The following is a 220,413-nucleotide window of genomic DNA, read 5'->3' as shown; positions in this document are numbered from 1 at the left end:
CTGGCCGGCGACATGCTTCGCGCCGAGTTCTGGCGCGAGCGCTTTCCGGCCCTGACCCTGCCGGAGGCGACGCCGTCCGCGGCTGACCCCGCGCCAGGCGCCGCCGGCGAGGCCGATGAGCGCACCCTCGCCGCGCGCCTGGCTGAGGAGGGCTATTTCCAGGATCGCAACGCGACGTTCGCGCGCCTGGCGCCGCTTCTGGGCGAGGCGGTGAGCGCCTGCGCCGCGATGGACATTCCGCCGGCCTTCATCTTCCTGTTCGACGAGGCCTGGGCCTGCTTCCGCTCGCTGGACCCGATGCTGCGACGCTTCCTGGGACCGGACTACCGCATGCTGCCGGACTTCTGGACCTGGCGCGTCGACGGCGCCGCGGGCCAGGCGGGCTGGGGGCCGCACCGCGACAAGGGGCGGATGTCGCTGGCGCCGAACGGCGCGCCCCTGTCCCTGACGGTCTGGGCGCCGCTGTCGGCGGCAACGCCGCTGACCAGCTGCATGTACGTCCTGCCGGCCAACCGTGACCCGGTCTACAACACCGAGAACGAGGGGCGCTGGCAGATCAACGCCGCCTCGATCCGCGCGTTGCCGGGCGAGCTGGGCGACTATTTCTGCTGGAACCAGGCCGTGCTGCACTGGGGCAGCGAGGCCAGCCGGTTCGCGCCACACCCGCGGCTCAGCATGGCGCTGGAGTTCCAGCGCGGCGACATCGGCGCCTTCAACCAGCCGCTGATCCCCCCGTTCGCGGCTCTGGACCTGCGCACACGGCTGAAGCTGGTGGCCAAGCAGATCCTGCAGTACCGGCACATGTACCCGCTGGCCGCGCGCTTCGAGGCCCTGGCCCAGCAACTCCTGGCCGGGTGACGGCGCCCGGCTCAGACCGGATCGTGGAACACGCCGGTCTGGAAGATGGTCTCGCCCAGCCAGGGATGCTGGAAGCGCAGCGAGAAGCGGAAGGCGCCGCCGCCCAGGTCGCGGTGCTCCACCCAGGCGAAGCCGGGGCTGAGCAGGGTCGGCAGCGGCAGGGTGCGGCGCCCGAGGCGCAGGACGTAGCCGCGGCTGCGAAACACCAGCGCGCCGTCTTCCTCGTTCACGGCCAGGCGAAGGCCGAGGCCGCCGCGCACCACCTCCAGCAGGGCGCCGGTTTCGTCCACCAGCTTGCGCGAGGCGACGCGGACCGGCGCGTGGCCGGCGAAGCGGTAGAGCCGCGACCAGTCGATGCCGCCGCGCGGATGAGGCCCCACCGTCACGTCCACGGCCACGTCCTCGCCGGTCCATGGGGCCAGCGGCGTACCCAGCAGGCGGCAGACCTGGCCCAGTATCCAGCCGGCCGCCGAGGCACGCACCGTCATCCGGCCAGGGTAGACCAGCGGCTCGGCGTGACCGCCGAGGGCGAAGCGCGCCTGCACGGCCCCGGGCAGCCGGGCCCACGCCGTCTCGCCCAGCAGGGCGCGGAAGTCAGGCTCGCGGTCCTGGACTGAATGGGCCCGGACGGCCGCCGGCCGCCGCAGCAGGGTGACCGCGCCGGCCACGCTCAGCGTCCCACCAGGGCGGTGATCTTCGCCCCCAGTCCCAGCAGCTTCATCAGCACCGGCCGCGGCACGTTGCGGATCTGCTCGTACCAGGCGGACAGCTTCTGGGTCAGGTCGAGCATCCGGCGCAGCTTCTCGCGCACGGCCGGCGGGGTTTCGCCGTCGGCGTCCGCGGCGGCGACGCACTCGCGCAGGATCGCCAGGGTCGGGTCGATCTCCCGCCGCTTGCGGCCCTCGACGATGGTCATCAGCATGTCCCACGGGTCCTGCCGCGCCTCGAAATGATCGCGCCGGTCGCCCGGGATGTGCACCAGCCGCACAAGGTCCCAGCCAAGCAGTTCCTTGATCGAGGTGGAGACGTTCGAGCGGGCCACCCCCAGGGTCTCGACGATCTCGTCGGCGGCCATCGGCGCCTCGGCCAGGTAGAGCAGGGCGTGGATCTGGGCGACGGTCCGGTTGACGTTCCAGCGCTGCCCCATCTCGCCCCAGTGGACGATGTAGCGGTTCATGGCGGGCGACAGGCGCATCGCTCATTCCTGGAATTTCTGTAGTGACAGAAATATCAGAATTTCGAGACGAAGCAACGGAATTCGTCCGCCCACTTCGGGGGAGGTGAGGAAACCGCAACGCGTTCCAATTATTGCTTGCGCTGCCGTGGGGTCAGCGTTGGAGGGCTGCGGCCGCTGCGATAGGCTTCGCAAAACAAGTCAGGGAGAGACGTCGATGGCGGCGGCCCGATGGTCGTGCGTGCTGGGAGCGCGCCGGTCTTGAGCGAACTCGAGGACCTGCTGGGCGAGGTGGCCCGCCGGCGGCTGAACGCGCGCGGCATCGGGGGCCTGAAGCGGCTGACCGCCGGCGCGACGCAGGAGGTCTGGCGCTTCGAGCTCGACGAGGCGGGCGGCCCGACGCCGATCATCCTGCGCCGGGCGCCCGGCGGCACGCGGGTGTCGGAAACGGCCATCGGCCTGGAGACCGAGGCGCAGCTACTCGAGGCGGCCGGGCGCGTCGGCGTGCCGGTTCCGGCGGTGCGCTACGTGCTGCAACCCGAGGACGGTCTCGGCCATGGCTTCCTGATGGGGTTCGTCGAGGGCGAGACCCTCGGGGGCCGGATCGTCAAGTCCGAGGACTTCGCCCAGGCGCGCACCTTCCTGGCCCACCAGTGCGGCGAGGTGCTGGCCCGGCTGCACACCATGGACCCGGCCGAGTTCCCCAACCTCCGGCGCCAGACGCCGGCCGAGCTGGTGGCGCAATACAAGGCCATCTACCAGGCCAGCGCCTGGCCGCGGCCGGTGTTCGACCTGGCGTTCCGCTGGCTGGAAGCCAACTGCCCGCCCGATCCGGCGCAGATGCGGCTGGTGCACGGCGACTTTCGCAACGGCAACCTGATGATCGGCCCGGACGGCGTGCGCGCGGTGCTGGACTGGGAGATCGCCCACGTCGGCGATCCGATGGAGGACCTGGGCTGGATCTGCACCAACCCCTGGCGGTTCGGGGCGATCGACAAGCCGGTCGGCGGTTTCGGCCAGCGCGAGGACCTGTGGGCCGGCTACGAGGCCGCCGGCGGCGCGCCGGTGAAGCGCGAGCACGCCCACTGGTGGGAGGTCTACGGCTCGATGCGCTGGGGCGTGATGTGCGCCGGCATGACGGCCGCCTTCCGCGGCGCCGACCCGTCGGTGGAGCGGGCGGTGATCGCCCGCCGCACCTCCGAGAACGAGATCGACCTTTTGCGACTGCTGGCGAGCTGATGGACGCGATGCACGCTGCTGGAGCCCCCATCCCCGGCTTCGCCGGTACTTCCCCCAGAGGGGGAAGAGAAACGACGCTGCAAGCCCTCTTCTCCTCCCCCCTTGGGGGAGGGGGACCGCCGAAGGCGGTGGAGGGGGCTTCAGCCCCGCGCCGGCCAGGACGATAGACCCATGCAAGACCAACCCACGCCGGCCGAGGTGATCGGCGCCGTCGCCCAGTTCCTGAAGACCCAGGTCGTGCCCGGCACGTCAGGCGCCCTGTCGTTCCAGGCCCGGGTCGCGGCCAATGCGCTGGAGATGATGCAGCGCGACCTGACCCTGTCGCCGGCCGAGGACGCCGCCGAGCTGATCCGCCTGAAGGCCTTGCTGGGTCAGGACGGCGATCTGCTGGCCCTCAACACCGAGCTTTCCCGCCGCCTGGCCGCCGGGGAGATGGACCTCTCCACCCCCGGTCTTTCCGACCACCTGTGGGCCACCACCCTCGCCAAGCTGGCGGTGGACCAGCCCACCTACGCCGCCTACCGCGCCAGCCTCGCCGAGCGCGCCGGAGCAAAGGACTAAGCCATGGACTTCGCCGTACCGCAGGACCTGCAGGACTATCTGGCCGAGCTGGACGCCTTCATCGAGGCCAAGATCAAGCCGCTGGAGAACCAGGACGACAACATCCGCTTCTTCGACCACCGGCGCGAACACGCCCGCACCGACTGGGACAACGACGGCCTGCCGCGCCACGAGTGGGAGGCGCTGCTGGCGCAGGCCCGCAAGCTGGCCGACGACGCCGGGCACCTGCGCTACGCCTGGCCGGTGGAGATGGGCGGCAAGGGCGGCTCGAACCTGTCGATGGCGATCATCCGCGAGCACCTGGCCGCCAAGGGCCTGGGCCTGCACAACGACCTGCAGAACGAGCACTCGATCGTCGGCAACAACCCGTTCGTGCTAATGTTCAAGGAGTTCGCCACCAACGCCCAGTACGAGAAGTACTCGGACGACCTGCTGAGCGGGAAGATTCGCGCCACCTTCGGCCTGACCGAGCCGAACCACGGCTCGGACGCCACCCACATGGAGACCCGGGCGGTGCGCCAGGACCGTGACGGCGTCTCCGGCTGGCTGATCAACGGCCAGAAGATGTGGACCACCGGCATGCACGTGGCCACCCACTGCATGTGCTTCGCCCGCACCAGTGGCGAGGACGGCGACGCCACCGGCATCACCGTGTTCCTCGTCCCGGCCAACGACCCGGGGGTGAAGATCGAGGAGTGGCTGTGGACCTTCAACATGCCCACCGACCACCCGCGGGTCAGCTTCACCAACGTCTGGGTGCCGGAAGACGCCATCTGGGGCGTGGAGGGCAGGGGCCTGGGCCTCGGCCAGAGCTTCGTGCACCAGAACCGCATCCGCCAGGCGGCCTCGTCGCTGGGCGCGGCGGTCTACTGCATCAACGAGAGCGTCAAGTACGCGCGCCTTCGCAAGCCGTTCGGCAAGCCGCTGTCCGACAACCAGGCGATCCAGTTCCCGCTGGTGGAGCTGGCAACCCAGGCGGAGATGCTGCGCCTGCTGATCCGCAAGACCGCCTGGGAGATGGACCAACTGCCGCACAAGGAAGTCGAGCGGCAGATCTCCGACCGCGTGAGCATGTGCAACTACTGGGGCAACCGGCTGTGCTGCGAGGCCGCCGACCGGGCGATGCAGGTGCACGGCGGCATCGGCTATTCGCGGCACAAGGCCTTCGAGCACATCTACCGCCATCACCGCCGCTACCGGATCACCGAAGGCTCCGAAGAGATCCAGATGCGCAAGGTCGCCGCCTTCCTGTTCGGCTACCTGGGGCCCAAGCGGAAGGACTTCGCCGAGATGGAGGCGCGCTACGACGAGCAGCGCGCGGCGGGCAGGAACGACCGAGAGATCCAGATCTAGCGGGGATTTTGCGGGAGGGGCGGAACCCCTCACCCTCCCAGGCTCAGCGCTGCCGCGCCGAGCCTGGGCCCCTCCCTCTCCCTCTGGGAGAGGTGTTTTTCCAGTGCAGGATCAGAGCTTTATTTTCCCGCGGCGCCCATTTCCTTCCCCTCTCCCATAGGGAGAGGGAGGGGCCCGCGGCGCTCGCGTATGCGGGCGACGTGGGAGGGTGAGGGGTTCCGACCCTTGCTGCCCCCGCCCCTCGCTAGCCTCGTCGCCCGCGACCTCCCGGCCGGATCGGCGCGGGTCCGCGGGAGGGTTTGCCGCCGATTGCGCCGCCGGCCCTCGGGCCTGCGCGCCCGGCGCCCGGAACGCCGTGCGCGGCGCGCTTCAGAGCCAGCTGGCGTTCGATCACCGCGCGCTGGCGCACCGCCCGCAGGAAGGCGAGTGTCGCCTCGACCTCCGCCGGGTGCGGAGGTGCCTCGCGGACCGCTTGCGGCTCCAGCCGGCTCTGCAGCGCCCGCTCGATCAGTCCGCTCCAGCGTTCGCCCAGCGTGTGCGCCGCCCAGGCCGACGCGGCCGGCTTGGAGGTGACCCGACCGCTCTCCAGGCTGTGCAGGGCGCGGCAGGCGAAGGTGACGAAGAAGGCCGCCAGCCACTGCTGGTCCAGCGCCAGCCCGTCGTCGAGCACCAGACGCAGCACCTTGGCCAGGGTCTCGCGCACCTCGGCCTTCAGGGCCTCGGGCGTCACCGGATCGATCAGCTCGGCCGCGGGCGGCCCGGCCAGGGCGACGCCGGCCTCGCGGGTCACCCAGCGCACCACCTGGCTGTTGTCGTGCTCCGAGCGGACCAGGGCCTGGGTCGCATTGCCGAGGAACCAGAACGGATAGACCGCCGGCGGCAGGCCGCTGGTCGCCGGATCGGCCCAGTCGTCGGCGCGGGGTTCGCCGGGCGGGTCGCGCGGCTGGCCGTCCTTGTGGCGCAGGATGGCGAGCGGCGCGTACGACAGCTCCAGCCGCTGCGCCCAGGGCGAGGGCAGGGCGAAGATCCGGGCGTGCAGCGCCTGCAGCGCCGGCAGGGTCTCGGGGGCCACGTCCTCGGCGACGGCGATCAGGGCGTCGACGCCACTGGCCTCGTCGAAGTCGCCGAGGGCGAAGGAGCCGTGCAGATAGGCGCCGACGAAGGTCTCGCCGAGCACGTCGCGCACGTCCTCGACCAGGCGGGCGAGGACGTCGTTGAGCTCGGGAAAGGGCGTGGCGGATGCAATGGCGCTCGCGCCCGCGGGGGCGGCGCAATGGGAATGGGGCATGATGTGTTCCGGATGGCTCGCGCGGGCGCAGACCTTCAGGATCTGAGGCGCCGACGGCCGAAATGATCGTCAGGGGGCGGATGGCGCAGCCCGTCCGGGCCGCAGCACAGGCATCAGCCGTCGATGATCACAATCACGGAACGTCCTCCAATGGGGCCGCCTTCATACGCCGGAATCGCGGCTTGGCAAACAGTGTTCTCTGGCGGTGTTCTCTGGACGGCGCGGCCAGCCTGGGTAGTCTTTCCGCCTGTTGGAGGACGCCCATGACCTTTACCAAGCGGCTGCGCGATCCGGTGATGCGCGGCGAGGTGACCTGCAGCGTGCGCATCTGGCAGTCACCGCGCGTGAAGGTCGGTGGCCACTATGCGCTGGGCGACGGCGCCATCGAGGTGACCTCGATCCGCGAGATCACCCTGGCCGACATCACCCCGGACCTGGCCCGGCGCTCGGGCTTCGCCGGCGTGGTGGACCTGCTGAAGACGGCCAAGCATGGTTCGGGCCAGCGCGTGTTCCTCGTCGACTTCGAATACCACGCGGCGATGTGAGGGCGCGGCGGGACGATGGTGTCGAAGACGCGGATGCAGGCGCTGGTGAAGGCTTTCGACGCCCCGGCCGTGGCGGCCGCCCTGGCCGAGAGCCCCGACCTGCTGGCGTGGCGCGACGAACGGGGCCGCAACTGGCTGCACCTGGCCTGCGCCACGCCGCTGGCCGGCGCCGGCCGCGACGCCGACGCCTCCGTACGCACGGCCGAGGCGCTCCTGGCGGCCGGCCTGCCGCTGGACGGCGCAGCCTTCACAGAAGGGGCCTGGCAGGCGACCCCGGTGTGGTTCTGCATCGCGCGCGGCCGCAACCTGATCCTCGCGACCTGGCTGCTGGAGCGCGGCGCCGACCCGAACTATTCGCTCTGGGCGGCGGCCTTCAACCGCGATCTGGCGGCGATCCGCCTCCTGGTCGCGCACGGCGCCAACCTGGAAGACGGCTCGGTGGACGAGAGCCCGTTCCTGGGCGCCGTGCAATGGAGCCACTTCGATGCCGCGGAGGAACTGCTGAGGCTGGGCGCCGACCCGAACGTGCGCGACTCCAAGGGCATGACCGCGCTGCACTACATGCTGAGGAAGGGCAGTGAGGCGGCCCACTTCCAGATGCTGGCGCGCCACGGGGCGCGGGGCGACATCCCCGACGCCGAGGGGCGCACGGCGGCGGATCTGCTGCGGCGCAAGCGCGACCCTGAGCTCAAGGCGCTGGCGGAGAGGCTGGCCGGCGGGGGCTGAGTCAGCCCTCCCCTTTATGGGGAGGGACAGGCGGCGAAGCCGCCAGGGTGGGGAACGCCTGCCGGCGCACAGGCCAAGCTCGTCCGCTGTTGTACGGCGTCTCACTTCCCCGCCCTGATCGCTGCGCGATCTTCCCTCCCCATGAAGGGGAGGGCGAGTTCGGCGCGGCCCCTCAGCTCTCCACCGTGAAATGCACCCCGGCGTTCGCCTCCAGCCGCTTCACCAGCGGTTCGGCCATGGCCGAGGCGGTGGTCCAGCAGCCGCCGGGGGTGACGGAGCGGTCGACGTCGCGGGCGAGGCAGACGGCGCTCTCGCCCAGCATCTTCGAGGTCGAGCCATAGCCGGGGTCCATGTCGCCCTTCACCGCGACGCGGGCGGTGCGGCCGTCGGCGGCTTCGGCGATGAAGATGATGTCGTAGAAGCCGGCCTCGCGCTCTTCCTTGGTCGGGCCCTCGCCGGGCTTCAGGCCGCCGCCCATCTCGAAGCCGGGGCCGGCGCTTTCGCCGGTTTTCGGCGGGCCGGGGATCATCAGCAGTTCGTCGTACTTGAGGTCCTGGCCCCAGGGGTGGCCCAGCAGGAAGTTCGAGCGATGCACCGCCTTGGTGTTGATCGCCGACATCATGAAGGGCGCCACCCACGACCCGGTGACCGTGTCCTCATAGACCTTCTCCTCGGGCTGGGCCGGGCCGGTGAAGCCGGGGGTCAGGGCGAAGGGATTGGCCAGCAGGGCGCCGATCGACGGGTCGCGCTGCACGGCGGCCATGGTCGCCATGCCGCTGGCCATTGTGCCGCCCGAGAGGCCGCCGCGCATGCCCCGCACCCGGCCGCGGACCCGCGGCGCCGGCGCGCCGAACGCTTCCACCGCCCGCTTCTCGGCGAACCAGACGCCCAGGTCGAAGGGGATGGAGTCGAAGCCGCAGGAGAACACGATCCGCGCGCCGGACGCCTTGGCCGCCGCCTCGTGCGCGCCGATCATCTGGTGGATCCAGTTGGACTCGCCGGTCAGGTCCACATAGTCGGTCCCCGCCGCAGCGCAGGCGGCCACCAGGGGCGAACCGTACAGCTGATAGGGGCCGACGGTGGTGATGATCACCTTGGTGCGTCCCACCATCGCCGCGAGAGAGGCCGGGTCGGCGGCGTCGGCGATCACCAGCGGCAGGCTGTCCGGCGCGCCGATCAGCCCGCGCACCTCCTCCAGCTTGGCCTGGCTGCGGCCGGCCATGGCCCAGGCGAGGTCGCCGCTGGCGCCGTAGGTCTTGAGCAGGTGCTCGGCGACCAGCCGGCCGGTGTAGCCCGTGGCCCCATAGACGATCACCTCGAACTCGCGCGCGTCAGCCATGCCGGATCTCCCTTGGTTAGTTTACGCTGTACGCTATAGCGTGGCGGCCAGTTTTTGGCAATCTCCACACCCGCTCATCCCGACGAAAGTCGGGACCCAGGCCAAAGCTTCAGCTTCTCGTCCACCCGCGGGTTTAGAGCTTTCAGGAGGCCTCCTGCCTTGCGGAGAATCTTGCCTGGGTCCCGACTTTCGTCGGGATGAGCGGGAAAGGGTATCGCAAAACAACCCGCCCTTTCCTCACAGAACAGCGATTGCGCCCGCGCGATCAGGCGCCTTAGGGTTCGAGACGACTAACCGTCGATAATGAACCCGCGGCCAACAGCGGGCTGGAGGACGCCATGAAGTTCACCTGGTTCAACCTGATGCCCTGGCCGTATCTGCCGGACGACTTCCGCGAGAAGCATCGCTCGGTGTGGGTCGATATCGACCAGCGGCTGTTCGACCCCGAGAAGTCGAACGCGGTCTACAACACCTACATGGATCTGCTGGAGTACGCCGACACCCTGGGCTTCGACGGCATCGGGGTGAACGAGCACCACCAGAACGGCTACGGCATCATGCCCAGCCCGAACATCATCTCCGCGGGCCTGGCGCGGCGCACCAAGAACGCGGCGCTGGTGGTGCTGGGCAACTCCATCGCCCTGTACAATCCCCCGGTCCGCGTGGCCGAGGAATTCGCCATGCTGGACTGCATCTCCGGCGGGCGGCTGGTGGCCGGCTTCCCGGTCGGCACCTCGATGGACACCAACTACTGCTACGGCCAGATCCCGGCCCTGACCCGGGAGAAGTACGCCGAGGCGCACGACCTGATCATCCGCGCCTGGACCGAGCGCGACCCGTTCGCCTTCAACGGCCGCTACAACAAGCTGCGCCACGTCAACATCTGGCCGCGGCCGATCCAGCAGCCGCATCCGCCGATCCACATCCCCGGCGGCGGCTCGGTGGAGACCTACGACTTCTGCATCGACAACACCTATTCCTATTCCTACCTCAGCTTCTCCGGCTACCTGCGGGCCAAGGCGCTGATGCAGGGCTACTGGGACCGGGTGGCGGCGCGCAACACGCCGGACACCTCGCCCTACCGGGCCGGCTTCGCCCAGACCATCTGCGTGGCCGACACCGACGAGGAGGCCGAGCGGCTGTACTCCGAGCACGTCAGCTACTTCTACAACCGCTGTCTGCACGTCTATCCGGGCTTCGCCGACGCGCCGGGCTATCGCACCATCAAGACCATCCAGACCGGCGCCCTCAGCCAGTACGCGCCGCCCCGCGGCGGCTACACCCAGCTGACCTGGAAGGACCTGACCGAACAGGGCCACGTGATCGCCGGCTCGCCGGAGACGGTGCGCCAGCGCATGGAGGACCTGATCAAGGGCCTGCACGTCGGCAACATCTTCTGCCTGATGCACGTGGGCAACATGCCGGCCGACAAGTGCATGTATTCGTCCAAGCTGTTCGCCGAGAAGGTGATGCCGCACCTGCGCAACATGTTCCCGGACTATGCCGACGACGACCGCTTCTGGTGCCATCCGATGAACCAGCGCGCCGTGCCCGGCTCGTTGCCGGCGCCGCCGACCAGCGCACCGGGCGGGGCTCCGGCCCGCGCCGCGGTTCCGGCCGAATAGGAGCGGGCGCGATGCAAACCAAGACCGTCGAAACCCGCCACGCCGCCATCCGCTATCTGGAGGGCGGCCAGGGCGAGCCCCTGGTGTTCCTGCACGGCGCCGGGGGCATGACCGCGGACGACCCCATCCTCCAGGAGCTGTCGTCCCGCTTCCACGTCTACGCCCCGTTCCTGCCGGGCTACGGCGAGACCGAGGAATGCGAGAGCCTGCGCGACATGCTCGACTTCGCCCTGCACGGCTGGGACGTGGTCGAGGCGCTTGGGATCAGCAACCCGATCCTCGTCGGCCACTCGATGGGCGGGATGATCGCCGCGGAGATGGCCGCCCTGGCCCCCAACGACGTCTCGCGCCTGGCTCTGATCTGCCCGGCGGGGCTGTGGCTGGACGAGCATCCGATCGTCGACATGTTCTCGCTGCTGCCGTTCGAGATGCCGAAGTACCTGTTCCACGACGCCGAGGCGGGCGCGGCCCTGATGACCGCCGGCCTGAAGATGGACGACCCGAAGTTCCTGCAGGACTACCTGATCAGGAACGCCCGGCAGATGGGCATGGCCGGCAAGCTGCTGTTTCCGATCCCTGATCGTGGGTTGGCCGAGCGGCTCTACCGGGTGAAGGCCAAGACGGTGATCGTCTGGGGCGAAAGCGACAGGCTGATCCCGCCGGTCTACGGTCCGGCCTTCCAGTCGGCGATCGCCGGCTCGAAGCTGGTCAGCGTGCCCGAAGCCGGCCACATGGTGATCGTGGAGAAGCCGGCGGTGGTGCGCGAGGCGGTCGAAGCGCTGGCCTGAGGGCTTTCGCCGACAGGGCGGAACCCCTCACCCTCCCGGTCGCTGATCGCGACCGGGCCCCTCCCTCTCCCTATGGGAGAGGTGATTTTCTCAGCGTGATCAGCGGGATAGTTGCCGCCTATCGCCCCTTTACTTCACCTCTCCCATAGGGAGAGGGAGGGGCCCGCGTGGCTTGCGATAGCAAGGCGCGTGGGAAGGTGAGGGGTTACGCCCTCTCCGCGAGCCCTCAGAACCCCTTCGCCACCCCTTCGCGACGGGGATCGGCGGCGCCTTCCAGGTGGCCGTCCTTGACGACGATGCCGTGCAGGCCGGAATCCTCGCCGAAGCCTTGGCGGAACACCACGCCCTTGGCGGCCAGGGCGTCGACCACGCCGGGCGGATAGCGCTGCGGCTCGGACGAGAAGCTGTCGCCGCGGGCCACCAGGTTGGGCAGGTTGATGGCGTCCTGGATGGAGAGCTTCCAGTCCAGCAGGCCGACCGTGGCCTTCATCACATAGGAGATGATCGACGGGCCGCCCGGCGAGCCGATCGCGGCATAGAACCGGCCGTCCTTGTCGAGGATGATCAGCGGCGACATCGCCGAGCGCGGCCGCTTGCGCGGCGCCACCGCGTTGGCGGCGGGACGGCCGTCCTTGTCCACCGGGTTGTAGGCGAAGTCGGTCAGCTGGTTGTTGAGGAAGAAGCCGTCCACCATCCGGCCGTCGCCGAAGATGCTCTCCACCGTGGTGGTCATCGACACCACGTTGCCCCACTTGTCGACGATGGCGAACGAGGTGGTGCCGCCGGGCTCCAGCGTCGAGTCGATGCCGGCCATCTTCGCGCCGGGCGGATTGCCGGGCGCCGGGGCCGGGCCGGCGGTCTCGCCGATCAGCTTGGCGCGGTCCGCCAGGTAGGCGGGGCTCAGCAGGCCCTCCAGCGGCACGTCGACGAAGCCAGGGTCGCCGATGTACCGGTCGCGGTCGGCGTACATCAGGCGCTCGGCCTGGGCCAGTTCCAGCCAGGCCTGCGCGTCGGTGGGGCCGCGGCTGGCGATGTCGGTGTGCTCCAGCAGGCCGAGGCCCTCCAGGGTCGCCGAGCCGCCGGACGGCAGGCCCGGGGCGCAGACCGTATAGGCGCGGTACGGGCGGCAGATCGCCTGGCGCTCGATCGGCTTGTACGCCGCCAGGTCCGCCAGGGTCATGCTGCCCGGCGTCGGGCCCTCCGAGAGCCGCCTGACGATGTCGGCGGCGACCTTGCCCTTCAGCAGGCCGTCGGGGCCCTGCGCCGCGATCAGCCGCAGGGTGGCGGCGTAGGCCGGGTTCTGGATCCTGTCGCCGGCCTTGACCTTGGTTCCGTCGGGCTTGGTGAAGTAGCGCAGCACGTCGGGCGCGCTGTTCTGCGGCGGGAAGGGCGAGTTCAGGATGGTCTCGAGCCGCTTGCCGACGGTGAAGCCGCCCTCCGCCAGCTGCTCGGCGTCGCCGAACAGGCTGCCCCACGGCCGCACGCCGTGCTGCTTGTGCGCCATGTACAGCATGGCGATGGCCCCCGGCACGCCGGCCGAGCGGCCCGACAGCACCGCCTGCGGGTAGGACATCGGCCGGCCGCCATCCATGAACATGTCCGCCGTCGCGCCGGCCGGGGCGAACTCGCGGCCGTCGTAGGACGTCAGCCTGTGGGTCCGGCCGTCGTAGAAGGTCATGAACGAGCCGCCGCCGAGGCCGGAACTCTGCGGTTCGACCAGGCCCAGGGTCACCTGCACGGCGACCGCGGCGTCGACCGCCGTCCCCCCGGCGCGCAGCACCTTCAGCCCCGCCTCCACCGCCGCTGGATTGGCGGCGGCGACCATGCTGTGCGGACCGGGCGAAGCGGCCGCGGCGGGGGGCGGCGCCGGCGCATGGACGGGCCTGGCCCTGGCAAGGCCGACCGCGGGAAGACAGACGACGGCGACGGCGGCGAGCAGAGCCAGGACAGGACGCATGGACTTCAACAACCCCACAGACAGGTGACGGCGCGGCCGGCGTCGCCAGTGGCGAGACAGCCGTTGTCGGATGACCAGACGGGTCGTGGCTCGACAACGGGCTTGGCCTTGTGCGACTGCCAGAGGATGTCCGCAAGACCCGGAATGAGGAACCTGATCACCGATGTGCCCGGCCTGCTGGTCGGACAGGCGGATGACGCGCGCGTGCGCACCGGCGTGACGGTGATCGTGCCCACCGAGCGGGCGGTCTGCGCCGCGGATGTGCGGGGCGGCGCGCCCGGCACGCGCGAGACCGACGCCCTGGCGGCGGAGAACCTGGTCGACGCCGTGGACGCCGTGGTGCTGTCCGGCGGTTCGGTCTACGGCCTTGGCGCCGCCGACGGGGTGACCGCCTGGCTGGGGGCGCAGGGGCGCGGCTATGGCATGGTCAGCCGGCCGGGCGTGCCGCTGTCGCCGGTGATCCCGGCGGCGATCCTCTATGACCTGGCCAATGGCGGCGATAAGGCCTGGGGGCTGGAGCCGCCGTACCGGGCGCTGGGCGTCGCGGCAGCCCAGGCGGCGTCCGACCACTTCGCCCTGGGCAATGCCGGCGCCGGCACGGGGGCCATGGCCGGAACGCTGAAGGGCGGCCTGGGCTCGGCCTCGGTGGTCACCGACGACGGCTTCACCGTCGGCGCGATCGTGGCGGTGAACGCGTTCGGCTCGGTGCTGGCGCCCGGTGGGCGGACCTTCTGGGCGACGCCGTACGAGCTGGACGCGGAGTTCGGCGGCCTGCCGCCGGACGGCCTGCGCGCCGCGCCCGACGACTGGGGCCCGGCCAAGGCCGCCGCGGCGGCGGCCGAGCGGGTCAACACCACCATCGCCTGCGTCGCCACCGACGCCATCCTGACCCCGGCCCAGGCCCGGCGGCTGGCGATCATGGCCCAGGACGGCCTGGCCCGCGCGATCCGGCCGGTGCACGCCCAGTCCGACGGCGACGTGGTGTTCGCCCTGGCCACCGGACGCCGGCCCCTGGCCGAGCCGGCGGGTCTGAACCTCACCCGCCTCGGGGCCCTGGCGGCCGATTGCCTGGCCCGGGCGGTGGCGCGCGGCGTGTTCGAGGCGACGGCCTGGCCGGGCGGCGAGGCGAAGGCTTGGCGCGACCTCTGAGCCGCCGCGCTCAGCCTTACCCCGCAGTTCACTATTTCGAGTCGGAAACACCCTAGCGGCACAGTCTTCGCTCTTGCTATGTCGTTCGATGAACAACGTTAGGAGAGCGGCGATGAAGGTGGGGCGTCTGGTGCTGTTGGCGGCCACGGCGGCCATTGCGGGGCAGGCGATCGGCGCGCCGGCGCACCACGCGGCCCCGGCGGGTCATCCGGCGCCGGCGCCAGGCGGCGGTGGCGGTGGCGGCCATCAGGTCGTCACCGGGCCGGTCGCCAGCTACTGGATGAGCGCCTCGACGGTCACCGGCATGGGCGGCATGGGCGGCATGGGCGGCGGTGGTGGTCGCCGACCCAGCTTCGGCGCGATGATGATGGGCGGCGGCATGCCCGATCCCAATGCCGTCAGCCACAGCCTGATCCTGCAGCTGGGCTCCTCGCAGCGTCCGGGCGGCGGCGGCCCTGAAGCCGAGCACGATCCGCCGCAGACGCTGGGGGCCGGCCCTGTGCTGCCGCTGCTGTCGCCGGTGAAGCCCAAGTACGAGGAGAGCGAGCCCGCGCCGCCGGCCGAGTACCGCCAGCCGCACGGGCGGATGCTGATCTTCTGGGGCTGCGGCGAGCACGCCGGGCCCAACCAGCCCTATGTGATCGACTTCGCCAAGCTGGGCTCGGCCGCCGGCGCCCAGCAGTTCTCCGGCCTGATGCGCAACATGGGCATCCAGTACATGCAGGGGCCCTCGCCGACCCGCAACGCCACCTATGGCGAGTGGCCGAACGAGCGCACCCGCACCCAGGTGCCGGCCGACGGCTCGCTGCAGGGCCACCACACGGTCAAGGGCAACTACAGCCCGCAGATCGACTTCGACCTCAGCGCCAACCAGGACTTCCTGCCGCCGTTCCGTATCACCACCAACGAGAAGGACCCGCAGGGCGCGGGCCAGCTCGCCTGGCGGCCGGTGGACGGGTCCCAGGCCTATTTCGCCACCATGATGGGTGCGCGCGGCGAGGACGAGGTGGTGATGTGGACCTCCAGCGTCGCCCAGGCCTCGATGTTCGGGGTGCCGGAATACCTGAGCGACGGCGAGATCGCCCGGCTGGTCAACAACCACGTGCTGATGCCGCCCTCGCAGACCAGCTGCACCATCCCGGCCGAGGCCGTGCGGGCGGCCGGCGACGCCGGCTTCTTCCAGCTGATCGCCTATGGCGGCGAGAGCAACATCACCTATCCGCCGCGTCCGCCCGCGCCGCGGCCGTGGAACATCGAATGGCAGGTCAAGGTCCGCTATCGCGCGGCCACCAGCGGCCTGGTGGGCATGGACATGGCCCGGATGATGGGCGGCGAGGACGGCGACCGGCGCCAGCACCAGGGCCAGCAACCGCAGCAGAAGCCCAAGCACGGCGGCTTCATGGGCGGCCTCGGCGGCCTGGGAAGCGTTATCCCGTAAGGCTTTGCGGCGGCGCGACGCGGCAGGTGCGGCGAACTGATTTTGCCCCCTTGCGCTTTGCGCCGCCCGCGACTAGTTTCCGCGCCTTCGCCGAACAGGCGGCGCGCGCTCGTAGCTCAGCTGGATAGAGCATCAGACTACGAATCTGAGGGTCGGACGTTCGAATCGTTCCGGGCGCGCCAATTTTTCAATGACTTAGTGGATTTCCACCGTTCTAACTTTGGCGGTTAGAACGGTGTTTAGAACGGTGGTTGCGCTCGATAGCCGGCAATCGCCCTGCTCGGCAGGCGGCGTCCAACATCGTTGGACCATCCAGGAAACGCGTCGGCGCGCGATTTCGGGCCGACACGATAGCTCAAGGACCGCTTCCGAAAGCCTCTCGGTGACTCATCTGACCGAACGGATTGGCGACTACGCCGCGCAGCATCACGTGGCCGAGGACAAGGTTTGGCAGAAGCGCCAGCTCGGCATTTACCTGGGCCTCTTCACGATCGCCCTGGTCGGCAAGGACAACTGGCAGACCACCGCCACCCATCCGGCCCTGGCCGACCGCCTGGCGGCGGCGAAGGCGGTCTTCGCAGACCATCGCAGCGACGGGGCCGACAACGTGGCCGAGCTGGCCTTCCAGGCGCTCGGGACGGTCTGGGCCGGCGCGCCCCGCTTCTAGGGCTGCAAGCCGGGCTTTTTGCTGCTTCAACAGGGCGAGGGTCGACCCATTGGGCGAGCGGTTCGCGACGGATCAAGGCAGCGATGACGACGGCGAACGAACCTCTGAGCGGCCATCTCGAGGCGCGGGTGGGCCGGCGTCACACGCTGTTCAGACGCATGACACTGGAACGGTTCAGCGCCCTGGCTCAATGGAGCATGCCGCCGGCGATGCGCGCCGACACCTTGCTGGCCTCGGCCATGACCGACGCCGACGAACGGGTGGCGGTCGCGGTGCTGCACCTGAAAAAGACCCGCGAGTTCATGTGCGTCGCCTTCGCTCGGGACAGCGCCGGACGGTGGCGGGGGTTCGAGCGGTCGGTCTATTTCCCGAGCGCGCGGGCGGCCGAGGAGGCCATCTCCCGTGACTTCGGCCGGCAGCTGCTGGCCAAGACGCCGGCCTTCGCCAACCTGCCGGGCCAGCCGCCAGGGATCGATCTCTTCGCCGCGATTGACGGGGTGACCAGATACGAAGATGCATACATCCTGCTGCGAGACGGCTTCAGCCACGCCGCCGCCAAGGAGATGCTGCAGGAGATCGCGCGCTGGTTCCCCGACCTCGACGGCCACTTCGTGCGGGAAACCCAGACAACCGGTTTCAGCGCCCGGCTCTGGGAGCTCTACCTCTGGACGGCGTTCCGCGCGCTAGACTTCGACCTCGACTACGGATCGGCCGTGCCGGACTTTGCCCTCATCAAGAATGGCCAGCGCCTCTACGTCGAGGCGACGACGGTCAGCGCCAACGAGCCCTTCACCACCTCGATGGGCCCCGGCCCGCCAAAGGCCCCTCCCGACCCGTTCTTCACCTACCTTGAGCACGAGATGGCGCAGAAGTTCGGCTCGCCGCTCTTCTCGAAGCTGAAGAAGCGCGACTGGGAAAAGCCCCACGTCGACGGCCACCCCTACCTCCTGGCCCTGGCCGATTTCCACGCACCCGGCTCGATGCGCTGGTCGGCCGGCGCGCTGCCGCAATACCTGTTCGGCCTGAAGTCGGTTTACACGCCGGATGCCGACAACCAGCTGATGGAGATGTTCATCCCCGGCGACGACCACGTCGTCGGCGACAAGCGGGTGCCGACGAACTTCTTCGCCCAGCCGGGCGCCGAGAACGTCTCCGGCATCTTGTTCTCCAACGCCGGCACCCTGGCGAAATTCAACCGGATGGGCGTGCGCGCCGGCTTCGGCGATGCGTGGGTCAGCCTGGTGCGCGAAGGCGTGCTCGTGGACCCGCAGCGGTTCGGATCCGAAAAGCGCTTCAAGATCGACGTCGAGAGCCCGGCGTATCAGGAGGGCTGGACGGACGAACTAATCCTTTTCCACAATCCGAACGCGCTGCACCCGGTTGACCCGGCCCTGTTCCCCGGCATCGGCCATGTCCGCATCGCCGACGGCGAATACCTCGAAGGCGGCCCGATACGGGTGCTCTGGTCACGGACCACGGTCATCGACTTCCTGGACCGCAAGGATGGGCAGCCCAGCTGGGCCGCGAACCCGTCGGACGACGACGGGCTCGGCTGACGGCGCCGCTTCCGCCAGGATGACCGCACGGGTAGAACCCAGGGCATGGCCGACGCCAAGAAACAGTCTGAGCAGCACATCATCGACCGCGACGGCGAGAAGCTTCTGCGCGCAAAGCTGCCGCAACACTGGTTGCTGCGGGACTACCGGCCGGACTACGGCCTCGACTTCACTATCGAGACGTTCAAGACCGGGGTGGCGGCGGACGGCAAGCTGAAGACCTACGAAACGCTGGGCGAGCACGTGTTCGTCCAGCTGAAGAGCGTGGCGGCGCCGACCCCGGCACCGTTGACCCTCTATGGGCGCGGGAATGTCGAGAAGGCCCCCGAGCAGCTCGACCGCGAGGACAAGGTGGCGGACGTCGACACCTACCGCTTCTCGTTGGAGACCTCCGAGCTCGTGACCGTGGAGCGGATGGGCATCGGCGTGCCCGTGCTCCTGGTCATCGCCGATCTGACCAACGAACGCTGCTCGTTCGTCTGCCTGAACGACTACATCGACAAGATTCTGATCCCGCGCCATGCGGACTATCGCGACAAGGCGAGCCGGACGATCCACGTGCCCGTGCGCAACGAGATCGGCAGCGAGGTGGGTCAGATCGCCCTGCGTTGGTACGCCAAGCGGCCGAAGCTCTTGGCCGCCTTCCAGCGATTCACCTACCAATATTCCGAGCTGCAGTGGGCCGCGGACGGCGACTGGCGAGGTCTCGCCAACTACTTCGGCCGTCGCATCGCCGCCTACGACTTCTGGGACGACACAGAGATGTGCCCCCTGATACCCTACGATGCCGGGGGCCTTCGGCGCTTCATGGAAACGGGGCAACCTGGCTTCGTCAAACGGCCGGCGGAGACGCCAGAGGGGTTCGACGCGGCCGCCCTGACAGCCCATTTCGAGAAGCTCGACGTCTTCGAGCTTTGGCGCCAGCTGTCCCTGCTGCCGAAGACCTACGAGGACGTCTGGCGCGAGTGGTTCTTGCCCACGGCGTTGGGAGAGATGGCCTCGGCGCCCTAGATCTGGGTCACGACCACGGCCGCGCCTACGCCAGTCATCAGGGACCGCATCCGATCGGCCTGGGTGCGGGGGAGGGCGAGCACCAACAGGCGCTGCGCACGAGACGCGCCGACGTAGATCTTTCGGGCGTCTTCGTTATCGTCGCCCGAGCCGACCGCTGACAGGGTGTCGAGGATCCCCTTGGCCGTCGCCGTCGTCATCACCACGCAAACGGCCGGAAACTCCATCCCCTTCACGCTATGGATGGTACGTGCGGGATGACCGCTCGTCGGATTGGCCGCGAGTGCGGCCGCAAGCCCGTCGTTCCACTTGAGCTTCTGCTTGATCGTCCCGCCATCGGCCGCGAGCAGGGGCTCAAGGAGGCGTCGAGCATGGTCGAGCCAAAGCTGCGCCGTTGCGAAACGGTCGCTGGTGAATCTTAGGGCGTCGGCCACGGCCAGGGCTTCGGGCCGCCAATCGTTGGCCTCCGTCGCCGTGTCGCTGAGGTACTGGTGATAGGTCCTCGGCCCCAGCCGGTCCCCGACCTGCAGCATGATCCGATGGATCGCTTCGAGCGCCTCCTTGCGGCCGCCAAGTTCGAAGGAAAAATGGAAGTCGCTGATCGCGGCGGCGAGGCGGTAGCTCAGGTCCTGGACCCCGCCATCAGGGGGATGGCCCAGCGCATTGGCCCCAGTTCGGCGGGTGGCGGCCACCACAGGACAGTCCTCCGCGACCAAACCCATGGCGTCGGTCAGCTCATGGAACTTAACCCCGATAGCCGCGGGGACACCGCCCTTGCCGGTGTAGGACAGAATCTGGACCGGCGTAGGCTCGTTGCGGAACTCGCCCAGGGCGTCGTCGATGAGCGCCCGCTCCCGCGGTGGGCGGAGTGCCACGATCGCCCGAGCGATGTGCTGGCTGGATCGGAAGTTGCCTGACATCGGCAAGCGCTCGTCGGCGGTGAAAGTCGCCGCAAACGCCGTCAGCTCCTGGGTCGCCCCGCCGCGAAAGCTGTAAATGGCCTGGTTCGGGTCGCAGATGACCTTCACGGAGGTGCCTGCGCTCCGGAACCAAGTGATGATCTCAAGGTCGACGGGATTGCAGTCCTGCGCCTCGTCGACCACGAGTTCCTCGAAGCGCCCGGCAAGGGCCGAGGCCAGGACCGCTCCGGAGACCGGATCGAGCAGACGGGCCAACGCGATCTCGCGGGCATCGGCGAAGTCGAGTTCGCCCCGATCAAGCAGCCTCTGGCGCAGATTCCGCGCAGCGGTTTCGTGCGCCTTCACGCTGCCGCGGAAATTGGCGCGCCTCAGCTTGTCCTCGATGGCCGCACCGGATTTCCGGTCGAAGCACTCCAACTTCAAGACCTGGGCCCGATCGTAGGGCTGGATATCCCTGGCGTCCTTGTCCGGGATCAGGCGGGGCTTATCGGCGCATCCATCGACGCCGAACGGCGCGATGAGCAACTGCCACAGGAAGGAGTCGAACGTGCCGATGAAGTGAGGGAAGGGAGGCGTGTCGATCAGACTCTCGCGGCGAAGCCGGTCCTCCAGCTCCGAGGCGGCCGCAAGGGTAAAGGACAGGAAGGCGACGCCGCGCCCTCGCCCCGGCCCAGACCGGTCCCGACGCGCCCGCTCAACCATGACCTGGGTCTTGCCCGCGCCGGGACACGCGGAGATGAACGCCGATCCGCCGTGTTCGATGATCCGCTTCTGCTGATCCGTCGGGATGAACGGCTTGGCGCTCACACCACAAGGGCCTCAATGGCCTGCTTGAGGTAGGGCGGGACCTTGAACGCGCCGCCCTCATTGATCGCGTCGGCCAGAACCTGGGCGAAGTCGCCTTTGCGGGCGGTCTCGAACAGCTCTTGGACCGCAACCGCCTGCGCGGCGCCCGCCTGACCGACGGCGGCGTCCCACCTGGGGCCGGAGTTAGGGTGAAGCGCCAGGTACGCGGTCTTCATGATGTCGGCGTTCCCGGCCCGGACCAGCTCGCTCTCCAGGGAGTAGTCGTTGACGATGACATCCAGCAGCTCCTGCGCGCCCAGCGCTGTGGCGGCGGCCGTCAGCCGCCGTTTGCGTCCCGCGCCCGGCGTCTCCCCGCCGGGCTGCACGCCGCCGCCGTCGCCATCGGTGAGGACGACAAGGCGGTCGGCGATCCGCACCTCCTCGTAAGGGGTCAGCAGCAGCTTCGCGTAGGGTTCGAAGTCGACCCCGTCGATTGGTACGAAGACGGCGGACCGGAACAGGCGCAGCTTCTCGACATCATCCTTCAGCACCATCTTCTTGGCGATCACCGGGAGCAACAGCGCCTCGGCGATGCCCTCCAGCAAAAGGACGCGGCCGCCGAAGAGGAACGCTGACTTAGTCACGTCGAGGTAGCGGTCGATCTTCCGGCGCTCGATGTCGGTGAGCTTGAGCGCGGCAAGCGGGATACAGCGCGTAACCCGTCGCCGTCGTCCGGCCGCGATCACTGGGTTCGGCTCGATCTCCGGCAAGATCTCGGCGGGAACCCCGGCCAGAGGCTCCGCCGGCCCCTCGTCGGCAGGCGCGTCAGCCCCGGCAGAGGGTGGAGGCAGGTGGGAACGGAAGAACACGAGCTTGCGGCTCTCGACCCAGGCCGACAAGTTCGGGGAGTGGGTGGCGACAATGATCTGTAGCTCGCCCGCCGGGCCCTGGTGACCTTCCCGCGGCAGCCGCGACTTGGTCGCCTGTTCATCCAGGAAACTCAGGACCGCCGCCTGGAGTTGCGGATGCAGATGGGCCTCGGGCTCCTCGACCAGGAAGAGGGTCAGGTCGGCGTCGTTCACCTTCTCCAACTCGACGGCGATCGTGGCCATGTAGAGGAGGTTGGCGTAGCCGTGCCCAGAGTAGCGCAGGTCTTCGGGCTCGATGCCGTGGTCGGCGAGCTTGAACCGCAGGTCTCTGGCGATATCGATCAGCTTCTCATCATTGGCGAAGCCAAGGGAGGCCGACTGGCGCCGGACGCCAGCGGTCAAGGCCGAGAGGCCGATCTCAACAGCTCCCCCAACCTTCGTCAGGATTTCGGCGTCTGCCCCTCGGCGCAGGGCCTTGGCCACGTCCTCGGGCGCCCCGCCTTCCAAGAAGTGGTTGAGCAAGGCGTAGATGCGGGTGGGGTTGCCCGAAGCAAGGGCGCGCTTGGCGTCCCGCAAGGGCGGCAGATAGACGTGGCGCACGCTCTCATGGCACCCCGGTTCGGGGTTGCCCCGCTGGGCGCCGGCCCATAGCTGGGGGCGGACGGGAAAGCGACCCGTGGTCTCGTCGTACTTCACGCCAAACGCGCAACCCGAAATGGCGGAGTCGGTCGCGGCGGTGATCAACCGCCCACGCTGGCCGGGGTTCAGGTCGGTGAAAGCCGCGCTGAGCTCGAACATCCGTTTGGCGCTGCCGAAACGGATGTCCGTCGTCTCGCAGTAGATTTCACGCCGCCCGCCCAAGGGCTGGGTCAGTAGGCGGATCGCGTCAATCGCGTTGCTCTTGCCGCCGTTGTTCTCGCCGACAAGGATCGTCAGATCCTTGCACAGCGGGATTTCCGCTTCCTCGAAGGAGCGGAAGTTCTTGAGCCCGAGTTTCTCTAGATACACTGGGCGCTCCGTCGCCAAGCAGAGCCATCGACCGACATCGATTCAACTCAAGCCTTTGATGCAGGGTGAAGTTTGGGTTGTGTTCGCGCAACAGGCTCCGATCAAGGCGACGCCCGGGGCCAAAGCCTGTCGCTCTACCGCCGAACGCCTGCATTTTGCCAGAGGCTGAGGCCGCACTTGGCTCCTTGGCGACGGTTGCAACATCCGCCCTCGCCCGCGGTTGATGTTAGATGCTGACAATCCTCGCCCGCCCCTTGAATGAAGTCTCTGCCACGGGTTTGACCAGCCGCTAGGCTAGCATGGGTGCGCATAAGCTCGCACAAAACAGAGCCTATGCTGATGCAGCTGCGGTCCAAGACTGTCCACGTCTGCGTCCGCGCTTTGCGGTGCTCGTCTTGAACAAGCGCCACCTTGCCACCACATCAGGGCTAACGAACGACGATATGCGCCGCGCACACAACATGTGTGTTGTGTCTTTGACTCTCTCGGCACACAACGTCAGTGTTGTCTCATGGCCGTCCCGTTCGATCCCGAAACTGGCTACCTGCCGATGGGCGTCCATCCCTGGACCTGGGTGGATTTTCTGGCGGCGTTCGCCTGGAATTCGCGCCGGGCGTTCCTGGCCGGCGGCCTGTATCGGGCGCTGGTCAATCTCAAGATGGCCGGCTGCCGCGCGGCGATCGTGGACGGCAGCTACGTCACGGCAAAGGAACGGCCGGGCGACTTCGATGTGGCTTTCGATCCGAACGGGATGAACGGCGCGCTCGTCGACCCGGTGCTGCTGCGCCACACCGACGGTCGCAAGGCCATGAAGGCTAAGTACCTCGGGGAGGTTTTCCCTTGGGGGCATGTCGCCTGCGAGGCGACGGGAATGATCTACGCGGACTTCTTCCAGAAGGACCGCGATGGCCGCGCCAAGGGCGTGGTTCTGTTGGATGTGAGGGCGTTGCCGTGATCGTGACCGACCGCCAGCTGGCCCATGCCAAGGCGCAGGCCGAACGCTTCCGCGCGGCTCTTGCGGCCCTGGACGCGGGTAGCCTGAATTCTACCGACCTCGATCCGCGCCTGAAGGCCGCACAGATCGATTCGGTGCGCACCGATCTGACGATCCTGGAGACAGAGATCGCGGAGTTCGAGCGCCTGCGCGACGGTGCGGTTCGCAGCTTTGACACTGACTCCCTGGCCGACCTGCCGAAGGTCTTGATCCAAGCGCGGATCGCCGCCGGCCTGACCCAGCGCCAGCTCGCCGACCGGCTGAGCCTGAAGGAGCAGCAGATCCAGCGCTATGAGGCCACGCTCTACGATGGCGCCAGCTTCAGCCGCATGGTCGACGTCGCCGACGCCATCGGCTTGGCGGTTAACAAGCGACTGGAGCTGATCGAGCCCGGCGACCCGCAAGCCGTGGTGAAGCGTCTGTCGGCTATCGGCCTGGACGAAGGCTTTCTGAAGCGCCGGGTTACGCGTGACCTCGATCTGGGTCGCGACCGCGAGTCGCTGGGCGTGATGGCGAGTCGGGTGGGCGCGATTTTCGACTGGGCACCGCGCGACATCCTTGGGCCCGGTGCTCTGGACCCCTCTCAGCTCGGCGGCGCCACGGCCCGCTTCAAGATGCCCAAGGGCCGCGACGCCCGGTCCGCCAGCATCTATGCGGCCTACGCGTATCACCTGGCGACACTGTGTGCGAAGGCCATGGCGGACCGGCCGCGGTCCACGATCCCGACCGAGTGGCATGTGTTCCGGAACGCGCTCGTGCATCAGCATGGCGGGGTGGATTTCCGCGCCTGCCTGGACATGGCCTGGGACCTTGGGGTTGTGGTGCTGCCGCTCAACGACCCGGGCGCATTCCACGGCGCCTGCTGGCGGATCAACCACGTCAACGTCGTGGTGCTCAAGCAGGCGCATCGCTACCCGGCGCGTTGGCTGTTCGACCTGATCCATGAGCTGCGGCACGCGGCCGATCATCCCGAGGCCGCCGAGTTTGAGGTGGTCGAAGGGGAGGAAACCTCTGATGAGCGCCGAACCTCCCACGACGAGCAGCTCTGCAGTTGGTTTGCCGGCCAGGTCACACTCGATGGGAAGGCGGAATCGCTGGTCGAGGCGGCCATCGCGCACGCCGATGGCGACCTTCGCCGCCTGAAGACCGCAGTGACTGCCGTGGCTGATCGGTTCGGCGCCGATGTCTCGGCCTTGGCCAACTACGCCGCCCATCGGTTGTCGCTCCAGAAAGTGAACTGGTGGGGCGTCGCGGCCAACATGCAGGACACGTCCTACGACCCGCTGGTCTTTGCGCGGGACGTCTTCTTCCAGCGCTTCGCCTTCGAGAGCCTTGGCGAACGCGAGCTGGATCTCCTCACCCTGGCTCTCCACGACGAGGCCGCCGATGGCTGAAGATCCGGAGTTCAACCAGCAGGCGTTCGCGCCGCTGAACGTGAAGTGCAAGGACAGCGACTGCGCGACGGGCCGCCACGCCTTCAGCCCAGATAAGCGAAAGAGGGACTGGGCCAAGACCTACGAAGGCCAGTGCCGGGAATGTGGCGTGAATCTGGTCGATTGGGATCGCGTGAAGCAACGCGATCTGCGCGACGTGGAGGGCGTGTTCGCGGAGCTACAGCACGAATTGATCCGCCACGTCTTCTTCCACGCGCCCTTTGACGAGAAGTCCCGCAAGCAGGCGGCGAAGCTGGGGCGGCAAGCGCTGCGCCAACGGGTGCGCCCTTATCTGGAAAAGAAGATCGGTAAGGCGAATATCGCCTGGGACGGCCGGCAGACGCCGAAGGGCGAAAGCGCGATCCATTTCGGCCAGCATGCGACCGCGACGTGCTGCCGGAAGTGTCTCGAGTATTGGCACGACATCCCGCAAGGACGTGAGCTGACCTCGGCCGAGCTCGACTACTGCGCGGGTTTGGTGCTGGCCTATCTCGATCAGCGCATGGTGGAGCTGATGGCGCCCGCGCCTGGCGCCGGGGATTCGCCGGATCTGGTCACGAAAATGATCTCGCCCCCGGCGTCGCAGCCGCCGGGAGCGGCGCACTGATGCCCAAGCCGATCGACACCGAGGCCTTCACGGCGCAGATGCGGGCCAAGATCGTGCGTCCGGCGTCCGGCGAGATTTTGATCAGCCGGCTGGCCGGCTCGGACCAACAGGCCGACCTCACCGTGCCGCCAAACTGTGACGGCCTGGGGCGCGTGCGCCACTTCCGCCGGGCGACGCCCGCCGGCTGGCCGCAGAACCCGCTGCCCATCGATCCTGCTGCGCGGGCGCTTGGCCAGGCGCCCGGAGACATGGTCCGCGCCCAGGTGTTCCAGAACGCCGCCTGCGGGTGGCGCTGCTGGTACTGTTTCGTCCCGTTCGCCATGCTCACGGGCAACGCCGCTAACGGCGCTTGGCGCACCGCCGAGCAACTGGTGTCGCTCTACGCGGCCGAAGCCGATCGTCCGGAGGTGATCGACCTATCCGGCGGATCCCCCGACCTCACGCCGGAGTGGATCGTCTGGATGATGGACGCGCTGGAGGCGGCCGGGCTGGCCGAGGCCACCTACCTGTGGTCCGATGACAACCTCAGCACGGACTACGTCTTCACAAAGCTTTCCGACGCCCAGCGCGAACGTCTTACCGCGTACCGCAACTATGGCCGCGTCTGTTGTTTCAAGGGCTTCGACGCCGCCTCGTTCGCCTTCAACACCACGGCCCAACCTGAGGACTACGACGCCCAGTTCGAGCGGTTCGGCCGATATCTCGACCTTGGCCTGGACCTCTACGGCTACGTTACCCTGACAGGTCCGGACGTTGCGGCGGCCGCCCGAGGCGTTCCGACCCTGCTCGATCGCCTACAATCCTTGGATCCGAACCTGCCGTTGCGCGTGATCCCTCTCGAAATCGGCAACTTCTCGCCGACCCGGGAGCGTGACGCCCGCGGTGGCCAGGCCCGCTTCGAGGCCGCAGCGCCGGTGCAGGAGGCCGCCATCGCAATCTGGATGAATGAGCTGGAGCGGCGCTATCCAGCCGGTCAGCGCGCGCGCGCCGTCGTGGACGTGCCGCTGAGGGCGCGGCCGTGAGCGCGGCGGCTAGCCAGTCAGCGCCCCGGCCGCCGTCGTTTCCGGCGCTGGTGGCGGCGGCCAAAGGGCGTCACCCGATCGAATTGCTGGCGGACCTTCGCGATGAGCAGAGCGCCGGCGCGCAGCGGCTGGCCGGCGAGGCCGGTGCCGTGCCGCTATTCACGCCCGCCTTGCAGCAAGGCGAGGGCTTGGCTTTGCCCCATCCGCTCGACGCCGAGTGGCGGTTCTGCGCTGAGACGGCGCGCTCCCTGGTGCGCCAAGCGGTCGCTGCGACCCGGCCTGGCGACAAGATCCTCCTGCTGGGCGTGCCGATCGTGATCCTGGCGGCAGTTGAGAGCACAGCGGATCGTCGGTTCTGCGTAGCCTGCGAGGACAACATCATCGGCGTCGGACTAGCGGCGCGGCTCGGCGACGACCCGCGCTTCCAGGATCGAGTCGCGGTGAACTGCGCGGCCGCGATCGTCGACCCGCCTTGGTATCCCCCCGTGTTTGCGGGCCTGCTCGGCCTTGCCGCAACGGCCTGCAGCCTGGACGCTGCGATCTTTGTTGGCACGCCGCCTTTGGGCGTACGGCCAACGTCGGAGATGGAGCGCCAGGAGCTCCTCGCGACCGCGGGTCGCCTTGGCCTCACCTTGGTCGAGCAGGCCTCTGAGGCCCTGACCTACCGCACGCCCGCCTTCGAAGCGGCCGCCATGCAAGCCGCCGGCCTCCACCTATGGCTGCCGACATGGCGCCGTGGCGATCTCCTGGTATTCCGCCGCGCCGAAATCCGTGTCGGCCCCCCACTCCCGCCAGCGCCGCCGGCCTTCGAGCTGACGCTGCACGGCGTCCGTCTGCGACTGCTGGCGCAGCCGGCGCCGGGGCTCGATCGCATCGCGCCTCTCGTGAACGGCGAGGTGTTCCCCAGTGTCAGCACCCGCACGCCAGGCCGCGCGCGGGCCAATCTCTGGACCAGCGGCAACCGCGCCTTCAGCTGCCCGCCGGCCGCCACCCTTGCCGCCCTGCAGCTCCTCGCAGCCGAGCACGACCTGTGGCCAAAAGGACTCGATCCGGCGCGAACCGAGGCCCAAGATTCGACGCCGATTGACCCGATTCATCTGGTTGCCGAGCTTGCGCGAATCGCTGCGCGCGACCTTGCGCATTCGGTGGCGCTGATTGGAGGGTCGTCTTGGGACCGGGCTGCGAACGACGCGCGATTCTTGAACGGCTCCGCGGCCACGTTCCGGCGAACTCTGGCTGGGGCCGCCGGCTGAGCGGGCTACTCGCCCAGACCGAGATCAGCGTCGGCGTCCATCTGGCGATCTTCGTTGAACCCTTTCTCTCGGCGGTCCTCGATGGCCGTAAGACCGTGGAGTCGCGCTTCGGCGTCCATCGCCGTCCGCCCTACCGCTGTGTCGATCCGAACGACATCATCCTTATCAAGCGGAGTGGGGGTCCGATCGTCGGCGTAGCCCAGGCGGGCGCTGCGACCTTCCACCAGCTCTCCCCGCGCGTGCTTTCCGACATCCGCGAACAGTTCGCCGGCCAGCTCTTCGCCCTGGACGACGCGTTCTGGGAGAGCCGCGCGGAAAAGCAGTACGCAACGCTGATCGAACTCAACGATCCAGCGGAAGTCACGCCGCTGCCTTTCCCAAAGCGTGACCGGCAAGGCTGGGTGATCATCGACCGCCGCCCGGAACGCGAGCCGCAGTTGGCGTTCCAATGATCATCGCACTTGCCGGCGCCATTGGCAGCGGCAAGAGCACCTTGGCCAACGCCCTGGCCGCGGTCCGCGAGTCCCGATGTGCCAGCTTTGGCAGCTATGTCCGGCACCTGGTTGACGAGCGCGGCCTCGACGTGAACGACCGCACGGTCCTCCAGGACGTTGGCCATGAGCGAGTCGAGACCGACGCCCGCGTCTTCCTGGACGACACTTTGCAATGGGCCGGCCATCACCCGGCGGGTGAACTCGTGCTCGACGGCGTCAGGCACTTGAAGATCCTGGCCGCGCTGCACGCGCGGGCTCGGGAGCTGAACGACCCAACGGTCCTGGTCTACCTGGACACCCCGGTCGACGTCCGCCATGCGCGCGTCGCCTCCCGCGGCAAGACCCTAGAACAAATCCTTGAGGACGAGCGCCACCCGGCAGAACGGGACCTCTACGAAGGTCTACGCAACGCCGCAGATCTCAGACTTGATGGTGATCGCCCCGTACAAGAGCTGCGAGACAAGGTTCTGGCTTTCCTGGCGGGGCGGTGATGCAACGCCTGTTCGGCCGTCACGTTTATGATAGAACAAGACGAGAACGAAGGGCTGAGTCTTGAGCCAACGCACCGGGAGTGCCGATCTGCCGTTACATGGCGGCCGCGTGCCCGCGTGGTTGTCCGATCGGATGACGGCGCTGGGCGTCGTCATATGCGAGGCCATCATCCATCACTATGGGCGCGACGAGCTGCTGCGACGCTTGGCGCATCCGTTCTGGTTTCAAGCCTTCGGCTCGGTCATGGGGATGGATTGGCACTCGTCCGGCATCACCACGAGCGTGCTCGGAGCCCTGAAGCGAGGCCTCGCGCCACGATCGAAGGACCTTGGCGTCCATGTTTGCGGCGGCCGCGGCAAACACTCTCGCCAGACGCCACACGAGCTCGTGTCGCTCGGCGATCGCCTCGGGTTTGACGGCGCCGGCTTGGCGACTACCAGCCGGCTTATCGCCAAGGTCGACAGCGCCGCGGTGCAGGACGGCTTCGACCTCTACCTGCACGGGTTCATCGTCAGTGACGACGCGCGCTGGGTGGTGGTGCAGCAAGGGATGAAGGGCGAGGCCGGCCAGGCGCGCCGCTATCATTGGCTGTCGGAGGGTTTGGAGAGCTTCGTCGATGCCCCCCATGTCGGGATCGACGGTGAGACCCAAGGCGACATCCTGAACCTCACGGATCTGCGCGCCGGTGCCTCGCGCAGCGCGCAGATCGAACTGCTGAACACGCTGGGCGCCGAGGGGGTGGCTCGCGAAGTCGCGGCGATCGAGCGCGCAGAGGCCCCCGCGCCGCCTCCGGAGCCCCAGATGATGTTGCCCCACTTGAGCCTGCCGGCGCACCACGACGTTCGGCCGGACGACGTCGTGATGACTCGTCTCCAGGGCAACCTGGCCGCGGCTGCCGAGCGGGGTCCCGTGGACTTCACCGAACTCCTGCAGGTCCCGGGCGTCGGAGCCCGGACAGTGCGGGCGCTCGCGCTCGTCGCCGAGGTGATGCACGGCGCGCCCTGCCGTTTCAGCGATCCCGCGCGGTTCGCCTTCGCCCATGGCGGCAAGGATCGCCACCCGTTTCCGGTGCCGATTCACGTCTACGACCAGACGATCTCGGTGCTGAAGAGCGCAGTGAGCAACGCCAAGCTGGGACAGGACGACCAGCTCCACGCCCTGCAGCGCCTCGACGCGGAATCGCGCCGGCTGGAGAGCGTGGCGGCCGCGATCAGCTTCGAGAAGGTGGTGACCGAAGAACGCGTCCGGTCCGGCCGATATGGCGGTCGGAGCATCTTCGGCTGGGAAGCGGACGCGCGCCGGATCGCCTAGTCGAGTCAGGGCTTGGCGGGCATTTCGTAGAGCTCCAGGTTCTTTGGCGCGTAGAGCGGACTCGCTTGGTTGTTGGCGTCTAGCCACGCGAGATAGCCGTCCACGTCGGGGCCGCCGATGTTGATTGCGAACTCGACCCCGAAGATCGCCTGCGCGAAATAGATTTCCTGGCCCGGCGTCACGAGAAAATCCGACTCATGCATGACTTGGCGCCACGAACCGTCGGCGCCGAGCGTCCGCGCGTTCGAAGAATAGATTCTTCGAACGTGTACAGACCAGTCCATGGGCTGCCCCCGGCGCGCGTGATTGCGCAAAGGGTCGAGCTGCGGATCGTCGATGAACTGCTCGAGGAGCCCCGCATCGTGGATCAGCCGTGCAGCCATGGACTCGGCGGCCACCTTCGCAAGGAACCGCGATAGGACCGCGCCGGAGGGCAGCGCGCCCCCCATGGGCATCAGAAGTCGGCCTTCGGGCCGTGCTGCGAGACGGCTGAAGTGCTCCGTCGGCACCGCCGCCGAGAGCGACCCGTCCTTGGCGTCGCGGAACAGCTGGACCGGAACGTCGGGATCGAGCAGTCCGATGATCGAAGGCACGCGGCCCTTCTTGCTCGGCAGGCCCTCGTGGAATCGCATCTGGCGGACCGCATCAGCCTCTAGGAACGGCTTCTCCACGGCCTTGGCGAAGTAGTTGTTGCACTTGTCGCAAACGACCCCCTTCGGCAGCACAAGCTTGGAGTTGCCCAGGGATTCCGGGAGGATGTGCTCCACGCTGCGGGAGCCGGACGACTCTATCCTACAGAAGATGCATCTCACCTGACACCTCCCCGAGACGGGGTTGGCCCCAACGCAAGCAGGATTCCCCGATGGTCTCAATCGCGGTCGGCACGGGCGGCAGCGTGTTCATCACAGGTCACGGGGTGGCTATCGCGGATGAGTTCGAACTGTCGCCGGGGATCACCCTGACGCCGGAAGTCCCCCGTCAGACCGCTTCCTTCGGCTCGACCGTCAGCCAGTTGCCCGCCCATGCGGCGTTGTTGGTGATGGAGACAGTCGCCGACTTTTCCATACGGATCGAGCATTCCGACGGCGGCGAGGCGCTGGCGGTGAAGGCGTGGAACGCCCTTTGGCTCTTCAGCCTGCTCAGCTTGGCGTTTCGGGCGCCGATCATTCCCCTCTACAGCTACGCGAAGGGACGCGGCTTCGCGGTCGCGAACCGCAACCTGATGATCCGGCCGCGCCCGAAGGTGTTGGAGCCCGCTGCTGAGTCCCTAGCCTGGGCGGCCGCCAGTGTGGGGCGGTTTGACGCTGTGTTGGCCGACCGGCGGTTCCGGACCGCGCAGCGCTACTACAACAATGCGCACGACCTGTTCGATGACGACGCCAAGATCATGCTGCTGTGGGCCGGCATCGAAGGGCTGCTCGGCGTCGACGCTGAAATCAGCCGCCGGATCGCCCTGCACGCCGCGATCCTATTGGACGGCACGCCCGATGAGAAAATGGCGACTTATCAAGCGGTGAAGAAGGCCTATGCCGCACGCTCTAAGGTCGTGCACGGCGTGGGGATGGATCAGGCCGCGCTTTCGTCGGCTTACGACTTCGCGAGCGGCCTCCTCGTCAAGGTTCTGCGAAAGATTGTCGATCTTGGTCGCATGCCGACGATGGCTGAGCTTGACCGCGTGGCCGCCTCGGGATCGCTGTCAAGCTAGTGGACCCGATCGCCCGCGAGTTGGCCCTAGATCAATCGTCTCCCAATGGGCAGTCACTCGCTCAGCAACACCGTCCAGCTTCGCTTCGAACCGGCCCAGCATCCGCATAGCTCGTAATAGGATCAGGCCGCCGGCCCCCGAAGAGAGATAGGGGTTCTCAAGCAATACAGGCTGCTTCTCGATTTCGCGGCAAATCCTGAGCGCGAACTGGTCGGCTTCGTACTCCTCGCGCCGAGCTGCCGTCACATCGATGGCGCGCCCGTGATCGAGATGGTGGTGCCCGAATTCGTGGGCGGTGGCGAAGAGCTCCATCGCCCGGGCGACCTGCTCAAACAGGATGGCCTCGAAAGGACTCGACGGTCGAAATGGCACGAGGACGTGCATGCCCGTCACCGCGTACGAGAGGTAGATTTGCAGCCAGTACTTGAGAAGGTCGGGCCGGGAGCGGATTCGACGGACGCCGTCCTCGGGGCGATAGTTCGCGCTCTCCCAAGCGGTAGGGTCGAGCATCACCGTACGAGTGAACGCGCGTGCCACGACTCCGCAGAACCGAAATAGCTGTGCCCCGACGGTCACGATGCTCTCGTCGGTCATGATCACGTTGGTCTTGGCCGCCCATGGGCCCAGACGCGGCTCGATCCCGCGGGCGACGCGGCCATGCGAGTCCATTCCGAGGCGAGTCATCGCCGCTTCAACATCGTCGCAGAGCTTGCCGAATATGAACTCGGCGTGCGGCGCTACACCGGGGCTGGTCGAGGGGGCCGCCGCAATTCGCTCTTCCTGAGCCTGCAGGAGGCTATCGATCTGGTCGTCGGTCCAACCGGCGTCGCGCATTGCGATGCGAAGCTTCTGCCGATCGGGCTCCGGATCGTAATCCGGGTCCTGCAAGGTCGCGTTCGGATGCTCAGAGAGGCGCTTGAGGACCTGGCTCCAGAGGTCCTTCGCGGAAAGGTTCCGTGCATCCGCTGGTGGCGCTTCGCGCCGGGTGCGGCGGGTTTGTCGGCTCACCTGACAAGCTGCCCGCGATGCGCCTGATCGATCGGTTCGGTCATGGGCGTGAGACGAGTGCTCTGAGATGCGCTTGCCATCAGGCGCCTACTTGGCGAGTAAAGCATATGACCGGGCCACTCGGACAAATTCCTCGATGATGAAGGCCACGAGCGGAACGTGTTTGGTTTCCGGTCGGACAAGGCAGGCGGAACGCCAGTGGAGCGATGGTAGGATATCGAGCACAACGAGTGCGCCGCTTTCGATCTCTCTCCGGAATATTGATTTCGGTCCTGCGGAGACGGCTTCACCGCGATTTATCATCGGCTTGATGACCGCGTAATTATTGCAGGAGAGCCACCTCCAACCGTCGCCGATGCCGCCCTGGTTGGAGATCGATCCCTGCATCCTGGGCGCAACCAACGGATAGCGCTGCCAGCTTTGAAGGTTGGCGTCTGGGTTTTGGAGTTCGGGGTGCCCCGTTGCGGCGACGGCGACTATTCGTTCTGTCGCCAGGTGCTTCGCCGCCAGGTCTCCGAATTGCGGATCATCGGTGTCGAACGGACCGACGATGATATCGAGATCGACCTCCCGCAGGCCGCGCACGAGGGTCGCGGCTTCCTCCGTCACCACCGAGACGCGGTTCGCGCGCGTGCGGACCAGCAACGATTGCAAGACGGCCGGCAGCAACAACTGTTCGACGATCGGGCCGACGCCGATCGTCACATCGCCCCCTTCCAGCTCGGCAAGCTGGTCGAGCAAGTGATCGATCCGCGCCAGTTGACCGTGCACGACTTCGAAATGGTCGAGCACGGCGTCGACGACTGGCGTCGGCGTCAATCCCGCGTGCGAGCGATGGAAAAAAATATGCCGGGTGAGTTCCTCCATCCGGGCAAGCTTCTTGCTTACCGTAGGCTGGCTCATGCCCAGCTGATCCGCCGCCCGCGAGATACTGCGGGTCGAACGGATAGCGGCCAAAATGCTGAGGTCGCCAGACGACAGCCTTGGGCTGGCGCGCATATTCCGATTTTTCATATCGATTGGAAAGTAACATCATTTCTTGAATGCCGGCAAACTCGCTAGCTTGCCCTCGCCTGAAAGGCAGTGACTGCGAGGACCGTCGTGACCATCGAGCTGTGGGGCATTGGGACGCCGCGCACATTCCGCCCGATCTGGGTGCTGGAAGAAGTCGGCACGCCCTATGCGATCCGCGCGATTGGACCGCGCACGGGAGAGACCCAGACCGCCGACTTCACGGCGCTGAACCGAAAGCAGAAGGTTCCCTTCCTGTCCGACAGGCAGGTCCGGCTCTCGGAGAGCTTGGCGATCTGCCGGTATTTGATCGAGGCGTTTCCAGTCGCCGGAATCTGGCGTCCCGAAACCTTGGAAGAGCGCACCAAGCTGGATGAATGGTGCTGCTACATCTACGGCGAACTCGACGAGACGGCGCTTTACGTGATGCGCCGACATCGAGATCTGGCGCACATCTTCGGTGATGCGCCGGCGGCCCTAACGTCCAGCCGGGAATATCTGGTCCGCCAACTGGCCATATTGGCGGATGGCCTCGATCCGGCAGCGACGATCATGCCGCAAGGCTTCAGCCTCGCCGACATCCTCCTCATCTCGTGCCTCGATTGGGCCAAGTCCTACGACGTCGGGCTGCCCGGCAGTCTCGACCGCTATCGCGCGAAGATCGCCGAACGTCCCGCCTATCAGCGGGCGATGAACAAGAACTACGTCATGAAAGCGAGCGACCATGGGACCTCTTAACGGCATTCGCGTCGTCGATCTGACGGCAATGGTTTCAGGGCCGGTCGCAGCGACCATCCTGGCCGACCAGGGTGCCGACGTCATCAAGGTCGAGCCGATCCAGGGTGAGCAGATGCGCTTCATGGGCGCCCCGCACAACGGGGTGCCAGCGACCTTCTTCTCGTGCAATCGCGGCAAGCGCTCGATCGCACTCGACCTGAAGTCGAACGAGGGAAAGGACGTCCTCCGCGACCTTGTCCGGCAGGCGGACGTGCTGATCGAGAATTTCCGGCCCGGCGCGATCGAGCGGATGGGATTCGGCGAGGCCGCGCTGCGCGCGCTCAAATCCGACATCATCGCGGTTTCGATCAACGGATTTGGCGAGCAGGGGCCCTACGCGCAAAGCCGCGTCTACGACCCCGTGATCCAGGCCTTGTCGGGCGCAACCGACATCCAGGCCGATCGCACCACCGGCAGGCCGGCGATGTTTCGCATCATCATCGCCGACAAGGTCGCGGCCCTGACGGCTGCCCAGGCGATCGCCAGCGCCCTGTACCACCGCGAGCGAACGGGCGAGGGCCAGGCGATCAAGGTTTCGATGCTCGACGCGATGATCAGCTTCTTCTGGCCGGAGGGCATGGGCGGCCTGGTCTATGCGGAACGCGAATTCGATGTCCGCAAAGAGCAGGGCACGATGGACCTGATCTTCGAGACCCAGGATGGGCATATCACCGCGGGCACCGTCTCGGACAAGGAATGGGCCGGCTTGTGCCGGGCCCTGCGGCGGGAAGACCTGATCGACGACGAACGGTTCGCCACGTCGATGGCCCGGATCGTCAATGCGGATGTCCGCAAGAAGATCGTCGCCGACGCGGTGTCGGCATGGTCGTCGGCCGAGATCCTCGCGCGGTTCCAAGCCGAAGGTGTCCCCAGCGCGCCGCTGCTGAATCGGACCGAGCTTCTCGACAACGCTCAAGTCGTGGCGAATGGAACGATCTCGCGCACCGAGTATGCCGGCTTCGGCGAGGTGCGACAGCCAGTTCCACCCGCTCGCTTTAGCAAGACGCCGAGCGAGATTTCCGGTCCCGCGCCCCGCCTGGGCGAGCACGGGCGCTCGATCTTGGCGGAGCTTGGCTACGACGAGGCCCGGCAGCAGGCGATGATCGACGCCAAGACGCTCAGGATCCCCCGCGACTGAGCGGATCGCCTTTTTTACTTAGCGGACCGGAGAACCGTGATGAGCAAAATATGTCTGGTGATCGGCGCGGGGGCCGGTGTCGGCGGCAGCGTCGCGGCGCGGTTCGCCACGGAAGGCTATCACGCCGTCCTTTGCCGCCGCAGCGACCAGGAAGGTCTCGACCGGCTCGTCGCCGACATCAAGGGCCGGGGCGGTGAGGCGACGGGCCTCTTGCTGGATGCGACCCGGGATGGCGCGATCGAGGACCTCGTCGAGAAGGTCGAAAGTGGGATCGGACCGATCGATGTGGTCCTGTTCAACCTTGGCGCACAGATCGGCGATCGTCCGCTGGCCAAGACCTCGCTCAAGACCTTCGAGCTGGGTTGGCGCATGGCGACGTTCGCGCTGTTCCGCCTCGCCTCGGCGCTGCTCCCGCGCATGGAAGAACGCGGCAAAGGCACGCTGCTGGTCACGTCGGCGACCGCCGCGGTCCGGGGTAACAGGGGGCAGCATTCGCACGCGGCTGCGATGGGCGGCCGCCGAATGCTCTGTCAGTCCCTGAACGCCGAATTCAGCCCTAAGGGCGTCCACGTCGCCCATGTGATTATCGATGGCATGATCGATGCGCCGGACACGGTGGGCAAGCTGCTGGGCGAGGAGCGATACCGCGCCATCCAAGAGCAAATGGGCAACGGGAAGGACGAGATCCTCGTGCCCGCGGAAATCGCGAACACGTACTTTCATATTGCGCACCAGCATCGTTCGGCGTGGACCCACGAGCTCGATCTTCGCCCCTTCACCAGCCTGCCATGGTGGAACCACTAAGCCGACTGTTGTTGGCGGGCCGGGCGCGCTAAGGCCACCCGTGGCGAGGCGAGTGGGTTCTCCATCGCCTGCCGAGCGCGTGGAGGGCCTCGCCCGTCCGTCCGAAATCGGGCGGAGGAGCCGGGGCGTCCGAAGCGATCGAAGCGTCGTCGCGGACCAAGTCGGGGCCAATGGCGACGGGCAACGACCTCATGATCCCTGCCGCTCGGCGCCGAGCCGCGCTCTGCACCTAGGGCAAATGCAGCGCGCCCACGGCTCTCGCGTGACCTCGCGTCATGCGATGCGGCGCTTCACAAAACCAGCTGACGCCGGCCTCCGGGGCCAGGCAACGGTGCATTGGCCGCCCGCACCGTGAACTCGCGCCTCTTGGCGGCCTCTCCAAGTCGAAACGCCGCCGCGAAGCCCATCTGCGCCCGGAGCCAGGCTGGATGGGCGGTCGCCATGGGCTGCCGCCCATCGCCGTGATGGCGAGGCGCCGCGCGCGCCGGCCAAGCTCGCGCCCGACCAGAATGCGGTGTTCTTCGACGATGCGGGCGAGGCCAAGATCCGCGACCGGTTGCACCGGCCCATGGGCGGCCCCTGATGCACAGCGCCATGGTCGGGCTCGCGCACGGGGACCCCGCCCATGTCGCCGCGATGATTTGCCAGGCCTGCCGCCGGCGCGCTTCTTCGCGCCCCTGCATGGAGCGCTACGCTGGGGCCAGCGTCGGCTCGCCGGCGCTTTTCCGCCGAACGAGGGGCTCGTCCTTCGGTGTTGGGATCGCGCGACGCAGCTCGACCCGAAGGCCGAGCTTTCCGATACGATCGTGATCGCAGCGCCTGACAAGGCGCCATGCGGCAGGCTTGCGAAGGGTTCGCCTAGGCCGCGGCCGTGGCCTTCATGCGCTGCCGAGCGTCCTGGCGGGCGCCGACCGCGTCGACGATCCGGCCGGCCTTGCCGAGGCCCATCGGGGGCATCGAGCCATAGATGCTTTCGTAGCGTCCCGGCGCGATGGCGTAGGTCTCGTGCCAGATGCCGACGTCGCCATCGAGGCCGACGATCTTGAAGAACGCCTTCCAGGCAGGCGCGTGCTCGTTGTCGGTGTTGCGCGCGTAGGCTTCCAGATGCTCGAAGGTGCGCCAGTACTGGACCGTCACGTTCTTGCCAAAAGGCTGCCCATAGCTTTCGGAATGGAGCATTCCAAACTCAGGGTGCTCGGCCAGTTCCTCGAGCATCCGCTTCATGGATTTCGCCACCAGGCCCCACTTCCAGAACTTCCAGGGCTTCACGAATTTCGTCCCGAGAAGGAAGACGACGAACTCGCCGTCGATCTCCGCGCAGACCCGCTTGTTGATGATCTTTTCCGCCATGCGGCCCTCCGTTCGGCGTCTTTGATATACGTTGTATATTAGAACTAACCTATGGAGAGGTGAAACGGAAGTGACAAAATTCATCTCCGAGCAACGAGTGAATTCGGGCCACCTCGGCGGAGTTGCGCCTGGACGATAAGTTCTGAATTGACACCCATATATGATGACCGGCAGTTTGCTCGGGGGCGCCGAACCTGGGTCTGGAGGGTGCCGCCGGCGGCACTGCGCGCCTGCCGCGGAGCGCCGCGGAGTGGGGCGGCGTTCGCCCGACCGCGATCAGGAGGATCTAGCCATGCGGGACTACCGGAAGATCTACGTCGACGGATGTTGGAGCGAGCCGCAGGGCGGTCGGAGCCATGAGATCGTCAATCCTGCGACCGAGGGCGTCGCCGGTCACATCACCCTCGCGACAGCAGCAGACGTCGACCGGGCGGTGGACGCCGCGCGGCGCGCGTTTCGGACCTATTCCCGCACCACGCGGGAGGACCGCCTATCGTTGCTCAACGCGGTCCTGGCTGGCTTCGCGGCCCGTCGTCAGGATCTCGCCGACGCGCTGGTCGAGGAGCTCGGAGCCCCGGCCAAATTTGCGCTCGAGGCCCAGGTCGGGACCGGCTTCCTGCACCTGGCGACCGGGATCGAGGTCCTGAAGAGCTTCGCGTTCGAGACCCAGCAGAGTTCGCGCACGGTCGTCCGTCGCGAGCCGATCGGCGTGATCGGAATGATCACTCCCTGGAACTGGCCGATCAACCAGGTCATGTGCAAGCTCGTTCCGGCGCTCGCGACCGGCAACACGATGGTTCACAAGCCGTCGGAAGTGACCCCGTTCACGGCCCACATCATCGCGGAAATCCTCCACGACGCGGGCGTGCCGCCGGGCGTTTACAATCTGGTGGACGGCGATGGTCCGACCGTCGGCGCTGCGATCTCCAGCCATCGCGGGGTGGACATGGTCTCCTTCACGGGATCGACCCGCGCCGGCATCGACGTGGCGCGACGCGGCGCCGAGACCGTCAAGCGCATCCATCAGGAGCTCGGCGGCAAGTCCCCCAATATCGTGCTGGAGGGCGCGGACCTGCAGAAGGCGGTCGGCGAGAACATCTATCGCCTGATGATGAACTCTGGCCAAACCTGCCACGCGCCGACCCGCCTCCTGGTGCCGAACGCACGCCTGGCGGAGGCCAAGGCCATCGCCGCCGCGGTCGTTCAAGGTGTGACCGTCGGCGACCCCAATGGCGACGTCCATATGGGTCCGGTGGTTTCGAAGCGGCAGTGGACCCGAATCCAGGAGCTCATCCGCAAGGGCGTGGAGGAAGGGGCTTCGCTGGTCGCTGGCGGCGAGGGACGCCCCGAGGGGCTGTCGCAGGGCTACTATGTGCGGCCGACCATCTTCGCAGATGTGACGAACGACATGACCATCGCGCGCGAAGAGATCTTCGGCCCGGTGCTCTGCGTCCTCGGATACGAGGACGTGGACCAGGCGGTGGCCATCGCCAACGACACCGACTACGGCCTAGGCGCCTATGTGCAGGCAGCGGACGACGAGGCGGCCTTGGTCGTCGCCGAACGCTTGGAGGCCGGCATGGTCTACATCAACGGCGCCAGCGAGGATCCCGCAGCCCCGTTCGGCGGCTACAAGATGTCAGGCAACGGCCGCGAATGGGGTCCCATGGCGTTCCAGGAATTCGTCGAGGTGAAGGCGCTCATTCGCCGCGACGCCGCGTAAGGCAGAGCCGGCGCCGGGCCGCGATTGGCGGCGCGGCGTCGGCCCTAGGCGCTCGCCTTCGCGTTCCGCCGTCGCGCAGCCGCCACTTTTGGAACCGAGCGGGTCTTCGTCTCTTCCGCCATCGGCAGATGGTTGAGGCCCTTGGCGCCTGGCCCGCGCTCAACGTGCACATGACGTGGGTTGAGGGGCTCGCCGCACTCGGAGCAGACCATGACCGGGTCGAAGACATGACCGCAGTCCATGTGGCGATGAAGGAGGGGTCGGCCCTTCTTGTCGACCATATGCACGTCGCCCCAGTGCACGATCGACATGACCACCGGGTAGAGGTCGAGCCCCTTCGGCGTCAGCCTGTATTCGTACCGTGTCGGATTGGTCTGATAGGCCACCTTTGTGAGCACGAACGCTTCGACCAGCTTGTTCAGGCGGTCGGTCAGGATCGGCCTGCCGATGCCGAGGCGCTCATGAAAATCGTCGAACCGACGCACCTTCAGAAAGCATTCCCGTAGGATCAGCAGCGTCCAACGATCCCCGATCACGGACAGCGTCCGGGAGACCGAGCACGGCTGATCTGCGAGTTCGTTCCACTGCATGCAAAGTTCCTAACGCCAACCCGACGTGAAGGTCGATGCCAAATATGAACGAATATAGTCCGCGTCGCAGAAATCCGCCACCCACCCCACGTCCCCACGGGCGCTGGGTATTCGTGGCGTTGCTAGGGCAGTCTTTCGTTCGTTGCGCAGGTGAAGGAGCACTTCAACACGACTCGCGCCGCGCGCTGACGATCCACAGGCGCAGGCAGCCTAGGCCCTCATGTGGGTTCTCTTTCTTTACTTTTGGACAAAGTTGCTGCGCCATCGTGTGCCGGCGCTCGGGAGCGTGAGCCGAGCCTGGGGGAATCGACATGATCGAGCTGACCCTGCGTGTGCTGGTCGCGGACGATCATCCCGTCAACCGCTTGATCCTGTCCGAACTCTTCACGCAGCTGGGTTGCCAGGTCTGGGCCGTCGCCGACGGCGGCGACGCGCTGAAGGTCGCACAGAACCAAGTCTTCGACCTGATCTGCCTCGACCGCCACATGCCCGGGCTCTCTGGCGACGAGGTCGCCGCGCGGCTGAGGCCCGATCACCACGTGCTGGCCTGGACGACCGATCTGAGGGCGCTGCCGTCGTGGTTCGACGGCGTCCTCCCCAAGCCTGTCACCTTGGCTTCGATCGTTGCGGCCTGCCAGGCGGCGGAGAAGCGCGCGCGGACCGCGGGAAGAGCCCGCCAATCGGCTGAGCATTTGCAACCCGATCGACCGAGGCCGGGCCCTTCAAGGCTGGCTGGAGCGCGTTCGGTCTGAGCGCACGCCTATTAAGCACGCCCGCACGTTCCGCATTGTCCTATGGGTACCATTTTAGTACTTACTGGAGTCCACTCAGGAAGCGGGGGCGGCGTGGACGAGTTCGACATCATTGTTGTCGGCGCCGGCAGCGCCGGTTGCGCTGTGGCGGGACGTCTTGCCGAGGATCCGCGTCGCAGCGTTTGCCTTGTCGAAGCGGGCGGGCGCAACGACAACGTCTTCGTCCGAACGCCAGGCTTGCTTCCTTTTATCCCCAATGCCGCGAAGTGGGGTTTCGAGACCATTCCCCAACGCGGCCTCAATGGGCGACGCGGTTACCAGCCGCGAGGCCGGGGGCTCGGCGGCTCGAGTTCGATCAACGCCATGGTCTATATCCGCGGGGCGGCGTCGGACTATGACCGGTGGGCCGAGGCAGGCTGCGCCGGCTGGAGTTTCGCCGAGGTCCTTCCCTACTTCATGAGATCCGAGGGCAATGCCCGCGGCGGCGACGCCTTGCATGGCGCCGAAGGCCCCCTTTCCGTCGAAGACCAGCGCTGGCCCAACCCGGGCAGCCTCGCCTTCATCGCGAGTGCCGCCAGCCTGCAGCTCGGCGCGAACCCGGACTTCAACGGCCCTAAGCAGGACGGCTTTGGCCTCTATCAGGTCACCCAAAGGCGGGGGGAGCGCTGGACGGCGGCGCGTGCCTATCTCTCTCCCCGGCGAAACCTTGCCGTCCACACCGGCGGCCTCGTGGAGCAGATTCTCATCGAGGCTGGACGGGCCACGGGCATCGTAGTCCGCGGCGACGGTCGCCGGCAGATGCTCAGGGCCCGCGGCGGGGTGGTGCTGTCAGCCGGCGCCTTCGGAAGTCCTCAGCTTCTGATGCTCTCCGGCATCGGGCCAGCGCACCATCTCGCCGACCATGGTGTGGACGTGTGTGTAGACCGCCCCGCCGTCGGAGAAGGCCTTCAGGATCATCCAGACTATGTGGGCTGCTGGCAAACCGGGCCCGAGGCGTTTTTCGGCGACAGCCTGGCCGGGCTCGGGCGCATGGTCGCCGCGCTCGTGGAGCATCGGATCCGGCGCACCGGCATGATGACGACGCCGTATTCCGAGGCGGGCGGCTTCTGGCGCTCCTCACCGGACTTGCCGGCGCCAGACGTGCAGTTCCACTTCTTCCCCGTTCCCCTTGAGGACCACGGACGCGTCAGGGTTCGCGGCCATGGGTTTTCCTGTCACGCCTGCGTGCTCCGTCCGCAGAGCCGCGGGTCTGTTCGGTTGCAGTCGGCAGACGCGGCCGCGGCGCCGCTCATCGATCCGAACCTTCTCGATGATCCCCGGGACATCGCGACGCTGCGGGAAGGCGTGCGGCTCATGCACAGGATCGTCGCCGCCGCGCCGCTGAGCGCCTATCAGCCGCGGGACAGGCATCCCATCGACATAGACGACAACGATGTGCTCGACGCGCTGATCCGCGATCGGGCTGATACGGTCTATCACCCGGCCGGCACCTGCCGCATGGGCGGCGATCCCGAAAGCGTGGTGGACGTCAGACTGCGGGTGCGCGGCGTGGACGCGCTCTGGGTGGCTGATGCGAGCGTGATGCCCGACCTCGTCTCAGGGAACACGAATGCTCCGAGTATCATGATCGGCGAACGATGCTCCGACTTCGTAAGGGCGGCGCTGAACGCATGAACGCGGCGAGCATCACTAGGCTAGGCGTGACGGCGAGTGCGTTCACTTTTGCCACTCGTCATGTGGACCGGTGGGGGCGCAGGCGGTAGGCTCGACCCGGCATCGGGCGTCCGCTGGCGCATCGGAGGTCCCTTGAGGTGGTCTGAGCTACGCGATGCGGATGATCCAGAGACGAGGGCGCTGGCCGTGCTTGGGGATCGTTGGGCCTTGCACCTGCTGTCCCAGTGCCTTGCCGGGACCGCCCGGTTCGACCAGCTCCAACGTCGCTACGGTCTCTCCAGATCAATCGTCGCCGATCGGCTGAAGCTTTTCGTCGAGGAGGGGATATTGGAGCGCTGCGATGCGGACGTTGCACGGCACGGATATCGGCTGACGGATAAGGGGCGCGCCCTGACGCCGCTGTTTGCGGCGATCAAGACGTGGACGCAGGATCACGTCGCCACTCCTCGTGCGGGAAGTACACGTCGAGCGCGGCCGAGGAGCGCCCCGCCCGAACCGCGATCTCCCGAATAGTGACGCCCTCTACAGGACACCTGTCCTCTGAGGAGATCGGCTCGGCTCAGTGGATGACGGACGCCGCCCCGAGCTAGGCATCGCGACCCGTTACCCTGATCGGAGGCCTTTCCTCCTGCCGGCGAGGTTGTTCTTGCGCCGATGGCACTATAAGTAAATAAAAAGAACTTATCGGGGAAGTGGTGGTGACGGTGCGCGTCGCGCGGAGGTCCCGGTCGGAGGCTGTCCCAGGTAACAAGGCGCCTAACGGCGGGGTCCTGCACGCGCGAAAGGCTATCGGACCCAATGGCCGCGCCTGAGCCCTTGCACGGCCTAGCCAGCCGTCAGGACGCTCAGGAGGCGCTCGCCGGCGACCTCGCCGAGATGGCTGGCCAGTTGGCGTCTGCCTTGGCTCTGGAGGATGACGCCGCGCTTCGCAGCTGGCTTCGCGCGGAAGCCGGCGCGCGCCCCGGGGAGCCGCTCTCGATCAGGCTCGGGCCGCAGGAGGTGTGGGCCGTGCTGAAGGGTCCGCAGACGCGTCTCGTCCGCGCGGCGGAGCCCGCGAGCCATCGCGTCGATCTCCATCAGCGCCTTTGGCAGGACAAGGCAGCCCTTGCCAGGTTCGAGACGGCGCAAGCTCGAACCTCGGCGCATCGACGCGCCGAGGAGATGTTGCGCCCCCTTCTCCAGCGCGGCCAGGATCCCACCCGGCGCCTCATGGCGAGCCTGCAACAACGCTCGGCGCTCCTGGAGCATACGGCCTACAGGTTCTCGACCCGATGCATCCACGTCCTCCAAGACTTGCGCCGGGATCTGCTCGTTCTGGGGACAGGCGACGAGGCCGGGGCGAGGGCGTCTCTGCTCACCTACTGGCGACTGGTCTTGGCGAGCGGACACCTCAGTGTGTTGGCCGCCTCGCCGGACGCGCGGCCTTGGCTTGTCGACATGGCGGGAAGTTTCACCTGGGTCGACTGGACGCCGAGCATGCCTCTCGTCCTCGAGCGCTCACTGTGGTTCGCAGCGGTCGGCGCCAAACAGGCGGCCGCTTTCGGCGAAGCAGTGGTCGAACGCTATGTTCGCGCCATGGCGCTGGCGGGGCAGCCGCTGCGGGTCTTCGATGCCGCGCTCGGCCTGCTGGCCATCGGACTCGACGATCCCCGTCTCGTGCCGGCCCTGCAGAAGGAACTCGATCTGCAAGCGCAGCGCTTCGAGCGCGCCAGCTCGACCCATTCCGCGTTGCAGGCCGGCATCGCTCGCAATGCGGGCGCCTGTCTTGCTGATCCGGAGGCGGCCGAACGCGCCCTGCCAACCGAACTGGCCGGCGTCTTGCCCGGCCGCGGCGCCGAGGTCGGACTATTCTCTCGCGCGGCGTTGCAGCTCGATGCCGCCGAACCGCTTGCGCATGGCTATCTGGGCCTGCTCGCGCTTCCGGCGCTGATGCGGATCGATCTCGAAGCGCTCTATCCGGCGCACCCTCCACGCCAACCCGTGTCCGGCATGGGACCTTCCGCCATCGCGACGCACATCAGACGGACCTGGACGCCGTCGCAAAAGCCCACGGCGAAGCCCCACTGACCGCGAGGCGTTGACGCGTCCGATGGCAGGGCGCTTGCATAAGTTCTTTTTTCATACTTAATAGCGCCCGACGCTCGATGTTGCCGAGACCGGAAGGAAGACCCATGCGCGAAGCTGTCATCGTCGCCGCCAAGCGGACCCCCATCGGCAAGGCCTATCGCGGCGCCTTCAACAACACCTATGGCGCGACCCTGGCCGCCGAAGCGATCAAGGTGGCTGTGGCCCAGGCCGGCGTGGATCCGGGCGAGATCGACGATATCGCGCTGGGCGCGGCCATGCAGCAGGGTACGACGGGCAACAACATCGCTCGGCAAGCCGCCCTGCGCGCCGGCCTGCCGAACACCGTCTCGGGCATGACCATCGACCGCCAGTGCAGCTCCGGCCTGATGGGCGTGGCCACGGCCGCCAAGTACATCGTCAACGACGGCGCCCCGGTCGCCATCGGCGGCGGCGTCGAGTCGATCAGCCTGGTGCAGAACGACAAGTCGAACCGCTTCATGGCCTTCGACCCGTGGCTCAACGAGCACGTGCCGGAGCTGTGGACGTCGATGATCGAGACCGCCGAGGTGGTGGCCGAGCGCTATGGCGTCAGTCGCGAGAACCAGGACGAGTATGCGCTGGAATCCCAGCGCCGCACGGCTGTGGCCCAATCGGAGGGCCGCTTCGACAACGAGATCGTCCCGGTCACCACCGTCATGAAGGTGCTGGTGAACAAGGAGACCGGCGAGACCGTCGACAAGGAGATCACCCTCTCCGCCGACGAAGGCAACCGCCCGCAGACCACGCTGGACGACCTCAAGAAACTCGCTCCCGTGTTCAAGGGCGGCCGCTACGTCGCCGAGGGCAAGTTCGTCACCGCCGGCAACGCCAGCCAGCTGTCGGACGGCGCCGCCGCCGTGGTGCTGATGGAGCGCAAGGAGGCCGAGAAGCGCGGCCTGGAGGCCCTGGGCGCCTACCGCGGCATGGCCGTCGCCGGCTGCGGCCCGGAGGAGATGGGCATCGGCCCGGTCTTCGCGATCCCAAAGCTCCTGGAGCGCAACGGCCTGAAGGTCGACGACATCGACATCTGGGAGCTGAACGAAGCCTTCGCCTCCCAGGTGATCTACTGCCGCGACAAGCTCGGCATCGACCCGGCCAAGTACAACGTCTCGGGCGGCTCGATTTCGATCGGCCACCCCTACGGCATGACCGGCGCCCGCTGCACCGCGCACCTGATGTACGAAGGCAAGCGCCGCGGCGCGAAGTACGGTGTCGTCACCATGTGTATCGGCGGCGGCATGGGCGCGGCTGGCCTCTTCGAGATCTTCTGACGCGCGTCCGCGCTTCGCCCAAGAACGATGAGGCTTCATTGGCCGCGAGCGGCGTTTCGGACCGGCCTCAGCTCGAGGCCGAGCTGAGAGGGCCTATCCCGACATGGCGGAAGACCCGGAAGCCCCACTCTCTCGTGCTGCGGTCGCCTTGGTCCTCGGCGCGGCGCTTGCGGGCTCCAGTCGCAGCGACCTGGTGGCGCGCGGCGGGGGTCTGGCCGACATCTTCCTGGTCGGAGGTTTGCTGTTGATCACCGGCGGGCTTATCGCGACGGTTCGCGTGCTCATCGCCCACTGGAATGATCGGGCCAGGTGAGGCGGTGAGCACCTCCCTTCCCGACGACGACCGCTCCGCGGACGCTTCTCACGAGCGCGTCACCGAAGTGCGGGGCGCGCGACGGCTGGCGCCGCCCGACGGCCTGGCCGGACCGCGCTGCAAGCGCCGCAGGAGCCGGGAGAGCGCACACTCGTCGTGCGGCTCGATCCTGACGATCGAGCCGCACCAGTGCGTCACGGCTTGAGGTGCACAAAGTTCGGGGGCCGCCTTTCGGCGAAGGCGCGGAAGGCTTCACGCGCCTCCTCGCTGGTCAGCCGTTCGGCGAAGACGTGGCTTTCCGCCTCGATCTGGCGCGCCAGCGCCGCGGCGTCCCGCATGAGCCGTTTGGTGGCGATCACAGATCCGAGGGGTTTGCCGGCCAGGGTCCGCGCCGCGGCGCGGGCGGTCTCGAGCACGTCGTCGCGCGAGGTCATCCGATTGGCCAGGCCGAGGGAAACCGCCTCCACGCCGGAGATCGCCTCGCCCAGGGCGAACGCGGCGAAGGCGCGCACATGGCCGATGCGGGCCGGCAGCAACAGGCTGGACGCCGCTTCCGGCGACAGGCCGAGATTGATGAAAGGCGCGGAGAGCTTCGCCGTGTCCGCGACATAGACCAGATCGCAGTGGAGCAGCATGGTCATGCCGACGCCGACCGCGAGGCCGGGAACCGCAGCGATGATCGGTTTCTGCGCAACGGCGAGCGCTTCGATGAAGCGATGCGCCTCGGGCTCGCTGGCCTCGCCGGCCGCGGCCTTGGCGAAGTCCGCAAGGTCGTTGCCGGCGGTGAAGGCTTCGCCTTCGCCCGCGAAAAGCACCACCCGCACGTCCGGGCTCACCTGGGCGTCTTCCAGGGCCTCGCGCGCGCTGCGGTACATGGCGGTGGAGAGGGCGTTCTTCTTCTCGGGCCGGGCGAAGGTGATCTCCCGCACGCCGCCGGCATCCCGCACCTGGATATGTTCGCTCATCAGGCGCCCGCCTGGACGGCCGAGGCCACGCCAGCCTCGGGAATGATCTCCAGGAGCGCGACCACCTCCTGCGCCGTCGTCAGGGGGCGCGGATTGGCGCGGGCGAAGATCGATTTGACCGCGACCTCGCCGATCCGGGCGTAGTCGGCGGGTTTCACACCCACCTCCTGCAGGCGGCGCGGCAGGCCGAGGTCATCGAGGAGGTCCTCAAGGGCTTCGGCCGCGCTCTTGCCGCTCCCGCCCAGGGCCGCAGCGATGCGGGCTTGGGCTTCTTCGGTGGCGGGGCGGTTGTAGCGCAGCACCCGCGGCATCAGCACCGGCGTGATCAGGTAGTGCGGCACACCCATGGTCCCGCCGAGTACGTGCCCGATGGCGTGGCTCGCGCCCATGGGTACGCGGGTCTGCAGCCCGAAGGCTGAGAGCCAGGACCCGAACTGCGCCTCGCGGCGCGCCTCCAGATCGGATGGGTCGGCCCTGCAGCGGCGAAGGCCGCGCGCCAGCCGCGTGAGGCCCTCCGTCACCACGGCATCGGAGAGCGGTGTGCCCAGCGGCGAGCACAGGGCCTCGATGCCGTGGTCCATCGCCCGGGTGCCGGAGCCGAGCCAAAGGGTCTCAGGCGTGTGTCGGGAGATGGCGGGGTCGAGGATGATGGCGAGCGGCATCATCAAGGGATGATGGAAGATCTGCTTCCAGTCGCGGCGGGTGTCGGTGACCAGGGCGCCGGCATTGTATTCGCCGCCGCTGAGGGTGGTGGGAACCACCACCGCGCGCACGCGCGGCGCGCGGAAGGTCTTGGCCGCCGCGCCGATGGCGCCGGGGACGGGGTTGACCTCATAGCCGTCGAGGCCGTCCTCCTCGAAGATCTCGTGCTCCATGCACACGGCCGCGATCTTCACGGCGTCGACGACCGACCCGCCGCCGATCGCGACCAGGAGGTCGGCGCCCGCATCCGCAGCCGCCTTGGCGAGCGCCACGGCGTTGGTTCGCGTCGTGTGCTGCGGCACCCGGTCGAAGTCGCCGGCGAAGCGCTCGCCGAGTTTGCGGCGCACGGCCTCGATCTCGTCGGTGGTGGTGTTGAGGGTGTGGCTCACCACCAGGAACACCCGCCGGGCGCCGACGCGCTCGGCTTCCTCGAGCAGGGCCTCACTGGCCGGCTTGCCAAAGACGACCCGGTCCATGGTCGGAAAGTTCTGAACGCCGTTGTTCCGCATCATTTAGCTCCTCAAGAGGGGGGCGCCCGGTCGTTGTCGGCATCGTCGACGGCCCGGGCTGCGCGTGAGGCTCGGGACCGGCCGCGCCGGGCCGGGTCTCGCTACCAGGGCTCCACCGAAGGGCGGATCTCGTGCTCGAAGGTCCAGGCGTCCGCCGGCTGCTGGTGCAGGGCCCAATAGGCCTCCGCGACCGCGGCCGGCCGCATGAGCACCCGCTCGCCCGTCTGGCCCGCTTGCTGCGCCTGCTGGATCCGCTCACGCACCCATGCGGTGTCCACGCCCGAGTCGATGACCAGGTGCGCCACATGGATGCCCTTGGGCCCGAGTTCGCGGGCGGTGGATTGGGCGACCGCACGCAGCCCGAACTTGGCGGCGGCGAAAGCGGCGTAGCCGACGCCGCCGCGCAGGCCGGCGGTCGCGCCCGTGAAGAAGATCGAGCCCGAGGCCCGCGGCAGCATGTGCCGCGCCGCTTCGCGGCCGCTGAGGAAGCCGGCGTAGCAGGCCATTTCCCAGACCTTCCGGAAGACGCGGGAGGTGGTTTCCAGCAGGGGGTAGTTGACGTTGGCGCCGATGTTGAAGACCGAGACCTCGATCGGGGCGGCGGCCTCGGCCTCCGCATAAAAGGCGCTCATCTGGTCCTCGTCGCGCGCGTCCAGTCCGCGCGCGACCACGCGGCCGCCGAAGGCCTCGATCTCGGCCTTGAGCGGCTCGAGCTTCTCGGCCTGCCGACGGCCGACGAAGACCAGATAGCCCTCCGCGGCAAACTTTTTGGCGATTTCGGCGCCGATGTAGTCGCCGGCGCCGACGACGACGGCGGTGGCGTTACGGGGCGTGGGCGATTGGGCTGGCGTTGACATGGGACTCCCTTTGGTCGGCCGGCGGTGTGCGCCAGACGTGTTCGGCGCGGAGGTCAGGCCGCGCGTCCGAGTTGGATGTAGCGTTCGATGTGGTGGTCCACGTCGCCGAAGAGGTGGTCGAGCATCATCAGGCGCTTGACCGAGTGCGACAGAGGCAGCTCCCAGGTCATGCCGATCCCGCCATGTAGCTGCACGGCTTCTTCGGCGACCAGGGTGGCGACCCGTCCGACCGTGTACTTGGCCGCGGCGATCGCGCGTTCGCGCTCACGCCGGTCGTCATCGAAAGCGGCGGCGGCGTTGATCACGGCCGAGCGCGCCTGTTCGATCTCCACGAGCAGCGTGGCCATTCGGTGCTGCAGTGCCTGGAAGGCGCCGATCGGCTGCCCGAATTGAACGCGGGTGCGCAGATACTCGACGGTGCTGTCCCGCACCACGCCAAGGGCTCCCAGCGCGTCGGCGCAGATCGCCAGCACGCCGGCCGCCACCGCGGATTCGAGCAGGCGGAAGCCCGTATCCGCGCCGCCCAGGCGTTGGTCGTCGTGGACGTCTACGTTGTCGAGACTGAGCTCGGCCCAGCGCGATCCGTCGACGCCCAGATAGCCGCGCAGGGAGAGCCCGGGGGCGCCTGCCGGGACCACGAACAATGTCAGGCCGGCCTCGTCCGCGTCCGCGCCGGCCGACCGGGCCGAGACGATGAAATGGTCAGCGGCCTCGCCCCAAGGCACATGGGCCTTGGCTCCGGAGATCGACCAACCGTCGCCGACCCGCTCGGCGCGCGCCGACACTTGGGAAAGCTCGTAGCGGCTCCCCGGCTCTTGGTGCGCGAGCGTCACGACGGCATCGCCCGCGATGATCTCATTCAGGAGGTGATCGGCCCCGTCAGTCGAGGTCGCGCCCAGCAGCAGCCCGCAAATCAGGCTCGGCAGGAACGGGCCGGCCACCGCGGCCGCGCCGAGTGGTTCGAAGACCGCCAGGATGTCGGCCGGCGTTCCACCGTAGCCGCCCAGAACTTCGGGGAAGAGCGCGCCGAGCGCGCCGAGCTCGGCGACCTGGCGCCAGGCTTCGACGCTGTAGCCGGGCGCGGTGGCGGCGAGGGCGAGCCGTCGCTCCAGGGGCAGGCGCTCGGCGAAGAAGCGCGCCAAGGTGTTGGAGAGCGCCCGCTGCTCGTCGCTGAGATGAAAGTCCATGGAGCGTGCCTCAGAGCTTCAGGATGGCCTTGGTGATGATGTTGCGCTGCACCTCGTTGGAGCCGCCGTAGATCGTCAGCTTGCGCGCATTGAGGTAGCTCGCCGTGACGCCGACCCCGTAGTCAGGCCCCACTGGCTCGGTGTTGGAGCCGGGCTCGAGGACCTTGCGCTGGTAGGGCACGGCGTAGGGGCCGAGCGCGCGGCGGGTCAGGCTGAGGATCTCCTGGCGGATCTCCGTCCCCTTGACCTTCAGCATGGAGCTTTCCGGACCGGGGCCGCCGCCCGCCGCGCTCGCGGCCACGACCCGCAGCGTCGTCGTCTTGAGGTTCTCGAGCTCGATCTCGAGCTTGGCGAGGCGCGCGGCGAAATAGGGGTCCTCCGCCAGCGGGCGGCCGCGCTTGGTCTCGGTCTGGGCGATCTCGCGCAGCAGTTCGAGCGACGCCGACGAGCCCCCGACCATCGCCATCTGAGTGCGCTCGTAGGTCAGCAGGTACTTGGCGTAGGTCCAGCCCTTGTTCTCTTCGCCGACCAGGTTGGCGACCGGCGCCCGGGCGTTGGTGAAGAAGACCTCGTTGACTTCGTGCTCGCCATCCAGGGTGATGATGGGCCGCACTTCCACCCCGGGCTGGTCCATGTCCACCAGGATGAAAGAGATGCCGTCCTGCTTCTTGCCGCTGGCGTCCGTGCGCACCAGGCAGAAGATCATGTTCGCGTGCTGGGCGTAGCTGGTCCAGGTCTTCTGGCCGTTGATGACGTACTCACCGCCCTCGCGGACCGCCGTGGTCTTGACGCCGGCCAGGTCGGACCCCGCGCCCGGCTCCGAGTAGCCTTGGCACCACCAGTCCTGGCCGTTCAACATGCGGGGCAGCCAATAGCGCCTCTGGTCTTCGGAGCCGTACTTGAGCAGCACCGGCGCCAGCATCTTCAGACCGAAGGCGATGACCGGCGGTGCGTTCGCAAGGCCCGCTTCGTAGTCCCAGATGAACCTCTGGGTGACCGTCCACTCCTGGCCGCCGTAGGCCTTCGGCCAGTCCGGCGCCAGCCAGCCCCGCTCGCTGAGGATGGCTTGCCAGCGCTCGGTCTGCGCCTTGCCGAGGGTCTTGCCGTGGCGCACCCGCTCGGCAAGCTCGGCCGGCAGCTTCTCGGCGAGGAACGCCCGCACCTCCTGGCGGAACGCCTCGTCCTGCGCGCCGAATGCGAGTTCCATCTCAAGCTCCCGCTCTTGGTTGGCTGGCGGTCTAACATAGTGAGTTGGAAAATAGAACTTGAAAGTTTCGAGCTCGGCGCCAGTCGCCGTGCCCTGGTCCGCGCCTGGGGAGCGTCAGGATGGACCTGCCCCGATCTGGCGTGAGAAAGAACGCCCTGGGGCGGCGAGCGGCTTGAAAAGAGCCGACGTTCGTGTCAGTAATAAATCAACACTTACTCTACAAACCTCACGAAAGGCTGGGCATGACCGTCAAGTTCCTCTTCGACTTCGGAAGCCCCAACGCGTACCTGTCGCACCGGGTGATCCCGGAGATCCAGTCGCGGACTGGGGCGGCGTTCGTCTACGAGCCGATCCTGCTGGGCGGCGTCTTCAAGTTGACCGGCAACCAGTCGCCGGCGACGGCCTTCTCGGGCATCAAGAACAAGCCGGAATACGACCGGCTCGAAATGCAGCGGTTCATCGCCAAGCATCGGATCGGCGACTTCCGCCATAACCCCCATTTCCCCATCAACACCTTGCAACTCATGCGGGGCGCGGTCGCCGCCCAGGAGGCGGGGGTGTTCGAGGCCTTTGTCAGCTGGATCTTCGACGACATGTGGGTGCGCGGGCGAAAGATGGACGATCCGGAAGTCTATGCCGCCTCCTTGGACGAGGCTGGTTTGCCGCGCGAGGAGATCCTTCGGCTGGCCCAGACCGATCCGGTGAAGTCGAAGCTCCTGGCCAATACCCAGGCCGCCGTCGACGCGGGCGCCTTCGGCAGCCCATCCTTCCTGGTCGGTTCCGAACTCTTCTTCGGCAAGGACCGCCTGCGCGACGTCGAGGAAGAAATCCTGAAGGCACGGCTCGTGCCGGCCGCAGCAGGCTGAGACGCGGATCCGACCGGCGCACGGTCGGTCGCAATATCAGCGATCGGCCGACTTGGTTGCGGGCGTACGCCGCCAAGTCCTCCGCAGCTTTCGCGAGCTTTGCCCTCGCGCGCGAGCCATTGCGTTCATGGTCGACAGCCGACCTTCAGCTGTTGCGCCGCGGCCGCCGTCTCAATCTTATGGGAAGGGCGCCGAGCTCGACCCTCAAACTCGGCCCCTAGCGAGAGATGCCGCCAGCCTGGACGAAGTTGAGGGCGAGCCGCCCTTCTTCGGGCTGCACGAAATGGGCCTCCCACTACAGCCCCTTGAGGATCCCCTCGACCATCTTCTTGGCGTCGCCGAACAGCATCATGGTGTTGTCGCGGAAGAACAGCTCGTTCTCGACCCCGGCATAGCCCGAGCTCATGCCGCGCTTCACGAACAGCACGGTGCGCGCCTTTTCCACGTCCAGGATCGGCATGCCGTAGATGGCGCTCGACGGGTCGGTCTTGGCGGCCGGGTTGGTCACGTCATTGGCGCCGATGACGAAGGCCACGTCGGCGGTGGGGAACTCGGCGTTGATGTCCTCCAGCTCGAACACCTCGTCATAGGAGACATTGGCCTCGGCCAGCAGCACGTTCATGTGGCCCGGCATGCGCCCGGCCACCGGGTGGATGGCGTACTTCACCTCCACGCCCTCTTCCTTCAGCTTGTCGCCCATTTCGCGCAGCGCGTGCTGGGCCTGGCTGACCGCCATGCCATAGCCGGGGACGATGATCACCTTGGACGCGTTCTTCATGATGAAGGCCGCGTCGTCAGCGGAACCCTGTTTGACCGGCCGGGTCTCGACCTTGCCGCCGGCCGCCGCGGCGCTGTCGTCGGCGCCGAACCCGCCCAGGATCACGGAGATGAAGCTGCGGTTCATCGCCTTGCACATGATGTAGCTGAGGATCGCCCCGGACGAGCCCACCAGGGCCCCGGTGATGATCAGCGTCACGTTCTCCAGGGTGAAGCCCAGGGCCGCCGCCGCCCACCCCGAATAGGAGTTCAGCATCGACACCACGACGGGCATGTCGGCCCCGCCGATGGGGATGATCAGGGTGATCCCGACCAGCAGGGAGAGCGCGAAGATGCCCCAGAAGGCCCAGATGGCCGAGCCGCCGCTCATCACCAGGATGACGATCAGGGCGACGATGGCCAGGCCGATGGCGATGTTCAGCAGGTGCCGGGCCGGCAGGATGATCGGCGCGCCGCTCATATTGCCGTTCAGCTTGGCGAAGGCGATCACCGAGCCGGTGAAGGTCACGGCGCCGATGGCGAGGCCCAGGCTGAGCTCCACCAGGGAGTTCAGGTGCACCTGGCCGGTGGCCGTATCCAGGATGCCGTAGGCCGCGGGCGTATGGATCGCGGCGACGGCCACCAGGCAGGCGGCCATGCCCACCAGGCTGTGGAAGGCCGCCACCAGCTGCGGCATCGAGGTCATCGCGACCCGGCGGGCGATCAGCGCGCCCACCCCGCCGCCGACGGCCACGCCGCCGCCGATCAGGGCCAGGGTCAGGGGGTCCAGCTTGCCCTGGCTCCACAGGGTGACCAGGGTCACGCCCACGGCGATGGTCATGCCGATCATGCCGTTGCGATTGCCTGCCTGGCTGGTGGTGGGCGAGGAAAGGCCGCGCAGCGCCAGGATGAACAGGACGCCGGAGACGAGATAGAGGATAGCCGCGAGGTTGGCGTTCACTTGGAAGCTTCCTTCTTCGCGGGCTCTTTCTTCTTGTACATGGCCAGCATGCGCTGGGTGACCAGGAAGCCGCCGAAGATGTTCACCGCGGCGAAGGCGGCGGCGACCGCGCCGGCCCCCTTGGAGATCAGGATCGAGCCGGTGAGCTCGCCGCCCGGGCTATGCGCCGCGGCGGCCAGCAGGGCCCCCACGATGATCACCGAGGAGATGGCGTTGGTCACGGCCATCAGCGGCGTATGCAGGGCCGGCGTGACGCTCCAGACCACGTAGTAGCCGACGAAGATCGCCAGCACGAAGATGGCCAGGCGGAAGACGGTGGGATCGACAGCTTCCATCAGTTTTGGAGCTTCCTGAATTCTGTGATGAGGATCTCGTTCAGCCCGACATCGACGGCGACACCGAGACTTAGGGCGGCGCAGCAGATCATCAGCGGCCAATGCCGGATGAACCAGGGGACCCAAGCCTCTCGGGGCTCACGGGGCCTAGCCGGCGGGCGGGTCCGCTCGATCGGAAACTCGATGACGTTCATGCGAAGAGTTCGGAACGAAGGATCTTGCCGCCCTGGGTGACCATCGCGGCCTTGAGGATCTCGTCCTCGTAGTCGGGGGCGAACTTGCCCTCCTTGTCGAGCAGGAGCCCCGCGAAGGCGAACAGGTTGCGCGCATAGAGGGCCGAGGCGTCGGCGGCGATCCGGCCGGGCAGGTTCGGCTTGCCGAGAAGCTTCACGCCGTTGGCGGTGACGGCGACCTCGCCGAGCTTGCCGCCCTCGACATTGCCGCCCTGCTCGATCGCCAGGTCGACGATCACCGAGCCCGGCTTCATCGAGGCCACCTGGGCGGCGCTGACCAGCTTGGGCGCCGGGCGGCCCGGGATCAGGGCCGTGGTGATCACGATGTCCTGCTTGCCGATGTGGCCCGAGATGAGCTCGGCCTGCTTGGCCTGGTATTCGGCGCTCATCTCCTTGGCGTAGCCGCCGGCGGTCTGGGCGTTCTTGAATTCCTCGTCCTCGACCGCGATGAACTTGGCGCCCAGGCTCTCGACCTGCTCCTTGGTCGCCGGCCGCACGTCCGTGGCGGTGACCACCGCGCCCAGCCGCCGCGCCGTGGCGATGGCCTGCAGGCCGGCGACGCCGACCCCCATGATGAACACCTTGGCCGCGGCGACGGTGCCGGCGGCGGTCATCATCATCGGCATGGCCTTGCCATAGGCCTCCGCGCCCTCGATCACCGCCCGATAGCCGGCGAGGTTGGCCTGGGAGGACAGCATGTCCATCACCTGGGCCCGGGTGATCCGCGGGATGAACTCCATCGCGAAGGCCGTCGCGCCCTTGTCGGCCAGGGCCTTCAGCGCCGCCTTCTCGACATAGGGATTGAGGCCCGCGGCGACGATCGCGCCGCTCTTCAGGGCCGCGATCTCCTCGTCGACGGGCGCGCGGACCTTGAACAGGATGTCGGCGCCCTCGATGGCCGCCTTGGCGGTCTTGGCGAGGGTCGCGCCCGCCGCCTCATAGTCGGCGTCGGGATAGGAGGCCGCCGTCCCGGAGCCCGCTTCGACGGTCACCTGGAATCCGGCGGCGATCAGTTTCTTGGCGGTCTCAGGCGTGGCCGCGACGCGAGTCTCGTTCGTTCGCGTCTCTCGAGTGACCGCGATTATAGTCATGATTTCGTCTCTACGAATTTGGAACGCGTCGTTGGGAAGACGAGAGGCGAATGAGGTTTGTCCCGCGTCCCTAGAGGACGACGACCCGTGCGCACGGCGATGGCGCGTAGAGGTCCTCGATGAGGTCCGCCTGCGCCGCCAGGACGGCGCGCTGGTTGACATAGCCCTTGTCGGTGATCTCACCGGCGCCGAGGGATGGAGCTTGGTTGAGGATCGCGAAGCCGGCGATCCGCCGGGTCGCCGCCGAATTCGCTTGGTTGTGGCTGGCGAGTTCCTGCGCGATGCGCCGCTGCAGCTCCCCTTCAAGATCGGGACCGTTCAACCCCGCACCCGCAAGCTCCGCGCGGGCGCTCTCTGTGGCCCACACGAGGACGCGCACGTCGCCGCGGTCGTGCCCTGCGATCACAACCTCCGAGACCGACGGCGCGGCCGCCAGCACCAGGCCCCGCAACTCGCCGGTCAGCACCCACGAGCCGTTGCGAAGCTTGAAGTTCTCGCTGAGCCGTCCGGCAAAGCGTAGACCCTTTCGCGGGTCGGCCGCGTCGGCGAACTTCACCGCGTCGCCGATCCGGTAGAACCCATCCTCGTCGAACGCGGCCTCGGTGAGGTCTGGCCGGCGGAAATAGCCTGGCATGACGTTCTCGCCTCGGACTCGGATCTCGTAGCGGTCGCCAAAGGGGAGCAGCTTGATCTCCACCCCGGGGAACGGCAGGCCGATCTCGCCGCGTCCCTCGGCAGGCCAGTGCGTGGTCGAGATGCCGGGGCCGGTCTCCGTGGTGCCATAGCCTGAAACCAGCGGAATCTCGCGACCGGTGGCGGCAATGGCCAGCGCCTGGAATCGCTCCCAAATATCCCTCGGCAAGGCCGCGCCGGCATACATCACCCGTTCGATCCGGTGAAAGAAGCTGCGGCGCAGTTCGTCGTCGGTCTCCATGGCGTCCACCAGCATCTGCAGGCCAGCAGGCACGTTTTGGCAGGACGTGACGGAGATTTCCTTCAGGTTGCGCAGCGTCCGACCGAACAGCTGGGGCGTCGGGCGTCCATCGTCGATGTAGAGCGTCCCGCCCTCGCGCAGCGTTCCGTGCAGCGTGTTGTTGCCGCCCATGGTGTGATGCCACGGCATCCAGTCGACGATCACCGGCGCTTCCGAGCTCCGCACCAGGAGGCTCGCGGTGTGGATACAGCAGCAGAGCATGCGCTGGGTCTGCGGCACGCCCTTCGGCGTGCCGGTCGAGCCGGACGTGAAGAGGATCTTGCCGATGTCGTCCGGACCCGAACTCGCGAACACGGCATCCACCTCTGCGGTGGCCTCGACGGCCGCCAGCGCCGAGAAGGCCGTCGCCGTCGGGTCCGGCGCGACGCTGATCCACTCGGCGTTGGCGAACCCCGCAAGGGTACGGAGCTGCGCGAGCGGCGCGGCCGCCTGCGCGAAGACCATCGCCGGCCTCAGGGTCTCGGCGATCTCGGCGAGGCGCCGAACCCCATCGGGATGGGCGCTGTAGGCGGGTGAGATCGGCGCCACGGGCGTACCGGCAAGCATGCCCCCGAAGGTGATGAGGGCGTGTTCGATCGAATTGCCCGTCAACACCGCGATCGGATGGGCCTGCCCGTGACCGCGGTCGATCATCGCCTGGGCCAGGCCCCGTGCGCAGCGCCACGCATCCGCGTAATTGATGCGACGCCATTCGCCAGCCGCGTCCCGTTCGGCCAGGAAGGTGCGGTTCGGCGCCTCAGCGGCCCAATGGGCGAGATACTCACAAATGTGCCGGCGGTATTCGCCCACCGCGAGCGGCGAGCGCAGGAGCAGGCTGCCATCGGCGAGGTAGCTGACCTCCACTGCCGGCGGGGCGAATCCTAGATCGGCCTCATCCTGAAGCTCCAGCGGCTGGCTCATCACGTCCTCCCGACGGGCCCGAGACCTGCTGTGACGCCTTCCCGAGCGCTCGCCCGGCCGGCCTCAGCCAAACGTGTCCCGCTGAGGCGTCACCAGCAGATTGGGTCATTGCGTTCTAATTAAGAACTTACTAGAGTTGGAGAATGGCGCCGTCAATTGGATTGTTGGCCATCAGCCGACCCTGCGAGCCCCAGCGGCGCTCTGCCGTGGATTCGGGCCTGGCGGGTGCGGCGGCGGAACGTGACGCCGCATTGGGGGGCAATCCCTTTGCGCTACCCGCCTGAGCACAAGGCCGCCACGCGCGATCGCATCCTCGATGCGGCTGCGCAGAGGTTCCGGGAAGGCGGTCCTTCGGCAGTCCAGATTCCCCGCTGCATGGCCGATGTCGGCCTATCGCACGGCGGGTTCTACCACCACTTCGAATCGAAGGACGAGTTCATCTCTGAAACCCTTTCGCGCATCTGGACGCAGAGCCGCGGTGTTGCGGGGCTCGCGGGCACCGCCGCCGAGCCAGCGTTGGCGTTGAGCCAATTTCTCGATCGATACCTGTCGATCACCCAGTGCGAGCGCTCGCGCGGAGCCTGCCTGTTGCCGATCGCCTTGCCGGAGGTGGACAACCTACCCGCCCGGGCGGGCGAGGTCGTGCGCACGGCGGTTTCGCAGCTTACCGGGCAGATCCAGGGGCTACTCACGGAGCTCGGCGCGGAGGACCCCGAAAGCGCGGCGGCCCTACTGGTGGCCGAGCTGATCGGAATTATCACTTTCGCTCGTGCTCAATCGCCGTCGAAACAAGGCGCCCTTCTGTCTGCCGCGCGCCGCCAATTGAGAGACGCTCTGGGCCTTCCCTCTGGCGAGCGACCTGACCGGTGAGGACGAGGGTCGCTGCGCACGTGATCGATCCATCTAACCTGCAGCGTGGCTGGGCGATGCCGCCGCGCCTCAACCCCCAGGGCCGGTCGTGACCTTGGCGGCATGCGAGCTGGTGGTGACAGGGCTGGGCGTCGTCTCGCCGCTCGGCTGTGGCGCGGAGGCTGTGTGGCGACGGTTGCTTGATGGCGTTTCCGGGGTAACGCGTCTGCCCGACGACCTGGTCGCGTCGCTTCCGGCGAAGATCGGCGGCCGCGTTCCGGGGCGCGACGCCGACACCGAGGCCGGGTTCTGCGCGGAGCTCGCTGGCGACGCGAGATCGATCCGTAGGCGCGACCGCGTCAGCCTCTTCGCCTTGGCGGCAGCTCGCGAGGCGCTGTCGATGGCCGATTGGAGCCCTGGGGCCGAGCCAGAGCGCCAGCGCACCGGAACGGTCATCGGCACCTCCCTCGGCGGCCTCCGTACGATCACAGAGGCCACCCGGGTGGCGCGGACGAGCGGGCTTGGCCGGCTTTCCCCTTTCACCATCCCCACGGCGCTCGCCAGCCAGGCCGCGGGCGTCGTCAGCATTGTCCATGGACTGCAGGGTCCGATCAGCGCCCCGGCCAACGCCTTCGCCGCCGGCGCCCAGGCCATCGCCGATGCGGCGCGCCTGATCCGGGCTGGCGAGGCGGACGTTGTAGTCTGTGGCGGTGTCGAAGCGTGTATCGACCCGGTGAGCCTCGCCGGCTTCGCCGCGGCGCGGGCCCTGGCGGCTCGCTTCAACGAGACGCCCCACGCGGCCTCTCGCCCGTTCGATGTCGGCCATGATGGCTTCGTCTTGGCGGAGGGCGCTGCGATCCTTGTGCTGGAATCTGCGACACATGCACGGGCGCGCGGCGCGCGGGTTCGAGCCCGCCTGGCAGGCTATGCCAACACCGCCGACGCCCACCACATCACCGCGCCGCCCGAAGATGGCGCAGGCGCTGCCCAGGCCATGCGGCTGGCGCTCGCGCGCAGCGGGATCGGTCCCGCCGAGATCGGCCACCTGAACGCCCACGCGACCTCGACGCCCCTCGGCGACAAAGCTGAGGCCCACGCCATCCGAAGCGTCTTCGGCGACGCCGGTCCGGTTGTCAGCGCCACCAAATCCGCCAAAGGCCATCTCCTTGGGGCGGCCGGGGCCTTGGAGGCGATCTTCTGCATCCTGGCGCTAAGCGACCAGCTCGCCCCGCCGATCCTCAACCTGCAGACGCCGATCACTGCGGCCGCGGGCCTGAACCTCGCCGGTCCCGGCGCCACACGCCTTGCAACAGACTTCGCGGTCTCGAACAGCCTGGGCTTTGGCGGCGTCAACACCAGTCTCGTCTTCGGACGGCCCGACCGATGACCGGGCCAGGCGCCACGGCGGGGGATTTGACAGCGGCTGCGCCCGAGCCTCGTCGGACGCCGAAAGGCCAGATGACCCGGGATCGCCTGGTCGATTGCGCATTGCGCTCGGCTGCGCGCGACGGGTTGGCGGCGGTGACCTTCGGCGCCCTGGCGCGACAGGCGAAGATCTCGAAGAGCGCGGTGCTCCGGCATTTCACCGCCAAGGAGGCCCTCGACCTCGCCATCGTGGATGAGGCGACGCGTCGCTTCTTCGGCGCCGTCTGGGCGCCTGCTGCTGCGGCGGCGGCAGGCCGCCCGCGGCTCGAGGCCCTGGTCGAGGCCTGGTTGGCCTGGGAGACCAAGACCTGGGCCCACTGTGGATGTCCGCTGCGCGCGCTGAGCGCGGAACTCGACGACCGGCCCGGCGCAGCCCGCGAGCACCTGCGCAGCGCGTTGGAGCGGTTCCGCCGCAGCGCCCGCGCCGCACTTCGGACCCTGAGGTCGCCGCCCTTGTCGGAAGCTGTCGCCAGGGACGCCTATTTCGAGCTGCGCAGCCTTTTCCTCGGCCATGCCGAGGCGCGCCGGATGATGGGCGACGTTGAGGCGGAGCAGCACATGGCGGCCGCGTTGCGCCGCCTTCTCGATCGCCTGCAGGGCAGCTGAGCGCACGCCGCATCAATCCGAGGGCGGCGGTGTAAGGCCTTGCCGGGTCGCTAGGCGCCGCGCGTGCGGAAGAGTTCCGAAATAGAAGCCTGCCATGCGCCCGAGCTTCCGGACCGCTCGGCGAAGGCGTCATGTAGGCGAGCGGTGGATGAGGATCTCGTCCGAGCATTGCGGATGCCGAGTGAGTGCGATAATAGAACTATGCGCCCGAACTGGAGGCGCGAGGTGCGGCGAGGAAGCGGCGATGAAGACGAGGATCACGGAGCTGTTCGGGATCGAACGTCCGATCATCCAAGGCGGCATGCACTATGTGGGCTTGGCCGAGCTTGCCTCGGCCGTCTCCAACGCCGGCGGTCTAGGCATTATCACCGCGCTGACGCAGCCGACGCCGGAGCACCTGCGCCAGGAGATCCGCCGGTGCCGCGAGATGACCAACAAGCCCTTCGGCGTGAACTTGACCTTCCTGCCCGGCATCGCGCCGCCCGATTATCCCGGCTACGTCGAGGTGATCATCAGCGAAGGCATCAAGGCGGTTGAGACCGCCGGCAACAATCCGGTGAAGTGGCTGCCCTTCCTCAAGGAAGCGGGCGTGAAGGTGATCCATAAATGCACGTCCGTTCGCCACGCGCTGAAGGCCGAAGCCATCGGTTGTGACGCCGTAAGCGTGGACGGCTTCGAATGCGGCGGCCATCCCGGAGAGGACGACACGCCCAACATGATCCTGCTGCCGCGCGCCGCGGACGAGCTCTCCATCCCCTTCATCGCCTCGGGCGGGATGGCCGATGGCCGCTCGCTCGTGGCCGCGCTCTCACTCGGCGCCGACGGCATCAACATGGGCACGCGCTTCATCGCGACGCGCGAGGCGCCGGTGCATGAGAACGTCAAGCAGGGGATCTTGTCCGCCACCGAACTCGACACCCGGATCATCATGCGGCCGTTGCGGAACACCGAACGGGTGCTGATCAACGCGGGTGTTGAGCGCCTGATCGAAAAGGAGCGGCGTCTCGGCCAGAGCATCACCTTCGAGGACATCGCGCCGGAAGTGGCGGGGGTCTATCCGCGGGTCATGCGCGAGGGGGATATGGACGCAGGGGCCTGGAGCTGCGGCATGGTGGTGGGACTGATCCACGACGTGCCGACCGTGCAGGAACTCCTGGATCGTGTGATGGCGGAAGCCGAGGCCATTGTCCGCGCGCGCCTGACCGGCCTTCTCGACGCCAGCGTCGCGGCCGCGCGCGCGTCCGTCCCGGCCTAAGCACGGGCGCCCCCCGATCCCGCGTCGGGATGCCCTCTCGCACGGGATCGGACGTTCGCAGTGCTGACCGAGCGTCCGGATCTGCTGCCCCCTTGAGCTGCACATCGCAATTGAAGAACGCGAAGTTCCTGTCGAGGCGCTGATGAAGTTCCACTACTACGAGCCGTCCGAGGGCCACCGCCTGAAGCACAATCCGCTCAACGCGCTCGTCGCGCCGCGGCCGATTGGCTGGATCTCGTCGCGAGATGCTGAGGGGCGGGTGAACCTCGCGCCCTACAGCTTCTTCAACGCCTTCAACTACGACCCGCCGATCATCGGCTTCTCGTCGATCGCGTGGAAGGACAGCGTCCGCAATGCGTCCGAGACAGGTGAGTTCGTCTGGAACCTGGTGACGCGCGAACTCGGCGACCGGATGAACGCAACGTCCGCGCCGGTGGCCCGCGGCGTGGATGAATTCGGGCTCGCCGGCGTCACCGCCGTACCGGGGCGCGTCGTCAACGTGCCACGCGTGGGCGAGAGCCGGGCCGCCATGGAATGCAAGGTCGTCGACATCGTCCAGTTCCGGAACCGGGATGGCGAGAAGGTCGGTGGCTGGCTGGTGCTCGGCGAGGTGGTGGCGGTCTATATCGACGAGACCTTGCTCGAGGGGGGCGTCTACCAGACGGCCGAAGCCTATCCGATCATGCGCGCCGGCGGATTGAACGACTATGTCCAGGTGACGCCGGAAAACGTGTTCCAGATCACGCGGCTGGCGGGCGCCGGCAGCAAAGAGCACCATGGCGCGGCCACATGACGATGCTCAGTGGCTCGTGCGAATGCGGCGTCTGCGCCTTTACGGTGAAGCGGCCGCCGAAGGCGCGGTTCATCTGTCACTGCACCCTTTGCCAGACCTTCACGGGACAGCTCTTTTCCGATGTCACGGTGGTCCGCGGCGCGGATGTGACGCTGGTGAACACGGACCACGTCGTGTTCAGGACCTACCGTCCGCCACCGAACATCCGCCGTGGCGCATGTCGACGCTGCGGCAAGCCGGCCATCGAGGTCGCGGGCGCGGGTCCTGCGAAGATCATGTTCATCCCCGCACGCAACTTTGCGCGCCAGGACCTGCTTCCGCCGCCACGCATGCGGATCTTCTACGACAGGCGGGTCGCCGACGCGGTCGACGACTTGCCAAGGCATGAGGGCTACTGGCCCAGCCAGTTTGCCGTCGCACGGCTTCTGATGCGCGGCCTGTGAGGTTGGAACCGCTCAGCCCTGCGCCTGGGGTCTCAGGTGCTGAAGCCCCACGGGGCCGCTAGTCGCCGGCCGACTAGCCTTCCCGGGCGAGGCGGCACGAGCCTCGCTTCCGAGCCCGGCGACCGTGGCGAAGAAGGCGCTGAAGAGCGCGGCGTCGTCGCCGAAATCCGACCTGACCGCATCAAAAGCCGCGAACCTCGAGAGCTCGGCAAGGCCGTGGGCTGCGCACAGCGCAACCAAGACGCCGAGGTCCGGTTTGTTATCCGAGCCTGCGGGGAAGACCGGCGCCCAAGCGGATTTGTGGGCGGCGAGGAGTTCTGGTGCGGAGCGCGCTGCAGCTGCGTCGTCGCACATGACTCCGAAGAGCGCCGGGTTCTCCCGCGAGAACCGGAAATACGCCTCGGCGATGGCCGCATGCCGGTTGACCGATGGCGCTGCCCCTGCGTCGACCAGCGCCTGCCTCAGGCGTCGCCACCCCTCCTGCGCGACGGCGCCGATGAGATCGGCCTTGTCCGCGAAATGGTGATAGGGCGCGGCGCAACTCACGCCCGCCTCGCGCGCCAAGGCGCGCAACGAGAGTCCTACGACGCCTCGCTCCACAAGAATCCTGCCCGCCGCCTCGAGTAGCGCGCGCCGCAGGTCGCCATGGTGGTAGGTCCGCGCCAAGGCCGCATCGGTCGGCGTGGCGGCCAAGGCCCGCGCCGGCCCCCTTTCGGAGCCTCTGGCCGACGACACGGTCTTAGAGCCCCGCCAGCCAGTCGAGGAGGTGCTTGGTCACCTCGGCAGGCCGCTCCTGCTGGGTCCAGTGGCCGGTTGCGGCCAGGGTGTGCACGCCGCGAAGGTCGCTCGCATGTTGGCGCATGAGGCCTTCTGGGTCGGGAGCGAAGCCGAACAGCGTGAAGGCGATGTCCCGATCCCCGCCGATCAGCAAGGACGGCTGCTCAATCCGCCGCCCCTTGAAGGCCTGGAGCCAGGCGAAGTCGCGTTCGTGGTTGCGGTAGCGGTTCATGGGGCCTCGGAAGCCTGACCGCTCGAATTCACTCACGTAGTAGTCCAGGTCCGAGGGGCTCAACCAGGCTGGGAAGGCGGTCGGGTCGGCAAGCCCCTCCAGCAAGCTCGCGCCATGACGTTTCTGCGGCCAAGTTCCCTGCGGGGCGTCGCCGCTGAGGGCGTAGTAGAACTTGCGAAGAAAGCCGCGCACGTCCCGCTCGGCTTCCGCCTCGGCGGGGCCGACATTCTGAAGCCAGGCCTGGTAGAAGAATTGACCCCGAGAGGTGAAGGTCTCGGTGTAGATGTCGCTGAACGGACGGGTGGGAACCCCGCTCCAAGGCACCGACAGGCCAGCGACCGCTGAGAACTCGTCCGGTCGCGTCAGGGCCGTGGTCCAAACGATCGGCGCGCCCCAGTCATGGCCAACGAGGATTGCCGGTGAGTTCGGCTGCAACGCCTGACGGACCTGTGAGACGTCCTCGGAGAGCTCCTGGAGTCCATACGCATCCACTGCGGGGGGCTTGTCGGACCCGCCATAGCCCCGCACGTCGATCGCCGCGACCTTGTAGCCGGCGTCTGCGATCGGCCCGATCTGGTGGCGCCATGACCACCAGCTCTCGGGGAACCCGTGGACGAGGATGACCAGCGGGCCGTCGCCCTGGATCGCGGCCCGGATCCTGACTTCCCCAGTGTCGATAGTGACAAAATCCGGCATGCGCCCTCCCCAACGGTCAGGCGCGCCCGTCGCGCGGAGCGGCGACATTGGCGAGGACGAGACGGGCCATTGGCGCCTCCGGAAGCTGGAGGAGATCATGCCGAGTTTCGATTTATGACGTCAAGGTTCATTCCGATTCAGGGACATCTATCGGCAATTCATGAGGAAATGGCGGGCCGCTCAAGGGAATCCTATGAGGTGGCGTTTATTGTAAGTGTCAAAATCGTACTCGATTTTCGCGGATCGATCTGCTAGCCGACGCACGAAACCCCGGACCCCGTCACATGCCGCGAGAAGTCGCCCCAGCCGAGGTCGCCGCCTTCCGTCAGCGCTTCTGCGAAGCCGCCGTCGCTCTTTTCGAACAAGGCGGCTTCGCGCGCCTGAGCCTGCGGAAGCTCGGCGAGGCGACGGGCATGAGCGCGATGACCCCCTATCGCTATTTCGCCAGCAAGGCCGCCATCCTGGCGGCATTGCGCGCCCTGGCCACCGATCGGCTTGCGGACCGTCTCGAGCGCGCGCTCGACGTCCCGGGGTGCGGCCACGCTCGGGCGCGTGGCGTGTTCGCCGCCTATGTCGACTTCGCCTTGGACGAGCCTGCCGCCTATCGGTTGATCTTCGGCTTCGAGCCCGGTCCGGCGGAGCCCTGCACGGAGCAGGAGGCCGCCACTGGCCGGCTTCACGGTGTCCTGACGCGTGCGGGTCAGGTGCTTGAGGACGCCGAAGCGGAAGGCTCTGGCGCCGGCGGTCTCGGCGTCCTCTGCTGGGCGCTCGCGCATGGGACGGCCTCGCTGTACCTGGCGAGGCCGAGCGTGATGAAGGGAGACGATCCGCGGACGATCGCCGCCGCCGGCTTGGAGGCGTTGCTGCGGGGGGTGCGCTCGACCGGACACGGCGACTGAGGCGGCGCCCTGATTTGCGGCTTCTTTCGGTCGGGTCACCACGGCCACGGCTGGCGCGACCGCCTGTTGGTCGACAGTTCCGCGCAGGGGCTTTGCCTTTGGCGAGGAATATCTCGCTCAGACCAACGCCACTTCGAACTCGCCTAGCGCGGCGGCCAATCCCGACGCGCGCTTGAGCACGGTCGTACGCGTCGACGTCAGCTTCAGGATCGCACGGTCGTAGAGGGCCAGATTGGTTTCCCCGTTCAAACGTGACGGATAGATCAGGCCATCGACTTGCTCAGGGTGCGCGTGGACGGCCACCGACCAACGCCGAGCGAGCCCCTGCTTGGATCCGCGGACCACGTCGGTCGGTATGCCCATACGGATTGAGTGGCCATTGCGCAGATCGAGGAGCTTCAACTCCGTCGCGACCTCGATTTCGGCATAGAGGCGGCTATCGAGTTCGCGCTCATCCATCAGGTAGTCACCGACGACGCCATCGCGCTCGTCGCGGAGCACCGCCTCGAGGAAGCAGACCCGCAGCGACGAACCGAGATAGAGCACGCCGAACCGGTTGGTGGCGATGCGCCGACGGGGATCGCTGAACCGGCTGGGGGTCTTTCCGTACCCTAGCGGGTCGGGGAAGCGCTGATGGTAGATGCGGCCGAAGACCTCGCCTGGCTTGATCCGGGCGAGGTCGAGCTTGGCGGTCGCGAATGCGGGTGTCGGCTCGCGCGAGCCCACCTAGGCGAACGCGCCACGCGCAACGCTCTCGGCGACCTCGATCACCTCGTCGTCCCGTCCGCGGCGCAGGGCGTCGAGGGCGCTCTGACCGTCCAACTCGGAATGCTGCTGCACGAGGAAGCGATAGACCGTCCACGGACTGTCGCCCAGCCGGTCGAAGATCTGCGGCAGAGCGGCGAAGGGCCGGCCGTTCTCGTCCAGCTGCCAGGCCGGGAAGCGGAAGCCGCGGCGGGCGCCTTCCAAGGCCAGGACCTCGTGCTTCTGGCGCTTGGCGTTGACCGTCACCCGTGACACGCCCAGCAGCTCGGCGAAGGCGTCGGCGCTCAGCATCTCCTCGCCCGCGAGGATTTCGGCCGCCCGGTGGCGGCCCCTGGCGCGGGCGGCCGTCAAGGCTTGCTCAAGCTCGTCGTCGACCGCTACCGGTGTCGCGGACTGGGTGATGCTTGGCGCAGCCGGCTCACCGGCGCCACGCACATGCGGTCGGCCATCGGCGTCGACTTCGACAACGAAGCTGGTGGCTTGGCCGCTCGCCTCGCTCTCGGCGATCCGCTCGCCCAGGGTTTCCATCAGCGCCGCGACGCTCAGCTTGAGTTTTCGGTCCGCGAGCTTGGAGGCGGTCTGATGAGATAGAAAAACCTTGAATGGCGACGTCTTGACGCTTGCAGACTTCGGCCCGGTCCGGCTGGACGGCTTTGTGCTGCTCGCCACGGACTTGGCTTGGGCCATGGGCGTGGATCCTTTCGGCCCGAATGTGAGCCTCTGCGTTAGGTTCGTCAATTACGTTAAGTTGGTAAAGTCTCGGTTGGGGAAAGCCTTCCCCTGCGGTCGAGCCCCCGGGTCTCGCCCGACCCCTTCCAGCGGGACAGGCCCCGCAACGCCCCGGGGAGAATTCGGAGAGCGGCCGGCGGTCACGCTCGGTCCCGCCGCGCCGGGCGCGGCTCCTACGGGCGTGACGCCTTGGGCGCGCTTCGGCGCCGCCGGCCGCTCGACGGCGCGTCCCGCCGTGCAGCGCCTTCGGCGCGCAGGCTCCTTGCAGCCTTTCCTTGCGCCGCACTGGCGCGCGGCGGTGGCTTGGGGCTCCGCCCCCGGCGCGCTTCGGAGCGGCTTCCGCCCAGCTTCGGGCTGGGCAGGACCGGCAGGACCGCAGGGCTCTGAAGCCCTGCAGCCGGTTCCCCGCGAAGCCGCCCGCTCCGCTTGCACCCCCGGTCTCGCCGACGGGCAGGGCTGCAGGCGCGCCTTGCGCCTGCAAGCCATGCCCCAAGGAGCAGTACCATGACCCAACAGGTCGAGATCGTTCACCAGGACGGCGACGTCATCGACGTGCCGCTCAACAAGCTGAAGAAGTCGCCGCGCAATGCGCGGCGGACCCCGCATGCCCCCGCCGACATCGAGGCCCTGGCCGCCAGCATCGCGGCGAAGGGCATCCTCCAGGCGCCGGTGGTGGAGCCCGAGACCGACGGCGAGGGCGCACCGACCGGCTTCTATTTGGTGACCATCGGCGAAGGCCGGCGGCTCGCGCAGCGCCTGCGCGCGCAGCGCAAGGCGATCAAGAAGACCGAGCCGGTGCGCTGCGTGGTCGATCTGAACAACGACCCGCACGAGATCAGCCTGGATGAGAATGTCACGCGGACCGCCATGCACCCGGCCGATCAGTTCGAGGCGTTCCGCGAACTGGCCGAACGGCGGGGCCTTGGCGCCGAGGAGATTGGCGCCCGGTTCGGCGTCTCGGCGCAGGTGGTGCGTCAGCGGCTTCGCCTGGGCGCCGTCAATCCGGCGCTGATGGAGCTCTATCGGGCGGGCGACCTCAACCTCGACCAAATGATGGCGTTCGCGGTCAGCGAGGACCATGCGCGCCAGCAGCAGGTGCTGGACCAGCTGGGCGGGCACCGTCCGCCCTACCTGATCCGCCGCGCCATGACCGAGGCCAAGGTGTCGGCCACCGACCGCCGCGCCATCTTCATCGGCGCCGAAGCTTATGGCGAGGCGGGCGGGACGATCCTGCGCGACCTCTTCACCGAGGACGGCGGCGGCTGGTTCGAGGATGTCGGGCTGCTGGACCGGCTGGTCGCCGAGAAGTTGGCGGGGATTGCGCGCGAGGTTCGCGACGGCGAGGGCTGGAAGTGGGCGGAGCCGCACATCGACTTCCCGCGCGCACTCGGTTTGGCACGCGTCTACCCGCACCCGGTGGAGCGTTCGGAGGAGCAGAAGGCGAGCATCGACGCCCTTTCCGAGGAATACGACGCGCTGGTGAGCGAGTGGGATGCGGTCGAGGACCTGCCGCCCGAGGTCGAGGCGCGGTTCGCCGAGATCGATGCGGACCTCGAAGCCTTCGGCGACGGCACGGCCTACGACCCCGACGAGATCGCGCGCGGCGGGGTGTTCGTGATCCTCGGCCAGGATGGGGTGGCCCGCATCGAGCGCGGGCTGATCCGGCCCGAGGACGTGCCCACGCCGGAGCCTGAACCTGAGATCGGCGAGGCCGAGGCCCGGACGGAGGGGGACACGGAGGACGAAACCCGCCCGGAAGCCGAGGAGCCGGAGGAAGAGGCCGGTGCGCCGCTTTCGGAGCGCCTGATCCTCGACCTGACGGCGCACCGGACCCTGGCGCTGCGCGACGCCCTGGCGGGAAACGCGACCGTGGCGCTCTCGGCGGTGGTCCATGCCCTGGCCCTGTTCGCCTTCTACCCGGCCTACGAGCGACCCACCTGCCTGGAGATCAAGGGCGTGTCCGCCTACCTCGACGGCCATGCGCCGGGCATCGACGACACCCGCGCGGGGCGCGGCGTCGCTGAACGGCATGCGGCCTGGGCGAGCCGTGTGCCCAAGGAAGCGGACGAGCTTTGGGCCTTCGTGGTGGACCTGCCGGTCACCGACCTGCTGGACCTGCTGGCCCACTGTGCCAGCCTGACGGTCAATGCAGTGCGAGCGCCCTTCGACCGCAGGCCCGGCGCCTGGGCGCATGCGGATCGGTTGGCGCAGGCCGTGGACCTCGACATGAGCGGCTACTGGACGGCCACCGTGGCGAGCTATCTGGGCCGCGTCACCAAGGCCCGGATCGGCGAGGCGGTGCGCGAAGCGGTCTCGGGCGAGGCTGCCGAGCGGATCGGCGGCTTGAAGAAGCCCGACATGGCGTCCGAGGCCGAGGCGCTGTTGGCTGGGAAGGGCTGGCTGCCCAGCCTGCTGCGCAAGCCTGTTCCGGTCGAGCCCGAGTCCCGGCTTGAACGGCTGGCGCCGACGCCGACGGAGCAAGCCGCCTAGGGGCAGCCGCTTTGGCGGCCGGGTCCCTATGCATCAGCGCCGCCGCGCCTCGCGCGGCGGCGTATTGCGTTGCAGCTCTCCTGGCAGGTCGTGGCCGGTCACAACCAGGGCGGAGTCGCCAACTATCCGATGTTCTGCTTTTGTTCGAACTTCGGAGGTCTGCCCATGCCTGCCAACGACAACCAACCCGCGCCGGCCGCAGCGCCGCAGAGGCGCGCCTTCATCGTTCCGATCTTCGCTGCCGGCCGGCCTCGACCCCGGCCCCGGCCGGTGGCGTGACATGGCGAGCCACGTCCTGAACTACGAAGTCCACCGCCGCACCGACCTTGAAGGGCGAACGCTCTACTTCATGATCTACAGCGGCAGTCGTCGGCGACAGCACACGTTCTTCGAACCCTCCCAGGTTCCGGCGTTCGAGGGCGCCAGCGCCTGGTTCGCCATCGAGCGGGATCACCGGGGCGGCTGGACGTTCCTCCGCCAGGTCGAGGGTCGGTTCGGATGACGCGACGGCCGATGACCCGGGCCGAGTTCAAGATCATTCCCGGGTCCGGCGACGCGCGCTTGGAGGATCATCGGCGCTATCCGCTCTGCCACGTCATGCTGTCCTGCGGAGCTTGCGCTTGGGCGCGCGGCTACGACCCCGAGCGGATCATCGACCGGCTGCGAACCCTCAGAGCCGGCGGGCACAGGACCCCCGTCAAGGACATCGCCCGTCGTGTCGCATGGCCATGCCCGGCATGTCGGCGTCTCCATTGGGCGGCGGAACTGGCCTGGCCGCCAGGGGTCACCGACAGCCAGGTCCGGCGGAGAGCCAATCTCTACCGCAACTGACGGCGCCGGGTGACGGCGTTGCGGCGGCGGCTTGCGCCGCGCACGCCGCCTACCACGGCGACCTTGATGACCAATCGCGGAGGCTGGGCGTCAGCGTCTTCTAATAGAGGGTCGCCATCGCAGAGCGGTCGAACGCGGCAAGCTCGCCATGGCGGCCTTCGCGGATCTTCACAACCCAAGCCGGGTCCTGCAGCAAGGCGCGGCCGACGGCGACGAGGTCGAAGTCGCCGCGATCCAACATCTCCTCCAGGCGGTCCAGCGAAGCGGGTTCCGGCGCTTCCCCGCCATTGGCCGAGATGAAGTCGTTGGTGAGGCCAACCGAACCGACGGTGATGGTGGGAACGCCCGTGATCTTCTTGGCCCAGCCGGCGAGGTTCAGGTCGCTGCCTTCGAATTCCGGCTCCCAGAAGCGGCGCTGCGAGCAGTGGATGGCGTCCGCGCCGGCGTCGACCAGCGCGCCGAGCCAGGCTTCCAGCGCCTCAGGCGTCTCCGCGATCCGGGCGGCGAAGTCCTGCTGCTTCCACTGGCTGACCCGGATGATCACGGGAAAGTCTGGACCGACAGCCTCTCGCACGGCCCTCAGGATATCGGCGGCGAACCGGGCCCGGCCACCGATATCCGCGCCGCCATAGGCGTCCTCGCGCAGGTTCACGCCGTCCCAGAAGAACTGGTCGATCAGGTAGCCGTGAGCGCCATGCAGCTCCACGGCGTCGAATCCGAGGGATTTCGCCGCGTCGGCGGCGTCGGCGAAGGCGCGGATGGCATCCGCGACCTCCTCCTCGGTCATGGCCTCTCCGAACCTCTTGCCTGGCCTCGAATAGCCGGAGGGGCTGTCATAGGGTCCGGGGGGCGCCCAGTCCGCGTTGCGTCCGCGCACGGAGCCCACGTGCCAGAGTTGCGGCGCGATCAGGCCGCCTTCGGCATGGACGGCGTCGACAACGCCTTTCCAGCCGGCGAGCGCGTCCTCGCCGTGGAAGCGCGGGAGGTTGGGATCGTTGAGCGAGGCCGGCCGATCGACGCCGGTGCCCTCGGTGATGATCAACCCCACTTGGTCCTTCGCCCGCCGGGCGTAGTACGCGGCCACGTCTTCGCTCGCCACGCCGCCCGGCGAAAAGTAGCGGGTCATGGGCGCCATGACGACGCGATTGGGAAGCGTAAGGCCTTTGAGGTCGAAGGGCGTGAACAGGAGATCGGAAGCCATGTCGTTCCTCGCGGCGGAGCCGAATTCAAACGCTGTTTCTTGACCTCGGCCGCCTCTGCCGGCAGCGCCAGCCGGCCCCGCAAGACAGCGAAGAACGAGGTCGAACCGGTCGCAGCCAAGACCATTCCCGGTCCAGGCCTGGCGGGTCGTGGGGAGCGTCCGAAGTCTATCGGCCACTCTGATCGATAGCCGTAGGCCGCCCGCCGCCCCTGGGGTATGTCTCGATGCGCCTTTGTGTTGGTATTTCGCGCCACATCGCCGCCCTTCCTGGAGCGCCAGTTCAGGCCGGCAGGGGCCTAGGCGCTGCTGACCGGGAAGGGTCGGTTGCCCAGCCTGTTGCCCAAGCCTGTGCCTGCCCAGCCTGAGCCCTGGGGGCCGGCGGTCGAGTTGGGCCTGACCTAAGACGCAGTTTCGCGCGCGCCGCGTCTGCGGCCGTCTCGAACCCGGGACGCCGTCCGTCGAAGGGTGAGCGGCCCTTTCTCCCGCGCTGAGGGCGCCGGCGCCGTGGTTCCAGGGGGGAGGACCGCCATCGACGTCCCCGCGATCTTCGCACCGCCCCATGCCGCCTCTCTGGCCTGATCGGGCCGAAAGGTTCGGGCCCAAGCGGGCCCCGCCGTCCGCCGCAACACCGGCTCAAGCGACTTCTTTCCCCTGGCCTTCGGCCATTCCTCGCGCACCAAACAAGTCGTCGCCGGTGTCCTCCGCTGCGCTCCGGGCCTGAAGGCTGCGGCGGCCGTCGCCCCTCGACCTGGGGATCGCCATCGAGGCCGCGATGGGCGCGGTCCGAGGAACCAGGAGACTTCACCATGGCGACCATCGGCACCTTCACCAAGGACGACGCCGGCAACTACAACGGCTCCATCAAAACCCTGACGCTCGACGTCAAGAAGGCCACCTTCCGGCAGGTCGAGAAGGACAACGACAAGGCCCCCGACTTCCGCATCTTTTCCGGCCAGACCGAATTCGGCGCCGCCTGGAAGAAGACCTCGCGCGAGGACCGGCACTACCTCTCGGTCAAGCTGGACGACCCGAGCTTCCCGGCCCCGATCTACGCCAGCCTGGTCGACGCCGAAGAGGGCTACAGCCTGATCTGGTCCCGCCCCAACGGCGCCAACTGACCTCCCGCACGGCGTCCCGCCGACCGGCGGGGCGCCGCTTCCCAGACAATCTCGAATGAAGAGGAGGCCGCCATGTCGCGCCTCAACGAGACTTCACGCCCGGACCTCTATACGCGGGTCACGAACGCCATCGTCGCCGATCTTGAGCGCGGCGTGCGCCCCTGGACCAAGCCCTGGTCTGCCGAACACCTGGCCGGACGGATCAGCCGACCGCTGCGATCGACGGGTGAACCCTACAGCGGGATCAACGTCATCCTGCTCTGGGCCGAAGCCGTCGCCCGCAGCTATGCCGCCCCGATCTGGATCACCTTCCGCCAGGCGCTCGCGCTGGGTGGCCACATCCGCAAGGGCGAGCACGGCGCCACCGTGGTCTACGCCAACAAGTTCAGCCGCACAGAGACTGGCGACGACGGCCAGGATGTCGAACGTCAGATCCCGTTTCTGAAGGCCTACACTGTCTTCAACGTCGAGCAGGTCGAAGGCCTGCCGGCGCCCTTCTACGCGGTCGCAGAGCCCAGGCTCGACGCCGTCCAGCGGATCGGCCACGCCGAAGCCTTCTTCGCTGCGACCGGCGCCGACGTCCGACATGGCGGGGATCAGGCCTACTACGCCGTTCATCCCGATTACGTGCAGATGCCGTCCTTCGAGACCTTCGTCGATCCGGAGCGCTACTACGCCACCCTGGCGCATGAGACGACGCATTGGACGCGCCATCCGTCGCGGCTGAACCGTGATTTCGGCCGCAAACGCTGGGGTGACGGCGGCTATGCTCAGGAAGAACTCGTCGCCGAACTTGGCGCGGCGTTCCTCTGTGCTGATCTGGGGCTGGAGCTGACTCCGCGCGAAGATCACACCGCCTATATCGAGACCTGGCTGCAGGTGCTGCAAGACGACAAGCGCTTCATCTTCGCGGCCGCGGCGCACGCGCAGCGCGCAGCTGACTTTCTGCACGGGCTGCAGCCGGCCTGAGGAGAGGGGCGCTTGGCAACGCCCCGAGCGCCGGCGGGGCGTTGCCTCGTCGTGCTCGAATACCTAATATCCTAGGTGGCAGTATATTAGGTGACGCGGCTCCCTCGCCGCATGAAACTGCGAGGGATTGTCGCCAGAAACCTGAGACGTCTGCGGAACGACAGCGGGTTGTCGCAGGAGGATCTGGCGGACCGTGCGCAGATCAACCGAAACTACGTCGGCATGCTGGAACGCGAGGAACACGCGGCAACGGTCGACATGCTCGAAAAGCTGGCCGAGGTTCTCAGCATCGATCCGGCCGAGTTTTTTAGGCGCGACGACCCCGCTCGCTGATTGGCCGGCGATCGCAGGCCGCACCTCCCGGTCGAGTGACTCGCAGGCGCCACGCGCCTACGGTCGGCTACCGACGTGGAGGGCCGCCGGTTGACGTCTACCATTGCCGACCAGGCACCGACGGAACCGTCGGTCACCGACTACGATCGCGCACATCTGACGCTCTACCTGCGTCTGCTTGATGCGGACGCCGAGCGGGTGGCCTGGGACGAGGTGACGTCCCTGTTGCTGGCGATCGATCCCGCGCGCGAACGCGACCGGGCCCGTCTACGCTACGAGACGCACCTGTCGCGCGCGCGATGGATGACCGACCAGGGCTATCTCGACCTGCTGAAGTCCGGTCGCGGCTAGGCCATGCGCCCGGCGCATGGGGCTCTGCGCCAGCGCTGCCTTGAATGCCGCAATTGCGAGCCAAGTTGTGCTTAGTTCGACTGCGCGTCTGGGATGTTCCCATTTTCCTTGGGCCGTCGCACGGAGACAGCAATGCCGCCGCGGGACTGGCGCGTGGAGTCCGACTACGATCACGTCGACGACCTGGGTCTGTCCGGCCTGGCGTGGGAATTCCTGAGGCGCAATCCACAGTATCAATCCGACTATCGGGCTGCCGTTCGGGGCGGCGGTCCTGACGCGCCCGAGGCGGGAGGCGGGCTTCCGCCCCGATGGGGGTTGCGGTTTCCCGGCCGATCCGACGGTCGAGGCCGCCGCGGCAAAGTGCTTCTGGCTTGCTGACGTCGCGCCGGCGGTTGTCGTCCAACTGGCGCCGGCCGTGGCGCCGCCGGCGCGAACCTTGGACCTCACGGGCGTGGCGCTCGACGCGCGGGCTGCCACCGACGGCACGCATGTCGTGCTGCGAAGCGGCCTCCAACTGTTGCTGCTCGCCGGCGCATCGCTCGCCGATCCGCTGGCGGTCGTCCTACCGTTTGACGCCGACCTACCGGCGCGTTTGGCGGCCACCGAGGCGCTCCACGCGCTGGCCACACGCGGCCGGATGCCGCCCGATGCGCTGACCGGCCAACGTCGGGCCCGGCTCAAGAAGATGCTGCGAGCGCTCGATGGCCGCACGGCGACGGCCAGCTATCGCGACGTGGCCCAGCACCTCGTCGGCGAGGTGCAAACCGACTCTTCCGCCTGGCGCACATCGTCGGCCCGCGACGTGGCGATCCGCCTCTGCCGCGGCGCCGTTCGCCTCATGCGGGGTGGCTATCTGGCCCTGCTGCGCAAGCGTCGCTGAACCCTGAGGGGTGGCGCTTTTCGGGGCGCCGAAGATCACCATCAGCCTGCCGACCGGCGCTGCGCCAGGGTCGCCGCCAAGCGCTGGGACCAAGGCTCGGCGCGACCCGATCCCCTGGAGACCCCCGATGTCCGATCCCCTCGCCGGCTTCCCGCCGCGATACCTGCGCACGCCCGAGGCGGCGCGTTTCCTCGGCCTCTCCGGCCGCACGCTGGAGAAGCACCGCACCTATGGCACCGGCCCGACGTACCGCAAGATCGGCGGGCGGGTGGTCTATGCGCTGGCGGACCTCCAAGTCTGGGCCGAGCGCGGCAGCAAGACCTCCACCAGCGACGCCACGGCCGACAGCGTCCTGCCCGCCAAGCGGCATGCGGCGATCTCGCCGGCCTATGCGCCGCGCGGCGTCCGCTGACGGACCGCCGCCATGCAGACTGAAGTCGAACTCCTGTGGCTGGAAGGGCAGATCGAGCGCTGGCTGCGCTTCGGCCAGCCCGCCAGCGAGCGGATCATCGATCGGCGTCGGCGTGTCGTTGGGTTCGCGCCAGGCGCCATGTTTGCGCTGGTCCGCTGGCAGGCGAACGACTTCGGCACGGCCGCGTCGCGGATCGACATCCTGCGGGCCGTCGCACACCGCGAGGCGTTCTCCACCGTGCCGTTCGTGGCGCCCGGTGGGGAGTTGTTCCTGCACATCGGTGGCTGGCCGAAGGTCCAGCGGGTGCTGGAAGCCATCGACGCCGTCGAACAGGCTGGGGTCGATCCTTGCGAGGCCGCCCCGGAACATTGGCGGCATGTGGCCTCGCGCCTGGAAGCCGGTCAGGCGCCTCGTCCCTACACGCCGGCCCGTCACCGAGCTTGGCGGCTTCGGCGGAGGTTCTGGTCATGACCGACCGCTGGAAGACGATCGCCGCCACCTTCGGCGCGGCGGTCCCGCTGGCCTTCACCGCGCTGATCTCGCCGTTGCCGGCTGTGCTCTGGAACACCACGGCCAGCGCACCGATCGGCTTTTATCGCGTGCGGCCGGTTGGCCGCCTCGACGTCGGCGACCTAGTGATCGCCGGGCCGCCGGAGCCGCTCGCGACGTGGCTCGATGACGCGGGATATCTGCCCCGTGGAGTGCCTCTGCTGAAGGGCGTCGCCGCTGTCGCGGGGCAACGGGTCTGCCGCACTGGCGATATCGTCACCGTCGACGGCCGTCCAACGGCGCGGGCAAGGAAGCGCGATCGCCTCGGGCGATCTCTGCCAACCTGGCTGGGCTGCCGGCGGCTCGCGGTCGGCGAGGTCTTCCTCCTCAATCCCGCTGCGCCCGACAGCTTCGATGGACGCTACTTCGGGCCGACCGAAGTTGGGGATGTGCTCGGCCGTGCGACGCTCCTCTGGACGTGGAAGGAGCGCTGAGATGCCAGCCCCTACCATCTTCCGCGCCATTTCCCTGTTCGGTTGGAAGCACGGTCATTTCCCCGTCCCGGCCAACTTCCCGCCCGCCGCGGCGCGGAGCGGCGGTCCAGGGCGGTGCGAAGCGCCGGCGCAGACGCGCCTTGCCCTGGACGGCCGCGAGCGCCACGGCAGCCTGCGGGTTGCACGGACGGGTGCTCGCCTGCTGCTCGCCGCCGGCGTCCTCGCGACCGCCACTGTGTCGACACCGGGCGACCTCGCAGCCGAGCCGGCGCCAGCGGTTGGCCAGGTCCTGACCGTTGGGCGCGCTGAAATCACCGGCCCGATCGACGCGGCCATCGCAGAGGCCTCGCGGAGGTTCGGCGTTCCGCCCACCTGGATCCGGGCGGTGATGCGCGCGGAGAGTGGCTTCGATCCGCGCGCCATCTCCCGCGCCGGGGCGATGGGGCTCATGCAACTGATGCCCCCGACCTGGGCCGAATGGCGGTTGCGGCTCGGCCTCGGCGGAGACCCCTTCGACATCCGCGACAACATTCTCGCCGGCGCTGGCTATCTGCGCGCGTTGATCGACCAGTTCGGCGTCCCAGGGTTCATCGCCGCCTACAATGCGGGGCCGGGACGATACGCTGAGCACCTCGCGACGGGTCGGCCATTGCCAGCGGAGACGCGGACCTACCTGGCCAACGTGGCTCCGCGACTGAGCGGTGGCGCGCCGTCATTCGACACGCCGTCGGCTCTGCCCGACTGGCGCCGATCGGGTCTCTTCGTCCGAGGGCCGAGCCCGCTTCTCACGCCGTCCTCGGCGGTTGGGGTGCAGCCGTGATCCGCACCGGGCACCAACTCAGGTTCATCGCGACGGTCGAAGTGGCAGGGCTGGAAGGACGGAACCCTAAACTCTCCAGACGATGGCAAGATAAAAGTCGCGGGCCGGATCGGCGGCAACCTGTTGTGGGTGTTGGAGTTTTTCCCGGCCCTACGGTGCGCGGCGGTCCCGTCCGCGGGACATTTCCCAATCCTTTCAAGGGGTTTTCCAGGACCATTCGCCGTGGAGCGCGCCATGCGCCGTGACGAGGACTTTCGGATTCGGCCTGGCCGCATACGCCATGGCGGCGGGCGCGCGAGCGCCCGCGCCAGGAGCTTTGTCGGCCAGGTGCTGCGGGCGGCGAACCGGGCTGGCGGCCAGGCCCACGGACGCAAGCCATCGGCCGGGTCGCGCTTCGGACGCGGCCGCGGCGCGGCGATCGCCTCGGTGCTGCGCAATCCTAACCGGCGCGTGGCGCTGAAGGCCCGGGTGGTGCGCCACCGCGGCAATCACTATCGCGCCGCTCCCCTGGACCTCCACCTGCGCTACCTGAAGCGCGAGGGCGTCGACCGGGAGGGCCGGGACGCCCGGATGTTCGACGCCGGTTCAGACGCCGCCGACGACCGCGCCTTTGCTTCCCGCTGCGAGGACGACCGGCATCACTTCCGCTTCATGGTATCGCCTGAGGACGCCGGCGAACTGGAGAGCTTGCGCGAGACCACGCGGGACCTGATGGCGCAGGCTGAGCGGGACCTCGGGACGCGGCTCGACTGGATCGCCGTCGACCACTGGAACACCGACAACCCGCACGTCCATGTGCTCGTGCGTGGCGTGACGGACGACGGCACCGACCTGGTCATCAGCCGCGACTACATCAGCCACGGGCTGCGGGCCCGGGCCGAGGCGCTGGTTTCCCTGGAACTGGGGCCGCGATCGGAGCGCGAGGTCAACGCCGGGCTCGAACGGCAAGTCACTTCGGAGCGCTGGACCGGGCTCGATCAGGCGCTTCTTCGCCTAGCGGACCAAAACGATGGGCAGATCGACCTGCGGCCCGGCGCGCCAGACCCGGACAGCGACACCCGCCGGCTGTTGATCGGCCGCGCCCAGGTCCTGGAGCGGCTCGGCCTGGCCGAGCCCGAGGGACCGGCGGTCTGGCGGCTCAGGCCCGACCACGAGCGCACGCTCCGGGCCCTCGGCGAGCGCGGCGACATCATCAAGATCCTGCACCGGGCGATGGGCGAGCAGCGAGGCGCCGCCGAGCTGGCACCGCATGGCGAGCAGTCGGCCGACCCGATCCTGGGTCGCCTGGCGGGCCGGGGCTTGCACGACGAGGTCGGCGGCGAGGCCTTCGTCGTCATCGACAGCGCCGACGGCCGCGCCCACCACGTGAGGGTTCCGAGTCTGGAAGCCACAGGAGATACGCCCGTTGGCGGTCTGGTCGAGTTCCGCCCGTCCGGCGAGCCCAAGGCGCAGGGCCTTCTCCTCCACCGCAGTGACCTCGGCCTGGCCCGTCAGGTGAAGGCGGACGGCGCGACCTGGCTCGACCGGCAACTGGTCGCGCGTGAGCCCGCGCCGCTGGCGCACACGGGCTTCGGGGCCGAGGTGCGCGCGGCGCTCCAGGCACGCGCCGAGCATCTGGGGGGCGAGGGGCTCGCCCGGCCCACCGGCTCGGGGTGGGTCTTCGCCAAGGACCTCATCCAGACGCTCAGGACGCGCGAGCTTGCCACCGTCGCGGCCAGGCTCTCCGCCGAGTCGGGGCTGGCCTGGAAACCCACGGCGGAGGGCGACCCGATCACCGGGCAGTATCGCCAGCGCCTCAACCTCGCATCCGGCCGGTTCGCAATGATCGACGATGGCCTCGGCTTCCAGCTGGTCCCCTGGTCGCGCCAGCTCGAACGCCACCTGGGCGACACCGTCTCCGGCACGCTGACCCCCGGCGGTGGCGTGGAATGGACCCTCGGCCGCAAACGCGGCCTCTCCCTCTGATCCGGAGCGCCCTCATGTCCGCCACCAGAATCCTCTGGGGCCAAGTTCTCGTCGTCGGCCTGATCGCCCTAGGCTTCGTTTGGGCCGCCACGGAGTGGACGGCCTGGCGCCTGGCCTTCCAGTCGGAACTCGGCGCGCCCTGGCTCACGGTTCTCGGCTGGCCGGTCTATCCGCCCCCGGCCTTCTTCTGGTGGTGGTTCGCCTTCGACGCCTATGCGCCCCGGATTTTCCTGGAAGGCGCGGTCATCGCGGCGTCCGGCGGAATCGTCTGCATCGTCGTGGCCATCGCCATGAGCGTCTGGCGGGCGCGGGAGGCGAAGGACGTCACGACCTATGGCTCGGCGCGCTGGGCGAACCGCATGGAAGTCGCGCGGGCCGGCCTGCTCGGGCCGGATGGCGTGGTGCTCGGTCGCCTGGCCGGCGACTACCTGCGCCACGACGGGCCAGAGCACGTGCTCTGCTTCGCGCCCACCCGCAGCGGCAAGGGCGTGGGCCTGGTCGTGCCGACCCTGCTGGCCTGGGCGGGCTCGGCCATCGTCCACGATATCAAGGGCGAGAACTGGACGCTGACCGCCGGCTGGCGGGCGCGGTTCGGCCGGGTGCTGAAATTCGATCCGACCGATGCGGCGAGCGCCGCCTACAACCCTCTGCTCGAAGTCCGCCGCGGCGACGCCGAGGTCCGCGACGTGCAGAATATCGCCGACATCCTGGTCGACCCAGAAGGCGCGCTCGAGCGACGCAATCACTGGGAGAAGACCAGCCACTCGCTGCTCGTCGGGACCATCCTGCACGTCCTCTACGCCGAGCCGGACAAGACCCTCGCCGGCGTGGCGGCCTTCCTCTCTGATCCGCGCCGGCCGATCGAGGCGACCCTCCGCGCCATGATGGCGACGCGGCATCTGGGCGACCGCCCGCATCCGGTCGTGGCCTCGGCCGCCCGCGAGTTGCTCAACAAGAGCGACAACGAACGCTCCGGCGTCCTCTCGACCGCCATGTCGTTCCTGGGCCTCTACCGCGACCCGGTGGTGGCGAAGGTCACCGCCCACTGCGACTGGCGGATCGGCGACCTGGTGGCGGGCGCGGGGCCAGCCACCCTCTACCTCGTCGTCCCGCCCTCCGACATCAGCCGCACCAAGCCGCTGATCCGGCTAATCCTCAACCAGGTGGGCCGGCGGCTCACAGAGGACTTGGCCGCCAAGGACCGACGCCATCGACTGCTCTTGATGTTGGACGAGTTTCCCGCGCTGGGCCGGCTCGACTTCTTCGAAAGCGCGCTCGCCTTCATGGCTGGGTACGGCCTCAAGGCGTTCCTCATCGCTCAGAGTCTGAACCAGATCGAGAAGGCCTACGGGCCCAACAACGCGATCCTCGACAACTGCCACCTCCGCGTGGCCTTCGCGACCAACGACGAGCGCACCGCCAAGCGGGTGAGCGACAGCCTGGGTACCGCCACCGAGCTGCGAGCCATGAAGAACTACGCCGGCCATCGGCTCTCACCTTGGCTCGGCCACCTGATGGTCAGTCGGCAGGAGACGGCGCGGCCGCTGCTGACGCCAGGCGAGGTGATGCAACTGGCTGCCACGGACGAGCTGGTGCTGGTCTCCGGTTGCCCCCCGATCCGCGCGAGAAAAGTCCGCTACTTCGAGGACGGGCGGTTGAAGGGGCGCATCCTGGCGCCGCCTGCGCCGTCGGTGATCCCGGTTGCCTCGCCGCCGCCGTCCGGATGGGAGCGGTCTGTTCGCCCGGTTAAGGCGAGCTCAACGGCGGGTGCCGCGGACGATCAGGCGGAGGGCGGCCTGCGCCGCCAGCCCGAGCTGGAACCGCCCGACAGTGTCGAGCCATCGGAGGCCGCGTTCCTTGAAGAGCCGCCCCTTGTCGAGGAGGACGCCGACCCTGAAACGGCGGCTGCTGCGCGGCTGCGCAGCCGCATACGCCAGACGGCCCGACAAGCCTCACTCGATCCTGACGACGGTATTCCGCTCTGAGCTGCGCCATGAAGATCGAAACCAAAGTCTACCTCCCGGCCGACCTGGCACGCGCACTCGACGAGATGGCGATCCGGACTCGCCGCCCAAAGTCGGAAGTGGTCCGCGCTGCGGTCGCTTCGTTCCTGTCGCCCGACGGCTCAGAGCGGATGGAGGCCGCGGTGACTCGCCGTCTTGACCGCATGAGCCGCCAAATCGAGCGATTGGAGCGTGACGTCACGATCGGAAATGAAGCGGTGGCGCTGCTGGTGAAGGCTTGGCTCACGGCAACCCCGCCGCTGCCCGAGGCGGCTCAAGCCGCCGCCCAGACGAAGGGCAGGGAGCGCTACGAGGGATTCATAGATGCGCTGGCTCGGCGGCTCGCGGCGGGCCGGACGCTCGCGCGCGAAGCGGCAGAAGACCACCCCGGGGGTGACCCAGAGCCCGTTGTTGAACCGAGGACCTGACCCCGCCGCCGCACCGGGCCGCGGCCGGCCGGGCGGTTCTTTTCCGATCTTTTCCTGATGGCGCTGGTAGCGGCCCGTCGGCGCACGCTCTAGCTTGGCGCCGCAATCTCACAGGAACCCTGATGACCTTCTCGCTGCACGCCGCGACGATCCCGCCCTACCTCCAGATCCTGGGCTCGGTCGCCCGCCTCGTGGACAAGGCCGAGGCCTGGTGCGCCGAGACGGGGACGCCGGCGGAGGAGGTCATCACCGCCCGCCTGATCGCCGACATGCTGCCGTTCACCTACCAGGTGAAGTCGACCGCCGAACACTCCATCGGCGCGATCCTGGCCGTCCGCGAGGGCTTCGCGACGCCCAGCCTCGCCATGCCGCCGGGGACCTTCACCGAATTGCGCGACAAGGTCGCCGCCGCGCAGCGGGACCTCGCCGCCCTCGATCCAACCGAGGTCGACGGCTTCGTGGGCAAGCCTGTCCGCTTCGAGTTCAAGGAGATGAGGCGCGACTTCACTGCCGAGAGCTTCCTGACCGGCTATGCCCTGCCGAACTTCTACTTCCACGCGGTGACCGCCTACGACCTGCTGCGCGCCCGCGGCGTCCACCTGGGCAAGCGCGACTTCCTCGGCGCGCTGCCCGCAACGGCGGCCTAGGGCTGGCGTAGGCTCCCGCACTGGAACGGGGGAAGGCGGCGGTGATTTGGCGTAGCTTACCCGTTCCTGGGCTCGAACGCAGATCGACGATCTTTGGGGGCAGCCTTAGCCGGCGAGCCCCCCGCCGTTCGAGAAGACTCCGCCTGATCCCTGCCTTCGCTCGCTACTGCACTACCCCGACAACACGGTTGTTGATCCCGCACTGATCGGGCTCTTTCTCCTTGTCTCCGCACAGCCGGAGACACCCCGTGAGCGTCCTTCCCCTCCCGACTGAAACCGCCAGCCGTGGCGCGCGCATGCTGCGCACGGCGCTGGGCGCGGATGTTGCGGCCTGGCTGGAAGAGGCCGCCGTCGTCGAGGTCATGCTCAACCCGGACGGCCGGTTGTGGGTCGATCGTCTGACCGATGGGCTGGCCGACACCGGGCGGCGGATGAGCCCTGCGGACGGCGAGCGGATCGTCCGACTGGTCGCCCACCATGTCGGCGCCGAGGTGCATCCGCTTAGCCCGCGGGTGTCGGCCGAGCTGCCTGGAACCGGCGAGCGCTTCGAAGGCCTGCTGCCGCCGATCGTCGGCGCGCCAGCGTTCGCCATCCGCAAGCCGGCCGTCGCGGTCTTCAGCCTGGCGGACTACGCGGCTGCGGGGACCATGACCTTGGACGAGGCGTCGTTTCTCGGCGACGCGGTGGCCGAGCGACGCAACATCCTGGTGGCGGGGGGCACCTCGACCGGCAAGACCACCCTGGTCAACGCGCTGCTGTCCGAGGTCGCTCGTAGCAGCGACCGGATCGTCCTGATCGAAGATACCCGCGAGCTGCAATGCGCTGCGCCCAATCTGGTGGCGCTGCGCACGAAGGACGGGGTCGCGACCCTGTCCGACCTCGTGCGCTCCGCCTTGCGGCTGCGCCCGGACCGGATCCCGATTGGGGAGGTCAGAGGGCCTGAAGCCCTCGATCTCCTGAAGGCCTGGGGTACGGGCCATCCGGGCGGGATCGGCACGCTCCATGCCGGCTCGGCCCTTGGCGCGCTGCGCCGGCTCGAACAGCTCGTCCAGGAAGCCGTCGTCACGGTCCCGCGGGCGCTGATCGCCGAGACCATCGATCTGATCGCCGTCCTTTCTGGCCGGGGCGCCGAGCGGCGCTTGGCCGAGCTCGCGCTCGTCGAGGGCCTCACGCGATCAGGCGACTACCGCCTGCGACCCGCAATCCCCATCCACCCCTGACCTCCCCGGAGACCCTCCATGTCCTTGCGTTCCACTGCGTCGCGCATCGCCCTGACCGCCGCGGCGCTCAGCATCCTGGCCGCTGCGCCCGCCTACGCCGCCGGCTCGTCCATGCCATGGGAGGCGCCGCTGCAGCAGATCCTCAACTCAATCGAGGGTCCGGTCAGCAAGATCATCGCGGTGATCATCATCATCGTCACGGGCCTGACCCTGGCCTTCGGCGACACCTCCGGCGGCTTCCGCCGGCTGATCCAGATCGTCTTCGGCCTCTCCATCGCCTTCGCGGCCTCGAGCTTCTTCCTGTCCTTCTTCTCGTTCGGCGGCGGGGCGCTCGTCTGATGGCCCCCACACACGACATTCCCGGCTTCACGGCGCCCGTCCACCGGGCGCTGACCGAGCCGATCCTGATGGCCGGCGCGCCGCGGTCGGTCGCCATCCTCAACGGCACCTTGGCCGCCGCGGTGGGCCTGGGCCTGCGGCTCTGGCTCGTGGGCCTCGGCGTCTGGCTGGTCGGCCATGCCGCCGCGGTCTGGGCCGCCCGCCGCGATCCGCACTTTGTCGAAGTCGCCCGCCGCCACGTGCGGCTGCCCTCACACCTCTCGCTCTGAGTCCGCCATGCTCGATCTGCGCGAATACCGACGCAAAGCCGCCGTCCTCGCCGACTTCCTGCCCTGGGCGGCGCTGGTCGCCGAGGGCGTCATCCTCAACAAGGACGGCAGCTTCCAGCGCACGGCCCGCTTCCGCGGCCCTGACCTGGACTCCGCGACCGCCAGTGAACTGGTGGCCGCGGCGGCGCGGCTCAACAACGCCTTTCGCCGCCTGGGCTCGGGCTGGTCGGTGTTCGTCGAGGCGCAGCGCACGGCCGCCGAGACCTATCCGCAGGGCCGCTTTCCCGATCCGGCATCGCAGCTGGTCGACGAGGAGCGCCGGGCGCAATTCGAGGAGGCCGGCGCCCATCTCGAGAGCCGCTACTTCCTGACCTTCCTGTTCCTCCCGCCGGCCGAGCGCACGGCCACCGCCGAGCGCTGGCTCTACGACGGCGCAGAGGGGCGGCAGGTCGACTGGCGCGAGGTGCTGCGCGGCTTCATCGACCGCACCGACCGCGTGTTCGCCCTCGTCGAAGGCTTCGCGGCGGAGGTGGCCTGGCTCTCCGACGGCGAGACCTTGAGCTACCTGCACGCCACCGTCTCGACCCATCGCCAGCAGGTGCGCGTCCCTGAGACGCCGATGCAACTCGACGTGCTGTTGGCCGACCAGCCGCTCGCCGGCGGCCTGGAGCCCCGGCTCGGGGACTCTCACCTACGGGTGCTGACCATCAGCGGGTTTCCGACCGAGACCTGGCCTGGCCTGCTCGACGAGCTGAACCGCCTGGCCTTTCCCTATCGGTGGACGACGCGAGCAATCTGCCTCGACAAGACCGACGCGGCCCGCCTGGTCGGTCGGATCCGCCGGCAATGGTTCGCCAAGCGCAAGTCGATCGCCGCGATCCTCAAGGAGGTGCTGACCAACGAGGCGTCGGCGCTCCTCGACACCGACGCCGAGAACAAGGCGCTCGACGCCGACGCCGCCCTGCAGGACCTCGGCGCCGACCTGGTCGGGCATGCCTATGTGACGGCGACCGTGGTGGTCTGGGACGGTGTCGCGGCGACCGCCGACGCCAAGCTGCGCCTGGTGGAGAAGGTGATCCAGGGGCGCGACTTCACCTGCATGGTGGAGACGGTGAACGCGGTCGACGCCTGGCTTGGGTCACTGCCCGGTCACGCCTACGCCAATGTCCGCCAGCCGCCGATCTCCACGCTCAACCTCGCCCACATGATGCCGCTGTCGGCGGTCTGGGCGGGACCGGAGCGCAATGAGCACCTGGACGGGCCGCCTCTGCTCCATGGGCGGACGGAGGGCTCGACGCCATTCCGACTGTCGACGCATGTCGGCGACGTCGGCCATACCCTGGTGGTCGGCCCGACCGGCGCCGGCAAGAGCGTGCTGCTGGCGCTGGTCGCGCTCCAGTTTCGCCGTTACCCGGCGGCTCAGGTGTTTGCGTTCGACTTCGGCGGCTCGATCCGCGCTGCGGCCCTGGCTATGGGCGGCGACTTCCACGACCTCGGCGGCGCGCTGTCGGACGTCGGGGAAACGGGCGTCGCGCTCCAGCCGCTGGCGGCCATCGACGACCCGGCCGAGCGCGGCTGGGCGGCCGAGTGGCTGGCCGCCGTGCTGGCCCGCGAAGGCGTGGCGGTCACGCCGGAGGTGAAGGACCATCTCTGGTCCGCCCTCGGGAGCCTGGCCTCGGCGCCGGCGTCCGAGCGGACCCTCACTGGCCTGTCAGTGCTGCTGCAGTCTGTGGCGCTGAAGCGCGCCCTGCAGCCCTACACGGTCGCGGGCCCGTGGGGCCGGCTGCTTGACGCCGAGACCGAGCGGGTCGGGGACGCCGACGTCCAGGCTTTCGAGACCGAGGGCCTGATCGGCTCCGCCGCGGCTCCGGCGGTACTGGCCTACCTCTTCCACCGCATCGAAGGACGCCTGACCGGTCGCCCCAGCCTGGTCATCGTCGACGAGGGCTGGCTGGCGCTGGACGACGCCACCTTCGGCGCGCAGCTCCGCGAGTGGCTGAAGACGCTGCGCAAGAAGAACGCCTCGGTGATCTTCGCCACCCAGTCCCTGGCCGACATCGAGGCCAGCGCCATCGCGCCGGCCATCATCGAGAGCTGCCCGACCCGGCTCTTCCTGCCGAACGAGCGGGCGCTGGAGCCGCAGATCGCCGCCATTTACCGGCGCTTCGGCCTGAATGATCGGCAGATCGAGATCCTCAGCCGGGCCACGCCCAAGCGCGACTACTACTGCCAGTCCCGCCGCGGCAATCGCCTCTTCGAACTGGGCCTCGGCCCCGTGGCGCTGGCGCTCTGCGCCGCCTCGGCGAAGACCGACCAGGCCGCCATCGCCGACACCCTCGCCGAGCACGGCGCCGCAGGCTTCGCGGCCGCCTGGCTGCGCCGCCGCGGCCTGCCCTGGGCCGCCGACCTCCTGCCCGCGCCTTCCGTCCCCGTCGTCCGAACTGTCCCTGGAGCTTGAGCCATGACCCATCGTCCCTTTCGCCGCGCCCTGCTGGCCGGCGTCGCCGTCCTCTCCCTGGCCCTTGCGGCGCCACCGGCGATGGCGCTCGGCGGGATCGTCTACGACCCCACCAACTACGCCCAGAACCTGCTCCAGGCGGCCCGCGCCCTGGAGCAGATCCAGAACCAGATCCGCTCGCTGCAGAACGAAGCGACGATGCTGCTCAACGAAGCGAAGAACCTCCAGCAGCTGCCCTTCTCGGCCCTGACCGCCCTGCAGCAGGACATGAGCAAGATCACCGGGCTGCTGGGCCAGGCGAGCCGCGTCGCCTACGACGTCCAGGCGATCAAGCGCGAGTTCCAGCAGAACTACCCGGCCACCTTCAGCGCCAGCGCCACCGACCAGTCCATGACCGCCTCGGCCCAGGCCCGCTGGCTCAATTCGCTCGAAGCCTTCCAGCACGTACTGGACATCCAGGCCGGCGTGGTCGGGACCCTCTCTTCTACCCAAGGCCAGGCGGGCGCCCTGGTCGGCCAGAGCCAGGGCGCGGCCGGGGCGCTGCAGGCCACCCAGGCCGGCAACCAGCTGCTGGCGTTGCAGTCCAAGCAGTTGGCCGATCTGACCGCCCTGACGGCGGCGCAAGGGCGGGCCGATGCGCTGGAGCAAGCTCGCCAGGCGGAGACCGCCGCGGAGGCCAGGGAGCGGCTGCGCCGCTTTCTGGGGACCGGCCAAACCTACCAGCCGCAACCCGTCCAGATGTTCTACCCGTGAGCCGGCTCGACCCCTCCAAGCTAGCGCGCGTCGGGGCCATCGGCCTGGCGGTGGTGGGCGTCTTGGCGACGGCCCTGGCCGTCAGCCGGCAGGCGCCCCACGCCCAGCCCGCATCGGCCGCGGCGGCTTCGACGTCGCTGTCGGCGGAACTGGACCGCTGCCGGGCCCTCGGCGCGGCGGCGCAGGACGACGGCGCGTGCCGGAACGCGTGGCGCGAGAGCCGCGAGCGCTTCCTGGGGGTCAGGTCGGAGGCGCGGCAATGAACGACACCGGCGTCGTCGATCAGTTCCTTGCGGTCTTTACCCGCTACATCGACTCCGGCTTCGGCCTGATCGGCGGCGACGTCGTGGCGCTCGCCCAGGTCCTGGTCGCCATCGACGTGATCCTGGCCGCGCTCTTCTGGGCCTGGGCCCCGGGCGAGGACATCCTGGCCAGGCTGGTCAAAAAGACCCTCTACGTCGGGTTCTTCGCCTTCCTGATCGGCAACTTCAATCGCCTGGCGAAGATCGTCTACCTGAGCTTCTCGGGCCTGGGCCTGAAGGCGGCCGGCGCCGGCATGTCGCCGAGCGACTTCCTGCATCCCGGCAAGATCGCCCAGGCCGGCATCGACGCCGGCAAGCCGATGCTGGATGCCGCAGGCCAGCTCGCCGGCTTCCCGGGGTTCTTCGAGAACTTCATCCAGATCGCCGTGCTGCTGCTGGCCTTCGTGATCGTGCTGATCGCCTTTTTCGTCCTGGCGGTGCAGCTCTTCGTCACCCTGATCGAGTTCAAGCTGACCACCCTGGCCGGGTTCGTCCTCGTCCCGTTCGGCCTCTTCGGCCGGACCGCCTTCCTGGCCGAGCGTGTGCTCGGCAATGTGGTGGCCTCGGGCGTGAAGGTGCTGGTGCTGGCTATTACCGTCGGCATCGGCTCGACCCTGTTCAGCCAGTTCGTGCAGGCCTTCTCCGGTACCCAGCCCAGCCTCGAGCAGGTGCTGGCCACGGCCCTGGCCGCCATCTGCCTCCTCGGACTCGGGATTTTCGGGCCCGGCATCGCGACGGGCCTGGTGTCCGGCGCGCCGCAGCTCGGCGCTGGGGCTGCGGTCGGGACGGCTCTGACCGTCGGCGGCCTGGGTATGGCTGGCGTCATGGGTGTCCGCGCCGCTGTCGGCGCCGCCGGGTCCGTCCGGGCGGCCGCGGCCGGCGCCTCGGCCATGCGTCCCGGGCCGACCGGGTCGGGAGCTGGAGGTTCGCGCCCGCCACCACCGCCGGGCCCCACCGGCGGTTTGGGCGGCGGCCCGGCGAGCGGTGCGCCGCCGGCTGGAAATGCGCCGCGCCCGCAGGGCGGCGGGACCCCTTCGCCGCCCGCCGGCCCGCCGGAACCGGCGTCGCGTGTTGAGGCGCCCGCCTGGGCCCGCCGACTCGAAACCCTTCGCGCCATGACCCACGGGGTCGGGACCGCCGCCCATGCGGTGCGCTCCGGCGACCAAGCCGGCGGCTCGGCCTCCGTCTCCCTGTCCGAGGAATGACCATGACCCTCTTCAAGAGATCCGACGTCCGCTACGGGCGCACGCCCGAACCCGAAACGCCCTACCAGCGGGCGGGCCAGGCCTGGGACGAGCGCATCGGCTCGGCCCGCGTCCAGGCGCGGAACTGGCGGCTGATGGCGTTCGGCTGCCTGGCGCTGGCCACCGCCACGACCGGCGGGCTCCTCTGGCAGGCGGCCCGGGGCACGGTCACGCCGTGGGTCGTGCAAGTCGACCGGCTGGGGCAGGCCCAGGCGGTGGAGCCGGCCAGCTACGGCTACCGGCCGGCCGATCCGCAGATCGCCTGGCATCTGGCCCAGTTCATCCAGGACGTCCGCGGGATCCCGGCCGACCCGGTGGTGCTGCGGCAGGACTGGCTGCGGGCCTACGACTACACGACCGACAAGGGCGCCCAGGCGCTCAACGACTATGCCCGCGCCGCCGACCCGTTCGGGAAGATCGGCCGTATCCAGGTTGCGGTCGACGTCTCCAGCGTGATTCGCGCCTCGCCCACCAGCTTCCGGGTGGCCTGGACCGAGCGCCGCTACGAGGACGGCAATCTGGCTGCGACCGAGCACTGGACCGCCATCCTCACCATCGTCCTGCAACCCCCTCACGACGCCGACGGCCTGCGGAAGAACCCGCTCGGCATCTTCGTCCACGCCCTCGACTGGTCAAAGGAGCTCAGCTGATGCGCCCGTCCTCCCTCCTTCTGCTGTCCGTGGCGCTGCCGGGCCTCTCGGCCTGCGCGATGCTGCATCCGCGACCCGCGCTCGCGGCGGAGACGCCTGCCGTGCTGCAACCCGAGCCGCCCCGGCCGCTGCTGATCGTGCCGGTCCCCAGGCCGTTGCCGCTGCCCGGCCAGTTGAAGCCCTTGCCACCGGCCCCGACGCTGCCGGCCGATCCGCGGCTCCCCGCCGCGCGGGTGGCTGCGGCCAATGCGGCGGCACGGGTGGAGCCCAGCCAATCGGGCTACATCAACGCGGTGCAGGTTTATCCGTGGACCGAGGGCGCCCTCTACCAGGTCTACGCCTCGCCCGGCCGCGTCACCGACATCGCCCTGCAGCCCGGCGAGCATCTGGCCGGCTCCGGTCCGGTCGCTGCGGGCGACACGGTGCGCTGGATCATCGGCGACACCGAGAGCGGGGAGGGCGGGGGCCGCCAGGTCCATATCCTGGTCAAGCCCACCGACGCCAAGCTCGTCACAAACCTGGTCATCAACACCGACCGGCGGACCTATCACCTGGAGCTGCGCGCGACGCCGGAGACCTACATGGCGTCGGTCTCCTGGCGCTATCCGCAAGACGAACTGATCGCGCTGGCCTCGGCGGTCCAGGCGCGCACCGACGCCGCGCCGGTCCTCCAGGGGGTCGATCTCGACAAGCTCGACTTCGGCTACCGGATCGAGGGCAAAGCGCGGTGGCGGCCGGTGCGCGTGTTCGACGACGGGCGGCAGGTCTTCATCGAGTTCCCGCCGCAGGTCGGCCAAGACGAGATGCCGCCCCTGTTCATCCTCGGCGGCAAGGGCGGCGAGGCTGACCTCGTCAACTACAGGGTCCACGGCCGGCGGATGATCGTCGACCGGCTGTTTGCCGCCGCCGAGCTTCGGCTGGGCGGCAAAGGCGACGAGCAACGCGTGCGGATCATCCGCAGCATGAGGCCGTGACCGCCATGACCCCGGATCAGGATTCCGAGAAGGCTATTGCGGCCGAGCTGCGTCTGCGCGGCGACCCGCCCCGTGTCACCCGCCTGTCCCGCAGGGCCCTGATGGTCCTGGGCACCGGCGCGGTGGCGGCGGTTGCCGGCGCGATCACCTTTGCGATGCGAGATCATCCCGAGAGGGGACCGAGGGCCGAGCTTTTCGGCACCAACGCCAAGCCGCCGGCCGATGCCCTCGCGGCCCTGCCAAAGGACTATGCCCGACTGCCGAAGGATACGCCCCGGCTCGGCCCGCCACTGCCGGGCGACCTCGGGCGGCCCATCCTGGCGGCACAAGGTGCCGGTCCCGGAGGTCCTCCGGCCATGGCCGGTTCGGCGGCGGGCGCGCCGCCGTCGCCGGATCCGGCTAGCCAGCAGCGCGACCAGGAACGACAGGCTGCGCGCACCAGCCGGCTGTTTGCGGCCAGTGATCCCGGCGGTGGGTCTCAGGGAGAAGGCGCCGCTAGCCCGGCGCTCGCTCTCCCGCCGCCCGGACCGACGAGCGCCCCGGCCGCGCCGGATCGCAAACAGGCCTTCCTGGCGGCGCCGGCCGATCTCCAGACAGCCAGTTCCCACCGGCTCGATGCGCCGGTCTCGCCCTACGTCCTGCAGGCGGGCGCAGTCATCCCCGCGGCCCTGATGACCGGCATCCGCTCGGACCTGCCGGGTCAGGTCACCGCCCAGGTGACCGAGAACGTCTACGACAGTCCGACCGGTCGGATCCTGCTCATTCCGCAGGGCGCGAAATTGGTCGGGCTCTACGACAGCCAGGTCGAGTTCGGACAGAGCCGCCTGCTGCTGGCCTGGACGCGCCTCATCCTTCCGGACGGCCGGTCGATCGTGCTGGACCGCCAGCCAGCGGGCAACGCCCAGGGCTTCGCCGGCCTACAAGATCAAGTCGACCGGCACTGGAAGCAGTTGGCCTCCGCCGCGGTGCTCTCCACCCTCTTGGGCGTGGGCGCGGAACTGGGTGCCGGCAGCGACGACAGCGATGTCGTTCGGGCGCTCCGGCAAGGCGCGGCCAACTCGGTCAATCAGGTGGGCCAGCAGGTGGTCGGCAAGAGCCTCGACATCCAACCGACGCTCACCGTCCGTCCGGGCTTTCCGGTGCGCGTGATCATCACGCGCGACCTGGTGCTCGAACCCTCTCGGAACTGACCCATGCCCAAGTTGAAGCTCTCGGCGGTCCTGGACGACAAACCGGTCCGGATTGCGATCGACTTACCCGCCGACGTCCATCGCATGCTCGTGGCCTATGCCGAGGCGATGGCGCGCGAAACCGGTCAGCCGGTCGAACCGAACCGTCTGGTGGCGCCCATGCTGGCGCGGTTCATGGCGACCGACCGTGCTTTCACGAAGGGGCGAAGGGCTCCGTCTTCCGGCCCCTCATCCACTCGCGCGTGACAGCCAAAAGACGACGAAGCGCCGGGTTGTCACGATCGCGGCGATGGATGACGTGCACGGCGACGTCCGCTTCGGGCTCCGCAATGCGGACGAAGCGGACGCCCTCTCGCCTAAGTCTGGCAAAGCTTTCCGGCATGATTGCCGCGCCGTGTCCCGTGGCCACAAGCGCCATGAGGCTTTCTCGCGAGCAGTCATGAATCTGCACCTGAGGCGCGGTCACGCCGGCCGCGGCCAGCACCGGAAACAACAAATCAAGCTCCGCTTCGGGCCGCGCCAGCAATACCTGCCTTGAGAGGTCGCTCCAGCGCGCCAACCGGGGCTCCGACGGCCCACTTGGCAGCGCGAGATAGAGCGACTCCGACCATAGTCGCTCGACAATCAGGGCGGGGTCGGGCGAGCGCCAACTGGCGATCCACGCGCAATCGAGTTCATGGGAAAGCACCTGCCGGACCAGATCCGCCGCTCCGGTCTCTGTCAGATGGATCTTGAGGCGCGTGTGCTGTCGCCGAAGGAGGTCCAGGATATCCTTTGCGGGTGAAGCAGCGAACGATCCGACAAAGCCGATCCGCAAGCGGCCTTCTATGGCCAATCCGAATTCCTGGGCTTCTCCCATCGTCGTCAGGGCGAGGCCGCGCAACTGCAGCAGCCGCATGATGAAATGCTGGCCGCCATCGGTCGCGCGAACGCCACTTCCACGCCGCTCGAAAATCGAATGACCGACCTGGTCTTCAAGGTGTCGAATTTGGCGGCTGACGGTCGACTGCGTGAGCCCCAGTCTTCTCGCCGCAGCGCTGAAGCTACCTGCCTCTGCCACCACAAGAGCCACCTCAGCCGCGGCTGACAAGAGAACGCCCGTCCGAAATGCGGAGCCGGGCGATGCAACTGATCGCGTCTCCGAAATCCTGTTGTGGCGATGCCGGCTCACGAGGATCTACGCGCGCGGGTTCAGTTGCTTCAAGACCGGCGGAGATCCCACCAGCTCAGTTCGGTTTTGTACGGCCGGCACGCCGCCGTTCGCGATTGCTGAATGCCGTCTCCTTGCGGACGGCGATGTCGCCTTTCCGCACACAAGCGTTCACGAGGAAGACTTGGCGGCGGCCAACATCTCGTGTCGTTGGCGGGCCATGCGTTCCGATGGCTCGCTCACGAGGTCATTGACCGAAACCGGTTCGCCGCATTGGTCACAAATCATCTTCGGCCGCGTGATGGCGCCGCATGTGGCATGGCGGAGCGGATTCGGAGGGCCTTGGCCATCGTCGAGCCACTTGTCCCCCCAAGTCATCAAAGCGACCATCACAGGATGCAGTTCGCGGCCCATCTCCGTGAGACGGTACTCGTAACGCGTTGGCCGCTGCTGGTAGGCGATCTTGCGAAGGATACCCGCCTCGACCAGGCGTGAGAGCCGTGTGGCCACCACTTGGGGAGAGGCGCCGCTGAGCACCTGCATCTCGTCGAATCGGCGCGTCCCGAGGAACGCCTCGCGGATCAGCATCATCGTCCAACGATCGCCAAGAATGGCGAGCGATCGCGCCACGGAACACTGCAGGTCGGCGACCTCATCCCATCGCATCCGCTTCGCCTCCTGTCGCCTGCTTCATCGGCGCGTCACGCCGGCTCCGCGACCGATCCATCCTGCGCCACACGCCCATAGCGCGGGTAGCATTCCACGAGACGGGTCACCAGTTCCGCGTCACCCTCCACCTCCAGCCGGCCATCGGCCATCGCGTCCGGCACGGAGAGCTTGCGTGAAAGGAGCTCAACCCAGGTGGGACCGGAGACACGCAGCACCACGTCGGCGACGCCCTTGAGACCGAAGTCCAAGTCGACGGCCAAACGGCGGACGCTGACCGTGCCGGAGATCGCACGCGGCCCCGTGAAGTGCATGTGGAAGGTGGCGTCGAGGCCCTTGGACCGCCGGCGCTGAAAACTCAGGCGCATGCCAAAGAGCAAACTTGGGCCCGTCGGCTCCACGTTCATCCAGGAGACGGTTTTCACCTTCTTGTTTGGGAACTTCTTGGCGACGATGTCCTGCGCATCGGACCCGTCCAGGACGTAGATCGTCTCCGACTTGTCCTGCAGCGGCTTGACGAACCGGTCCACGAAGGCGGCTCGATCCTCGAGGAAGGGGCCGAGGACGTCCTCGCCCGCCGGGCAGACCGAGATGCAGAAGGCCGCCTTGTAGCTGGGCTTGAAACTGAGGCTTTGCCACATCGAGGCCGTCTCGTTCAGCGGGACGCGCTCGCGATACTCATCGGCCGACTTCGAGTCGGCGATCGTCTCCACCCAGTCGCCGAAACCGCCGAGAAACTCCCGGTAGTTGTGCGTGTAACAGGACAGCATGTTGAAGCTGCCGTCGACGCCGATCGCTTCGACGGGACAGGCAGCCACGCACAGCTTGCACTCCAGGCAGGGGTTGTAGTCCAGCACGCGCTTCTCGGCCCGGACCTCGTCCGCGAGCAGGATGGTGCCGAGCAGAACGAAGCTGCCGAACTTCGGGTGAATCACACAGCGGTGCAGCCCCATCTTGCCCAGCCCCGCCGCAACGGCGATCGGCTTATGCGACAAGGCCCAGTTCTTGCCGGGGAAGTTGTCCTGCTCCATCGGGAAGGCCGCGACGGCGTTCACAGCCCGGTGGCCGCGGTTCTGCAGTTCCCGCACGAATGTCCGCGCTGTCTCGTTCACGCTGTCGTAAGTCTCGTGGAACTCCTGGTTCGCAATCGAGCGAACAGTGGCGCGAACCGGCTCACGGTTCATTTGGCAGACGAAGCTCACGACCGTACGAGCCTCGGGGAAGATGCGCTCGATTTCGTTCCTCTGAGCGGCGATGGCGGGGTCGTCCGCTGAAAGCAGCGCGACGTCATCGGCCCCACAATCGCGGCACAGCTGCAGCACCTCTGCTTCGGTCAGCGGCGCGTTCGCGCGAGGCGCCGCCCCAGCGCTGCGATGACGCTGCACTGATGGATGGTCGCTCAGGCTCATGGGAGATCTCTGGCTGAATTTCCTCAGGCAGATCTATAACTATGAAATAGGAAGTTGTCACTATGATTTGGGAAGTGATAGACTGCGCGCTTCGTTGGTCCGCTCGGGCGCGCCCCCTCAAAATCCGGGGCCGTCGTCCGGCAAGGCGCTCGGCGCTAGTCGTCGCGCGGCGCTTCGGCCGCCTTGCGTGAGGGCCGTATCGCCAGTGAGCGGCGCGGCGATGGACCTGGAGGATGGCGATGAGCGCTGCCGAGACCCGCAAGACCGCCTGCATCCTGTGCTATGTGAACTGCGGCCTCGAGGTTGAGATCCAGGATCGGCAGATCGCCAAGGTCCGCGGTGACCGCGACAATCCGAGGTCCCGCGGCTATCTCTGCCAGAAGGCGGGGCGTGTCCCCTTCTACAACAACAATACGGCGCATCGGCTGACGACGCCGCTGCGCCGAACGCCAGCTGGCGGCTTCGAACCGATCGACTGGGACACCGCGGTCCGCGAGATAGCAGAGAAGCTCAACGCCATCCGCGCCGAGCACGGCGGCTATGCCTTCGGCTTCTACGGCGGCGGCGGGCAGGGCAACACCCTGGGCGGCCCCTACGGCCTGGCGCTCTCCAAGGCGATGGGCTCCTCGATCTTCTACAACGCCCTGTCCCAAGAGAAGACCGGCGACTACTGGGTCAATGGGGAGGTGTTCGGAGCCCAGAACTGCCATACCGCGGAGGATGTCGATCACACGGACCTCCTGGTGGTGCTGGGCAGCAACCCCTGGATGGCCAACGGCTTCACTCGAGCCCGCGAGGCGATCGCCGAAATCCGCAAAGATCCCGCCCGCAAGCTCATGGTCATCGATCCGCGGCGCACGGAGGTGGCCGAGCACGCCGACCTTCACCTACGGCTCCGCCCGGGGACTGACGCATTCCTCCTGGGCGCCATCCTCGCCCTGATTGTCCGCCGCAGCGGCGAAGATCGCGCCTTCATCGCCGAGCATACTGTCGGGTTCGACGATGTGCGCCATGCGCTGCTGAGGATCCCGGTGGACGATTGGATCCGGGCCACCGATGTGCCGCGCGCCGACGTTGAAGCGGCAGTGGACTTGATCCTCGCTGCACCCTCCATGACCGTTAGGGTGGACGTGGGCCTGCAGCAGGCGCGCAACTCGACGCTTAACTCCTATCTCGAAAAGCTGCTGTTCCTGGTGACCGGGAACTTCGCCAAGCGCGGCGCCAACGGGCTCCATGCCTGGCTTGCGCCGCTCATGGGCCACTCTCGGCCGGACGATGTCGCGCCGGTGACTGGGCAGTTGAAGATCGCCGGACTCTTGCCACCCAACACGCTGCCCGCGCAGATCCTCACGGACCATCCCGAGCGGCTGCGGGCGTTCTTCGTGGACTCCGCCAATCCAGCCAATAGCGCCACCAACACTGCCCTGATCGAGCAGGCGTTCCGCTCGCTCGACCTGATGGTGGTGATCGACGTGGCCATGACCGAGACTGCCCGGCAGGCCGACTATGTGCTGCCTGCGGCCAACCAGTTCGAGAAGTGGGAGAACACCCTCTTCACCTACGAGTACCCGCGCAACTACTTCCATCTCCGGGCCCCGCTGTTCTCCCCCCTTGAGGGCACCCTCGTCGAGGGTGAAATCTACACGCGGATCCTACGCGCCATGGGCGACTTGCCGGACGACCAGACCCTCGCAGAACTCCGGACCTTGGCTGCGAGCGATCGCCAAGCCTTCGCGCAGGCGTTCCGCGCGTTGATCCGCGCCGACACGAAATATGCGGCGATTGCGGCGGTGATCCTCTACGAGACCCTGGGCCCGACGCTTCCGGACGGAGCTGCCGCGGCCGCAGCGTGGTGGCTTCCCACTCATCGCTTCGCAGCCGACTTCAGCGAGAGCGTCCGCCGCGCCGGCATCGAAGGCGAGGGCTTCGAACTCGGCGAGAACCTGTTCGCGGCCATACTGAGGGAACGATCGAGCGTCGCCTTCTGTGACCTAGGATACGAGGGCTCCTGGAGTCTCATGAAGCATCCGGACCGCCGCGTCCGCCTGGCTGTCCCCGAAATGCTCGACTGGTTGCGGCGACTCGATCCGGCCGACGTCGCGCCGGATCCGGACTATCCGCTGATGCTGATCGGAGGCCAGCGGCGCAACTACAACGCCAATCAGATCATCCGTGACCCGCGCTGGCGAAAGACCGACCCGCACGGCGCGCTGCACCTTCACCCGGACGATCTTGCCGCCGCAGGTGGCCAACCCGGCGAATGGATGGTGGTCGAGACCCGTATCGGGCGGATCGTGGTCAAGGCAGAGATCGACGACAAGCTCCGCCCGGGCCAGGCCTCGCTGCCCCATGGCTATGGCCAAATCTACGACACTCCCGACGGCCAGGTGACGGTGGGGCCACGGTTGAACATTCTCACCGATTGCAACGACTGCGATCCCATCGCCAAGACTCCGTACCACAAGAACGTGGCCATCCGTGTCACCCGGCCGACGGCCCGCGAAGTCGAGATGATGGAGGGTCAAGCGGCTAGGCTCGGCGACGTCGTTTGAGGTCATTGAATTTCTGGATGTTCAATATCATGCAGATGGCTGGCGGTCGACGGAGTCTGCGGACTATCCTCTATCGTGGGACGATACCGGCCGGGCTCCGGCGTTCCGTCGCCTTTCCCCCGGTCGCCCTTTGCGCCTAGCAGGGGACGGTCTGGAATACCTTCGCCGGCGGTTCCCACAGAACCGTCGGCATTTTTTCGGCCGGTGTGACCTCAGCTCACGGACCAATAACTAGAAATTGGAAGTCCCCGGCATGATGAGGAAGTCACTGGTTACCTCATGCCGAGATGTGGTCCAGTAGCCAGAAGCGCCCGCTCCCGACCGGCCCAGCGGCGCGCGTTCCTTCGAAATTTGGGGATCGTCGTTCCAGGAAGGCGCGGATCGCTTCGCGCGTCTCCGCCGAGCCGCCGTGCGCAATCATGCGCACCGCCTCACCGTCCAACGAGCCGAGGAAGTCGAGGCGTGTCGCGTCGTCCAGATTGGACTTGATGAGACCTATGGCTTGGCGTGGCCCGGCGGCCAGGCGTGCGGCGAGGGCGAAGGCGGCAGTCTGCAATTCGTCGTCCGGCAGGACTCGGTTCACGAGGCCTAGTTGGTGGCAGCGCTCAGCATCGAGATCTTCCGACAGCAGCATCAGTTCACGCGCCCGGGCTGGCCCCACCGCCCGTACCAGCAGCCAACTGATGCCGTAGTCTCCGGGCAGGCCAATGCGCACATAGGCCGTGCGCACGAAGGCGCTGGCGGCGGCGAGGCGCAGGTCGCAGGCGAGCGCGAGCGAGAGACCAGCGCCGGCGGCCGGCCCGGGTAGGGCGGCGATGCTCGGCTTTCGGGACTGAACCAAGGCGCCCGTCAACGCCCGCTGCCGCTGGACTAGATCCGATATTCGCGCCTGTTGCGAGGTGCGGGCTGGCGGTGTCGAGGACCCCATATCCTTAACATCACCGCCGGCGCAGAACGCCCCACCGGAACCAGTGATCAGAAGCGCGCCCACCTCAGGGTCGCTGTCGCACGCCGCGATGGCTGCGCGCAGTGCGGGCGTCAGCCGATCCGAGAGTGCGTTGCGGGCCTGCGGCCGGTTCAGCGTAAGGATCGCGACCCCGTCTCGCACCTGCGCGACCAGTTCCTCGGTGCCCGTGTCCAGATGGCGGTCGCTCATAAGGCGCTCCTGTCACCAAGCGGTCAGCTGTTGCCGGCAGCGGCGTATGCACAGGTCGACTGCATTCCCATGGCCGCCAGTCTGACCCCTTCATCTGTGGGATCGACGCCATCAGCATGTTGATTGACATCCTCATTGTCAATGCTTCGCGAAGCGCGCAGCGGCTGGGACGCAAACCGACGGTCCGACGCACGGATCGACGACGGAACCTGGACTGCGAAAGGGTTGGGCTACCTGGCGGCTCGCGCGCCCCGATGCTCGATGGCTTCCAAGGCAAGCCGCCGATCATGCTCAGGACATCGAGCAGCTTTAGGTCACATCGACCGGATGCCCAACGATCGCGAGGCGTTCGGCAAGCGCGCCGACACGGGAGAGGTAGTCCTGGAAGTAGGGCGCGGCACGATGCGCGTCGACCGCCGCGGCGTCGCGGTAAAGTTCGTCCAAGACGAACCGGTTCGGGTCATCGCGGTCGCGCCATATGTCCCAACGCACGTTGCCAGGCTCGGCGCGGCTGGCGCGGCCGAGATCCCGAAGCAGGGCCTCCAATTGCGCGGCCTTCGCGGGCTTTGCCGTAAGGATGGCGATAATCTTGGCCTGCGTGGTCATCCGTCGATGGTCCTCTGGCGCGATGCGCGATTTGGTTTCGTTGCTCACCAGGGTTCAGACGGAGGCGCGCAGCGGTCTATCGACTGACTTGCGATGCGCGGCCGAACCATCGGCGGCAGGCCCTGCTGAAGCTGGATGGATCGGTGTAGCCCAGCTCTTCCGCGATGCGGGCGTGAGACAGGCTGTCCTCCTGCAGGAGCCGTTCGGCGCGCCCCCGCAGTTCTCGGTCTAGGAGTTCGCGATATCCCGTGCCGGCTTCGGACAAGCGACGAACCAAGGTCCGTCGCGACACGCCGGTCAGTCGGGCGACTTCATCCGCGGCGAGGCGGCCTGCCGGCTGCGACTTCAAGATTCGCTCGACCCGGCCCAACAAATCCACCGGAACGGCTATCCGCGCCTTGGCTTCCTGCAGTTCGCGGACGGCGACGGCGTAGAGCGCAGCATCGGCGAAGGGGGAAGGAAGCTTGAGCCAGGCGGCGGGAAACCGGATCGCGTTGCCGCGCGCACGGTAGACCACACCGTCGCCAAGGACGGCGCGAACCTCGCGCGCATGGTCCGGCTCTGCGCACGCGAAGAAGAACCTGGCCTGCGTCGGGGGGGCCGCTAGGACGGCTCCGATCCCCGCCCGTATCCCGATGAAGGCGATCTCCATCATTGAGCGCCAGAGGCGCTCCTCGATGTCGACGGTCAGATCAAAGTCGAGCTGGCACCAATTTGCGCCGCGCCGGAGCGAGGTTCTGTGGAACGGCGCGCGGACGAAACCGAAGCGGGCGATCAGGTCCATCATGGTCGCCAGGTCGGGAGCCGCGAGGCCCGCAACGCCCAACGGGCCATGCGAGGTGGTGCTATTCCAAAGGGCCGGCGCGCGCAGCGCCCAACCCTCGCCGAACAGCCCGATGAGGTTCTCAATCTGCACGATCTGGTGGCGAAGACTGATCTCGGCCGAGGGATCGAGCAGCATCTCCTCGCTGACACCTGTTCCGGCGAGGATCGCCTCGCGGCGTGCCGGCGTGTCGCCGAAGCCGCGCAGGATGAGCCTGAAGTAGGCTAAGGGCATCGGCAGCTGTTCGAGGAACTCGGCCATCGCGCCAAGATGCCATGAAGGGACGAGATCTCGCCATCGCCTCGGTCTAACCGGCGGAGCCGACGGCTCTGTACGCTGGAACTCCTGAGCCAGGGGGCGGCCGCCTCAGTGCTGCGCGGCGGGCAGGCGGACCACCAATCCGTCGAGGGCGTCGCTGACCTGAATCTGACAAGCCAAGCGTGACGTTTCCTGCACGCCGTCCGCGAAATCGAGCATCGAGGCCTCCATCTCGTTACGCGGCCCGACCAAGGGCCCCCACGCGGGGTCCACGAAGATGTGGCAGGTGGCGCACGCGCAGGCTCCGCCGCAGTCTGCGTCGATGCCGGGCACGTTGTGGGCCACGGCCCCCTGCATGAGGCTGACGCCGGACTGCAAGGTCACGCGGTGCTCAGCGCCGCTATCTTCAATGTAGGTGATGACGGGCAAGCCGGTTCTCCGAGGGCGTAACGATAGTGGGCGGAACGGGTCAGGCGGGGATGCGGACCGGCAGGTTCACGTAGCCTTTCACGAACGAGCTTGGCACTCGCTCCGGCTCCCCGACGACTTCCACGAAGGGGAAGCGCTTGAAGAGCTCTTCCCAGACGATCTTCAACTGCAGCTCGGCCAGGCGATTGCCGACACAGCGGTGGATGCCATAGCCGAACGACATGTGCTGACGAGGCCGCTCGCGATCGATGATGAAGGCGTTCGGGTTCTCGATCACCTCGTCATCGCGGTTCCCCGAGACGTACCACATGACCACCTTGTCGCCCTTGCGGATGAGCTTGCCCCGGAACTCGACGTCTTCGAGCGCGGTGCGGCGCATGTGGGCGAGCGGGGTCTGCCAGCGGATCGCCTCGGAGACCATGGAGGGGATGAGAGCCGGGTTGTCGCGCAGCTTCTGATACTGGTCGGGGTTCTTGTTCAGAGCATAAAGCGAGCCTGAGATGCTGTTACGCGTGGTGTCATTGCCGCCGACGATTAGCAGGATCAGGTTCCCCAGGAATTCGCTGGGCGTCATGTTCCGGGTCGCGTCGTTGTGCGCCAGCATGGAGATCAGATCACCGGCCGGGGGCGCGTTCACGCGCTGGTTCCAGAGCTCTGTGAACGCCGCCAGGCATTCGCCGCCCTGAGCGAACTTTTCCTCATAGGTCTCGACCAAGCGGCCGGGGCCCGGCACTGTCGTGGCGACGTCGGACCAATAGGTCAGCTTGCGGCGCTGTTCGAAGGGGAAATCGAACAAGGTGGCGAGCATCTGGGTGGTGAGCTCGATCGACACGCGGTCAACCCAGTCGAACGTCTCGCCGCGCGGCAGCTCGTCGAGGATCCGCCCGGCCCGTTCCCGGATCAGCGGCTCCATCCGCTGCAGGTTCAACGGCGACACCGCCGGACTGACCGCCTTGCGCTGCGCGTCATGGTCGGGCGGGTCCATGGCGATAAAGTTGCGGAAGCTCAGCTCGGGCGTTTGGTCGTCGATGAGGATGCCCCCGAGCGCCGCCTCTGACGAGAACACCTGGTGATTGGTGTCGACGGCCATGATGTCGTTGTACTTGGTGATGGACCAGTAGGGCCCGAACTGGCTTTCGCGGCAGTAGTGCACCGGCGCCTCGCGCCGCAGCCGCTCGAAATAGGGCCAGTGGCTGTCGGTGCGCCAAAGCTCCAGTTGGCTTACGTCAATCTCCTCCAAGGGGATGGATTGCGCGCGCTCCGCAGCGGACTGCATGATCGAACCATCGGCCATAGTCTAACCTCCCCATCCGTCTTTGGATGGCCTCTTCGGAAGGGTCAGACTAGGCGGCGAGGGCTCGGCCGGGGATGACCCGGCGCGCCTTCATATTGGCATTTTGCGCCACGTTCGCTGCGAGTCGGACTACTCCTCGACGGCAGTCGCCGCTCGCGCCACGGCGCGTGCAGCGTCCGCGCCAGCGGCGAGAATGCGGTCTGAGAACGCCTTCGACGGCACCGCGCGCGCCAACTGCAGCGCCCCGATCAAGGCGGCATAGATCCCGAGCGCGACCGCCGACGGGTCGCGTGTCCGCGGCGGAAGTGTGTCAGCAAACTCCCTCACGAGCGATGCGAGCCGATCGGCGAAGAGGTCTCGCGTCTCGGAAGGCTGCCGAGCGACTTCCGGCAGCAAGGCCGCCGCCGCACACCCCGTTTCCGGGTGATCGCGGTGGTCCGCCGACAGGTAGATGGAGAGCACAGCCTCCAAGCCGCCGACGGCCACCGCCCGACGCATCTGCTCTGTCTGGTCATCCAATGCGGTCGCCAGGCTCTCACGGATCAAATCGGTCTTGGATTTGAAGTGCGGGTAGAACGCGCCGTTGGTGAGCCCGGCTTCTTCCATGATCGCGGCCAGGCCGGAGGCGGCGATGCCTTGCCGGCGGAATTGTGCGGCCGCCACCTCCGTGATCCGTCGGCGCGATACGTCCTTGCGACCTTTTTCGTAGCGCATGGCCCCTCGATAAGGCTTGACCTATTGGCGTATGAACATAATTTCATAGTATGACCATAATTCAAAGGCTCAGCGCCTAACGAAAGCCGGAAGGGGGCAGATGAATCATCCCGTCGGGAAAACGGCGATTGTCACCGGCGCCTCCATGGGCATCGGTCGAGCCACGGCCGAGGCGCTGGCCGCCAAGGGCTTCACCGTCTTCGGAACCAGTCGTCGACCGACCAACATGACGCCAAGGCACGTCTCGATGCTTGCCTGCGACGTGACGGACGAAGCGTCGGTGAACGCCATGATAGCGGCCGTGCTGTCGAGGACAGGGCGCATCGACGTCTTGGTGAACAACGCTGGTTTGGGATTGATGGGCGGGGCTGAAGAGTCGTCGATCGCCCAAGTTCAGGCGCTGTTCGACGTCAACGTCTACGGCGTGATGCGCCTCACCAACGCCGTCCTTCCCATCATGCGGCAGGGTGGGGCTGGGCGCATCATCAACATCAGCTCCGTGCTCGGGCTGATACCGGCACCTTACTCGGCGCATTACTCGGCCACAAAGCACGCTCTGGAAGGCTATTCGGAGTCGCTGGACCACGAAGTGCGAGCCTTCAATGTCCGCGTCAGCCTTATCGAGCCCGCGCTTACGCGAAGTGTCTTCGAGCAGAATGCTCTCGATCCAGACTCGGCTCTGCATGAGTACGATCAAAGTCGGGCCAGCGCCCGCGAGGTGATGCGGGAAGCCATGTCGACGGCAGATCCGCCGGAGTGGGTGGCGGACGCCGTCCTGCGCGCCGCGACGGATAGGCGGCCGCGTCGGCGTTACGCCGCCGGCAAGGTCGCCCGTCAGATCAGCGTACTGCGGCGACTCGTTCCAGCCGACACCTTCGACAAGAGCCTGCGCAAGCAGATGAAGCTCCCGGCCTAGCCGCCGCGCCCCTCTACACAGCAAGGACCGAGAGATGAGTGACCTCGCCGTTGAAATGCACGTCCCGAAAAGGGGGGCGGCGAGTGTCCTGGAAGTTCGGGAGCATCGCCTTCCCCCGCCCAGCGACGGTGAGATCAGCGTCGCTATCGAGGCGGCTGGCGTGGCCTACGCGGACATCATGATGCGTCAGGGCGTCTATTCGGGACAGTCCCTGCCGGTGACGCCGGGCTACGATTTCGTTGGCCGCGTCGAGGCCGTTGGCCGGGGCGTCGATGGGTTGGCGATAGGCCAGCGCGTCGCCGGCGTAACCGTTTCGGGATCCTACGCGACCCGGCGCAATGTCAGGGCCGAATGGCTGGCGCCGGCGCCTGAAGGAGTCGATGCCGCTAAGCTCGTGGCGGCGGTCCTGAACGGCGTTACGGCCTGGCAGATGCTTCATCGCATCGCCAATCCGGCTGCCGGCGAGTGGGTGCTTGTGCACGGCGCCGCCGGCGGTGTGGGGACCCTGCTGCTGGAAATGGCCAGGCTGAGTGGGGTTCGCACCATCGGCACCGCTTCGGCGAGCAAGGCGGACGTCATCCGGGCGCGCGGCGGAGAGCCGGTCGACTACCGACGCGAGGACGTGGTGGAGCGGGCGCGCGCGCTGAGCGCGGGTGGTGTCGTGGCCGCCTTCGACCACATTGGCGGCAAGCACTTCAAGAAGGTCTCGATGGCGGCCTTGCGTCCAGGTGGCGTCGGCGTGGTCTACGGCGCCTACGACATGACGCGGGATGGTAGGGTCAATCCGGGCGCGATCGCAGATCTGGTCTTCAACGCCAGCTTCTCCAGCCTGCGGCTGTTTGCGAAAGGCCAAGGTGTCGTCGCCTATTCGAGCCAGCCATGGCGAGACGCGCGTCCGCTTGCCTACCGCCAGGATCTCGCCGCCGTCCTGAGACTCGTCGGCGAAGGCGCCCTTTCACCCTTGGTCGGCGCGACCTTCCCGCTCCGCGAGGCGGCCCAAGCCCATCAGGCCCTCGAAGCCCGTTCGGTCGCGGGCAAGATCGTCTTGTCCGTGGCGTGAGGTCGCGCCGGATTGGGCCGTCAGGCCCTCCGATCGGCGATATCGACAGAGAGAGGATGACATGAGCGAGTTCGAAGCCCTCAGCGGCGAAGCCGCTTCAACCGACGTCGCCCTGATCATTGGGGCCGGACCGGGGATCAGCGCGAGTTGCGCGCGGCTCTTCACGCAAAACGGCATGCGGGTAGCCGTCGCCGCCCGCTATCCAGACAAGGCGGTGCTTCGCGCGCTGGAGGCTTCTCACGGAGTGCATCTATACGCCCGCGATGCTGCTGATCCGACGGCGGTAGCGCGGCTGTTCCAGGAGGTCGCGCAGGACCTGGGCGCTCCCACGCTGGTCGTGCACAACATCGATGGCCGCGTGGATGGGATCTTCCGCAAACGCATTGTCGAGGCCGAGCCCCATCTGGTCCTGGAGACCCTTCGGAACGCCGCCTTTAGCGCGTTTCTCGTCGGCCAGCAGGCCGCGAAGATGATGGGAAACAATCGCGTGGCGGCGAATGGCGGCAAGGGGACCATCATCTTCACGAACGCCAGCGCCGCCCTCAAAGGTTTTCCGACCAGCGGAGCGTTCGCCATGGCCTGCCACGCGAAGTCGGGGCTCGCCCAGAGCATGGCGCGCGAGCTGATGCCCCAGGGCATCCACGTCGCCAACGTACCGATCGATGCCGCGATCGGATGGACGCAGGAGGATGGGAGTCGCGCCCATCGGCTGGCTGGAACGACCGTCGACGACAACATGGCCGACCCGGATCGTATTGCGGAGACCTATCTGCAACTCCATCGCCAGCATCGGTCGACTTGGGCGTTCGAAGTGGTGCTACGCCCCTGGTCCGAGAAATGGTGACAGCGGCACGGGGCGAGCGCGCCGTCGCCTCCAGATCGGTTTGAGCTCCGCATGGCGCGAAATGCCAAGACCCGGGCGCAGACGGCCATCCTCGCACCAAGGTCGGAAGCCTAGGTTCGCCAGCGGGCGTTCAGGGAAGCGTAGCCGTCGGGCCGGCTTCAGGCGCCGAGGGAGCAAGAGCGTGCAGGTTCGAGGGGAAGTCGTCGTCATCACCGGCGGCGCGAACGGGATCGGTAGAGCGCTCTGCGATGCGATGCATGCGGCGGAGGCCCGCTCGGTCGTCGTCGCCGACCTGGACATCGAGCGCGCGCGTGAGGTCGCCGACCGCGTGGGCGGGGTCGCCGTGAAATGCGACGTCACCTGCGAGGACGACGTCAGGGCGCTCATTGCCGATACCGAAGCGCGCCTCGGGCCGATCGGCTTATTTTGCAGCAACGCCGGCGTGATGGTCGGCGTGGACATGCGCTGTGAGAATGTGGCTGGGGCCTCAAACGACCATTGGGAGCGGAGCTGGCAAGTCAACGTGATGGCGCATGTCTATGCCGCGCGAGAACTCGTGCCGCGCATGCGTACCCGTGGCGGAGGCTACTTCTTGAACACCGTCTCGGCGGCTGGCGTGCTCTCGGCGGTGGGCAGCGCCACCTACTCGGCGACCAAGCATGCCGCGATCGGCTTCGCCGAGAGCCTCGCTATCGCCCATCGCGCGCACGGCGTTCACGTGTCGGTGCTTTGCCCGCAAGCGGTCGACACGCAGCTGTTGCCGCGCGAAGCCGGTGGCCTCCTGCTCGGGGACGGCGTTCTCAGCCCAGATGAGGTCGCCAAGGCGGCCCTGGCGGGGATCGAAGAAGAGGCCTTCCTGATCCTTCCGCACCCCGTGGTGCGCGACTACATGCGTGGAAAGGTCGAGAACTACGACCACTGGATCGGAGGCATGGCGAAGATCCAGGCCCGATTGCGAGGGGGCGTCCCCGCGTGAAGGGCCGGTCCCTGTAAGGCTGAGATTGCCGTATCGAGGGCCTTTGCGTCTGCGTGTCGCGGGCGCCAGTAGGTAGTCTTTAACCACCGCGGTCTTCAGTTCATCTGCGCAAGAGGCAGATTTCGAGACTTCGACCGTGAATATGAACACCTCAAAACTGGACGAGGAGTTCAACAACCTCGCCGTAGATGTCCGCCGGACGGCGCCTCTAACCATAGCCTCCACGGTCTTGCTTGGCGTCATCCTCGGGGTAAATCTCGGTTGGAAACTGGCCGCCCCTTGGATGTTGGCCGGGGCCGTATCCGGCCTCTGGAAGTACGTCGCCTGGAACCCTGACGCCCCCGCGCATGCCAGCGGCGCGCGTCGAAGGCTCAATTGCTTCGCCGATATGCTGACGACCAGCGTCCTCTGGACGCTCATGGCGCTTCCCTACTGGACCTCTGGCGATCCGACCTTTCAGGTGATGGCCGTGGTGCTGCTGATGAGCCTGATCATTGCGGCGCAGACTTTTGGACTACGTTCGCCCCTGGCGGGGGCCCTGTTCGCCATCCCGCCGGCCCTCATGATGGTGGGCCTGACCGTCGGGGCGAGCGCTGCCAGTGGTCTGAAGTTGCTGACGGTCGCCGTGTTCCAGGCGCTGGCGCTCGTCCACCTGACGTATCTTGCGCTCATGGTCTTGGCGAACCGTCGGGCCTTGCGCGAAAGCCAAGACGCCCTTGTGCGCGAATCACAGGCCGCCGTCGCTGCGAACCAGTCGAAGTCCGCCTTCCTGGCGATGATGAGTCATGAGCTGCGCACGCCGCTAACCGGGGTCTTGGGCATGGCTCACGCGCTGACGCTCACGAAGCTGAACGAAGATCAGGCGAGCCGCGTGCAGATGCTGGAGCGCTCCGGCGAGGGGCTCATGGTGATCTTGAACGACATTCTGGACATCTCGAAAATCGAGGCTGGAAAACTCGAGCTGGAGACGATCGCTCTTGATCTTCACGACCTGGGGCAGCAGGTCCATGCGCTTTGGAGCGAGGCCGCGCGCGCCAAGGGGGTCACCCTCACCTATGATCTTGCGCCCGAAACGCCGCGTTGGGTGCTCGGGGATCCCACCCGTCTGCGGCAGATCATGAACAACCTCATGGGCAATGCCCTGAAGTTCACGGCCAAGGGGGAAGTTCGGCTGTCGATCCGTCCCGGGGAAGGCGATGTCTGTGAGGTCGCCGTCGCCGACACCGGGCTGGGCATTTCCGAGGCGGAGCAGGCGCGACTGTTTCAGCCCTTCCAGCAAGTCGACACCACTACGGCGCGCAAGTTCGGCGGGACAGGCCTTGGCCTGGCGATCTGCAGACAACTTGCCAGCTTGATGGGCGGGGAGATCGGGCTTTCGAGCCGCGAAGGCGAGGGTTCGGTCTTTACGCTGCGGGCGCCGCTGCCGGTCACAGAGCCCGCTCCTGCGGACTCGCCCGACGCGTCGAGCGTCAGCCTAGCGGGCTTGCGGGTCCTGGTGGCGGACGACAACCCTGTGAACCTGGCAGTCGCGCGCGCCATCCTCGAGGCGTTCGGTGCCTCTCTCGTGACTGCGGAGAACGGAGCGGACGCGCTGGACAAACTGGGCTGTGAACAGGTCGATGTTGTGCTGCTCGACGTCCACATGCCGATCATGGATGGGTTCGAAGCGCTCGCGAAGATCCGCGCGGCCGGGCCAAACCTCCGTCAGCTGCCTGTGATCGCGCTCACGGCGGACGCCATGGCTGGCGCTAACACCGATCTCATGGCGGCCGGCTTCGATGCCGTGGCTCCCAAGCCGATCAACCCGCAACAACTCGTGGCGATGGTCGCGGCCGCAAGCACCCAATCGCCAACGCCTCGGAAGGTCTATGGCGATGGCCTGTCTATGCGTGGATGCTAAATGCGAACCATGCGGGGCATGCGGCAACGCCCACATGGGTGCGCGGCGAAGAGCCTCCCGCAAGGCGCCACATTGCCCACCGCGTGACGACGCGCGACACCCATCGCAAAAGATCGAGCCGGTCAATCTATCCGATCGCACCGCCCACCTCGGGGCACGGCTCACTCGGCTCCAGTCCCTGCTGCTCGGTACGGTAGCGCTCGCCCCAGCCGCGAAGGGCGGAAAGAACGGGAGCGAGGGTGCGACCGAAGTCTGTAAGCGAATACTCGACCCGTGGCGGGACCTCGGCGAAAGCCTGGCGAGTGACCACGCCGTCGGCCTCCAACTCGCGCAACTGTAGCGTGAGCATCCGCTGAGTGGCGCGCGGAACGAGGCGGCTCAGTTCCATGAAACGCTTCGTTCCCCCCATCAGGTGGTAGAGGATGAGCGGTTTCCACAAGCCGCCGATTACAGAAAGCGTGGTCTCGACCGCGCAATCACTGCGTCCATCCAATCTTCTCGGCCGCATTCCATCACTTCCATAAATGATAGTTCCGACGGTTATTGTGCCTTCTTGCAGGACTGATCGCACGTGCCAAATCAGAACTCTTTCAAATTGGACGAGGAAGAGCACATGACGTTCAGGGCTTTGGTGGCGCGCAAGAGCGACAAGACAATCTCGGCTAGTGTCGAGGCGATGGAGGAGACCGAGCTGCACGATGGCGATGTGACCATCGCCGTGGAATGGTCGACGGTGAACTACAAGGACGGCCTCGCGATCAGCGGCGCCGGCAATGTCATTCAGACGTTCCCGCTCATCCCAGGCATCGATCTCGCGGGGACCGTCGAAGCCTCCTCTGATCCACGGTTTGCGTCCGGCGAGCGCGTCGTGGTTAACAGTTGGGGACTCAGCCAGACCCACCATGGCGGCTACGCAGAGCGCGCCCGCGTCAAAGGCGACTGGCTGATCAAGCTTCCCGATACGATTTCAACGCGTCACGCGATGGCCATCGGCACGGCCGGCTATACTGCGATGCTGAGCGTGCTCGCGCTGGAGCATGGCGGCGTAACCCCGGAGCGCGGCGATGTTCTCGTCACCGGCGCGAGCGGCGGCGTGGGGTCGGTCGCGATCGCACTGCTGTCGCGTTTGGGCTACCGCGTCGTCGCGTCCACCGGCCGGCCGCAAGAAGAAGGCTATCTGCGCGCGCTTGGCGCGACGGAGGTCATCGATCGCGCCACGCTCTCGGGACCCGGGGGGCCTCTGGGCAAAGAGCGTTGGGCAGGGGCTATCGATTCCGTGGGCAGCCAGACCCTCGCCAGTGTCCTCGCGCAGACGCGCTGCCGGGGTGTTGTCGCCGCCTGCGGTCTGGCGCAGGGCGTCGACCTGCCGGCCACCGTATTGCCCTTCATCCTGCGCAACGTGACCCTCGCGGGGATCGACTCCGTCAACGCCCCTCCCGCGGCGAGGATCGAAGCATGGTCGCGGCTCGCACGTGACCTCGACCTCGACAAACTCGAGAGCACGGTGACGGAGATCGGCCTTGCTGATGTGCCGGAGGTCGCCCTTGCGGTGCTGCGGGGCGAGGTGCGCGGGCGGACGCTGGTCGACGTTCGCCGCTAAAGAGATGGCGCCGCCGCGTCGCCATGGGAGCGACGCGGCGGCGCAATCAGGTCCTACCAGACCTCGTGGAACGGACGGACCTCAGCCAGGAATGACCAAGCATCGCGCGGTTGGTGGGCGAGGTGGAAGACCTCCGCGGCGATCGAAGTCGGGGAGATGAAGAAGTCATCCGCCGCGTCCTTCAGCCGCTCGCGCTGCCACGGCACGTCGATCGCCGCGTCGATGATCAGGTAGGCGACGTGGACGCCCTTGGGGCCGAGATCCCGAGCCAGGGATTCAGCGAGGATCCGTTGCGCGGCCTTGGTCGGCGCGAAGCCCGCGAAAAAAGCCTTTCCGCGCTGAGCCGAGGTATTGCCCGTGACAATCAGCGCGCCTTCTCCGGCCTCGACCATCGCCGGCGTTGTCAGCTGCGCGAGGTGCATGAGCGCCATCGTGTTGATCTCGAAGTTGCGCTGCAGCAGGGAGGGATCGATGTCGCGGAAGCTGCCGAAGGCTCCTCCCACCGCATTGTGCACGACGACCTTGGGTGAGCCCACCTGCGAGATGACCCTCTCCAAGGCAGCCGGGTCGGACACATCGCACGAGAGGCCGATCGAATCCGGAATCTCAGCTTCGAGGGCCGCCAGCCGATCTGCGTCGCGCGCGAGCATTGCGACTCGATAGCCGCCCTGTGCGAAACGTCGGGCTACAGCGGCGCCGGTTCCCGGACCAACACCAGTCACCAGCGCCAAGGGTTTGGTCGCGGCCATCACGCCACCTCCTTCAGCGCAAGGCAGTCGCGCACGAATTCGAGCCGATCGTTCCCGAAGAACATTTCGTCACCGACGAAGATCGACGGCGCGCCAAAAACACCGCGCGCCGCGGCCGCCTCGGTCGCGGCCTCCAACGCCTTCACGACGCTCTCCTGTCCTGCCGCGGCGATCAGTTCGGCGGCTGGCAGCCCGCGGGCGGCGAGCACCGCCTCAAGACCTTCGGGCGTGGGCAAGCCTTGGCCGCCCCACATCGCGTTGAAGATGGCGTCGACGACCGTCGCGCGCGTGGCGCCCTCCGGGGCGGCCGTCGCCACGCGAAGGAGCAGATCGGCGTCTAGCCCCTCTCGCGACGCGGGAATGACAGGCACACCGTACCGCGCCGCCCACCGACCCAGGTCCTTGGACGCATAGGTCCGTTTCACCGAGCAGGTGATGGTCGTCGGAGTATTGTTGACGATCTTCATCAGCGGCAGGACGGAAAACGGCACGAGCCGCACCGGCGCGTTGAGGCTCGGCAACTGGCTGTGAGCCAGGTAGCTGTAGGGACTCTGGAAATCGAAATAGAACTCTATTGTTGCGGCCATGCGTTGGCTCCCTGGTTGATACTGTCGATGAGGGCGCGAACGGCATCGTCTGCGCCGGGTCCCGGCCGGTAGCGGATCCGCGCCGGGGACGCCGCCAGGTCAGTGCTTGAATCCACCAGCGCCAGGCGCAGCGCGCGGCCTGTTCCCTGGTCGAACAGTTCGAGTGTCGGCGCCCCGCAGCCGGCGAGGTCCCACCGGTCCCCCCACTCGCGCAGCGCAGTGATGACCTTCCAGAAGCCCCGCCCCTTCTCCGTCAGAACATATTCGTGGCGCGGTGGCCGGTTTTGATATCGCACCCTCTCGACCAGGCCGTGGCCCTGCAAGTTCCTCAGGCGGCTTGCCAGCGTCGTGGTGGGAATGCCCGTGCTCGCCCGCAATGCATCGTAGCGGTGAAGTCCTAGCGATAGGTCGCGCAGAACGAGGATCGTCCACCGATCCCCAATTGCCTCGAGGGCGCCCGCGACCGAGCACCGCATCCCGGCGAACGACTTCGGTCGCACCGTCGGCCTCCCCTAACTCTCAAAATGAGAGTGACTCGTTGGGGATGTCTTAGCAAGTGTGAAAAAGATACTGATATGGGCTTCGTGGCGCGATCGCGGCCCAAAGGCCGCCAGCCCGAGACGCAGCATCGTCTTGCGGCGCCCTAGGGAGGCATGGGACGTCTACCCGGGCGAGTCGACATTCCCTCGGATGGACTCCAGCGCAATGTTAGTAGTAAAATAGCACTAACTAGAGATCGGTCGTCGGCAGTCGAGGCTTTCCGACGATCGCCACCGGCGGGCCGGATGAAAATTTGACGAGCCTCGAGGCGGCAGGAAAGCGTGCGTGACGCAGATCGCAAGTTCCGGAGCCACCTTGATCTCGCATGGTCACGGTCTACCGGCGACGCGCCTCGGGGCGCCCGCTTAGCAAATCCCAGGCGGCGGTGCGGGGTGGGGCAATCTCGGCGGTCGCCTAACAGTCGGGCGTCGCACCCGAGCGTAGGCGCGCATCTAGTTCTTCGACTCAGACGGTTGGGTCGTCGCGCGCACATGAGCTTCGAGATCGAGGATCGACTGTCTTGCAATGCGCAGGACCTGGTCGGACCGATCCGTTCCTCTGAAGACCCGGGAGAGGGTAAGGGCGCCGATCATGGCACACCAGGCGGTGATGGCGGCGTCCTGCGCCTGCGCCTCTCCCCCCATCGCGCGGGCCAGGACCGCGAAGCTCTGTTCCAGCCGTGCCGAGAGCTGCAGGCGGAGGGATTCATCCTCCGCGCGGCCTACGTCTCCCGCGAGCGCTGCCATGGCGCAGCCCTCGCCGGGTTTGTCGCGGTGCGCTGGACTGAGATAGAGATTGACGATCGATTTCACGGTGTCGCCCGCCGCAGGCTTCGCGTCCACGAACGCCGCTTCTCCGCGCTCAAGCGCACGGTCGAGCGCGGCCGCGATCAGTTCTGCGCGGGACCCGAAGTGGCCGTAGAATCCGCCGTGGGTCAGGTTGGCGGCCTTCATCAGCTCGGCGATGCTGAGGCTGTCGAGCCCGCCTTCGCGGATCTGTTGGGCCGCCGAGTCCAGGATTCGCTCTCGGCTCAGCGCCTTCTCGGCCTGTGAATGTCCCACGCTCCGCCTCCAACTCCCGGCTTGACGATCTGTATGACGATCGTCATGTTGATGTGACTGCATGAGGCATAACATGCAGAGAGGTGGTTGGGACAGTGCCGTAGCTGTAGCCGGGACCGTGCGCCTGGCCCGTCGCGTGGTGCGACGGATCGACAAAGAGGCCGACGTGTTTGCCGCTTGCGACAGCGGTCCGGAGTTCGCCGACGCCATTCCCGGTTCCGCGAAGAACGACGTCCGCCTTCTTCAGACGCTGAGGACCCAGCCGCGGAGGCTCACCGCATGGGAGTGGGGAAGGTGATGTCGCGAATGGAACACCTGGCCGTGCTGGGCGCTTGCGACCTGCCCACCTTTCGGCGCGTGGGGCTTCAGGCTGTGCGCTTCGATATCGAGACGCGCCGGCTCTCGGTCTCCGCACATATCGGAGTCGAGTTTGCAAAAGGGAGCGGCGTTCTTCGCGGAGGCATCTTTGCCCCGCTCCTAGACGACGTCATGACTGGGGCGGCTATTCTGGCCCTCGGCCCCGAGACCGGGGCCCGGCTGATCACCCAGTCGCTCGACTACTTCGCCAGCGCCGAACCCGGTGTGTTCGCGGCCGATGCCTGGATGATGAGCGCGGGATCGCATCACTGCCTGATGCGCGCGGAACTGCGCGCCCCGAGCGGTGAGATCGCTGCCCTTGCCCACGGCGTTGTCGCGCGGGACCCCGATGGGGAAGGGTCATGAAGGCGCCCACCCATCTCGCTTGCGGGCAGGATAATGATGCGGCGGTCTGCTGAACAGAAGGCGCATACGCGAGCCGCCTCCGCGACACTGGCGACCCGGCGATGACGAATGGCAGCTGGGATCTCTACCGATTGTTTTTCGTGGTTGCGGAGGCCGGAAGCGTAAACCGCGCGGCGGCCATGCTGGGCATGAGTCAGCCAACGCTCAGCCGTCGGATCGGCGATCTCGAACGCAGCCTTGGCGCGCCGCTCTTCTTCCGCACCCCGTCTGGCGTGCGTCTGACTCAGGAAGGCGAGGAACTCTTCAGCTCGGCAAGCGCCGTGCACGCGACGTTCCAGTCCTTCCAGCGCGAGTTCCGTGGACGGATGGCCGCCCGCTCATCGCTCTTGAAGATCTCGGCGACTGAGGGCCTGACGCGCCACTGGCTCATTCCCCGCGTTCCTCAGCTTCGCAGGCGCTTTCCCGGCCTCTCAATTCATGTCGATGCCAGCGTCCAGCAGCAGAGCCTGGCGGAGAGCGACCTGGATTTCGTCATCCGTATCGGCGATCCCGGTGAACTCGATCTGGTCGGTCGCCGGGTCGGCGAGGTTGGCTTCGGCATCTTCGCTGGGGCCTCCTATCTGGCGCGCCGGCAACCGCCGGCGTCGCTGCGTGACTTGTGCGACCACGACCTCGTCGGCGGAGCTGTCGGGGCATCAGGCTTCAAGTCGCTGAGGGCCAACGAATCGGCGTTTCAACGAGTATGGGAGGGCGCTGTGGCGGCCGCCGGCACGCGCGTGCATCCCCGCGCGGCACAGCACGCCGCCGTCGCCGAAGGCCTCGGCCTATCCTTCCTTGCGACCCCATTTGCTGAAGCGGAGGGGCTCATCCGAGTGCTTCCGAACGAAGGCATCTTCGTGGATCTCTGGCTCTTGCGGCGACGCGAAAGCGATCTCCGCCCCCTGACGCGGGCGGTCGGGCGCTACCTCGAACAGGAACTCGCAGCTTCGCAGGCCTGGCTCGCAGGTCGCCCCGAAGGCACGCCACCCGTGACGGCCGTAGCAGCCGGTCGGTGAAGGCGCGCCCGCCACCGCCCGAGGATCCGAGCGTCTATCCGGCCGGGTTATTCACCCGCGTTCAGGGGCTACGCCCAATCTTCGGTGGCCGCCAATTGCACTTGGCCCGAGGCTGGCCGCGGTCGCCGCTTGCGGAAGCCGAGGCGCGCATCCGCACGCCGACCGTCCACGAGCCGTCGAGATCGACTGCCTCGCTGGAAGCGGTCTGCAGCCAACAGCGACCCGTGCTTCCGCCATCGGAGGCTCTCTCTGGGAGGAAGGACACATGAGTGACGTCCGCATCAGCGCGCTCATTACCGGCGCGTCGTCCGGCATCGGAGCGGTCTATGCCGATCGCCTCGCTGCGCGCGGCTACGACCTCATCCTCGTCGCGCGACGCCGCGACCGACTAGAGGCTTTGGCGGCGCGCCTACGCCAAGACTACGGCCGCGTCGTCGAAGTTGAGCCGGCCGACCTTCGAGACCCTGAGGACCTTGCCCGCATAGAAGCCCTCGTGCGGTCGCGCGAGGACATCGGTGTCCTGGTGAACAACGCGGGCCTGGGCGCCGGCGCGCCGAGCGTGTCGGCCGATCCCGAGGCGGTGGAGACCCTGGTCAAGATCAACGTCCTGGCCCTCACGCTGCTTTGCCTCGCCGCGACGCCCAGGTTCGCGGCGCGTGACGACGGACTGATCATCAACATCGCGTCGATCATCGCTGTGATCCCGTCAGCGACCGCCGCCGCCTACAGCGGCTCGAAGGCCTATGTCCTCAACTTCTCGCGCTCTCTGCAGAGTGAGTTCGCCAAGACCAACGTGAAGGTGCAGGTGGTGCTGCCGGGTCCGGTCCGGACCGAGTTCTTTGGGGACCGGCCGCCGCCCTTCCCGGATCATCTGTTCATGTCGCCCGAGACGCTCGTCGACGTTGCGTTCCGCGCGCTGGACCAGGGCGAGATGGTCTGCTGGCCCACCCTCCACGACCCGCAGGCGTGGACGTCGTTCGACGAGGCGCGACGCGCCCTCAGCAAGGCTGTCAGCCAGGACGCGGTTCCACCGGAGCGCTACGGCCTGGCGGCGCCCATCGAGAGTGTGACGTGAGCGAGCTCGATTCCGTCGAAGCGGCCCCGATCGCCATTCCGGCCCAGGCGCTCGAAGACCTCCGGAGCCGGATCGCGACAACGCGTTGGCCGGCGCGCGAGACGACACGAGATCATTCGCAAGGTGTTCCCCTCAATCGCCTGACGGCGCTGGTGAACCACTGGGCCGGTCCGTACGACTGGCGGCGTTGCGAGGCGCAGCTCAATGCGTTCGGGCCGCACCGCACGACGATCGACGGCTTGGGGATCCATTTCCTGCATGTGCGTTCGCGCCATGCGGACGCGCTGCCGATCATCCTGTCCCACGGATGGCCAGGGTCCGTGCTGGAATTCTCCAAGGTCATCGGCCCGCTGACTGACCCGGAGGCGCATGGAGGCCAAACTTCGGACGCCTTCCACGTGGTCGTCCCGGCGCTCCCGGGGTTTGGGTTCTCAGACAAGCCGACGGAGCCCGGCTGGACCCTCACGCGTACGGCCCGCGCATGGGCGGTCCTCATGACGCGCCTTGGGTATGGTTCAGGCTACGTCGCCCAAGGCGGCGATCTCGGTTCGACGGTCACATTGCAGATGGGTCAGCAGAAGCCCGAAGGGCTCCGGGCCATCCACCTGAACTTCATGCCGTTCTTTTCGCCTCCCATGGATGGTGAGCCGACCGAGCCAGAGCGATCGGCGCGGAAGCAGATGGCCCGCTTTGTGGCCAGGCTGTCAGCGTACTCGGAGCTGCAGCGCACTCGGCCGCAGACGCTCGCCTATGCCCTTGCGGACTCGCCGGTCGCTCAGGCGGCCTGGATGTACGACAAGTTCACAACCCCCGGCGAACTCGGTGACGACCCTGGTGGGCGAGACTGGGTCGACATCGCCCCTTTCGACGAGCTGCTGGACGAGATCACCCTCTACTGGCTCACGAACTCCGGCGGGTCGTCGGCGAGGATGTACTGGGAGAGCTGGGGCAACGACTTCGGCGCTTTCACGAATGTCGATCTGCCTGTGGGCTTCACGGTCTTTCCCCGCGAGATCTTCCGCGCGCCGCGTGTTTGGGCCGAGCGCGCGTTCCCCAACCTTGTCCACTGGCGTGAGGTCGACCAGGGCGGCCACTTCGCCGCGTGGGAGCAGCCCGAGATCTTTGTCGACGAGTTGCGTGCGGCCTTCCGAGCCTTCCGCGCGCCTGCCGGAGTTTCACAGTGAGCGATGTGATAAGGACTGACCTTCGTGGCGACATCGCCATTGTGCGGATCGACAGCCCCCCCGTAAATGCACTGGGCCACGCCGTCCGCGCAGGGCTGGCGGAGGCCTTGGGGCGTCTTGCCTCGGATGACAGCGTCCGCGCTATCGTGCTCGTCGGCGAGGGCCGCGGATTCATCAGCGGCGCGGACATCCGCGAGTTCGGCAGGCCGGCCCAGGCGCCCAGCCTTGATGTGGTGATCGATGCGCTTGAGAACAGCGCAAAGCCGGTGGTCGCCGGCATCCACGGCGTAGCCCTCGGAGGCGGCCTCGAGGTCGCGCTCGCCTGTCATTTCCGGGTTTCGACGGCCGGAGCGAGACTGGGCCTGCCGGAAGTGACGCTCGGGCTCCTGCCAGGGGCCGGTGGCACCCAACGCCTGCCACGGGCCGTGGGCCCGGCTCTGGCGGTGAAGATGATCGCCGGCGGCGCGCCCCTCTCTGGCGAACAGGCGCTCGCCGCCGGACTGATCGACGAGGTCGTCGCCGACCCCACCGCCGGCGCGGAAGCCTTCGCCCGCCGTGCGCTCGCGGAGGGTCGTTCCCTGCGCCGCCTGCGCGACGACGACAGCCGGCTTGCTGCGGCGAGGGCCGACCGCTCGATCTTTACGGACGCCGCGACCGCGGCCACCGCGCGCAACCGCGGCCTCGATGCACCGCGCGCCTGCGTCGAGGCGGTCGGTTGGGCGCTGGACCTGCCGTTCGACGAAGCGCTCGTCAAGGAGCGCGAGGCCTTCCAACGGCTCATGAAGGGCGACCAGTCCAAGGCTCAACGGCATGTGTTCTTCGCCGAGCGCGAGGCGGCCAAGATCGCGGGGCTTCCAGAAGGTGTGCGTCCGCGTCCGCTGAACCGCGTGGCCATCATCGGGGCGGGGACCATGGGCGGCGGGATCGCCATGGCCTTTGCCAACGGCGGCGTGCCGGTGACCCTGATCGAACTCAGCGAAGCGCCGCTGAAGCGCGGCCTTGAGGTGATCCGCAAGAACTACGAAGCGAGCGCCGCGCGCGGGGGCCTCGCCGCTGAAGCGGTGGAAGCGCGCACCAAGCTGATCGAAGGGGCGGTGGGGATCGACAAAGTCGGTGAGGCGGATCTTGTGATCGAGGCTGTCTTCGAGACCATGGCGGTCAAGAAGGAGGTCTTCGCCCAGCTGGACGCTGCGGCCAAGGCCGGCGCGGTGCTGGCGACCAACACCTCCTATCTCGATGTCGACGAGATCGCTTCGGCGACGTCGCGCCCGCAGGACGTGGTCGGCATGCACTTCTTCAGCCCGGCCAACGTGATGAAGCTGTGCGAGATCGTGCGTGGGGCCAAGACCGCGCCGGATGTGCTGGCCACGGCTGCCGTGGCGGCGCGCAAGGCGGCCAAGGCGCCGGTGGTGGTGGGGGTCTGCTTCGGCTTCGTGGGCAACCGCATGCTGGGCGTGCGCGGGCAACAGGCGTCCAAGCTGATGTACCAGGGCGTGGCGCCACAGCAGATGGACGGCGTCTTGACCGGCTTTGGCATGCCGATGGGTCACTTCGCGATGGCCGACCTGGCGGGCCTCGACGTCGCTTGGCGCTCACGCCAAGACCATGGCGAAAGCGCCCCGATCGAGGATGCGCTCTGCGAGGCCGGGCGGCTCGGCCAGAAGACCGGCAAGGGCTTCTATCAGTACGCTGCCGGGTCGCGCGCGCCGCTCGTCGACCCGGAAGTCGAAACCCTCATTCGCCAGACCATGGAGCGACTGGGGCTGCCGATGCGCCAGGCGGACGACGCGGAGATCCTCGAGCGCCTCGTCTATCCGATGATCAATGAAGGCGCGAAGATCCTCGAGGAAGGCATCGCCGCGCGGCCGGGCGACATCGATGTGGTCTGGCTCTTCGGCTACGGCTGGCCCGTGTTTCGTGGCGGGCCGATGTTCTACGCCGACCAAGTCGGCTTGAAGACCATCGTTGAGCGCCTTGCGCACTATGCGGCGGCCGACGGCGACACCAGCCTTGAGCCGGCGCCTCTGCTGGCCCGCCTCGCCGATCAGGGCAAGACCTTCGCCGATTGGCGGCCGTAAGCGGCCCGGGCCCATCCCTTCAAACACCAGGAGAAGCGCCATGAGTGAAGCGCAAGTGCAGGTCGGCCGCGTCCGTCAAGAACGTCACGGCCGGGTCCTCAAGATCATCCTCGACAATCCTTCGAAGATGAACGCGTTCAGCCCCGAGATGATGGAGGAGCTGTCCGCCGCCTTCACGGTGCTGGACCGCGATGACGAGCTTTGGGCGGGGGTGCTCTGCGCGGAGGGCAAGCACTTCACCGCCGGTTTGGACATGCCGAAGTTCTTCGGGCCGACGGCGGTCAAGATGGACCGGCCGGCTGGCAACATCGATCCCTTCGGCCTGGAAAACCTGTGCCGCAAACCGATCGTGACCGCGATCCAGGGCGTCTGCTTCACCATCGGCATCGAGATCATGCTCGCGGGCGACATCGTGGTGGCGGCCGAGGATGCACGGCTGTGCCAGATGGAGTCCAAGCGCGGGATTGCGCCCCTGGGCGGCGCGCACTTCCGATTCCTCACCCGCGCCGGGTGGGGCAATGCGATGTACCACCTGTTCCTCTGCGACGAGTTCAATGCAGCGGAGGCCTATCGCATCGGCCTCGTGCAGGAGGTCACGCCCGTCGGCGAGCAGATCGACCGCGCCATGGCGATCGCGGAGGCCATCACGAAGAATGCGCCGCTCGGAATCCAGGTGACCAGGGCGGCCGGCCGCAAATTCATCGAAGCCGGCGAACGGGCGGCCATCGACATCATCCCGCACATCCGCGGCAAGGTCCTCGACAGCGAGGACGCCAAGGAAGGCATCCAATCCTTCGTCGAGCGCCGCGCAGCGGTGTTCCAGGGCCGCTGAACCCGGGGCCGCCGCGATGGCGGCCCCGCCAGGTGGATCGTGGCTCGCACGGGGGCGGCCACGATCCACCGCCACTCCTTCTTGCCGAATCGGACACCGACCATGCCCAGCTACGCGCCGCCGATCGACGACTACCAGTTCCTGCTGCACGAGGTGCTGCGCGTGGGCGCGCGCGGCGATATCGCCGGCTTCGGCGACCTGGAACCGGCGTTTACGCGGCAGATTCTGGAGGGGGCGGGTGCGTTCCTGGCTGGCGAGTGGCAGCCGCTCAACCAGGTGGGCGACGAGGAGGGGTGTCGCCTCGAAAACGGAGTCGTGAGAACCCCAGCCGGGTTCGCCGAGGCCTATCGCGCGTATTGTGACGCCGGTTGGAACCGCCTGAGCGCGCCCGAGCAGTTCGGCGGCGCAGGTCTACCCGGCGTCATCGCCCACGCCGTCCACGAGATGGCTTCGTCGGCCAATGCCTCCTTGTCGCACTATCCGGGTCTCACCAACGGCGCCTTCTCGAGCCTGGCCCTGACGGGCGCGCCCTGGATGCTGGAGCACGTGGCGCCACGAATGGTCAGCGGCGACTGGTGCGGGACGATGTGCCTGACTGAGCCGCACTGTGGGACGGACCTGCGGCTCATGAGCACGCGCGCCGTCGCCCAGGCCGACGGCTCGTACCGGATCAGCGGCACCAAGATCTTCATCTCCGGCGGCGACCACGACCTGAGTAAGAACATCATCCACCTGGTCTTGGCCAAGCTGCCGGACGAGAACGGGCGCTATTCGGACGACCTGGCCACCGTGAACCTCTTCATGGTGCCCAAGGTGGTGGTGGATCCCGAGACGGGCCGGTTGGGCGCGCGCAACGGCGTCAGCGTCGGCGGGATCGAGAAGAAGATGGGGCTGAAGGGCAGCGCCACCTGCGTGCTGAACTTCGACGAGGCGGTCGGCTATCGGCTGGGGACCACCAAGGCCAACGCCGCGCCCGGATCGAAGTCCGCGGCAATGAGCGGCATGTTCCACATGATGAACCACGCGCGCCTCGGCACCGGCCTTGGGGCGATCGCGGCGGCCGAAGTCGCGTACCAAAACAGCGCCCTTTATGCCCAAGAGCGACGTTCAGGCCGGGCCGCCTCGCCAGAGGCACGATCGGACGGCGCGGCCGATCCGATCATCGTGCATCCCGACGTGCGGCGGATGCTGTTGCAGCAGCGCGCTTTTGTCGAAGGCGCCCGGGCGGCCGCGCTTTGGGTCGCAGAGCTGCTGCACGAGGAGCAGGCTGGCCAAGATGCGGCCCGGCGCGAGCGCGCCGCAGCGCTGGGCCAGCTGCTGACGCCCGTGATCAAGGCCTACTTCACGGATCGTGGGTTCGAGGCCGTGAACGCGGCGGTCCAGGTCTTCGGCGGTCACGGCTACATCCGGGAGAATGGCGTCGAGCAATTCGTCCGCGACGCGCGCATCTACCAGCTCTACGAGGGCGCCAACGGCATCCAGGCGTTCGACTTGGTGGCGCGCAAGTTGCCGGCCGGGGACGGTCGGGCTGTTGCGGCGTTCTTCGAGGAGCTTGAAACGGTCGTCACGGCGGCCGCCTGGGCTTCGTCAGATCTTGGCCAATACGGCTCGACGCTGAGGAGCGGGCGCGCGGCGATCGAGGATGTGATGGCCTGGTTGCGCACGCGTGCGCCGGAACAGGCCGAGACGCTCGGGGCGGCGTCGTACGACGTACTCAACCTTTTTGGCGTGGTCCTGCTTGGCATGCTTTGGCTGCGCATCGCCGCGGCCGCCGAGGCTCAGCTGGCGGCAGGACAGGGTGATCCGGTCTTCCTGCGGCGCAAACTGGTGCTCGCGCGATATTGGTTCGAACGCGAGATGCCGGCCGTCGAGAGCCTTGTCCGACGAGCCAAGGCCGGCGCTGACGGACTGATGGCCCTGGCGGCGGACGCCTTCTGATCAAGCCCGCCCAATCCCTTCGCGATCTCGCACTTCAGGACGACGACCCTATGACCACCACCCAACTCTTTGATCTCAGCGGCAAGACGGCGCTGATCACCGGCGGCTCGCGCGGCCTCGGATTGCAGATCGCCGAGGCGCTCGGCGACGCCGGCGCACGACTAGTGATCTCCTCGCGCAAGTCGGCGGACCTCGAGACGGCCAAGGCCCATCTGCAAGGCCGCGGGATCACCGTCGACTACGTGGTCGCCGACAACAGCAAAGACGCGGATGTGCTGCGCCTGGCGGACGAGACGATTGCGCAGTTGGGCAAGGTGGACATCCTGGTGAACAACGCCGGCGCCACTTGGGGTGCGCCGGCAGAGGACCATCCGATCGAGGCTTGGGACAAGGTGATGAACCTCAATGTCCGCGCCCTCTTCCTGCTGTCGCAGCAGATCGCCAAGCGCTCGATGATCCCCAACCGCTACGGCCGGATCTTGAACCTCGCCTCCACCGCTGGCCTGCGCGGCTCGGCGAACGTGATTGCTTACAACACCTCCAAAGGTGCGGTCGTGAACTTCACCCGGGGCCTGGCCGCCGATTGGGGCCCCCACGGGATCACGGTCAATGCGCTAGCGCCGGGCATGTTTCCCTCAAAGATGACTGCCGGAACCTTCAAGGAAAAAGGGGTCGACTACTTTGCCAATGCAGTGCCCCTGCGCCGTGTGGGCGACGATCAGGATCTAAAGGGGGCTGCCCTGCTCTTCGTGTCCGATGCGGGCAAGCACATCACCGGCCAAACGCTCGCCATCGATGGCGGACTGACCGCCGTCTAAGCGGGACAGGTTGCGCCCATCTGAGCTCGCGTAGCGGCTCGCCGAGCCGCGCCGCAGCGCTACGACGAACGCCGGCCCACACAGGTGCGATCCGGCAGCTCCCATAGGAAAGGCTTGCGGAAATGACGCCGACAAAGGGGTTCGAACTGCGGTCATGCGTGACCGGGGCCGGTGAGTTGGAACTGAGCCTAGAAGAAGTCGAACTTCCGCCGCTTGGCGCCGGTGAAGTGCTCGTACGGGTCGAGGCGGCTCCCATAAATCCGTCCGACCTGATCCTGCTCCTAGGTCCCGCAGACCCCAGCGCCATCCGGGTCGGCGGAACGGAGGATCGGCCGCGTCTCACCGCGCCGTTGCCGCCGAAGAGCCTGCGCGCCCTCCAGGCGCGGCTCGATCAATCGATGCCTGTCGGCAACGAAGGCGCGGGCGTGGTGGTCGCGGCCGGGGCCGGCGCTGAAGCCCTCATGGGCAAGAAGGTGGCTCTGGTCGTCGGCGGCATGTACGCGCAGTATCGGCTGGCGCGGGCAAGCGACTGCTTGGTTCTGAACGATGATGCTTCGCCGCAGGACGGAGCCTCCGCCTTCGTCAACCCTCTCACCGCCCTCGGCATGGTCGAAACCATGCGCAACGAAGGCCACACGGCGCTTGTGCACACCGCGGCGGCCTCCAACCTCGGCCAAATGCTCAACCGGGTTTGCCTAGCCGACAACATTCCGCTCGTGAACATCGTGCGCAGCCCGGAGCAGGCGAACCTGCTGAAGGCGCAGGGCGCCAACCATGTGCTCGACAGCAGCGCGCCGGATTTCAGGGAACACCTCGTCGCGGCAATCGCCGAGACGGGCGCGACGCTCGGTTTCGACGCCATCGGCGGCGGCACCCTGGCGTCGCAAATCCTCTCCGCCATGGAGGTGGCGGCAAACCGGCGGGGTGGCGAATACAGCCGCTACGGGTCGTCAGTCTTCAAGCAGGTGTACATCTACGGTGTCCTGGACGAATCGCCGACAATCGTGAACCGCAACTTCGGTCTGACCTGGGGAATGGGCGGTTGGCTGCTGGGCGTTTTCCTGGCCAAGGCCGGACCAGACGTCGGCAAGCGCCTGCGAGATCGAGTGGTCGCCGAACTCAAGACTACGTTCGCCAGCCATTACACGGCCGAAATCTCCCTGGCGGACGCACTCGATCCGGTGGTCCTGCAAGCCTATGCCCGTCGCGCCACGGGCGAGAAGTACCTGATTGCCCCTCATCGCGCGCCATAGGAGGCGCGATCGCGCCGCCCATGGCTGCCGGCCGTTCGTCGCAACTGCATGCCGCGGCTAGACACTCGCATCGCGCATCCCGAACAAGGGCGCTGTTCAGTCTCGAACAGCGCCGTTGTTCGTGTTCTCACACGACGTGTCGGTGTGATGGGTTTGGGCCGAGCTTCAGGAGAAGCGCGTGAGGCCAAGGGCCTCGGCCACAAGCGCGGGCTTTTCCGTCCCGTCGATCTCGACGGTTACCTGGGTCTTGATCAGAACTTCGCCCGGGCCGCGATCCACCACTTCGTTGAGGACAAAGCGGCCACGCACACGGCTTCCCGCGCGGACCGGGGACATCATCCGAACGCGATCGAAACCGTAGTTCACGGCCATCTGCGTGCCCTGAACCCGCGGCTGGCCATCGAACATCATGGGCGCCAGCAGCGACAGGGTCAGGAAGCCGTGCGCGACCGTGCCGCCGAATGGGGTCGCTTTCGCGCGCTCGGGATCGACGTGGATGAACTGGTGATCCTCGGTGACGTCCGCGAACTTGTCGATGCGGTCCTGCCCGACGTCGAACCAGCGAGAGACGCCGATCTCCTGTCCAACAAGGGCCTTCAAGGCGTCGAGGCTGATCTCAGACATGCGTGGTCTCGCAGTTAAATGATGGCTCACTTGACAGGTGGTCTGAGCTGAGGGCTTCGGGTTGATGCCGCCGCAGCACAAACAGCATGTCGATCGACATGCTGAGAGTCAACCCGGCGTGAGCGCTCGTCTTCGAAGTTGGCGGCGCTGCAGGAATTGCCAAACCGCGAAACGCAAACCATCATTCTGAATGTTGAACGACATCCTGATTTCAAGAGGACGGCCCGAGTGCCAGACGACATGGATTTCGGCCGCAAGGTCGCGCTAGTCACCGGGGCCGGACGCGGAATAGGCGCGGCCGCAGCCAGACGCTTTGCGAGTTGCGGCGCCTCTGTAGCGGTGCTTGATCGGAAGGCGGATCTGGCCGAGCGCACGGCGCAACTGATCCGCGCCGAGGGCGGGGTCGCGGAGCCCCTGATCGCGGACGTGACGGAGGATCAGGCCGTCCTTGAGGCAGTTGCCGAAGCCGAGCGTCGGCTGGGGCCGATCGACGTCCTTGTCAACAACGCCGGCATCGCCGAGCGGGACGGTTTCCTCGAGCTCGAAGCCGGAGCTTGGCGGCGCGTAGTCGATGTCAATTTGACCAGCGTGTTCCTGTTATCCCAGGCGGTGGTGCGCCGGATGCTCGAGCGCGGGACGGGCGGCTCGATCGTGAACGTGTCGTCCGTCGCGGGGCTAACAGGGATGGCGGGCCGCGCGGCCTACGTCGCCTCGAAGCACGGAGTCGTCGGCCTAACCAAGATCATGGCCTTTGAGTTCGGAGCCCAGGGTATTCGCGTCAACGCAGTGGCTCCCGGGGCGATTGAAACGGACCTGACGCAATTGGCAAACTCCGAGGAGGCGCGTACGCGCGTGGCGGCCAGCCATCCGCTGGGGCGGGCGGGGCAGCCGGAAGAAGTGGCTGAGCTTATCGTCTATCTGGCCTCTGATCGCGCCTCGTACATCACCGGCAGCGTCGTGGGGATCGATGGCGGATTCCTGGCCGGCAAGGCCGTGTGAGCGCGCCCGGTCGCCTCAGTTCGCGGTGATGATCGCGTTCAAAGAACTTCCCGCGCGGGCCCTATGCCGGCGTTCTTCGAATCGGCTGCGGGGCCGTAGCCAGCCTCCGATCTGGGTCGGCCTTTGAAACACTGGCTTGAGGGCCTCCAGCACAACCGCGCTGACGGCCTGCTGCTGGCGCCGAAGATGATCGCCAAGGAGGCGGCTTCGCGTGATGTAGCCGGCGTTCACGCCAGGCAGGGAGTGGTTCATCAGTAGGTGCATGTCGACCTCGTTGACGCCGGCAGCCTGTCCGATCGTGCGGTAGGTCTGTCGGAGGTCGTTGCCCCACTTCGAGAGCTCGGTTCGATCCTCCTTGTGCTCGACCAAATGCCCCGTCTCGCTGTCTGCGGGGAACAGCCATGTCCGGGCCTGCTGCGGATAGGCCGCTCGCCCTAGCCGGATCGCCCGGATCAGGGCGCGCATCATCTCGCGAGACAGGGGAATGTCGAACGCCCGATCCACGCCACCCTTCGGCTTCGGGACATGGAGGATGCGGCGGTGGAGATCGAGGTGTTCGAGCTTCGCCCGCTTGATCGGGTCGGGACGGCTTCCGCTGAGCAGGAGGAAGAGGTGGAATTCACGCCGGACCGGATTTTCCAGAGCAGCCGCTTGCGCGAACCATGCGGGCAGGTCGCGAAGGCCCATGGCCGTATCGCGCCGATGCTCGACGTTCCAGTCGATCGCCTGGGTCGGATTGTCGGCTGGAAGGCTGCGCGCCGTCTTGCGCGCGTGGTTGTAGATCGCCCGCAAACTGCGCATGCAGCCGTTCGCGATATAGGGACCGTTCTCCTCCGTGATCTCGTCGTGTCGCGCCTTCACGAGCGACGGATCGTTGCCGAGCTTCGACAATGGTTCGTCCCGCCAGTCGGCCATCAGGCGGTCGACGTGGTCCGCGTAATTCGCGATCGTGCCTTCGCTGCGGTTCTTCCGGCGCATATGGCTGTCGCGATAGACGATCCAGGCCTGCCGGAGCGTCGGATTCCCTGACGCCGCTACAGCAGCCGGTGGCTCCGCGGGCTTGGGCCGCGGATCGACGCCATCGGAAATAGACCCCAGCAGAACCTTGGCTTTCGCGCGAGCTTCGCGCGCCGGCAGGCGTCCTGCTTCGCCGACCTTGACGGTGATCGACTGGCGCTTGCTGCCGTCCCAAAGGTCGCCCTGCACCATGTACGACTTCGTTCGTGTGCCGATCTTGACGAAGAAGCCGGGTACCTCCGTGTCGCGGACGATGATCTGTCCCTTGCGCGCGAAGGGCAGCGCCGCGACGACCTTGTCACTGAATGCGATACGCTCGACAGCCATTTTTAGAACGGTGTTAGAACGGTGGTTGCGCCAACACGGATGTGTTGGTGTCGCCGCGCCAGAATAGCTCTTCGGTACGAAATACCAAACGAATATATTGGCTTATATGTGCTTTGGAGAGCTCTGTCGCGCAAACGGGTAAGCCCGGATATGCTATGAAATTACACTACGAATCTGAGGGTCGGGCGTTCGAATCGCTCCGAGCGCGCCACTTTCCTCCATAAAAAACAGGCACTTAGAAAAGCCGCGTCAGCGGACCCCGTTGCAATTTTCGAATTGAAACGGGGTTTGAAACGGGGTTTCGCGGCAGCGGGGGTCTTAAGCGCGCCGTACGCGCGCTCAGATCCGCCAGGCCTCGCCGTCTTGCGACGCCGATCGCTGTGATTCGATCCCCGGCGGGAGCCGCGACCTGAAGGCCGGTCGGTGTCGGTCACGAAGCCCAAGCGGTCGCTGGGAGACATTGCCCGACAACGCAGCATTCAGATGCCCAACAGTCGATAGTTCGGGCTGTTATATATCCTGACGGGATATATAATGGCTATGCTGGGGAGCAGATTGGAGCTGTCAAACAAAATGCCGTCAACAAAGTCGAATGCCGTCGGAAGGCTGAGACTGTCCCTCGTCGTGGCCGGCCTCGCATGCCTTGCGGCGTGCGCGTCCCATCCGAAACCTCCCTTGCCCGCCCCGTCGCATGCGGCGCCTCCAGTCGCCGAAGCGCCGCCGCCGCGCGCCGCCGCGCCCCCGGCGGCGCCCATCGAGAGCCGGCCGTTGCCCGGGTCGGTTCAGGACTTCGTTGTCAACGTCGGGGATCGCGTCTACTTCGACTTGGATCAGTTCAATCTGCGCGCCGACGCTGAGCCCGTGCTGGCCGCCCAGGCCGCCTGGCTGGTGCGCTACCCCTCAGTCCAGGTGCGCATCGAAGGCAATGCGGACGAACGTGGCACGCGTGAGTACAACTTCGCCCTGGGCGCGCGGCGGGCCAATTCGGTCAAGCAGTTCCTGATCCTGCATGGCGTCGCATCCAGCCGCATAGCGACCATCTCCTACGGCAAGGAGCGCCCCATCGACCCCGCGTCGAGCGAGGCGGCCTGGGCGAAGAACCGCAACGCCCACACGGCGATCACGCAAGGAGCCCGCTGAGGGTGGGCGGAGCATCGTCCCTTCGCGGAGCGGGCTCCGCCCCCGGCCGGCCTCCAGTGCGTCGCGTACTTGTCTGCGGTCTGGGTGTCGCGGGCGCCACCCTCGCCTGGTGGCTGTCGGAGTTCGGCTTCGAGGTCACCGCGGTCGAGCGTGCGCCAGGCCCGCGCACCGGTGGCTACATGATCGACTTCTGGGGGCTGGGCTACGACGTCGCCGAGCGAATGGGGATGCTGCCGGCGCTCAAGGCGCTCAGCTATGGGATCGAGGAACTGCATCTGATGCGCGCTGATGGCGGGCGCCTGGCGCGCATTGGCGCCGGCGCCGTTCGAGCGGCGATGGGCGAGCGGTTCTTCAGCATCCAGCGCGGAGAGCTTGCAGCCGAATTGCTACGACAGCTCGACGGGCGCGCTGACCTGCGCTTCGAAGAGACGGTGAAGTGGCTAACCGCCCACGAGAACGCTGTGGAGGTCGGGTTTCTGAGTGGCGCCCACGCGCACTTCGATGTGGTGATCGGCGCCGACGGTCTTCACTCCCGCGTGCGCGCCTTGGCCATGCCCCAGGCGCGCGAGTCTCCCACTGGATTGTGGGCGGCCGCCTTCACCGCGAAGGGCTACGGCCATCGCGATCCCGGCGCCTATGTCAGCTATACCACGGTGGGGCGGCAGGTGGCGCGCTACGCCCTGCGCGACGGGGCCTGCGCCTTCTTTCTGGTCTTCCGCCTGGGTGGCCTGGGCGCTCAACCTCGCGCCGTCGCCACACAGAAGGCGCTCCTGCGGGAAGCCTTCGGCGGGGAAGGTTGGGAATGCCCGGAGATCCTCGCCGCGCTAGAAGCGGCGAAGGATCTCTACTTCGACAGCGTCAGCCAGGTCCGGGCGCCGACGTGGTCGGCAGGCCGCGTCGCGCTGGTCGGCGATGCCGCGTACTGTCCCTCGCTGCTGGCTGGCGAGGGCGCATCCCTGGGGATGGCGGGCGCCTATCTGGTCGCCAGCAGCCTGCGCCAAGCCCGAAGCGACCCGTGGGGCGCGTTCAGGGCCTACGAGGCGCGCCTAAGGCCTCTGGTGGAGCGCAAGCAGGCCTCAGCGCTACGAATCGCCGACTGGTTCGCGCCGCGGACCCGGCTCGGCCTTTTGGTTCGCAATGGCTTTAGTCGTCTGACGTCAAGGCCGGCGTTCGCGCAGCTTCTTGTCGGCGGCATGCTCGCGTCGCAACTGGACCTGTCCTGAGCTGCTCTGCGCTCAGCGATCGAACAGTTTCAGGTCGATGGCGTCGGCCATCGCCTGGTATCCTGCATCGTTGGGATTCAGATGATCGCCGCTGTCGTAGGCCGCCAGCAACTGCGTCGGACGCGCCGGATCGCGCAAGACGGCGTCGAAGTCGATGACGGCGTCGAAGGCGTGGCTGGTGCGGATCCAGGCGTTGATGGCGTCGCGCTTTTGCGCCGACGCCTCGCTGTAGAAGCCCGGGCGTTCCGGAATGGGGCCGAACGGCGGCAGCGTCGCGCCGATCACCTTGATGTCGTGCGCGTGCGCGCGCGCGATCAGTTGCTTGTAGGCGAAGATCACATCGTCGGCGGACACCGTCTCTTCGGTGAGGTTCCGGGCCCCGGGGAAGCCGAGATCGTTTATCCCTTCCAGAACGACGACATAGTCGACCCGCGGCTGTGACAGCACGTCCCGATCGAAGCGGGACAGACCGTTCGGCCCGATGAAGTCGTGCAGCAGGCGGTTGCCGCTGATCGCGGCGTCGACAACCGTGAAATAGGTCGGTCCGCGGCGCGGCACCAGCCGTTCAGCCAAGCGATCGGGCCAGCGGCGATTGGCGTTCGGGGTGGACCCGAAGCCGTCCGTAATCGAATCGCCGAACGCCAGAACGACCTTGGCGCGCTTAGCCGTCGACACCTCGATCGCTGAGACAAACGGGCGTTCGGTCAGGGTCCGGGTGGGTTGCAGGTCGGTCTGACCGGTGACGTCGCCATGGGCGACGTAGGCGTCCTGCAAGCCGAAGAAGTGGCTGGTCGCGTCGCCGCTGGCGCCGGGGAAATAGAGGCTGATCGCCACGTCGCTGAGATTGGGTACTGGTAGGTCGACCGGATCGCTGAGTACGCTGGCGTAGGGCGGGATCGTCACCCCGGGGCGGCCGCCAAAGGTCAAAGACCGGTCGCTGCCCGCCACGATCGACGCGCCGGCGGTGGCGCGCGCCAGGTGGGCGGAACCGACCACCGCCGGCTTGGCGCCGTAAGCGTTGGTCAGCCTCACCCGGAAGCGCCCGCCGCCCAGGCTGACCCTGGCGACCTCGCGAACCGTCTCGTCGGTGAGGACGGTGGGCGGGCTCCTCGGCGGCTCCGCGCTGGCCAACCAGGTGACGGACCAGCTCTGATCAGGAGACTGCGCCGTCTCGCGGGCGAGTGTTGACGTGCTCCAGAGGACGCACGCCGCCGCAGCGACCGCGCCCAGCGTCGGAGCCATGAAGTGCGAATTCGCCATAGGAAGCCTCGGGCGCGCCGCCGCCCGCACGGGCGAGGCGGCATGACATCCGTCAGCTCTAGCTTGCAGCTATCTGCATCACAATATGATATTTATGGAAGCGCGTTGCGCCCCCTAGCCGAACATCATCAAGGCGCCGACCACGCGCGTATCCGGCGCGCGCAAGAGCGTCAGGCGGCCGTCCCACTCGATGATCCGATCGTCGGCGACCGGCCAGGATCGAGGTTCTTCGACCCGCTTCCCCAGGTGCGCAGCGAGCCGCACGCCCGCGCCGACTACAGCGCAAGACTCTCAAAGTGCGCCGTGCAGTTGTGCCGACACCGAGTGAAGCCTCGCCGCGTCGCCGACATTACCTGCCAGACGAACAGAAAGGCCAACGCAGCTTGCCGCTCCCTCACGCAGCGCCGCGCGAACGCCGCGATACCCCGTCCTGCTGCGCCAGGGAGGCCGTCAAGGTTAGTATGGCCTGTCTCGCGTCGTTGGCGGGCACCCTGGCGAAGGCGTCCAGCAGCTCTTGCGCGCCTGGCATGGCCAAGTTTGCCAGGACCGGCATTTCAAGCCCCGCGACTTCGCCTTCCCCGACCAAGGCTGCAACCGTTGTTTCGAGTATATTGGCCGCCTTTACGAGCATGGATGCGCTAATTCGGTTCGCGCCTTTCTCGTATTTCTGGACCTGTTGGAAGGTGATCCCCAACCCCGTGGCCAATTGCGTCTGACTCAATCCGAGCCAGCGACGACGAATACGGATTCGCGCGCCAACAGAAACGTCAATGGGATCGGGGGCGCTCATGGTCAAAGCCGCTTTACGATGTTGGCGTCATAGCCATGTCGACCAACTGGGAAAAGCACAAACTTGAATGCGTTAATTCGGCCCACCGTGGTGTTCCGGCTGATCTTCTACGCAACGTCGCGACCGCGGTTGGCGCAAATATGGCTGCCGAGCCTAAAATATCGCGCTATGATACATTTGCCCCTGTGGCGAACATATCGCCTCGCCCACCGTTGCCGGCCGCGGGTGTTGGATACTCCTTTCAACATCAGCCGGAGCTTTCGACGGTGTGGACGGGTCGGCCCGTTCCGCAGATCGCAGCCCGCCGCCTGACTTCGCCCGAGGTCCACGCGTGAGCCGCATTGTCAACCCGTCCATGTGCAAGTTCGTCGACAGCGCCGAGTTCATTCCATGCTGATTTTTCTTACCGCTGTTGTCGTCGTTCTCGCGGTAACGCTGGTCCTCGGTTTAGGCCCCGCCAGCCAGTCGCGGGCTTGGTCGGCGACCGTCACGCCTTTGGCGTCGATCATCGGCAGTGGCTTCCTGATTTGCGGCCCGCTGTTGGCGCATGAGTTCGGGGGCGCCGCATCCCTCGCGATGGCCGCGCTCCTCGCCCTCGCCTACGCCCTGGGGGCGGTGCTGCGGTTCAACATCGCGCATCTCGAACCGCTGCTGGCCAAGGCGGTCTTTCACGACAGACTGGCCTGGGCGGCGCGCGCGTCGCAGATGGTGCTGGCGATCGCCTATTCGATCTCGGTAGCCTACTACCTCAAGCTCCTGGCCGAGTTTGCCCTGAAGGAGGTCGCGCTCACCCCGCAGGCGCATGCGCTCGTCGCCAAGGGGGTGGTGACTCTGCTGATCCTGGCGTTCGCCGCCATCGCCGCGCGTGGCGGCCATCGGCGGATGGAGCAACTGGCGCACATGACGGTTTCCCTGAAGATCGGGGTGATCGCCGGCATGCTGACAGCCTTGGCGCTCTACTGGCTCCTGCGCTGGGACGCGTCGGCTGTTGTCCCGCCCGCCAAATTCAGCATCGGCAGTATTGGGCTCGTGCTGGGGTTGCTGGTGACCGTGCAGGGCTTCGAGACGTCACGCTATCTTGGACACAGCTACGAGGCGCCGCTGAGAATCCGGACCATGCGCTATGCGCAGTGGCTTTCGTCAGCCATCTACATGGCCTTCGTCATGCTGCTGACGCCGTTCCTAGCCGCCGCGGGCCAGGTCAAAGGCGTGGCCGGGATCCTGGACATCATGAATCTGGCGGCGCCGCTCATGGGGATCGTGGTGCTGGTCGGGGCCCTGGCCAGCCAGCTCAGCGCTGCGGTGGCCGATTCCATCGGCGCGGCCGGTATCGCCGCCGAAGTGACGCGCGGGCGGCTGGGCGTTCGAGCCGGCTTCCTAGCCTCTGGCGCGTTGTCAATCGCGGTCGTCTGGCTGACGAATCCATTCCTCGTCGTTGCGGTCGCGTCGCGCGCGTTTGCGATCTTCTACGCGGCCCAATGCGGTCTCGCGATGATCGTTGCGCGCCGAACGAAGGTCGGCGGCCTGGCGGCGCAAGGCGCCTTCGCGGTCCTGGCGCTGGTCTCCCTCGTGGCCGCTATGGCCGGTGCGCCAGCGGAGGGCTGACGCCGGCTTTGGCCAAGGCGGCGCATCAAGCCTGCCCGGCGCATGCCGTGCGGTCCAGCGTCCATCAGCGCGGGGCGATCAGGACTGAAGCGCCGACGCCCGGCGGGCAGTTCGCCGTGGAGCCAGACCGCATCGTGACTTGCATGGGTTTGAGAGCCGCTGCCACAGCCGTCCCGACGGCAGCAGCCTGCTTGTGGGCGCGCAGGCCGCATATCGTGGCGGTGACGGATGTCACGCCCCAGCGTTGCAGCGCCCAGGCCTGCGCGCCAAAGCCTGCGTCAAAGGTGGCGTCGTCCCGGTCGTCCAGGTGGATGCCCACAGACGGGAGGGCTTCAACGGGCGGGATAACAACCGTCCGCTCCAGACCACCACGGGCGCGCAGCCCCGCCTCAAGCGCCTGCGCTGCGCCGATGTCGAGGTTGGCCGTACGCGCCAGGAGCACGACCCCCTGCTGACTTTGCGCATCGAAGCTGATGCTGCGCACCGGAAAGGCCACCGCCGCGCGCAGTTCGTCGAGGGGCGTCGCGGTCGTCACGGATTTGGCAGCTTCGATCGGCTTGAGCTTCGAGGGATCGGCAAGCACGACCTGGTCCAGGTCGACGGCGACGACCGTGCCGAGATCGGACTTCAGGCGCTGGGCCAACTTCTGGGACACCTCGTCGACGAACACCGGCGTCGCGACAAGACCGGCGACCTCAAGGCCACCGGGCGTGCTTCGCACCGAGAGCGACGTCAGTCGCGCCTTGCGGCCGAACAGCGCGCCGACCTCGTGGCGCACCATGACCGTCGCGCGGCTCTCCAGGCCGATCGTGTTCAGCGTCAGCGTCAACGGCACGCAAAGGCCGATGACCACCAGCACGACAGCGCCCTGGCCCAGCCAGCCCCGTTTCGCCACCAGAGCGTGCGGCCGAAAGCCGTAGAGCGCGGCCATGCCGGCCGCCGCCAGGGCGATGGCGATCAGATTGGTGGCGAAGAGCAGCAGGGCGCCCATGGCGATCGCCCAAGCGCCGGTTCCCAGGCCAAAGCCGACCGTGGCGATCGGCGGCATCAGCGCCGTGGCGATCGCAACGCCGATGACAGCCTCGCCGCGCTGGCGGATCACCGCATAGCCCCCCGCGAGCCCGGAGAACACCGCCACGAGAAGGTCGAAGAGGTTGGGCCGTGTGCGCGCCAGAATCTCCGCCGTCGGCTCCTTAAGCGGCGACACCCAGGTAAGGACGACTGCGACAGCCAGGGACAGGCCGAGGCCAACCGCCAGGCTGAGCACAGCGCGGCGTGTGGCCGGCCAGTCCACCATCCAGAACGACAGGCCCAGGAGGATGATCGGACCCATCAAGGGCGACAGCAGCATGGCGCCGATCACGACGGCCGGGGACGAGAGCAGCAGGCCCAGGATGGCGATCGCGGCCGACAGCACGCTCATCATCACGAAGCGGCCGCTCAGCGCGCCGCCGTCGTTGATTTCGGTCGCAATGCGGTCGTGATCGATGCCGAAGGCCAGAATGCCGACCACGCGCCGCCAGGTGCTGGCGGGCGGATCGTGGCGCGGCGCGGCGGTGGGGGCGTCCATCGCACGCTCCATTCCTGTCGGAAACCCAGATCGCAGCGTCGCCGCGAGAAGGACCAGCTAGCCAGCACCGAACGCCTAGCGCAAGGCGGGGTCCTCGCTCGCCGGGGCCTGGAGCTTCTGCTGGGTGACCGACTATCCGGCGAAATGGGTTCCAAACTCGAGGTAGAGCACGATCGTCAAGCAGATGCCGGAAATGACCAGGGTGACCGCGCCTGGTCCAAGCAGCAGACGCGTCGCCCGGGCCAGACCGGCCGAAAGCCGCCCTTGCGCTCCGCGTCGTCGGCGGGCCTCGGCGGCGGCGCGACGCAGACGGCGCGATACGTCGGCCGCGACTTCGAAATGGACCGTCTCAGGGGGCTGGGCAGGAAGGGGCATGATGTCATTCGCAACGGTCAGGGGAGAGCCCGCGTTCCGGCCTTGTATATCCAAGTGTGATATTTATCTGTGTCGGGGGCTGGCGCTTCGGAGGCGCGCAGATGTCGACAACCGATACCTTTCCTGACGAGTCTGCCGCGCCCAGTCGGCGCGATTTCATCCACGTGCTTGCGGCGGCGGCGGCGATCGGCGGCGCGGGCGCCGTCGCCTGGCCCCTGATCGATCAGCTCAACCCGGGCGCGGACACCCTGGCCTTCTCCAGCGTCGAGTTCGACCTTTCCAAGGTCGCTCTCGGCCAAGAGGTGACCATCCTTTGGCGCAAGCAGCCGGTCTTCATCCGGCACAGGACCGCCGCCGAGATCGCCGCGGCGGTGGCTGATGATGACGCCTCGATGCGCGATCCGGCGACTGACGCCTCGCGCCATAAGCCGGGCCACGCCGAGTGGCTGATCCTGATCGGCGTCTGCACCCATCTGGGGTGCGTACCCCTGTTCAAGCAGGGGCGTTACGATGGCTGGTTCTGCCCGTGCCACGGCTCGGTCTACGACACGGCGGGTCGTATCCGTAGCGGCCCGGCGCCGAAGAACCTCTACCTGCCGGACTATGTGTTCGAAACGCCGACCCGGATCAGGATCGGATAGGGCGGCCGGGGCCTCAGCGTGGATAGATCTTCACGCTGTCAGCGACGGAGTCGGCCACATGCTCCTTGGTGATCACACCGGCGACGTCCGCCGCGCCTGGGATGCCTCGGCAGCGCACCACTACCGCCATGATGGCGTTCCGGCGCCACATTCGGCGAATGATGTCGAAGGCGACGTCGCCCTCTCGCACGACCACGAAGTTGCGGCTGACCACATCGCCCAAGGTCACGCCCGTCGCCGTCGCCTCAAGGCCCCGCCGAAGTCCGGTGTTGACCCGGATCACCCCCACGATGCGGTCCTTGCGCGTGACGACGACGTGGCGTAGCCGGCCGCAGTGGTCGGGCTCGCGCAGGTAGGCGTCGAAGCTCATGTCCGCCGGCAGGATTTGGACGTCGGTGTCCATCACGGCCCTGGCCGAGAGCACCAGGAACATGTTCGCGTGGCGGGCCTTCGGGATTGCCCGGCCGCGGCGCACGAGTTTCAGCGTGTAGATGTTCTCGTGCGAGAGCACGCGGCGCACACCGATACTCGTCGCCACGGCCAGGATCATCGGCATAACGATGTTATAGTCGAGGGTCATCTCGAAGATCATCGTCACGGCGGTCATCACCGCGCCCGTGCCGCCGCCCACCATCGCGCCCATGCCAACCATGGCGAACGCTGGCGCGCTCAGGGTTTCGGGGAAGCCCACTGCGTTGAGCAGTCCTGCGAAGCCTGCGCCGAGCGTGGCGCCCATGAACAGGGATGGCGAAAAGATACCCCCGGACGATCCGGAGCCAAGGCTGAGGGACGTTGCGAAGGCCTTGCAGACGCACAGCAGCCCGAGGAGCCAGAAGGCCATGCCTGGTCCTGAAAGGATGGCCTGGATGGTTCCGTAGCCGACACCGTCGACGAAGTACTGACCGAAGCCGCGGTAGAGCCCGTACATCAGCATGCCGAGGAGCAGCATCCCGAGGATGTGACGCCCATAGCGTGATGGGATGCGGTCGAAGAGATCCTCGGCCACGTGCAGGCCGCGGATGAAACCTGCGGCGGCCACGCCCGCAAGGGCGCCGAGGATGGCGAACAACAGGAGTTGCACGATGGCCTGGGGATCGGAAGACACCGCCTGCAGGGGCGGCACCTGGAACGCTGGCATGTCGCCGAACATCCACCGACCGACGAAGGTCGCCGCACCGGTGGCGATGGCGACGGGCAGGAAGGTCTCGACGCTGACCTCCGGCAGCATAAGTTCGATGGCGAACATCACGCCGCCGATCGGCGTGTTGAAGGTCGCCGCGATCCCCGCGCCTGCCCCTGCTGCTACCAAGGCAATGCGTTGGCCGGGCGGCATGCGCACCCATTGCCCCAATGTGGAGCCGAGGGCCGAGCCGATCTGGATGATCGGGCCCTCGCGACCGACCGACGCGCCGCTACCGATGGCGAGGGCCGACGCCAGCGATTTGACCAGGGCGACCACCGGACGGATGACGCCGCTCTTATAGTAGATCGCGTCCATCACCTCCGGCACGCCGTGCCCCTTGGCCTCCGGGGCGAAGGTGGAAACGAGGAAGGTCACGCCGACCGCGCCGATCACCGGGGCGAGGATCACCCAGGCCCCCCAGGGGGCCGGGGCGGTGAATTGGTTCGAGTCGTACCGAATCGCCCAGCGCCCTGCGAAGAACAGGTTGTGCAGCAGGCCGATGAGGTCGCGAAACATCCATGCGCCCACGCCCGTGACGATCCCAAGCGCCAGGGCAAGCAGGGACAGGCGCAACAGAGACAAGCTTCGGTGCTGGTCGACGTCGACCGCGGCGCTTTCCGCGTGGGAGGAAATGGCGGCTTCTCCGGAATTGGCGCCCGGCGCCTGCGCCGCGCATGTATCAAGTTTGCAATAAGACTTGCGCGCCCCGCGCTGTCCTTTATATCACTATGGGATATATGCAAGCCTTTGCGCCATTGCGTGAGCGGCTCCGCTGCGGTCCGCCGCCAAACCGATCGAGCGGGAGGGGCGTATGAGTGCCGCCCACAACAGAGACGTGCAGCGGGGCCGACTTCAGCGCTTGGCCATTGCCTGTGGCTTCGCCTTGCTGCTGCTTGCTGCGTGCGGAACCGTGATCGTCGGCGTCGCGTCCGCCCGGGCAGAGCGGTTGGCGGACCAGGCCCAGCAGATCCGGCAAAGCCTTGCGGACCTCTTCTCCACCATCCAGGACGTCGAGACCGGACAACGCGGCTATCTGCTGACTGGTGACGCCGTCTTCCTTCAGCCGCTGCAGGACGCGCGGTCGCGGATCGATCCGTCGCTGGCGCGGCTGCGGACCCTGCTCTCCAATCAGCCGGAACAACTCACGCGGTATTCCAACCTGGCGACGCTCGTGCGCGCCAGGGTGGGCGCGGCGACGTCGTCCGTGGCCATGGCCAGTGGTGGCCGACGAGCCGACGCGACCCTGGAGGTTCGCCAAGAGGACGGCAGGCTGGTGATGCAGAAGATCCGGTCGATGGTCACGGCCATGGACACCGCCGAGCGCCAGATCCTCGGCGCCAGGATGGCAACGGCCGTCGCCCAGCGTACGGCGCTGCTTATCGTGACCTTGATCTCGCTGGCGCTCGCTGGCGTCCTGGCCGGCTTCGTGTGGCTCGAAATGCATCGCACCGCGCGGGCTCTTGCGTGGCGCAACCAAGCGCTTTTGCAGGAGGCCGAGCAGCGGGGCCGCGCCGAAGCGCAACTTCGCCAGGTGCAGAAGATGGAGGCGCTCGGCCAGCTGACGGGCGGCGTGGCCCACGACTTCAACAACATGCTGGCGGTGATTGCCGGCAACCTAGATCTCTTGCAACGCCGCCTGAAGCCCGGCGACCATCGCGGAGCGACGCTCGTCCGCCGCGCGTTGGAGGGAGCGGAACGCGCGGCGGCTCTCACCCAACGGCTGCTGGCCTTTTCGAGGCGGCAGCCGCTCGCTCCCCGTCCGCTCGACGTCAACGCGTGTGTCGCCGACCTGTCCGGTATGCTCACGGGTTTGCTCGGCGAGAAGATCGACGTCCGGACACGCCTGGATCAGGCGCTGTGGACAGCACTGATCGATCCTCCACAGCTGGAAAGCGCCCTGGTTAACCTGGCCGTCAATGCGCGCGACGCCATGCCTGCCGGGGGTGTACTGACCATCTCGACGCGCAACCTGCAGCTCGATGCCGGCGCCGCGACCGCCGGAGCCGAAGCTGGGGACTATGTGGTGGTCGAGGTGGCCGATACCGGGAGCGGGATGGTCGACGACGTCCTGGAGCGGGCCTTTGACCCGTTCTTCACCACCAAGGAGGTGGGGCGGGGGACAGGGCTGGGCCTTAGCCAAGTGCATGGCTTCGTTCGGCAGTCCAACGGCTATGTCGAACTGTCGAGCGAGGTTGGTCGCGGCACGCAGGTGCGCCTCCACCTACCGCGAGACAGGTCGGACCGCCGGCCGCTAGCCGGGCCGACGGCTCCCACCGGCGATGGTCCCGTGGAGGGCCTTGTCCTGGTCGTCGAGGACGACGGCGCCGTGCGCCGCTTCACCGTCGAGGCCGTCGCCGCCCTCGGCTACGATGTCGTCGAAGCGGCGGACGGAGATGACGCCCTGGCGCAGTTGCGCCGCCATGAGGATATCCGCGTCCTGCTGACCGACGTCGTGATGCCGCGCATCGATGGCAGCGCCCTGGCGCTGGCGGCGCGGCAGCTGAGGCCTAACCTGCGGGTCGTGTTCATGAGCGGCTATTCGCGGGCGGCGCTTGCCGAGGAGCAAGGGCTGGGGGCCGCCGTCCGCCTGCTCCGAAAGCCGTTCAGCATCGACGCGCTGGACCGGGAGCTGCGCGGAGCGCTCACGGCGACTTGAAGCGATCGCGCTTGTCCGAGTAGGGCGCTTTTATATCATGACAGGATATTAATTCGGGAGGGGACGGGCATGGTGCTATCGATTCCGGGCGTGCCGCCGGCCCCTGGGCGATCCTCGCTCCGGGCGCCCGCGGGATGGCGTGGCCCCGCCGGACGGTCCTGCTTGCAGAGCGCCGACAGGCGAAGGCTGCGCTGCATGGCCGAACCGCAAGAGATGAGACTTTCGATGACGAAAAAGAGGCTTATGGGCGGCGTGGCGATCGCCGCGGCCGCCACGGTGCTGGCCACGGTCGGTGGCTTGCTGGCCCGCGCTGGCGAGCCGGGTGCGGTGAACCCGCCGGCCGCGTCCAACGGCCCGGGCGCCCAGCACTCCTTCGCCGACATCGTGCAGACCGTTGCGCCCGCGGTGGTGTCGATCGATGTGGAGAGCAAGCCCGACCCGAGCCAGGTGGCCCTCCAGAGGCAAGGACCCTTCTCCTTCCAGTTTGGCGGCGCGCCCGGCGACGACGGACAGGACAATCCCTTCGGCTTCAGCTTCCGGCGCCTAATCCCGCAAGCCCCGGACGGGGCCAAGGCGCCGCCGCAGAAGGCCACCGGGTCGGGATTCTTCATCTCCGCCGACGGCTACATCGTCACCAACAACCATGTAATCGAGGATGCCCAGAAGATCACCGTGCGCACCAAGGATGGCAGGTCGCTGAAGGCGACGCTGGTGGGACATGACCCGGCCACTGACCTGGCGGTGGTCAAGGTGGAGGGCAAAAGCTTTCCCTTTGTGAGCTTTGAAGACCGCGGCAAGCCCAGGGTGGGCGACTGGGTGGTGGCTGTTGGCAACCCCTTCGGCCTGGGCGGCACCGCGACCGCCGGGATCGTCTCGGCCCTGGACCGGCCGAACGTCAGCGGCTCAAACTATGTCGACTTCATGCAGATCGACGCCCCCATCAACCGCGGCAACTCCGGCGGGCCGACTTTCGATACGTATGGGCGCGTGGTGGGCGTCAACACCGCGATCTTCTCCCCGTCCGGTGGATCGGTCGGCATCGGGTTCGACATCCCTGCAGACATAGCGTCCAGGGTGACGCAACAGCTCATCGCCCACGGCAAGGTCACCCGCGGCTATATCGGCGCCACGGTGCAGGCGGTCACGCCTGACATCGCGGGCAGCCTGGGCCTGAGCTCCGTCAAGGGCGCCCTGATCGCCGAGGTCGTACCTGGCGGGCCTTCCGACGAAGCCGGTCTGAAGTCCGGCGACCTGGTGACGGCCATCGACGGACGTTCCGTCGCCTCGGCGACCGACCTGACCCGTCAGGTGGCGATGATCCATCCCGGCGACACGGCGCGGCTGCAGGTCTGGCGCGACGGCCACACCCAGGCCGTGACCTTGCGCGCCGGGCTGCGACCGTCGGAGGCCTCGCTGGCCGGCGCCGACGGTGCGCCCGATGGCGGCGACGCTGACGATGCGTCGGCGACCCTCGGCATGCGCCTCGCGCCCAAGGCCGGCGGCGGGCTCACCATCGAGGGATTGGCGGCAAACTCCGACGCCCAGGAAAAGGGACTGCGACGCGGCGACGTCATCCTGCGCGCCGGGGACTCGCCCCTGGCCACGCCCTCCGATCTCGTCTCGGCGGAACACAAGGCCAAGGCCCTCGGCCGCTCGGACGTCCTGCTGCTGGTGGCCCATGGCGATCGCAAGTTCTTCGTCCCCATCCAAATGGCCAAGGCGCAGGGCTGACGCGGGTGCCGCTTGGTCGGACGACGTCATGCAGCGTGGCCAAGTCCGATGGGTCCAGGTGCACGAAAAGTGGTGAGGAGCTGCAATGACCCGCGTCGCGCCGGCGTTCGATCCCTATGGACCGCCGGACGCGCCGCGACGCATCGCTCGGGGTCTGTGGATCGTGGATGGACCGGAAATCCGCTTCCATTACCTGGGGCTCGCCTGGCCATTTCCGACCCGCATGACGATCCTCGCCCTGGCCGACGGCGGCCTGTGGCTGCATTCGCCGGTGCAACCGACGGGCAGGCTCTTCGCGGCCGTGGAGCGACTGGGGCCGGTCCGCCATCTGATCGCGCCGAATACGCTGCACTACTGGTGGATACCCGAGTGGAAGGCCCGCTTTCCCGACGCTGTGGTCCACCTCGCGCCGGGTCTGGCGGCACGATCCAAGCAGCCGCTTCCACCTGGGCCGACACTGTCGCCGGATGCGCCGTCGGCTTGGCGCGGCCAGATCGATCAGGTGGTCGTCAGGGGCGATGCGCTGACCGAGGTGGTGTTCTTCCACCGGGCCAGCCGGACGCTCATCCTGGCGGACCTCATCGAGAACTTCGAGCCGGAGCGGGTTCATTCGCGCTGGCTCAGGGCGGTGCTGCGGCTTGGCGGCGCCGTCGACCCCTGCGGCCAGGCGCCGATCGACATGCAGCTCAGCTTCTGGCGCGCCCGCCGCCAGGTGCGCCACGCCGCCCGGCAGATGGTCGCCTGGGGCCCCGTCCGCGTGATCCTGGCGCATGGCCGCTGGTACCGGCGTGACGCCGTCACGGAGCTGCGGCGCGCGTTCCGCTGGACCGGCCTGAGTTGAACTGGCTCTCGACAGGCGCCGCTGCAAGCGCCCAAAAAGGGCCCGATGACTCTGGACCAGGAACATTTGGAGGGGCTCGCCGGCTTCCGCTTCGCGTTGCGGCGGTTCCTGGCGGCGAGCGAGACCATCAGCCGCGATGCCGGCGTCACCCCGCAGCAGTACCAGGCGATGCTGGCGATCGGCGCCAAGCCTGGCGAGCCGATGTCCGTCAAGGAACTGTCGGAGCAGTTGATGCTGACGCACCATGCCGCCGTCCAGCTGGTCGATCGGCTCTCCAAGGCCGGCTTTGCCGAGCGCACCCGCTCGCAGGTCGACCGCCGAAGCGTGGAGCTGCACCTGACGGTCCTTGGCCGCCAGGTGCTCGAGCAGCTGGCCTCCCTGCATCTTGAGGAAATGCTGCGTCAGGAGCCGTTGCTCGCGCGATCCCTGCGGCGTCTGAAGGGTATGGGCGCCTAGGCGCAGACCGCCTCGAAAGCGTGCCAAGCCGAGTTCAAATCCTTGAAAAAGCTGGCGCGCTTATTATATCATATGATGATATAATTACGTCACGGAGGTGTTCAAGACCATGGGCCTCGTCGCCACGGTTCCCCATCACGCGTACCTTGATCGCATCGGCGAGGGACCGCCGCGACGTCCATCCCCCGCCCTTGTCGCCGCGATCGCTCTCTCCCTGGTCGCCCACGGCGCTGTCGGGGTCTATCTCTGGAAGGCCAAGTTCGAGCACCGGCTCGCGTCGTACGGCGAGCCCGCGACCGATGCGACTCTCGTCAGGCCGCCGCCCCCCAAGGCGCAGATGACGCCTCCACCGAAGCCTGTGGTGAAGCACAGGGCGCCGCTACGGCCGCATCGCCATACTCCGCCCGTGCAACCCAGGCCCGCGGTCAATCCCGCCCCGGCCATCATCGCACCGTTGCCGATCGCCCCGGTAATCCGTCCCTTGCCAGCGCCGCCGCGGCTGGTCCTCGCGCCGCCCCCGGCGCCCTTGCCGCCGGTCGCCGCACCGAAGCGCACGCCGGTCCTGCGCAATCCCGAGTGGCTCCGCCGGCCCTCCGCGGAGGATCTGTCACGCTTCTATCCCGAACACGCCCAGCGGATCGGTCTGGCGGGCGCGGCCACGATCAGCTGCACCGTTTCGACGTCGGGCGAGTTGCAGGGCTGCGCGGTGGTCGCAGAAACGCCAGCCGACGCGGGCTTCGGCAAGGCCGCCCTCAAGCTGAGCCACGCTTTCCGCATGAAGCCGATGACCCGGGACGGCGAGCCGGTCGGCGGCGCGCGGATCCGGATCCCCTTGCGCTTCGCCCTGCCGGACGCCTAAGGTCATGCCGCTTCCTCGCAGATCGCCGCGCTGGCTGGCCGCACGCGCTCTCGGCGCGGCGGCTTTGCTCGTCGCGTCGTGGCCGTTGACCGGGCTCGCCGCACCATCGGCCGGCGCTGGTCCCTTCGCCGAGGTGGGAGCCTTCGACGGCGCCAGGCTGGGCATGACGATCGCCGCCTGGAAAGCCCTTCCGCTGCCCACGACCGGACCGACGCACCTCGCCCGCGCCTGCGCTCAAGGCGCGGGAGGGTTGGTGACGTGCCGCTACGCCGATGTCTACGGCGCCTACGACCTGCCGCAGGCCCACCGGCTGTATCCAGCTCGTCCGGCCTGGCGGGTGCGCTATCAATTCCTGAACGGGCGCCTTGCCGCGATCAGCCTGCGTACCTCAATCGACGCCTACAACGACGTCGTCTCGGGGCTGACGCGCGCCTACGGTAAGCCGCGTCGCACTCGCGTCGACCGCGTCGCCGTCGGCCCTGGGCAGAGCCGCGCCCGGGTGCGCACAACGTGGGCGCGGTCGGGGGCGCAGGTGGAACTCACCGACCCGTCCGCCAACCCCGTTCGCCTTTCCCTGCGACTGGCCGCGGCCCGGTGACGGCCTTCCAGCGCGCTTTCATTGGATTGCCGCGCGGGCGTTGGTTACGATCCTGAAATGACTCTGGGACCGTTCGAGACCGCATCTGTGGTGATCGTGGGCGCGGCGATTGCCGGCTACCTGAACCATGTGACCCTCAGGCTTCCGCAGACCATCGCCCTGACGCTGACGGGGGCGATGGTGTCCATCGCCGTGGGCCTTGCCGACCACCTCGCCCCGGGCCTCGGGCTCGGCAAGGCGATCGGCGGCTTCCTGAGCAACGTCGACTTCAAGACCGCGCTGCTCAACGTCATGCTCTCCTTCCTGCTGTTTGCGGGGGCCCTTCACCTCGACCTGCACGACCTGCGTCGCGGCAAGTGGCTTATTGCCGTTCTGTCCACGGTTGGCGTCGTGGTCTCGACGGTCATCGTCGCCGTCGGGCTGAAGGGCCTGTCCCTCCTGTTTCATCTGGACGCGCCCTTCACCTGGTGCCTGGTGTTCGGCTCGTTGATCAGCCCGACCGACCCGGTGGCGGTGATCGCGCTGCTGCAGGGGTCGGCGGCGCCTCGGTTGCTGAAGACCACCGTCGCCGCTGAGAGCCTGTTCAACGACGGCGTGGGTGTGGTGGTGTTCGCGATCCTGCTCGGGGCCGCCACCCGCGGCGAGATGATCGGTCCGCTGGAAGGGGCGACGCTGTTCGCACGCGAGGCGCTGGGCGGCGCCGCGCTCGGCCTCGTCATCGGCGGCGTGGGCTATCTGATGATGCGCACCATCGAGGACTATGTCACCGAGGCGCTGATCACGGTGGCCCTCGTGATGGGCGGCTATTCGATCGCTGTGCCTCTGGAGGTCAGCGGTCCTGTGGCGATGGCGGTGGCGGGGCTGATCATCGGCAATTTCGCGGTGACCAAGGCGATGACCGAGATCACCCGCGACCACCTGATGAAGTTCTGGGATCTGATCGACCACATCCTGAATGCGGCGCTCTTCCTGCTGATCGGTCTGCAGGGGATCGCCCTGATCGGCAAGCCGCGGTACGTCGCGATCGGGCTGGCCTGCATTCCGCTGGTGCTGCTGGCGCGCGCGCTTTCGATCGGCCCGCCTCTGGCCCTGTGGCGCGGCCTGCTGCCGTTCCGCTCGGCGTTCGCCCTGCTCACCTGGGGCGGCCTGCGCGGCGGCATCTGCATCGCCATGGCGCTTTCGCTGCCGTCATCGCCGATCCGCGACCTCATGCTGATGGCGACCTATGCCGTGGTGATGTTCTCCGTCCTGGTCCAGGGCCTGACGGTCGGCCGGCTGGTCGGTCCGTCGAAATCCGCGCACGCGCCGCACGCCGCCTGACGCGCGCAGGTCCCTGAAGACGAGGCGTCAGCGTCGCCACTCGGCGATCTGATGGCCGGCGGCGTCCTCGAACGCCACGCGTGAGACGCTCACCGCGAAGATGCAGATCGGCCGATGGTCGGCCGACTCGCTCCAGCAGCGCAGGGCGCGGCCGTCGGCGAAGCCGTCGACGCGCCCTTCCAGCACCAGCTCGAAGCTTGTCGGGGCGTCCTTTCCCGGAGCTTCCCCCTTGGGCTTCCAGACCGTCTGATAGGGGGTCGAGGCATGACGCTGCGTGCGCGCCGAGCCCTTTGCGAAGAACTCGGCCAGGCCAAGCGTCTGGCTGGCCGGCGGGGTGGGTGTCGCAGGCAGGGGCGCGTCGCGCCGCGGCGGGCAGGTGTCGAGGATCATCCAAGGTCTTGGGATCCAGAAGCCTTCCACGGATTCCGCCCGCGCGACGTCCGGCGTGCCCTGGAAGATCGGCAGGCCGCTCCACTCGCTCGGCTGGGCAACCAGGGTCTTGGCGCCGTTGGTCGGGTCGAGCTCGAAATGGGCCTGGGCGGAGCCAGTCCCAAGCTGGGGACCATCACAGCCGAACGGAATCCTTAACCTGAAGGCCCGCCCGACCAGTGGGTCCTTGCCCCTGTCCGGCGCCAGGCCCGCAGCATAGGCGACTGCAGCGGCATTGGCGGCCGCGATAAGCTCGGTCCGGCCCAGGACCGTCGGCGCCGCGGCGGATGTCGCCGGCGCCGCGGACGTCGCGATCGGTGATGGCGGCGGCTCGGTCCTCGGCGGTCGGCGGGTGACGACGGAGGCGACAACCATGAGCGCGACGATCAACGCGATGGAGATCGGCGCCACGAACGTCAGCAGGGTGCGCCTGGGGGTGGGCCTTTCGTCCGGCATGCGCGTACGTTAGCAGCTTGAATGCGTGAGGGTGGAGTTATCGATCGCATGGCAAGGACGGTCGCGCCCGGTTCCGCAAGCGCGTGGCTGGCGCCGCCGTGACCCTGCCCCAATCGATCGCGCTGGGCGTGCTGATCCTGGTCGTCGCGGCGCTGATCTGGGGCAAGGCGCGGTCCGACATTATCGCCCTCGCCGGCGCGGCCGTGCTCCTGGCGACCCGCACCGTGCGGCCCGTCGAAGTACAGGGGGCATTCGGCAGCCCCGCCATCGTCGCCCTCGCCGCCCTTTTCGTCATCGCCTATGCCATGGAGCTCTCTGGGCTCCTGGGCGCCATCGTGCAGGCGGCAACCCGGATGTGCGCAAGGCTGGGCGCGCTCGGTCTTTGGATCGTGATCGGCCTGGCGGGGAGCGCGTCGGCCCTGCTCAACAACACGCCGATCGTCGTGCTTGCGGCCCCGGTGGTCCGGGATGTCGCCCAGGCCCTGGGACTGTCGCCGCGGCGATTTCTGATTCCCTTGTCCTACGCCACGATCCTCGGCGGCGCCTGCACCCTGATCGGCACGTCCACCAATCTGCTCGTCAACGACATGGCGCAAACGGCCGGCCAGCCGGCGTTCGGCATGTTCGAGGTCACGCCGGTGGCCCTGATCGTCGCGGCGGCCGGTGGCGTCTACCTCTACACCTTCGGCGCCCGCCTGCTGGCGCGCTCACCGGCGCAGGTCGCCCCGGACCCCGCGCCCCCGGCCGCGATCGTTCCGGCTGGGGATGACCCGACCATCTTCCCGGTGGATCGCGCCTTTCGACCGTTTCGCGCCTGGACCTCGCTGGCGACCTTCGTGGCCGTCATCCTGGTGTCCGCCCTGGGGTGGGCGCCAATCGCGGCGTCCGCCCTGACCGGCGCAGTCGCGCTGGTGCTGCTGCGGGTTATCACCGCAGAGGAAGCCTACAAGGGCTTACGCCCCGAAATCCTGCTGCTGATCGCCGGCATGGTGGTGATCGGCCTGTCGCTCGAGGTGACCGGCCTGGCCGCCCGCGCCACCGACGCGCTCGCGGCCGTGGTCAAACCCCTGGGGCCGCGCATGGCGCTGGCCTTGTTCTATGGAGCGACCCTCTTCCTGACCGAGGTTCTGTCAAACGCCGCCGTTGCGGTGCTGCTGACCCCGGTCGCCGTCGCTCTGGCCGGCACCCTGGGGGTCAATCCCCGCCCGTTCCTGATCGCCGTCATGCTGGCGGCCAGCGCAGCTTTCGCCACCCCGTTCGGCTACCAGACCAACGTGCTGGTCTATCAGCTGGGGCGCTACAGCTATCTCGATTTCATCCGGGTCGGCGTCCCTTTGAACCTCCTCACCTGGGGGCTTGGCGCGGCCATCATTCCCTTTTTCTTCCCGTTCTGAAGGTCGATTTCGCTGAGGCGGCGATCGCGCCAGGTTCGCCCCGGGCGGCGAAGAACATCATATTGTGATGTAAACGGGGCTCGATCCCTGCTGGTCTCCAACGCCGCGCCAATCGCATGCAGCTGCGTTTGCGAGGTGAAATCAACACCTTGGCGGCAAGATGATGGTCTACGGACGCCGCAGGGTGGCAGCGCCAGGGGCGTCGCGGGTCCTTCGTGTTCAAACCTGGCTCACGCCGATGTCAGCGAGCTTGAATTGAGGCTCGGGCCAAGTCCATCCATATTACATCCATGCAACGAACTGGGCTGTGAGGGATGATCTACAATGAATGGTCTGTTGGATATTGTGCTTCTTGTCTGCAGCGATGCGGAGAGGGCTGAGATATTACGCGATAGACTGTTCGAGGAAGGCTTTCATGTGATCGGTCCGGCGTCGACGGCGGCGATGGCGATGGCGCTTGCAGCGCAGACGCTTCCGACCGTGGCGGTCGTCGCCAAACCGCCCACCGGCCGGCGCAACGCCGTCGAATTTGCCCGCGATCTGATGCGCACCTGGGGCGTCGGATCGGTGATCCTCAGCGAGGCCACCGATCGACTGTCCCGGACGCCGCACGAGTCCCGCTGGCGCGCACGGCCCAATCAGGTCGCACGCCTGCGACGCGCCCTCACGGGGAGAGGCGCAAGCAGCCCGTCGCCGGCGCGGTGACAGGGCCCGCCTGACCGCCTTCGGCACGCGAGAGAGCCGACGGTCGGGCATCAGCGCCGCCGGGCGGGAGGGGAGCCCCGTCCGCCGGTCGCACGTGGCGTTCCAGAGCCAGCCGGCTCCATCCGTCGCCGAGAGAAAAGGAGCTACCGCCTTCATGAGCGCCAGTGAGCGAATCTGGTCTGTCGTCCGCCAGGGCTTTTCGCCGCTGAGCCATCTCAGTGCGGCTCAGGTGGTGGTCGATGTCGGCTTGAGCGCCCTGATCGTCCTTGTCGGGGCTCTTCTGGCGCTCGGCGCAGGCCGTCTGAAAGCCTTCACGATCAGGCGCCTCTTCGGTGATGCGCCCGGGGTGGGTGGCGCGCGGCTACTGCAGTTGGCCGATCTGATGGTGCTGCTCCTTCGAGGCCTGATCGTCGCCGCCGTTGCGGCGCTGATCGGCCGAGCCTGGGGGTTTGATCTCGTGGCCTGGGCGTCCGTCGGGCTCAATGGGCGGGTGGTTGCGCTGCTCCTGCGCCTCTGCCTGTTGGCCCTAGTGGCGGCTGCGGCTTTCGAAGCCGCGGGGTTGCTCATCGGCCACGGGATGGGTCGTATAGCGGCCGGCAGCCATGATCTGCGGCGTCAGGCGCAGCTACGAACCCTGGCGCCCCTGCTGATCGGTATCGTTCGAACCGCCGTGGTCGTCACCTTCGGCCTGATGGCGCTTGGCGATGTGGGCGTGAACATCGGCCCCCTGATCGCGGGCGCAGGTGTCGTCGGCGTCGCGCTCGGCTTCGGCGCCCAATCCCTGGTGAAGGATTTCATCACAGGCGTCTTCCTCGTGGTGGAGGACATCGTCTCGGTGGGGGACGTGGTCAAGATCGGCCAGAGCGGCGGTCTCGTCGAACGGATGACGCTGAGGACGATCCGGCTGCGGGACTTCGACGGCGCCCTGCACGTCTTCCCCTACAGCGAGGCCCAGGTCATCCATAATCTGACGAAGACCTTCTCCTGCTATGTCTTCAACCTGCAAGTCTCCTATAGCGCCGATCTCGATCGGGCGATGCAACTCATGCGCGACGTCGGCGCGGAGCTGCAAAGCGAGCCGGAATACGGCGACCGGATCCTTGAGCCCCTGGAGGTCGTCGGCGTCGATGACCTCGCTGACAGCGGCGTCGTGCTCAAGGCGCGTCTGAAGACCGTCCCGCTGCAGCAGTGGTCGGTCGGCCGGGAATATAATCGCCGTATCAAGCTGGCGTTCGACCGCGAGGGGGTCGAGATACCGTATCCGCACATGAAGCTGGTGCTCCCTGAAGGCGCCGGCGGCCATGTGGCGGGGCACGCATGAGCCGCAAAGCCTCCGCTGGCGTGACCTTGCCGATCGACCGGGCAGCCCTGTTCCTTGACCTGGATGGCACACTCGTTCCCGGGGGCTCGTCGCCGGCCCGCGACGTCGCCGAGGACAGTGTGGCGCGGCTGCTGCTGGACCTGACCGGGCGGCTCTGCGGGCGCCTGGCCGTCGTCAGCCGGCGATCGGTCGCCGATGTCGATGCGATCCTGCTAGGGGCCGCACGCTGTGTAGCGGGCCGCCATGGCCGCCAGCGCCGACGCGCCGACGGCTTGCTCGTATCCTGGGACCTTCACCCAAGGCTCGCCGAAGCGGCGGCGGTGATGCAGGCCTTCGCGCGGGCGCAACGGCGCCTTCGTGTCGAGCGAAAGCGCTGTAGCGTTGAAATCGCCTATGGCGACGTTCCGCGGGCGGAAGCGGCGGTGATCGAGATGGCCCGCCGTCTGGCGAGCCAGAGCGAGTTGGAGCTGCACCTTGGCGACCATGTCGCGGCTCTGCGGACACCGCGCGTCGACAAGGGCGCCGCGGTCCGCGCCTATATGCATGAAGCACCGTTCCAGGGCTTCACACCCCTTTATCTTGGCGACGGCGCGCCCGATGAGCTGGCCTTCGAAGAAGTTCGTCGGCGATGCGGCATCGGTATCCTGGTGGGGCCGCCGCGCGAGACCCGCGCGCTGGGTCGTATCGCGCAGCGCGAAGAGATGCTTCGCTGGCTGGCCCAGGCGCAAGCAGCAGGCGCGTTCGCTCTGAAGGATCTTCAATAATGGCGCGCCTGATCGCTGTGTCGAACCGCGTGAGTCCGCCCACGGAGGCGGGCGTTGCGACCGCCGGAGGTCTGGCCATGGCGCTCGCCGCCGCGCTGCGGGAGTCCTCCGGCATCTGGTTCGGCTGGAGCGGTCGAACGGTGGAGACCTACACGGGGCAGCTCTCCATCGACCGCGTCGGCGGCGTGACCGTGGCGACAGTCGACCTCGATGAGCAGGACAGGCTCGAATATTACAACGGCTACGCCAACAAGACGCTGTGGCCGCTCTTCCACTACCGGATGGACCTGGCGGCCTACGAACGCTCCTTCGACGCCGGCTACGTCAGGGTCAATGAGCGTTTCGCAGATGCGCTGGTGCCGCTTGTCGAGCCCGACGACATCCTATGGGTGCAGGACTATCACCTGCTGCCCCTGGCGCGGGAACTGCGCCAGCGTGGCATCACCAATCGCCTTGGGTTCTTCCTGCACATTCCCTGGCCGGCGCGGCGTGTCTTCACCACGCTCCCGCGACACGAAGACCTCGTTTCGGCCTTGCTGGATTACGACCTGATCGGATTCCAGACGCAGGACGATTGCGACGCCTTCGCCAGCTACCTCACTCAGTCCACAAATGGAGTCGTCACCGGCAGCGGCCTGGTGAGCGCATTTGGCAAGCAGAGCCGGATCGGCGCCTTTCCGATCGGCATCGATACGGTGGATTTCCAGCACGCGGCCTCGTCGCCCCTGGCGCTCGACGCGTTCAAAGGCATGCGCCGCAGCATGGCGGGCCGCAAGATGATCCTGGGTGTCGATCGCCTCGACTACTCCAAGGGGCTGGAAGAGCGATTTCTCGCCTACGAACAGGTCCTGGCGGACCGCCCAGATCTGCTGGAAAAGGTGTTCCTGCTGCAGATCGCTACGCTGAGCCGCGACGACGTCGATGCCTACCAGGATCTTCGCGCGCGCCTGGACGCCGTCAGCGGGCGGATCAACGGCGCGTTCGCCACCGTCGAGTGGGTTCCGATCCGCTACGTCAACCGGAGCTATCGGCGGGACCAACTGGCCGGTATCTACCGCGCCGCCCAGGTGGGCCTCGTCACACCGCTGCGGGACGGGATGAACCTGGTGGCCAAGGAGTATGTCGCCGCGCAGGACCCCGACAATCCCGGCGTCCTCGTACTCTCTGAATTTGCTGGCGCCGCAGCCCAATTGTCGGCGGCGCTGATCATCAACCCGTTTAGCCGCGAGGATACCGCGGAAGCCATCCGACGAGCCCTCGTCATGCCCAAGGCCGAGCGCCGGTCGCGATGGCGCGACCTCATGGACGGGGTGGCGCGGGACACCGTCGAGATGTGGCGCGATCGCTTCGTCGGGGCCTTGCAGGCGGCGTCACGGGCGGACGCCGCCATTCCCGCGCGGGGTTGAGCAAAGCCCTTACCACCGGCGCTGAAGGTCGCTGCGCTGATTGCGGATGTCGGCGCTGACGTAGTCCAGCCGGCGGTTCAGGTCCGACCGCTCCGCAGCCGACAGGCCATCCATCCTGTAACGCGCCTCGATGCGCCAGACCTGCGCCATCTCGCCCCGCAGCCGAGCCGCTTCTGAGACCGTCAGAGATCCATCTCCGGCCCCGGCGGCGATCCGTGCGTTCATCTCGGCCATACGCCCGTTGACCCCCGCCCCGTTCGACGCCGTCTGAGCGTCGTGGCGGTTGGCCGCGATCTGGCGGCCTAGGCGATCAAGCCGCCGATCGAGTTGGGCGCGCTCAAGCCGGCTCATGCCGTGCCGGCGATATTGCGCCTCGAGGCGAGCGATATCGCGGTATTCTCCCCGCAGGCGCACAGCCTCGGCCCGAGTCAGCGATCCATCTCGGACGCCGGCGTCGATCCGCGCCTGATCGGTCGCTTGACGTTGGTCGATCGTGCGCCAGTCAGGCCAGATGCGGCTTTCTGCCCGGGCCGTCGCGGCGTCGAGGCCGGCGAAGGCGACGACGGCGGCGGCGCAAAGGAATGCGGATTGGTTCATCGTTGGTCTCCGTTGATGTGTGATCGGCGCCGGCGGCCAGGGCCTGTCGACATCGGCGGCAATTGGCAGACCTCAGGCCTCCCCAAAGCCTTGCGCAGCCCAAGCCGCGCCTGACTTCAACGAGCCGTCGGCCATCGTGTTGCGACGTCTCACGGGAGGTTCACCAGGGGTGAAATCGATCAGCGACGGAAGAGTGTCGCCCGCGAGATTATCCATCTACAACAATACCCTATGGGCAGTCCCCTATCACCAGGTAGATCACAATATGATATATAAGCCGATCTCGCGGTCTGCCTTGCAACCGATCGGCCGATGAGGGGTTGGGAGTGGCGCAAATTGCTCCACCGGCGCTCCCCGTCGCGCCCAACGTCATGGCAGCCTGGATGTCCTCAAGTTCCGACCCGCTGAACGATGCTCCGCTGGATGACGAGCGCCGAGGCGACATCGCCTATCAGCCCGTTTTGCCCGGCCAGGTGGCGTTGGTCACGGGCGCCAACTCCGGGATCGGCCGCGCCGTCGCTCTGGGTCTCGCCCAGGCCGGCGCCGACGTGGCAGTGAACTTTCTTGACCGCCCGGAGGATGCCCGGGCGGTCGTGGAGGCCATCCGAGGTTATGGTCGCAGGGCGATCGCCGTGCAGGCCGACGTCAGCGACGAAGCGCAGGTCGACGCGATGTTCGCCCAGGTGACGGCGACGTTCGGCGCGCTGCACATTGCCGTGGCGAACGCAGGGTTGCAGGACGACTGCGCCTTCGAGGCCATGAGCCTGGGCCAGTGGAACAAGGTCATCGCGGTCAATCTCACCGGCCAGTTTCTTTGCGCGCGCGCGGCGATCCGACAATTCGACCAGCAGGGGCCCGACCCGGGGGTCTCGTTGGCCACTGGTAAGGTGATCTGCATGAGTTCGGTCCACCAGGAGATACCCTGGGCGGGCCACGCGAACTACGCCGCGTCGAAGGGGGGCGTGATGATGCTGATGCGCAGCATCGCCCAGGAGGTGGCGCCCCGGCGCATCCGGGTCAACGGCATTGCTCCAGGCGCGATCCGTACCGGGATCAACACCAAGGCATGGGATACGCCCCAGGCCTATGCCGACCTGATGGCGCATGTGCCCTACAAGCGCATCGGCGAGCCCGACGACGTGGCGCGGGCGGCGGTCTGGTTGGCGTCGGACGCCTCCGACTACGTCACCGGCACGACCCTGTTCGTCGATGGCGGCATGACCCTCTATCCAGGGTTCGCCACCGGTGGCTGACGGCGGCGCACGTCACGGCCCCGGCCAGATTGCCGACTACGCGCTTATCGGCGACTGCGAGACCGCCGCGCTGGTCGGCCGAAGCGGCTCGATTGACTGGCTGTGCTGGCCCAGGTTCGACGCCGACGCCTGCTTCGCGGCCCTTCTGGGCGACGGCGCCAACGGCTTCTGGCGGCTGGCGGCGGCCCGAACGGCGCCCTTTCGCTCGCTGAGGCGCGTCGGAACTTCGAAGCCTGTGACGTCTGCGATCCGGCAATGGCCAAGAACGTGCGGGCCCCCTCAAGAGAAGAACGGATCGGCCGACGCCCTTATCTTGAAGAGATCGAGGCTGCTGCAATCGCGCTCGACGCCGAAGGACGCTTTCACGGTTGGTGGCCGTTGAGCCCGCCCTATCGCGATCTGGACGCCATCGGAAAGGAGGAATTCGATGCCCTCGTCGAGCGGGTGTTGATGGCTGCAGCCAGGGTCAGACGGACCCGCCGCATGGCGAAGTGACGTCTGCTCAGGGTTGCGATCGGTGATCGCAGGCCGCCAGAAGCCGGACGTACGCCCGTCCCCGCCCCCTCAGCGCCCGCCGGCGTGTTCGGCGACGTAGGCCTCGGGGTCCTTGTCCACCGGCTTCACGCCGGTGACGTGGCGCGCCTCGAAGGCGGCGAAGGCGACGGCCAGGTCGTGGCGCAGCTGCAGCGGGGCGTGCAGGCGGAAGTCCGTCAGGCCCTCGCGTTCCTCCTCGGCCATGTGGTCGCCGTTGGCCTTGTTGGCCTCGGCCACCGCCGCGCGCCAGGGCCTGGAGCCGACCTTGCTCTGGGCCACCTTGGCCACGGCGTCGCGGATCTCGTTGTGGTCCTTGATGGCGTCGGTGGTCTCGGCTGCGGCCGTCGGCTTGCCGCCCGCGCCGGTCCCAAGCTTCAGCAGCGCCGGGTAGAAGCACCGCTCCTCGGCTTCCGCGTGCGTCTCCAGGAAGGCCGCCAGCCGCCCCCAGACCGCCGCCAGCGTCTCGACGTCGCCGTCGTCGATCTGCTCCAGGATCGCGAACAGCCGCCGCTGTTCTTGATGGTCGTCGAGGATGAGTTGGGTGATGTCCAAGGGTGGGGTCCTTTGCGGGCGAGGGGACCGGGCGACGGGGCGCTGGCGCGCGCGTCGGCCCGGCCGGGACTGCGTCGCATAACGGTCGGCGGGGCCTGCGGTTTCCGAGGGGGCGGCGGCGCCGACGACCGGCCGGGTTGACCTCGCTCAAGGCGCGGCGGGCGCGGGGATGGCTTTCTGCAAATCAGTCTCAGCGCACGCCGACCGGGTTTTCATGCCAGCCACGACGACGACGCCATCGATCGCGGCGCAGGCCCGCCCCGTCGGCCCGCGACCAGGCCGCTCCGTCGGCGGTGCGCCGCGCTGGACGCGCGCGCTCATGGTCGGCGCCCTCGCCGTTCTTGCCGCCGCGCCGCCGGGCCTGGCGCAGACGGCCGCGGCGCCGGTCGCGGCGGCGGGCGGCCAGGTGCTGCGTGACCCCGCGGAGAAGGAGAACCGCAAGGCGTTCGCCGTGGGCATGCGGCTGGACCGCGCGGTGCTGGCGCCGCTGGCCCATGCCTATCTGCGCGTGGCGACGCCGCCCGTGGCCGGCGCCCTCGGCCGTGCGATCCACAACCTCGACGAACCGCGCATCGCCGGCAACGACCTGCTGCAGGGCCATCCCCGCCGCGCCGCCTCGGCCGGCGCGCGCTTCGTGCTGAACGCCACCGTCGGCGTCGGCGGGCTGCTGGACCCGGCCGGCCAACTGGGCCTTCGGCGGCACGAGTCGGACTTCGGCCAGACCCTGGGACGCTATGGCGTCGGGCCTGGGCCCTATGGCTTCATGCCGCTGTTCGGCCCGGGCGACGCGCGCGATGGGGCGGGCCAGATCGTCGACCTGCTCAGCGATCCACTGATGTGGGCGACCGGCGGCCTGACCACGACCTTCTCGCGCGCACGCCGCTGGACGTCCGCGGCGCAGGCCCGGGTCGACGTCGACGGGCAGATGATCGCCCTCAACCGCGACTTCGTCGACCCGTACGCGGCCCTCCGCGCGGCCTATTCCCAGCAGCGCGCCCAGATGGTGCGGCGCGCGCGGGGCGAGCCGGACGCCGCAGCGGTCCAGGACCTGCCGGACTTCGATCCGCCGTCCGCGCCTCAGCCGCAGTCTTCGCCTGACCCTGGAGTTCCGTCGCCATGACGCCGCCCGCCCGTACCCACCGGAAGTGCTTCGCCGGCCTGGCCACAGACCGCCGCGTCCTCCTGACCGGGCTCGCCGCCGCCCTGGCGCTCGCGCCGGGCGCCCCGGCCCTCGCCGCCGCGCCGCGCGACCCGGGCGCCGAGCAGTTCGTCCAGGTCCAGGGCGCGCGGCTGGTCTCGATCCTGGCGGACCGGTCACGCGGCCAGGCCCAGAGGATCAGCGCCTTCCGCGCCGCCGTGGACGAGGTCGCCGACGTGCCGCGCATCACCCGCTTCGTGCTCGGCAAGTACGCGCGAACCATCACGCCGGCCCAGATGCAGCGCTTCGCCCCGGTGTTCCGGGACTATGCGCAGGACGTCTACCAGCGCCAGCTGGCCGACTTCCGCGGCCGCACCCTGACGGTCACCGGCTCGGTGGTGCGCAAGCCCGGCGACGTGGTGGTCGCCACCCGCATCGCCGGCGACGACGGCAATCCGCCCGGCGAGGTGTCCTGGCGCGTGCTGGGCGCGGGCGCGCAGTGGAAGGTGGTGGACGTGGAGGTCTCGGGCGTCTGGCTGGCGATCACCCAGCAGCAGGACTTCGTCTCGACCATCGACAACCACGGGGGCGACGTCGGCGCCCTGATCACCCAGCTCGAGAAGCAGACGCAAGGCCCGGCGGCGGCCAGGGACCGCTAGCGGGGCTTCGGGAGGCAGACATGGCCAAGGGACAGTGGGCGGAGACGGGCGTGGGCGCGGCGGTGATCGTGGCCGCCGCCGGCTTTCTGGCCTATTCGCTGACCGTGGGCGGCTCGGTCCGCGCGCACGGCTACGAGGTGCGCGCGCGCTTCGGCCAGATCGGCTCGCTGGCGCCCGGCGGTGTGGTCAGCGTGGCCGGGGTGAAGGTCGGCACGGTGGCCAGCATCCGGCTGGACCCCAAGACCTATCTGGCGACGGCCACCCTGGACCTGGACCCCGCCATCCCCCTGCCGGCGGACTCCACCGCCAAGATCACCAGCGACGGGCTGATGGGCGGAAGCCACGTGGTGATCGAGCCCGGCGCCGCCAGCGAGACCCTGAAGGCGGGCGGGGAGATCGAGAACACCCAGGGGGCGGTGGACCTGTTGACCCTGATCGGCCAGTTCCTGCGCCCGCCGGCGAGCGCCGCAAAGCCGGGCGCCGCCGCCCCGGCCCAGCCGTCGGGAGACTGAGGCGTGAGCGACGTTCCCGTCGTGCTGCAGCCGGTCCGCTCGCTCGGCCGTTCGGTGCTGGGCGCCATGCGGCAGGCGGGCGAGGTGACCCTGTTCGGGCTGCGCGGCGTGGCCGCCGCCGCCGCGCCGCCCTGGTTCCCTGGCCAGTTCGGACGGCAGATTCTCAGCGTCGGCTATTTCTCGCTGCCGGTGGTGGGGCTGACGGCGGTGTTCACCGGCGCCGCCCTGGCGCTCAACATCTATACCGGCGGCGGGCGGTTCAACGCCGAGCAGATCATGCCGCAGATCGTCGCCCTGGGCATCACCCGCGAGCTGGCGCCGGTGCTGGCGGCGCTGATGCTGGCGGGGCGGGTCTCCGCGGCGATGGCGGCCGAGATCGGGGCGATGCGCGCCACCGAACAGATCGACGCCATGCAGACCCTGTCCACCGACCCGTTCCACTATCTGATCGCGCCGCGCCTGCTGGCGGCGGTGCTGACCCTGCCGGTGCTCACCGCGGTGGCCGACATCATCGGCATCGGCGGCGGCTGGGTGGTGGCCACGCGCACGCTGAACTTCAATCCCACGGTCTATGTGCGCAACACCTGGGACTTCCTGCAGCAGTGGGACGTGGTGTCAGGCCTGATCAAGGCGGCGGTGTTCGGCTTCATCGTCGCCCTGACCGGCTGCTACCACGGCTTCACGGCCAGCGGCGGGGCGCGAGGCGTGGGCCGGGCGACGACCCAGGCGGTGGTCAGCGCCGCGGTGCTGATCTTCGCCGCCGACTACCTGATGACCTCGGCGTTCAGCCGGTGACCGGCGCCGTGACGCCGCGGCTGGAGTGGCGGGGCGTGCACAAGCGCTTCGGCGGTCCGCCGGTGCTCGCGGGCTTCGACCTGTCGGTCGATCCCGGCCGCTCGCTGGTGATCATCGGCGGGTCGGGGCAGGGCAAGTCGGTGGCCGTCAAGATCGCCGCCGGGCTGATCGAGCCCGACGCCGGCGAGATCCTGATGGACGGCCGGCCGGTGCAGGACCTCAAGGGCCGCGAATGGCGCGCCCTGGCGCGGCGGTTCGGCATGCTGTTCCAGGGCTCGGCCCTGTTCGACAGCCTGCCGGTCTGGGAGAACGTCGCCTTCCGCCTGATCAACGCCGACCGCGTACCGCGCAAGCTGGCCCGCGAGCGGGCGCTGGCCGGGCTGGAGCGCGTGCGCATCGCCCGCCAGTTCGCCGACCTCTATCCCTCGGAGCTGTCCGGGGGGATGAAGAAGCGGGTCGGGCTGGCGCGCGCCGTGATCGGCGATCCCGACATCATCTTCTTCGACGAGCCGACCGCGGGCCTGGACCCGATCACCGGCCGGGCGATCAACGCCCTGATCACCGAGCAGGTGAAGGGCCTCGGCTGCACCGCCGTGACCATCACCCACGACCTCGTCTCGGCGCGCACCATCGGCGACGAGGTGGCGATGATCCAGGACGGGGTGGTGGTCTGGCGCGGGCCGGCGGCCGACCTCGACCGGTCCGGCAACCCCTATGTCGACCAGTTCGTCCGCGGCGACCCGGAAGGGCCGATCCGGTCCCTCGTCTGACGCCGGCCCAGGGGACGCGCCGACCGCCTACGCCGGCAAGGCCTTGGCCCAGGTCGTCACCACCTCGGCGAAGCGCTTCGGATCGGCGGCGTGCATGGCGTGCGCCGCGTCGGGCAGGGAGGCGTACTCCACGGCCACGCCGGCGGCCTTCAGCAGGGTCTGGACGTAGCCGGCCTGCAGGTCGGACATGGCGCCGAACAGCTGGCCGGTTTCGGGGTTCTCGGCGCGGGCGTGGTGGGTCAGCAGGACTGGGACCTTGACCTGGGCCAGCAGGGTCTCGTGCGGCAGAGCCTTGCTCACCGTACCTTCCCAGAAGGCGCGGCCCCACTCGGGGTCGTATTCCTTCAGATTCTGAGGCGGCTCGGGTGGGAAGGGGATCATGCGCAACAGGGGAGAGGGGTCGACCTTGGCGGCCTGGCGCAGGCCCTCCCAGTCGCCGATCCGCCACTGGTCGCCGAGGTAGGTGGCGTTCAGGCGGAGCACCGGGCCGATGCACTGCTTGATCGACGGACCGACCAGCGGGCTGACCTCGGAAGCGAAGAGGGGCGGGTCCTCGTAGACCGCGCCGCGCATCTGCCCGGGCAGGGCGAAGGCCGACAGCCAGGCCGACAGCACCCCGCCGGACGAACAGCCGCTGCTGATCACCGGCCGGCCGATCACCTTGAGGATGAAGCGGACCAGGTCGTTGCCCATGTTGTCCAGGGTGTAGCGACCGGGCGTCCAGGTGCTGCGACCCTGGCCGCGCAGGTCGACGGCGAACACCTGGAAGTCCTCGGCCAGCAGGCCCATCGCCGCCTCGTAGCCCCACCACGATTCCGTCTGGCCGGGGATCAGCAGCAGCGCCGGACTGTCGGGCGATCCGGCCGTGGCGTAGTTCATCGTCACCTCGCCCAGGTCGATGCTGTGCTCCTCGAAGGCGTGGGGCGCGAAGGTGCGCGGATCGTGGAAGATCACCGGCGTTCCGGCGTTCGCGTCCTTCAGGCCGCCGTAGGCCTGGCCCGAGACCGATTCAACCATGCTGTCCTCCCGCTCTTGTGGGGGCGCACCCTAGCGGGCGGGGCGCCACGCCCAAGATGACACGGCCCGCCTTGTGATGACGATCCGGCATCGCTGACCGGGATTTGCCATCCAGCCGCCGCCGGCGGCGTCGGCTAGGCCTTTTTCACAGGAGATGGGGAGAGGGCGGCATGGCGCGGTTGGAGACGCAGGTGCTGGTGGTTGGGGCGGGGCCGACAGGCTTGGCGCTGGCCATCGAGCTGGGCCAGCGCGGAGTCGCCTGCACGGTGGTGGAGCGCAACGACCGCGTCGGCTACGCCCCCCGCGCCAAGACCACCCACACCCGCACCCGCGAACACCTGCGTCGCTGGGGCATCGCCGACAAGCTGGCGGCCGAGGCCCCGTTCGGGATCGACCATCCCTCGCGGGTGCATTTCGTCACCCGGCTTTCCGGACATTCGCTGGCGGTCATCGAGGACGCCTTCAACTGCGCCCCGGCGCGCAACGACCTCTACGCCGAGCACGCCCAATGGATCCCGCAGTACAAGGTCGAGGCGGTGCTGAAGGCCCACGCCGCGACGCTGCCCTCGGTGAGCCTGAGGTTCAGCTGCGAGTTCCTCGGCGCAGCCCAGACCGACGACGGCGTGACGGCTCGAGTGAAGGACCTCGTCACCGGCGAGGTGTCGGAGATCCAGGCCGGCTACCTGGTCGGGGCGGACGGGGCGAAGAGCCAGGTGCGCGACCTGATTGGCGCCACGATGGAGGGCGTCTATGGCCTGGCCCACGCCTACAACATCGTCTTCCGCGCGCCGGGCCTCGCCGAGGCGCACCCGCATGGGCCGGGCATCATGTACTGGCAGATCAACGCCGAGGTTTCCGGCCTGATCGGGCCGATGGACGCCGGCGACCTCTGGTGCTTCATGCCTGCCCGCGCGCCCGACGTGATGCGGCTCGACAAGCCCGCGGCCGCCGACCTGATCCGCCGCGCCACCGGCATCGACCTGCCCTACGAGGTGCTGAGCGCCGACGAGTGGGCCGCGTCCCGCTTCATCGCCGACCGGTACCGCAACGGACGCATGTTCCTGATCGGCGACGCCTGCCACCTGCATCCGCCCACTGGCGGCTACGGCATGAACATGGGGATCGGCGATTCCGTCGACCTGGGCTGGAAGCTGGCGGCGAGGCTGCAGGCCTGGGGCGGCGAGGGGCTGCTGGCGAGCTATGAGGCCGAGCGCCGACCCGTGCATCAGCAGGTCATCGATGCGGCTGTCGCCAACCACGCCACCCTGGCCATGCACCTGGTCCGCCCCGAGCTGGAAGCCGACACCGAAGAGGGCGCGGCGCTGCGGGCCCAGCTCGGCGAGGGCCTCGCCAGGGCGCGGCTGCGCGAATTCCGGCCGCTGGGGGTGATGCTGGGGTATCGATACGAGGGCTCGCCGATCGTGGCGAAGGAGCCGGAGGTTTCGCCCGAGGCGCCGGCCGACACGCCCGTCGGCCACTACCAGCCCACCGCGCGGCCGGGTTCGCGCGCGCCGCACGCCTGGCTGGGGGACGGTCGCTCTCTGTTCGACACGTTCGGGTCGGGGTTCACCCTGTTGGGCTTCGGCGCGGACGCCGCCTTCGCCGCCGCCGAGGCGGATGCCGCCGCGCTGGGCGTGCCGCTGACCGTGGTGCGGCTGGAGGATCCACACCTGGCCGCGCTCTACGACGCGTCGCTGGCGTTGATCCGTCCGGACCAGCACGTCGCCTGGCGTGGCGCGGTCTGGCCCGGCCCGGACGTGTTGAGGCTGGCGACGGGGCGTTGAAGCCGGCGCGCCCTCTCACCTTCCCAATCGCCGCGGCGAGCCTGGGCGCGTGCAGACCCAGGGGCGGCCTTTGAGCTTCGCGCCCCCACCGATACCTTGACCGCCATGAAACTCACCCACCTGCGCGATGTCGCCGCGGTAGCCGAGCGGGGCAGTCTGCGGGCGGCGGCCCGTTACCTGGGAGTGACCCAGCCGGCGATCACCCGCTCGATCCGCGAGATCGAGCGCGAGCTGGGCGTGGCCCTGTTCGAGCGGCGGCCCAAGGGGGTGGTGCTGACGCCGATGGGCGAGCTGTTCCTGCGCCGCGCTGTCTCCGTGATGGGCGAGGTGCGCCGCGCCCGCGAGGAGATCGATCAGGCGCGCGGCCTTTCCACCGGTCAGGTCGCTGTCGCCCTCTCCAGCGCCGCCCAGATCGCCCTCTTGCCGCACGTGCTGCCGGGCTTCCGCAAGCGCTATCCGGAGGTGGTGCTGTCGATCCGCGCCGGACTATTTCCCGCCACGGAGACGCCGCTCAAGGACGGCGAGCTGGACTTCTACGTTGGGCCACTGCCAGAGACGGCGACGGCCAAGGACTTCATCGTCGAGACCCTGTTCGAGAACACCCGGGTGATCATGGGCCGTCACGGCCATCCCCTGGCCGGGGCGACATCCCTGGCCGAGCTGACCGGCGCGCGATGGATTTCCACCGCCGTCACGGTCGACAGCCGCGCCGAGTTCGGCCCCTTGTTCGAGCGCTACGGCCTGCCCGAGCCGGTGGTCGAGATGCACGTCGAATCCGGCATCGCCCCGACCCTGGCGGCCGCCAGCACCGACCTGCTGATCATGGTCCCCGAACAGTGGCTGGGCTTTGCCTACGCCCCCCAGATGCTGATCCCCTTCCAGATCCGCGAACCCCTGCCCGCCGCGGCGATCTGCATGGTGACCCGGGCAAGGTTGCCATTGACCCCGGCGGCTGAACATCTGGGCGACCTCTTTCGGCGGGCGGCGATGCACTACGTGCGGGCGCGGGAGCAGCGGCAGCATTCCGCTCCCTGAAGGGAGGCGAGGGAGAGCCGCGGCGCGTGAGGAACAGCAATTCCTCATCCTCCAGGGAGAGGAGCGCCGGCGTGGCTCAAGAAGCAAGGCGCGTGGGAAGGTGAGGGGCCGTGCTGCCCTATGCCAATGCGTTATCACCCCTGCGCAACCGCCATCCCCCGCCGCATCGCCGCGCCCCCTAGTCTGCCGTACGACCTGGGAGGAAACCGATGCCCCGCACCTGCCGACTGGCGCTTGTCGCGCTGACCCTTGCGCTGGCCTCCTGCGGCAGGCCGCATGGCCCTGAGGTCGCAACCTCCAACGCCGCCGTCGGCCAGGCCGGCGCGTCCCAGGCGACGACCTGGATCGAGCTGGGCACGCAGAGCGGGCCGATCCCGTCGGGCGTGCGCTCGGAGCCGGCGCACCTGTTGCTCAGCGACGGGCAGGCGATCCTGATCGATTGCGGCGATGGAACCTCCGAGCAGCTGGCCAAGGCGCATGTGAAGCTGGACGACGTGCACACCATCTTGATTAGCCACCTGCACTTCGACCACACCGGAGGCCTCTTCGCATTCCTCGGCATGCGCTATCAGGGCGGCGGCAATTTCGCTGGACCGGTGACGATCTATGGGCCGCCCGGCACGAGGCAGATGGTCGATACCCTGCGCCAGGCCATGCTGCCGGCCGCCGCCCTGGCGCCGCAACCACCGCCAGCCTACCAGGTGATCGAGGTGAATGACGGTTCCCGGATCGCGCTGGGCAAAGTCACCGTTACGGCCGCCTCGAACAGCCACTATGCCCTCTGGCAGGACAAAGGCGCCAAGCCCGTCTCTCTGGCCTATCGCTTCGACACGCCCGGCCGCGCGATCGTCTATACCGGTGACACCGGCCCCAGCGACAAGGTGAAGGCCCTGGCCAAAGGCGCGGATCTGCTGGTCAGCGAGATCATGGACGCCGACACGGCCCTGGCGACCATCAAGCGCGCGCACCCGCAGATCCCGGGCGTCCTGTTCGGCTTCGTGAAGGACCACTTCACCAAGGAGCACCTGCTGGCCGATCAGGTGGGCCAACTCGCGGCCGGGGCCGGGGTGAAGGCCCTGGTCCTGACCCACTTCGGCGGCGCTGTCGCCGGCGATACCGCCCAGATCGCCCGCCTGACCCACACAATCGGTCAGACGTACAAAGGGCCTGTGACCTTCGCCAACGATCTGGACCGGTTCTGAAGAACGCCGATCCCCATTTCGGTTGCGCGGCAAGGCTTGGCGCGGCAGTGTCCGCGCGACGCTAAGTCGGGGAGCGGACATGGACTGGCGGCTGCGCAACGATGGCAAGCGCCTGATCGCCTCGCCGATCGGCCGGGTCGACGAGGACAGCTGGAAGGACTTCGGCGCCCAGCTGTCGGGCGCGGTCGCCGAGGCGATCCGCGCCGGGCTGCCGCTGGCGCTGGACCTGTCGCGGCTGGAGTACATGACCTCCAAGGGCCTGCGGGCGCTGACCGTGGCCAAGAACGAGGCCAAGGGAGCGGTGACCATCCACCTGGCGGCCCCCAACGAGACCATGCGCCGGATCCTGTCGATCAGCCGCTACGACATGCTGTTCCCGGTGGTCGACGACGTCGATCTGGTGCGCTGAGAGGGTCGCCGATGAAGGTTCGATTCTGGGGCACCCGCGGCTCCCTGCCGGTGGCGCAGCGCGCCGACGCCGCCCTGGCCAAGATCGCCCGTGCTCTGGTGGCCGCCGATGGCCGGCGCTTTGCCAGCGAGGCCGCCGCAGCGGCGTTCGCCCGGCGCGAGCTGGACTTCGCCACCTATGGCTCGTTCGGCGGGGCCACCTCGTGCGTGGAGATCGAGGCGTCGGAAGAGGCCTTCGTGGTCTGCGACATGGGTTCGGGGCTGCGCGAGTTCGGCCTGTCCGCCCTGCGCCGCTGCGCCGAGGGCCATCCGCGCGTCTACCACTTCTTCCTGTCCCACATGCATTGGGACCACATCATGGGCTTTCCTTACTTCCGGCCGGCCTTCGAGACCGGGGCGACGATCGTCATCCACGCCGGCCATGCGGACGCCGAGGCGGCGCTGCGCCGCCAGCAGGAGGAGATCTCGTTCCCGGTGTCGTTCGACGAGCTGAAGGCCCGTATCCAGTTCGTCGTGCACCGCCCGGAGGAGGCGTTCGAGGCGGCCGGGCTGGAGGTGAGCCTCGTGCCGCAGAGCCATGCTCACGGCTCGTTCGGCTGGCGTTTCGACCGGCCCGGCAAGGCGGTGGTCTATTCCACCGACGCCGAGCATGCGCCCGAGCGGATGGATGACGAGGTCGATTTCCAGGACTTCTTCGCCGGCGCCGACCTGGTGATCAAGGACACGATGTACTCGCTGGGCGACACCGCCAGCCTGAAGCTGGACCTGGGGCATTCCTCGAACCTGGTGGGGGTCGACCTGTGCCACGCGGCCGGCGTCAAGCGGCTGGCCCTGTTCCACCACGAGCCGGCCTATTCCGACGACGACATCCAGCGGATGTACGACGACACCCGGCGCTACGAGGAATCCGTGCGCGGAGAGCGTCCGCCGCTGGAGGTGGTCTGCGCCTATGACGGGCTCGAGATTGAGATCTGAGGCGGTGCGGCGGTGAGCGGCCGCGCCGGCCTGGGGCCGCTGGCGGAGCTGGAGCCGCCCGCCCGCCGGCGGGTGCGACTGGCCGGCCTCGCGGCGGCCTTGCTGGCCGTCGCCGTCGTGCTCGCCCTCGGCGCCCGCCTCAGCCGGCCGCTGTACGATCTCTGGCAGAACCTATCTCCCGCCCCGGCCGCGACCGGCAAGGTGGTGGTGGTGGCGATCGACGCGGAGTCCCTGCGCGCGATCGGCGGCTGGCCGTGGAGCCGGTTCTACCTGGCGCGGCTGACCGAGGAGATCTCGCGCCGCGACGCCAGCGCCGTCGGCCTGGATCTGCTGCTGCCCGAGCCGGACCGCCTGGACCCGCCGCGGTTCGCCGATCTCTATCCGGAGCTGTCTCCGGCCTCTGCCGGCGAGGTGCGAAAGCTGCCGTCGATGGACGCGGTGTTCGCCCGCGTGATCGGCAGGAGCCCGGTGGTGCTGGCCCGGGCGGGGGCGGACGCGCGCTCGTTCGACGCCCTCGATCGGCCGCCGACGCCCCTGCCGCCGGAGGCGCAGTTCAGCGGCCCGCTGCCGGCCGGCGTCGCGGCCTATCCGCAGGCGGTCGGCGCCCTGCCGATCCTCGATGGCGCGGCGCTCGGTCATGGCCTGGTCAACGGCGCGCCGGACGATGACGGCGTGGTCCGCCGCGTGCCGCTGGTGGCCCGGGCCGCCGGGGTCCCGACCCCGGGCTTCGCCCTGGAGCTGGCGCGGGTGGCGCAGGATGTCGACAAGGTCGGGCTGGAGACCGCCGGCGGCCGGCTGACGGCGGTGCGGCTGGGCGGACGCCGCATCCCCGCCGCGGCCGACGGGCGCCTGGCGCTGCGCTTCGGCGACTGGCGCGCGATCCCCACCGTCCCGGCGGCGGACCTGCTGCGCCGGGGCCTGCCCGACGATCTCTTCAAGGGCCGGATCGTGCTGGTCGGGCTGACCAGCGCCGGGGGTTCCGACGTCGTCCACCTGCCGCGCGGCGGCGAGACCTATGGCGTCTTCGTCCAGGCGCAGGCGGTGGACGCCATCCTGCGTGGGGACGGGCTCAGCCGGCCACGCTGGGCCCCCTGGGGCGAGTGGACCCTCGGCGTCCTGCTGACCCTGGGCGCGGGGCTGGCGGTCGCGCGCCTGTCGCCGGTGGCGGTGGGCGCGGCCGCGGCCGGCGGGACCGCCGCAGTCCTTGCGGCCAGCTGGGCCGGCTTCCAGGCCGGGCTGCTGCTGGACCCCTTTCCGGTGCTGCTGCCCGCCGCGACGACCGCCGCCGCCACCGTGGCGGCCCTGTTCGTCGAGGGCCGCGCCCTGCAGGCCCGCCTGCGCGCCGCCCTGGAGGACCAGCGGCTGCAGGCGGCGCGCACCGAGGGGGAACTCGCCGCCGCCGCCGAAATCCAGGCCGGCATGCTGGTTCCCCGCGCCGATCTGGCGGCGCTGTCGCCCGCCGTCGACCTCGACGCCGTGCTGCAGCCGGCCCGCAGCGTCGGCGGCGACCTCTACGACGCCTTCCTGCTGCCGGACGGACGGCTGTGCTTCATGGTCGGCGACGTCACCGGCAAGGGGCTGCCGGCGGCCCTGTTCATGGCCCTGGCCAAGTCCCTGGCGCGCAGCCTGATCAGCCGGGCGGACGGCGACCTGGCGGCGGCGGTCGGCCGGATCGACGCCGAGCTGTCGCTCGACAACCGCGAGGCCATGGGCCTGACCCTGCTGGTGGGGGTGCTGGACGCCGGACGGGGCCGCCTCGACCTCTGCTGCGCCGGTCACGAGAACCCCCTGGTGGTCGCGGCTGACGGCGAGGTTCGCGAGACGCCGCTGCGCGGCGGCCCGCCGCTGTGCGTCGTCCCCGACTTCCCCTATGCGGTCGAGACCCTGGCGCTCGGGCCCGGCGAGACGCTGGTGCTGTTCACCGACGGCGTGACGGAGGCGCAGGATCCGGAGGGAACGCTCTGGCCTCGCGAGGCGCTGGCTGCGGCGGCGCGGGCAGCCGCCGGGGCGGCGAGCGCGGCGGCGATGGTGGACGCCCTCGTCGGCGCCGTGCGGACCTTCGAGGCGGGCGGAGAACCCAGCGACGACCTGACGGTGCTGGCGCTGCGCCTGAAGGGGTAGGGGCGGTTCTGCGCTGGAGCCCCCGCCGTCCCTATCGCACCACCACCTCGACCCGGCGATTGGCCGGCTCGTTGACGCCCGGGCCCGTCGGCACCTTCAGGTCGCGCTGACCGCGGCCGGTGACCTTGGCGTTGGCCACAGGCAGGCCATCGGCGGCCAGGGCCGAGCGCACCTCGATGGCGCGGTCCAGCGACAGCTTGTCATTGCTGGCCGGATCGCCGGTCGTGTCCGTATAGCCGGTGATCTGCACGTCGGAGGTGGCCGACACCGCGTGGCGCAGGGCGTCCAGGGTGGGGACCGAGTCCGGCGACAGGGTCGTCGTGCCCTCGACGAAATACAGCACGAACACCTGCGGCGGCGGCGGCATGGCCGACAGCAGAGCGCCGTAGTCGCCGGTCAAGGGGCGAGGCTTCACGGTCCTGGTGTCCAGGGCGGCCTGGGTGTCGGCCGTGGTCAGCTGGCCCCGTTCGGCGCCGGTGGTCGGGTCGAGAACCGCCACCGCGCCAGCCGCGGCGCCGCTTTCGCCGCTCAGCAGGCCCACCTTGCCGGCGCTGGCGCAGCCGGCCAGCAAGACGGCCAGCGCCACGGGCGCCCAAGCTCCGTGGGCGCGCGGTCTCACCGTCCGACCTCGACCACGAACCGGGTGCCGCGGGCGGCGAGCACCGCGGTGGGGGTGCGCACGCGCATGCCGTCCTTGTTTTCGTGCGCGATCTGGCCGGAGACCACGGCCAGGGTCCCACGATCGAGTGTGGTCAGGGCGTGGCCGGCGTGGGTGGTGTCGTCGAACTGGAATTCGCTGAGCGCCAGGGTGGTGTTCGGACCGACGGCAAAGCGGCTGTTATCGACGAAGGTGACGCCGATGCGCCCGGAGGGTCCGGTCTTCAGCACGTCGCTGACCTGCAGCAGCTGGCCGGCGACCGCAGGCGCGGCGCTCTTGCCGCGCACCACCTGGGCGGCGCCTGTCACCGACTTTATGCGGCCGATCTCGCCGGCGACGGCGCTGGCGGCCGTCGACAGGGTGGCCGCCATCAGCAATCCTGCCCACACACGTCCGCGCATCCCAGCCTCCTCGCGACAGGGGTCGACCATAGCCCAGTTTGACGACCGATCGGAAGCCGAGGCTGTCGCGAGGCTGCCATCGGACGCGCGGGCGGTCTCCCGCGCCCTGCGGCTTGCCCGCGGCTTCGCCGCCAGCGCGGGCCTGGAGCCGGCGGCGACCGGCCGGCTGGCGGTGGTGGTCGAGGAGTGGGTGGCCAACATCGTCGAGCACGGTGGAGCCCAGGACGGAGCCCGCATCTTCCTGCGCCTGCGCCTGGTGGCCGGCGTGGTGCAGCTGTCGGTGAGCGACGCGGGCCAGCCGTTCGATCCGCGCGCGGCGGTGTTCGACGGCCCGAACGCGGAACGGGGAGGCGGGGCGGGCCTGGCGCTGATCGCGGGCCTCTGCCGCATCGCCGGCTACGCCCGCCGGGCGGGCCGCAATCGCCTGGTGTTCGAGGTTCCGCTGAGCTGATCCTTGTGGCCCTCTCGCCCTCCCCCTCGTGGGGAGGGACAGATCGCGAAGCGATCAGGGTGGGGAAGTGAGACACTTCCGCTGAGACGGGTGATTATCATTGTTTCGGCAGGCATTCCCCACCCTGGCGGCTTCGCCGCCTTTCCCTCCCCATGAAGGGGAGGGTGGAGGGGGTGTGGCTTGACTCCAGCGTCGATGTTTTATAATGACTGACTAGTCAGTTTTAACGACGGGCCCGATGCCGAAGATTTCCGAAGCCCAGCGCGAGACCCGCCGCCAGCAGATCCTGGACGCGGCGCTGCGCTGTTTTTCGCGGGACGGCTTCCACAACACCACCACCGCCGACATCGTGCGCGAGTCCGGAGTGAGCCAGGGCACGCTGTACCTGTACTTCGCCACCAAGGACGACATCATCCTGGCGCTGGCCGACGACCGCCACCAGAGCGAGGCCTTCCTCGACGCCCTGGCGATGGCCGAGCAGGACCCGGTGCAGGGTCTGCTGACCCTGGTCGACCTGCACGGGCGTGGCCTGGGCGATCCGCGCCGCATCGACGGGCGCCGCGTGGGGGTGCAGGGCTGGTCCGAGGCGATGCGCAGCCCGGCGATCCACGACAGCGTGGTCGGCGGCCTCAAGCGCGTGCGGCTCGGCATCGAGCGGCTGGTCGCCCGCGGCCAGGCCACCGGCCAGATCCGCCCCGAGGTTCAGCCCGAGGCGGTGGCGCGCATGCTGATCGCCGTGTTTCAGGGCTTCGTGCTGCAGGTGGCGTGGGGCGAGACCCTGGATCTGCCGGCCTGCGGGCGCACCATCCGCGACATGATCGGCGCCCTGCTGACCCCAAAGGGCCGCGAGACCTACGCGGCCGAATTCCCCGATCCCTCTCCCCAAGCCTGACCGACCGAGCCCTCACCATGTCCCTGACCGACGCCCTGATCGCCCCGCCCGCCGCCAACCCGGCCGCCACGCGCCCGCTGCCGCGCCCCCGCCGTCAGTGGCTGACGGCGTTCAAGGCGCTGCGCCGGCTGTTGAACGACAAGGAGGACACCGGCCAGGTGTTCGAGATCATGGGGGCGCTGAACGGCGATTCCACCATGAAGGGCTATGAGCGGCTGATCTCCACGCCGCAGGGCGGCCGTCTGGCCTACGAGCGCGTCGAGCTGGCGCCGCGGCTGATGGACGACGCCTGGCTGGACAGCTTCGCCCCTGGCACGGTCGGCGCCGCCTACCGCGACTTCATCCGCTCCGAGAACCTGTCCGCCGAGGGGCTGGCCGAGATCAGCCGCCAGCGCCACGGCCAGGTCGAGGTCCGCCATCCCTACGCCTGGTTCGGCCGCCGCACGCGCGACATCCACGACCTGTGGCACATCCTCTCGGGCTACCATCGCGACGGCCTGGGCGAAGCCTGCCTGGTGGCTTTCTCCTACGCCCAGACCGGCAGCCTCGGCTGGGCGTTCATCGCCGCCGGCGCGGCCCTGCGCTCGCGCAAGGGGCCGAAGCAGCCCTACCGCCAGGCGATCTGGCAGGGCTACCAGCGCGGCAAGGCCGCCGGCTGGCTGCTGGGGGAAGACTACGAGCGACTGATGAGCGAACCGCTGGACGAGGCCCGCCGGCGGCTGAACATCACGCCGGCGACGATCTACGACTCCATCCCGGCGGCGCTGCGCGACGGGGCGGTCCCGGCGTAGGCCCTTTTTGGAACCACGAACCACACGAACCACACGAACGGGTTGCCCTCCAAATTCCGCTCATCCCGACGAAGGTCGGGACCCAGGCATGACTCGCCTCCGGCAGGAAATTCGGCGCTCAGGCTGGGCGAAACCCAGTGATTTCAGACTTTTGCCTGGGTCCCGGCCTTCGCCGGGATGAGCGGTGAGGGTGGGGTTGGCTGAACCCGTTCGTCTTGTTCGTGTGGTTCGTGGTAAAAAAGTCCGCGGTCGCGCCGACCCTTAAGTCGCGCGGGCGCTGCCGTTGGCCTTGCGGTCCGCCTCGATCGCGGCCATCACGCGCGGCGTGCCCACCACCGCCTGGATGTCGACCACCAGGTTGGCCAGTTCCGGGGCATAGCGCCGCTGGATGTCGGGCCGGTCCACTTCGGCGCCTTCCATCAGGCCGACGACCTTGGGCGCGCCGTTCTCCATCACGAACACCGGCGAGCCGGACGAGCCCGGCGAGGCGGCGCAATCGCTGGACCACAGCCCGACCTCGGTGGGACGGGCGTTCAGGTGGCAGCCGTCGGCGCGCCACAGGTCGTCCTCGTCCTTGCCTTCCGGGAAGCCCGCCACCGAGACCAGCGCCTGGCCGGTGGCGATGCTGGAGGTGGCGCCCAGGTTCAGCCAGCTCAGCCGGCTTTCGGCGCCCAGGCAGCGGTCCAGCCGCACCACCGCCCAGTCGGCGCTCTCGTGTTCGCCGGCCATGTCGCCCCAGAACACCGGCTGGCCGTGCTGTTCGGTGGTGAAGCCGCGGCCGTTGGCCCCGGCCCCGACCCGGAAGGTCACGCCATAGCGCTTGTGCGCGCTCACCGCGTTGGGCTCGTCGCCGAACACCGCGTGGAAGTTGGTCACCACGTAGCACGGCGAGACCAGGAAGGCGGTCGCCTCCATGCGCTCGTGGATCCAGTGGCCGGTCTCCACCTCGATCGGCACCGCCTCGTCGGTGTCCACCACACCGATGGCGTTGAATGGCTGGTCCAGGCGGGCCTGGACGTGGCGCGGATCGGAGCCATCGGGAGAGAACACGTTCGCCTGCAGGGCCGGCGCGGCGGCGAGGACCTGGGCGGCGGCCAGCACGGCGCCGAAGGCGAGGCGGCGGAAGCGGTGACGCATGGCGGGATGGGACGCCTGAACTGTTTAACGGGGAGTATTCGAGGTCTCTCATGCGTCGCGGCCGGCCGTCCCTGCGACGCGGCGCCCTGCGGCGGAACGGCGCGGCCGCCCTAGCGAACGCAATCGCCCGGTGACCCTGGGGCAGCGCTTGGCGTCCCATGCGTCAAGTGGCTAAGGGAGTCGCCTTGGATTTCCGCCGTCAGGCGCTTACGAATTTGCATCGGGAGGATTGGACATGGCGGACGACGCTGGCGAGATCGATCTGGAGGCCTTCCGCGTTGAGGCGCGCGAGTGGATCGAGGCGAACTTCCCGCCCGGCCTGCGCGGCAAGAGCATGGCCAACGAGTTGCAGGACGGTGAAGCGCCCAGCGACGACCTGAAGCTCTGGCGCCAGCGCATCGGCGACAAGGGCTGGGCGACGCCGATGTGGCCGAAGAAGTACGGCGGCGGCGGCCTGTCGGTGAAGGCCTCGCGCGTGCTGGCTCAGGAGATGGCCAAGGCCGGCGCGTTCAACCCGCTGATGTTCGGCATGGGCATCACCATGATCGGCCCGACGCTGCTGGACTACGGCACCGAGGCGCAGCTGGCGCAGCATCTGCCCGGGATCATCAAGGGCACGGTCCGCTGGTGCGTCGGCTATTCCGAGCCGGGCGCGGGCTCGGACCTCGCCTCGCTGCAGATGAAGTGCGAGGACAAGGGCGACCACTGGCTGGTCAACGGCCAGAAGATCTGGACCTCCGGTGCGCAGTATTCCGACTGGTGCGGCGCCCTGGTGCGCACCGACCCCACCGCCAAGAAGCATGACGGGATCAGCTTCCTGCTGATCTCCATGCGCCAGCCGGGCGTCGAGACGCGGCCGATCAAGCTGATCGCCGGGGCCAGCCCGTTCTGCGAGACCTTCTTCACCGACGCCACGGCCACCAAGGACTCGATCCTGGGCGAGCTGAACAAGGGCTGGACGGTGGGCAAGCGCCTGCTGCAGCACGAGCGCGCCAGCCAGACCGGCGCCGCGGGCGGCGGCGGGGGCGGCCGGGCCGAGAAGTTCCAGGACCTGGTCAAGCGCTACGTCGAGACCGACGAGGCGGGCCGCATCGCCGACGGCAACCTGCGCTCGCGCCTGACCCAGCACCTGATGGACGCCCAGGCGCACACCCTGACCCTGGCGCGGGCCCGGGCCGAGAGCCTGAACGACGGCAACCCCACGGCGGCCGCCTCGGTGCTGAAGAACTCGGCCACCCACGTGGCCCAGACCCGGTCCGAACTGACGCTGGAGGCCATGGGCCACCAGGGCCTGGGCTGGGAGGGCGACGCCTTCACGGCCGAGGAACTGGGCACGGTGCGCGGCTGGCTGGGCGGCAAGGCGATGTCCATCTACGGCGGCTCGTTCGAGATCCAGAACAACATCATTTCCAAGCGGATTCTGGGGCTGCCCGAACTGACCGCGTCGACGTGACGTCGCGCGCGAGACAAGGTCTGAGGGAGGGGGAGCTTCGGCTCCCCTTTCTTTTTGAACCACGAACCACACGAACGGGTTCGCGCTCAACGTTCGTTCGCTGAGGCCCCCCTGCCTCGTCACCCCGGACAAGCGCGTTAGCGCGCCGATCCGGGGCCAGCGGTTCCGCTGCTCAGCCCGGGTCCAGCTAGGCGCCGCTGCCCGGGAGTCGCCAACCACCGTCCTCCAAGCGCCCGCACGGCTGGCCCCGGCTCTGCGCTTCGCTACGGCCGGGGTGACGGGGGGAAGGGCCTTTGTCGGAATGAGCGGATCTGGAGGCGAACCCGTTCGTGTGGTTCGTGTGGTTCGTGGTTCCAAGGGCGGCCTCACCGTGTCGCTGACGCTTGCGGCCCATTCACCCCACGGCGCCCTTGCGGCCTGAGCGCCGACCCGCCAAGGTCGCGCGCAAACACAAGCGGCGCGCGAAGACGCCGGGCGGAGGATGACGATGGCGCGGGATCTGGTGGAAGGCACGCTGGCGGACGCCGGCCTCTCGGCCGAGGGCCTGGACGGCGTCGACGCCGGGCTGCAGGGCCTGATCGACAAGGGCGAACTGGCCGGGGCGGTGACTCTGGTCGCGCGGCACGGCCGGATCGTGCGGCGCAGCGTGCTGGGCGTCGACGATCGCGACACCGGCCGGCCGCTGAAGACCGACACCCTGTTCCGCATCTTCTCGATGACCAAGCCTGTGACGGCCGTCGCCATGATGGTGCTGCACGACCGGGGCCTCTGGACGCCCGAAGACCCGGTGTCGAAATTCCTGCCGTCCTGGAAGAACATGCGGGTGTTCACCGGGCTGGATGCCAATGGCGAGCCGCAGACGGTCCCCGCCGACCACGACCCCACCGTCGGCGAGCTGCTGACCCACACCGCCGGCATCACCTACGGCTCGACCGACGAGCCGCTGGACCGGCTGTACAAGGCGGTGAACATCTGGAATTCGGCGAACCTCGCCGAGTTCGCCGCCAAGATCGGCGCGCTGCCGCTGGCCTACCAGCCGGGCAGCAAGTGGGTCTACAGCCTGGCCATGGACGTGCAGGGGGCGATCATCGAGGCCCTCACCGGCCAGACCCTGGCCGACTTCATGCACGAGACGATCTTCGCGCCCCTGGGCATGGTCGACACCGGCTTCTACGCCCCGGACGACCAGAAGCACCGGCTGGCGCGGCTCTATCGCTCCTCGACCACCGGGCCGGGACTGAAGTCCCTCGATCGCTCGCCGATGCTGGGCGACCACCTGTCGCCGCCCAAGGTCCCGTCGGGCGGCGGGGGGCTGGTCTCGACGCTCGACGACTACGCCCGCTTCGCCCAGATGATCCTCAACCGCGGCGAGCTCGGCGGCGTGCGCATCGTCTCGCCGGAAGCGATCGCGCTGATGACCACCAACCACCTGTCCGACGCGCTGATCAACGGCGGCTACGGCGTCGGCGCGATGGCGATCCGGCCGGGCTTCGGCTACGGCTTCAACGGGGCGGTGTTCACCGACCCGGTGGCCGCCGGCCTGCCGGTGGGCCGCGGGACCTACGAGTGGGACGGGGCGGCCGGCACCTGGTTCTGGGTCGACTTCGAGAACGACCTGATCTTCGTGGGCATGATCCAGCGCTTCGAGATCAGCGGCAAAATGACCAATGCCCAGCAGTTCACCCAGAAGCTGCTGGCCGACGCCATCGTCCCCGGCGCCTGAGGAAAGCACATCATGAAAGTCGACCTATCGGGCCGCACCGCCCTGGTGACCGGCGGCAGCCGCGGCATCGGCAAGGCCATCGCCCTGTCCCTGGCCGAGGCCGGCGCGGACATCGCCGTCAACTACCGCCGCGACGCCGACGCGGCCGCCGAGACCGTCGCCGAGATCCAGGCGCTGGGGCGCAGGGCCAAGGCCTATTCCGCCTCGGTGGAGAACTGGGACGAGGACGAGAAGATGGTCGCCGAGGTGCTGGCCGACTTCGGTTCGATCGGCATCCTGATCAACAACGCCGGCATCGCCAGCCGGGGCCAGTCGGTGGCCGACACCGACCCCGCGGAGATGGAGCGGGTGGTGCGGGTGCACGCCTTCGGCCCGCACTATCTGTGCAAGCTGGTGATCCCGTCCATGCGCCAGCTCGGTCGCGGCGACATCATCATGATCTCGTCCGTCGCCACCCTGGGCATGGCCGGCCGGGGCGGGCCCTACAACATGGGCAAGGCGGCCATGGAGGCGCTGGCCCTGACCCTGGCCAAGGAAGAGCGGGCGCACGGCATCCGCACCAACATCGTCGCTCCCAGCCTGACCGTCACCGAGATGGGCATCCGCCTGAGCAAGGCCACCAGCGGCGTGCAGGACATCCACGAACTCGACGCCCGCTCGCCGTTCGGCAGGGTCTCGACCCCGGAGGACGTGGCCGCGGCGGTGACCTGGCTGGTGTCCTCGGCCAACCCCTATGCGAACGGCCAGAAGATCAACATCAACGGTGGCGGGTGAGGGGCGGTAAGCTGCCGCCAGCACAGAGGAAATCACCTCTCCCTTAGGGAGAGGAAGGGGCCCGCGTCGCTCGCGATAGCGAGGGGCGTGGGAAGGTGAGGGGTTTCGCCCTTGCCGGTTCCCTGTCCCTGAAGTGCGCCGTTCCCGGTGGCCGACCTCGCAACCCCTCACCTTCCCAATCGCTGATCGCGATTGGGCCCCTCCCTCTCCCTATGGGAGAGGTGATTAGGGGCGCTCGCTCAATAGCTTAGCCGGCAAATCCCGATCGTGCTCGCCTGTCCAGATCGTCCGGGTGCGGATTAAAACAGAAATAAAAACAACAAGTTATAGTATTCTTAGGTGTCGGCGACCTATTGATCCGCCCCGGCGGAGTTGGAGTTGCCGATGAAGTGTCTGTTCGACCTGGCGGACCCTTTGCAGCCTGTCGGGCCCGGCGTCACGGGGGCCGAGGCCTATGATCGCTTCCAGAGCGATCCGGACCTGCTGGTGGTCCCGGTGGTCAACGACTTCGGCGTCCCGGTGGGCCTGCTGGAACGCAACGCCTTCGCCCTGAAGATGGCCGGCCAGTACGGCCGCGCGGTGTTCGGCGGCCGGCCGGTCAGCATGATCATGGACGACGCGCCGGTGATCGTGGACGGCTCGCTGCCGATCGACGACTTCATGCGCGAGCGGCTGATGGACCGGCCGCGCGACCTGCTGGGCGGCTTCGTGGTCACCCGCCAGGGGCGCTACGCCGGGGTCGGCAGCGCCCTGTCGCTGCTGCAGGCGCAGAGCGCGCGCATCCAGAGCCATGCCGCAGAGGCCCAGGCCGCGCTGCGCGCCAAGTCCGAGTTCCTGGCGGTGATGAGCCACGAGATCCGCACCCCGCTCAATGGCGTGCTGGCGGTGGCGGAGGTGATCCAGCGGCGGCTGCGCCAGGAGGACCTGCGCCCCTTCGTCGGCGCCATCCTCGGCTCGGGCCAGACCCTGCTGCGGCTGCTGAGCGACGCCCTGGACCTGTCGCGCGCCGAGGCCGGGCGCCTGGTGCTGCAGGCCGAGCCGTTTCAGATCGCCGCGGTGGTGGACGACCTGGAGACCCTCTGGCGGCCGCGCGCCAACGAAGTCGGCGTGACCTTCTCCACCCTGTTCCACGGCGAGGACGACCTCTGGGTGCTCGGCGACGCCGTGCGGCTGAAGCAGGTGCTCAACAACCTGGTGGGCAACGCCTTGAAGTTCACCAAGGCCGGCCGCGTGGACGTGTCCCTCTCGGCCGACGGCGTGGGCGAGGTGGTCATCCTGAAGGGTGAGGTGCGCGACACCGGTCCGGGCGTCGACCCGGCGCAGATCGACCGCCTGTTCACCCCGTTCGGCCAGACCGAAGCCGGCCGGCGGGCCGGCGGCGCCGGCCTGGGCCTGTCGATCTGCCGCCAGCTGGTCGAGAAGATGGGCGGACAGATCGGCGTTGAGAGCCGCCTCGGCGAAGGCTCGACCTTCCGCTTCGAGATCATCCTGGAGACCGCGGCCGATCCGGCCGCCGACCGTCCCGCCGCCCTGGAGGCCGCCGCGCCCGCGCTCGACTCGCCGCACGTGCTGGTGGTCGACGACAACGCCACCAACCGGCTGGTGGCCGAGACCCTGCTGGAGATGATGGGCTGCAGCTTCGCCAGCGTCGAGGACGGCGCCCAGGCCGTCGATCGCGTGCGCGGCGAACGCTTCGACCTGGTGCTGATGGACGTGAAGATGCCGGTGATGGACGGCCTGGAGGCCACCCGGCGGATCCGCGCCATGCCGTCCCCGGCCGGCGCCGTCCCGATCATCGCCCTCACCGCCAACGCCGACCCGCTCGACGCCGAGACCTACCGCCGGGAAGGCATGGACGCCGTGGTGGAGAAGCCGATCCGCGCCGAACTGTTGCTGCAGGCGATGTCCGCTGTGCTGGAGGCGGCGGAGCGGGCGGCGGCGTAGGTCTTTCGACCACGAACCACACGAACCACACGAACGAACACACACACACAACACCGCCTCATCCCGGCGAAGGCCGGGACCCAGGCAAAAGCTTCAGCTCACTGGAGTTGAGTCCGACCTGACCACCCAAGGATCCTGCCGGGGCGAGTCATGCCTGGGTCCCGTGAGTTCTCAAACGAAGTGCAACACTCCCTTGTGGGAGTGTGGGGATGGGACGCAGCTACACACAGCTCGATCTGGAGGAGAGGTGTGCGATTGCCCGCCTTCATGAAGGCGGGCAATCGATCCGGCAAATCGCTGCAGCTCTGGATCGCTCGCCATCGAGCATCAGTCGCGAGCTGAAGCGCAATACGGGGTCTGGGCCGCGGGCTGAGCCCTATAGGCCCAGCTACGCCCAGCAGCAGACCAGGGCCCGGCGCTGGAGCGGCTCACGCCTGGAGCGCAACGACGCCCTGCGCGACCAGGTGCTGGGCCTTCTCACCCAGGGCTGGTCGCCCGAACAGATCGCCGGGCGCCTCAAGCGCGACCAGGGTCACACGGTGATCGGCGTGGAGACCATCTATCGGTTCGTCTACGCCCAGGCGACGCGGACCAATCAGGGCCAGTGGCGCCACTACCTGCCCAGGGCCAAGTACCGCCGCGGCCGCCGGCCCGGCAAAGGCGGCAGTCCCGCCTTGCACATCAAGCACCGCATCAGCCTCGATCAGCGCCCGCCGAGCGCCGCCGATCGCCAGGAGCCCGGCCACTGGGAAGCCGACTTCATGCTCTTCTCCAGATACGGCCAGTGCGTCCTGGCCCTGCACGAGCGCACCTCACGCTTCACCCTGTTCCTGAAGACACCAGACCGGAAGGCCGAGCCCACCGCCAAGCTGCTGCGCCGCCTGCTCAAGCCCCTGCCGCCGGACCTCAGGCGCAGCCTCACCTTCGACAACGGCACAGAGTTCGCCGAGCACTACAGGCTCAACCGAAAGCCCCTCGGCCTGCCTACCTTCTTCTGCGACCCCCACAGCCCTTGGCAGAAGGGCGGCGTGGAAAACGCCATCGGCCGCTTCAGGCGCGTCCTGCCGAGGCGAACCAACCTCGACCACCTCGACCCAAGGCTCATCCTGCAAGCCGCAGCAGCCGCCAACCACATCCCCCGACAGTGCCTGGACTTCCGCACCCCCGCTGAGGTCTTCTCTCAGCAGGTGTTGCACTTCGAACGAGAATCCACCTCCCGGCCTTCGCCGGGATGAATGGATGGGGGGAGAACCCGTTCGTGTGGTTCGTGTGGTTCGTGGTTCAAATGAACCCTCACCCGCCGGGCGTCAGGTCGAACTCGTCCCTGGCGGCGGCGTCGACCGCGGCATCCGAGAAGGCCAGGGGGAAGTAGTCGCCGCCGGCCCAGAGCGGAAACAGGTCGCGGTAGTGCGGATTGAAGGGGTCGCCGGACTGGCCCGGGGTGTTGACCGCCACGCTGGCGTCCCAGTTGCCGACATCCACCACCATCCGGTACGAGGCGCCGGCGACCGCGGCGAAGTCCGAGGGCCGCCAGGTCGCCGCCGCGGGCGTCGAGGCCGAGCCGCGCACCTGCAGCGGCCCGACGCTCATCTGCGCGGCCAGCGACGGGTCGGCCAGGGCGGCGACGGCGGGCCGGAAGGTCGCCTTGTGCAGGGCGCCCCAGCTCCAGCGCGCCGGGTCGGGGCCGAGCAGGCCGCGCGTCTGGCGTACGGCCTCGGCGAGGCTGCTTAACAGTATCCGGTCGCGGGCGGCCTTCGGGTCCGGTCCCAGGCTGCTGTCGGGGGCTTCCAGCAGGGTGATCACCGCATCGAGCGAGCCCGCGCCTACCAGCGCCCGGGCGGCGGGCGGCGTGGCGACCGCCACCGTGGCGGGGCCCAGCACCTTCACCGCCCAGAGCTCGTAGAGCGCGGCCGCGGCGCTGTTCACCGGCTCGGCCCCGTCCCAGCCCTGCAGCAGGGCGAGGCCGGCGGCCGCGTCCGGGTCGCTGGCCGTCAGCGGCTTCAGCAACGCCACCAGGCGGCCGGCTTCGGCGCTGGTCGGATCCATCTGCAGCGCCATGGCGTCGGCGACGCTGACATGGACGTTGGCGGCCAGGACCTGCTTGATGCGATGGATGCGGGTGGGATCGCTCCACTCGAAGCCCACCTTGCGCTCGGCGATCGGATAGCCGTCCGGCAGATTCATCTCGTTGGCGGAAGCGAACCAGCCGCGCGCCGGGTCGTGTTCGCTGGGCAGCTGGCCGGCGTCCAGCGAGCCCTTCCACTCGTAGCGGCCGTCGCCCGGCACCGGCATCAGCCCGTCCCAGTTCGGCCGCACCGGCGCGCGGCCGGCGGCGATCCAGCCGATGTCGCCGGCGGTGGAAGCGAACACCAGGTTCTCGGACGGTGCGCCCCAGCGGGCCATGCTGTGCTGGAAGCCCGCCCAATCCTGGGCGTCCATGTAGTCGATGGAGCCGAAATAGGCCGACGTCCCCGGCTCGCCCCACACCGTGCGCACGGCGAAGGCGTGGTGGCCGGCCGCGTCCAGGCGAACCACCGGACCGTGGCGGGTGAACAGCAGCTCGACCTCGCGCGGCGGACCGTCCTTCACCGGGATGGTCTCATGCGCCACCTGCATGTCCTCCCAGCGCCCGGCGTAGCGGTACTGGCGCGGGTTGGCCGGGTTCAGGTCGTAGACGTAGAGGTCCTCCTGATCGATGGCGAAGATGGTCAGGCCGAAGGCGATGGCCTCGTTGTGGCCCACCGAGACCCCGGGCAGGGCCGGCTCGCCGGCCCCGATCACGTCCAGGCCGGGCGCCTTGAGGTGTACGATGTAGCGTAGCGAGGGGACCCCCAGCGACCGGTGCGGATCGTTGGCCAGCAGCGGCCGGCCCGTCGCCGTGCGGCCCGGACCGATCACCCAGTTGTTGGAGCCCTCGGCGCTCGCCTTGTCCGTCATCGCCGCCAGCGCCGTGTCGGTGGGCGGGTCGGCCGCGGCGGTCTTGCCCAGGGCGGCGAAGCTGACGTCGCGGGTGGCCAGTTCGTAGTCCTTCAGCACGTCGGCGGGGACGACGCAGGGATCTAGGCCGGCGGGGACCTTGGTGGTCCAGGCGGGCTCCAGCTTGCGGCGCAGGCGATCCGCCGCCAGGCCTTGCGGACCGGGGCCCGCGGCGCAGGCCACCCGGGCGCGGGCGACTTCGGAGTCGGCGTTGCGGCTCAGGGCATGGCTGCGGATGCGCACCACGTCCTCGGCCTTCCAGTCGTCCGGCTGGCTGTGGGTCAGGGTGAACTCCACCGGCAACGGCTGCCGCCCGGCGCGGACTTGCGCCACATAGGCGTTGACCCCGGCGACGAAGGCCTCGGCGCGCGACTGCGCCTTGGCCCCGTATGCGGCCCACTCGGCGGCCATGTCGCCGCGGTAGAGGAACAGACGGGCGGCGCGGTCCTGGTCGGCATAGGCGGGGCCGAAGCTGGCCGACAGCAGCCCCAGGCCCCGCTTGCGCCACAGATCGATCTGCCAAAGCCGGTCGCGCGCGGCGTTCCAGCCCTGCAGGAAGAAGGCGTCGTGCTCGCTGGCGGCGCGGATGTGCGGCACGCCCCACTGGTCGACCAGGATGCTGGCCGGCGCCTGCAGGCCGGCGATCCTGTCGGCGTGGCGCCGGACGGCGGAGGAGGTCTCGGCGTGCGCGGCGGTCGCCAGGGTCGCCAGGGCCACGCCCGCCAGAATCGCCCACTTGCCCGCCATCGTCCGTCCCCCGCCTGTTTGCCGCGACGCTAGCGGATGCGGCGGGACGGCGCCATGGCCGGGCCTACCCCTCCGCCGACGCCGCCGCGCCGCCGCGCCGGCGTTCGGCGGCCAGGGTCGCCAGCGGCTTGAAGTGGCCGATCACATGGGTGACGGCGTCGCGCCGCACGGACAGCGTCCAGCGCTCGAACACCAGGTCGTAGGCCTCGGACACCGCGCCGGAATCCAGCGACACCAGCACCAGTTCCCCCGAGCGCAGGGCGAAGCCGACGCCCAGGTCGCCGTTGCGCAGGCGCAGCAGCGTCCCGCTGCGGAACGGCCGGCGCACCGGCGCCAGCAGCAGCGGGCCGGGCGCGGCGAGACCAGGGGTGAAGACGATCTCGTCCTCCACCGTGCAATAGGGCGCCGGGATCCGCGACAGGGCGATGGCGGCGAAGTCCACCTGCTCCACCCGCGCCGTGGAGAAGGTCAGCGCGATGGGGTCGTCGCCCTCCACGGCTTCGGTGACGAAGCACAGCACCGGGCGGATGTCCTCGGCGGCCACGAACCAGCGGCCCGCGCGCAGGTCGGCGCGATCGAGGATGCGCGGGAAGCCCTGGAAGGCGATGGAGGCGGATCGGGCCATGGGCGCGCTGATTCCCGTGAACAGCAAAAGGGTACACCCGCTTTGCCGCGAGGAGCCAGAGCGCGGCGCCAGCCGTCAGGCGGAGATCGCGCCCACCTTCGCTTGCAGGAAGGCCCGGGCGTCCTCCGGCGAGAGCGCCAGCAACATGCCGCGCTGGCCGCCGTTGATGTAGACCTCGTCGTACAGCAGGGCGTCCTCCTCGAGCACGGCCGGGGCGCTCTTGCGCTGGCCGAACGGGCTGATGCCGCCGACCTTGAAGCCGGTCAGGCGCTCGGCGTCGGCGGGCTTCATCATCTCGGCGCTCTTGCCGCCCATCAGCGCCGCCAGCGCCTTCATCTGGATCTCGCGGTCGGAGGGCACGATGACGCACACCGGTCGGCCGTCCACCAGGGTCATCAGGGTCTTCAGCACCGCCTCGGGCTCCAGCCCCAGGGCCTGCGCGGCGGCCAGGCCGATGCGCTCGGCATTCGGATCATAGTCGTAGACCAGCGGCCGGAAGGCGACGCCGGCCTTGCCGAGGGCGAGGGTGGCGGGGGTCGAGCGGGACATGGCTGTTAGCAACATTGTCGCACGAGCCGGTCAACGCCTGGATGAAGGGGGCCGACTCAAGCGATTGACTCTGCTGGGGGATGAGTGTTCATCTTTTGTTCTTGAATGAGGGTGGGGCCATGCGCGAGGCGTCCTGGGCGGGAATGGGATTCACGGTGCTGGGGCGGCACGATACCGCCCGCGTGCGCGCGCCCGGCCTGTTCGCCTTCGCCGCCCGCGACGGCGGCCGGCTGACCCTGATCTATGCCGGCGAGGCGCAGGACATCGCGCGCGAGGTCGGACCGCATCACCCGGCCTGGACCCGGGCGCTGGAGCTCGGCTTCAACGAGATTCACGTCTGCCTGGGGGCGGGCGAGCGGATCGACCGTCTGCAGCTGCTGTCGCGGCTGGTGCGCGCCGAGACCCCGGCGCTGAACGGCGAGGGCGAACCCGGGGCGGCCCGCGCCGCCGGCTGATCGCAGCCCTCAGGCCTGGCAGCGGGCCAGGGCCTTCTTCAGTTCCTCGGCCATCACCGCCTTCAGCGAGGGCGGCGAGACGATCTCCACCGCGTCGCCCCAGGTGAACAGGTGCCAGGCCAGTTCCAGCATGCCGCCGGCGCGGAACGACACACGCACCCGGCCGTCATCCAGCTGCACGACGGTCTGGCTGCGGTGGAAGCGCCAGGCCAGGGCGTCCTCGCGCCGGCTGGCGTCGATCACCAGCACCACGTCCTCCAGGGCGCCGTGATAGATGCCGAAACTCTCGTCGGCGAAGTCCTGCAGCGAGAAGTCCTCGGGCGGCGGGGCTGGCCGGTCGAGGGCGGTCACCTCGCGCATGCGGTCGAAGCGCCACGAGCGCGGGCGGCCGTCCGCCTCCGACGCCACCAGATAGTTCGATCGCCCGAACAGGATGCCCAGTGGCGTCACCTCGCGCCGTCGGCCGGGTGAGGAGCCGCCGTCGTAGACGAAGCTGAGGGCGTTCATGCCCTTGATCGCCTGGCGGATCACGGCCAGCGCCCCGGCGTCCTCGTAGGGGCGTGGGCCGGCGTGGGCGGCGATGGTCTCGGCCTGCACCAGGGCCTCCAGGTCGGGCGCGACCCGCCGGCGGGCCGAGGCGCGCATGGACGCCAGGATCTTGCGCTCCAGCTCGCGCAGGGCCGCCGCGCGCACCACCGCCCCCTGGCTGGCCAGAGTCTCGGCCGCGCCGCGCAGGGCCGCCAGCTCATCGGCGTCCGGGGCCAGGAACAGGCCGTCGAGGCCGCCGGCGATGCGGAAGCGGCGGGTCGGCGGGTCGTCGATCTCCTCCATCTGCGGGAACAGCTCGCGCGCGGCGTCGCGCATGCGTTCGGCGGTGCGCCGGCCGACGCCCATCCGCTCGGCCATCTCGTCCAGGGTCAGCCCCTCGGCGGAACTGGCGAGCAGGCGGGCGAGGGCCAGCAGGCTGGAGGCCTTCTCGTGGCGCATGTGAACTCCCGAATCGTGACGGCCCAAACATACGACCGTTTCTGACGCATCGGCCAGCCATGGTGTCTTCGTCGACCGGCGGGGACCGGTCGCGGAGATCCAAGACCATGGCCGCTATCGCCAACCTGAACCGCACCCGCCGCCAGCGCGCCGCCACCGCCGCCGCCCCGGCCCGGGCGCCCATCGGGCGCCGTATGCCGCCCTCGGCGATGCTGATCAGCGTGGTGCTGGAGTACGCCGACCTGCGCGACGACATGGGCGGCGGCCGGGTGATGCTGCGGCTGTCGCCGATGCGCCTGGCCGAGGCGGAGATCCAGGCGATGCTGGCGGACGAACTCGGGCGCGCCGGCGACGTGGCGGTGATCTGGGACGAGCGCGAGGACGAGGTGTTCCGCGTGCTGGACGGCGGCGCCGCCAGCCCCACTGGGGTGTCGGCCAGTCTGCAGTCCGAGCCCTTCCACTACGACCAGCCGTCCGACGACGACAGGGATCAGGCGGACTACGGCGAGGACGACGAACTGGTGCTGACCCCTGCGGCGATGCGCTACCTGGCCGAACACGCCGCCCGCGGCGGTCGGCGTTGGTAATTTCACCCTCCCCCGAAGTGGGGAGGGACAGATCGCGAAGCGATCAGGGTGGGGGAGTGAGCCGCTGCCACAGATCTCGAAGGCGTCGTTGTCCAGGCGGGCGTTCCCCACCCTGGCGGCTACGCCGCCTGTCCCTCCCCATGAAGGGGAGGGCTGGCTGTGCCGCGCATCAGCCGCGCGGCGGCGAAGCAGCCGGCCAGGGCGAGGGGGATGAAGGCGGCGAACAGCCACGGTCCGGCAGCGGCGGCCCTGGCCACCGAGAAGTTGTGCGACAGGCCGAGCAGGTTGGCCAGCGCCCCGGCGGCCGCGGCTCCGACCGCTCCGCCGATCATCTGCATGGTCGGCACCGACGAGGCGCCGGTGGCCCGCTCGTCCTCGCTCAGCACCTGCAGCAGCCGCTGGGTGGCCAGCGACCAGGAGAGGCCAAATCCGGTTCCGAGCACCGTTCCCGCCAGGGCGACGAACCACGGCGTGGCGAAGTGGAAGCCGACCGCCAGCAGGGCGACCCCGGCGGTGATGGTCGCCGCGCCGGCGCGCACGAGGCCGGCGTGGCGTTCCTGAGGCTGGTGCGACACCAGGAAGGCCGCCGCGGTCCAGCCCACCGCCTCGGTGCTGACGACATAGCCGGCGGCCAGCGGCGACAGGCCGTAGAGCGACTGCAGCAGGGCCGCGCCATAGACGCCGAAGGCGGCGGCGGCCACCGCCATCAGGAAGATCATCGCGTAGCCGGCCCCGGCCGAGGAGCCGATCCGGTTGAGCGACGCGGGGGCCAGGCGCTCGCCGGGCAGGGCGTTGACCCGCGCCGCCAGCAGCAGGGTCGCCAGGCCGGCGCCCAGCAGCAGAGCCGGGGCGAGCTTGCCGCCGGCCACGTCGGCGGCCGCGATCAGGCCGATGGCCGTCGCCAGCAGGGCCAGGGTGCGGCCGGCGAAGCGGCGGCGATCCGGCTCGGCGGCGCGGGCGCTGCGCAGCAGGAAGGCGGCGGCGATGGCGAACGCCACCCCCTGGACGGCGAAGGTCCAGAACGCCCCCTGCCAGAAGCCGCTCTGGGCGAACAGGCCGCCCATCAAGGGCCCGACCACGGTGGCGACGCCCCAGGCGCCGGCCAGGATGCTGAACATCCGCGCCCACAGCCGCTCGGGAAACACCACGCCGATCGCCACATAGCAGAAGCCGGCGATCCAGCCGGCGCCGACGCCCTGCACCAGCCGGCCCAGCATGAACACCGGCGCCGACGGCGCCAGGGCGCTCATCGCGCAGCCGGCGGCATAGACCAGCGCCGCCACCGACGTCGCCCGCGCCAGGCCCACGCGCTCGGCGAGCTGGCCTGAGCTGGCGCCGGCGACGATGCAGCCGAACAGGTAGGCCGCCACCGCCCAGCCGAAATAGGCGTAGCCGCCCAGGCTCTGGCCGACGCTGGGCAGGATGGTGGCGGTGATCAGGGAGTCGGCGGCGTTCAGCCACACGCCCAGCACGATGGTCACCGTGCGCGCCGCAAGGTCGGGGTGCAGCAGGTCCCGCCAGGAGGCGGGGGGCGTCGGGGTATCCGTCATGCTTTGACAATCATGCGCTTGCTAAACTATGGTGCAGACCTAGGCCGGGGTTCCGGCTTTCGCAAGGGTGAAATTGCCAAAGGCCCGCGGTTGTCCCCAGCATCCGACAGTCTCATGACCAGCCTCAAGCTCGATGGTCCCCAGACCACCGAGGCGCTCGCGCAGCGCCTGGGCGTCAGCCGCCAGGCGGTGCGCCAGCAGGCGGACCGGCTCAAGGCCCAGGGCCTGATCGCCCACGTGGCCGAGAAGGGCCGGGTCGGCCGTCCCCGGTTCGTCTGGACCCTCGCCCCTGCGGGGCAGGCGGTGTTCCCGGACGGACATGCCGAGGCGCTGGTGGGGCTGATCGCCTCGGTGCGCGCCACTCTGGGCGAGGCGGCGCTGGACACCCTGATCGCCGACCGCGAGCGCCAGAGCCTGGCCGGCTATCGCGCGGCGCTGGCTGGCGCCGAAGGCCTTGCCGATCGGGTCGAGCGCCTGGCGCGGCAGCGCACGGCCGAGGGCTACATGGCGCAGGTGTTGACGGCGGACGACGGCGCCTTGGTGCTGGCCGAGAACCACTGCGCCATCTGCGCGGCGGCCAGCGCCTGCCAGGGATTCTGCCGCTCGGAACTGGCCATGTTCCGCGAGTTGCTGGGGGATGTGGCCGACGTCGAGCGCACGGAGCACATCCTGGCGGGCGCGCGGCGCTGCGCCTACCGGATCGCCCCGCGAGCCTAGACCGACCCGGTGAATCTCAGTCCGTGGGCGACGAACCAGGTCACCACGGCGACCACCGCCGCCAGGATCAGCGCCAGCAGGGGCGAGCCCCGCCGCACGTCGGACCAGCCGGCGCGGGCCGGCGTCCGCCCGGTGAGCATGGGCAGGATCAGCCGCTTGCGGCGCAGCTCATAGACGCCGATCGCCGCCAGGTGCAGGATCACCAGTCCCAGCAGGATGTTGAAGGTCAGGTGGTGCAGGTGGGCGATCTGCCGTCCCAGGTCGTTGTCGACGAACCGTGACATCGGGCCGCCCTCGATGAAGTCCTCGTCGACGCTGAACAGCCCCAGCCCGACCTGGACGCACAGCAGACCGATCAGCGCGACCACGCTGAGACCGCCCAGGGGATTATGTCCCGGCCCGGCGTAGCCTTGGCCCCGCACGTAGCCCAGGATGGCGCGCGGACCGCGCACGAAGCCGGCGAATCGCGCCGAACTGCTCCCGGCCACCCCCCAGGACAGCCGGAACAGCAGCAGCCCGAGGATCAGGTCGCCGGAGATCCGGTGCCAGGGCAGGTGATCGGTCTTGGCCGACCACCAGGAGAAGGCGAACAGGATCGCCAGCGCCCAGTGGATCAGGCGTGTCGGAACGTCCCAGACATAGAGGCTGGGCTTGCCGCCGTCAGACATGGTTCGGCCGGATCAGGAGTTCTCGGGGCCGCGGAACTTCTTGTGGCAGCCGCCGCAGGCCGCGCCGACCGCCTGCATTTGCGCGCCGACGCCGGCCATGTTGCCGGAGGCGGCGACGGTGTTCAGCTTGGCGGTCTCGGTGGCGAGGGTCTTGGCCGCAGCCGAGAACCCGGCCGGGTCGCTCCAGATCAGCGGCAGGGCGCGGGTCTTGACGCCGGATTCCGGGCCGCTGCCGGCGGGGAACCACGTAGGAAGGGCCGAGCCCAGCTGCGCCAGCTTGGCGGCGTTGGCCTTGACGATGGCGGCGTCGGGAGAGCCGGACTTCAGCTGGTCGCCGATCGCCTTGGCGGCGCCGCCCAGCTCCTTGAAGTGGTCGTGCCGCGCCTTGATCGTGTCAGCGGCGTTGAGGCCCGCGGCCAGGGCGGCCGTCGCGGCGAACACCACCGCCGTGGTCACGGCGACAGAACGAAATCCGGTCAGTTTCGCCAAGGCGCACCTCTCTCATCATGCCAGCCCCGCGGGGCCAAATCAGTTGGCAGAGGAGAGAGGCCAAACGCGCCCAGCGTCAACAGGAGCTTTTCTGGCAGGGGCCTTGCGGTGGCGGCCGAAGGCCCGGGCGAGATCGCCGAACGCCGCCCCGACCAGCGACCACGGCTCGACCAGATAGCGGTGGCCCAGGCGCAGCGGCTGGCTGACCAGGCGGAACAGCCACTCGAGGCCCACGCGACCCATCCAGCGGGGCGCGGCCACCTGGGCGCCGGCCTCGTAGTCGAAGGCGGCGCCCACGGAAAAGATCACGCCGCGGCGCAGGTCGGCGCGGTTGTCGGCGATCCATTGCTCCTGGCGCGGCATGCCCATGCCGACGAACAGGATGTCCGGCTCGAAGGCGGCGATCGAGGCCAGCACGCGCCGGTTCTCGGCGCTGTTGCGGCCGGCGTCGAAATAGCCGTCTCGGCAGGCCAGGGAGACGTTCGGCCAGGCCTTGGCGAGCTTGGCGCAGGCGGTCTCGGCCACGCCCGGGGCGCCGCCGAGGTAGAACACCCGCCAGCCGCGCGCGTCGGCCAGGCGCCAGAAGTCCTCGCGCCAGTCGAGGTAGGTGGAGCGGTGCTTCGCGCTGAGCGGCAGGCCCAGCAGCCTGGCCCAGGCGCCGATCGGCGTTGAGTCGAGCTGGATCAGGTCGGCGTCGTCGAAGAAGGCCTGCAGCGCGGGCTGCCGGCGCAGCAGCGCCAGGCTGTGCAGATTGTGGTTGGCGACCAGGGCCGCGCCGCCGGCGCCGGCGACGATATCAACGAAGCGCAGCATCTCCGGCGGGGTGATCACGTCGATCTCGCCGCCCAGGATGCGGATGCGCGGATGGGGCTCGCCTGCGTTCATGCGCCCACTTTAGGCCGCAGGCTTTGAGGCCGCGTTAGGAGGCGTGGTTAAGGTTCGCCTAAGCCGGCGCAGTGTCGCCGTAGCGCCAGGCCAGCGCCAGGATCGCCAGGCACATGGCCAGGCAGACAGCATTGCACAGGATCACCGGCCAGCGTCCGATCAGCACGCCATAGGTGGTCCACATCGTGAAGCCGGCGACGGAGACCAGGTACATGCGCCGGGAGACGGCGCTGGCGTCCTTCTCGCGCCAGATCTTGGTGAGCTGGGGGGCGAAGCTGACCATCGAACAGAGCGCCGCGGCGGCGCCCAGTCCGTCCGTAAGATATGAGGCGGCCATGGTCTGCTCCCGTCGACGACGAGGGAGCAACGGCGCCCCGATGGCCCGGTTCCCGCCGCGGATCTCCGCGGCGTGGCGTCAGAACATCGAGCGGCCGGACAGGAACAGGTTGTAGCGCTGCTCGCCGTCGCGGAAGTCGGCGTCGCCCTCCAGCGCCAGGTACGACAGGTTGGTGCCGCCCTTCAGCGAGAAGCCGACCGTGAACCAGCCGCCGGTGTCCGGCGCCCCGGTCAGGGTGAACGGCGTCGAGGAACTGGTGAACCGGGCGGTGGTGTCGCCCATGTCGCCGGAGAAGATCCGGCGATAGCCGCCGCGTATTTCCGGCCGCAGCCAGGTGGTGCGGCCGAACTGGGTGCCAAGCGTCACGATCGCCTCGCCCGACAGGCGGTGGCTGGAGCGGGCGCTGATCGCCAGGTCGAAGCCGTCTCCGCCGCCGGTCTCGGTGTGGCCGTTCTCGCGCAGGTACAGGTAGTCGGCGGAAAGCTCGGGCCGGGCATAGAAGCGGCCGAGATGCACCTCGTAGGCCGCGCCCACGTGGGCGTCGGCGAAATATCCGCCCCAGTTGGACAGCGCCCGCCGCTGGACGCCGGTGTAGACCAGCTGGCGGTCTTCGTTGAAGAAGGCGTAGCCGCCAGCGCCGCGCGCCGAAATTCGCAGGCCGCCGATCGCCCGGCGGTAGTAGCCGCCCAGCTCCAGCAGCGAGCCTACGGTGTGCTCGCCGACGGCCGCGGCCGAGTCGCGGTCCTGGATGTTCAGGTAGGAGAAGGTCACGCCCAGCGCGCCGCCGCCGGCGCCCATGTGCTCCCAGCCGCCGACCACGCCGAACAACTGGCTCTGCGAGCCGAGGGTGGCGCCGCTGCCGCGCTTCACGCGCTCGTTGACCTCCTGCAGCCACAGGCTGGAGCCGGCCACGCGGGTGCCGGCGTCCGGGGTCTGGGCCGTAAGGGCGGCCACCGACTGGGTGGCCTGGTCCAGGGTGTCGAACACCCCCTGGCCCTGGTCGGGCAGCATCTGGTCGTAGACGGTGATCAGGCCAGACTTGGTGGTCTGCGCCAGCACCGCCTTCTGGATGTCGCTGTCCTGCAGCAGGGCGTTGAACACCTCGCTGTAGGCCTGCGATTCGGCGGTGTTGAAGCCGAGCTGGGCCGCCGTCTTGCGGCTCACCGTCAGCACCACCTTGTCGGCGTCGGCCGCCGTGGCGCCGGCCTGGTAGCTGGCGGTGGCGGAGAACAGGTAGGGGGCGTTGGCCAGCTGGCCGGTGTTGAAGGTCGACGCGCTGATCGAGCCCTGCTTGACCCCGCCCGCGATCGCGGTTTCCAGCACTGTGTACTGCTGGGTCAGGTTGGTCTGCAGGCTCTGCAGGGTCAGGCCCAGGGTGGCCCCGGCGCCGATCACCGAATTGCCGGTGGTGACGAAGTCGGTGTTCTTGTTGTTGGCGGGGTCCGCCGCGAACAACAGGGTGCCGTTGGAGCTGACGTTCACCGCGGTGGCGTTGATCGCCGCGGCGTTGGTGACGCTCAGCTGGCCGCGCCCAAGGTTCACCGTCAGGGTGCCGCCGGTGTCGGTGATCGCGCCGGTGACCGAGGTCACCCGCGGCGTGGTCTCGCCCGTTACCGGATTGGCGCTGCCGTCGATGGTCAGGGTGTTGTTGCCCGCCCCGAAGGCGATCGCGCCCGTGACCTTGCCCGCCTGGATGTTGACCGTGTCGTCGCCCGATCCCAGCAGGATGTCGCCGGTGATGGACGGCGCTGCGGCGGCCGTGGTCGTGGTGGTCGTCGTGCCGGTGACGATGTCCGGCCCCTGGGCCTGGGTGATGGTCTCGGCGTGGGTCCCGGCCGAAAGGTCGATGGCCACCGTGGTCAGATTGGTGGACGCCACCACCGGATCGGAGGTGGTCGAGGCGCTGATCGTCTGCAGCACGCTGGCGGTGATGCTGCCGGTGTTGGCGACGTTGACCAGGGTGCCGGACTGGTCGCGGATGGCGTAGGCCGAGCCGATGGTGCCGGAAACGGTCGGCGCGATGGTGCCCGTCACCAGGGCGATCACGGCTCCGGAGTTGGTGAAGCTGGCCACGTTGCCGCCGGCGTTGATCTGCAGCGCCGTCGAGGTGGGGCGCGCGCCCGGGTCGGTGGTGTAGCTGTCGGTCGAGGTGGCGGTCAGCGAGCCGTCGTTGACGATCTGGGCCGCCGAGCCGCCTGTGGTCACGCGAATGGCGGTGGAGTTGGCGTCCAGCGCCGCGGCGCTGATGGTGCCGGTGTTGTGCATCCCGCCCTGGATCACGGACGATCCGGTGGTGTCGCCGGTGACCCCGATCTCCACCGCAGTGGCCGACACCGGCCCGGGCAGGTTGGGCGTGGTGATGACGTCGTAGATCCCCGCGGCCGAGATGGTGCCCTGGTTGACGAAGCCGTAGTTGGTGTCGCCCGAGGTCAGCTTGCCGAGGGTCACGTTGACGCCCTGGGCGCCGATCTTCATCGCCGGGGCCGAGCCGTAGACCAGGATCGAGCCGGCCTGGTTGGCGTCGGGGATGTTGTTGTTGTCGCTGTCCGGCTTGGTGGAGTCGGCGTTCTTCACCGGCCCGACGACGATCACGCCCTGGCCGACGCTGGCGCCGATGACCACCGCCGAGCCGCTCTGCTGCAGTTCGTCCGCCGTATAGGTCGCCAGGGTCGCGGTGGTGGTGGTCGGCGAGATGGTGCGATAGCCGGTGGTGGTCACCGCGCCGTTGAACACCACGGCGCCGCCGACGTTGCCCAGCACCGACACGCCCGTGGCGCCGACGCCGGTCGCCGAGACCGCCGCCACCGTCACATTGCCGTCCACCTTGCCGGTGGGGGCGATGGCGATGCCGATGGCGTTGTTGCCGGTGACCGATATCGAGCCGGCCGTGTAGGTGCTGCTGCTGCTCGAGGTGATCGGCAGCGGCGAGACCGTGAAGCTCTGCAGCGATCCGTTCAGCTCGGACTCGATCGAGATGCCGACCGCGCCGTTGCCCTGCAGGGTGATCGTGCCGGTGTTGGTGATGTTGCCGGTGAAGGCGGGGCCACTGCCGGCGACCAGCTCGATGCCCTTGCCGCCGGTCTGCTTGGAGAACACCCCGTCGACGACGCCGTCCGAATTGGTGTCGGTGGCCGCATAGGTCTCGGTGATCGAGATCACGCCGGTGCTGGTGATCGAGCCGGTGTTGCCGCCCTTGGCCAGGACCGCGACCGCATTGTCGACGTCCTTGAAGGTGATCGAGCCTTCGATGGTCAGCTTGTTGCTGCTGTCGATGGTGACGGCGGGCGCGGTGTTGTTGGCCGGATTGATCGAGCCGCCGGTGGCGATGTCGATGTCGCCCGCGGCGGTCGTGGCCAGCGGGGTGGTCGTGGAACTGCTCACGCTGGTGGCCGCGTGCGCCGAGGCGCCGAGCACGGCCAGCAGGGGGGCGGCGGCGACTGCCGCGACGAGGGACCTACGCATCATCAGAACGGATTCTCTCTCGCCGCATCTCAGGCCCGAAGAGGGGCCCGCCTATTACGACCGCAATTGGGCGCCTTTCAAGGTGGCTCGGCTTTTCCCGCAAAAGCCGTTGCCGGTGTCATGCGCACGACACATCTTTCAATGATGTGAGGCTTTTCGCCGGGGAATGAGATTCGCGAATCATAACGCCGTGTCCGAACCCGCCCCCTTGCCCGAAGACCAGCCCAGAGCGCCCTGGCGCGCCGGCCTAGCCGCGGTGATCGCCGCAGCGGGCGTGGTGCTGGGCGTGACGCTGCACATGGGCGGGATCGGCGGCCTGGCGGTAGCCGCCGCCGTGGCCCTGGCGGTGTTCGTCACGGTGACCCGGCGGCCACCCTCGCGGCCGATCGTCCCGGTCGCCCCGCCGGCCGTCGCCGAGGCGCCCCGGCCTGCGGATCTGGTTCCGCCCTTCGACCGCACCGTCGAGATCCTGCCTGATCCGCTGCTGCTGGTGACGGGGATGGATCCGGACGACCTGATCGACCGCCGCTTCGTCTACGCCAACGCCGCCGCCCGCGAACTCTTCCGCATCACCCGCGGCTCGGGTCCCCTCGCCACGGCGGTGCGCGCGCCGGAGGTGCTGGAGGCGGTGGACGAGGCTCTGTTCGGCGCGGTCACCGGCGAGGCCGCCTATCAGCCCGGGGGCGCCCAGGATCGCATCTGGCGGGCCATGGCCCAGCCGCTGGCCACCGAGCCGGACGCCCCGCGGCTGGCGCTGCTGATCTTCCGCGATGAGACCGAGGTGCGCCGGGCCGAGCGCACCCGCGCCGACTTCCTGGCCAACGCCAGCCACGAACTGCGCACGCCCCTGGCGTCGCTGGCGGGGTTCATCGAGACGTTGCGCGGCCACGCGCGCGAGGACGAAAACGCGCGCGACAAGTTCCTGGCCATCATGCAGGTCCAGGCTGAGCGCATGCGCCGGCTGATCGAGGACCTGATGTCCCTGAGCCGAATCGAGCTGAACGAGCACGTGCCGCCGTCCGGCAAGGTGGACGTGGCCCTGGCGGCCGTCGACGTGCTGGACGCCCTTGGCCCGATCGCCGCGGAGCGCTGCCTGAGCTTCCGCCAGAGCCTGCCGCCGCGCGGCGTGGCGGTTGTCGGCGGCGACCGCGACCAGATCCTGCAGGTGATCCAGAACCTGGTGGAGAATGCGATGAAATATTCGCCCAGCCGGGGCGAGGTGACCCTGGAGATGCGCCTGGACCTGGACGCCGCCGAGGCTGGCGCGCCGCGGGCCTCGGGTGGCGCGCACCTGTCGCTGCTGACCCCCGACCATGCGGCCGGCCTGAAATACGTGGCGTTGACCGTGCGCGATTCCGGCCCGGGCATAGCCCGCGAGCACCTGCCGCGGTTGACCGAGCGCTTCTATCGGGTCGAGGGCCAGAAGAGCGGCGGCGAACGCTCCGGCACCGGCCTGGGCCTGGCCATCGTCAAGCACATCATGAACCGCCATCGCGGCGGGCTGATGGTGGAGAGCGTCGAGGGCGCCGGCGCGGCCTTCACCGTCTACTTCCCCACCGCCGTCGCGGCGGTGCAGGCGGCGGCCTGAACGGCCCCGTTCCACCGGCTCGCGCTTGACCGGCCCGTCGGCGCGGGTCAAACGCGCCGCATGAACATCCTGGTCGTCGGATCGGGCGGGCGCGAACACGCCCTGGCCTGGAAGATCGCACAGTCGCCGCTGCTGAGCCGCCTGGTCTGCGCGCCCGGCAATCCCGGCATGGCGACGCTCGGTGAGACGCGCGACGTCAAGGCGACCGACGTGGCCGGCCTGCTCGCCCTGGCCCGCGAGATCGCCGCCGACCTGGTGGTGATCGGGCCGGAGACCGCGGTGGCGGCGGGTCTGTCGGACGCCCTGGCGCAGGCCGGCATTCCCTGTTTCGGCCCCAGCGCCTACGCCGGTCAGCTGGAGACCTCGAAAGCCTTCACCAAGGCCTTCGCCGACCGCCACGGCCTGCCCACCGGCCGCTACGGGGTGTTCGAGGCGGCCGCCCCCGCCAAGGCCTTCCTGGCCGGCTTCACGGCGCCCTATGTGATCAAGGCCGACGGCCTGGCCGCCGGCAAGGGCGTGGTGATCGCCCAGACCCTGGACGAGGCCGAGGCGGCGATCGACGACTGCCTGGGCGGCCGCTTCGGCGCCTCCGGCGCGCGGGTGGTGATCGAGGAATATCTCGAGGGCGAGATCGCCTCGGTGTTCGCCCTGTGCGACGGCGCCGCCAGCCTGCTGTTCGGCGGCGTCCAGGACCACAAGCGTGTGTTCGATGGCGAAAGGGGCCCCAACACCGGCGGCATGGGCACATACGCGCCGGCGCCGGTACTGTCCGACGCCGTCATCGACGCCACGCGCCGCACCCTGATCGAGCCCGCCTTCGCCGGCATCGCCGCCGAGGGCGCGCCGTACCGCGGCGTGATCTTCTGCGAGATCATGGTCACCGCCGACGGCCCGAAGCTGATCGAGTTCAACGTCCGCTTCGGCGACCCGGAGTGCCAGGTGCTGATGCTGCGGCTGCAAAGCGACCTCGTGCCCTACCTCCTGGCCTGCGCGCACGGGCGGCTGGCCGAGGCGACGGCGCCGGTCTGGCGCGACGAGGCGGCGATCTGCGTGGTGCTGGCCGCCGAGGGCTATCCGGGCGCGCCGCGCACCGGCGACGAGATCCGCGGCGCGGAGGCCGACCTGGGGGAGGGCGTCACCCTGTTCCATGCCGGCACGGCGCGGCGCGCCGACGGCGCCCTGGTCTCGGCCGGCGGCCGGGTGTTGAATGTCTGCGCCCTGGGCAAGGACCTGCGGCAGGCGCGCGATCGCGCCTACGCCGCCATCGAACGGATTGACTGGCCTGCCGGCTTCTGCCGCTCCGACATCGGCTGGCGGGCGCTGGCGTAGGAAATTTCGAAAGACGGTATGTTCGGCCCGGGCAGCGGCTTGGCAAGGCGTCACCCGGCTCGGTAAGGTGATTTCAAACAAGCGTAAGAGACGAGGGACGGCCATGGCGGATGCGGCGGAACAGGCGCGCGAGCAGCAGAACACCGGCACCAAGGAGGTCGCCGAAAGCCACCGTTTCGACGAGAGCCGGCTGGACGCCTGGCTGCAGGCGAACGTCGAGGGTTACGCCGGGCCGCTGGAGGTGCGCCAGTTCAAGGGCGGCCAGTCCAACCCGACCTATCAGCTGATCACCCCGGCCAAGAAGTACGTGATGCGCCGCAAGCCGCCGGGCAAGCTGCTGCCCTCGGCCCATGCCGTCGACCGCGAGTACCGGGTGATCTCCGCCCTCGGCCCCACCGGCTTTCCCGTGCCCCGGACCTATGGCCTGTGCCAGGACGAGGGCGTGATCGGCACCATGTTCTATGTGATGGACATGGTCGAGGGCCGCATCCTGTGGGACCAGACCCTGCCGCAGTACCAGCCGGCCGAGCGCCACGCGATCCACATGGCGGCTCTGAAGACGCTCGCCGACCTGCACAACACCGACTACCAGGCCATCGGCCTCGAGGGCTTCGGCCGTCCCGGCAACTACATGCTGCGCCAGATCGACCGCTGGACCAAGCAGTACAAGGCCTCCGAAACCCAGCACATCGAAACCGTCGAGAAGCTGATCGAGTGGCTGCCGCGCACCTGCCCGCCGGACGATGCGACCTCGATCGTGCATGCCGACTACCGGCTGGACAACATGATCATGCACCCCACCGAGCCGCGGGTGATCGCGGTGCTGGACTGGGAACTGTCGACCCTCGGCAACCCGCTCGCCGACTTCACCAACCTGCTCATGCAATGGGTCAACGGCTCGATCGCCGCCCTCCCGGACCTGAAGGCGCACGGCATCCCGACCATGGACGAGTACGTCGCCGAGTACTGCCGGCTGACCAATCGTGACGGCCTGCCGGACCTCAACTGGTACTTCGCCTACAACATCTTCCGCCTGGCTGGGATCATCCAGGGCATCGTCGGCCGCGCCCGCGACGGCACGGCCAACAGCCCGCAGGCCGCGGCCATGGCCGACCGGGTGCCGATGCTGGGCGACGCCGCCTGGAAGTTCGCGCAGAAGGCCGGCGCGGTCTGAGGATCGGGGCGGGGGCCTTTGCCCTACAGCCCCGCGCCCGTCAGCAGCGCATCCAGCGCCGCCTCGTCGTCGAACCGCGCGCGCACGGGCCAGGGCGTGACCTTCGCGCGCCAGGCCGGCGGCAGCCGCGCCCAGTCCTTCTCGCTGGTCACAAGGCCCGCGCCGGAGGCCCCGGCGCGACGCTCCAGGAAGCGCAGCACGCCCTCCGGGATGCGCTGGTGGTCGGCGAAGGGGGCGAAGTCCACCAGCTGGCAGCCGGCCGCCCGGAGTGCGGCTTCCACCTTCCACGGCTTGCCGACGCCCGCGAACCCCAGTTGCGGCCCCGCGGGCGGCGGGCCGACGGGCTGCAGATGGGCGGTGAGCACGGGCTTGCCGGCAAACAGGTTCAGCAGCGCCGGGTCCGCGTCCGCGAGGTCGGCTGGCAGCAGCACGACCACCGCATCGGCCCGCTCCAGCCCCGCCGCCAGCGGCTCGCGCATCGGCCCCGCGGGAAACACCGCGCCGTCGCCGAACGGCCATTCCTCGTCCCGGGTCTCGCCGTCCACCACCACCAGCGACATGGTCTTCCTCAGGGCCGGGTTCTGGAAGCCGTCGTCCTGGACGATCGCCTGCGCCCCGGCGGCCACCGCGGCGAGGGCGCCGGCCGTCCGGTCGCGGGCCACCCAGACGGTGAGCCGATCCCCGCCCTGGCCGCCCATGGCCAGCATCAGCGGCTCGTCGCCCACGTCCGCGGCGGTATGGGTCTGCGGGTCCACCCTGACCGGCCCCTTCAGCGCCCCGCCGTAGCCGCGCGACAGCACCGCCGTCGCCCATCCGCGGGCGGCCAGCCGCAGGGCGAGGGCGCGGGCCACCGGGGTCTTCCCGGTCCCGCCCAGGGTCAGGTTGCCCACGCAGATCACCGGCGCGCCGGGGTCGACGGGTTGCCCTTGGGCCAGCCGCCGGGCCGTCGCCCAGGCCCAGATCCACGAGGCCGGCCGCGCCAGCAGCCGGGTCACGCGCATCGGCGCGCCTTCGCGCACGTACCACCAGCGCGGCGTGGCCAGCCTCATGTCGCCGCCACGAACGGTTCGAGCGCGGCCCAGCTCTCGGCCAGCGCGGCGCGGCGGGCCGTCGCGAAGGCCAGGGCCTCGGCGGCGAGCGCGCGGCGGGCGGTCTCATCGCCGACCAGGGCGGCGAGGGTTCGCCCAGGCTCGCCGGCCGTCTCGCCCGTGATCGCCACGCCCCCGGCCGCTGCAAGGCCGTCGTAGAGCGCCTGGAAGTTGCCGATGTGCGGTCCGGACACGATCGCCAGGCCAAGCCGGGCCGGTTCCAGCGGATTGTGACCGCCGACGCCCGGGACCAGGCTGCCGCCGACCACGGCCAGGTCGGCCAGACGGTAGAACAGGCCCAGTTCGCCGAGGGTGTCGGCCAGGTAGACGTCTGTCTCCGCTCCCGGCGTCTGGCCGTGGCTGCGCCGGGCGATGCGACGCGGGGCCAGGGCGGCGGCGATGGCGTCGGCCCGGGCCGGGTGGCGCGGGACGATGATCAGCAGCGGCCGGGGCGCCGGCAGCCTGTCGACGGCGTCGGCGACAATCGCCTCCTCGCCCGCGTGGGTGCTGGCCGCCAGCAGCACGAAGCGGCCGGCGGTCGCGGCGCGCAGGGCCGCCAGCGCGGCGTCGTCGGCCGGCAGAGGCTCGCCCGCGTCCTTGAGGTTCAGCCGTCCGTCGACCGGCCGCCCGATCGCCGCCAGCCGCGCGGCCGTGGCCTCGTCCTGCGCCAGCACGAGATCGAATGCGCCCAGCAGCCGCCGCGCCGCGGCCGGCGCCTTGCGCCATCGCGCGGCGCTGGCTTCGCTGACCCGCGCCGAGACCAGCGCCAGTCGAACGCCCGCCTGCCGCGCGCCGAGGATCAGGTTCGGCCACAGTTCGCTCTCGACGAACAGGCCGAGCTCCGGCCGCCAGTGGGCGAGGAAGCGCCGCACCGCGCCGGGCGTGTCCATCGGGGCGTACTGGTGCATCGCGCCGGGCGGCAGGCGGGCGGCGACGACCTCGCCCGCCGTGCGCGTCCCCGTGGTGACCAGCAGGCTGATGTCCGCGCGCCGGGCGCGCAGCCCGTCGACCAGCGCCAGGGCCGAGATGGCCTCGCCGACGCTGACCGCGTGAATCCAGGCCAGCGGCCCCGGCGGGCGGTCCAGGCCCGGGCGACCCAGCCGCTCGCCCAGTCGGGCGGGATCCTCCTTGCCGCGCCGCACCCGGGCCCGCAGCAGCAGCCCGGCCGCCGGCGCGGCCAGCGTCGTGGCGGCGCGGTAGAGCGCCAGGCTGAACGGGCGGTCGCTCAAGCCGGGCGGCCCAGCAGGGCGCCGGCGCGCGCCTGGGCGGCGTTCAGCCGCGCCTCCCAGGCCTGCCGGGTGGCTTCGACCGTGGCGTCGTCGGCGTCCGGCGCGATGCGCAGCGGGCCGTCGGCCACCAGGGCGGCGCGCGAGAACGGCAGGGGGATGCGCGCGGCGTCCCAGCTGCGCGGGGCGATGGCCGGGGCGCTGTCGAAGCCGCACAGCATCACCGGCGCGCCGGTGAGCCTTGCCAGCCGCACCGCGCCTTCCGACATCCGCTGCTTCGGACCGCGCGGACCGTCCGGGGTGACCAGAGCCGCGGCGCCCTCCCGCACCGCCTGCAACAGCGCCCAGAACGCCTGCGCCCCGCCCTTCGAGGCGACCCCGTCGCCGCCGGCCGCGATCCTGGCGGTGGAGCCGCGGATCGTCGGCACGCCCACCCACGCCGCCGCCCGGGCGATGAAGCCGCCGTCGCGCGACAGCGACACCAGGGCGTAGCGCGGCTTGTCGCCCAGCAGGCCGCGACTGACCGCGGCGGTGACGATGCGGCCATGCCAGAACAGCACGATCAGCCCCTCGGGGGAGGCCAGCAGGGCGTCGCGCGCCTCCAGGCCTTCGCGCCGCCAGCGCAGGGTGATCATCAGCAGTCGCAGATAGCCCGCCGTCAGCACCGCCAGCAGGGTCTGCACGGCCGCCAGCCGCATCCACCGCTTCATGCCGCCGGTCCGGTCATGAGCCGGCCGGCTCCAGGCGCTGACCGCCGGCCAGCCGGGCGTAGAGCCCCCCCGCCCGGACCAGCGCGGCGTGATCGCCGCGCTCGACCACGCGCCCGCCGTCGAGCACGTGGATGCACGCGGCGTCGCGCACGGTGGACAGCCGGTGGGCGATCACCAGGGTGGCGCGCCCGGCCATCAGCCGCTGCAGGGCGGCCTGCACCTGGGCTTCCGAGTCGCTGTCGAGGGCGCTGGTGGCCTCGTCGAGCAGCAGGATCGGCGCATCCTTGAGGAAGGCGCGGGCGATGGCGATGCGCTGGCGCTGTCCGCCGGACAGCCGCCCGCCGGCCTCGCCGACAGCGGTCTGGTAGCCGTCCGGCAGGGCGGCGATGAAGTCGTGCGCCGCCGCCGCCCGCGCCGCAGCCTCGATCTCGGCGGCGCTGGCGTTCGGCCGGGCGTAGGCGATGTTGGCGGCCACGCTGTCGTCGAACAGGAACGGCTCCTGGGTGACCAGGGCGATCTGCGCGCGCAGCGAGGCCAGGGTGACATCACGCACGTCGTGGCCATCCACGCTCACGCGGCCGGCGCCGACGTCGTAGAACCGCGGCGCCAGGTTGATCAGGGTGCTCTTGCCGGCCCCCGAAGGCCCCACCAGGGCGACCATCTCGCCGCGGCGCACCTCCAGGCTGACCTGCGACAGCACCGGCCGGCCGGGCTCGTAGGCGAAGTCCACCGCCTCGAACGCGAGGTGACCGTCCACCCGCTGCAGCGCCCGCGCGGTCGGCGTGTCCGTGATCGTCGGATGGCTGTCGAGCGCGGCCAGCAGCCGCCGGCCGGCGGCCGCGCCCTGGGCGATCACCGTGGTCTGGTTGGCCAGCTGCCGCAGCGACTGGCCCGCCACCAGCAGCGCGGCCAGGAAGGCCGCGAAGGCGCCCGCGTCGGGCGCGCCGGTGCTCGCCTTCCAGCCTTCGTAGCCGAGCACCGCGGCGGTGATCAGCATGGTCAGGGTCTCGGAGACCGGCGCCGCCGTGGCGCGGGCGTTGTCGCCGCTGACCAGATGCGCCTGTCGCCGGGCGATCACCTGGCCGATGCGCTCGGTCTCGGCCGCCTCGCGGCCCTCCAGCTTGACCACCCGCACGCCCGCCAGGCTCTCCAGGATCGCGCGCGCCAGGTCGGCGGTGGAGTCCATCGCCCCCTTGGCCGCCCGCGTCGTGCGGCGCGAATAGCGGCGCAGCACCGTCGCCGCCAGCGGTCCGCCCAGCAGGATCACCGCCGTCAGCCGCCAGTCCATCACCGCCATCACCCAGAGCGCGCCGATCAGCGCCAGCCCTTGCTGGATCAGCGACACCAGGCCGGCTGGCAGGGCCTCGCGCACCAGGCCGGCGTCATAGATCAGGCTGGTCACCCGGCCGCCACTATGCGCCCCGCGCAGATCCGCCAGGTCCGACCCCATCAGGGCGGCGAACAGGTCGCGCTGCAGGTCGCCGACCACGCCGTTGCCCACCCGGTTGGCGGCCAGCGCCTGGATCACCTGGGCCAGGCCCCGGCCCACCGCCAGGGCGCCGAGCAGCAGCGGGATGCGCAGCAGCGCCCCGGGCTTCGGATGCGCCACCAGGTCGTTCACCGCCGGCTGCAGCAGCTTCAGGAGCAGCCCCTGTAGCCCGGCGAACGTCGCCGCCGCGGCCAGGGCCAGGGCCAGCAGCGGCCACCGCGGCGCCAGATAGGTCCGCGCCAGTCGGCCGATCACCGCGCCTGCCAGGGCCTCTGGAGCTGAAGGGTGTGCCGCCGCCATCGCCGCAGGGGTCGGCCGTGGGCGGACGCAAGTCAAGCGGCCCCGCGCGCGGGGCCGCGCTAGATCTCCTCCCCCTTTGGGGGAGGGGGACACCTGAAAGGGGTGGAGGGGGCTCCAGCTTGACGCTGAAGTGTCGGTTTTCCGCTGGAGCCCCATCCCGGCCTTCGGCCGTACTTCCCCCAGTGGGGGAAGAGAAGCGTCTTTGCACCCCACCTCCACCTGGCCTACCTATCGGCCCGCCCATGTCCCGCTTCGACCTTTCCACCCCTGGCGGCCGGCTTCGCGCCCGTCTGGACTACCTCTGGAACGACCACGCCTACCTGCGGCTGGGCTTTTCCAACGCCCACCCCCTGCCGGGCGGGATGATCCGCGCCAATCAGCCCTGGCCTTTCCAGCTGCGGGCCTGGAAGCGGCGCGGGGTGAGGACCGTCGTCAACCTGCGCGGCGGCTTCGGCGCCAGCTTCTACGCCTTCGAGAAGGACGCCTGCGCGCGCCTGGGCCTGACCTTGCGCGACTTCACCGTCGCCTCGCGCGACGTGCCGACGGCGCAGCAGATCCGCGCGGCCAAGGCGTTGTTCGACAGCATCGAGTACCCGGCGCTGATGCACTGCAAGTCCGGCGCGGACCGGGCGGGGTTGATGGCGGTGCTGTACATGCACTTCCACGAGGGCCAGCCGATCCGCCAGGCGCTGCGCCAGCTCTCGCCGCGCTACCTGCACGTCCGCGCCGGGCTGACCGGCGTGCTGGACTACGTGTTCGAGCGCTACCTGACCGAGGCCGAGCCCAAGGGGATCAGCTTCCTCGACTGGGTGGAGAGCCCGGCCTACGACCCGGTGGCGATGAAGGCGCATTTCCGCGCCAACTGGTGGGGCCGGCTGCTGGTCGACCGGCTGCTGCGCCGGGAGTGAGCGGCGCCTCTCCTCCCACGCGCACGCGGGGGAGGAGAAGGAACCTTCGCGGCCCTCAATGATGGTGATCGTGATCCGGATGGTGGTCGGCGTCGGGGTCGAGCAGCTTGTGCGCGTGGATGATGAAATAGCGCATGTGCGCGTTGTCCACGGTGGCCTGGGCCTTCGATTTCCAGGCCTGGTAGGCCAGGGTGTAGTTCGGGTAGGCGCCGACCAGATCGATCTTCGACAGGTCGCGGAATTCGCTGCCGGTGACGTCCTTCAGTTCACCGCCGATCACCAGGTGCAGAAGCTGGTCGGACATGGATGCGAGGGCCCTTCGAGTGTCGAGCGCGATGCGGCGCTACGGCCGGATCATGCCCACCAAATTGTGAAGCCTGAGTATTTTCTTCGCCAAACGGCAGCCACGCTTGGCGGAAAATGCTTCAAAGCTATCGAAGCCTCTCGATAAGCCGGGTCTTTTCCAGGATCAACGGCGCAAGCCCGGGGGCCGCCGCCAGCAGCCCCGATTGCGTGGGATCGGGGCGGTTGTAGACGTAAGGCTCGCCCCGCCAGTCGCAGATCACGGCGCCCGCCTCGCGCGCGACCAGGTCGGCGGCGCCGAGGTCCCAGTCGCTCTTGCCACCCCAGGACACGGCCGCGTCGGCGGCGCCACAGGCCACCAGGCAGATCCGGTAGGCGAGGGAATTGCGGTCCTGGTAGCGCATCGCCGGCCAGGGCGTGGCCCACACCGCGTGCGTGAACAACGCCTGTTCGCTGACCATCACGGCGTCGTCCAGGTCCGTGCGCGCGCTGGGACGGATCGGCTCGCCGTTCAGATAGGCGCCGCCGCCGGCGATCGCGGTGAAGGTCTCGTCCAGCGCCGGGGCGAGCACTACCGAGGCGACCGGCGCCCCGTCCTCGACCACGGCGATGCAGACGCTGAACCAGGGCTTGTCCTTCACATAGGCGCGTGTGCCGTCGATCGGGTCGACCAGGAAGATCCGTCGCCGAGCGAGCCGTTCCGGATCGTCGGCGGTCTCTTCCGACAGCCAGCCATAGTCCGGCCGCGCCGAGCGCAGGCGTTCCTTCAGCAGGGCGTCCGCCGCCAGGTCCGCGTCGCTCACCGGGCTGTTGTTGGCCTTGTACTCGACCGACAGGCCCCGGGCGCGATGCTCCAGGATCAGCACGCCGGCCTCGCGGGCCGCCTCGACGATCAGATCGAGGTCGTCTGTGAGCGAGCTTTCCTTCACTTGCCCGCGATCGCCAGGCCGTCCACCAGCAGGGACGGGCTGTTGGAGGCTCCGCGGAACTCCAGGTCGGCGCCGGGCACGAGGCGGGCGTAGATGTCGAGCAGGTTGCCCGCCACGGTGATCTCGTTGACCGGATAGGCGATCTCGCCGTCCTCGAACCAGAAGCCGGAACAGCCCACCGACCAGTCGCCGGTGTTGGCGTTCAGCGACGGGCCGAACATCGAGTTGACCAGCACGCCGCGCCCGGCGTCCCTGATCAGCCCCGCCAGGTCCTTGTCGCCCGGCTTCAGGGTCAGGTTCGACGGGCCCACGCCGGGTGGCCCGGCGAGGCCGCGCGAGGCGTGGCCGGTGGTCTCCAGGCCAAGCTGCCGCGCGGAGCTGGAGTTCAGCAGCCAGGTGGTCAGCACGCCGTCGGCGATGATGTCCATCGGCTGGTTGACCACCCCCTCGTCGTCGAAGGGCGAGGAGCCCAGGCCGCGGATGCGGTGGGGGTCGTCGGTCAGCACGATGCCGCGGGCGAAGATCTGCTGGCCCAGCTTGTCCTTCAGGAACGAGACTCCGCGGGCCACGGACGGGCCGGCGATGGCCCCGATCAGCGGGCTCAGCAGCGACATCGCCAGGCGGTTCTCGAAGATCACCGGCGCGGTGGTGGAGGCGAGCTTGCGGGCGTTGAGCGCTGAGACGGCCCGGCGCCCGGCCTCGGCGCCGATGCTCCCAGGGCCAGGCAGGTCCTCGCGCCAGCGGGTGGCGCGGCCTTCGCCGCCACGCTCCATCGCCGCGCCCTCGCCGGCGATGCACTGGGCGGACAGGCCGAAGGTCGAGGCGCGGTACTCGCCGTAGAAGCCGTCGCTGGTCACCAGGCGCCAGGCGCTGGCCGACCAGCTGGCCGAACCGCCGTTGGAGTTGGTCACGCCCGGGACCGCCCGCGCGGCCTCCTCGGCCGTGCGCGCCTGCGCCTCCAGGGTCTCGGCGCCGAGTTCGGTGGGGTCGTAGACGGCGAGGTCGGCCTGAGGTCCGCGGGCCAGGCGCTCCTGCGGCGCGAGCCCGGCGTAGGGATCCTCCGGCGCCAGGCGGGCCATGGCCACCACCCGTTCCACCAGCTTGGCGCGGCCCTCGGCCGAGACGTCGGAGCCCGAGACCGACGCCTGGCGCTGGCCGACGAACACGCGCACGCCGAGGTCCCGCGCCTCCTCGCGCTCCACTTCCTCGAGCTCGCCAAGGCGCACGGTGACGGACAGGGCCTGGCGTTCGGCGAACGCGGCCTCCGCGGCGTCGGCGCCGGCCTTCAGCGCGGCGGCGACGACATCCTGCAACAGGTTTTGATCCATGCCCGGCGATATGGCCGATGCACCCAGCCGCCGCAAGTCGCGGTGGTCCGCACAGCCTAGATGAGCGCGAAGATCACCAGGGCGACGATCTGGAAGATGTAGGCCAGCCAGGTCAGCAGCATGCCGGCCGCGCGCAGGGCCGAGGCCGCATGCGAGCGGCTGAGCGCCACGGCGTGGATGGTCCGCCCCAGCAACAGCATGGCGCCGGCGATGTGCAAGGCCATGGGCGGGGCGCCCACCACCGTCAGGGCGATCAGCCCGCCGATCCCGGCCGGAACATATTCGGCGGCGTTGCCGAAGGCGCGGATCGCCCGGGCCAGCGAGGGCACCTCGCCGTCGCCGAACTCGACCTTGTGCGTCTGCCGCTGGCGCACCACCAGCAGCGACAACACCAGCATCAGCAACAGCAGCAGCGCCGACCAGAGCGCGGCCGCCTGGGCCGCCATGTGCAGCGCCGCGAACGGATCCATGAACCTTGTACCTCGCCCCCCGGCTTTCCCGCCCCCGGCGCCGAAGGCCGCGATTTGCGCCGCTCTCGCGCCGAAGGGCAAGCCGCAGCGCCTACTTTTCGGCGCAACGGCGTTCCGCGCCGCGTCGCCTCAGGCGATGATGTCCGGAGTCAGGCCGTCTTCCAGCTTGGTGATCTGGTCGCGCAGCACCAGCTTCTTCTTCTTCAGCCGGGCGACCTGCAGCTGGTCCGCCTGGGGCTGGGCCTCCAGGGCGCAGACCGCGGCGTCGAGATCCTGGTGCTCCTGGCGCAGATGGGCGATCTGAGCCCGGACCGCGGCCTCGGACTGAAGGTCTGGTTCGTCGTCGTTCATACGCTCTCGCACGCGCCGAGGTGGCGCTCCTGATGTAGCAGACACCCCCTGCACGGCAAGCGCGTGACGGCCTTCAGGCGATCGCGCCGGCCAGGACCTTCAGCAGCTTGAGCGGCGGCGCCTTCGCCCCGCCCCACGCCAGGGCGGCGGCGGCGAGCGCCCGCTCGGCGCCAGGGACCAGACCGGAGGTCTCCGGTGTGGCCGTCTCCAGCGCCTCCAGCAGCAGCCGTTCGGATTCCAGCTCCGCGGCCAGGATCGCCTGGCGCAGCCGCCCCTGGCCGTCGGCGGGGATCGTCGAGGGCAGGGTCTTCAGCCGCCGGCGCACGGCGCGCAGCGGCGCGGTGGCGGCGGTCTCCCAGGTGCGGGCGGTGAGCACGGCGTCGCCCAGCAGCCGGGCGTCCACCGGGCGGCCTTCCTTCAGGGCCCACAGCCGCCAGATCAGGAACGACACGCACTGGCCGTGGTCGTCCTGCAGCGACAGGCAGGCTGCCTCGACCTGGGGATCGGCGTACAGGCGCGTGGCGAAATCCCAGAGGCGCAAGCGTCAGTCCTTCACGAGGTCTGATTCGGTCCGTCCCCGGTGATCGGGGTCAGGCCCTCGCCCCACCGGCGCACAACGTCCCAGGAAAGTCCGAACAGGTCCAGCGCCCGTCCCACCGACTGGTCGATCATCTCTTCCAGGCTCTGCGGCTTTGCATAGAAGGCGGGCAGCGGCGGAGCGATGGTGGCCCCCATCTCGGCCAGCTTCACCATGGTGCGCAGGTGGCCCAGGTGGAACGGCGTCTCGCGCACCATCAGCACCAGCGGCCGGCGCTCCTTCAGCGTGACGTCGGCGGCGCGGGTGAGCAGGGAGCTGGTCACGCCGGTGGCGATCTCGCTCATGGTGCGAATCGAGCACGGCGCGACGATCATCCCGAGGGTGGAGAACGATCCCGAGGCCACGGCCGCGCCCACATCGCCCACCCGGTAGCTGACGTCGGCGCGCGCGGCGAGGTCGGCCAGGCTGAGGTCGGTCTCCTGCGCCAGGGTCAGGGCGGCGGCGCGGCTCACAATCAGGTGAGATTCCACGCCCAGGGCGCGGCAGGCGTCCAGCGCGCGGACGCCGTAGAGCACGCCGGAGGCTCCGGAAATCCCAACCACCAGGCGTCTTTGCTCGCCATCCGCCATCGTTCACGGCTCCGTTGCGGCGCGAAGCGGCGCCGGGGCGGCGCCCCGCCTGGGGAACCGCGGTGAAACTATATGTGATCTGACTATGTCCCGAGAGGGGTGTTTCCTTCTCAGTCGGACTTGCAAGAGGAGCCGCCAACCATGGCCATCGAAGCCCGTATCCGCGAACTCGGACTGCGTCACCAGACGCTCGACCGCGAGATCCAGGACGAGAGCACACGCCCGGCATGTGATGACGCCAGGCTCATGGAATTGAAGCGACAGAAGCTCCGGTTGAAGGAACAGATGGAATCGCTCAAGGCCCGAATGCACTGACAGGCCAGTGAACACGCCTTAGAATCGCCCACCGCCCTGACCGGCGGTCTGGCGAGGCTTCACCCAGCGGGGCGGCGTCTGAGACGCCGGCCCCGCATGGGATCGCCAGTCTTCTGATCTTCAGTCTTCGTCGTCGTCGAAATGGTCGGCTTCGACCGGATGATCGTCGTAGCCGTGATCCGGCTGGTCGTCGTGGTCGTCCTCGGCGAGGCCCGCCTCGGAGGCCGGGCGCAGCGACGGGCCCTCGGGCTCGACGATGCCGCGCTTGGCGTCGTCCTTGGCCTTCTTCTCGGCCGCCTTCTTGACCAGGGCGTCCAGCTCCAGCTGGGTCACCAGGCCCAGGGTCACCGGATCCACCGGCTTGATGTTGGCCGCGTTCCAGTGCGTGCGGTTGCGCACCTGGTCGATGGTGGCCTTGGTGGTGCCCAGCAGCTTGCTGACCTGGGCGTCGGTGACTTCCGGGTGGTTGCGCACGAACCAGGCGATGGCGTCCGGCCGGTCCTGGCGGCGCGACACGGGGGTATAGCGCGGCGCCTTCTTGGCCGGCTTCAGCAGCTCGGCGTGGCGGCTCTTCTGCGCCTTCATCCGGTACTTGGCGTCGTTCTGCGCCCGGTCGAGCTCTTCGCGGGTCAGCTGGCCGTTGGCGATCGGGTCGGCGCCGCGGATGTCGCGCGCCACTTCGCCATCGGCGATGCCCTTCACTTCAAGCGGGTGCAGGCCGCAGAAGTCGGCGATCTGCTCGAAGGTGAGGGAGGTGTTGTCGACCAGCCAGACGGCGGTCGCCTTGGGCATAAGGATATCGGTCATCTGGCGCCTTCGCTTCTTCCGGCGTGTTCCTAAAACAGCGGCGCCCGGCCTTTCGGCCGGGCGGTGTGTGAACTCTCTATAAGCCGTCCCCGGCGATTTTGAAACGTCAATCGCGCCCTGCGACCATCCGCACGAACACCCGCCGCTCCCCTACCATCCGTCGTAGTCAGGCCGGCGGTCGGCGTCCGCGCGGGAGGACCAGCTGCTGATCCGGTGGCAATCGCCGCCGCTCGCGTCGCAGCGGAAATAGGCGCAGCGGGCGCCGTCGTCGACGCAGCGGTATTGGGCCTGGCCGCTGTAGCGGTAGGCCGGCCGGGGCTCGGGACGGTTGGCGGCGTAGTCCTGGCCCTGATCCTCGTCATCGTCTTCGGCGTCGGCCGGCGGGTTCACCGGCGGGCGGTAGCCGCTCTGGCCGTCGGCTCCCTGACCGTAAGATTGCTGGCCGTACGGGTCCTGGCCGCCATTCCCCTGTCCGTAGGCGTTCGCGTAGTTGTCGCCGGAGTAGCCGCCGCCGCCGTAGCCGCCACCCCCGTAGCCGGCGCCGGGGGCCGTCGGGGCCGAGGCCCCCACCTGGTCCTGCCCGCCGGCGGCGGCGTATCCGTCCTCGCCGTCGCTGCTGTCGTAGCGCCGGTCGTAGCCGCCGGCCTGCGGCGGCTGGTCGTAACGGCGGTCGTAGCCCGGCGCGCCGGCCTGGCCGTCGTAGCGTCGGTCGTAGCCGCCGGTCGGGGCGTCGCCGTCGACGCCGCGGCTATAGTCGCGGGTCTCCCACTCGCTGGTGCGCTGGCAGCTCTCGCCGTTCTGGTCACACTGGAAATAGGCGCAGCGCGCCACGCCCGGCTCGCACCGGTATTCCTGGTCGGACTGGACGGAAGGCGGCTGCGCGCCGACGTCCTGGGCCCGCACGAGCTGTGGCGCGGCGACGAGGCCGGACACGCCGAACAGGGCGACGATCAGCGTCTTGAGGGAATTGGGCAGCAGAAACGGGCGGGCCATCGGGCAATCCTTCGAAGCCCCGCAGGCCTTGCGGCCGGCGGGGCGACGTCCCTTGCGGGAGTTTAGGTCAGAACCTAGCGCTGATACCAGCAGACTCGTTCGCCGTAGCGCCACGAACAGACCTGGTGGCCGTAGTACGGCGACCCATAGTGGTAGCGATGACGCCAGCGCCCGTCGTCGTGGTCGCGCCGGCCGTGCCAGTCGCGGTCGTGCGAGGCGCGGTAGTCCCGGTCGTGCCAGCGGTGATCGTTGTCCCAACCATTGTGATAAGGTTGAGCAGAGGCGGCGCCGGCGCCCAGCAAAGCGCTGGCGCTGGCGAGAGCAATGATCAGTTTCTTCATGGTCTTCACCCTGAAAGTCCTGTTTCCGTTAGTCCCCGTCGGCTTGAGTAACGTGCCTGGAGACAATGGGTTCACGGGATTTCAGGGCGGAAAACTATGGGGTGTCCGCGTCAAAACTACCGGGGCTGGAACAATGCGCTGACGGATTCACCGTCGTGGATGCGCCGGATGGCCTCGGCCAGCGCCGGGGCCACCGACAGCACCTTCAGCTTCTCGCCGCGGATCCCCTGGGGTATCGGCGCGGTGTCGGTGCAGACGATCTCGGACACCCCGTTCAGGGCGCCGATGCGCGCAACCGCCCCGGCGGCGAACAGGCCGTGCGTGCAGGCGACGCGGATCGAGCGCACCTTGTGCTCGTGCAGTCGGGCGATCAGCTCGATCACCGTCGAGCCCTTGGCGATCTCGTCGTCGAGGATGATCACGTCCCGCCCGGCGACGTCGCCGATGATGGCCGAGATGCGCACCTCGTCGTTCGGGAAGCGTTGCTTGGCCGCCGCAGCGACCGGCGTGCCGAGAAGGCGCGCGAACGCCGCCGCTTCCTTGGCGTAGCCGAGGTCGGGCGAGACGACCACGGTGTTCGACAGGTCCAGCTGCCGGAAGTGCGCCGCCAGCTCGTTCAGCGCGTGCAGGTGGTCGACCGGGATGTTGAAGAAGCCGTGCACCTGCGGCGAGTGCAGCGCCATGGCCAGCACCCGGTTTGCGCCGGCGGTGACCAGCAGGTCGGCCACCAGCCGTCCGCCGATCGAAATGCGCGGCGCGTCCTTCTTGTCGGAGCGGGAATAGGCGTAGTGCGGGATCACCGCGGTGATGCGGCCGGCCGAGGCGCCGCGGGCCGCGTCCAGCATCAGCAGCAGCTCCACCAGATGCTCCTGCACCGGCGTCACCACCGGCTGGATCAGGAACACGTCGCGTTCGCGGCAGTTGTCCTGCAGCTGCACCTCCAGGCAGTCGTTGGCGAAGCGGCTGAGCTTGGTCGGCGACAGCGGGATGTTCAGCTCCGCGCAGATCGCCTCGGCCAGCGCCGGGTGCGCAGTTCCGCTGAAGACGGCGATGCCCCTCACGCGCGCACTCCTCATTGTCGGCAGACGCCGGGCTTATGCGGGCCAGGAGCGATTCCGGCAAGGCGTCCAGGGCGCGAACCGGCCAGGGCGGAACCCCTCACCCTCCCACGCCAGCCGCTTCGCGCCTGCCGCGGGCCCCTCCCTCTCCCGGTGGGAGAGGTGAAGACAGAGGACGGCCTGAAGCTTGGCGCGCGAAATTCACCTCTCCCGCAGGGAGAGGGAGGGGCCCATGGCGCAGCCATGGGAGGGTGAGGGGTTCCGCCCTTTCCGACTGCCTAGGCCACCGTCAGCAACACCTTGCCCAGGTGGGCGCCGTTCTCCAGCGTCGCGTGCGCCTTGGCTGCCTCCACCAGCGGGAAGGTGTGGTCGACGATGGTCTTCATCTTGCCGGCCTCCAGCCAGGGCCAGACCACCCGCTCGATCTCGGCCGCCAGCCGCGCCTTCTCGTCGGCCGAGCGCGGGCGCAGGGTCGATCCGGTGATGGTGGCGCGCTTCTGCATCATCCGGCCGATCGGCAGCTGCACCGCGCCGCCGCCCAGCGAGGCGATGTAGACGATCCGCCCGCCGGTGTTCAGGGCCTCCAGGTTCTTGGCGAAATAGTCGCCCCCGACCATGTCCAGCACCACGTCGACGCCGCCTTGCGCCGTGGCCACGGCCTCGAAGTCCTCGGTCGTGACGTCCACCGACACGTCCGCGCCCAGCGCCTTGGCCTGCGCGGCCTTCTGTGCGCCACGGCTGGTGGCGATCACCTTGGCGCCGGCGGCCTTGGCCATCTGGATCGCCGTGACGCCGATGCCCGACGTCGCGCCGTGCAGCAGCAGGGTCTCGCCGGCCTTCAGCTGTCCGCCCTCGAACACGTTGGCGTAGACGGTGAACACCGTCTCGGGCAGGCCGGCGGCCTCGACGAAGCCGAACCCCCTGGGCAGGGGCAGGGCGTGGCGCGCGTCGCAGACGGCGTACTCGGCATAGCCGCCGCCGCCCAGCAGGGCGCAGACCACGTCGCCCGCCTTCCAGCGGCCCGCGCCCTCGACCACCTCGCCCGCCACTTCCAGGCCCAGGGTCGCCGGCGCCCCGGGCGGGGGCGGATAGAAGCCCTGGCGCTGGATCAGGTCGGGCCGGTTGACCCCGGCCGCCTTCACCCGGATCAGGATCTGGCCAGGGCCCGGCGACGGCCGCTCGATCTGTTCGGCCTTCAGGGCCTCGGCGGGCCCCTTGCCGCCCTCGACGGCAATGGCGGTCATCATCTGGCTCATCCTGGGCGCTCCCGATCTTGCGTGTGCGGCGTCTGGCGGGTCAGATAGCGAGCAAACCGCGTGGAGGCCAGGATGGCGGAAGAACCGGCAGAGATCCGGCGGGGGCGGGGACAGGCGCTGATCGACCTGGCCCGCGAGGACCTCGAACTCTACGGCGTCGGTGAGCTGGAGGAGCGCATCGAGGCGCTGCAGGCCGAGATCGCCCGCTCGCGTGCGCAGATGCAGCGCAAGCAGGCCGGCCGCGCGGCGGCCGATGCATTGTTTTCAAAAAGAGATTAGGTTGCGCCCCGGCTGGTTCGATCCGGGACGGATCGGCTCTGGCACGGGGGTTGCAGACGCGGGGTAGGGCCGCGTGTGGGGCCGGAGCGAGGTGTGCGAATGAGCAGTGCAGGCGTCGGTGAAACGGCCCAGTGGCGGGCGGAGGTCATCCAGGACTTCGCGCGCTCGGAGCTGTTCGAGCGCACCTTCCAGGAAGGCATGGAGCTGGTCGAAGAGACCGCCGCCTATCTGGACGGCGCCGGCCGCCAGGACTCCAAGCTGTTGTCGCGCAACGCCGCGCTGGCTTACGCCGCCGAAAGCATGCGCCTGACCACCCGGCTGATGCAGGTCGCCAGCTGGCTGCTGGTGCAGCGCGCCGTGCGCGAAGGCCACATGGCGCCGACGGCCGCCTGCGACGCCAGCTACCGCCTGGGCGGGGAGACCCCCGCCTCCAGCCAGGCCGAAGCCCTGCCGAGCCCGCTCAGCCAGCTGCTGGAGCGGTCCGAGCGGCTCTACGAGCGCGTACGCCACCTGGATCGGCGCATGTACGTCGAGGCTGACGACAGCCAGCCCACCACCTCGCCGGTGCTGGCGCAGATGGCGCGACTGAAGGACGCATTCGGGGGGTAGGGGCAGGCCCCTCACCCAACCCTCTCCCCGCAAGCGGGGCGAGGGCTGCACCCGCGTGAACCCTGCAGCTTCCAAGCCCTCGCCCCCATTGGGGGAGAGGGTTGGGTGAGGGGGGCGCGCTGACCGTCAGGCAAATCCCAAACGACGAAACGACAAAAGGCCCGCGCCGGTCAGGCGCGGGCCTTTGCGATTCCGCAAGGCCCCCGAGGGGCCTGGCGGCTTACTTCTTGCCGGTGAAGGCGCCGAACTTGGCGTTGAAGCGCGACACCCGGCCGCCCCGGTCCAGCAGCGTCTGGTTGCCGCCGGTCCACGCCGGGTGGGTCTTGGGATCGATGTCCAGGTTCAGCGTCGCGCCTTCCTTGCCGTAGGTCGAGCGCGTCTGGTACGTCGTGCCGTCCGTCATCACCACGGTGATGAAGTGGTAGTCGGGATGAGTGTCTTGTTTCATGGGGCTGTCGGACCGACTTGAAGGCTGGACGGAAGAGCCGTCATCAAGAACGGCTCGCTGAAGAACGCGCGCCTATACACGAGGCGGGTCCCTGAGTGCAAGGGGGCGCGCGCGCCAGGCGTCTTAGTGCAAGGACCGAAGTATGGCTGACGATGTCGCGCGGGCCGAGGGCCGGCCAGGCGCGGGGGAACTCCTCAAGGCGGACCTGGCGGCCGCCGCCGCGGGCCGCGAGAAGCGCCGCGATCTGAAGCCGCTGCGCTATCTGGCGCCCTTCGTTCGCGCGCACCGCGGCGACGCCTTCCTCGCCGGCGGCTTTCTGCTGCTGTCCACCAGCGCCAGCCTGGGCCTGACCTGGGCGGGGCGGCTGCTGGCCGACAAGGGCTTCGCCTCCGGCAACGCCCACCAGCTCGGCCTTTGGTTCCTGATCGCGGGCGCCGTCGTGCTGACCCTGGCCGGGGCGACCGCCGGGCGGTTCTATTTCATCTCCAAGCTCGGCGAGCGGGTGGTGGCCGATATCCGGGTCGCCCTCTATCGCCACGTCATGACCCTGGACCAGGCGGCGTTCCTCAACATCCGCGTGGGCGAGGTGCTCTCGCGGATGACCACCGACCTGACCATCGTCGAGAACATGGTCGGCTCGTCGATCTCCGTGGCCCTGCGCAACTTCCTCACCCTGATCGGGGCGCTGGCCCTGCTGATCGTGGTCAGCCCAGCCTTCACCGGCTTCGTCGTGCTGCTGGCCGCCCTGGTGATCGTGCCGCTGTTCGTCACCGGCCGGCAGGTCCGGCGGTTGTCCGTCAACGCCCAGGAACGCTTCGCCGGCGCCGTCACCTACGCGGGCGAGACCCTGGACGCCCTGGAGACCATCCAGGCCTTCGGACGCCAGAAGCGGGCCGGGGATCGTTTCGCCGGCGCCGTGGAGGGCGCCTTCCAGGCCTCGCTAAAGCGCATCGGCGCGCGGGCCTTCATGACCGCCCTGGTGATGGTGCTGATCGCCGGCGGCGTCGGCGTGGTGCTGTGGCAGGCGTCGGTGGCGGTGTTCGTGCATCACACCATGAGCGGCGGCACCCTGCTGCAGTTCGTGTTCCTGTCGGTGATGGCGGCCGGCTCGGTCGGCGCCCTGGGCGAGACCTATGGCGATCTGCAGAAGACCGCTGGCGCCATGGACCGCATCGCCGAACTGCTGTCGGCCGAACCCGCGATCGCCGCGCCGCCCGCGCCCACGCCGCTGCCGTCGCCCGCCCGCGGCGCGCTGGCCCTGCGCCACGTGGACTTCGCCTATCCCGGCCGGCCCGACCTGCCGGCGCTGCATGGCTTCGACCTGACCGTCCAGCCGGGCGAGCGGGTGGCGCTGGTGGGACCGTCCGGGGCCGGCAAGAGCACGGTCTTCCGTCTGCTGCTGCGGTTCTACGATCCGCAGGCCGGGCAGGTGATGGTGGACGGCGTCGACCTGCGCGAGGCCGACCCGGACGAGGTGCGCGCGCGCATGGCCCTGGTGGCCCAGGATGCGGCGCTGTTCTCCGGTTCGGCGCTGGAGAACCTGCGCTTCGGCCGCGAGGAGGCCAGCGTCGAGGAGCTCAAGGCCGCCGCCCGCGCGGCCGAGGCGGCCGCCTTCCTGGAAGCCCTTCCGGAAGGCTACGACACCCCGCTGGGCGAACGCGCCAAGACCCTCTCGGGCGGACAGCGGCAGCGCCTCGCCATCGCCCGCGCCCTGGTGCGCAATGCGCCGATCCTGCTGCTCGACGAGGCCACCAGCGCCCTCGACGCCGAGAACGAGCGCCTGGTGCAGCGCGCCCTGCACGACGCCATGGCCGGCCGCACCACCCTGGTGATCGCCCACCGCCTGGCCACCGTGCTGGAGGCCGACCGCATCGTGGTGATGGACCAGGGTCGGGTGGTGGAGGAAGGCAAGCACAGCGAGCTGATCGCCCGCGGCGGCCTCTACGCCCGCCTGGCGCGTCTCCAATTCGGGGACCAGGCGGCCTAGCCCCTCGGCGCGGCAAGCTTCGCCGGGCGCGGGAACCGTGTTATCTCAGCACCCGGACAACCGCGGACACGCGGGACGGGGAGAGTGGGTCGGGGAGAAGCGCCGTGCGCCTGGCGATCATCGGACTGGCGGGGTTGCTGCTGCTGGCCGGCTGTTCCAAGCCGTCGCCGGGCGCTGCCGGCAAGGATGCGCGGGCGGCGTCGCCCGCCGCCAGCGCCGCGGCCAGCCCGCCGATCGAGGGAACCTTCTACGGCAACGGCAAGCCGGGATCGCTGAACTTCGTCGGCGCCTATGCCGACGATCCGTTCGACGGCAAGCCGGTGACGGCCGTCGTGCTCTCGTCCCAGGACCAGGCCGGCCACGCCAAGCCGGTGTTCGATGCGGTGTTCGGCAAGCTCGGCGACGCGATCGTCGCCAAGATCGAACCGGACGGCAGCCTGATCGGCGTCGACGTGGTCAACTCCGGCCTGCAGAGCCCCAGCGGCTCGATCTCCCTCTCCGGCGTGGTCACGCTGAAGGACTATCACGCCGAAGGCGGCCAGATCTCCGGGCGGCTGACCACGGGCGGCGATGTCGACGTGTTCGGCCAGAAGCTGCAGATCGACGTCAGCTTCCGCACCAAGGCGCCGTAGGGCGCGGGCCCGGTCCCTAGGCGGCCATCGGCAGCCCGGCCGCCTGCCGCGCCTTCATCTGCCGCAGCCAGCCATGCAGCGCCTCGCAGTCCAGCCCGTGCAGCATCAGCCGGCGGGCCGCGCCGAAGGGGGAGGCCGGCATCAGTGGGCAGCCGTTCTTGACGAAGTTGAGGTGGTAGTCCGACCCCAGGATCCGCGCGACGTAGATGGCGATGGTCTCGTCCAGCTGCAGCGAATGGGCGGCCCGTTCGAAGTCGTCGCGGGGCAGCATCAGGGCGTAGAGCGGCAGGTAGGCCTCGATCGCCGTCTGCACGTCGATCACGTTGAGCGGGCCGGCCGGCAGCGGCTCCAGGTCGAACGGGCCGTCGGAGATCATCGAGAAGTCCAGCTGCGCCGGCGGCGACAGCTCGCGACCCTGTTCGCGCAGGCCCGCGTTCAGCTGGATCACGAAGTTGAACACATTCAGGTCGTGCTGCAGGAAGGCGTCGTCCTGCAAGGCCCGCAGCGTCCGGGGTCGCAGGGGCGTGGTGTCGATCCGCACCGGGCCGGCGTTGGCGGCGATGAAGCCCAGCAGCTCCGTGCCGATGTGGAAGTGTCGCAGGATCAGCCGGTTGGCCTGCGGGCTGGCGAAGCGGCGAAGGCCCCAGTGGATCAGCCGGTGCAGGACGCCGTTGAGGTTCGGTCGCCGCGGCGACAGGGTTCTCAGGCCGCGCGCGACGACCATCAACGCCCACAGGCCCGGCCGGATCGCCGGCGCCAGCCAGCGCCGCGACCCCGACCGCGCGCCGGACACCAGCGCCGTCTTGGCCTCGTCCGCCAGCGGCAGGCTGCGGTCCAACCACAGGGCCCGCCAACGGTCGGGCTGGCGCGGGTCGTAGGCGGCGGTGGGGTCGAAGTCGGGCGGGCGCATCACGCCATCTCCTCGATCTGCAGCACGTAGAGCCGGGCGGTGACCTCCGCCGTGCGGACGATGCGCCGGGCCGCGGCCGGGTCGGGCAGCACGGGACGCAGCATCGCCTCGAATTCCTCGATGTGATCGGCGTCGTTCTCGCCATGATAGACCAGGAAGCGCACTGCCGCCTCCGGCAGGTCCAGGCGCTTCTGCGCCAGGCGGCCCCATTCCAGCGCCTTGAACCGGCCCAGGCCCTCGATGATCCACATGGCGCCCAGCAGGCCCACCGGCTCGGGCTGCGAGGCCTGGTGGAACATCCAGGCCGAAAGCGCCTCGGCGCCGATGTTCTTCTCCGCCCCCTGGATCGCGGCCAGCGCGCCGCCGGCGGCCACATAGTCGGCCTCGAGCATGCGGAAGTCGCGATGCTCCGCCACGGCGTGGCGCATCAGCCGCGAGCGCAGCTCCAGCCGCGCCTCGCCGAGGTTGGAGGCCGCCCGCGACATCCACAGCGCGCCGTCCTTCACCTGCTGGCGCAGGCCGCAGAGGAATCCGCGATAGTCCTCAAGGGTGAAGCGGCCGCGGCTCAGGCGACGGATCAGCGGCGTCTGCGCCAGCCGGCTCTCGAAGTCAGTGAAGACGATCGCCAGGCGGCGCAGGACGTCGGCGGTGTCGCTCCCGCCGGCGAGGGCGGGCGCGGCGGGCGGCAAGGTGGCGGCGGCGACCATCACACCGCCTCCAGCATCATGAAGCCGACCAGGGCGCGGCCGCTCTCCGGCACCACGCAGAGCACCTTCTGCCCCCGCTCCAGCCGCCCGCTCTTCACCAGCTCGTCCAGTATCACCCAGATCGAGGCCGAGCCGATGTTGCCCACCGTGGCGAGGTTCGAGAACCACTTCTCCGGCGGGATGGCGCCGGCGGTCCGCTCCAGCAGCCCCATCAGCTCGTCGCGCAGCGACTGCGCCGAATAGTGGCAGAGCAGCCAGTCGACCGCCTCGGGACGGATGCGCCCCTCGTCGACCTTCTTCAGGTAGACGCCCACCCAGGCGCGGATCACCCGCTTGAGCAGCTCGAAGTCCTGCAGCAGGGCGATGGCGCCGGCCGCGTGCGCGGCGGCGGGACCGGCCTGGCTCCAGGCATGCGTGGCGTCGCCGCGGTCCTCGGCGGCGGCGGCCCCCGCCCACATGCACGGCTCGAAGGCCCCGGCCAGGGACACCACGTCGATGTGGTCGATGCGCAGCGACAGGCCCAGCGGCCGTGGTGCGGGCTCGATGACGACCGCGCCGGCGCCGTCCGACAGGGTGAAGCGCAGGAAATCCGCCTCGGCGGCCAGCCGACCCTTGGCGTCCACCAGCGCGGTGCCCTCGTAGAACGCGGGCCGGAACCAGCGCGACGAGAACTCCCCGGCGCAGGCGGCGGCGACGTCGTGCTCGCCGGCGCGCACGTTCAGCCAGGCGGCCTTGGCGGCCATCAGCGCCGAGCCGCACACCGACTGGAAGCTGGCCACCTCCAGCGCGCCGCCGCCGAGTTCGCCGTGCACGGTCACGCCATGCCCGGGCACCAGGTAGTCCCCTTGGGTGGTGGCGGCCGCCAGGTAGTCCAGGTCGGCGTGACCCAGGCCGGCGTCGTCCAGCGCGGCCCGCACCGCCTTGGCGCACATGCCGGCGTTGCTGTCGGTGGGCCGCCCGTCGGCGTCCAGGGCGTAGTGCCGGGTCTTCACGCCGTTCCACTGCAGCGCCCTGCGGCCGAGCAGGCTGGGACGTCCGCCGATGCGGCCGATGCGGTCCTCGATCTGGTCGTTGCCCACCGGCAGGCCGGGCAGGAAGGCGCCGGCGCCGGTGATGTAGGCGTCTCTGAGCTGGGTCATGGTCTCCAATTCCCCGTTGACGGGTGGGGAATACGACGCGGTCTCAAGCAATGCAAGTGAGTACTCACTCACAAAAATGAGAGGCGCGGTTGATGCCGCACAGGATGTGAGCCGCACAGGCTCTCGACGGCGCGCGGCTGCCCGCTTAGCTTGCAGCCGCAGGGGGTGCGTCATGAGCTTGAGCGGTCAGGATCCGGCGGCGGAGCGCCGCGAGCCATCGCTGTTCATCAGATCCACGGCGCCGCCTCGCCCGGCGCGGCGCATGGGGGGCGTGAACGTCCCGGTGCTGGTGGTGGGCGGCGTGGTCGCGGCGCTGGCGATCTTCGCCGGCTTCACCCTGCTGGCCCCGCACTCGGCGCTGATGGACAGCCTCAACGGGGCGACCCCCAGCATCAGCGAGGCGAAGACCTGCCTGCGCGACCGCGACTTCAACTGCGCCGAGGCGGACCTGCGCGCCTACATGCGCAAGTACCCCAACGACGCCAACACCGGGGCCTTGCTGGCCATCACCCTGACCCAGGACGGCCAGCACAAGGAGGCGTTGCCCTACTACAGGAAGGCGGTGGCCGACGGCGTGTCGACCTACGACCTGTTCGCCAACTACGCCATCAGCCTGGACACCACCGGCCAGACCGACGAGGCGATCAAGCAGAACTACGCGGCCCTGAAGCTGGTCCCCAACCTGGTGGACGTGCGCGGCGCCCTGGCCGACCAGCTGGTCAAGCGCGGCAAGGTGCAGGAAGCCCTGACCGTGCTGGAAGGCTTCGACCAGACGCTGCAGGACGAGGGCCAGCCGCCGTACTTCGCGGCCAAGTCCAGCCAGATCCGCGCCCGGTTCCATCTCGCCGCCGCCGGCCCGGCCGCCGCCGCGGGTCCGGTGGGCGCGCCGGCCCCTGAAGTCGCCCTGCAGGCCGAGAACGGCGCCCTCTACGTCCCGGCCCTGGTGGACGGGGCGATCACCCTGCGCTTCGTGGTCGACAGCGGCGCCAGCGACGTGGTGATCCCGGGCGACGTCGCACGCACCCTGATGCGGATGGGCAAGCTGTCGAGCGCCGACTATCGCGGCGTGGGCATGGCGATCCTGGCCGACGGCTCGCGGGTGCCGGCGCAACGCGTGGTGCTGCACTCGCTGACGGTCGGCGGGCACGAAGTGAAGGACGTGCTGGCCTCGATCACCGACGCGCGCGGCTCACTGCTGCTGGGCCAGAGCTTCCTGCGCCACTTCAAGTCCTGGTCGATCGACAACCGCCGTCACGTGCTGGTGCTGCAGGGCTAGAGCGGGTTCCTTTCTGACGGAATCGGGGTTCCCAAATCAGCGGGGAGCTGATTCACCCTGGCTGCTGGGGGAGGCCAGCTGGGATGACGGCTCCTTACTCGATGGATCTTCGGGCGCGGGCGATGGCGCGCCGGGCTGCGGGCGAGACGCATCGCGAGATTGCGGCTGCGCTGCAGGTGGCGCCCTCGTGCATATCGAAGTGG

General features: G+C 68.7%; 219 protein-coding genes, 1 tRNA gene and 2 pseudogenes (1 of these 222 only partly in view). 138 read left to right on the top strand and 84 right to left on the bottom strand.

Features of this window, described 5'->3' with window-relative positions:
• Positions 1-858: the 3' portion of a hypothetical protein gene (locus ACO2Q3_RS24790; RefSeq protein WP_423311607.1), read on the top strand. It extends 33 nt beyond the left edge of the window; 858 of the gene's 891 nt are visible here — the last part of the coding sequence; the start codon falls outside the window, past its left edge; the stop codon is at positions 856-858.
• Between the two features lie 11 nt (positions 859-869).
• On the opposite strand, the gene ACO2Q3_RS24785 is transcribed toward ACO2Q3_RS24790, so the two are convergent.
• Together ACO2Q3_RS24785 and ACO2Q3_RS24780 are read right to left on the bottom strand one after the other, a co-directional pair.
• On the bottom strand, positions 870-1,526 hold the full coding sequence (locus ACO2Q3_RS24785; RefSeq protein WP_423311605.1) for a DUF4166 domain-containing protein: 657 nt from the start codon (positions 1,524-1,526) through the stop codon (positions 870-872).
• A gap of 2 nt (positions 1,527-1,528) precedes the next feature.
• On the bottom strand, positions 1,529-2,053 hold the full coding sequence (locus ACO2Q3_RS24780) for a GbsR/MarR family transcriptional regulator (RefSeq protein ID WP_423311603.1): 525 nt from the start codon (positions 2,051-2,053) through the stop codon (positions 1,529-1,531).
• 240 nt (positions 2,054-2,293) lie between these two features.
• On the opposite strand from ACO2Q3_RS24780, the gene ACO2Q3_RS24775 reads away from it, so the two are divergent.
• From ACO2Q3_RS24775 to ACO2Q3_RS24765, 3 genes are all read left to right on the top strand, one after another.
• On the top strand, positions 2,294-3,271 hold the full coding sequence (locus ACO2Q3_RS24775; RefSeq protein ID WP_423311601.1) for a phosphotransferase family protein: 978 nt from the start codon (positions 2,294-2,296) through the stop codon (positions 3,269-3,271).
• 171 nt (positions 3,272-3,442) lie between these two features.
• Positions 3,443-3,832 (top strand): DUF6285 domain-containing protein, encoded by a 390-nt coding sequence (locus tag ACO2Q3_RS24770; protein WP_423311599.1) that lies wholly within the window; start codon positions 3,443-3,445, stop codon positions 3,830-3,832.
• A 3-nt stretch (positions 3,833-3,835) separates the two neighbouring features.
• Positions 3,836-5,185, top strand: a complete 1,350-nt coding sequence (locus tag ACO2Q3_RS24765; RefSeq protein WP_423311597.1) for an acyl-CoA dehydrogenase family protein — start codon at positions 3,836-3,838, stop codon at positions 5,183-5,185.
• Positions 5,186-5,429: 244 nt separating this feature from the next.
• Here ACO2Q3_RS24765 and ACO2Q3_RS24760 read toward each other — a convergent pair whose 3' ends face one another.
• A complete protein-coding gene (locus ACO2Q3_RS24760) occupies positions 5,430-6,473 on the bottom strand; it encodes an aminoglycoside adenylyltransferase domain-containing protein (protein ID WP_423311595.1) in 1,044 nt (347 codons plus the stop codon).
• 263 nt (positions 6,474-6,736) lie between these two features.
• Between ACO2Q3_RS24760 and ACO2Q3_RS24755 the strand changes: the two genes are divergently transcribed.
• Together ACO2Q3_RS24755 and ACO2Q3_RS24750 are read left to right on the top strand one after the other, a co-directional pair.
• A complete protein-coding gene (locus ACO2Q3_RS24755) occupies positions 6,737-7,018 on the top strand; it encodes a hypothetical protein (RefSeq protein WP_423311593.1) in 282 nt (93 codons plus the stop codon).
• Positions 7,019-7,033: 15 nt separating this feature from the next.
• Positions 7,034-7,744 (top strand): ankyrin repeat domain-containing protein, encoded by a 711-nt coding sequence (locus tag ACO2Q3_RS24750; protein ID WP_423311591.1) that lies wholly within the window; start codon positions 7,034-7,036, stop codon positions 7,742-7,744.
• A gap of 172 nt (positions 7,745-7,916) precedes the next feature.
• Here the strand turns inward: ACO2Q3_RS24750 and ACO2Q3_RS24745 are convergent, their stop codons facing one another.
• Complete coding sequence (locus tag ACO2Q3_RS24745) at positions 7,917-9,083, bottom strand: saccharopine dehydrogenase family protein (protein WP_423311589.1); 1,167 nt, start codon at positions 9,081-9,083, stop codon at positions 7,917-7,919.
• Positions 9,084-9,421: 338 nt separating this feature from the next.
• Here ACO2Q3_RS24745 and ACO2Q3_RS24740 point away from each other — a divergent pair, with 338 nt between their 5' ends.
• Both ACO2Q3_RS24740 and ACO2Q3_RS24735 read left to right on the top strand, forming a co-directional pair.
• Positions 9,422-10,708, top strand: a complete 1,287-nt coding sequence (locus ACO2Q3_RS24740; protein ID WP_423311587.1) for an LLM class flavin-dependent oxidoreductase — start codon at positions 9,422-9,424, stop codon at positions 10,706-10,708.
• An 11-nt stretch (positions 10,709-10,719) separates the two neighbouring features.
• A complete protein-coding gene (locus tag ACO2Q3_RS24735) occupies positions 10,720-11,496 on the top strand; it encodes an alpha/beta fold hydrolase (RefSeq protein ID WP_423311585.1) in 777 nt (258 codons plus the stop codon).
• A 226-nt stretch (positions 11,497-11,722) separates the two neighbouring features.
• Here ACO2Q3_RS24735 and ACO2Q3_RS24730 read toward each other — a convergent pair whose 3' ends face one another.
• Positions 11,723-13,453 carry a gamma-glutamyltransferase family protein gene (locus ACO2Q3_RS24730; RefSeq protein ID WP_423311583.1) on the bottom strand — a complete coding sequence of 577 codons (1,731 nt, stop codon included), beginning with the start codon at positions 13,451-13,453 and terminating at the stop codon, positions 11,723-11,725.
• A 144-nt stretch (positions 13,454-13,597) separates the two neighbouring features.
• Between ACO2Q3_RS24730 and ACO2Q3_RS24725 the strand changes: the two genes are divergently transcribed.
• The 6 genes from ACO2Q3_RS24725 (at position 13,598) to ACO2Q3_RS24700 (ending at position 19,274) form a co-directional block, all read left to right on the top strand.
• Positions 13,598-14,602, top strand: coding sequence for a P1 family peptidase (locus ACO2Q3_RS24725; RefSeq protein WP_423311581.1), 1,005 nt, complete (start codon positions 13,598-13,600; stop codon positions 14,600-14,602).
• Positions 14,603-14,714: 112 nt separating this feature from the next.
• The gene (locus ACO2Q3_RS24720) at positions 14,715-16,040 is read left to right on the top strand and encodes a hypothetical protein (protein ID WP_423311579.1); all 1,326 of its coding nucleotides are present in this window, start codon (positions 14,715-14,717) and stop codon (positions 16,038-16,040) included.
• A gap of 105 nt (positions 16,041-16,145) precedes the next feature.
• Positions 16,146-16,222: transfer RNA gene (locus ACO2Q3_RS24715), tRNA-Arg, on the top strand.
• 200 nt (positions 16,223-16,422) lie between these two features.
• A complete protein-coding gene (locus tag ACO2Q3_RS24710; RefSeq protein WP_423311577.1) occupies positions 16,423-16,707 on the top strand; it encodes a hypothetical protein in 285 nt (94 codons plus the stop codon).
• 83 nt (positions 16,708-16,790) lie between these two features.
• Positions 16,791-18,263 (top strand): hypothetical protein, encoded by a 1,473-nt coding sequence (locus ACO2Q3_RS24705; protein ID WP_423311575.1) that lies wholly within the window; start codon positions 16,791-16,793, stop codon positions 18,261-18,263.
• A 45-nt stretch (positions 18,264-18,308) separates the two neighbouring features.
• Entirely contained in the window at positions 18,309-19,274 is a 966-nt protein-coding gene (locus ACO2Q3_RS24700; protein ID WP_423311573.1) for a DUF4365 domain-containing protein, read from the top strand.
• Here ACO2Q3_RS24700 and ACO2Q3_RS24695 read toward each other — a convergent pair.
• Both ACO2Q3_RS24695 and ACO2Q3_RS24690 read right to left on the bottom strand, forming a co-directional pair.
• A complete protein-coding gene (locus ACO2Q3_RS24695) occupies positions 19,271-21,001 on the bottom strand; it encodes a UvrD-helicase domain-containing protein (RefSeq protein ID WP_423311571.1) in 1,731 nt (576 codons plus the stop codon). The two genes, ACO2Q3_RS24700 and ACO2Q3_RS24695, sit on opposite strands and share 4 nt — an antisense overlap.
• Positions 20,998-22,857, bottom strand: a complete 1,860-nt coding sequence (locus tag ACO2Q3_RS24690) for an ATP-dependent nuclease (protein ID WP_423311569.1) — start codon at positions 22,855-22,857, stop codon at positions 20,998-21,000. The genes ACO2Q3_RS24695 and ACO2Q3_RS24690 overlap by 4 nt, the downstream gene beginning before the upstream one ends.
• Before the next feature lie 511 nt (positions 22,858-23,368).
• Between ACO2Q3_RS24690 and ACO2Q3_RS24685 the strand changes: the two genes are divergently transcribed.
• From ACO2Q3_RS24685 to ACO2Q3_RS24650, 8 genes are all read left to right on the top strand, one after another.
• A complete protein-coding gene (locus ACO2Q3_RS24685) occupies positions 23,369-23,812 on the top strand; it encodes a DUF6932 family protein (RefSeq protein WP_423311567.1) in 444 nt (147 codons plus the stop codon).
• The gene (locus ACO2Q3_RS24680) at positions 23,809-25,245 is read left to right on the top strand and encodes a helix-turn-helix domain-containing protein (protein WP_423311565.1); all 1,437 of its coding nucleotides are present in this window, start codon (positions 23,809-23,811) and stop codon (positions 25,243-25,245) included. Before ACO2Q3_RS24685 ends, ACO2Q3_RS24680 begins: the two co-directional genes overlap by 4 nt.
• Positions 25,238-25,891: a DUF4186 family protein gene (locus ACO2Q3_RS24675; protein ID WP_423311563.1), complete on the top strand. Its 654-nt coding sequence runs from the start codon at positions 25,238-25,240 to the stop codon at positions 25,889-25,891. The genes ACO2Q3_RS24680 and ACO2Q3_RS24675 overlap by 8 nt, the downstream gene beginning before the upstream one ends.
• Entirely contained in the window at positions 25,891-26,913 is a 1,023-nt protein-coding gene (locus ACO2Q3_RS24670) for a hypothetical protein (protein WP_423311561.1), read from the top strand. Before ACO2Q3_RS24675 ends, ACO2Q3_RS24670 begins: the two co-directional genes overlap by 1 nt.
• Positions 26,910-28,166 (top strand): hypothetical protein, encoded by a 1,257-nt coding sequence (locus ACO2Q3_RS24665; protein WP_423311559.1) that lies wholly within the window; start codon positions 26,910-26,912, stop codon positions 28,164-28,166. The genes ACO2Q3_RS24670 and ACO2Q3_RS24665 overlap by 4 nt, the downstream gene beginning before the upstream one ends.
• On the top strand, positions 28,082-28,618 hold the full coding sequence (locus ACO2Q3_RS24660; RefSeq protein WP_423311557.1) for an ASCH domain-containing protein: 537 nt from the start codon (positions 28,082-28,084) through the stop codon (positions 28,616-28,618). Before ACO2Q3_RS24665 ends, ACO2Q3_RS24660 begins: the two co-directional genes overlap by 85 nt.
• The gene (locus tag ACO2Q3_RS24655; RefSeq protein ID WP_423311555.1) at positions 28,615-29,151 is read left to right on the top strand and encodes an AAA family ATPase; all 537 of its coding nucleotides are present in this window, start codon (positions 28,615-28,617) and stop codon (positions 29,149-29,151) included. The genes ACO2Q3_RS24660 and ACO2Q3_RS24655 overlap by 4 nt, the downstream gene beginning before the upstream one ends.
• Positions 29,152-29,212: 61 nt before the next feature.
• A complete protein-coding gene (locus tag ACO2Q3_RS24650; protein WP_423311553.1) occupies positions 29,213-30,463 on the top strand; it encodes a DUF763 domain-containing protein in 1,251 nt (416 codons plus the stop codon).
• A 5-nt stretch (positions 30,464-30,468) separates the two neighbouring features.
• On the opposite strand, the gene ACO2Q3_RS24645 is transcribed toward ACO2Q3_RS24650, so the two are convergent.
• Positions 30,469-31,275: an HNH endonuclease gene (locus ACO2Q3_RS24645; protein WP_423311551.1), complete on the bottom strand. Its 807-nt coding sequence runs from the start codon at positions 31,273-31,275 to the stop codon at positions 30,469-30,471.
• Between the two features lie 50 nt (positions 31,276-31,325).
• Here ACO2Q3_RS24645 and ACO2Q3_RS24640 point away from each other — a divergent pair, with 50 nt between their 5' ends.
• Complete coding sequence (locus ACO2Q3_RS24640; RefSeq protein WP_423311549.1) at positions 31,326-32,168, top strand: hypothetical protein; 843 nt, start codon at positions 31,326-31,328, stop codon at positions 32,166-32,168.
• Here ACO2Q3_RS24640 and ACO2Q3_RS24635 read toward each other — a convergent pair.
• Together ACO2Q3_RS24635 and ACO2Q3_RS24630 are read right to left on the bottom strand one after the other, a co-directional pair.
• A complete protein-coding gene (locus tag ACO2Q3_RS24635) occupies positions 32,160-33,176 on the bottom strand; it encodes a hypothetical protein (protein WP_423311547.1) in 1,017 nt (338 codons plus the stop codon). The two genes, ACO2Q3_RS24640 and ACO2Q3_RS24635, sit on opposite strands and share 9 nt — an antisense overlap.
• Before the next feature lie 87 nt (positions 33,177-33,263).
• Positions 33,264-34,175, bottom strand: a complete 912-nt coding sequence (locus ACO2Q3_RS24630; RefSeq protein WP_423311545.1) for a LysR family transcriptional regulator — start codon at positions 34,173-34,175, stop codon at positions 33,264-33,266.
• 102 nt (positions 34,176-34,277) lie between these two features.
• On the opposite strand from ACO2Q3_RS24630, the gene ACO2Q3_RS24625 reads away from it, so the two are divergent.
• The 3 genes from ACO2Q3_RS24625 to ACO2Q3_RS24615 are packed head-to-tail and all read left to right on the top strand — an operon-like array spanning position 34,278 to position 36,906.
• A complete protein-coding gene (locus ACO2Q3_RS24625; RefSeq protein WP_423311543.1) occupies positions 34,278-34,925 on the top strand; it encodes a glutathione S-transferase family protein in 648 nt (215 codons plus the stop codon).
• The gene (locus ACO2Q3_RS24620) at positions 34,912-36,102 is read left to right on the top strand and encodes a CaiB/BaiF CoA transferase family protein (protein WP_423311541.1); all 1,191 of its coding nucleotides are present in this window, start codon (positions 34,912-34,914) and stop codon (positions 36,100-36,102) included. The genes ACO2Q3_RS24625 and ACO2Q3_RS24620 overlap by 14 nt, the downstream gene beginning before the upstream one ends.
• Positions 36,103-36,141: 39 nt before the next feature.
• The gene (locus ACO2Q3_RS24615) at positions 36,142-36,906 is read left to right on the top strand and encodes an SDR family NAD(P)-dependent oxidoreductase (RefSeq protein ID WP_423311539.1); all 765 of its coding nucleotides are present in this window, start codon (positions 36,142-36,144) and stop codon (positions 36,904-36,906) included.
• 858 nt (positions 36,907-37,764) lie between these two features.
• On the opposite strand, the gene ACO2Q3_RS24610 is transcribed toward ACO2Q3_RS24615, so the two are convergent.
• Entirely contained in the window at positions 37,765-38,256 is a 492-nt protein-coding gene (locus ACO2Q3_RS24610; protein ID WP_423311537.1) for a DUF4188 domain-containing protein, read from the bottom strand.
• A gap of 292 nt (positions 38,257-38,548) precedes the next feature.
• Between ACO2Q3_RS24610 and ACO2Q3_RS24605 the strand changes: the two genes are divergently transcribed.
• Entirely contained in the window at positions 38,549-39,979 is a 1,431-nt protein-coding gene (locus ACO2Q3_RS24605; protein ID WP_423311535.1) for an aldehyde dehydrogenase family protein, read from the top strand.
• Between the two features lie 44 nt (positions 39,980-40,023).
• Here the strand turns inward: ACO2Q3_RS24605 and ACO2Q3_RS24600 are convergent, their stop codons facing one another.
• On the bottom strand, positions 40,024-40,569 hold the full coding sequence (locus ACO2Q3_RS24600) for a winged helix-turn-helix transcriptional regulator (protein ID WP_423311533.1): 546 nt from the start codon (positions 40,567-40,569) through the stop codon (positions 40,024-40,026).
• Positions 40,570-40,880: 311 nt separating this feature from the next.
• Here ACO2Q3_RS24600 and ACO2Q3_RS24595 point away from each other — a divergent pair, with 311 nt between their 5' ends.
• The 7 genes from ACO2Q3_RS24595 (at position 40,881) to ACO2Q3_RS24565 (ending at position 46,890) form a co-directional block, all read left to right on the top strand.
• Positions 40,881-41,321: a response regulator gene (locus tag ACO2Q3_RS24595; RefSeq protein ID WP_423311531.1), complete on the top strand. Its 441-nt coding sequence runs from the start codon at positions 40,881-40,883 to the stop codon at positions 41,319-41,321.
• Positions 41,322-41,414: 93 nt separating this feature from the next.
• Positions 41,415-42,995 (top strand): GMC family oxidoreductase, encoded by a 1,581-nt coding sequence (locus ACO2Q3_RS24590; RefSeq protein WP_423311530.1) that lies wholly within the window; start codon positions 41,415-41,417, stop codon positions 42,993-42,995.
• A 60-nt stretch (positions 42,996-43,055) separates the two neighbouring features.
• Positions 43,056-43,508 carry a winged helix-turn-helix transcriptional regulator gene (locus ACO2Q3_RS24585; RefSeq protein WP_423311624.1) on the top strand — a complete coding sequence of 151 codons (453 nt, stop codon included), beginning with the start codon at positions 43,056-43,058 and terminating at the stop codon, positions 43,506-43,508.
• A 285-nt stretch (positions 43,509-43,793) separates the two neighbouring features.
• A complete protein-coding gene (locus ACO2Q3_RS24580) occupies positions 43,794-45,062 on the top strand; it encodes a hypothetical protein (RefSeq protein WP_423311529.1) in 1,269 nt (422 codons plus the stop codon).
• A gap of 104 nt (positions 45,063-45,166) precedes the next feature.
• Positions 45,167-46,372 carry an acetyl-CoA C-acyltransferase gene (locus ACO2Q3_RS24575; RefSeq protein WP_423311527.1) on the top strand — a complete coding sequence of 402 codons (1,206 nt, stop codon included), beginning with the start codon at positions 45,167-45,169 and terminating at the stop codon, positions 46,370-46,372.
• Positions 46,373-46,475: 103 nt separating this feature from the next.
• Positions 46,476-46,685, top strand: a complete 210-nt coding sequence (locus tag ACO2Q3_RS24570; protein ID WP_423311525.1) for a hypothetical protein — start codon at positions 46,476-46,478, stop codon at positions 46,683-46,685.
• A gap of 4 nt (positions 46,686-46,689) precedes the next feature.
• The gene (locus ACO2Q3_RS24565) at positions 46,690-46,890 is read left to right on the top strand and encodes a hypothetical protein (RefSeq protein ID WP_423311523.1); all 201 of its coding nucleotides are present in this window, start codon (positions 46,690-46,692) and stop codon (positions 46,888-46,890) included.
• Here ACO2Q3_RS24565 and ACO2Q3_RS24560 read toward each other — a convergent pair.
• The 5 genes from ACO2Q3_RS24560 to ACO2Q3_RS24540 all read right to left on the bottom strand — a co-directional run bounded on the left by ACO2Q3_RS24560 (position 46,880) and on the right by ACO2Q3_RS24540 (position 52,112).
• Complete coding sequence (locus ACO2Q3_RS24560; protein ID WP_423311521.1) at positions 46,880-47,650, bottom strand: enoyl-CoA hydratase-related protein; 771 nt, start codon at positions 47,648-47,650, stop codon at positions 46,880-46,882. The genes ACO2Q3_RS24565 and ACO2Q3_RS24560 overlap by 11 nt on opposite strands.
• Entirely contained in the window at positions 47,650-48,861 is a 1,212-nt protein-coding gene (locus ACO2Q3_RS24555; protein ID WP_423311519.1) for an iron-containing alcohol dehydrogenase, read from the bottom strand. The genes ACO2Q3_RS24560 and ACO2Q3_RS24555 overlap by 1 nt, the downstream gene beginning before the upstream one ends.
• Before the next feature lie 101 nt (positions 48,862-48,962).
• Positions 48,963-49,718 (bottom strand): SDR family NAD(P)-dependent oxidoreductase, encoded by a 756-nt coding sequence (locus tag ACO2Q3_RS24550; protein ID WP_423311517.1) that lies wholly within the window; start codon positions 49,716-49,718, stop codon positions 48,963-48,965.
• A 53-nt stretch (positions 49,719-49,771) separates the two neighbouring features.
• Complete coding sequence (locus ACO2Q3_RS24545; RefSeq protein WP_423311515.1) at positions 49,772-50,905, bottom strand: acyl-CoA dehydrogenase family protein; 1,134 nt, start codon at positions 50,903-50,905, stop codon at positions 49,772-49,774.
• A 10-nt stretch (positions 50,906-50,915) separates the two neighbouring features.
• Positions 50,916-52,112 (bottom strand): acyl-CoA dehydrogenase family protein, encoded by a 1,197-nt coding sequence (locus ACO2Q3_RS24540; RefSeq protein ID WP_423311513.1) that lies wholly within the window; start codon positions 52,110-52,112, stop codon positions 50,916-50,918.
• 242 nt (positions 52,113-52,354) lie between these two features.
• Between ACO2Q3_RS24540 and ACO2Q3_RS24535 the strand changes: the two genes are divergently transcribed.
• On the top strand, positions 52,355-52,978 hold the full coding sequence (locus ACO2Q3_RS24535) for a 2-hydroxychromene-2-carboxylate isomerase (RefSeq protein WP_423311511.1): 624 nt from the start codon (positions 52,355-52,357) through the stop codon (positions 52,976-52,978).
• Positions 52,979-53,273: 295 nt separating this feature from the next.
• Here ACO2Q3_RS24535 and ACO2Q3_RS24530 read toward each other — a convergent pair whose 3' ends face one another.
• The 4 genes from ACO2Q3_RS24530 to ACO2Q3_RS24515 form a co-directional block, all read right to left on the bottom strand.
• Positions 53,274-54,695 (bottom strand): NAD(P)(+) transhydrogenase (Re/Si-specific) subunit beta, encoded by a 1,422-nt coding sequence (locus ACO2Q3_RS24530; RefSeq protein WP_423311509.1) that lies wholly within the window; start codon positions 54,693-54,695, stop codon positions 53,274-53,276.
• Positions 54,692-55,030 (bottom strand): proton-translocating transhydrogenase family protein, encoded by a 339-nt coding sequence (locus ACO2Q3_RS24525; protein WP_423311507.1) that lies wholly within the window; start codon positions 55,028-55,030, stop codon positions 54,692-54,694. The genes ACO2Q3_RS24530 and ACO2Q3_RS24525 overlap by 4 nt, the downstream gene beginning before the upstream one ends.
• Before the next feature lie 190 nt (positions 55,031-55,220).
• Positions 55,221-56,354, bottom strand: coding sequence for a Re/Si-specific NAD(P)(+) transhydrogenase subunit alpha (locus tag ACO2Q3_RS24520; protein WP_423311505.1), 1,134 nt, complete (start codon positions 56,352-56,354; stop codon positions 55,221-55,223).
• Positions 56,355-56,424: 70 nt separating this feature from the next.
• Positions 56,425-58,248, bottom strand: a complete 1,824-nt coding sequence (locus tag ACO2Q3_RS24515) for an AMP-binding protein (protein WP_423311503.1) — start codon at positions 58,246-58,248, stop codon at positions 56,425-56,427.
• Between the two features lie 225 nt (positions 58,249-58,473).
• On the opposite strand from ACO2Q3_RS24515, the gene ACO2Q3_RS24510 reads away from it, so the two are divergent.
• The 6 genes from ACO2Q3_RS24510 to ACO2Q3_RS24485 all read left to right on the top strand — a co-directional run bounded on the left by ACO2Q3_RS24510 (position 58,474) and on the right by ACO2Q3_RS24485 (position 63,619).
• Positions 58,474-59,118 (top strand): TetR/AcrR family transcriptional regulator, encoded by a 645-nt coding sequence (locus ACO2Q3_RS24510; RefSeq protein WP_423311501.1) that lies wholly within the window; start codon positions 58,474-58,476, stop codon positions 59,116-59,118.
• Positions 59,119-59,206: 88 nt separating this feature from the next.
• A complete protein-coding gene (locus ACO2Q3_RS24505; protein ID WP_423311500.1) occupies positions 59,207-60,484 on the top strand; it encodes a beta-ketoacyl-ACP synthase in 1,278 nt (425 codons plus the stop codon).
• Positions 60,485-60,555: 71 nt separating this feature from the next.
• Positions 60,556-61,128, top strand: coding sequence for a TetR/AcrR family transcriptional regulator (locus ACO2Q3_RS24500; RefSeq protein WP_423311498.1), 573 nt, complete (start codon positions 60,556-60,558; stop codon positions 61,126-61,128).
• Positions 61,129-61,372: 244 nt separating this feature from the next.
• On the top strand, positions 61,373-62,383 hold the full coding sequence (locus ACO2Q3_RS24495; RefSeq protein ID WP_423311496.1) for an NAD(P)H-dependent flavin oxidoreductase: 1,011 nt from the start codon (positions 61,373-61,375) through the stop codon (positions 62,381-62,383).
• 142 nt (positions 62,384-62,525) lie between these two features.
• Complete coding sequence (locus ACO2Q3_RS24490) at positions 62,526-63,176, top strand: flavin reductase family protein (protein WP_423311494.1); 651 nt, start codon at positions 62,526-62,528, stop codon at positions 63,174-63,176.
• Positions 63,173-63,619 carry a GFA family protein gene (locus ACO2Q3_RS24485; RefSeq protein WP_423311492.1) on the top strand — a complete coding sequence of 149 codons (447 nt, stop codon included), beginning with the start codon at positions 63,173-63,175 and terminating at the stop codon, positions 63,617-63,619. The genes ACO2Q3_RS24490 and ACO2Q3_RS24485 overlap by 4 nt, the downstream gene beginning before the upstream one ends.
• Before the next feature lie 12 nt (positions 63,620-63,631).
• On the opposite strand, the gene ACO2Q3_RS24480 is transcribed toward ACO2Q3_RS24485, so the two are convergent.
• Both ACO2Q3_RS24480 and ACO2Q3_RS24475 read right to left on the bottom strand, forming a co-directional pair.
• On the bottom strand, positions 63,632-64,312 hold the full coding sequence (locus ACO2Q3_RS24480) for a TetR/AcrR family transcriptional regulator (protein WP_423311490.1): 681 nt from the start codon (positions 64,310-64,312) through the stop codon (positions 63,632-63,634).
• A gap of 46 nt (positions 64,313-64,358) precedes the next feature.
• Positions 64,359-65,324 (bottom strand): alpha/beta fold hydrolase, encoded by a 966-nt coding sequence (locus tag ACO2Q3_RS24475; protein WP_423311488.1) that lies wholly within the window; start codon positions 65,322-65,324, stop codon positions 64,359-64,361.
• A gap of 284 nt (positions 65,325-65,608) precedes the next feature.
• On the opposite strand from ACO2Q3_RS24475, the gene ACO2Q3_RS24470 reads away from it, so the two are divergent.
• On the top strand, positions 65,609-66,223 hold the full coding sequence (locus tag ACO2Q3_RS24470) for a TetR/AcrR family transcriptional regulator (RefSeq protein ID WP_423311486.1): 615 nt from the start codon (positions 65,609-65,611) through the stop codon (positions 66,221-66,223).
• A gap of 117 nt (positions 66,224-66,340) precedes the next feature.
• Here the strand turns inward: ACO2Q3_RS24470 and ACO2Q3_RS24465 are convergent, their stop codons facing one another.
• Together ACO2Q3_RS24465 and ACO2Q3_RS24460 are read right to left on the bottom strand one after the other, a co-directional pair.
• Positions 66,341-66,949, bottom strand: coding sequence for an RES family NAD+ phosphorylase (locus ACO2Q3_RS24465; RefSeq protein ID WP_423311484.1), 609 nt, complete (start codon positions 66,947-66,949; stop codon positions 66,341-66,343).
• Positions 66,950-67,675, bottom strand: a complete 726-nt coding sequence (locus ACO2Q3_RS24460) for a hypothetical protein (RefSeq protein ID WP_423311482.1) — start codon at positions 67,673-67,675, stop codon at positions 66,950-66,952.
• 546 nt (positions 67,676-68,221) lie between these two features.
• On the opposite strand from ACO2Q3_RS24460, the gene ACO2Q3_RS24455 reads away from it, so the two are divergent.
• Entirely contained in the window at positions 68,222-70,207 is a 1,986-nt protein-coding gene (locus tag ACO2Q3_RS24455; protein WP_423311480.1) for a ParB/RepB/Spo0J family partition protein, read from the top strand.
• Positions 70,208-70,487: 280 nt separating this feature from the next.
• Positions 70,488-70,709 (top strand): hypothetical protein, encoded by a 222-nt coding sequence (locus ACO2Q3_RS24450; protein ID WP_423311478.1) that lies wholly within the window; start codon positions 70,488-70,490, stop codon positions 70,707-70,709.
• Positions 70,710-71,138: 429 nt separating this feature from the next.
• Here ACO2Q3_RS24450 and ACO2Q3_RS24445 read toward each other — a convergent pair whose 3' ends face one another.
• Positions 71,139-72,239, bottom strand: a complete 1,101-nt coding sequence (locus ACO2Q3_RS24445; RefSeq protein ID WP_423311476.1) for an NADH:flavin oxidoreductase — start codon at positions 72,237-72,239, stop codon at positions 71,139-71,141.
• A gap of 806 nt (positions 72,240-73,045) precedes the next feature.
• On the opposite strand from ACO2Q3_RS24445, the gene ACO2Q3_RS24440 reads away from it, so the two are divergent.
• The 25 genes and pseudogenes from ACO2Q3_RS24440 to ACO2Q3_RS24320 all read left to right on the top strand — a co-directional run bounded on the left by ACO2Q3_RS24440 (position 73,046) and on the right by ACO2Q3_RS24320 (position 92,793).
• Positions 73,046-73,357, top strand: coding sequence for a DUF736 domain-containing protein (locus ACO2Q3_RS24440; RefSeq protein ID WP_423311474.1), 312 nt, complete (start codon positions 73,046-73,048; stop codon positions 73,355-73,357).
• 72 nt (positions 73,358-73,429) lie between these two features.
• The gene (locus ACO2Q3_RS24435; RefSeq protein WP_423311472.1) at positions 73,430-74,326 is read left to right on the top strand and encodes an ArdC family protein; all 897 of its coding nucleotides are present in this window, start codon (positions 73,430-73,432) and stop codon (positions 74,324-74,326) included.
• A gap of 111 nt (positions 74,327-74,437) precedes the next feature.
• Positions 74,438-74,659, top strand: a complete 222-nt coding sequence (locus ACO2Q3_RS24430; protein WP_423311470.1) for a helix-turn-helix domain-containing protein — start codon at positions 74,438-74,440, stop codon at positions 74,657-74,659.
• A gap of 63 nt (positions 74,660-74,722) precedes the next feature.
• Positions 74,723-75,010 (top strand): annotated as a pseudogene (locus ACO2Q3_RS24425) (DNA -binding domain-containing protein); the annotation flags it as partial.
• Positions 75,011-75,103: 93 nt separating this feature from the next.
• A complete protein-coding gene (locus ACO2Q3_RS24420) occupies positions 75,104-75,388 on the top strand; it encodes a transcriptional regulator domain-containing protein (protein ID WP_423311468.1) in 285 nt (94 codons plus the stop codon).
• Between the two features lie 58 nt (positions 75,389-75,446).
• Entirely contained in the window at positions 75,447-75,890 is a 444-nt protein-coding gene (locus tag ACO2Q3_RS24415; protein ID WP_423311466.1) for a DUF2285 domain-containing protein, read from the top strand.
• 127 nt (positions 75,891-76,017) lie between these two features.
• Positions 76,018-76,302, top strand: a complete 285-nt coding sequence (locus ACO2Q3_RS24410) for a helix-turn-helix transcriptional regulator (protein ID WP_423311464.1) — start codon at positions 76,018-76,020, stop codon at positions 76,300-76,302.
• A 12-nt stretch (positions 76,303-76,314) separates the two neighbouring features.
• On the top strand, positions 76,315-76,773 hold the full coding sequence (locus tag ACO2Q3_RS24405) for a DUF2840 domain-containing protein (protein WP_423311462.1): 459 nt from the start codon (positions 76,315-76,317) through the stop codon (positions 76,771-76,773).
• Positions 76,770-77,285: a S26 family signal peptidase gene (locus tag ACO2Q3_RS24400; RefSeq protein ID WP_423311460.1), complete on the top strand. Its 516-nt coding sequence runs from the start codon at positions 76,770-76,772 to the stop codon at positions 77,283-77,285. Before ACO2Q3_RS24405 ends, ACO2Q3_RS24400 begins: the two co-directional genes overlap by 4 nt.
• A gap of 1 nt (position 77,286) precedes the next feature.
• Entirely contained in the window at positions 77,287-78,105 is an 819-nt protein-coding gene (locus tag ACO2Q3_RS24395) for a lytic transglycosylase domain-containing protein (protein WP_423311458.1), read from the top strand.
• Between the two features lie 234 nt (positions 78,106-78,339).
• The gene (locus tag ACO2Q3_RS24390; RefSeq protein WP_423311456.1) at positions 78,340-80,070 is read left to right on the top strand and encodes a relaxase/mobilization nuclease domain-containing protein; all 1,731 of its coding nucleotides are present in this window, start codon (positions 78,340-78,342) and stop codon (positions 80,068-80,070) included.
• A 14-nt stretch (positions 80,071-80,084) separates the two neighbouring features.
• Entirely contained in the window at positions 80,085-82,055 is a 1,971-nt protein-coding gene (locus ACO2Q3_RS24385; RefSeq protein WP_423311454.1) for a conjugal transfer protein TraG, read from the top strand.
• An 8-nt stretch (positions 82,056-82,063) separates the two neighbouring features.
• Complete coding sequence (locus ACO2Q3_RS24380) at positions 82,064-82,501, top strand: ribbon-helix-helix protein, CopG family (protein WP_423311452.1); 438 nt, start codon at positions 82,064-82,066, stop codon at positions 82,499-82,501.
• A 122-nt stretch (positions 82,502-82,623) separates the two neighbouring features.
• Complete coding sequence (locus tag ACO2Q3_RS24375) at positions 82,624-83,148, top strand: DUF1993 domain-containing protein (RefSeq protein WP_423311450.1); 525 nt, start codon at positions 82,624-82,626, stop codon at positions 83,146-83,148.
• A 296-nt stretch (positions 83,149-83,444) separates the two neighbouring features.
• Positions 83,445-84,368, top strand: a complete 924-nt coding sequence (gene trbB / locus ACO2Q3_RS24370; protein ID WP_423311622.1) for a P-type conjugative transfer ATPase TrbB — start codon at positions 83,445-83,447, stop codon at positions 84,366-84,368.
• Between the two features lie 18 nt (positions 84,369-84,386).
• Complete coding sequence (locus ACO2Q3_RS24365; RefSeq protein ID WP_423311448.1) at positions 84,387-84,707, top strand: TrbC/VirB2 family protein; 321 nt, start codon at positions 84,387-84,389, stop codon at positions 84,705-84,707.
• Positions 84,707-84,976, top strand: coding sequence for a VirB3 family type IV secretion system protein (locus ACO2Q3_RS24360; RefSeq protein WP_423311446.1), 270 nt, complete (start codon positions 84,707-84,709; stop codon positions 84,974-84,976). Before ACO2Q3_RS24365 ends, ACO2Q3_RS24360 begins: the two co-directional genes overlap by 1 nt.
• A 7-nt stretch (positions 84,977-84,983) precedes the next feature.
• Positions 84,984-87,434 carry a conjugal transfer protein TrbE gene (gene trbE / locus ACO2Q3_RS24355; RefSeq protein WP_423311444.1) on the top strand — a complete coding sequence of 817 codons (2,451 nt, stop codon included), beginning with the start codon at positions 84,984-84,986 and terminating at the stop codon, positions 87,432-87,434.
• 3 nt (positions 87,435-87,437) lie between these two features.
• Positions 87,438-88,187, top strand: coding sequence for a P-type conjugative transfer protein TrbJ (trbJ, locus tag ACO2Q3_RS24350; protein ID WP_423311442.1), 750 nt, complete (start codon positions 87,438-87,440; stop codon positions 88,185-88,187).
• Positions 88,184-88,450: a putative entry exclusion protein TrbK-alt gene (trbK-alt, locus tag ACO2Q3_RS24345; protein WP_423311440.1), complete on the top strand. Its 267-nt coding sequence runs from the start codon at positions 88,184-88,186 to the stop codon at positions 88,448-88,450. The genes trbJ and trbK-alt overlap by 4 nt, the downstream gene beginning before the upstream one ends.
• Complete coding sequence (gene trbL / locus ACO2Q3_RS24340) at positions 88,447-89,694, top strand: P-type conjugative transfer protein TrbL (RefSeq protein ID WP_423311438.1); 1,248 nt, start codon at positions 88,447-88,449, stop codon at positions 89,692-89,694. The genes trbK-alt and trbL overlap by 4 nt, the downstream gene beginning before the upstream one ends.
• Positions 89,695-89,696: 2 nt before the next feature.
• Positions 89,697-90,383, top strand: coding sequence for a conjugal transfer protein TrbF (trbF, locus tag ACO2Q3_RS24335; protein ID WP_423311436.1), 687 nt, complete (start codon positions 89,697-89,699; stop codon positions 90,381-90,383).
• The gene (gene trbG, locus ACO2Q3_RS24330) at positions 90,383-91,357 is read left to right on the top strand and encodes a P-type conjugative transfer protein TrbG (RefSeq protein ID WP_423311434.1); all 975 of its coding nucleotides are present in this window, start codon (positions 90,383-90,385) and stop codon (positions 91,355-91,357) included. Before trbF ends, trbG begins: the two co-directional genes overlap by 1 nt.
• A gap of 5 nt (positions 91,358-91,362) precedes the next feature.
• The gene (locus ACO2Q3_RS24325; protein WP_423311620.1) at positions 91,363-92,547 is read left to right on the top strand and encodes a TrbI/VirB10 family protein; all 1,185 of its coding nucleotides are present in this window, start codon (positions 91,363-91,365) and stop codon (positions 92,545-92,547) included.
• A gap of 3 nt (positions 92,548-92,550) precedes the next feature.
• Positions 92,551-92,793: a DUF2274 domain-containing protein gene (locus tag ACO2Q3_RS24320; RefSeq protein WP_423311432.1), complete on the top strand. Its 243-nt coding sequence runs from the start codon at positions 92,551-92,553 to the stop codon at positions 92,791-92,793.
• On the opposite strand, the gene ACO2Q3_RS24315 is transcribed toward ACO2Q3_RS24320, so the two are convergent.
• The 3 genes from ACO2Q3_RS24315 to ACO2Q3_RS24305 form a co-directional block, all read right to left on the bottom strand.
• Positions 92,741-93,619 (bottom strand): LysR family transcriptional regulator, encoded by an 879-nt coding sequence (locus ACO2Q3_RS24315; RefSeq protein WP_423311430.1) that lies wholly within the window; start codon positions 93,617-93,619, stop codon positions 92,741-92,743. The two genes, ACO2Q3_RS24320 and ACO2Q3_RS24315, sit on opposite strands and share 53 nt — an antisense overlap.
• A gap of 249 nt (positions 93,620-93,868) precedes the next feature.
• The gene (locus ACO2Q3_RS24310; protein ID WP_423311428.1) at positions 93,869-94,363 is read right to left on the bottom strand and encodes a winged helix-turn-helix transcriptional regulator; all 495 of its coding nucleotides are present in this window, start codon (positions 94,361-94,363) and stop codon (positions 93,869-93,871) included.
• A 35-nt stretch (positions 94,364-94,398) separates the two neighbouring features.
• On the bottom strand, positions 94,399-95,772 hold the full coding sequence (locus tag ACO2Q3_RS24305) for an SCP2 sterol-binding domain-containing protein (protein ID WP_423311426.1): 1,374 nt from the start codon (positions 95,770-95,772) through the stop codon (positions 94,399-94,401).
• Positions 95,773-96,011: 239 nt separating this feature from the next.
• On the opposite strand from ACO2Q3_RS24305, the gene ACO2Q3_RS24300 reads away from it, so the two are divergent.
• Entirely contained in the window at positions 96,012-98,324 is a 2,313-nt protein-coding gene (locus ACO2Q3_RS24300) for a molybdopterin-dependent oxidoreductase (RefSeq protein WP_423311424.1), read from the top strand.
• Between the two features lie 277 nt (positions 98,325-98,601).
• Here the strand turns inward: ACO2Q3_RS24300 and ACO2Q3_RS24295 are convergent, their stop codons facing one another.
• From ACO2Q3_RS24295 to ACO2Q3_RS24270, 6 genes are all read right to left on the bottom strand, one after another.
• Positions 98,602-99,480: an enoyl-CoA hydratase-related protein gene (locus ACO2Q3_RS24295; RefSeq protein ID WP_423311422.1), complete on the bottom strand. Its 879-nt coding sequence runs from the start codon at positions 99,478-99,480 to the stop codon at positions 98,602-98,604.
• 309 nt (positions 99,481-99,789) lie between these two features.
• Positions 99,790-100,134 (bottom strand): putative quinol monooxygenase, encoded by a 345-nt coding sequence (locus ACO2Q3_RS24290; protein WP_423311420.1) that lies wholly within the window; start codon positions 100,132-100,134, stop codon positions 99,790-99,792.
• 28 nt (positions 100,135-100,162) lie between these two features.
• The gene (locus ACO2Q3_RS24285) at positions 100,163-101,170 is read right to left on the bottom strand and encodes an AraC family transcriptional regulator ligand-binding domain-containing protein (RefSeq protein WP_423311418.1); all 1,008 of its coding nucleotides are present in this window, start codon (positions 101,168-101,170) and stop codon (positions 100,163-100,165) included.
• 105 nt (positions 101,171-101,275) lie between these two features.
• Entirely contained in the window at positions 101,276-101,596 is a 321-nt protein-coding gene (locus ACO2Q3_RS24280; RefSeq protein WP_423311416.1) for a 2Fe-2S iron-sulfur cluster-binding protein, read from the bottom strand.
• Between the two features lie 40 nt (positions 101,597-101,636).
• The gene (locus ACO2Q3_RS24275; RefSeq protein WP_423311414.1) at positions 101,637-102,890 is read right to left on the bottom strand and encodes a cytochrome P450; all 1,254 of its coding nucleotides are present in this window, start codon (positions 102,888-102,890) and stop codon (positions 101,637-101,639) included.
• Between the two features lie 129 nt (positions 102,891-103,019).
• Complete coding sequence (locus ACO2Q3_RS24270) at positions 103,020-103,604, bottom strand: TetR/AcrR family transcriptional regulator (RefSeq protein WP_423311412.1); 585 nt, start codon at positions 103,602-103,604, stop codon at positions 103,020-103,022.
• 100 nt (positions 103,605-103,704) lie between these two features.
• Between ACO2Q3_RS24270 and ACO2Q3_RS24265 the strand changes: the two genes are divergently transcribed.
• The 5 genes from ACO2Q3_RS24265 to ACO2Q3_RS24245 all read left to right on the top strand — a co-directional run bounded on the left by ACO2Q3_RS24265 (position 103,705) and on the right by ACO2Q3_RS24245 (position 109,300).
• Complete coding sequence (locus ACO2Q3_RS24265) at positions 103,705-104,520, top strand: oxidoreductase (protein WP_423311410.1); 816 nt, start codon at positions 103,705-103,707, stop codon at positions 104,518-104,520.
• 34 nt (positions 104,521-104,554) lie between these two features.
• Positions 104,555-105,580 carry a medium chain dehydrogenase/reductase family protein gene (locus ACO2Q3_RS24260; RefSeq protein WP_423311408.1) on the top strand — a complete coding sequence of 342 codons (1,026 nt, stop codon included), beginning with the start codon at positions 104,555-104,557 and terminating at the stop codon, positions 105,578-105,580.
• Positions 105,581-105,641: 61 nt separating this feature from the next.
• Entirely contained in the window at positions 105,642-106,424 is a 783-nt protein-coding gene (locus ACO2Q3_RS24255; protein ID WP_423311406.1) for an SDR family oxidoreductase, read from the top strand.
• Between the two features lie 181 nt (positions 106,425-106,605).
• Complete coding sequence (locus ACO2Q3_RS24250) at positions 106,606-107,400, top strand: SDR family oxidoreductase (protein WP_423311404.1); 795 nt, start codon at positions 106,606-106,608, stop codon at positions 107,398-107,400.
• A 142-nt stretch (positions 107,401-107,542) separates the two neighbouring features.
• On the top strand, positions 107,543-109,300 hold the full coding sequence (locus ACO2Q3_RS24245; RefSeq protein ID WP_423311618.1) for an ATP-binding protein: 1,758 nt from the start codon (positions 107,543-107,545) through the stop codon (positions 109,298-109,300).
• Positions 109,301-109,427: 127 nt separating this feature from the next.
• On the opposite strand, the gene ACO2Q3_RS24240 is transcribed toward ACO2Q3_RS24245, so the two are convergent.
• Entirely contained in the window at positions 109,428-109,808 is a 381-nt protein-coding gene (locus ACO2Q3_RS24240; protein ID WP_423311617.1) for a winged helix-turn-helix transcriptional regulator, read from the bottom strand.
• A 105-nt stretch (positions 109,809-109,913) separates the two neighbouring features.
• Between ACO2Q3_RS24240 and ACO2Q3_RS24235 the strand changes: the two genes are divergently transcribed.
• Positions 109,914-110,900: an MDR family oxidoreductase gene (locus ACO2Q3_RS24235; RefSeq protein ID WP_423311402.1), complete on the top strand. Its 987-nt coding sequence runs from the start codon at positions 109,914-109,916 to the stop codon at positions 110,898-110,900.
• A 53-nt stretch (positions 110,901-110,953) separates the two neighbouring features.
• Here ACO2Q3_RS24235 and ACO2Q3_RS24230 read toward each other — a convergent pair whose 3' ends face one another.
• From ACO2Q3_RS24230 to ACO2Q3_RS24215, 4 genes are all read right to left on the bottom strand, one after another.
• Complete coding sequence (locus tag ACO2Q3_RS24230) at positions 110,954-111,649, bottom strand: SDR family NAD(P)-dependent oxidoreductase (protein ID WP_423311400.1); 696 nt, start codon at positions 111,647-111,649, stop codon at positions 110,954-110,956.
• The gene (locus ACO2Q3_RS24225; RefSeq protein ID WP_423311398.1) at positions 111,649-112,236 is read right to left on the bottom strand and encodes a 2-hydroxychromene-2-carboxylate isomerase; all 588 of its coding nucleotides are present in this window, start codon (positions 112,234-112,236) and stop codon (positions 111,649-111,651) included. The genes ACO2Q3_RS24230 and ACO2Q3_RS24225 overlap by 1 nt, the downstream gene beginning before the upstream one ends.
• The gene (locus ACO2Q3_RS24220; RefSeq protein ID WP_423311396.1) at positions 112,221-112,736 is read right to left on the bottom strand and encodes a winged helix-turn-helix transcriptional regulator; all 516 of its coding nucleotides are present in this window, start codon (positions 112,734-112,736) and stop codon (positions 112,221-112,223) included. Before ACO2Q3_RS24220 ends, ACO2Q3_RS24225 begins: the two co-directional genes overlap by 16 nt.
• A 492-nt stretch (positions 112,737-113,228) precedes the next feature.
• Positions 113,229-113,837 (bottom strand): TetR/AcrR family transcriptional regulator, encoded by a 609-nt coding sequence (locus ACO2Q3_RS24215; RefSeq protein WP_423311394.1) that lies wholly within the window; start codon positions 113,835-113,837, stop codon positions 113,229-113,231.
• Positions 113,838-114,143: 306 nt separating this feature from the next.
• On the opposite strand from ACO2Q3_RS24215, the gene ACO2Q3_RS24210 reads away from it, so the two are divergent.
• The 9 genes from ACO2Q3_RS24210 to ACO2Q3_RS24170 all read left to right on the top strand — a co-directional run bounded on the left by ACO2Q3_RS24210 (position 114,144) and on the right by ACO2Q3_RS24170 (position 124,793).
• Positions 114,144-114,560 carry a hotdog domain-containing protein gene (locus tag ACO2Q3_RS24210; RefSeq protein ID WP_423311392.1) on the top strand — a complete coding sequence of 139 codons (417 nt, stop codon included), beginning with the start codon at positions 114,144-114,146 and terminating at the stop codon, positions 114,558-114,560.
• A 101-nt stretch (positions 114,561-114,661) separates the two neighbouring features.
• The gene (locus ACO2Q3_RS24205; RefSeq protein WP_423311390.1) at positions 114,662-115,615 is read left to right on the top strand and encodes a LysR family transcriptional regulator; all 954 of its coding nucleotides are present in this window, start codon (positions 114,662-114,664) and stop codon (positions 115,613-115,615) included.
• A gap of 265 nt (positions 115,616-115,880) precedes the next feature.
• Positions 115,881-116,690, top strand: a complete 810-nt coding sequence (locus tag ACO2Q3_RS24200) for an SDR family NAD(P)-dependent oxidoreductase (RefSeq protein ID WP_423311387.1) — start codon at positions 115,881-115,883, stop codon at positions 116,688-116,690.
• Positions 116,687-117,874 (top strand): epoxide hydrolase family protein, encoded by a 1,188-nt coding sequence (locus ACO2Q3_RS24195; RefSeq protein WP_423311385.1) that lies wholly within the window; start codon positions 116,687-116,689, stop codon positions 117,872-117,874. The genes ACO2Q3_RS24200 and ACO2Q3_RS24195 overlap by 4 nt, the downstream gene beginning before the upstream one ends.
• Positions 117,871-119,952 (top strand): 3-hydroxyacyl-CoA dehydrogenase NAD-binding domain-containing protein, encoded by a 2,082-nt coding sequence (locus ACO2Q3_RS24190; protein ID WP_423311383.1) that lies wholly within the window; start codon positions 117,871-117,873, stop codon positions 119,950-119,952. The genes ACO2Q3_RS24195 and ACO2Q3_RS24190 overlap by 4 nt, the downstream gene beginning before the upstream one ends.
• Positions 119,953-119,992: 40 nt before the next feature.
• Positions 119,993-120,784 (top strand): crotonase/enoyl-CoA hydratase family protein, encoded by a 792-nt coding sequence (locus ACO2Q3_RS24185; protein WP_423311381.1) that lies wholly within the window; start codon positions 119,993-119,995, stop codon positions 120,782-120,784.
• 102 nt (positions 120,785-120,886) lie between these two features.
• A complete protein-coding gene (locus ACO2Q3_RS24180) occupies positions 120,887-122,722 on the top strand; it encodes an acyl-CoA dehydrogenase C-terminal domain-containing protein (RefSeq protein WP_423311379.1) in 1,836 nt (611 codons plus the stop codon).
• Between the two features lie 50 nt (positions 122,723-122,772).
• On the top strand, positions 122,773-123,540 hold the full coding sequence (locus ACO2Q3_RS24175; protein WP_423311377.1) for an SDR family oxidoreductase: 768 nt from the start codon (positions 122,773-122,775) through the stop codon (positions 123,538-123,540).
• Between the two features lie 122 nt (positions 123,541-123,662).
• A complete protein-coding gene (locus tag ACO2Q3_RS24170) occupies positions 123,663-124,793 on the top strand; it encodes a zinc-binding dehydrogenase (protein ID WP_423311375.1) in 1,131 nt (376 codons plus the stop codon).
• Positions 124,794-124,958: 165 nt separating this feature from the next.
• On the opposite strand, the gene ACO2Q3_RS24165 is transcribed toward ACO2Q3_RS24170, so the two are convergent.
• Positions 124,959-125,417 (bottom strand): MaoC family dehydratase, encoded by a 459-nt coding sequence (locus ACO2Q3_RS24165; RefSeq protein ID WP_423311373.1) that lies wholly within the window; start codon positions 125,415-125,417, stop codon positions 124,959-124,961.
• 138 nt (positions 125,418-125,555) lie between these two features.
• Between ACO2Q3_RS24165 and ACO2Q3_RS24160 the strand changes: the two genes are divergently transcribed.
• On the top strand, positions 125,556-126,416 hold the full coding sequence (locus ACO2Q3_RS24160; RefSeq protein WP_423311371.1) for an SDR family NAD(P)-dependent oxidoreductase: 861 nt from the start codon (positions 125,556-125,558) through the stop codon (positions 126,414-126,416).
• 15 nt (positions 126,417-126,431) lie between these two features.
• On the opposite strand, the gene ACO2Q3_RS24155 is transcribed toward ACO2Q3_RS24160, so the two are convergent.
• Complete coding sequence (locus ACO2Q3_RS24155; protein ID WP_423311369.1) at positions 126,432-127,760, bottom strand: integrase arm-type DNA-binding domain-containing protein; 1,329 nt, start codon at positions 127,758-127,760, stop codon at positions 126,432-126,434.
• 573 nt (positions 127,761-128,333) lie between these two features.
• Here ACO2Q3_RS24155 and pal point away from each other — a divergent pair.
• Both pal and ACO2Q3_RS24145 read left to right on the top strand, forming a co-directional pair.
• Positions 128,334-128,900 carry a peptidoglycan-associated lipoprotein Pal gene (gene pal, locus ACO2Q3_RS24150; RefSeq protein WP_423311615.1) on the top strand — a complete coding sequence of 189 codons (567 nt, stop codon included), beginning with the start codon at positions 128,334-128,336 and terminating at the stop codon, positions 128,898-128,900.
• Between the two features lie 56 nt (positions 128,901-128,956).
• Positions 128,957-130,123 (top strand): hypothetical protein, encoded by a 1,167-nt coding sequence (locus ACO2Q3_RS24145; protein ID WP_423311368.1) that lies wholly within the window; start codon positions 128,957-128,959, stop codon positions 130,121-130,123.
• Positions 130,124-130,135: 12 nt separating this feature from the next.
• Here ACO2Q3_RS24145 and ACO2Q3_RS24140 read toward each other — a convergent pair whose 3' ends face one another.
• Together ACO2Q3_RS24140 and ACO2Q3_RS24135 are read right to left on the bottom strand one after the other, a co-directional pair.
• On the bottom strand, positions 130,136-131,365 hold the full coding sequence (locus tag ACO2Q3_RS24140; RefSeq protein ID WP_423311366.1) for an SGNH/GDSL hydrolase family protein: 1,230 nt from the start codon (positions 131,363-131,365) through the stop codon (positions 130,136-130,138).
• A gap of 412 nt (positions 131,366-131,777) precedes the next feature.
• Positions 131,778-132,173 (bottom strand): helix-turn-helix domain-containing protein, encoded by a 396-nt coding sequence (locus ACO2Q3_RS24135; protein WP_423311364.1) that lies wholly within the window; start codon positions 132,171-132,173, stop codon positions 131,778-131,780.
• A 390-nt stretch (positions 132,174-132,563) separates the two neighbouring features.
• On the opposite strand from ACO2Q3_RS24135, the gene ACO2Q3_RS24130 reads away from it, so the two are divergent.
• Positions 132,564-133,778, top strand: coding sequence for a hypothetical protein (locus tag ACO2Q3_RS24130; RefSeq protein ID WP_423311362.1), 1,215 nt, complete (start codon positions 132,564-132,566; stop codon positions 133,776-133,778).
• Between the two features lie 64 nt (positions 133,779-133,842).
• On the opposite strand, the gene ACO2Q3_RS24125 is transcribed toward ACO2Q3_RS24130, so the two are convergent.
• Both ACO2Q3_RS24125 and ACO2Q3_RS24120 read right to left on the bottom strand, forming a co-directional pair.
• Positions 133,843-135,348, bottom strand: a complete 1,506-nt coding sequence (locus tag ACO2Q3_RS24125) for a DUF389 domain-containing protein (protein ID WP_423311360.1) — start codon at positions 135,346-135,348, stop codon at positions 133,843-133,845.
• A 132-nt stretch (positions 135,349-135,480) separates the two neighbouring features.
• Positions 135,481-135,723, bottom strand: coding sequence for a hypothetical protein (locus tag ACO2Q3_RS24120; RefSeq protein ID WP_423311358.1), 243 nt, complete (start codon positions 135,721-135,723; stop codon positions 135,481-135,483).
• Positions 135,724-135,824: 101 nt separating this feature from the next.
• Here ACO2Q3_RS24120 and petA point away from each other — a divergent pair, with 101 nt between their 5' ends.
• On the top strand, positions 135,825-136,364 hold the full coding sequence (petA, locus tag ACO2Q3_RS24115; protein ID WP_423311356.1) for a ubiquinol-cytochrome c reductase iron-sulfur subunit: 540 nt from the start codon (positions 135,825-135,827) through the stop codon (positions 136,362-136,364).
• Positions 136,365-136,377: 13 nt separating this feature from the next.
• On the opposite strand, the gene ACO2Q3_RS24110 is transcribed toward petA, so the two are convergent.
• Positions 136,378-138,120 carry a chloride channel protein gene (locus ACO2Q3_RS24110; protein ID WP_423311354.1) on the bottom strand — a complete coding sequence of 581 codons (1,743 nt, stop codon included), beginning with the start codon at positions 138,118-138,120 and terminating at the stop codon, positions 136,378-136,380.
• A 238-nt stretch (positions 138,121-138,358) separates the two neighbouring features.
• Here ACO2Q3_RS24110 and ACO2Q3_RS24105 point away from each other — a divergent pair, with 238 nt between their 5' ends.
• The 7 genes from ACO2Q3_RS24105 to ACO2Q3_RS24075 all read left to right on the top strand — a co-directional run bounded on the left by ACO2Q3_RS24105 (position 138,359) and on the right by ACO2Q3_RS24075 (position 146,008).
• Positions 138,359-140,203, top strand: coding sequence for a CHASE3 domain-containing protein (locus tag ACO2Q3_RS24105; protein ID WP_423311352.1), 1,845 nt, complete (start codon positions 138,359-138,361; stop codon positions 140,201-140,203).
• Positions 140,204-140,428: 225 nt separating this feature from the next.
• Positions 140,429-141,934, top strand: a complete 1,506-nt coding sequence (locus ACO2Q3_RS24100; RefSeq protein ID WP_423311350.1) for a Do family serine endopeptidase — start codon at positions 140,429-140,431, stop codon at positions 141,932-141,934.
• Between the two features lie 85 nt (positions 141,935-142,019).
• A complete protein-coding gene (locus ACO2Q3_RS24095) occupies positions 142,020-142,775 on the top strand; it encodes a DUF4336 domain-containing protein (protein ID WP_423311348.1) in 756 nt (251 codons plus the stop codon).
• Positions 142,776-142,820: 45 nt separating this feature from the next.
• Positions 142,821-143,231: a MarR family winged helix-turn-helix transcriptional regulator gene (locus ACO2Q3_RS24090; protein WP_423311346.1), complete on the top strand. Its 411-nt coding sequence runs from the start codon at positions 142,821-142,823 to the stop codon at positions 143,229-143,231.
• 109 nt (positions 143,232-143,340) lie between these two features.
• Positions 143,341-144,090 (top strand): TonB family protein, encoded by a 750-nt coding sequence (locus ACO2Q3_RS24085; protein ID WP_423311344.1) that lies wholly within the window; start codon positions 143,341-143,343, stop codon positions 144,088-144,090.
• Between the two features lie 4 nt (positions 144,091-144,094).
• Entirely contained in the window at positions 144,095-144,688 is a 594-nt protein-coding gene (locus tag ACO2Q3_RS24080) for a hypothetical protein (protein WP_423311342.1), read from the top strand.
• A 57-nt stretch (positions 144,689-144,745) separates the two neighbouring features.
• Positions 144,746-146,008: a cation:proton antiporter gene (locus ACO2Q3_RS24075; RefSeq protein ID WP_423311340.1), complete on the top strand. Its 1,263-nt coding sequence runs from the start codon at positions 144,746-144,748 to the stop codon at positions 146,006-146,008.
• A 27-nt stretch (positions 146,009-146,035) separates the two neighbouring features.
• Here ACO2Q3_RS24075 and ACO2Q3_RS24070 read toward each other — a convergent pair whose 3' ends face one another.
• On the bottom strand, positions 146,036-146,848 hold the full coding sequence (locus tag ACO2Q3_RS24070; RefSeq protein WP_423311338.1) for a hypothetical protein: 813 nt from the start codon (positions 146,846-146,848) through the stop codon (positions 146,036-146,038).
• 143 nt (positions 146,849-146,991) lie between these two features.
• Here ACO2Q3_RS24070 and ACO2Q3_RS24065 point away from each other — a divergent pair, with 143 nt between their 5' ends.
• The 5 genes from ACO2Q3_RS24065 (at position 146,992) to otsA (ending at position 152,483) form a co-directional block, all read left to right on the top strand.
• Positions 146,992-148,287, top strand: a complete 1,296-nt coding sequence (locus ACO2Q3_RS24065) for an SLC13 family permease (protein ID WP_423311336.1) — start codon at positions 146,992-146,994, stop codon at positions 148,285-148,287.
• A 324-nt stretch (positions 148,288-148,611) separates the two neighbouring features.
• Positions 148,612-148,992, top strand: a complete 381-nt coding sequence (locus ACO2Q3_RS24060; protein WP_423311334.1) for a hypothetical protein — start codon at positions 148,612-148,614, stop codon at positions 148,990-148,992.
• 154 nt (positions 148,993-149,146) lie between these two features.
• Positions 149,147-150,313 carry a mechanosensitive ion channel family protein gene (locus ACO2Q3_RS24055; RefSeq protein ID WP_423311332.1) on the top strand — a complete coding sequence of 389 codons (1,167 nt, stop codon included), beginning with the start codon at positions 149,147-149,149 and terminating at the stop codon, positions 150,311-150,313.
• Complete coding sequence (gene otsB / locus ACO2Q3_RS24050; RefSeq protein WP_423311330.1) at positions 150,310-151,077, top strand: trehalose-phosphatase; 768 nt, start codon at positions 150,310-150,312, stop codon at positions 151,075-151,077. Before ACO2Q3_RS24055 ends, otsB begins: the two co-directional genes overlap by 4 nt.
• Positions 151,077-152,483 (top strand): alpha,alpha-trehalose-phosphate synthase (UDP-forming), encoded by a 1,407-nt coding sequence (gene otsA / locus ACO2Q3_RS24045; protein ID WP_423311328.1) that lies wholly within the window; start codon positions 151,077-151,079, stop codon positions 152,481-152,483. Before otsB ends, otsA begins: the two co-directional genes overlap by 1 nt.
• 9 nt (positions 152,484-152,492) lie before the next feature.
• Here otsA and ACO2Q3_RS24040 read toward each other — a convergent pair whose 3' ends face one another.
• On the bottom strand, positions 152,493-153,080 hold the full coding sequence (locus ACO2Q3_RS24040; RefSeq protein WP_423311326.1) for a hypothetical protein: 588 nt from the start codon (positions 153,078-153,080) through the stop codon (positions 152,493-152,495).
• A gap of 383 nt (positions 153,081-153,463) precedes the next feature.
• Between ACO2Q3_RS24040 and ACO2Q3_RS24035 the strand changes: the two genes are divergently transcribed.
• The 3 genes and pseudogenes from ACO2Q3_RS24035 to ACO2Q3_RS24025 all read left to right on the top strand — a co-directional run bounded on the left by ACO2Q3_RS24035 (position 153,464) and on the right by ACO2Q3_RS24025 (position 154,828).
• Complete coding sequence (locus ACO2Q3_RS24035) at positions 153,464-154,333, top strand: glucose 1-dehydrogenase (protein ID WP_423311324.1); 870 nt, start codon at positions 153,464-153,466, stop codon at positions 154,331-154,333.
• A pseudogene (locus ACO2Q3_RS24030) lies at positions 154,326-154,535 on the top strand (trehalase-like domain-containing protein); the annotation flags it as partial. The gene ACO2Q3_RS24035 and the pseudogene ACO2Q3_RS24030, both read left to right, overlap by 8 nt.
• On the top strand, positions 154,436-154,828 hold the full coding sequence (locus tag ACO2Q3_RS24025; RefSeq protein WP_423311322.1) for a CPCC family cysteine-rich protein: 393 nt from the start codon (positions 154,436-154,438) through the stop codon (positions 154,826-154,828). The pseudogene ACO2Q3_RS24030 and the gene ACO2Q3_RS24025, both read left to right, overlap by 100 nt.
• Before the next feature lie 69 nt (positions 154,829-154,897).
• Here ACO2Q3_RS24025 and ACO2Q3_RS24020 read toward each other — a convergent pair whose 3' ends face one another.
• Entirely contained in the window at positions 154,898-155,419 is a 522-nt protein-coding gene (locus ACO2Q3_RS24020) for a hemerythrin domain-containing protein (protein WP_423311320.1), read from the bottom strand.
• 319 nt (positions 155,420-155,738) lie between these two features.
• Here ACO2Q3_RS24020 and ACO2Q3_RS24015 point away from each other — a divergent pair, with 319 nt between their 5' ends.
• Genes ACO2Q3_RS24015 through ACO2Q3_RS23995 form a run of 5 tightly spaced genes read left to right on the top strand, consistent with a single transcriptional unit; the run spans position 155,739 to position 159,293 of the window.
• Positions 155,739-156,539: an MlaA family lipoprotein gene (locus ACO2Q3_RS24015; protein WP_423311318.1), complete on the top strand. Its 801-nt coding sequence runs from the start codon at positions 155,739-155,741 to the stop codon at positions 156,537-156,539.
• Positions 156,536-157,216, top strand: a complete 681-nt coding sequence (locus ACO2Q3_RS24010) for an MlaC/ttg2D family ABC transporter substrate-binding protein (protein WP_423311316.1) — start codon at positions 156,536-156,538, stop codon at positions 157,214-157,216. The genes ACO2Q3_RS24015 and ACO2Q3_RS24010 overlap by 4 nt, the downstream gene beginning before the upstream one ends.
• Before the next feature lie 20 nt (positions 157,217-157,236).
• Positions 157,237-157,728, top strand: coding sequence for an outer membrane lipid asymmetry maintenance protein MlaD (gene mlaD, locus ACO2Q3_RS24005; RefSeq protein WP_423311314.1), 492 nt, complete (start codon positions 157,237-157,239; stop codon positions 157,726-157,728).
• A 3-nt stretch (positions 157,729-157,731) separates the two neighbouring features.
• Complete coding sequence (locus ACO2Q3_RS24000; RefSeq protein ID WP_423311312.1) at positions 157,732-158,523, top strand: MlaE family ABC transporter permease; 792 nt, start codon at positions 157,732-157,734, stop codon at positions 158,521-158,523.
• The gene (locus ACO2Q3_RS23995) at positions 158,520-159,293 is read left to right on the top strand and encodes an ABC transporter ATP-binding protein (protein ID WP_423311310.1); all 774 of its coding nucleotides are present in this window, start codon (positions 158,520-158,522) and stop codon (positions 159,291-159,293) included. The genes ACO2Q3_RS24000 and ACO2Q3_RS23995 overlap by 4 nt, the downstream gene beginning before the upstream one ends.
• Positions 159,294-159,320: 27 nt before the next feature.
• On the opposite strand, the gene ACO2Q3_RS23990 is transcribed toward ACO2Q3_RS23995, so the two are convergent.
• Positions 159,321-160,310 carry an alpha/beta fold hydrolase gene (locus ACO2Q3_RS23990; RefSeq protein WP_423311308.1) on the bottom strand — a complete coding sequence of 330 codons (990 nt, stop codon included), beginning with the start codon at positions 160,308-160,310 and terminating at the stop codon, positions 159,321-159,323.
• Positions 160,311-160,480: 170 nt separating this feature from the next.
• On the opposite strand from ACO2Q3_RS23990, the gene ACO2Q3_RS23985 reads away from it, so the two are divergent.
• The 6 genes from ACO2Q3_RS23985 (at position 160,481) to ACO2Q3_RS23960 (ending at position 167,835) form a co-directional block, all read left to right on the top strand.
• The gene (locus tag ACO2Q3_RS23985) at positions 160,481-162,094 is read left to right on the top strand and encodes an FAD-dependent monooxygenase (RefSeq protein WP_423311306.1); all 1,614 of its coding nucleotides are present in this window, start codon (positions 160,481-160,483) and stop codon (positions 162,092-162,094) included.
• 105 nt (positions 162,095-162,199) lie between these two features.
• Complete coding sequence (locus ACO2Q3_RS23980; protein WP_423311304.1) at positions 162,200-163,129, top strand: LysR substrate-binding domain-containing protein; 930 nt, start codon at positions 162,200-162,202, stop codon at positions 163,127-163,129.
• A 209-nt stretch (positions 163,130-163,338) separates the two neighbouring features.
• A complete protein-coding gene (locus ACO2Q3_RS23975) occupies positions 163,339-164,331 on the top strand; it encodes an MBL fold metallo-hydrolase (RefSeq protein WP_423311302.1) in 993 nt (330 codons plus the stop codon).
• Positions 164,332-164,410: 79 nt separating this feature from the next.
• Positions 164,411-164,740, top strand: coding sequence for an STAS domain-containing protein (locus tag ACO2Q3_RS23970; RefSeq protein ID WP_423311300.1), 330 nt, complete (start codon positions 164,411-164,413; stop codon positions 164,738-164,740).
• 11 nt (positions 164,741-164,751) lie between these two features.
• Positions 164,752-165,714, top strand: a complete 963-nt coding sequence (locus tag ACO2Q3_RS23965; RefSeq protein WP_423311298.1) for an MBL fold metallo-hydrolase — start codon at positions 164,752-164,754, stop codon at positions 165,712-165,714.
• A 12-nt stretch (positions 165,715-165,726) separates the two neighbouring features.
• Positions 165,727-167,835: a CHASE2 domain-containing protein gene (locus tag ACO2Q3_RS23960; RefSeq protein ID WP_423311296.1), complete on the top strand. Its 2,109-nt coding sequence runs from the start codon at positions 165,727-165,729 to the stop codon at positions 167,833-167,835.
• Positions 167,836-167,866: 31 nt separating this feature from the next.
• Here ACO2Q3_RS23960 and ACO2Q3_RS23955 read toward each other — a convergent pair whose 3' ends face one another.
• Together ACO2Q3_RS23955 and ACO2Q3_RS23950 are read right to left on the bottom strand one after the other, a co-directional pair.
• A complete protein-coding gene (locus ACO2Q3_RS23955; protein ID WP_423311294.1) occupies positions 167,867-168,421 on the bottom strand; it encodes an OmpA family protein in 555 nt (184 codons plus the stop codon).
• 29 nt (positions 168,422-168,450) lie between these two features.
• Entirely contained in the window at positions 168,451-168,864 is a 414-nt protein-coding gene (locus ACO2Q3_RS23950; RefSeq protein WP_423311292.1) for a FecR family protein, read from the bottom strand.
• Between ACO2Q3_RS23950 and ACO2Q3_RS23945 the strand changes: the two genes are divergently transcribed.
• The 3 genes from ACO2Q3_RS23945 to ACO2Q3_RS23935 all read left to right on the top strand — a co-directional run bounded on the left by ACO2Q3_RS23945 (position 168,854) and on the right by ACO2Q3_RS23935 (position 171,028).
• Positions 168,854-169,345: an ATP-binding protein gene (locus tag ACO2Q3_RS23945; RefSeq protein ID WP_423311290.1), complete on the top strand. Its 492-nt coding sequence runs from the start codon at positions 168,854-168,856 to the stop codon at positions 169,343-169,345. The two genes, ACO2Q3_RS23950 and ACO2Q3_RS23945, sit on opposite strands and share 11 nt — an antisense overlap.
• Before the next feature lie 238 nt (positions 169,346-169,583).
• Positions 169,584-170,237, top strand: a complete 654-nt coding sequence (locus tag ACO2Q3_RS23940; RefSeq protein WP_423311288.1) for a TetR/AcrR family transcriptional regulator — start codon at positions 169,584-169,586, stop codon at positions 170,235-170,237.
• Between the two features lie 17 nt (positions 170,238-170,254).
• Complete coding sequence (locus tag ACO2Q3_RS23935; protein ID WP_423311286.1) at positions 170,255-171,028, top strand: Coq4 family protein; 774 nt, start codon at positions 170,255-170,257, stop codon at positions 171,026-171,028.
• 261 nt (positions 171,029-171,289) lie between these two features.
• Here ACO2Q3_RS23935 and ACO2Q3_RS23930 read toward each other — a convergent pair whose 3' ends face one another.
• Complete coding sequence (locus ACO2Q3_RS23930; protein ID WP_423311284.1) at positions 171,290-172,165, bottom strand: trypsin-like serine peptidase; 876 nt, start codon at positions 172,163-172,165, stop codon at positions 171,290-171,292.
• Between the two features lie 235 nt (positions 172,166-172,400).
• On the opposite strand from ACO2Q3_RS23930, the gene ACO2Q3_RS23925 reads away from it, so the two are divergent.
• The 5 genes from ACO2Q3_RS23925 (at position 172,401) to ACO2Q3_RS23905 (ending at position 179,294) form a co-directional block, all read left to right on the top strand.
• A complete protein-coding gene (locus ACO2Q3_RS23925) occupies positions 172,401-173,618 on the top strand; it encodes an acyl-CoA dehydrogenase family protein (protein WP_423311282.1) in 1,218 nt (405 codons plus the stop codon).
• 487 nt (positions 173,619-174,105) lie between these two features.
• Positions 174,106-175,341: a serine hydrolase domain-containing protein gene (locus ACO2Q3_RS23920; RefSeq protein ID WP_423311280.1), complete on the top strand. Its 1,236-nt coding sequence runs from the start codon at positions 174,106-174,108 to the stop codon at positions 175,339-175,341.
• A gap of 12 nt (positions 175,342-175,353) precedes the next feature.
• The gene (locus ACO2Q3_RS23915; protein ID WP_423311278.1) at positions 175,354-176,115 is read left to right on the top strand and encodes an SDR family NAD(P)-dependent oxidoreductase; all 762 of its coding nucleotides are present in this window, start codon (positions 175,354-175,356) and stop codon (positions 176,113-176,115) included.
• 384 nt (positions 176,116-176,499) lie between these two features.
• Positions 176,500-178,059: an ATP-binding protein gene (locus tag ACO2Q3_RS23910; RefSeq protein ID WP_423311276.1), complete on the top strand. Its 1,560-nt coding sequence runs from the start codon at positions 176,500-176,502 to the stop codon at positions 178,057-178,059.
• 209 nt (positions 178,060-178,268) lie between these two features.
• Positions 178,269-179,294: an IS30 family transposase gene (locus ACO2Q3_RS23905; RefSeq protein ID WP_423311274.1), complete on the top strand. Its 1,026-nt coding sequence runs from the start codon at positions 178,269-178,271 to the stop codon at positions 179,292-179,294.
• A 58-nt stretch (positions 179,295-179,352) separates the two neighbouring features.
• On the opposite strand, the gene ACO2Q3_RS23900 is transcribed toward ACO2Q3_RS23905, so the two are convergent.
• The 3 genes from ACO2Q3_RS23900 to ybaK all read right to left on the bottom strand — a co-directional run bounded on the left by ACO2Q3_RS23900 (position 179,353) and on the right by ybaK (position 182,956).
• On the bottom strand, positions 179,353-181,782 hold the full coding sequence (locus ACO2Q3_RS23900; RefSeq protein WP_423311272.1) for a penicillin acylase family protein: 2,430 nt from the start codon (positions 181,780-181,782) through the stop codon (positions 179,353-179,355).
• 64 nt (positions 181,783-181,846) lie between these two features.
• A complete protein-coding gene (locus ACO2Q3_RS23895) occupies positions 181,847-182,407 on the bottom strand; it encodes a hypothetical protein (RefSeq protein ID WP_423311270.1) in 561 nt (186 codons plus the stop codon).
• 75 nt (positions 182,408-182,482) lie between these two features.
• Entirely contained in the window at positions 182,483-182,956 is a 474-nt protein-coding gene (ybaK, locus tag ACO2Q3_RS23890; RefSeq protein WP_423311268.1) for a Cys-tRNA(Pro) deacylase, read from the bottom strand.
• A 119-nt stretch (positions 182,957-183,075) separates the two neighbouring features.
• Here ybaK and ACO2Q3_RS23885 point away from each other — a divergent pair, with 119 nt between their 5' ends.
• Complete coding sequence (locus ACO2Q3_RS23885) at positions 183,076-183,411, top strand: hypothetical protein (RefSeq protein WP_423311266.1); 336 nt, start codon at positions 183,076-183,078, stop codon at positions 183,409-183,411.
• A gap of 9 nt (positions 183,412-183,420) precedes the next feature.
• Here ACO2Q3_RS23885 and ACO2Q3_RS23880 read toward each other — a convergent pair whose 3' ends face one another.
• Positions 183,421-184,398 carry a helix-turn-helix transcriptional regulator gene (locus ACO2Q3_RS23880; RefSeq protein WP_423311264.1) on the bottom strand — a complete coding sequence of 326 codons (978 nt, stop codon included), beginning with the start codon at positions 184,396-184,398 and terminating at the stop codon, positions 183,421-183,423.
• 107 nt (positions 184,399-184,505) lie between these two features.
• Here ACO2Q3_RS23880 and ACO2Q3_RS23875 point away from each other — a divergent pair, with 107 nt between their 5' ends.
• Positions 184,506-184,985 carry a hypothetical protein gene (locus ACO2Q3_RS23875; RefSeq protein ID WP_423311262.1) on the top strand — a complete coding sequence of 160 codons (480 nt, stop codon included), beginning with the start codon at positions 184,506-184,508 and terminating at the stop codon, positions 184,983-184,985.
• Positions 184,986-185,104: 119 nt separating this feature from the next.
• On the opposite strand, the gene ACO2Q3_RS23870 is transcribed toward ACO2Q3_RS23875, so the two are convergent.
• Positions 185,105-186,535, bottom strand: coding sequence for an MFS transporter (locus ACO2Q3_RS23870; protein ID WP_423311260.1), 1,431 nt, complete (start codon positions 186,533-186,535; stop codon positions 185,105-185,107).
• Between the two features lie 114 nt (positions 186,536-186,649).
• On the opposite strand from ACO2Q3_RS23870, the gene ACO2Q3_RS23865 reads away from it, so the two are divergent.
• Positions 186,650-187,252: a helix-turn-helix transcriptional regulator gene (locus ACO2Q3_RS23865; protein ID WP_423311258.1), complete on the top strand. Its 603-nt coding sequence runs from the start codon at positions 186,650-186,652 to the stop codon at positions 187,250-187,252.
• Here the strand turns inward: ACO2Q3_RS23865 and ACO2Q3_RS23860 are convergent.
• The 5 genes from ACO2Q3_RS23860 to ACO2Q3_RS23840 form a co-directional block, all read right to left on the bottom strand.
• Positions 187,249-187,920, bottom strand: a complete 672-nt coding sequence (locus ACO2Q3_RS23860; protein WP_423311256.1) for a cytochrome b/b6 domain-containing protein — start codon at positions 187,918-187,920, stop codon at positions 187,249-187,251. The genes ACO2Q3_RS23865 and ACO2Q3_RS23860 overlap by 4 nt on opposite strands.
• Before the next feature lie 12 nt (positions 187,921-187,932).
• Positions 187,933-188,409 (bottom strand): c-type cytochrome, encoded by a 477-nt coding sequence (locus ACO2Q3_RS23855; protein WP_423311255.1) that lies wholly within the window; start codon positions 188,407-188,409, stop codon positions 187,933-187,935.
• Positions 188,410-188,448: 39 nt separating this feature from the next.
• A complete protein-coding gene (locus ACO2Q3_RS23850; protein ID WP_423311254.1) occupies positions 188,449-189,294 on the bottom strand; it encodes a WecB/TagA/CpsF family glycosyltransferase in 846 nt (281 codons plus the stop codon).
• A gap of 58 nt (positions 189,295-189,352) precedes the next feature.
• A complete protein-coding gene (locus ACO2Q3_RS23845; RefSeq protein WP_423311253.1) occupies positions 189,353-189,631 on the bottom strand; it encodes a SemiSWEET family sugar transporter in 279 nt (92 codons plus the stop codon).
• 78 nt (positions 189,632-189,709) lie between these two features.
• Entirely contained in the window at positions 189,710-193,096 is a 3,387-nt protein-coding gene (locus tag ACO2Q3_RS23840; protein WP_423311252.1) for an autotransporter outer membrane beta-barrel domain-containing protein, read from the bottom strand.
• A 187-nt stretch (positions 193,097-193,283) separates the two neighbouring features.
• Here ACO2Q3_RS23840 and ACO2Q3_RS23835 point away from each other — a divergent pair, with 187 nt between their 5' ends.
• The 3 genes from ACO2Q3_RS23835 (at position 193,284) to ACO2Q3_RS23825 (ending at position 197,184) form a co-directional block, all read left to right on the top strand.
• Complete coding sequence (locus tag ACO2Q3_RS23835) at positions 193,284-194,681, top strand: sensor histidine kinase (protein WP_423311251.1); 1,398 nt, start codon at positions 193,284-193,286, stop codon at positions 194,679-194,681.
• Between the two features lie 60 nt (positions 194,682-194,741).
• On the top strand, positions 194,742-196,010 hold the full coding sequence (gene purD, locus ACO2Q3_RS23830) for a phosphoribosylamine--glycine ligase (RefSeq protein ID WP_423311249.1): 1,269 nt from the start codon (positions 194,742-194,744) through the stop codon (positions 196,008-196,010).
• A gap of 103 nt (positions 196,011-196,113) precedes the next feature.
• On the top strand, positions 196,114-197,184 hold the full coding sequence (locus ACO2Q3_RS23825; protein WP_423311247.1) for a phosphotransferase: 1,071 nt from the start codon (positions 196,114-196,116) through the stop codon (positions 197,182-197,184).
• Positions 197,185-197,207: 23 nt separating this feature from the next.
• On the opposite strand, the gene lpxK is transcribed toward ACO2Q3_RS23825, so the two are convergent.
• From lpxK to ACO2Q3_RS23805, 4 genes are read right to left on the bottom strand one after another with little or no spacing between them, the layout of a single operon-like run.
• The gene (gene lpxK / locus ACO2Q3_RS23820) at positions 197,208-198,233 is read right to left on the bottom strand and encodes a tetraacyldisaccharide 4'-kinase (protein WP_423311245.1); all 1,026 of its coding nucleotides are present in this window, start codon (positions 198,231-198,233) and stop codon (positions 197,208-197,210) included.
• Complete coding sequence (locus ACO2Q3_RS23815) at positions 198,230-199,501, bottom strand: 3-deoxy-D-manno-octulosonic acid transferase (protein WP_423311243.1); 1,272 nt, start codon at positions 199,499-199,501, stop codon at positions 198,230-198,232. The genes lpxK and ACO2Q3_RS23815 overlap by 4 nt, the downstream gene beginning before the upstream one ends.
• The gene (locus tag ACO2Q3_RS23810; protein ID WP_423311241.1) at positions 199,498-200,208 is read right to left on the bottom strand and encodes a lysophospholipid acyltransferase family protein; all 711 of its coding nucleotides are present in this window, start codon (positions 200,206-200,208) and stop codon (positions 199,498-199,500) included. The genes ACO2Q3_RS23815 and ACO2Q3_RS23810 overlap by 4 nt, the downstream gene beginning before the upstream one ends.
• A 13-nt stretch (positions 200,209-200,221) precedes the next feature.
• On the bottom strand, positions 200,222-201,997 hold the full coding sequence (locus ACO2Q3_RS23805; RefSeq protein WP_423311239.1) for an ABC transporter ATP-binding protein: 1,776 nt from the start codon (positions 201,995-201,997) through the stop codon (positions 200,222-200,224).
• Between the two features lie 242 nt (positions 201,998-202,239).
• Here ACO2Q3_RS23805 and ACO2Q3_RS23800 point away from each other — a divergent pair, with 242 nt between their 5' ends.
• Positions 202,240-202,905, top strand: coding sequence for a fused DSP-PTPase phosphatase/NAD kinase-like protein (locus ACO2Q3_RS23800; protein ID WP_423311237.1), 666 nt, complete (start codon positions 202,240-202,242; stop codon positions 202,903-202,905).
• Positions 202,906-202,960: 55 nt separating this feature from the next.
• On the opposite strand, the gene ACO2Q3_RS23795 is transcribed toward ACO2Q3_RS23800, so the two are convergent.
• The 7 genes from ACO2Q3_RS23795 to ACO2Q3_RS23765 all read right to left on the bottom strand — a co-directional run bounded on the left by ACO2Q3_RS23795 (position 202,961) and on the right by ACO2Q3_RS23765 (position 207,453).
• Entirely contained in the window at positions 202,961-203,209 is a 249-nt protein-coding gene (locus ACO2Q3_RS23795) for a DUF4170 domain-containing protein (RefSeq protein WP_423311235.1), read from the bottom strand.
• A 127-nt stretch (positions 203,210-203,336) separates the two neighbouring features.
• On the bottom strand, positions 203,337-204,137 hold the full coding sequence (locus ACO2Q3_RS23790) for a 3'(2'),5'-bisphosphate nucleotidase CysQ (RefSeq protein WP_423311233.1): 801 nt from the start codon (positions 204,135-204,137) through the stop codon (positions 203,337-203,339).
• Positions 204,134-205,465 carry a TldD/PmbA family protein gene (locus tag ACO2Q3_RS23785; RefSeq protein WP_423311231.1) on the bottom strand — a complete coding sequence of 444 codons (1,332 nt, stop codon included), beginning with the start codon at positions 205,463-205,465 and terminating at the stop codon, positions 204,134-204,136. Before ACO2Q3_RS23785 ends, ACO2Q3_RS23790 begins: the two co-directional genes overlap by 4 nt.
• A 56-nt stretch (positions 205,466-205,521) precedes the next feature.
• Positions 205,522-205,935 (bottom strand): MAPEG family protein, encoded by a 414-nt coding sequence (locus tag ACO2Q3_RS23780; RefSeq protein ID WP_423311229.1) that lies wholly within the window; start codon positions 205,933-205,935, stop codon positions 205,522-205,524.
• Positions 205,936-206,064: 129 nt separating this feature from the next.
• Positions 206,065-206,286: a YdcH family protein gene (locus tag ACO2Q3_RS23775; protein ID WP_423311227.1), complete on the bottom strand. Its 222-nt coding sequence runs from the start codon at positions 206,284-206,286 to the stop codon at positions 206,065-206,067.
• 73 nt (positions 206,287-206,359) lie between these two features.
• Entirely contained in the window at positions 206,360-206,827 is a 468-nt protein-coding gene (locus ACO2Q3_RS23770; RefSeq protein WP_423311225.1) for a TIGR02444 family protein, read from the bottom strand.
• 11 nt (positions 206,828-206,838) lie between these two features.
• Entirely contained in the window at positions 206,839-207,453 is a 615-nt protein-coding gene (locus ACO2Q3_RS23765) for a UbiX family flavin prenyltransferase (protein WP_423311223.1), read from the bottom strand.
• A 141-nt stretch (positions 207,454-207,594) separates the two neighbouring features.
• Between ACO2Q3_RS23765 and ACO2Q3_RS23760 the strand changes: the two genes are divergently transcribed.
• Positions 207,595-207,768 carry a YdcH family protein gene (locus ACO2Q3_RS23760; RefSeq protein WP_423311221.1) on the top strand — a complete coding sequence of 58 codons (174 nt, stop codon included), beginning with the start codon at positions 207,595-207,597 and terminating at the stop codon, positions 207,766-207,768.
• A 120-nt stretch (positions 207,769-207,888) separates the two neighbouring features.
• On the opposite strand, the gene ACO2Q3_RS23755 is transcribed toward ACO2Q3_RS23760, so the two are convergent.
• The 5 genes from ACO2Q3_RS23755 to ACO2Q3_RS23735 all read right to left on the bottom strand — a co-directional run bounded on the left by ACO2Q3_RS23755 (position 207,889) and on the right by ACO2Q3_RS23735 (position 212,223).
• Positions 207,889-208,575, bottom strand: a complete 687-nt coding sequence (locus tag ACO2Q3_RS23755) for a DUF1013 domain-containing protein (protein WP_423311219.1) — start codon at positions 208,573-208,575, stop codon at positions 207,889-207,891.
• Positions 208,576-208,725: 150 nt separating this feature from the next.
• Complete coding sequence (locus tag ACO2Q3_RS23750; RefSeq protein ID WP_423311217.1) at positions 208,726-209,568, bottom strand: hypothetical protein; 843 nt, start codon at positions 209,566-209,568, stop codon at positions 208,726-208,728.
• A 74-nt stretch (positions 209,569-209,642) separates the two neighbouring features.
• Complete coding sequence (locus tag ACO2Q3_RS23745; protein ID WP_423311215.1) at positions 209,643-209,909, bottom strand: hypothetical protein; 267 nt, start codon at positions 209,907-209,909, stop codon at positions 209,643-209,645.
• A 116-nt stretch (positions 209,910-210,025) separates the two neighbouring features.
• Positions 210,026-210,970, bottom strand: coding sequence for a ribose-phosphate diphosphokinase (locus ACO2Q3_RS23740; protein ID WP_423311213.1), 945 nt, complete (start codon positions 210,968-210,970; stop codon positions 210,026-210,028).
• Between the two features lie 275 nt (positions 210,971-211,245).
• Positions 211,246-212,223 carry an NAD(P)H-quinone oxidoreductase gene (locus ACO2Q3_RS23735; RefSeq protein ID WP_423311211.1) on the bottom strand — a complete coding sequence of 326 codons (978 nt, stop codon included), beginning with the start codon at positions 212,221-212,223 and terminating at the stop codon, positions 211,246-211,248.
• A 72-nt stretch (positions 212,224-212,295) separates the two neighbouring features.
• Here ACO2Q3_RS23735 and ACO2Q3_RS23730 point away from each other — a divergent pair, with 72 nt between their 5' ends.
• Positions 212,296-212,502, top strand: coding sequence for a DUF1192 domain-containing protein (locus ACO2Q3_RS23730; RefSeq protein ID WP_423311209.1), 207 nt, complete (start codon positions 212,296-212,298; stop codon positions 212,500-212,502).
• A 99-nt stretch (positions 212,503-212,601) separates the two neighbouring features.
• Positions 212,602-213,111: a DUF1465 family protein gene (locus tag ACO2Q3_RS23725; protein WP_423311207.1), complete on the top strand. Its 510-nt coding sequence runs from the start codon at positions 212,602-212,604 to the stop codon at positions 213,109-213,111.
• A 220-nt stretch (positions 213,112-213,331) separates the two neighbouring features.
• Here the strand turns inward: ACO2Q3_RS23725 and rpmE are convergent, their stop codons facing one another.
• On the bottom strand, positions 213,332-213,559 hold the full coding sequence (rpmE, locus tag ACO2Q3_RS23720; protein ID WP_242919548.1) for a 50S ribosomal protein L31: 228 nt from the start codon (positions 213,557-213,559) through the stop codon (positions 213,332-213,334).
• 142 nt (positions 213,560-213,701) lie between these two features.
• On the opposite strand from rpmE, the gene ACO2Q3_RS23715 reads away from it, so the two are divergent.
• The gene (locus ACO2Q3_RS23715; RefSeq protein WP_423311206.1) at positions 213,702-215,546 is read left to right on the top strand and encodes an ABC transporter transmembrane domain-containing protein; all 1,845 of its coding nucleotides are present in this window, start codon (positions 213,702-213,704) and stop codon (positions 215,544-215,546) included.
• 104 nt (positions 215,547-215,650) lie between these two features.
• Entirely contained in the window at positions 215,651-216,178 is a 528-nt protein-coding gene (locus ACO2Q3_RS23710; RefSeq protein ID WP_423311205.1) for a hypothetical protein, read from the top strand.
• Positions 216,179-216,194: 16 nt separating this feature from the next.
• Here the strand turns inward: ACO2Q3_RS23710 and ACO2Q3_RS23705 are convergent, their stop codons facing one another.
• From ACO2Q3_RS23705 to ACO2Q3_RS23695, 3 genes are read right to left on the bottom strand one after another with little or no spacing between them, the layout of a single operon-like run.
• Entirely contained in the window at positions 216,195-217,088 is an 894-nt protein-coding gene (locus ACO2Q3_RS23705; RefSeq protein WP_423311203.1) for a DUF6999 family protein, read from the bottom strand.
• Entirely contained in the window at positions 217,088-217,795 is a 708-nt protein-coding gene (locus tag ACO2Q3_RS23700; RefSeq protein ID WP_423311201.1) for an iron-containing redox enzyme family protein, read from the bottom strand. Before ACO2Q3_RS23700 ends, ACO2Q3_RS23705 begins: the two co-directional genes overlap by 1 nt.
• Complete coding sequence (locus tag ACO2Q3_RS23695) at positions 217,795-218,934, bottom strand: beta-ketoacyl-ACP synthase III (protein WP_423311199.1); 1,140 nt, start codon at positions 218,932-218,934, stop codon at positions 217,795-217,797. The genes ACO2Q3_RS23700 and ACO2Q3_RS23695 overlap by 1 nt, the downstream gene beginning before the upstream one ends.
• 172 nt (positions 218,935-219,106) lie before the next feature.
• Between ACO2Q3_RS23695 and ACO2Q3_RS23690 the strand changes: the two genes are divergently transcribed.
• Together ACO2Q3_RS23690 and ACO2Q3_RS23685 are read left to right on the top strand one after the other, a co-directional pair.
• On the top strand, positions 219,107-220,210 hold the full coding sequence (locus ACO2Q3_RS23690; protein WP_423311197.1) for an aspartyl protease family protein: 1,104 nt from the start codon (positions 219,107-219,109) through the stop codon (positions 220,208-220,210).
• A gap of 83 nt (positions 220,211-220,293) precedes the next feature.
• Positions 220,294-220,413, top strand: a 120-nt coding sequence (locus tag ACO2Q3_RS23685; protein ID WP_423311614.1) for a helix-turn-helix domain-containing protein, incomplete at its 3' end; no start/stop codon positions are given.

The organism is Caulobacter sp. KR2-114 (genome assembly GCF_049446115.1).
Classification (GTDB): domain Bacteria; phylum Pseudomonadota; class Alphaproteobacteria; order Caulobacterales; family Caulobacteraceae; genus Acaudatibacter.
Note: the sequence above shows the minus strand (reverse complement) of the source record. Positions and strands in the feature narration are given on the sequence as shown.

Excerpts from the sequence above, each read along its gene's own strand:
- ACO2Q3_RS24780 (WP_423311603.1), bottom strand. The coding sequence starts at position 2,053 with ATGCGCCTGTCGCCCGCCATGAACCGCTACATCGTCCACTGGGGCGAG.
- ACO2Q3_RS24770 (WP_423311599.1), top strand. The coding sequence starts at position 3,443 with ATGCAAGACCAACCCACGCCGGCCGAGGTGATCGGCGCCGTCGCCCAG.
- ACO2Q3_RS24765 (WP_423311597.1), top strand. The coding sequence starts at position 3,836 with ATGGACTTCGCCGTACCGCAGGACCTGCAGGACTATCTGGCCGAGCTG.
- ACO2Q3_RS24760 (WP_423311595.1), bottom strand. The coding sequence starts at position 6,473 with ATGCCCCATTCCCATTGCGCCGCCCCCGCGGGCGCGAGCGCCATTGCA.
- ACO2Q3_RS24755 (WP_423311593.1), top strand. The coding sequence starts at position 6,737 with ATGACCTTTACCAAGCGGCTGCGCGATCCGGTGATGCGCGGCGAGGTG.
- ACO2Q3_RS24750 (WP_423311591.1), top strand. The coding sequence starts at position 7,034 with ATGGTGTCGAAGACGCGGATGCAGGCGCTGGTGAAGGCTTTCGACGCC.
- ACO2Q3_RS24745 (WP_423311589.1), bottom strand. The coding sequence starts at position 9,083 with ATGGCTGACGCGCGCGAGTTCGAGGTGATCGTCTATGGGGCCACGGGC.
- ACO2Q3_RS24740 (WP_423311587.1), top strand. The coding sequence starts at position 9,422 with ATGAAGTTCACCTGGTTCAACCTGATGCCCTGGCCGTATCTGCCGGAC.
- ACO2Q3_RS24735 (WP_423311585.1), top strand. The coding sequence starts at position 10,720 with ATGCAAACCAAGACCGTCGAAACCCGCCACGCCGCCATCCGCTATCTG.
- ACO2Q3_RS24730 (WP_423311583.1), bottom strand. The coding sequence starts at position 13,453 with ATGCGTCCTGTCCTGGCTCTGCTCGCCGCCGTCGCCGTCGTCTGTCTT.
- ACO2Q3_RS24725 (WP_423311581.1), top strand. The coding sequence starts at position 13,598 with ATGAGGAACCTGATCACCGATGTGCCCGGCCTGCTGGTCGGACAGGCG.
- ACO2Q3_RS24720 (WP_423311579.1), top strand. The coding sequence starts at position 14,715 with ATGAAGGTGGGGCGTCTGGTGCTGTTGGCGGCCACGGCGGCCATTGCG.
- ACO2Q3_RS24705 (WP_423311575.1), top strand. The coding sequence starts at position 16,791 with ATGACGACGGCGAACGAACCTCTGAGCGGCCATCTCGAGGCGCGGGTG.
- ACO2Q3_RS24700 (WP_423311573.1), top strand. The coding sequence starts at position 18,309 with ATGGCCGACGCCAAGAAACAGTCTGAGCAGCACATCATCGACCGCGAC.
- ACO2Q3_RS24685 (WP_423311567.1), top strand. The coding sequence starts at position 23,369 with ATGGCCGTCCCGTTCGATCCCGAAACTGGCTACCTGCCGATGGGCGTC.
- ACO2Q3_RS24675 (WP_423311563.1), top strand. The coding sequence starts at position 25,238 with ATGGCTGAAGATCCGGAGTTCAACCAGCAGGCGTTCGCGCCGCTGAAC.
- ACO2Q3_RS24670 (WP_423311561.1), top strand. The coding sequence starts at position 25,891 with ATGCCCAAGCCGATCGACACCGAGGCCTTCACGGCGCAGATGCGGGCC.
- ACO2Q3_RS24655 (WP_423311555.1), top strand. The coding sequence starts at position 28,615 with ATGATCATCGCACTTGCCGGCGCCATTGGCAGCGGCAAGAGCACCTTG.
- ACO2Q3_RS24640 (WP_423311549.1), top strand. The coding sequence starts at position 31,326 with ATGGTCTCAATCGCGGTCGGCACGGGCGGCAGCGTGTTCATCACAGGT.
- ACO2Q3_RS24630 (WP_423311545.1), bottom strand. The coding sequence starts at position 34,175 with ATGCGCGCCAGCCCAAGGCTGTCGTCTGGCGACCTCAGCATTTTGGCC.
- ACO2Q3_RS24620 (WP_423311541.1), top strand. The coding sequence starts at position 34,912 with ATGGGACCTCTTAACGGCATTCGCGTCGTCGATCTGACGGCAATGGTT.
- ACO2Q3_RS24615 (WP_423311539.1), top strand. The coding sequence starts at position 36,142 with ATGAGCAAAATATGTCTGGTGATCGGCGCGGGGGCCGGTGTCGGCGGC.
- ACO2Q3_RS24610 (WP_423311537.1), bottom strand. The coding sequence starts at position 38,256 with ATGGCGGAAAAGATCATCAACAAGCGGGTCTGCGCGGAGATCGACGGC.
- ACO2Q3_RS24605 (WP_423311535.1), top strand. The coding sequence starts at position 38,549 with ATGCGGGACTACCGGAAGATCTACGTCGACGGATGTTGGAGCGAGCCG.
- ACO2Q3_RS24600 (WP_423311533.1), bottom strand. The coding sequence starts at position 40,569 with ATGCAGTGGAACGAACTCGCAGATCAGCCGTGCTCGGTCTCCCGGACG.
- ACO2Q3_RS24595 (WP_423311531.1), top strand. The coding sequence starts at position 40,881 with ATGATCGAGCTGACCCTGCGTGTGCTGGTCGCGGACGATCATCCCGTC.
- ACO2Q3_RS24585 (WP_423311624.1), top strand. The coding sequence starts at position 43,056 with ATGTGGACCGGTGGGGGCGCAGGCGGTAGGCTCGACCCGGCATCGGGC.
- ACO2Q3_RS24580 (WP_423311529.1), top strand. The coding sequence starts at position 43,794 with ATGGCCGCGCCTGAGCCCTTGCACGGCCTAGCCAGCCGTCAGGACGCT.
- ACO2Q3_RS24575 (WP_423311527.1), top strand. The coding sequence starts at position 45,167 with ATGCGCGAAGCTGTCATCGTCGCCGCCAAGCGGACCCCCATCGGCAAG.
- ACO2Q3_RS24570 (WP_423311525.1), top strand. The coding sequence starts at position 46,476 with ATGGCGGAAGACCCGGAAGCCCCACTCTCTCGTGCTGCGGTCGCCTTG.
- ACO2Q3_RS24560 (WP_423311521.1), bottom strand. The coding sequence starts at position 47,650 with ATGAGCGAACATATCCAGGTGCGGGATGCCGGCGGCGTGCGGGAGATC.
- ACO2Q3_RS24555 (WP_423311519.1), bottom strand. The coding sequence starts at position 48,861 with ATGCGGAACAACGGCGTTCAGAACTTTCCGACCATGGACCGGGTCGTC.
- ACO2Q3_RS24550 (WP_423311517.1), bottom strand. The coding sequence starts at position 49,718 with ATGTCAACGCCAGCCCAATCGCCCACGCCCCGTAACGCCACCGCCGTC.
- ACO2Q3_RS24545 (WP_423311515.1), bottom strand. The coding sequence starts at position 50,905 with ATGGACTTTCATCTCAGCGACGAGCAGCGGGCGCTCTCCAACACCTTG.
- ACO2Q3_RS24540 (WP_423311513.1), bottom strand. The coding sequence starts at position 52,112 with ATGGAACTCGCATTCGGCGCGCAGGACGAGGCGTTCCGCCAGGAGGTG.
- ACO2Q3_RS24535 (WP_423311511.1), top strand. The coding sequence starts at position 52,355 with ATGACCGTCAAGTTCCTCTTCGACTTCGGAAGCCCCAACGCGTACCTG.
- ACO2Q3_RS24525 (WP_423311507.1), bottom strand. The coding sequence starts at position 55,030 with ATGGAAGCTGTCGATCCCACCGTCTTCCGCCTGGCCATCTTCGTGCTG.
- ACO2Q3_RS24520 (WP_423311505.1), bottom strand. The coding sequence starts at position 56,354 with ATGACTATAATCGCGGTCACTCGAGAGACGCGAACGAACGAGACTCGC.
- ACO2Q3_RS24515 (WP_423311503.1), bottom strand. The coding sequence starts at position 58,248 with ATGAGCCAGCCGCTGGAGCTTCAGGATGAGGCCGATCTAGGATTCGCC.
- ACO2Q3_RS24500 (WP_423311498.1), top strand. The coding sequence starts at position 60,556 with ATGACCCGGGATCGCCTGGTCGATTGCGCATTGCGCTCGGCTGCGCGC.
- ACO2Q3_RS24495 (WP_423311496.1), top strand. The coding sequence starts at position 61,373 with ATGAAGACGAGGATCACGGAGCTGTTCGGGATCGAACGTCCGATCATC.
- ACO2Q3_RS24490 (WP_423311494.1), top strand. The coding sequence starts at position 62,526 with ATGAAGTTCCACTACTACGAGCCGTCCGAGGGCCACCGCCTGAAGCAC.
- ACO2Q3_RS24485 (WP_423311492.1), top strand. The coding sequence starts at position 63,173 with ATGACGATGCTCAGTGGCTCGTGCGAATGCGGCGTCTGCGCCTTTACG.
- ACO2Q3_RS24475 (WP_423311488.1), bottom strand. The coding sequence starts at position 65,324 with ATGCCGGATTTTGTCACTATCGACACTGGGGAAGTCAGGATCCGGGCC.
- ACO2Q3_RS24470 (WP_423311486.1), top strand. The coding sequence starts at position 65,609 with ATGCCGCGAGAAGTCGCCCCAGCCGAGGTCGCCGCCTTCCGTCAGCGC.
- ACO2Q3_RS24460 (WP_423311482.1), bottom strand. The coding sequence starts at position 67,675 with ATGGCCCAAGCCAAGTCCGTGGCGAGCAGCACAAAGCCGTCCAGCCGG.
- ACO2Q3_RS24455 (WP_423311480.1), top strand. The coding sequence starts at position 68,222 with ATGACCCAACAGGTCGAGATCGTTCACCAGGACGGCGACGTCATCGAC.
- ACO2Q3_RS24450 (WP_423311478.1), top strand. The coding sequence starts at position 70,488 with ATGGCGAGCCACGTCCTGAACTACGAAGTCCACCGCCGCACCGACCTT.
- ACO2Q3_RS24445 (WP_423311476.1), bottom strand. The coding sequence starts at position 72,239 with ATGGCTTCCGATCTCCTGTTCACGCCCTTCGACCTCAAAGGCCTTACG.
- ACO2Q3_RS24440 (WP_423311474.1), top strand. The coding sequence starts at position 73,046 with ATGGCGACCATCGGCACCTTCACCAAGGACGACGCCGGCAACTACAAC.
- ACO2Q3_RS24435 (WP_423311472.1), top strand. The coding sequence starts at position 73,430 with ATGTCGCGCCTCAACGAGACTTCACGCCCGGACCTCTATACGCGGGTC.
- ACO2Q3_RS24430 (WP_423311470.1), top strand. The coding sequence starts at position 74,438 with ATGAAACTGCGAGGGATTGTCGCCAGAAACCTGAGACGTCTGCGGAAC.
- ACO2Q3_RS24420 (WP_423311468.1), top strand. The coding sequence starts at position 75,104 with ATGTTCCCATTTTCCTTGGGCCGTCGCACGGAGACAGCAATGCCGCCG.
- ACO2Q3_RS24410 (WP_423311464.1), top strand. The coding sequence starts at position 76,018 with ATGTCCGATCCCCTCGCCGGCTTCCCGCCGCGATACCTGCGCACGCCC.
- ACO2Q3_RS24405 (WP_423311462.1), top strand. The coding sequence starts at position 76,315 with ATGCAGACTGAAGTCGAACTCCTGTGGCTGGAAGGGCAGATCGAGCGC.
- ACO2Q3_RS24400 (WP_423311460.1), top strand. The coding sequence starts at position 76,770 with ATGACCGACCGCTGGAAGACGATCGCCGCCACCTTCGGCGCGGCGGTC.
- ACO2Q3_RS24395 (WP_423311458.1), top strand. The coding sequence starts at position 77,287 with ATGCCAGCCCCTACCATCTTCCGCGCCATTTCCCTGTTCGGTTGGAAG.
- ACO2Q3_RS24390 (WP_423311456.1), top strand. The coding sequence starts at position 78,340 with ATGCGCCGTGACGAGGACTTTCGGATTCGGCCTGGCCGCATACGCCAT.
- ACO2Q3_RS24385 (WP_423311454.1), top strand. The coding sequence starts at position 80,085 with ATGTCCGCCACCAGAATCCTCTGGGGCCAAGTTCTCGTCGTCGGCCTG.
- ACO2Q3_RS24380 (WP_423311452.1), top strand. The coding sequence starts at position 82,064 with ATGAAGATCGAAACCAAAGTCTACCTCCCGGCCGACCTGGCACGCGCA.
- ACO2Q3_RS24375 (WP_423311450.1), top strand. The coding sequence starts at position 82,624 with ATGACCTTCTCGCTGCACGCCGCGACGATCCCGCCCTACCTCCAGATC.
- trbB (WP_423311622.1), top strand. The coding sequence starts at position 83,445 with ATGCTGCGCACGGCGCTGGGCGCGGATGTTGCGGCCTGGCTGGAAGAG.
- ACO2Q3_RS24365 (WP_423311448.1), top strand. The coding sequence starts at position 84,387 with ATGTCCTTGCGTTCCACTGCGTCGCGCATCGCCCTGACCGCCGCGGCG.
- ACO2Q3_RS24360 (WP_423311446.1), top strand. The coding sequence starts at position 84,707 with ATGGCCCCCACACACGACATTCCCGGCTTCACGGCGCCCGTCCACCGG.
- trbE (WP_423311444.1), top strand. The coding sequence starts at position 84,984 with ATGCTCGATCTGCGCGAATACCGACGCAAAGCCGCCGTCCTCGCCGAC.
- trbJ (WP_423311442.1), top strand. The coding sequence starts at position 87,438 with ATGACCCATCGTCCCTTTCGCCGCGCCCTGCTGGCCGGCGTCGCCGTC.
- trbL (WP_423311438.1), top strand. The coding sequence starts at position 88,447 with ATGAACGACACCGGCGTCGTCGATCAGTTCCTTGCGGTCTTTACCCGC.
- trbF (WP_423311436.1), top strand. The coding sequence starts at position 89,697 with ATGACCCTCTTCAAGAGATCCGACGTCCGCTACGGGCGCACGCCCGAA.
- trbG (WP_423311434.1), top strand. The coding sequence starts at position 90,383 with ATGCGCCCGTCCTCCCTCCTTCTGCTGTCCGTGGCGCTGCCGGGCCTC.
- ACO2Q3_RS24325 (WP_423311620.1), top strand. The coding sequence starts at position 91,363 with ATGACCCCGGATCAGGATTCCGAGAAGGCTATTGCGGCCGAGCTGCGT.
- ACO2Q3_RS24320 (WP_423311432.1), top strand. The coding sequence starts at position 92,551 with ATGCCCAAGTTGAAGCTCTCGGCGGTCCTGGACGACAAACCGGTCCGG.
- ACO2Q3_RS24310 (WP_423311428.1), bottom strand. The coding sequence starts at position 94,363 with ATGCGATGGGATGAGGTCGCCGACCTGCAGTGTTCCGTGGCGCGATCG.
- ACO2Q3_RS24305 (WP_423311426.1), bottom strand. The coding sequence starts at position 95,772 with ATGAGCCTGAGCGACCATCCATCAGTGCAGCGTCATCGCAGCGCTGGG.
- ACO2Q3_RS24300 (WP_423311424.1), top strand. The coding sequence starts at position 96,012 with ATGAGCGCTGCCGAGACCCGCAAGACCGCCTGCATCCTGTGCTATGTG.
- ACO2Q3_RS24295 (WP_423311422.1), bottom strand. The coding sequence starts at position 99,480 with ATGAGCGACCGCCATCTGGACACGGGCACCGAGGAACTGGTCGCGCAG.
- ACO2Q3_RS24285 (WP_423311418.1), bottom strand. The coding sequence starts at position 101,170 with ATGGCCGAGTTCCTCGAACAGCTGCCGATGCCCTTAGCCTACTTCAGG.
- ACO2Q3_RS24275 (WP_423311414.1), bottom strand. The coding sequence starts at position 102,890 with ATGGCCGATGGTTCGATCATGCAGTCCGCTGCGGAGCGCGCGCAATCC.
- ACO2Q3_RS24270 (WP_423311412.1), bottom strand. The coding sequence starts at position 103,604 with ATGCGCTACGAAAAAGGTCGCAAGGACGTATCGCGCCGACGGATCACG.
- ACO2Q3_RS24265 (WP_423311410.1), top strand. The coding sequence starts at position 103,705 with ATGAATCATCCCGTCGGGAAAACGGCGATTGTCACCGGCGCCTCCATG.
- ACO2Q3_RS24260 (WP_423311408.1), top strand. The coding sequence starts at position 104,555 with ATGAGTGACCTCGCCGTTGAAATGCACGTCCCGAAAAGGGGGGCGGCG.
- ACO2Q3_RS24255 (WP_423311406.1), top strand. The coding sequence starts at position 105,642 with ATGAGCGAGTTCGAAGCCCTCAGCGGCGAAGCCGCTTCAACCGACGTC.
- ACO2Q3_RS24245 (WP_423311618.1), top strand. The coding sequence starts at position 107,543 with ATGAACACCTCAAAACTGGACGAGGAGTTCAACAACCTCGCCGTAGAT.
- ACO2Q3_RS24240 (WP_423311617.1), bottom strand. The coding sequence starts at position 109,808 with ATGCGGCCGAGAAGATTGGATGGACGCAGTGATTGCGCGGTCGAGACC.
- ACO2Q3_RS24235 (WP_423311402.1), top strand. The coding sequence starts at position 109,914 with ATGACGTTCAGGGCTTTGGTGGCGCGCAAGAGCGACAAGACAATCTCG.
- ACO2Q3_RS24230 (WP_423311400.1), bottom strand. The coding sequence starts at position 111,649 with ATGGCCGCGACCAAACCCTTGGCGCTGGTGACTGGTGTTGGTCCGGGA.
- ACO2Q3_RS24225 (WP_423311398.1), bottom strand. The coding sequence starts at position 112,236 with ATGGCCGCAACAATAGAGTTCTATTTCGATTTCCAGAGTCCCTACAGC.
- ACO2Q3_RS24210 (WP_423311392.1), top strand. The coding sequence starts at position 114,144 with ATGGAACACCTGGCCGTGCTGGGCGCTTGCGACCTGCCCACCTTTCGG.
- ACO2Q3_RS24205 (WP_423311390.1), top strand. The coding sequence starts at position 114,662 with ATGACGAATGGCAGCTGGGATCTCTACCGATTGTTTTTCGTGGTTGCG.
- ACO2Q3_RS24200 (WP_423311387.1), top strand. The coding sequence starts at position 115,881 with ATGAGTGACGTCCGCATCAGCGCGCTCATTACCGGCGCGTCGTCCGGC.
- ACO2Q3_RS24185 (WP_423311381.1), top strand. The coding sequence starts at position 119,993 with ATGAGTGAAGCGCAAGTGCAGGTCGGCCGCGTCCGTCAAGAACGTCAC.
- ACO2Q3_RS24180 (WP_423311379.1), top strand. The coding sequence starts at position 120,887 with ATGCCCAGCTACGCGCCGCCGATCGACGACTACCAGTTCCTGCTGCAC.
- ACO2Q3_RS24175 (WP_423311377.1), top strand. The coding sequence starts at position 122,773 with ATGACCACCACCCAACTCTTTGATCTCAGCGGCAAGACGGCGCTGATC.
- ACO2Q3_RS24170 (WP_423311375.1), top strand. The coding sequence starts at position 123,663 with ATGACGCCGACAAAGGGGTTCGAACTGCGGTCATGCGTGACCGGGGCC.
- ACO2Q3_RS24165 (WP_423311373.1), bottom strand. The coding sequence starts at position 125,417 with ATGTCTGAGATCAGCCTCGACGCCTTGAAGGCCCTTGTTGGACAGGAG.
- ACO2Q3_RS24155 (WP_423311369.1), bottom strand. The coding sequence starts at position 127,760 with ATGGCTGTCGAGCGTATCGCATTCAGTGACAAGGTCGTCGCGGCGCTG.
- pal (WP_423311615.1), top strand. The coding sequence starts at position 128,334 with ATGCCGTCAACAAAGTCGAATGCCGTCGGAAGGCTGAGACTGTCCCTC.
- ACO2Q3_RS24140 (WP_423311366.1), bottom strand. The coding sequence starts at position 131,365 with ATGGCTCCGACGCTGGGCGCGGTCGCTGCGGCGGCGTGCGTCCTCTGG.
- ACO2Q3_RS24135 (WP_423311364.1), bottom strand. The coding sequence starts at position 132,173 with ATGAGCGCCCCCGATCCCATTGACGTTTCTGTTGGCGCGCGAATCCGT.
- ACO2Q3_RS24130 (WP_423311362.1), top strand. The coding sequence starts at position 132,564 with ATGCTGATTTTTCTTACCGCTGTTGTCGTCGTTCTCGCGGTAACGCTG.
- ACO2Q3_RS24125 (WP_423311360.1), bottom strand. The coding sequence starts at position 135,348 with ATGGACGCCCCCACCGCCGCGCCGCGCCACGATCCGCCCGCCAGCACC.
- ACO2Q3_RS24120 (WP_423311358.1), bottom strand. The coding sequence starts at position 135,723 with ATGCCCCTTCCTGCCCAGCCCCCTGAGACGGTCCATTTCGAAGTCGCG.
- petA (WP_423311356.1), top strand. The coding sequence starts at position 135,825 with ATGTCGACAACCGATACCTTTCCTGACGAGTCTGCCGCGCCCAGTCGG.
- ACO2Q3_RS24105 (WP_423311352.1), top strand. The coding sequence starts at position 138,359 with ATGAGTGCCGCCCACAACAGAGACGTGCAGCGGGGCCGACTTCAGCGC.
- ACO2Q3_RS24100 (WP_423311350.1), top strand. The coding sequence starts at position 140,429 with ATGACGAAAAAGAGGCTTATGGGCGGCGTGGCGATCGCCGCGGCCGCC.
- ACO2Q3_RS24095 (WP_423311348.1), top strand. The coding sequence starts at position 142,020 with ATGACCCGCGTCGCGCCGGCGTTCGATCCCTATGGACCGCCGGACGCG.
- ACO2Q3_RS24090 (WP_423311346.1), top strand. The coding sequence starts at position 142,821 with ATGACTCTGGACCAGGAACATTTGGAGGGGCTCGCCGGCTTCCGCTTC.
- ACO2Q3_RS24085 (WP_423311344.1), top strand. The coding sequence starts at position 143,341 with ATGGGCCTCGTCGCCACGGTTCCCCATCACGCGTACCTTGATCGCATC.
- ACO2Q3_RS24080 (WP_423311342.1), top strand. The coding sequence starts at position 144,095 with ATGCCGCTTCCTCGCAGATCGCCGCGCTGGCTGGCCGCACGCGCTCTC.
- ACO2Q3_RS24075 (WP_423311340.1), top strand. The coding sequence starts at position 144,746 with ATGACTCTGGGACCGTTCGAGACCGCATCTGTGGTGATCGTGGGCGCG.
- ACO2Q3_RS24060 (WP_423311334.1), top strand. The coding sequence starts at position 148,612 with ATGAATGGTCTGTTGGATATTGTGCTTCTTGTCTGCAGCGATGCGGAG.
- ACO2Q3_RS24055 (WP_423311332.1), top strand. The coding sequence starts at position 149,147 with ATGAGCGCCAGTGAGCGAATCTGGTCTGTCGTCCGCCAGGGCTTTTCG.
- otsB (WP_423311330.1), top strand. The coding sequence starts at position 150,310 with ATGAGCCGCAAAGCCTCCGCTGGCGTGACCTTGCCGATCGACCGGGCA.
- otsA (WP_423311328.1), top strand. The coding sequence starts at position 151,077 with ATGGCGCGCCTGATCGCTGTGTCGAACCGCGTGAGTCCGCCCACGGAG.
- ACO2Q3_RS24040 (WP_423311326.1), bottom strand. The coding sequence starts at position 153,080 with ATGAACCAATCCGCATTCCTTTGCGCCGCCGCCGTCGTCGCCTTCGCC.
- ACO2Q3_RS24035 (WP_423311324.1), top strand. The coding sequence starts at position 153,464 with ATGTCCTCAAGTTCCGACCCGCTGAACGATGCTCCGCTGGATGACGAG.
- ACO2Q3_RS24015 (WP_423311318.1), top strand. The coding sequence starts at position 155,739 with ATGGTCGGCGCCCTCGCCGTTCTTGCCGCCGCGCCGCCGGGCCTGGCG.
- ACO2Q3_RS24010 (WP_423311316.1), top strand. The coding sequence starts at position 156,536 with ATGACGCCGCCCGCCCGTACCCACCGGAAGTGCTTCGCCGGCCTGGCC.
- mlaD (WP_423311314.1), top strand. The coding sequence starts at position 157,237 with ATGGCCAAGGGACAGTGGGCGGAGACGGGCGTGGGCGCGGCGGTGATC.
- ACO2Q3_RS23990 (WP_423311308.1), bottom strand. The coding sequence starts at position 160,310 with ATGGTTGAATCGGTCTCGGGCCAGGCCTACGGCGGCCTGAAGGACGCG.
- ACO2Q3_RS23985 (WP_423311306.1), top strand. The coding sequence starts at position 160,481 with ATGGCGCGGTTGGAGACGCAGGTGCTGGTGGTTGGGGCGGGGCCGACA.
- ACO2Q3_RS23980 (WP_423311304.1), top strand. The coding sequence starts at position 162,200 with ATGAAACTCACCCACCTGCGCGATGTCGCCGCGGTAGCCGAGCGGGGC.
- ACO2Q3_RS23975 (WP_423311302.1), top strand. The coding sequence starts at position 163,339 with ATGCCCCGCACCTGCCGACTGGCGCTTGTCGCGCTGACCCTTGCGCTG.
- ACO2Q3_RS23970 (WP_423311300.1), top strand. The coding sequence starts at position 164,411 with ATGGACTGGCGGCTGCGCAACGATGGCAAGCGCCTGATCGCCTCGCCG.
- ACO2Q3_RS23965 (WP_423311298.1), top strand. The coding sequence starts at position 164,752 with ATGAAGGTTCGATTCTGGGGCACCCGCGGCTCCCTGCCGGTGGCGCAG.
- ACO2Q3_RS23950 (WP_423311292.1), bottom strand. The coding sequence starts at position 168,864 with ATGGCGGCCACCCTGTCGACGGCCGCCAGCGCCGTCGCCGGCGAGATC.
- ACO2Q3_RS23940 (WP_423311288.1), top strand. The coding sequence starts at position 169,584 with ATGCCGAAGATTTCCGAAGCCCAGCGCGAGACCCGCCGCCAGCAGATC.
- ACO2Q3_RS23935 (WP_423311286.1), top strand. The coding sequence starts at position 170,255 with ATGTCCCTGACCGACGCCCTGATCGCCCCGCCCGCCGCCAACCCGGCC.
- ACO2Q3_RS23930 (WP_423311284.1), bottom strand. The coding sequence starts at position 172,165 with ATGCGTCACCGCTTCCGCCGCCTCGCCTTCGGCGCCGTGCTGGCCGCC.
- ACO2Q3_RS23925 (WP_423311282.1), top strand. The coding sequence starts at position 172,401 with ATGGCGGACGACGCTGGCGAGATCGATCTGGAGGCCTTCCGCGTTGAG.
- ACO2Q3_RS23920 (WP_423311280.1), top strand. The coding sequence starts at position 174,106 with ATGGCGCGGGATCTGGTGGAAGGCACGCTGGCGGACGCCGGCCTCTCG.
- ACO2Q3_RS23915 (WP_423311278.1), top strand. The coding sequence starts at position 175,354 with ATGAAAGTCGACCTATCGGGCCGCACCGCCCTGGTGACCGGCGGCAGC.
- ACO2Q3_RS23910 (WP_423311276.1), top strand. The coding sequence starts at position 176,500 with ATGAAGTGTCTGTTCGACCTGGCGGACCCTTTGCAGCCTGTCGGGCCC.
- ACO2Q3_RS23905 (WP_423311274.1), top strand. The coding sequence starts at position 178,269 with ATGGGACGCAGCTACACACAGCTCGATCTGGAGGAGAGGTGTGCGATT.
- ACO2Q3_RS23900 (WP_423311272.1), bottom strand. The coding sequence starts at position 181,782 with ATGGCGGGCAAGTGGGCGATTCTGGCGGGCGTGGCCCTGGCGACCCTG.
- ACO2Q3_RS23895 (WP_423311270.1), bottom strand. The coding sequence starts at position 182,407 with ATGGCCCGATCCGCCTCCATCGCCTTCCAGGGCTTCCCGCGCATCCTC.
- ybaK (WP_423311268.1), bottom strand. The coding sequence starts at position 182,956 with ATGTCCCGCTCGACCCCCGCCACCCTCGCCCTCGGCAAGGCCGGCGTC.
- ACO2Q3_RS23885 (WP_423311266.1), top strand. The coding sequence starts at position 183,076 with ATGCGCGAGGCGTCCTGGGCGGGAATGGGATTCACGGTGCTGGGGCGG.
- ACO2Q3_RS23880 (WP_423311264.1), bottom strand. The coding sequence starts at position 184,398 with ATGCGCCACGAGAAGGCCTCCAGCCTGCTGGCCCTCGCCCGCCTGCTC.
- ACO2Q3_RS23875 (WP_423311262.1), top strand. The coding sequence starts at position 184,506 with ATGGCCGCTATCGCCAACCTGAACCGCACCCGCCGCCAGCGCGCCGCC.
- ACO2Q3_RS23870 (WP_423311260.1), bottom strand. The coding sequence starts at position 186,535 with ATGACGGATACCCCGACGCCCCCCGCCTCCTGGCGGGACCTGCTGCAC.
- ACO2Q3_RS23865 (WP_423311258.1), top strand. The coding sequence starts at position 186,650 with ATGACCAGCCTCAAGCTCGATGGTCCCCAGACCACCGAGGCGCTCGCG.
- ACO2Q3_RS23860 (WP_423311256.1), bottom strand. The coding sequence starts at position 187,920 with ATGTCTGACGGCGGCAAGCCCAGCCTCTATGTCTGGGACGTTCCGACA.
- ACO2Q3_RS23850 (WP_423311254.1), bottom strand. The coding sequence starts at position 189,294 with ATGAACGCAGGCGAGCCCCATCCGCGCATCCGCATCCTGGGCGGCGAG.
- ACO2Q3_RS23845 (WP_423311253.1), bottom strand. The coding sequence starts at position 189,631 with ATGGCCGCCTCATATCTTACGGACGGACTGGGCGCCGCCGCGGCGCTC.
- ACO2Q3_RS23840 (WP_423311252.1), bottom strand. The coding sequence starts at position 193,096 with ATGATGCGTAGGTCCCTCGTCGCGGCAGTCGCCGCCGCCCCCCTGCTG.
- purD (WP_423311249.1), top strand. The coding sequence starts at position 194,742 with ATGAACATCCTGGTCGTCGGATCGGGCGGGCGCGAACACGCCCTGGCC.
- ACO2Q3_RS23825 (WP_423311247.1), top strand. The coding sequence starts at position 196,114 with ATGGCGGATGCGGCGGAACAGGCGCGCGAGCAGCAGAACACCGGCACC.
- lpxK (WP_423311245.1), bottom strand. The coding sequence starts at position 198,233 with ATGAGGCTGGCCACGCCGCGCTGGTGGTACGTGCGCGAAGGCGCGCCG.
- ACO2Q3_RS23810 (WP_423311241.1), bottom strand. The coding sequence starts at position 200,208 with ATGAAGCGGTGGATGCGGCTGGCGGCCGTGCAGACCCTGCTGGCGGTG.
- ACO2Q3_RS23805 (WP_423311239.1), bottom strand. The coding sequence starts at position 201,997 with ATGGCGGCGGCACACCCTTCAGCTCCAGAGGCCCTGGCAGGCGCGGTG.
- ACO2Q3_RS23800 (WP_423311237.1), top strand. The coding sequence starts at position 202,240 with ATGTCCCGCTTCGACCTTTCCACCCCTGGCGGCCGGCTTCGCGCCCGT.
- ACO2Q3_RS23795 (WP_423311235.1), bottom strand. The coding sequence starts at position 203,209 with ATGTCCGACCAGCTTCTGCACCTGGTGATCGGCGGTGAACTGAAGGAC.
- ACO2Q3_RS23785 (WP_423311231.1), bottom strand. The coding sequence starts at position 205,465 with ATGGATCAAAACCTGTTGCAGGATGTCGTCGCCGCCGCGCTGAAGGCC.
- ACO2Q3_RS23780 (WP_423311229.1), bottom strand. The coding sequence starts at position 205,935 with ATGGATCCGTTCGCGGCGCTGCACATGGCGGCCCAGGCGGCCGCGCTC.
- ACO2Q3_RS23775 (WP_423311227.1), bottom strand. The coding sequence starts at position 206,286 with ATGAACGACGACGAACCAGACCTTCAGTCCGAGGCCGCGGTCCGGGCT.
- ACO2Q3_RS23765 (WP_423311223.1), bottom strand. The coding sequence starts at position 207,453 with ATGGCGGATGGCGAGCAAAGACGCCTGGTGGTTGGGATTTCCGGAGCC.
- ACO2Q3_RS23760 (WP_423311221.1), top strand. The coding sequence starts at position 207,595 with ATGGCCATCGAAGCCCGTATCCGCGAACTCGGACTGCGTCACCAGACG.
- ACO2Q3_RS23755 (WP_423311219.1), bottom strand. The coding sequence starts at position 208,575 with ATGACCGATATCCTTATGCCCAAGGCGACCGCCGTCTGGCTGGTCGAC.
- ACO2Q3_RS23750 (WP_423311217.1), bottom strand. The coding sequence starts at position 209,568 with ATGGCCCGCCCGTTTCTGCTGCCCAATTCCCTCAAGACGCTGATCGTC.
- ACO2Q3_RS23745 (WP_423311215.1), bottom strand. The coding sequence starts at position 209,909 with ATGAAGAAACTGATCATTGCTCTCGCCAGCGCCAGCGCTTTGCTGGGC.
- ACO2Q3_RS23735 (WP_423311211.1), bottom strand. The coding sequence starts at position 212,223 with ATGAGCCAGATGATGACCGCCATTGCCGTCGAGGGCGGCAAGGGGCCC.
- ACO2Q3_RS23730 (WP_423311209.1), top strand. The coding sequence starts at position 212,296 with ATGGCGGAAGAACCGGCAGAGATCCGGCGGGGGCGGGGACAGGCGCTG.
- ACO2Q3_RS23725 (WP_423311207.1), top strand. The coding sequence starts at position 212,602 with ATGAGCAGTGCAGGCGTCGGTGAAACGGCCCAGTGGCGGGCGGAGGTC.
- rpmE (WP_242919548.1), bottom strand. The coding sequence starts at position 213,559 with ATGAAACAAGACACTCATCCCGACTACCACTTCATCACCGTGGTGATG.
- ACO2Q3_RS23715 (WP_423311206.1), top strand. The coding sequence starts at position 213,702 with ATGGCTGACGATGTCGCGCGGGCCGAGGGCCGGCCAGGCGCGGGGGAA.
- ACO2Q3_RS23705 (WP_423311203.1), bottom strand. The coding sequence starts at position 217,088 with ATGCGCCCGCCCGACTTCGACCCCACCGCCGCCTACGACCCGCGCCAG.
- ACO2Q3_RS23700 (WP_423311201.1), bottom strand. The coding sequence starts at position 217,795 with ATGGTCGCCGCCGCCACCTTGCCGCCCGCCGCGCCCGCCCTCGCCGGC.
- ACO2Q3_RS23695 (WP_423311199.1), bottom strand. The coding sequence starts at position 218,934 with ATGACCCAGCTCAGAGACGCCTACATCACCGGCGCCGGCGCCTTCCTG.
- ACO2Q3_RS23690 (WP_423311197.1), top strand. The coding sequence starts at position 219,107 with ATGAGCTTGAGCGGTCAGGATCCGGCGGCGGAGCGCCGCGAGCCATCG.